Raw genomic sequence first — 230,686 nt, 5'->3', positions numbered from 1 at the left:
GCTACCGACCAGCCGGCTGCGGCCAGGACGCTCACGGCGGCAAAGCGCGGGAACGGCATGTCGCACATGCCTGCCACCATCGGCAGCATGGGGCGCAACGGGCCGATGAAACGTCCGACCAGCAGGCTGGCGATGCCGTATTTGTGGAAGTAGGTTTCGGCGCCATTCATCCATTCCGGATGGTGACGCAGGCCCGGCAGGCGCCGGATGTTCTGGTGGAAATGTCGTCCCAGGTAGTAGGAAACACCATCACCGAGTAACCCGCCGAGGAAGCCCAGCAGCAGGGTTTCACTCAACGACAGCGCGCCACTGCCGGCCAGCGCCGCAATGGCAAACAGCAACACCGTGCCCGGCACGATCAGTCCGGCGATGGCCAGGCATTCCACGCACGCGACGATAAACACTGCCACCGCCAGCCATTGCGGGTTCAGGGTCAGCCAGCCGGTAATGCTATCGAGCCAGTGGCCCATACAAACTTCTCCATATATGTAATACAAAATCTGAGACGGTGAAGATCAACTGTGGGAGGGGGCTTGCCCCCGATGGCGGCGTGTCAGTCGATGCATCCAGTGCTGACACGCCGCCTTCGCGAGCAACCCCGCTCCCACATTGGATCTGCTGTGTGGCGGATATCGTTTTCCAGCAAGAGCAACCGTCTCAATTCAAATCAAAAAATAATCCTGGCCTTCGACCTGGCCCCTGCGCAGCGGGTTCCGCGTGCAATAAGGCGCGTAGCCAGCATCGACGAAGCGGTACATCAGGTGTTCATCGCGCCCGCTGGGGATGCCCAGGCGGGTGGTCTGGATGATCTGCGTCGGCGTCTGACCCACGTCTTCGACGTAGAGCAATTCCTGGTCAAAACGCTTGGCGTCCCACATCGGCACTTTCAGGCCCAGGGCTTTGCATAGCAGGGTCTGGCCGGCACACAGCTTCTGCGTGGGCCTGGGGCTACCATCGGCGTTCGGATTGTTCAGCAGCATCTGCGCCAGGCTGGCCGGGCCGGACACTTCGTCCACCCACGGGTAGGCCGATTTGACCAGCACGGCATTGCCCGGGCCTTGGGCGCTGAAGTTCAGCGAATCGCCGCCACGGGCGTAGTACATGTAGATGTGGCCACCATCCAGAAACAAAGCCTTACGCTTTTCTGTGTAGCCGAGTGAGGCATGGCTGCCTTTTTCGGCCACGTAATAGGCTTCGGTTTCAATAATTCGCGCTGAAAGCCAGATTTCGCCCACGCGGTGACGTATGACTTTTCCGAGCAATTCACGCGCGAGCAATTGCGCGTCTCGGTCGAAGAAGCCGTCGGGCAGGGCGCTGGAAGGGAGTTGGGGCATGGCGGTCAGAGGTAAATACGGCTAAATGTGACCGAATAATAACAACTCCCACCTTAATTACCGCTGAACCCCAGGTTTTTACAGTTCATTTCGACCATCCGCCCCTCACCGCTGTCAGTCGGGCGGCGTCACAGCTATAATCTGCCGCTTTCCTCTTTGCCAAGACTCCCTGACCATGACTGAGTCCGTTCTTGACTACATGACCCGCCTGGGTCGCGCTGCCCGTCAGGCCTCGCGGTTGATCGCCCGTGCGAGCACCGCGCAGAAGAACCGTGCCTTGCTGGCCGCCGCTGACGCTCTGGATGCTTCGCGCTCCGAGCTGGCTGCCGCCAATGAATTGGACCTGGCCAACGGCCGCGCCAATGGCCTGGAGCCAGCCCTGCTGGATCGCCTGGCGCTGACCCCGGCACGTATCGACGACATGATCGAAGGCCTGCGTCAGGTGGCCAAGCTGCCTGACCCCATCGGTGAAATTCGCGATATGCGCTACCTGCCGTCCGGCATCCAGGTGGGCAAGATGCGCGTGCCCCTGGGCGTGATCGGCATCATTTATGAGTCGCGCCCGAACGTGACCATCGACGCCGCGAGCCTGTGCCTCAAGTCGGGCAATGCGACCATCCTGCGTGGCGGTTCCGAGGCCATCAACTCTAACCGCGCCATCGCCGCTTGCATCCAGCAGGGCCTGGCTGTGGCCGAGTTGCCGGCTGAAGTGGTGCAAGTGGTGGAAACCACCGACCGCGCCGCCGTGGGCGCGCTGATCACCATGCCGGAATTTGTCGACGTGATCGTGCCGCGCGGTGGCAAGAGCCTGATCGAACGCGTGAGCCGTGATGCCAAGGTGCCAGTGATCAAGCACCTGGACGGTGTGTGTCACGTGTTTATCGACGTCGCCGCCGATATCGACAAGGCGATCCGCATCGCCGACAACGCCAAGACCCACCGCTACGCCCCGTGCAACACCATGGAAACCCTGCTGGTGCACGTCGGCATTGCCGATCGCGTGCTGCCGCCGCTGGCTGCCATCTACCGTGACAAGGGCGTCGAACTGCGTGGCTGTGAGCGCACCCGTGCGCTGCTGGGCGCGGACGTGATCGAAGCCACGGAAGAGGACTGGTACACCGAGTACACGGCGCCGATCCTGTCGATCCGTATCGTCGACGACCTGGACCAGGCCATCGAACACATCAACAAATACGGCTCCAAGCACACCGACGCCATTGTTTCCGAGCATTTCAGCGATGCGCGGCGCTTCCTCAACGAAGTGGATTCCGCTTCGGTGATGATCAACGCCTCGACGCGTTTTGCCGACGGCTTCGAGTATGGCCTGGGGGCGGAGATCGGTATCTCCACCGACAAGCTCCATGCACGCGGCCCGGTTGGCCTGGAAGGCCTGACCAGCGAGAAGTACGTGGTGTTCGGCGACGGTCATGTGCGCACTTGATGGCTAAACGCATCGGGCTGCTCGGCGGTACTTTCGACCCCGTGCACATCGGCCATTTGCGCAGTGCCCTGGAAGTCGCGGATGCCCTCGCGCTGGACGAGCTGCGCGTGATGCCCAATGCGCGGCCGCCGCATCGCGACACGCCACAGGTGTCACCGCAACAGCGCCTGGAAATGGTGCGCCTTGCCGTAGCCGGCATTCCGCCGCTGGTGGTGGACGACCGCGAACTCAAACGCGATAAACCGTCCTACACTGTCGACACCCTGGAGCTGATACGCGCCGAGTTGGCCGTAGATGACCAGTTGTTTCTGCTTTTGGGCTGGGACGCATTTTGCGGCCTGCCCTCTTGGCACCGCTGGGAGGAACTCCTCCAGCATTGCCACATCCTGGTTCTGCAACGCCCGGATGCCGACAGCGAACCGCCGGATGCCTTGCGCAACCTGCTGGCCGCGCGGTCGGTAAGTGACCCCTTGGCCCTGACCGGGCCGAACGGGAATATTGCATTCGTCTGGCAGACCCCGCTTGCGGTGTCCGCCACCCAGATCCGTCAACTGCTGGCCAGCGGTAAGTCGGTACGTTTCCTGGTGCCTGACGCGGTCCTGGCCTACATCGATGCGCACGGGCTTTACCGTGCGTCGAACTGAAAAGGCGCGCTTGAACGCACGAACAATCGTGCAGCAAGCGCCCGAACATACGAGCAAAACGAGTTTTTTATGACGAACAAAGACGTAAGCAAAGTTAAGCGCAAAGGCACCTTCAAAAGCGCACCGCTGCCGGTTGAAGCCCACGTTGGCCCGGAACTGGCTGGCGAAGAGCTGGTAAAAGTCGCCGTTGCCGCGCTGGAAGACGTTAAGGCCCAGGACATCCAGGTTCTGGACGTACGTGACAAGCAAAGCATCACCGATTTCATGATCATCGCCACCGGTACCTCCAACCGCCAGATCGGCGCGATGCTGGACAAGGTTCGCGAAGCCGTCAAAGCCCAGGGCGTCAAGCCACTGGGTGAAGAAGGCAAGGGCGACAGCGACTGGGTACTGCTGGACATGGACGACGTGATCGTTCACATGATGACCAGCAACGCTCGTCAGTTCTACGACCTGGAGCGTCTGTGGAAAGGCGCCGAGCAGAGCCGTGCCGCCGATGGCAAGCACCACAGCCCGGAAGTGGGCCACGCGCACTTCGACAAGCTCAACAAAGACCAGGAATAAGGAACGGCTGTGCGCCTGCGTCTCATTGCTGTCGGTTCACGCATGCCCAAGTGGGTGGAAGAAGGTTGGCACGAGTATGCCAAGCGTCTGCCCGCTGAGCTGTCGCTGGAACTGGTAGAGATACCGCTCAATACCCGGGGCAAGAATGCCGACGTGGCGCGCTTTATCCGTCAGGAAGGCGAAGCCATGCTGGCCAAGGTCGGCCCCAACGAGCGCATCGTCACCCTCGAAGTGCACGGCAAGCCCTGGAGCACCGAGCAATTGGCGGTGGAACTGGACCGCTGGCGCCTGGATTCGCGCACCGTCAACTTCATGGTCGGTGGCCCCGAGGGGCTGGCGCCGGAAGTCTGCGCGCGGGCGGACCAGCGCTGGTCGCTGTCGGCGCTGACGTTGCCGCACCCGTTGGTAAGGATCCTGATCGGTGAACAGCTGTATCGCGCCTGGACAGTTCTGTCCGGGCACCCTTACCACAAATAATCTGCGCCCCTCCCGATGACCCAGCCGATCCGCATCAAGGACCACGAGAAAGACGCACGTCTTGTACGCGCGCGTGTGGTATTTGGCGCGATCATGGTGGTGGCATTGCTGGGCGTGTTGATTGCGCGCCTGTATTTCCTGCAGGTGATCCAGTACGACTATCACTCCACACTTTCGGAAAACAACCGGGTGCATGTGCAGCCGATTCCGCCGACCCGTGGGCTGATTTTCGACCGCAATGGCGTGGTGGTCGCGGATAACCGCCCCAGCTTCAGCTTGAGCATGACCCGCGAGCGCTCTGGCGACTGGCAGCAGATCCTTGATGTGATCGTCGAGGTGCTGCAGCTGACCCCCGAAGACCGGGTGATCTTCGAAAAGCGCATGAAGCAGGGGCGTCGGCCATTTGAGCCGGTGCCGATCCTGTTCGAGCTGACCGAAGAGCAGATCGCGCGGATCGCGGTGAACCAGTTCCGCCTGCCGGGCGTGGAAGTGGTGGCGCAGTTGGTGCGCCACTACCCGCAAGGGCCGCACTTTGCGCATTCGGTCGGCTACATGGGGCGGATCAACGAGAAAGAGCTGAAAAGCCTTGATCCGGTCAACTACAGCGGCACCCACCATATCGGCAAAACCGGCATCGAGCGTTTCTACGAGCCGGAATTGCACGGCCAGGTGGGTTACGAGGAAGTCGAGACCAACGCCCGAGGCCGCGTCTTGCGCGTGCTCAAGCGTACCGACCCGGTGCCGGGCAAAGACATTGTGCTGAGCCTGGACATCAAGCTGCAGGAAGCGGCCGAGATGGCCTTGGGCGGTCGCCGTGGCGCCGTGGTGGCACTGGACCCGAAGACCGGCGAAGTGCTGGCAATGGTCAGCCAGCCGAGCTTCGACCCCAACCTGTTCGTGACCGGCATCAGCTTCAAGGCCTACGCCGAACTGCGTGATTCGATTGACCGGCCGCTGTTCAACCGGGTGCTGCGCGGCCTGTACCCGCCGGGTTCGACGATCAAGCCGGCGGTGGCCATTGCCGGCCTGGACGCGGGCGTGGTCACGGCCTCCAGCCGGGTGTTCGACCCGGGCTACTACATGCTGCCCAACTACGATCACAAATACCGTAACTGGAACCGCACCGGTGACGGCTATGTCGATTTGGACACCGCGATCATGCGCTCCAACGACACCTATTTTTACGACCTGGCCCACAAGCTGGGGATCGACCGCTTGTCCGCCTATATGGGCAAGTTCGGCCTCGGCCAGAAAGTCTCCCTGGATATGTTCGAAGAATCCCCAGGGTTGATGCCGTCGCGGGAGTGGAAGCGTGCGACCCGCCGCCAGGCCTGGTTCCCGGGTGAAACCCTGATTCTCGGGATCGGCCAGGGCTATATGCAGGCCACGCCCCTGCAATTGGCCCAGGCGACGGCGCTGGTGGCCAACAAAGGCCTGTGGAACCGCCCGCACCTGGCCCGGACCATCGAAGGCGAAAAGCCGGTGGATGACAACCCGATTCCGGACATTGTACTGCGCGACCCCTCTGACTGGACCAAGGTCAACCATGGCATGCAGCAAGTCATGCATGGCGCCCGTGGCACCGCGCGCAAGGCGGCCATCGGCGCGCAGTACCGCATTGCCGGCAAGAGCGGTACCGCCCAGGTGGTCGCGATCAAGCAGGGCGAGAAATATGACCGCTCCAAGGTCCAGGAACGCCACCGTGACCACGCCTTGTTTGTTGGCTTTGCGCCAGCCGACGACCCGAAGATCGTGGTGGCGGTGATGGTCGAAAACGGCGAGTCCGGCTCCGGCGTCGCAGCCCCCGTGGTGCGCCAAGTGATGGACGCCTGGCTGTTGGCCGACGACGGCAGGCTCAAGCCCGAATATGGCGGCCCCCCTTCAAGCACCACCGAGGTTACGGCCAGTGAAGAGTAATTTTGACCGCATCCTCTCCAGCGAGGATGTGATGCGTCGCCGCGCGACGTTATTGCAGCGCATGCACATTGATGGCCCGTTGCTGATCCTGCTGCTGACCCTGGCGGCCGGCAGCCTGTTCGTGCTGTATTCGGCCAGCGGCAAGAACTGGGACCTGCTGATCAAGCAGGCGTCCTCGTTCGGCCTGGGCCTGTTGTCGATGGTGGTGATCGCCCAGCTGGAGCCGCGCTTCATGGCGCGCTGGGTGCCGCTGGGGTATGTCGCCGGGGTGTTGCTGCTGGTGGTAGTGGACGTGATGGGCCACAACGCCATGGGCGCGACCCGCTGGATCAACATCCCGGGGGTAATTCGCTTCCAGCCGTCGGAATTCATGAAGATTCTGATGCCGGCCACCATCGCCTGGTACCTGTCCAAGCGCACCTTGCCGCCGCAGCTCAAGCACGTGGGCATCAGCCTCATATTGATCGGCGTGCCGTTTATCCTGATCGTGCGCCAGCCCGATCTGGGTACCTCGCTGCTGATCCTGGCCGGTGGTGCGTTCGTGCTGTTCATGGGCGGTTTGCGCTGGCGCTGGATCCTCAGCGTGCTGGCCGCCGCTGTGCCGGTGGCCGTGGCCATGTGGTTCTTCTTTATGCACGACTACCAGAAGCAGCGGATTCTCACGTTCCTCGACCCGGAAAGTGACCCGTTGGGTACCGGCTGGAACATCATCCAGTCCAAGGCCGCCATCGGTTCCGGCGGAGTATTTGGTAAGGGCTGGTTACTGGGCACCCAGTCGCATTTGGACTTTTTGCCCGAGAGCCACACCGACTTCATTATTGCGGTAATGGGCGAAGAGTTCGGCCTGGTGGGCATTTGCGCGCTGTTGCTGATCTATTTGCTGTTGATCGGGCGCGGGCTGGTGATCACCGCCCAGGCGCAGACGCTGTTCGGCAAACTGCTCGCCGGCAGCTTGACCATGACTTTTTTTGTTTACGTTTTCGTCAACATCGGTATGGTCAGTGGCCTGTTGCCGGTGGTTGGGGTGCCGTTGCCGTTCATTAGCTACGGCGGAACTTCGCTGGTGACATTGCTGTCAGCGTTTGGGGTTTTGATGTCGATTCATACGCATCGCAAATGGATCGCACAGGTTTGAATAAGGTGAAGATGTCAATGCAAGTAATGCGCGGCTGGGCGACTCGGCATGCGTCCTGGATGGGCCTGATTGGGCTGCTGGGGGCAACGCAAGAGGCGCAGGCCGGTGACTACGATGGCTCACCCCAGGTCGCCGAATTTGTCGGTGAAATGACCCGCGACTACGGTTTTGCCGGTGAACAGCTGATGGGCGTGTTTCGCGAAGCCCAGCGCAAGCAGGCGATCCTTGACGCCATCTCCCGCCCCGCCGAGCGCGTGAAGCAGTGGAAAGAATACCGCCCGATGTTCCTCACCGACGCCCGCGTGGCGCGGGGTGTGGACTTCTGGCGCCAGCATGAGGCCGTACTGGCCCGTGCCGAGCAGGAATACGGCGTGCCGGCCCAGGTGATCGTCGCGATCATCGGCATCGAAACCTTCTACGGGCGCAACACCGGCAGCTACCGGGTGATCGACGCCCTGTCGACCCTGGGCTTCGATTACCCGCCCCGCGCCGATTTCTTCCGCAAGGAGCTGCGCGAATTCCTGCTGTTGGCCCGTGAAGAACAAGTCGACCCGCTGACCCTCAAAGGCTCCTACGCCGGTGCCATGGGCCTGCCGCAGTTCATGCCGAGCAGTTTTCGCGCCTACGCGGTGGATTTCGACGGCGACGGCCACATCAATATTTGGAGCAACCCTGACGATGCCATCGGCAGCGTGGCCAGCTACTTCAAGCGTCACGGCTGGGTGGCCGGCGAGCCGGTGGTGTTGCGCGCCGATGTCAGTGGCGATCGTGTCGATGAAGGCCTGACCCAGGGCATCGAGCCGGCCAAGACGGTCGGGGAGTTGCGGGCGTTGGGCTGGTCGGGTCAGAATGCGCCACGCGATGATATGCCGGTCACGGCGTTCCGCCTCGAAGGCGAAAACGGCCCGGAATACTGGATGGGCCTGAAGAATTTTTACGCAATCACGCGTTATAACCGCAGTGTGATGTACGCCATGGCCGTGCATCAGCTGTCAGACATGCTGGTCCAAGCACGGGGCAACAAGTAATGCGGGCATCGCTGTTCAATCAACCGCTCAAGCTGGTGGCGTTCGCCGCGTTGTCCCTGCTGGTCGTCAGTTGTTCCACCAGCCGGGGGCCGGCGCAGAAGTCCGGTGGCACCGCGGTGCGTTCCCAGCCGGGCCTGGACATCAACCGCGCGCACAAAGACGGCGCGCCGTGGTGGGATGTCGATGTGTCGAAGATCCCCGACGCCACGCCGACCCTGCATACCGGCCCCTACAAGGCCAACCCGTATACGGTGCTGGGCAAGTCCTACTTCCCGTTACAAGACTCCAAGACCTACGTGCAATCGGGCACGGCGTCCTGGTACGGCACCAAGTTCCATGGCCAAAACACCGCCAACGGCGAAGTGTATGACCTGTATGGCATGAGCGCGGCCCACAAGACCCTGCCGCTGCCCAGCTATGTGCGCGTGACCAACCTGGACAACAACCGTACGGTGATCCTGCGGGTCAATGACCGTGGGCCGTTCTATTCGGACCGGATCATCGACCTGTCCTACGCCGCCGCGAAAAAACTCGGCTATGCCGAAACCGGCACCGCGCGCGTCAAGGTCGAGGGCATCGACCCGGCCCAGTACTGGGCTCAGCGTGGCAAGCCGGCGCCGTTGATGCTTAACGAGCCGCAAACGGCTCAGCCGCAAGTGACCGCCTCGACCGGCAAAATCGAACAATGGACGCCGCCGCCGGCGCAGCATGCCCCGGATACCGTAGTCGTCCCCCATGCTGCACCGGGTGCGTCGGTAGCGGGCGGCCAATACCTGCAGGTGGGCGCTTTCGCCAACCCGGATGCGGCGGAACTGTTAAGGTCCAAGCTCAGCGGTATGGTCAACGCGCCCGTCTTCATCAGCTCCATCGTGCGTAACCAGCAGACTCTGCACCGTGTGCGCATGGGCCCGATCAGCTCGCCGAGCGAAGTCGCGCAAGTACAGAACAGCGTGCGCCTGGCCAACCTGGGGCAACCCAGCGTGGTCACCGCCGAATAAAAAAGCATTGATGGTTCGGGTTCGCATGCGCGCCTGAGCCGTGGTTGTTGGCTCGTTGAACAATAAAAACCCAGGGGCAAGGGGTGAGCGGGCAACCGAACACGTGACAGTCTGGTAGCGGGCTGTCTGAATAAGTTTTGCCCGCGAGGGCAAGTTTCCATAAGCAATTTCGAGAGACGGATGAACATCACCACCTTAGCCAAACGCACGTGCCTGCTTCTTTCGCTGATCATCACCCCGGCCGCCTGGGCGGTTGAAATGGTGCCGGCTTCCCCGCAACTGGCTGCCAAGGCCTGGGTCCTCATGGATGCCGCCAGCGGCAACGTGCTGGTCGAGAACAACGGTGACCAGCGCCTGCCACCCGCCAGCCTGACCAAGCTGATGACCGCCTACATCGCGACCCTGGAAATCCGTCGCGGCCAGATCGGCGAGAACGACCCGGTGACCGTCAGCGAAAACGCTTGGCGTACCGGCGGTTCGCGCATGTTCATCAAGGTCGGTTCGCAAGTCACCGTAAGTGACCTGCTGCACGGCATCATCATCCAGTCCGGCAACGACGCCAGCGTAGCCCTGTCCGAGCACATCGCCGGCAGCGAAGACGCGTTCGCCGACATGATGAACAAAACCGTGGCTGACCTGGGCATGACCAACAGCCACTTCATGAACCCGACCGGTCTGCCGAACCCTGAGCACTACTCGTCGGCTCACGACATGGCGATCCTGGCGCGCGCAATCATCCGCGTTGACCCGGTGCACTACGCGATCTACTCCCAGAAGGAGTTCTTCTGGAACAACATCAAGCAACCTAACCGCAACCTGCTGCTGTGGCGTGACAAGACCGTCGACGGTCTGAAAACCGGCCACACCGAAGAAGCCGGCTACTGCATGGTGTCGTCCGCTGTACGTGACGGCCAACGCCTGATCGCCGTAGTGTTCGGTACCAACAGCGAGCAGGCCCGTGCGGCCGAGACGCAAAAACTGCTGACCTACGGTTTCCGCTTCTTCGAAACCCAGACCTTCTATCAGAAGGGTGCCGAACTGGCGACCGCGCCGGTTTGGAAAGGCGCAACCTCGCAAGTCAAGGCCGGCCTGGCTGAAGACCTGACCCTGACCATGCCTAAAGGCCAGCTGAAAAAGCTCGCTGCCAGCATGACCATGAACCCGCAACTGGTTGCACCTATCGCCAAGGGCGACGTGATCGGTAAAGTCGAAGTGAAGCTGGACGACAAGGTGGTGCACAGCGCCGACCTGATCGCGCTGGACGCCGTCGACGAAGGTGGTATCTTCCGCCGCGTGTGGGATAGCATCCGTCTATTCTTCTACAGCTTGTTCAACTGATAGTGTGCACCTGCAAAGCCCCGCGTTGATCCGACGCGGGGCTTTGCCCGTCGCCACGGCTTACGCTTACGAGGCCGTTACGCCATGACCGATAAAGAAGTAAAGGCGCCAAAGATCGAATTCCCGGTGGTGGATTACCCCATCAAGGTGATCAGCGATACCGGTGTCGGCCGTAAAGACCTGATCCTTGAGATCGTGCGTAAACACGCGACGATCAACGATCAGCGCGTGGATGAGCGATCCAGCTCTACCGGCAAATACACCACGATCCAGTTGCACATCGTTGCGACGGATCAGGACCAGCTCTACAACATCAACAGCGAACTGCGGGCTACCGGCTTCGTGCACATGGTGTTGTGATGTCACCGGTCCTGGGCTTTCGCGAGCTCGGCCAGATGGCCTATGAGCCTGTCTGGCACGCCATGCAGCGCTTCACTAATGAGCGCGGCAGCTCGGCCCCCGATGAGATCTGGCTGGTGGAACACCCGCCGGTATTCACCCAGGGCCAGGCCGGCAAGGCTGAACATCTGTTGCTGCCGGGGGATATTCCGGTGGTGCAGGTCGACCGAGGTGGTCAAGTGACTTACCATGGCCCCGGTCAACTGGTGGCTTATCTCTTGCTGGATGTGCGCAAGCTGGGTTTTGGCGTGCGCGACCTGGTAAGCCGCATGGAGACGTGCCTCATCGAGCTGCTGGCCAGTTACGGCGTGACCGCCGCGGCCAAGCCCGATGCACCCGGTGTGTATGTGGATGGCGCGAAAATCGCGTCCCTCGGTTTGCGGATCCGCCACGGTTGTTCGTTTCATGGCCTGGCCCTGAACGTAGACATGGACCTGGCGCCGTTTCGACGGATCAACCCGTGCGGTTACGCCGGGCTGGCGATGACCCAACTGAGCGACCATGCCACACCGATTAAATTTGCCGAGGTAAGTGCCCGGCTGCGCGCGCAGCTCGTCAAACACCTCGACTATGCTGAGCAGACGACCCTTACGGGCGGAATCGACTGATTATGACTACTGATGCAGTGCAAACCATGATCCCGACGCTGGACATCACCGAGCGTCCGGCCCCGGCCCCGCGTGCCAAGGTGGAAGCCGGCGTCAAGCTGCGTGGCGCCGAGAAGGTTGCACGCATCCCGGTGAAGATCATTCCGACCACCGAACTGCCGAAAAAGCCTGACTGGATCCGCGTGCGCATCCCGGTTTCGCCGGAAGTCGACCGTATCAAGGCCCTGCTGCGTAAGCACAAGCTGCACAGCGTGTGCGAAGAAGCCTCGTGCCCGAACCTGGGTGAGTGCTTCTCCGGCGGCACCGCCACCTTCATGATCATGGGTGACATCTGCACCCGTCGTTGCCCGTTCTGCGACGTCGGCCACGGCCGGCCGAAGCCACTGGACGTCAACGAGCCGGAAAGCCTGGCCATCGCCATCGCCGACCTGAAACTCAAATACGTGGTCATCACCTCGGTAGACCGCGACGACCTGCGCGACGGCGGTGCCCAGCACTTTGCCGACTGCATCCGCGAGATCCGCAAGCTGTCGCCGAACGTGATGCTTGAAACCCTGGTGCCGGACTACCGTGGCCGTATGGACGTGGCGCTGGAAATCACCGCCGCCGAGCCACCGGATGTGTTCAACCACAACCTGGAAACCGTGCCGCGCCTGTACAAGGCCGCGCGTCCAGGTTCGGACTACCAGTGGTCGCTGACCCTGCTGCAGAAGTTCAAGCAGATGATGCCGCACATTCCGACCAAATCCGGCCTGATGCTGGGCCTGGGCGAAACCGATGAAGAAGTGATCGAAGTCATGAAGCGCATGCGCGAACACGACATCGACATGCTCACCCTGGGCCAGTACCTGCAACCGTCCCGCAGCCACTTGCCGGTGCAGCGTTTCGTGCACCCGGACACCTTCGCCTGGTTCGCCGAGGAAGGCTACAAGATGGGCTTCAAGAACGTGGCATCGGGCCCGCTGGTACGTTCCTCGTATCACGCCGACGAGCAGGCCAAGCTGGTCAAGGCAAGCCTGGTTTCGTAATAAATCTGCGTAACACTGCAGATCCAATAATGTGGGAGGGGGCTTGCCCCCGATAGCAGGGTGTCAGGCACTTATCTGTCACTGATACACCGCTATCGGGGGCAAGCCCCCTCCCACATTTCGTTCAGCGCTGATTAGGGAGAATCGTGGATGACCACTGCCGTACCTGCTTTGCGAGCCGAAGGCACCATCGGCCTGATCGCCCCCGCCGGCCCCGCCGCGCTGGACGTGGAAAAAGCCGGGCAATGGATGCGTGCGCGTGGCTACGAGCTTCGGATTTTCGGCGGTGTGTACGAGCGCGACGGCTACCTCGCGGGCAGCGACAAGGTGCGCCTGCATGACCTGCACGCGGCCTTCGCCGACCCTGAAATCGACGCGATTTTCTGCCTGCGCGGCGGCTACGGTACGCCACGCTTGCTCGATCGCGTGGACTTCGACCTGCTGCGCGCCAATCCCAAGCCGTTCGTGGGCTACAGCGACATCACCGCCTTGCACCTGGCGATCAGCCGCTACGCCGGTTTCGTGACCTTCCACGGGCCGATGCTGAATGCCGACCTGCTGGGCGACAAGCAACCACCCACGGAGTCCTCGTTGTTCAGCCTGCTGCGCGGCCAGCTGGGTGCCGGCAGCGTGTTGGCGCACCCGGTGGCCTACCCGTTGACCACGATTGAGCCTGGCATCGCCTGTGGGCGCTTGCTGGGGGGGAACCTGTCGATGATCGCGGCGGTGATGGGCACCGACTACGAAATCGACGCCGACGGCATCATCCTGTTTATCGAAGACGTCAACGAGCCGATCTACCGGATTGACCGTCTGCTGACCCACCTGCGTTTGGCGGGCAAGCTTGAGCAGATCGCCGGTGTGCTGGTGGGGGATGTGGCCGGTGTGGATAACGCTGTATTGGAGCGCCTGCTGAAGCAGACCTTCGAACCGTTGCGCATCCCGGTGCTGTCCGGTTGGCGCAGTGGGCATTGCGACCCGAACCTCACACTGCCGATGGGCGCGTTGGTGCAGCTGGATGCGGGGGAGCAGCGGCTGGTGCTGGAGCAGGATGTGGTGTTCAAACCTTAGCGGCTGTGGCGAGCGGGCTTGCCCGCGTTGGGCTGCGAAGCAGCCCTAAAACCGGACACCGAATTCTTTCAAGAAAATCGCGCCGGCTCTATTGGGGCTGCTTCGCGGCCCAACGCGGGCAAGCCCGCTCGCCACAACAGCGGCCTGCCAATCAGCGGTTCTGCAGCGACTCCAGCAACTTCACCGTCGGATACCCATCCGCCGGCCAGCCCAGCGCTTGTTGCGCCGCGCGAATCGCCTTGCGCGTATTGGCGCCGATAATCCCGTCCGGGTTGCCCGCGTCATAGCCATTGGCGCTCAGTGCCGTCTGCAGGTCCATGCGCTGGGAACGACTCAGCGGCAGCTCGTCCTTGGGCCAGTCACCACGAATCACACCAGCGCCGCCAAACCGCTCCGACAGCAGGCCCACGGCCAGGGCGTAGGACGACGAGTTGTTGTACTTGAGGATCGCGCGGAAGTTATCCAGCACCAGGAACGCCGGGCCACGGTAGCCGGCCGGCAGCAGCAGGGCGGCAGACAGTTGGTCGACGTTCGGCGGCATGCTGGCGCCCGGTGGCAGCTGGATGCCCAGCTTCAGCCACTCAGCCACGCTTTTGCGGATACCGCCATCGGCCAGGGCGTAGTCGAAGTTTGCCGGCAGTTGCTTCACTTCAAAGCCCCACGGCTGGCCTTTCTGCCAGCCGGAGCTTTGCAGGTAGTGAGCGGTGGAGGCGAGCGCGTCGGCCGGGCTGTTCCAGATGTCGCGGCGACCGTCGCCATCGAAATCCACCGCGTGGGTGTTGTAGGTGGTCGGGATGAACTGGGTCTGGCCCATGGCGCCGGCCCAGGAGCCCTTCATCTGGTCAGCCTGGATATCGCCATGCTGGATGATCTGCAGCGCCGCCAACAATTGCGCCTGGGCAAAGGCCGGGCGACGGCCTTCATAGGCCAGGGTCGCGAGCGAGCGAATCACCGAGTTGTTGCCTTGGAACTGGCCGAAGTTACTCTCCATGCCCCACACCGAAACCAGCGCCTGGCGGTCGACGCCATAGCGCTGTTCGATGCTTTGCAGGATGTCGGCGTACTTGATCAGCAGCGCCTGGCCATTGCGCACGCGCACCGGCGACAGGGCGCCGTCGAGGTATTCCCACACCGGGCGGGAAAATTCCGGCTGGCTGCGGTCGGCGCGGATCACCGCCATATCGGGGGTGACATTGGCAAATGCGTTATCGAAAACAGCGGCGGTGATGCCCGCTTGCAAGGCTTGCACGCGAAAGCCAGCCTGCCATTCGGCAAAGGTCTGGGTCGGTTGGATATCAAGATTGTCCACGGCCAGCGGGGCCACGACAGCGGGCGCTACCACCGGGGCGGTCTGCAGCGTCGGCAGGGGTTGAGCGTCGGCGGCGGTGGGTTTTTCCGCGCAGGCGACTAACAGAATGAGGCTGGAGGCAGCGATCAATTGGCGAAAATGCCAACGACGGGAAAGACTAGAGGGCATGCACAGGTCCAGGGATTACAAATCAGGTGCAGACCTTATCATGCCAGAGGGGCGCTTGCCTTCAGGCAGCCAGAAAGTAAGAAGCCTCCCAGCTATTAGACTGGAAGGCTTCGCGGCGGTAGCTGCCTTTGCCCTTGCCGGCGCGTTCCTGACGGCTGCGGAACAGTGGCTGGGCGATGATGGATTTGGCCTTGTTGGGGCCATGCTTGGATGGCTTTTTGCTCATGGTCGGTACTCTCGTGGGGTGGGTGGAACGGCGCAAATGATCTGCCGAAGCTGCGCCGCTGTAAAGCCCGGCGATGCGTAGGAATTTTAGAGGGTCTGAATGGGGACACGGTCAAAAAGTGGGAGCGGGCTTGCTCGCGAAAGCGCCGTGTCAGTCACTGTATAGGTCGACTGAGCCACTGCATTCGCGAGCAAGCCCGCTCCCACATGGGGGCTGTGTTTTTTTTTAAACAGTTATTCGGCAGGCAATGTCAGGCGCTGACCAGACATCAAAAGTGACAAACGGCTCAAGCTCATCCACGGCGAGCCGGCGGCCTGGCCCTTGATCTGTGCATCGATGCGCTGCGCTTCCAGCAACAGTTGTGCCCAGCGCTGCGCCGAGTGCCGTTGCAGGGCTTTGCTCATCAGGGGTTTGCGCTTGTCCCACACGGGCGGCCGGGCCTGGCTGAAACACTTGTCCAGCGGAATGCTCTGGCTGAATTGCAACGAAATATTGGCCAGTACCCGTAGCTCACGGGCCAGGGCCCAGAGAATCACCGGTGGCTCCACACCTTCGCCGCGCAGGCCTTCGAGCATGCGCAGGGCGTGGGCCGGCTCGCCATTGAGGATCGCATCCACCAGCCCGAACACGTCAAAGCGTGCACTGTCGGCCACGGCGCCCTGGACGGTTTCGACGGTGATCTGCCCGTCTTCAGCCATCAGCTTGAGCTTTTCGATCTCCTGGGCGGCGGCAAGCAAGTTGCCCTCGACCCGGGCGGCGATCAGCTCTACGGCGTCTTGAGTCGCAGACAACCCCGCTTGCGACAGGCGTTGGCGAATCCACTGCGGCAGCTGGTTGCTGTCCACCGGCCAGATCTGGATGAACTGGGTTTGCGCCCCTTCCACCAGGGCCTTGCCCCATTTGGTCTTCTGCGCACTGCCGTCGAGTTTGGGCAGGCTGATCAACAGCACCGTGTCTTCGGCAGGGCGTGAGCAGTATTCCATCAGGGCTGCGGCACCCTTGTCACCGGGCTTGCCTGACGGCAGGCGCAGTTCCAGCAGGCGCTTTTCGGCAAACAACGACATGCTCGCCCCGGCTTGCAGCAGCGTACCCCAGTCAAAACTGGCGTCGGCGCTGAACACCTGGCGTTCATCGAAGCCTTGCTGGCGGGCGGCGTTGCGGATGGCGTCGGCGGCTTCCTGGCACAGCAGCGGGTCATCACCGCTGACAATGTAGACGGGCGCGAGGCCACCTTGCAGGTGTTTGGCGAGTTGGGCGGGGGCGAGTTTCATAGGCAGGGCGAACGGGGCGCTTTGGGCGCCCCGTCTGGCTTACTCGACAGGTACTTCAACAGGCGATTGTTTCGGCGTGTTGTCTTCGTACTCTTTGGCGGCTTTCAGCGCGTCGGCATCGGCCTTGGCCTTGTCGTCAGCGCGTTGCTGCAAGGTTTCAAGTTGTTCCGGGGTCAGCATCTGCAGGCGCAAGACCATGCGCTGCACCAGCTCGCGACGCATTTCCTTTTGTACCTGGATGATTTCGGAGTCCGAACCCACCAGGTTGTTGCCGTCGTGGCTGACGATTTTTTGCACCTGGATGGTGTCACTCATCAATGGCAGGTGATCGCGGCCCTGGATTTCGAAGGTCAGCGCGTTGCTCACTTCTACATCGGAAGCGCGGCCGGCGCTGGCATAGCTCAGGTTACGCTGGGTTTGTTTTTCGTTGGCCAGGAACAGCTTGTAGGTCGCGCCTGTGTAAACGTGAACGCCGCTGTTTTCCAGGACCTGACGCAGCTGCGTCACGGTTTCGCTATAGGCATCGCGCGCGCTGACGTCCAGCTCCTTGATCGCCATGTTATAGGTGCCGGTACCGCGCAGCTGGAAGCCGCAAGCGCTCAACAGCACGGCAAGGCCCATAACCAGCAAATTGCGTTTGATCATTTTGTTGCTCCCCTTGAAACCATGTGGGCCTTATCGAGGCCCTGAAGGCTTTGTTCGGCGCAAGGCTCAAGCCCTGCGCCCGATCCGATTAGCTAGCGACGATATTGACCAGTTTGCCAGGCACCACGATCACTTTGCGGATCGTCAGGCCTTCGGTAAAGCGCAGCACGTTCTCGTTGACGCGTGCGGCGGCTTCCACTTCTTCACGGCTGGCGGTAGCGGGCATGTCGATCTGGCCACGCAGTTTACCGTTGACCTGAATCACCAGTTGCAGCGTGTCCTGTACCAGCGCGCTGTCATCCTGCACCGGCCAGCGCGCGTCGATGACGGCGTCGCTGTGACCCAGGCGGTTCCACAGGTCGTGGCTGATGTGCGGCGTGATCGGGGCCAGCAGCAGGGTGACCGTTTCCAGGCCTTCCTGTACCAGCGCGCGATCCTGCTCGGTGGCTTGCGGGGCTTTTTCCAGCACGTTCATCAGCGTCATCACCTGGGCGATGGCGGTGTTGAATTTGTGGTTCTGGCCCACGTCCTGGCTGGCTTGCTTGATGGCCAGGTGGGTGCTGCGGCGAATCAGTTTCTGTTCGTCGCTCAGCGAGGCTACGTCCAGCTTGGCCGGCAGACCCTGGCTGACATGCGCATGCGCCAGGCGCCAGACGCGCTTGAGGAAGCGGTGCGAGCCTTCGACGCCGGAGTCGGACCATTCGGCGCTCATGTCGGGCGGCGAGGCGAACATCATGAACAGGCGGCAGGTGTCTGCGCCGAACTGGTCGATCATCGACTGTGGGTCGACGCCGTTGTTCTTGGACTTGGCCATCTTCTCGGTGCCGCCGATTTCCACCGGCAGGCCGTCGGATTTCAACTTGGCGCTGATCACCTTGGCTTTACTGTCGCGCTCAAGCTCGACGTCCGCCGGGTTGAACCAGGTGTAGGCACCGTTGGCTTCGCGGCGATAGTAAGTCTCGGCGATCACCATGCCTTGGGTCAGCAGGTTCTTGAACGGCTCGTCGGAACTGACCAGGCCTTCATCGCGCATCAGCTTGTGGAAGAAGCGCGCGTACAGCAGGTGCAGGATCGCGTGTTCGATACCGCCGATGTACTGGTCCACCGGCAACCAGTGGTCGGCGGCGGATTTTTCTACCAGGCCGCCTTCATAGTGCGGCGAGGCGTAGCGGGCGTAGTACCACGAGGACTCGACGAAGGTGTCCATGGTGTCGGTTTCACGCTTGGCCGGCGCGCCGCATTTCGGGCAGCTGCATTCGTAGAACTCGGGCATGCGCGCCAGCGGCGAACCGGCGCCGTCCGGCACCACGTCTTCGGGCAGTACGACCGGCAGTTGCTCTTCCGGCACCGGCACGTCACCGCAGGTTTCGCAGTGGATGATCGGGATCGGGCAGCCCCAGTAGCGCTGGCGGCTGATGCCCCAGTCGCGCAGGCGGAACTGGGTGCGCGAGGCACCGAGGTTTTTCTTGATCAGGGCAACTTCGATAGCGTCGAACGCACCGGCGAAGTCCAGGCCGTCAAACTCGCCGGAGTTGATCAGCTCGCCGTGTTCACCATAGGCGTCCTGCCACGGAGCCGGGTTGGTATCACCCGAGCTGGTGCGCACTACGCTCTTGATCGGCAGGTTGTACTTGGTGGCGAATTCGAAGTCGCGCTCGTCATGAGCCGGCACAGCCATTACTGCGCCATCGCCGTAATGCATCAACACGTAGTTGGCGACCCACACTGGCAGCTTCTCGCCCGTCAGTGGGTGCTCGACGAACAGGCCAGTCGGCAGGCCTTTTTTCTCCTGGGTGGCGACGTCGGCTTCGGCCACGCTGCCGCCTTTGCATTCGGCGATGAACGCCTGCAGTTCAGGGTTGTTCTGCGCCGCTTGGGTGGCCAGCGGGTGTTCGGCGGCCACGGCGACGTAAGTCGCGCCCATCAGGGTGTCCGGACGGGTGGTGAATACTTTGAGTGCGCCGGTTTCGCCGATGGAGTCGACGTTGTACGGGAACTGCACTTCCATGCCCTTGGACTTGCCGATCCAGTTGCGCTGCATGGTCTTGACCTGTTCAGGCCAGCCCGGCAGGTCGTCGAGGCTCGACAGAAGTTCATCCGCGTAGGCGGTGATCTTGAAGTAGTACATCGGGATCTGGCGCTTTTCGATCACCGCGCCGGAACGCCAGCCGCGACCGTCGATCACCTGCTCGTTGGCCAGGACGGTCTGGTCGATCGGGTCCCAGTTCACGGTGCCGTTCTTGCGGTAGATCACGCCTTTTTCGAACAGGCGGGTGAACAGCCATTGTTCCCAGCGGTAGTAGTCCGGCTTGCAGGTGGTCACTTCGCGGGACCAGTCCACCGCCAGGCCCAGGCTGCGCAGCTGGGTCTTCATGTAGGCGATGTTTTCGTAGGTCCACTTGGCGGGTGCCACGTTGTTTTTCATCGCGGCGTTTTCCGCCGGCATGCCGAACGCGTCCCAACCCATGGGTTGCAGGACGTTCTTGCCGAGCATGCGCTGGTAGCGCGAAATCACATCGCCGATGGTGTAGTTGCGCACGTGCCCCATGTGTAGCTTGCCGCTGGGGTAAGGGAACATCGATAGGCAGTAGTAAGTCTCCTTGCCTGGCTGTTCACTGACTTCAAAGGACTTTTGCTCGTCCCAGAAGGTTTGGGCGGCATTTTCGATTTCACGGGGCTGATATTGTTCGTGCATGGCTACTTTTGAACTGAATAGGGGTGGCCTAATCCTCTTCGGTGCAACGTTCAGGTTGATCGACACCAAAAAGCGGCGCGTCCGTGCCCAAACCCTGCGGGAAGTGGAGTTACAGGAAGCGCCGTAGCATACATGACCCCACTCTATCGAGGGAAACCCTGATTGCGCGGGCAAGGCCGTCTGTCGCGGCACCAGGCAGGTGCAGCCATGGGGGCTACGCTGTTTATTGGGGAGTGAGTCTTATCTTCAATGAGGTGAGGGGATGGTTGAATCGCAGCGAATCGCAACGAAACCGGATATCTACGAAGGACTGATCGACCGATTGGGTCGTGCATTGGATGCAGCGAGGACAGCGGGCCGATTGCGTGATGAACGGCCTGTGGAGTTGGAACTGCGTGGTTTGAGCCGCGCGGAGCTGGAACTGATCAAGGCTTATCTGGAGCGAAATGGGCGCAGTGCGCCTCTTTGGGTGGCAACCCCGCCAGCCAAAGAGCCTACGCACTCAGCCAAGGTGGTGTGGCTCAAGGATGTGTTGGCCGGTCGTGGCCCGGAAAAGCGCCGGGCCGCCCGCTACAAGTAATTCACTGCCCCTCTGTATGCACTGCCGCGCCATGTCACCGTAAGGATTGTGGCTAAACCCCGTTACACCTTAGGCTTCGGGCATCTATGGAGATGCCCGATGCCTATTCGTTATTTCATCAAACAACTGCTCTTGCCGCCCGGCATTCTTTTGCTGCTGTTGGCCCTTGCCTGGTGGTTTCGTCGCAGCCGCCCACGCTTGGCCGGTTGCTGCTTTGCCCTGGGGCTGGGCGGTATGTGGCTGATCAGCCTGCCGGTGATGGTGGAGTGGGGCGCAAAGGCGCTGGAAACGCAGCCGCCGCTGGCCCGTGAAGACTGGGCAACCCTGGCCCAGCGTGCCGATGCCATCGTGGTGCTGGGCTCGGGGCGCGAGCGCGGTGACCCAGCCTGGGGCACCGACCAACCGACCGGCATTGGCCTGGAGCGCCAGCGCTATGCCGCACGACTGGCCAAGGCTTCCGGGTTGCCGGTGCTGACCACCGGCGGCCTGCATTACGACACGCCGCCCAGCGAGGCGGAATTGATGGCCGTGTCGATGCAGGATGACTTCGGCGTGACGGTGCGCTGGAAGGAAGAGCGCAGCCGCACCACTTGGGAAAATGCGCAGATGAGCGCCGAGATCCTGCTGCCCGAGGGCATCAAGCGTGTGGTGGTGGTGACTCAGGCTTGGCATATGCCGCGTTCGGTGTGGAGCTTTGAGAAGGCCGGCTTTACGGTGGTGCCGGCGCCCGTGGGGTTCCTGGGCGTGGATAACGCCCGGCCACTGGGTGGCTGGCTGCCGGAATTCAAGTCGGTGTGGCAGAGCGGGCAGTTGATCAATGAGGCGGTGGGGCAGGTGGGGTATCGGGTGTTTTATAGGTAGCGACGCAAATCAAATGTGGGAGCGGGCTTGCTCGCGAATGCGGTTTATCAGCCACTGCACCTCTGACTGATCTACCGCATTCGCGAGCAAGCCCGCTCCCACATTATTTTGTGTTTCGCCTTTAGACCGTCTTGGCCATGCGGCCCGCTAACAGCGCCCAGCCGAACAACACCAGACACACAATGATCAACGGCCACGAACGCCATTGCAGATAGGGCGTGAGGTTATGCATGGGCACCACTTCGCCGTACAAGATCCCACGCTCGAACTGCGGGATCTGCACGGTGATCTGCCCAAACGGATTGATCAATCCGGTCACGCCGTTGTTGGTGGCGCGGATCATCCAGCGGCCGGCTTCCAGTGCGCGCATCTGTGCCATTTGCAGGTGCTGCAAGGGGCCGATGGAGCGGCCGAACCAGGTGTCATTGCTGATGGTCAGCAGCAGGTCACTCTGGGCCGAGAGGCCGGCGGCGAATTCCGGGTAGACCACTTCATAGCAAATGAATGGCGCGATCTGATAGCCCTTGGCCTGCAACATCGCCTGGTCGGCGGGGCCGCGGGCGAAGTCCGACATCGGCAGGTCGAAGAAAGCAATCAGCCCGCGCAGCATGTCTTGCAGCGGCACATATTCGCCAAAAGGCACCAGCTTCTGCTTGAGGTAGGTACCGTCGCCTTCGCCGACCACGGTGATGCCGTTGAAGTAGCGTTTCTGGTGGTGCACTTCCTGGCGGATCGGTACGCCGGTGATCAGCGCGGTGTGCCGGTCGGCGGCGAACTTGCCCATCATCCCCAGGTAGCCCTCGACGGACTCCTTGAGCACCGGCACAGCGGTTTCCGGCCACACCAGCAGGTCAACCGGTTTGGAGCTGAAGCTCATGTCGCGGTACAGCGCGAGCTGCGCGTTGAGCTGCTCCGGGTCCCACTTCATGCTTTGTTCGACATTACCCTGGATCGCCGCCACGCTCAGCGGCGCGCCGGAAGGTGTGGTCCAGGCGTGGTGCTTGAGCGCCAGGCCGATGGCCCACGGTGCTACCAGCAATACCAGGCCTGCGCCGATAAAGGCGTTGCGCTTGCTCGCCAGCAGGCGTGGCAGGTTGCACAGCAGGGCTGCCGTGAGGGCCAGGGCAAACGAGATCAGCCACATGCCGCCCACGGGCGCCAGGCCGGTGAGGGGGCCGTCGAGCTGGCTGTAGCCGGAATACAGCCATGGGAAACCGGTGAGGAACCAGCCGCGAAAGGCTTCCTGGCCGACCCACAACGCAGCAAAGGTCAGGGCATCCGCCAGCGGCGCTTCGTTGCGACGCAACCAGCGCGCCCACAGCCAGGCGGGCAGGGCAAAGAACCAGGCGATGGCGGCTGTGAACAGCAGCATCAAAAAGCCAGCCAGCAGCACCGAAGCGCCGCCGAAGTGGTGGATGCTGTAGTAGATCCAGCTGGTGCCGGCGCCAAACAAGCCGAAACCGAAACACCAGCCACGGCCCAGGGCCTGGCGTGGTGTCAGTTCCCGCAGACCCACGTAGAACACGCCGACCGCGACCAGCGCAAACGGCCACAGGTCGAACGGCGCCAGCGCCAGGGTGGTGATGGCGCCGGCCACCACGGCCAGCAGATTACCGGGCCAGCCGGGTGCGGTGAGACGGCGCATGTCAGTCCTTAACGGGCAATAGGGGTCAAGCGGATCAAGTGGATACGACGGCTATCGGCATTCAGGATGCGGAAGCGGTACGCGCCAATCTCAGTGGTTTCGTTACGTTTTGGCAGATGCCCGAACGCACTCATCACCAGGCCGCCGACGGTGTCGAACTCATCGTCGGAGAATTCGCTGTCGAAGAACTCGTTGAAGTTCTCGATCGGCGTCAGTGCCTTGACCAGGAAATCACCGCTGGGCAGCGGCTTGATGTAGCTGTCTTCCTCGACGTCGTGCTCGTCTTCGATGTCGCCGACGATCTGTTCCAGCACATCTTCGATGGTCACCAGGCCCGCAACGCCGCCGTATTCGTCGATCACAATGGCCATGTGATTGTGGTTGGCGCGGAACTCGCGCAGCAGCACATTCAGGCGCTTGGATTCAGGTACGAAGGTGGCCGGACGCAGCAGGTCCTTGATGTTGAAGCTGTCGCCGTTCTCCTTGAGGATCAGCGGCAGCAAGTCCTTGGCCAGCAGGACACCCATGACGTCGTCATGGCTTTCACCGATCACCGGGTAGCGCGAGTGCGCCGAGTCGATCACGGCCGGGAGGAATTCCCGTGGGGTCTGGGTCGCCTTGATGCTGATCATCTGCGAGCGCGGGACCATGATGTCCCGAACCTGCAGGTCAGCCACCTGGATGGCGCCCTCGACGATGGCCAGCGCTTCGCTGTCCAGCAACTTGTTCTGATGGGCCTCGCGCAGCAGCTCCAGCAGCTCCTGGCGGTTTTTCGGCTCGTGGGCAAAAGCCTGGGTCAGTTTACCCAGCCATGACTTCTGCCCGTTGCTCGATCGGTCTTCGCTCATAGCGATTACTCTGAATCCTTTGTCGTTACAGTTAGATGAATTTCAAGCTTCGTCGTCGGCATACGGGTCCGGGTGACCCAATTCTGCAAGCAACGTTTGTTCCAGTGTTTCCATCTCTTCGGCTTCGTCATCGTCTATATGGTCGTAACCCAAGAGATGCAAGCAGCCGTGGATGACCAGGTGGGCCCAGTGAGCCTCAAGGGCCTTGCCTTGTTCCTTCGCCTCGCGCTCAACGACCTCGACGCAGATCACCAGGTCGCCCAGCAGGGGGATATCCAGTAACTCGTCGGGTACGTCGGCGGGAAACGACAGCACGTTGGTCGCGTAGTCCTTCTGGCGCCAGGTGCGGTTCAGTTCGCGGCCTTCGGGCTCGTCCACCAGACGGATGGTCAGTTCCGAGTCGGCGGTGCGCTGGCGTAGGGCCAGGGCACACCATTGGCGGAACTGTTCTTCGCTGGGGGCGGGCGCTTCGGTGGCCAGCTGCAGATCAAGCTCAAGCATCGCGGCGGGCGTCCTTTGACAGTCCGTCATCGCGGTGTTCGAAGCGCTCATAGGCCTCGACAATGCGTTGCACCAGCGGGTGGCGCACTACGTCCTTGGGCGAGAAGTGCGTGAAACTGATACCCGGCACGTCTTTGAGCACTTCAATCACATGGCTCAAGCCCGACTTGGTGCCCTTGGGCAGGTCAACCTGGGTAATGTCGCCGGTGATAATGGCCGTGGAGCCAAACCCGATGCGGGTAAGGAACATCTTCATCTGCTCGACTGTAGTGTTCTGGCTTTCGTCGAGGATGATGAAACTGTTGCTCAAGGTGCGGCCGCGCATGTAAGCCAGCGGGGCGATCTCGATCACCTGGCGCTCGATCAGCTTGGCCACGTACTCGAAGCCGAGCATCTCGTACAGCGCGTCGTAGAGCGGGCGCAGGTACGGGTCGATCTTCTGGGCCAGGTCGCCGGGCAGGAAACCAAGCTTCTCGCCGGCTTCAACCGCTGGGCGCACCAGCAGGATGCGGCGTACTTGCTCGCGTTCCAGGGCGTCGACCGCACAGGCCACGGCCAGGTAGGTCTTGCCGGTACCGGCCGGGCCGATGCCGAAATTGATGTCGTTGCCGAGGATTGCCTTGACGTACTTCTGCTGATTCAAGCCCTTTGGGCGAATCATGCCTTTTTTGGTACGCAGGGCCACGCTGGCCTCGGCCACGGGATTGTTGGCCAGGTCTTCCACGGCGGATTCCTGCAAGTACAGGTGCACCGTTTCCGGCGACAGCTCACTACCCTTGGTTTCGCGGTAGAGGCGGCGCAGCAGATTTTCGGCAGACGTGGTGTGCTGGGGTTCACCAATCAGCTCGAACTGATTGCCGCGGTTGCGGATCTCGATGCTCAGGCGTTGTTCGATCAGGCGCAGGTGCTCGTCGAACTGCCCGCACAGATTGGCGAAACGGCGAGCCTCAAACGGCTCGAGGATAAAACGATGGGGTTCTGCTATGGGTGCGTTCAAGGTTGCTTTTAGCCGCCCTTTGGCTGTGAAAGTGAAATAGAGAATAACGCCAGTGACCGGTGTGCGAAAGCACTTACGTCATCGGAATGTTGCACGGTTCAAATGTGGGAGGGGGCTAGCCCCCGATGGCGGAGTCTCAGAAGCAGGTGGGCCATCTGATCCAATGCCATCGGGGCAAGTCGAATCGTCGCACCGCCCCTCCCACATGTTGAGCGGTGGTGATTTGACTATTATTGAATCAGCGACCCGCGCAACGAATGCGGTTGCGCCGCATCAATGTGCACATCGGCAAACTGGCCGATCAGGGTCGGATTATCGCAACGGAAGTTTACGATTCGGTTGTTCTCGGTACGGCCCTGCAATTCGCCTGGGTCTTTTTTCGAGTAGTCGGTTACCAGGATGCGCTGGGTCGACCCGACCATTTGTCGGCTGATCTCAAAACCCTGTTGGTTCAAACGGTGCTGCAGGGCGTTGAGGCGCTCTTTTTTCAGCGCTTCCGGGGTTTCGTCCAGCAGGTCGGCGGCCGGGGTGCCGGGGCGCTGGCTGTAGACGAATGAGTAGGAGAAGTCGAAGCCGACGTCTTCGATCAGCTTCATGGTTTGCTGGAAGTCTTTCTCGGTCTCGCCCGGGAAGCCGACGATAAAGTCCGAACTGATGCAGATACCCGGCACCGCCGCGCGCAATTTACGCAGTTTGGATTTGTATTCCAGCGCGGTGTGGTTGCGCTTCATTGCCGACAAAATACGGTCGGAACCCGACTGCACCGGCAAATGCAGGTGTTTGACCAGCTCCGGCACTTCGGCGTGGGCCTGGATCAGGCTGTCGGAAAACTCCAGCGGGTGCGAGGTGGTGTAGCGAATTCGCTCGATGCCATCCACGGCGGCCACCACGCGAATCAGCTCCGCCAGGTCGGCCAGGCGCCCGTCGTCGGTGAGGCCGCGATAACCATTGACGTTCTGGCCCAGCAGGGTCACTTCACGCACGCCGTTTTCGGCAAGGTGGATGATTTCCGACAGCACATCGTCAAACGGCCGGCTGACTTCTTCACCACGGGTGTAGGGCACCACACAGAACGTGCAGTACTTGCTGCAGCCTTCCATCACCGACACATAGGCGCTCGGGCCGTCGATACGCGGCTCGGGCAAATGGTCGAATTTTTCGATTTCCGGGAACGAGACGTCGACCTGCGGCAGCTTGGTAAAGCGCGCGGCGTCGATCATTTCCGGCAGGCGGTGCAGGGTTTGCGGGCCGAAGACCACGTCGACATAGGGCGCGCGGTCGCGGATCGCGGCGCCTTCCTGGCTGGCCACGCAACCGCCGACAGCGATCACCATGTCCGGGTTGGCCAGTTTCAATTCGCGCCAGCGGCCCAGCTGCGAATACACACGGTCCTGGGCCCGTTCGCGGATCGAGCAGGTATTGAGCAGGATTACGTCGGCATCTTCGGCGCGGGCGGTGACTTCCAGGGCCTGGTGTTCACCCAGCAGGTCGACCATGCGCGAGCTGTCGTACTCGTTCATCTGGCAACCGTGGGTTTCGATATAAAGCTTCTTGGCCATGGGAATCGTCAACTGGTGGTAAAGAACCGCGCATTATAGGGGGCATGTCCATTGGTTCCTAGCGTTGTGCATCGGGTGCCATGCTATAGTTCGCGCCCTCTTTTATATCCCCAATGTGTTATTCGCCCACCATGACCAAACGTGAAGCTCCAATCTATAAGGTGATTTTCCTTAACCAGGGCCAGGTGTTCGAAATGTACGCCAAGCAGATCTATCAAAGTGATCTGTGGGGTTTCCTGGAAGTGGAAGAGTTCGTCTTTGGCGAGCGCACGCAACTGGTCGTAGACCCGGGCGAAGAGAAGCTCAAGGCGCAGTTCGAGGGTGTGGTGCGCAGTTTTGTGCCGATGCATTCGATTGTGCGCATCGATGAAGTCGAGCGCCTGGGCACGCCGAAGATCAGCGAAGCGCGTGGCACCAGCAATGTGATGCCGTTTCCGGTGCCGATGCCTGAGAAGTAGGGCTTTAGACCGAGTTGCGCCCATCGCAGGCAAGCCAGCTCCCACATTTGGAGTGCATTCTCCTGTGGGAGCTGGCTTGCCTGCGATAGCGGTAGAAGGGGTTAGCTGAAATCAGGGCAGGGGTGAGAAGGGCGAGCGCCCGTCGGCACTCTGCAATTCCTGCAGGTAATTGCGGAAAATCTGGCCCAGCACCTGGGTGGCTACTTCCAACTCATCGCGCTGCATGTGCTCGGCGACTTCGTCAGCGGTGTCCAGCGCGTCTTCGGCGCCGTTGACCGCGGCCATTTTCAGCACGATATACGCCTGAACGTTATTGGCCGGCACGCCTTCGCCCTTGAAGAACATGGTGCCCAGTTCAAATTGCGCCTGGGCGTGACCCTGCAGCGAGGCTTTCTCGAAGTAGCTCAAGGCTTTATTGAGGTCGCGAGCGGGGTTCTTGCTGTCGTGGAAGTACTCGCCCAACTCGTATTGCGCCTGCGCATCCCCGCCGTCTGCCTGTTTCTGGCACGCGCTCAGGGCTTCGGCCTGGCTGTCTGGCTGGGTATTGAGGGTGCAACGACCCATCGCTGGGATTAACAACGAGTTGCCGCCTGCTTGTGCATGTGCCAGCAGCGGCTGAAGGAGCAACAGGCAGCCCAGAACCAGGGTGCGGCCGGTGCGTTTCATGGGAATCGACTTACCTCTGACGGGGCACGCGGACCCTCGGGGGATCCAATAAGCGCGCATTATGAAATAAGCAGGCCTCTGCTTACAAAGTCTTTACTCGTTTTTCTGCTGGTTGGGCAAGTTATCTGCCGAATTGCAGGTAAATTCTCGACAGAAATAAGGAAATCTCTGTAAGCAAAGTAGCAAATCTGACGCTGCCCAGGGCAACGTCAGACTTTTACGCCTACTTACTTCAAGGCCGCGAAGGCGCGCTCGGCGGCATCCAGTGTCAGTTTCAACTCGGTTTCGCCATGGGCGATCGAGGTGAAGCCGGCTTCAAAGGCACTCGGCGCCAGGTACACGCCGCCTTCCAGCATCAGGTGGAAGAAGCGTTTGAACAGATCGGCGTCGCTACCCATTACATCATCAAAGGTGACGATATCGTCGGCGCCGCTGAAGTACAGGCCGAACATGCCGCCCGCTTGTGTGGTTACAAACGGAATGCCGGCCGCATCGGCGCGCTGTTGCAGGCCATCCAGCAGGCGGGTGGTGTAGTCGGTCAGCTCGGCGTGGAAGCCCGGGCGGCTGATCAGGCGCAGGGTGGTCAGGCCGGCCGCCATGGCCAATGGGTTACCCGACAGCGTGCCTGCCTGGTACACCGGGCCCAGCGGCGCAATGTGTTGCATGATTTCGCGCTTGCCGCCGAAGCAACCGACCGGCATGCCACCGCCGATGATCTTGCCGAAGGTGCTCAGGTCCGGCGTTACGCCGTAGTACGCCTGGGCGCCACCGAGGGCCACGCGGAAACCGGTCATCACTTCGTCAAAAATCAGCACCACGCCGTGCTTGTCGCACTGCTCGCGCAGGCCTTCGAGAAAGCCCGGCGCCGGCGGTACGCAGTTCATGTTGCCGGCCACCGGCTCAACGATGATGCACGCCACGTCCTGGCCCACTTCATTGAGCATCTGCTCGACAGCGGCGATGTCGTTGAACGGCAGTGTCAGGGTGTGCTTGGCGAATGCCGCTGGCACACCGGCCGAGCTTGGCACGCCCTGGGTCAGCAGGCCGGAGCCGGCTTTTACCAGCAGGCTGTCGGAGTGGCCGTGGTAGCAGCCTTCGAATTTGATGATGCTGTCGCGGCCGGTGAAACCCCGGGCCAGGCGGATCGCGCTCATGGTGGCTTCGGTGCCGGAGCTGACCATGCGCACCATTTCCATCGACGGCACGATAGAGCACACCAGGTCGGCCATCTCGGTTTCCATGGCGGTCGGCGCACCGTAGGACAAACCGTGTTGCAGTTGCTGGCGCACGGCGTCGAGCACGTCCGGGTGGCTGTGGCCGAGGATCATCGGGCCCCAGGAACCTACGTAGTCAACGTAGCGCTTGTCATCTTCGTCGGTGACGTAGGCGCCTTCGGCATGCTTGAAGAACAACGGCGTGCCGCCCACGCTCTTGAACGCACGCACGGGGGAGTTCACACCGCCGGGGATGTGTTTCTGGGCATTGGCAAACAGGGTTTCGGAACGGGACATGATCGGGCTCTCTAAACTGAATATTTAAGAAGATCGTTGAACGCGCGGGCGCGGCGCGTGACTTCCTGGGTACTGTCGGCGCCGAACAGGCCGTGCACCACGGCCAGCAGGTCGGCACCGTGGGCCACCAGTGGGGCGGCGTTCTCCAGGGTGACGCCGCCGATCACGCAGATCGGCAGGTGCAGGCGCTTGCGGGCTTCGGCCAGCATTTCTAGGGTGGCCGCCGGGGCGCCGGGCTTGGTGTTGGAATTGAAGAAGCGGCCAAAGGCGACGTAGCTGGCGCCTTCTTTCGCGGCCTGCTCGGCCAGTTCGATCTGGCTGTGGCAGGTGGCGCCGATAATGGCTTTGGAACCCAGCAGCGCACGCGCCGGGGTCAGCGGGCCGTCGGTTTGGCCCAGGTGCACGCCGACGCCCAGGCGCGCGGCGAGCTCGGCGTCGTCGTTGATGATCAGCCGGGTTTTGTAGCGCGAGCACAGTTCGTGGAGTTTTTCCGCTTCACGCAGGCGCCGGGCTTCATCGCTGCTTTTGTCGCGGTATTGCAGCAGGGTCACGCCACCGTCCAACGCCGCTTCGACGTAGGCGAGGAATTTACCGGCCAACAGTTGGCTGTCGGTGACGGCGTAAAGGCCACGTAGTTTCATCGAGCAGGCCCCTTGGCTTGGTGTTACGAGCAGAAATCCAGCGGCAAACGGCGCGGTACAAACTGGCCCTGCCCGAGTTGTTCGGCGTCACGCAGGGTGCGCCAAGTGTAGTTGAGTGCTGATTGCACGGCGCTGACCAACCCTTCGCCCTGGGCGATGCGACCGGCCAAGGCGCTGGCCAGCGTGCAGCCCGAGCCGTGATAACTGCCGGGCAGGCGCTGGCAGGTAAAGGTTTGCTGCGTGCCGTCGCGGCTGTAAAGGCGGTTGTGCACTTCATGCTCGTCGCCATGGCCGCCAGTGATCAGCAGGTGCTTGATATACGGCAGCAGCTTCGCGGCGCATTCGTCGGCGCTGCCCTCCGGCAATTCGGCGAGGATGCGCGCTTCCGGCAGGTTCGGCGTGGCAATCAGTGATAACGGCAACAACCGCTCGCGCATGGCATAGCCGACTTCGTCCTTGCCCAGGCTGCCACCGCCGCCGGCGCGTAACACCGGGTCGCAGACTACCGGCAGGTGCGGGTGTGCCTGCAGCAGTTCGACCACGGTGTCGACCATGGCGGTGGAGCCGAGCATGCCGAGTTTGACCGCCGCCACTTCGGAGTCGCTGAGCACGGCATTGGCCTGGGCCAGTACCCACTCGCGGTCGAGCACGCGGAAATCGCTGACATTGACGGTGTTCTGCACGGTCAGGGCGGTGACGGCCGGAGCCGCATGGCAGCCCTGGGCGAGCAGCGCTTCAATATCTGCCTGCAAGCCGGCGCCACCACTGGGATCATGGCCGGAGAGACAGAGGACAACAGGGCGAGAGCTGTAGATATTCATGGTGCGCGAGCTTACCACCAAACGCTTTTTGCGTGGCCGTCTGGCGATGGTTGAATTTTATCCCTTGGGTGACACTTTTTTGGCGTTTTGGTGGCTGCAAAAAGCCTCTGAAAGCCGCGTTCTAGAGCCTTTCAAAAAATTATTTCAATGGTGTCCAATGGCCTTTACCGGCTATGCTAGAGTGGATCCAAACCACTTAATGTATCGCCGGTGTACGTCTTCTCAAAAGGAATGGGGGGCTTTTTTGACATGACCGGACAGGCCACGCTGGGGCTCTATGCGCTATTTGCTGATTTTATTGCTATGCGGGCTACCCATGCTAGCCAGCGCCATCGAGTTCAACCCCGACACGCGCAGCCTGCCGCTGGGCCGAGCCATGCAAGTGCTCGAAGACCCGACCGACGCCCTCACCATCGCGCAAGTCAGCTCCCCGACCTACGCCGCCCAGTTCAAGACCCATGACCAAGCCACCCTGAATGCTGGCTACTCACGCTCGGTGTTCTGGCTCAAGGTCGACCTGCATTACACCGCCAAAGACACCCGCGCACCCCGCACCTGGTTTCTGGAACTGGCCTACCCGCCGCTGAACCATCTGGAGATGTACCAGAACGATGGCACCGGCACCTACCGACTGACCACGCGCACCGGCAGCGCCTTGCCGTTTTCCAGCCGCGAGGTGAGCCAGAGCAACTACCTGTTCAAGCTCAACTTTGTGCCGGACCAGCGGCAGACGATCTATCTGCGCCTGCAAAGCCAAGGCTCGATCCAGGCGCCGTTGACGCTCTGGGCCGGCACCGCCTATCTGGAACAGCAGCCGCTGCGCTTGTACGTGCTCGGGGCAATCTATGGCGTATTGCTGGGCATGTTGGTCTACAACCTGTTTATCTACCTGAGCGTGCGCGACACCAGTTACCTCTATTACATCCTCTATATCGCCTCGTTCGGCCTGTACCAGTTGTCGGTCAACGGCGTGGCGGTGGAGTTTTTCTGGCCGAACAACCCGTGGTGGGCGAATGCGGCGGTGCCGTTCCTGATCGGCTCAGCGGCGCTGTTCGGCAGCCTGTTCGCACGTAGCTTCCTGCATACCGCCCAGCACAGTCGCCTGATCAACCGCCTACTGTTGGCGCTGGTGGGCTGCGGCGCGGTGGTGATGTTGTTGTCGCTGATGACCAGCTACGCCCTGGCGCTACGCCTGGCCACGGGCCTGGCGCTGGTGTTTACCGTGACCATCTTCGTCGCGGCCATCAAGGCCTGGTATTGCGGCCAGCGCATGGCGCGCTATTTCATCATCGCCTGGTCGGCGTTCCTGCTGGGCGGGGTGGTGAACACACTGATGGTGCTGGGCTACCTGCCCAATGTGTTCCTCACCATGTACGCCAGCCAGATCGGTTCGGCCATCGAAGTGGCGCTGCTGTCCCTGGCCTTGGCTGACCGCATCAACTCCATGCGCGAGCAGCAGGCGCAGATCCTGTTCGACGCGAGCCAGAAGCTTGAAGTGCTCAACCAGCAACTGGCGCGCAGCAACCGGCTCAAGGATGAGTTCCTCGCCACCCTGACCCACGAGTTGCGCACGCCCATGAACGGGGTGATCGGCTCCCTCGAACTGATGCAAACCGTGCCGCTGGACGACGACCTGGCGCAATACCAGCAGACCGCCGCCGGTTCGGCCCGGGACATGATGCGCATGGTCAATGGCATCCTGACCCTCACCGAGCTGCAAGCCGGGCGTCTCAGTGCCCAGCCCCGGGCGTTCAGCCTGCGCGGTGTGCTCGACACGTTGCGCCAGCAATTCAGCGTTGCCGCCCAAAGCAAAGGCCTGGAATTTTCCATCGACGTGGCGCAGGAACTGCCGGACCGTGTTGTGGGTGACGCCGACAAACTGCTGCAGTGCCTGGATTGCTTGCTGGACAACGCCTTCAAATTCACCCACGAAGGGGCGGTGCGCCTGCGGGTGGTCGGCGTGCCCGACAGCGACGGCAGCCTGCGCCTGAGCTTTATCGTCACCGACACTGGTATCGGCTTTGCTTTTCTCGACGAGGCCACCCTGTACCAACGCTTCTTCCAGCTCGACGGCTCGACCACCCGCGAATATGGCGGCCTGGGCATTGGCCTGGCGATCTGTCGCCAACTCATCGAGTTGCTCGGTGGGCGCCTTACCCATCATTCCGAACCCCGCAAAGGTAGCCGCTTCCAACTCGATGTGGCGGTCAGCCCGGTGCCGCGCGAGCCCAAGCAGGCCGTCGATCGGCAGCGCGCGCCGCAGGATTGCAAGCTGTTGCTGGTGGATGACAACAGCGTCGGCCAACTGGTGGTGCGCGGCATGTTGCTCAAGCTCGGTTACCAGGTGAAAACCGTCGACAGCGGCCCGGCGGCCCTGGCTGCCTTGCAGGGGGGAAACTTCGACGGCGTGTTGATGGATATTCCTGAGGGCGGTTTCTCGTTGTGTTGTCAGATTCGTGCGTTGCCTGGCGGCGCGGAATTGCCGGTGATCGCCCTGGGTTCGTCGCAGAATGTGTCGGAGCGCGAGCACTGTCATGGCATTGGTATCTCCGAGCGGCTGATCAAACCCGTACGTTTCGAGGCATTGCAGGCCGCATTGGAACGGCGTTTATTGGCTCCGGTAGAGGGTGAAAGCGCCGGGCATTCGGCGGGTATGCCACTTTTTTAATACGAATGACGGTGCTTAACTGAAATTTGGGCCCCTTATGACCGTGGCCTTTTTTCTCAGGAGGCCCGTCATGAACTTGCATCAATTCGCCGAAACCCACGACGTCACCAACCAGCCGCCCTCTCTGGATGGCACCAACCTGTACCGCATCGACCTGCCCCTGCAAGACTGGTCGCGCCGCTTCGGGGCCGGCTGGGCAGAGGCGCGCATCGATGCCTACGGCGCGCTGGCAGGTGGGCCGTTAATGGCGGCCGGGTTCCTGGCGAACCAGAACAAACCGGTGTTCAGCAGCCATGACCGCTATGGGCATCGCATCGACCTGGTGGAGTTTCACCCCGCCTACCACGAGCTGATGCGCACGGCCGTCGAGCATGGCCTGCCGTCGTTGCCGTGGGCCCATCCGCAGCCCGGTGCGCACGTAGCCCGCGCGGCCATGACCTACCTGCACAGCCAGGCCGAAGCCGGCACCGGTTGCCCGCTGACCATGACCTTCGCCTGCGTTCCGGCCCTGCGTCTGCAGCCTGACTTGGCGAACACCTGGCTGCCGAAAATTCTCAACACCCACTATGACCCGCGCAACGTCGGTATCGCCCATAAGGCCGGCGTCACCATTGGCATGGCCATGACCGAGAAACAGGGCGGCACCGACGTGCGCGCCAACACCACGCGCGCTTATCCGGTGGGCGCCGGCGGCCCCGGGCAGGCCTACGAGCTGGTGGGCCACAAGTGGTTCTGTTCGGCGCCGATGTGCGATGGGTTTCTGACCCTGGCCCAGACCGACAAGGGGCTCAGCTGTTTCCTACTGCCCCGGCAGCGCCCGGATGACACGCGCAACGAGTTCTATATCCAGCGCCTCAAGAACAAACTCGGCAACTGCTCCAACGCGTCCAGTGAGGTGGAGTTTCGCGGCGCCCTGGCCTGGATGCTCGGCGAAGAAGGCCGTGGCGTGCCGACCATCATCGAGATGGTCGCCATGACTCGCTTCGATTGCATGGTCGGCTCCAGCGCCTTGATGCGCCAGGCGCTGACCCAGGCCAGCCATCATTGCGCCCATCGGACCGTGGGTGGCCGGGTACTCAGCGAGCAACCGCTGATGCAAAACGTGCTCGCCGACCTGGCCTTGGAAAGCGAGGCGTCCCTGGCCTTGAGCATGCGCATGGGCCGCGCGCTGGACCACCTGGATAACGAGCAGGAAGCCAAGTTCGCGCGGCTGGTGACGGCGGTGGGCAAATATTGGATCTGCAAGCGCGCCCCCGCGATGATCAACGAGGCCGCCGAATGCATGGGCGGCGCCGGGTATGTGGAGGACAGCATCCTGCCGCGCCTGTACCGTGAGGCGCCGGTGAATTCGACGTGGGAAGGTTCCGGCAACGTGCAATGCCTGGATGTGCTGCGCGCGCTGTCCAAAGAGCCGGGCGTGCTGGAGACGCTGTTTGTCGAACTGGGCGATGGGCATGGCGACAAGCAGCTGGCGCGGCATATCGAGCAACTGAAGTCGGCGTTCATGGACACCCAGGACATCCAATACCGCGCGCGGCAATTGACCGAGGACATTGCCGTGGCGTTGCAGGCCAAGCTATTGCTGGAGGCGGGGAATGCCAGTGTGAGTGATGGTTTTATCGCCAGCCGATTGGGTGAGTCATCCGGCCGGGTTTACGGCACCTTGCCGCGCGGCGTGGATGTTGAGGCGATTGTCCTGCGATCTACACCCCCATTCCCCTGAATAAATACAGTCAAATGTGGGAGGGGGCTTGCCCCCGATAGCGGTGTGTCAGCCAATACATCTGGTGACTGACACTCAGTCATCGGGGGCAAGCCCCCTCCCACATTTACCGCATTCCAACACTGGTGTTTCAGTGCGGCCGGGATACAGGCAAGATAAAGGCCTGCAAGTCAGAACACAGGATGCTTACCGTGACCGAAGCTTTTGTTGTCGTTCAAACCGCCGAAGAAGCCGTGGACCGGCTGGCGGCTCTGCATGAGCGTGCTAGCGGCGCACTCAATCAGGCCCTCAAGCAATACCTCAAGGACCGCGTCGAGCCCGACGCCGAACAACGCGCGCTGTTTCGCTACCCGGAACTGCGCCTGACTTACCACTGCCACGGCGAAGTCCCACAGACTACACGGGCGTATGCCAAGGTTCAGTTGCCGGGGACCTACAGCGTTACCGTCACCCATCCTGCGGCGTTCCGTAAGTACCTGTTGGAACAGTTGGTGCCGTTGATGCACGACTTCACCGTGACGGTCGAAGTGGGCGTCAGCCAACAGAACATCCCTTACCCATACGTGGTCGAGCAGGGCGATGAGCTGGCCGGCTCTGGCGTAACCGCCGCGACCCTGGCCCGCGTGTTCCCCAGCACCGACCTGTCGGCCGCCACCGATGGCATCGCCGACGGCCTGTACGACTGGGAAAACACCGACCCGCTGCCCCTGGCGCTGTTCGATGCCGCGCGCGTGGACTTTTCCCTGCGCCGCCTGGTGCACTACACCGGCAGCGACTGGCGCCACGTGCAGCCGTGGATCCTGCTGACCAACTACCACCGCTATGTCGACCAGTTCATCCTGCATGGCCTGGAGCAACTGCGCAGCGACCCGCGCTTTATCCGCATGGTGTTGCCGGGCAACGTGGTCATTGATAAGAGCATGGACCACGGCGAAGCGTCGGCGATTGCTGCCGGCGTGGTCTGGCACCGCTACCAGATGCCGGCCTATCACCTGCAGGCCAGTGATGGCCACGGCGTGACCCTGGTGAATATCGGCGTCGGCCCGTCCAACGCCAAGAACATCACCGACCACCTGGCTGTGCTGCGTCCGCATTGCTGGCTGATGATCGGCCACTGCGGCGGCCTGCGCCAATCCCAGACTATCGGCGACTACGTACTGGCCCACGCCTATATGCGCCGCGACGGTATTCTCGACCGCGTGGTGCCGCCGAACATCCCGATCCCGGCCCTGGCCGAGGTGCAGATGGCGTTGCAACAAGCCGCCGCCAACGTCACCGGCGAAAAAGGCGAGGAGCTGAAAAAGCGCCTGCGCACCGGCACCGTGCTTACCTACGACGACCGCAACTGGGAACTGCGCTGGGCCCAGGAGCGGCCGCTGATCAACCTGTCCCGCGCGGTGGCCGTGGACATGGAAAGCGGCACCATCGCCGCCCAGGGTTACCGCCTGCGTGTGCCTTACGGCACCTTGTTGTGCGTATCGGACAAGCCGCTGCACAGCGAGATCAAGCTGCCGGGTTCGGCCAACGCGTTCTATGAGCGCGCGGTGAGCCAGCACTTGAAGATCGGTATCGAGGCGGTTGACCTGTTGCGCACCGAACTCAACTCGCTGCACTCGCGCAAACTGCGCAGCTTCGACGAGCCGCCGTTCCGCTAAGCGGTTGGGATGGTCATTTAGCGGTCAGGCCACTAGCATTGTCGGTCCTGACCGTTAGATGTTCCTTTGCCATGTCCCGTCCCACCCGTCCCGATACGCGCCGCCCTGGCGTGAAACCCCCGTACTCTGCAGCGCGTCGCGTGGCCAAGGCGCCGCCGGCCGAGCCGAAGCTGATCCTGTTCAATAAACCGTTCGATGTGCTGACCCAGTTCAGTGACGAAGGCGGGCGGGCGACCCTCAAGGATTTTATCGATATCCCTGGCATCTACCCGGCCGGCCGCCTGGACCGTGACAGCGAAGGCTTGCTGTTGCTCACCAACGACGGCCAGTTACAGGCGCGCATTGCCGACCCCAAGCACAAACTGGCGAAAACCTACTGGGTGCAAGTGGAAGGCGAGCCCACTGAAGAGCAGCTGCAACGCCTGCGCGCCGGTGTGGAGTTGAACGATGGCATGACCCTGCCCGCCGAAGCGCGGCAGTTGGATGAGCCCGAGCTATGGCCGCGCAACCCGCCGGTGCGGTTTCGCAAAAGCGTGCCGACCCACTGGCTGGAGCTGGTGATTCGCGAAGGGCGTAACCGTCAGGTACGGCGCATGACTGCCGCCGTGGGCTTGCCAACCCTGCGCCTGGTGCGCGTGCGCATTGGCGACTGGTCTATCGACGGCCTCGACCAAGGCCAGTGGAAGGAAGTGCCGGCGCGTTTATAAGGCGCCGGACTCGATCAGGCCGATCACCACGCTCTTGATGATAAACGCGGCCACGCCCAGCCCCAGTACGAAGAACAGGATGAACGAGCCGAAGCGCCCGGCCTTGGATTTCTTCGCCAGGTCCCAGACGATAAAGCCCATGAAAATGATCAGGATGGTGACCAGGCCGGTCATCATCCATTCTTCGAACAGGGCGGGGTCGATGTTGTTCATGGGGTATTCCAACAAGACAAGCGAGCAGTATACGGCGTTGTTACAGACGCAACATTGACCTGGGTCGAAGCACAATCATAAATGTGGGAGGGGGCTTGCCCCCGATGGCAGTGGGTCAGCTACAGGTAAGCTGGCTGATACACCGCAATCGGGGGCAAGCCCCCTCCCACATTTGATATGCAGTGATCTTAAGTACGCAGGTGAGTCAGCGGCAGTTCGGTGCTGTTCAGCACCTGGTTCAGCACAAAACTCGACCGCACGCTGGTCACGCCTTCAATGCGGGTCAAGTGCCCCAGCAGCAGCTTCTGGTAGTGATCCATATCCGGCACCACCACCTTCAGCTGATAGTCCGCATCCATCCCGGTCACCAAACTGCACTCCAGCACCTGGGGCAGGGTGCGGATCGCCGCTTCGAAATTCTCGAAACGCTCCGGGGTGTGGCGGTCCATGCCGATCAGCACATAGGCCGTGAGGCTCAAACCGAGCATCTTGCGGTCGAGCAGGGCCACCTGGCGCGCGATGTAGCCGTCGTCCTCCAATTGCTTGACCCGGCGTGAGCAGGGCGACGGAGACAGGCCTATACGCTCGGCCAACTCCTGGTTGGAGATCCTCGCGTCGCGCTGCAATTCCGCCAAAATACTCAGGTCGTATCGGTCAAGCTTGCTCATTGGGTTAGCCTTTGTCGTAACTATTGCGGTGAATTATCTATGAAGGGTTAAAAATTGCGCAAGCACTGTTTATTGACGCAATCTTCGCAATCATCTGTCGGCCGCTGGCGGGTATCGTTATCAACAGAATCACCGCCTGGACAACAGTCCAAAGCAGCTCGCCCAATCAGGCTCGCTGCGGCCGCCACCCCAGCAGGGTTGAGTTGGCCTCCAGGCTGCACACTGTCCACAAGACGGCGTGAGGTGAGCCAACGTCAAAAGCGTTGAGCACGGACGAAGTTCTCAAGGGGTGGCCGACGGGTCGCCCCTTTTCTTTTGCCTGCTGATAACCTGTCCGAGAACCGGGCCGCGCTTTTCCAGTCTCATGAACAGGCCCTAATCCGCAGTGAGGAATAGCATGAAGCGCATCTGGCGTTTGGCAGGTGTAGGTTTGCTGATGGTCACCGTTGGCGCGCAGGTTATGGCCGACGAGCGTGATAACCCGCCGCGCCCCGAGGGCGGTGGTCAGCATGAAAGAGGCGAGCAGGGCGGTCAGCCACAGCGCCCGCAGAACAACCAGCCAAGGCCGCAGAATAATCAGCCGCGCCCGGAGAACAATCAGCCGCGCCCGGAGAACAATCAGCCGCGTCCAGAGAACAATCAGCCACGCCCGCAGAATCAGCATTTCGACCGTGGCGGCCAGAACGGTGGCGGCCAGTGGCAAGGTCGCCCGCAGGGCAATGAGCAGGCGCGGCCGGTGCAGCAACCCCAGGCGCAGCCGTCGAATAACCTGCCGATCCAGGGCCGCCCCGATACCGTGCGCCAGACCCAGGAACCGCGCCAGGGCAACTACCGTGATATCCCGCGCCGTAATGATGGCAACCAGCATTGGGAAGCCGGCGGCCCTGGCTCACGCCCAGGCAATAACGGTGGTGGGTATAACAACAACCACCCCGGCGACAACCGTTGGCCGGGCCGCCCGGACGGGCGTGGCAATGGCTGGGGCCCAGGCCCGCAATATCGCCCTGGTTACACCATCGACCGTTTCCCCGACCGTAATTACCGCGTGCCCTACCGCGGCCAGGATTACTTCTTCTCCGGCGGCTACTGGTATCGCCCGCAAGGCCCGCGTTATGTCGTGGTGCGGCCGCCCTATGGGATCCGCGTGCAATACCTGCCGGACTACGCGCGGGAAGTGTGGGTGGGCAGTGCATTGTTCTTCCTTGCCGCCGGCGCCTATTACACCTACGAAAGCAGCAGCCAGCAGTACGTAGTGGTGCAACCGCCGACCCAAGTGCCCGAGCCGCAACCGGCGCCGCAAGGCAATGGGTATGACGTGGTGGCCTACCCCGCCAATGGCCAATCACCGGCGCAGGTGCAGCAGGACGGTTATGACTGTTATCGCTGGGCGGTGCAGCAAAGCGGCTTCGACCCGCAAGCCGTCACCTACGCTCCGGACCCGGCGGTGGTACAAACCTACCGCCAGGCCCAGGGCAACTGCCTGAGCAGTCGCGGGTATCAGGTCCAGTACTAGGCCTTGGCACCCGTGACTACTTCCTGCGGGTCGGCGTGCACCAGCACTTCGGCGCGCGGGTAGGCTTGATGAATGGCATCGGCGGCCTGGTCGCTGATGCCGTGGGCCACTGACAGGGTCAATTCCCCCGGTAACTCCAGGTGCAGCTGCACGAACCAGTGGCTGCCGGAAATCCGCGTGCGCAAATCATGCGCGCCCAGCACACCCGGCACGCCACGGGCCAGCTCGAGCATGTGCTGGCTGACGTCCGGCGGCAGCTCTTCATCCATCAATACCGCAAAGCTTTCCCGGGCGATTTGCACCGCGCTCCACAAGATGTAGGCGGCGATCCCCAGGCCGAACCAGGCATCTACCTGATTGAAGCCGAAGCCTGCCAGCACCAGCGCCACCAGGATGCTGCCGTTGAGCATCAAGTCGGAGCGATAGTGCAGCGAGTCCGCGCGCACCGCGTTGGAGCCGGTTTCGCGCACCACCCGGTGTTGCAGCATCAGCAGCGCCACGGTCAGCACCAGGGAAAACACGATCACGCCAATGCTCAACCACGGCGCGCCCACCGGCTCCGGGTGTTGCAGGCGTTCATAGGCCTGGAACGCGATCAACACCGCACTGCCGCCGATAAACAGCGCCTGGGCCATGCCCGACAGCGATTCCGCCTTGCCATGGCCGTAACGATGGTCCTCATCGGCCGGGCGCAACGCGTAGTGCACCGCAAGCAAATTAAGCAGCGAGGTCACGCCGTCGAGCAGCGAGTCGGTCAACCCGGCGAGCATGCTCACCGAACCACTGAGCCACCAGGCGATGGCCTTGGTAACAATCAACACACACGCCACGCCCACCGACGCGCGGGTGGCCAGGCGCAGGAGCCTTGCGTGTTCGGGACTGCTGGTCATAGGCAGTCCTTAAGCGGCAGGTTGCAGGCCCAGGGACGCGAGTTGTTGCACGCTGCCCTTGAACTGGATCATGCGCGGGTCGTCCAGTGGCAGGGTGCGCCCGGTTTCTTTGTGGATGATGGTTTGCAGCTTGGCATTGTCGACCTTGCCGTCGGCGCCGATGGCTTCTTGCAGTTTTTCCGGCGCGACCTGGGCGGTCTTGCCCGGTTCGAAGTAGATGGCGCCGGTGGCGAAGTCCACGCCAAACGCGATCAGGCCGGGGATTACGTAGAACAGCAGGCCTACGGCGTCGAGCACGGCAATGGTCGGGTCGATCTTGCCGTCGATCTGGCCACGGCGGTCCGGGTAGAAAATCGACCCGCAGGCCGTGAGCTGGCTCAGCAGGGTGACGGCCAGAACACCGCCGATGACACGGGAAGCAATACGCATGAAAAATCTCCTGAACGCGTTTGAAAAATGACTATATGCCAGATCTGCCAGGCGACGATGGGCAAATGTGGGATGGGGGCATGCCCTTGAGACCATCACCGGCATCCGGCAGTTCGCCGTTATACTCGCCGCTCTGCTTTGGAGCCAGTATGAATTCGTTGCCCATCGATGATGTTTTACCCGCCCTGCGTGACGCCTTGGCGATTCGCCATGAAGCCGTGCTGGAAGCGCCGCCCGGCGCCGGTAAAACCACCCGCGTACCCTTGGCCTTGTTGAACGAGCCCTGGCTCGCCGGGCAAACCATCCTGATGCTCGAACCGCGGCGCCTGGCCGCCCGTGCGGCTGCCGAGCGGCTGGCCAGCGAGCTGGGGGAGAAGGTCGGTGAAACCGTCGGTTATCGCATCCGCCTGGACAGCAAAGTCGGCCCCAACACGCGCATCGAAGTGGTTACCGAAGGCATCCTCACCCGCCGCCTGCAGGACGACCCGGCGCTGGACGGCGTGGGCCTGCTGATCTTCGACGAATTCCACGAACGTAGCCTCGACGCCGACCTGGCGCTGGCCCTGAGCCTCAACGGCCGCGAGTTGTTCCGCGACGAGCAGCCGCTGAAAATCCTGTTGATGTCCGCCACCCTCGAAGGCGAACGCCTGGCCGCGCTGCTGGACAACGCGCCGATCCTGCGCAGCCAAGGGCGGATGTTCCCGGTGCAGATGCGTTGGGGCCGGCCGTACCAGGCCGGGGAATTTATCGAGCCGCGCGTGGTGCAGACCATCCTCGATGCCCTGCATGACGAAACCGGCAGCGTGTTGGTTTTCCTACCCGGGCAAGCCGAGATTCGGCGGGTCAACCAGCAACTGGCCGACGCCCTGGGTGATCGCGGTGACGTGTTGCTGTGCCCGCTGCATGGCGAGCTGGACCTCAGCGCCCAGCGCGCGGCCATCGACCCGGCGCCCGCCGGCAAGCGCAAAGTGGTGCTCGCCACCAACATCGCCGAAACCAGCCTGACCATCAACGGCGTACGCGTGGTGATTGATGCCGGGTTGGCCCGCGTACCGCGTTTCGACCCCGGCAGCGGCATGACCCGCCTCGACACCCAGCGCATCTCCCGCGCCAGCGCTACCCAACGTGCGGGCCGGGCAGGGCGCTTGGAGCCGGGGGTGTGTTATCGCTTGTGGTCCGAGGACCAGCATGAAGGCCTGGCCGCCTATGGCAGCGCGGAAATCCTTGCGGCCGACCTTGCCGGTTTGGCCCTGCAGCTGGCGCGTTGGGGCGTCACGCCGACCCAGCTTGTTTGGCTGGATGTGCCGCCCGCCGCCGCCTATGCCCAGGCCCAGGATTTGCTGGTGCGCCTCGGCGCATTAAATGAAGACAAACTGACCGCCCATGGCCAGAAGATGGCCGAGCTGCCCGCCCATCCGCGTATCGCCCATTTGCTGCTGCGCGGGCAGGACCTGGGGCTGGCAAACACCGCCTGTGATGTGGCGGCGTTATTGGGCGAGCGCGATATTTTGCGCGGTGGTGGCGCCGATCTGCACAGCCGCCTGGCGCTGCTGTCCGGCGAAGAGCGCGCGCGCGGCACCCAAGGCGGCGTGCAGCGGGCCAAGCAATTGGCGCGGCAATACCGGGGCTATTTAAGAGGCAAGGCCACCCAAGCGGTGGCCGACCCCGACCACCCGCGCTGGCTCGGCGCCTTGCTGGCGCTGGCCTACCCGGACCGCGTCGCCCAGCAACGCCGCCCCGGTGGCGCCGAATACCGCCTGGCCAATGGCCGCGCGGCGCTGTTCGCCGAGGCCGACAGCCTGATGAAACAGGCGTGGCTGGTGATCGCCGACCTCGGCAGCCGCCAGGGCCAGCGTGAAGAACGTATCTACCTGGCGGCGGATTTTGACCCGGGGCTGTTCGACACGGTACTCGCCGAGCAGGTACGGAATGTCGACCAGCTGGATTGGGACGAGCGCGAAGGCGTGCTGCGCGCCGAACGCCAGCGCAAAGTCGGCGAGCTGGTGCTCAGCCGCGACCCCCTCACCGGCCTCGACGAAGCCGCACGCAGCCAGGCGCTGGTCAACCTGGTACGGCGCAAAGGCCTGGAGCTGCTGCCCTGGACCCCCGAGCTGCGCCAATGGCAGGCTCGCGTCATGTTGTTGCGCCAGCTTGACGCCGGTAAAACCAGCGAATGGCCCGACCTCAGCGACAGCGCCTTGCTCGCCAGCCTCGAACACTGGTTGATGCCTTACCTGGGCAAGGTCTCGCGCCTGAGCCATTTCGCCAACCTGGATATCTCCAGCTTCCTGCACAACCTGTTGCCGTGGCCGCTGCCCCAGCGCCTGGATGAGCTGGCGCCGCAGCATGTGAAAGTGCCATCGGGCTCGTCGGTGCGCTTGGACTACAGCGAGCAGCCGCCGATTCTGGCGGTGCGTTTGCAGGAATTGTTCGGGCTGGCAGATACGCCACGCATTGCCGGCGGTCGCCAGGTGGTGAAGTTGCACCTGCTGTCCCCGGCGCGGCGGCCGGTGCAGGTAACGCAGGATCTGGCGAACTTCTGGCGCAGTACCTACGCCGAAGTGAAGAAGGATCTGAAGGGCAGATACCCCAAGCATTACTGGCCGGATGATCCGTTGATTGCAGAGCCAACTGCCCGGATCAAACCGCGCAAATAACCACAATGAAACCTGAATGTGGGAGGGGGCTTGCCCCCGATTGCAGTGTGTCAGCCAGTACATCTGGTGACTGACACTCCGCCATCGGGGGCAAGTCGAATCGTCGCACCGCCCCTCCCACATTTAACATTTCAAATGGATTATCGGTGACTCAGTTCAAGTGCGCCTTCAACTCACCCGCCGCCTGGCGCATCGCCGCTTTGACTTCCGGGATATTGCTCAACGGGTTGAGCAGGCCGTAGTCATGGATCATCCCGTTGTAGCGCACTGCCGTCACGTCCACACCGGCCGCATCCAGCTTGCGGGCATAGGCTTCGCCCTCATCGCGCAGCACGTCCAGGCCAGCGGTTTGCACCAGCGCCGGTGGCAGGCCGGTCAGTTGTGCAGGCGTGGCGCGCAGCGGCGAGGCGTAGATCTCGGCGCGTTGCTGGGCATCGGTGGTGTAGCTGTCCCAGAACCAGCTCATCATGTTCTTGGTAAGGAAGTGGCCTTCGGCGTACTGCTTGTACGACGGGGTGTCGAAGTTGGCGTCGGTCACTGGCCACAGCAGCAGTTGGAAGCGCAATTTCGGCGCATTCTGCTCCTTGGCTTTCAGCGCCACCACCGCTGCCATGTTGCCGCCGACGCTGTTGCCGGCCACCGCCAGGCGGCTGCCATCGACATTAATCTCTTTGCCGTGCTCGGCCACCCAGCGGGTAGCGGCATAGGCCTGGTTGATTGCGGTGGGGTAATGCGCTTCCGGCGATGGCGTGTAATCCACATACACGGCGACGGCGCCGGAGCCCACCACCAGGTCGCGGATCAAGCGGGCGTGGGTCGGGTAGTCGCCGAGCACCCAGCCGCCACCGTGGAAGAACATGAATACCGGCAGCTCACCCTTGACGTTGGCCGGGCGCACGACGGTCAGCTTGATGCTCTGGCCGTCGGCCTGGATGGTCTTGTCGCTGACCTGGATGCCCGACATGTCGACTTTCACCGAGTTCTGCGCACCGGTCAGCACTGCACGGGCGTCCTTGGGGCTCAGTTGCTCCAGGGGGCGACCACCGCCGGCGGCCAGGGCGTTGAGGAACGCTTGGGTTTGATGTTCCGGCACGGCGTTGTCAGCGGCGTAGGCGCTGCCGATGGACAGGGCGAGCAGGGTGGCGGTCAGGGCTTTTTTGAAAGTGTTCATGTCGTATGCGCTCATTTGAAGTATTGGAATTAGAAGGCCGCTTCAGCGCCTCTGGCTGTCTGCGTGCTGGCTTGGGAGTAAATTTACGGCCTAATCGAATGAGCGACAATTAGGCTGAATAGAGATTGATTGTCCCCTATATGGGGACAATTCAAGGCTACTGCGCGGCGGGCAACAGGAAGCGCGCAATCACCGGCAGATGGTTGGAGATGCGCAGCGTATCGTCCTGGCGCACCTTGGCTTCGACCCGCTTGATGCGCGGGCTGTAGAACAGGTAATCCAAGGTGCGATCCGGACCGTCGAGGCTCGGGTCGTTGGGGAAGTGGGTCAGCCATTTGGCGCGGTCAATGCCGCTGGATTCGCTGTTGCTCGGGATCATCGGGTATTTATCCCAGAGCAAATGCAGCTCGCTGTCCGGCGAGTACTGCCCGCGTTTGTCGGCATCCAGGCGCAGGAATTGCCCCAGCGGCAACAGGTTGAAATCGCCCCCGATCAGCCAAGGCGTGCCACGCCCTTCGAATTTATCCAGCAACTTGACCGTGGTTTGCACCTGCTCCAGCACTGCGCTGCGGCCTGGGGCGTCGCCGTCCAGGCGGGTGTTGAGCACCGCCAGTTGGCCGCCATCGCTCAATGGCAGGTAGGTCAGCAGCAAGGCCGACTTGGGCTGGAACTGGCGGCTGATGAAATTGGCCTCCGGGGCCGGCAATTGCAGGCGCTCGGCGTGTTCGATCTGGTAGCGGCTCAGGGTGGCCAGCTTGCGCCCGACACTGCCGAAGATATGGCGGTCGGGCACGAAGTCGGCTTTCCAGTCGAAGGTCTGGGCGCTGCAGGGGTAGAGGTCGACCAGGCGCTCCTGGAGCAACGCCAGCTGGTCCTGGTAGTGGGAGGGCTTGGCGTTTTCGTCGAGTTCCTGCAGCAGCAGAATGTCCGGTTGTTCGTCGCGAATCACCCGCGCCACTTCGTCCAGGCTGGCGGCCATGTCTTCCACGGTGGGGCGGTCGTCCGGGCCGCTGCCGTCGGCGGTGTCGTACCAGAACACATAGTTCTTGCCGGCCAGGTATTGCACGTTCCAGGTCATCACCTTGAGCGCCTGCCCCGGCAGCAGGGTGGGCGCGCGTGGCGCGACGCAACTTACGGGCAAGGTTTCCTTGGCAGCGGGGCGCCAGGTCAGGTTGTAGATCAGGGCCGCGAGCAGGCCTGCAACGATCAGCAGGCCCAGCAAGGTCATGCGCAATAAACGGGTCATCGGCTCGGCTTATAGCGTTTCAGAAGTGGCACGGAGCATATCACCGCGCGTCGGCATCGCCACCGATCAGCATGAATAAACGGAACAACACCACGCTGGTAAATAGTTGCAGGAAGCTATGCACGCTGTCCATCAACAGCCCCAGCAACGGCGCGGGGTTGGGATAGGCCGCCACGCTGGCGCCCTTGAGCAGCCACAACGGGGTCATCACACACAGCAGGCACACCAGGATTCGCCAGAAATGCCCACGGGTCAGGCGGAAGCTTTCCTTCATCGCCTCCAGCGCCGGCATGCCGCGCAGCACCAGCAGGTACTCGGCAAACGCCAACACCACCATCAGCCACAGGCCCGGCAGGAAATAAATCGACAGCCCCAGCAGGATCAGCAAGGTGCTCATGGCCGTCAGCAGGGCGAAACGCGGCCACAGGGTCAGGGCCATCGCCCATACATCCCGGGTGCTGGGCGACTCGCCACGGGTGCGCGCGTCGAGAAACAGGATCAGCGCGCCGGTATACAGCGGGTACACCAATAACCCCACCACCACGCTGTAACCGGGAAACGCATCTGCGCCCAGCGTGTGCTCCAGAATCTGTTGCAGGAAGGCTTCGAGGACCACCAACGGCAGGCACAGCTGAACGATGGCGCCCAGGTTGCTCCGGGTAAAACGGAAGGAGTCGCGCAGTACGTCTAACGGATTCATCAGGTTCATCGCAGGCCTGGAAACAAGGGCGACACTTTAACCGATCACGGTGACAGGGGCGCAAACGTAAACCTTGAGTAAAGACCATTGAAACAACTGGTAACACCCCCATAACTAACCAGGTACCCAAGCCTGACTCCAGGCGGGACCACGATTTCTACCGGCAATCTAACGAGGTCGCCATGAACAGCGAAGAGCAAACCCTGATCGATGGACTGTTTTCACGGTTGCAGCAAGCCGAAACGGACTCAGCCCCCCGCGATGCGCAAGCAGAAGCGCGGATCAAGGAGCACATGACTCGCCAACCGGCGGCCGGGTACTACATGACCCAGTCGATCCTGGTGCAGGAACACGCGCTTAAAAGCCTGGACGCGAAGAATAAAGAGCAGGCGCAGCAGATTCAGCAATTGCAGGACGAATTGCAGCGGGCCAAATCCGCACAGCCGGCGCCGGCGAGCAGCGGTGGGTTCCTGTCGAGCATCTTTGGTGGCGGTGCTTCCCGTGAACCACAGCCGGCGCCGAGCAATTCAGGCGGTGGCTGGCGTGAACCGGCGCGTCCTGCGTTCGGTGGTCAGCCTGCGCCACAACAAAACTATCAACAGCCACAACAACCCGCCGCCGCTCCGGTGGGCAGTGGTTTCCTTGGCGGTGCGATGAAAACCGCCGCTGGCGTGGCCGGTGGTGTGTTGCTCGCCGAAGGCATCAGCAGCTTGTTCCATCACAACCAGCAGCCGCAGGTGGTGGAAGAAATCATCGAGCAACCCGCACCGGCCAGTGATCAAGGCAACTGGGGCAACGACGAGCAGAAATTTGCCGGCAATGACAACTGGGGCAGCAACAACTCGGACAGCTTCGCCGACAGCGACTATTCCGACGATTCCTCTTCCTTCGGCGACGACGATTCCTTCGTCTAACCCCACCCGGCCCGGGGCGCTTCGTCGCCCCGGTCTGATTTTTCCCGGAAACTCCCTGGCGGCTGGCATACTGGCACCCTTTCCGGGCCCAGGCGCCTGGCTGTCATGAGGAAGTGCGGTGAAGAAAATTGCAGTGTTCGCCGATGTTCAGAACCTCTACTACACCGTTCGCCAAGCCTATGGCTGCCACTTCAACTACGCCGCCCTGTGGGCTGATATCAGTGCGCGCGGGCAGATTGTCGAGGCGTACGCGTATGCCATCGATCGCGGTGACAGCAAGCAGCAGCAGTTCCAGCAGATCCTGCGCAACCTGGGCTTTACGGTAAAACTCAAGCCCTATATCCAGCGCAGCGACGGCTCAGCCAAGGGCGACTGGGACGTGGGCATCACCATCGACATCATGGACGCTGCGGCCAACGTCGACGAAGTGGTGCTGGCCTCCGGCGACGGTGATTTCGACATGCTGCTCGACCGCATCATCCACAAGCATGGCGTCGAAGCCGTGGCGTATGGCGTGCCGGGTCTTACCGCCAATTCGCTGATACGTGCCGCCAGCCGCTACGTGCCGATCGAAGGCGCGTTGCTGCTCAAGTAAAGCGCTGCGGCTTAATAAACAGTTAGACGGAGTTGGAACAGGTTTGGAACGTATAGCGGTCATCGACTTTGAAACCACCGGCATCACCCCGAGCAGCCACTGCCGCGCCACCGAAATCGCCGTGGTCATCCTCGAACGTGGCCAGATCGTGGACCGCTACCAGAGCCTGATGAACACTGGCGTGCGCGTGCCGGGTTTTATCGAACAACTCACCGGCATCAGCAACGCCATGCTGCGCACCGCACCGCCGGCCGAGCGGGTGATGAACGAAGTGAACGAGTTCGTCGGCACCACGCCCCTGCTGGCGCACAACGCCGCGTTCGACCAAAAATTCTGGGACTTCGAACTCGGCCTGATCCGCCGCACCCGCCTGCAGAAATTCGCCTGCTCCCTGCTGCTGGCCCGCCGCCTCATGCCGGCCGCGCCGAACCATAAACTCGGCACGTTGAATTCATTCGCAAAACTGCCCCACACCGGCCAGGCCCACCGGGCGATGGCGGATGCGGAAATGGCGGCCAACCTCACCGCGCACCTGGCCCAGGAACTGCGCGCAACGCATGGTCTGCGCGAGCTGTCCCACGACCTGCTGTGCACCTTGCAGAAAGTGCCGGCGGCGAAGATCAATGAGCACCTGAAGAAGCATCGCGGGTTCTGAGCCTGCCGCCGAATCGAGTGGATATCTTCCGCTGAGCGGGCTGTTTGTGGCGAGCGGGCTTGCCCGCGTTGGGCTGCGTAGCAGCCCCAAAACCTGACAATGTGTTCTAACTGAAAGAACGCGGCGCCCTGATTGGGGCCGCTGCGCAGCCCAACGCGGGCAAGCCCGCTCGCCACAAAAAGGCAGGCACCCAACAGATTTTCGTTCGTCTACGGGGGCATTAGACGGCAGTTCAAGTTGCAAGCCACTCAGGAAAACTGGGATCAGATAACGACCATCGAGCAGATTGTCGATTTGATTGTTCGGTGCTCGAATCCTCGGTGAAGCCTCTGACGCCATCGGGGGCAAGCCCCCTCCCACATTTGGATCTGTGAACACATTCAAACTGTGGGAGGGGGCTTGCCCCCGATGGCGGTGGGTCAGCCAGCACTTTTCCCATTGCCCGCCAACTGCCCCAACGGCACCCGCCGTTCTATCGCGCTCGACAAGATGATCGACGTCTTGCTGAACCCAAACTTCGCCACCCGGTTAATCAAGTTCTCCAGTTCCGGCATCGAGCCCACCGCCGCTTGCATGATCACGCATGGATCACCGGTTACCCGATGGCATTCGGTCAGTTCGGGGATTTCCGCCAGGGCGTCATACACTTTCTGGCTGCCATGGTTGGTCAGGCGCAACTCAATCACGCATTGGATCGGCAACCCCACTTTGGATAAATCCACCTTGGCCTGGTACCCGGTGATCACCCCGCTGGCCTCCAGCTTGGCCACGCGTTCCGCCACGGCGGGCGCGGAGAGGTTTACCTTGCGGGCCAGTTGCGCATAGGACGCGCGGCCGTCTTCGAGCAGGGCGCTGAGGAGCATGCGGTCGTATTTGTCCATGATAAGGCTCCAGTAGCGCGTGGCTTTCGAAACAACGGTTTATAGCCCTCATAACCATGCTTTGAAAAGTGTACTGGCGGTTTAAACAGGTTTTGTAACTTATGTATAAGGACCTGTCTTTTTAGAATAAGCATCTCTTATACCTGCCTTAGAGCCGCCCAATGCCTGGCCCACGTCGTTTTCCCTTACCGTTGATCGCTGCCTTTTTTGCGTTGTATGTGATTTGGGGGTCCACCTACCTGGTGATCCGCATCGGCGTGGAGTACTGGCCGCCGCTGATGCTGGGCGGGATTCGCTTTTTGCTGGCGGGTGCGGCGATGTATGGCTTTTTGCGCTGGCGTGGGGCCCCTGCGCCGACCTGGGAGCAGTGGAAGGCTGCAGCCAAGATCGGCATTTTGCTGCTGACTTTCGGTAACGGTGCGGTGAGTGTGGCCGAGCATACGGGGGTGTCGTCCGGCGTGGCGGCGCTGGCGGTGGCGACGGTGCCGCTGTTTACCTTGCTGTGTGGCTACTTCTGGGGCGCGCGCAATACCCGGCTGGAATGGGCCGGGGTTATTTTGGGCATGGTCGGCATTGCCATGTTGAATATGGGCAGCACCTTGCAATCGAGCCCGATGGGCGCGGCGTTGCTGCTGTTCGCCGCGGCTTCGTGGGCGTTTGGCTCGGTGTGGAGCCGGCGCCTGCCGCTGCCGCCGGGCGCCATGGCCAGCGCGGCGGAAATGCTGGTGGCCGGTGTCACGCTGTTGCTCGCCAGCCTGCTCACCGGTGAGCATCTGCAAGCGATGCCGCCGCTGGAAGGTTGGTTGGCCCTGGCCTACCTGGCGGTGTTCGGCTCGATCATCGCCTTCAATGCCTATATGTACCTGCTCAAGCACGTACGCCCGGCGGCGGCGACCAGCTATGCCTACGTCAACCCGGCGGTGGCGGTGTTGCTGGGGATTGTGTTTATCGGCGAGACCATCGGCCTGGAAGAATCCCTGGCGATGCTGGTGATCATCAGCGCGGTACTGCTGATCAGCCTGCCCCAGTGGCGCAAGCCCAAGCCGGAAATAAGGTAAACTGCCGCGCATTACGCGCTGTGCGCCGAATTTTCCCTACGGTAACTACATGACTTTCGCCACCCTTGGCCTGATCGAACCCTTGCTGCGCGCCCTTGAGACGCTTGGCTACCAGACCCCGACGCCGGTGCAGGCGCAAGCGATTCCGGCGGTGCTGGCCGGTCGCGACCTGATGGCCGCGGCCCAGACTGGCACCGGCAAGACTGCCGGTTTCGCACTGCCGCTGCTGCAACTGCTGACGATGGAAGGGCCGAAAGTCGCCGCCAACTCGGCGCGCGCGCTGATCCTGTGCCCCACCCGCGAGCTGGCCGAGCAGGTTCACGCCAGCGTCGCCGAATACGCCCAACACCTGCCGTTGACCACCTACGCGGTGTACGGCGGCGTGAGCATCAACCCGCAGATGATGAAGCTGCGCAAGGGTGTCGACATCCTGGTCGCCACCCCTGGCCGCCTGATCGACCTGTTCCGCCAGAACGCGCTGAAACTCAACCAGCTGCAAACCCTGGTGCTCGACGAAGCCGACCGCATGCTCGACCTGGGCTTTTCCGAAGAGCTGGCGAACATCTACCGCATGCTGCCGAAAAAGCGTCAGACCCTGCTGTTCTCCGCGACCTTCTCCGATGACATCCGCGTGCTGGCCGGGCAGATGCTCAACGACCCGCTGAGCATTGAAGTCAGCCCGCGCAACGTCGCCGCCAACACCGTGAAGCAATGGGTGGTGCCGGTAGACAAGAAGCGCAAGGCCGAGCTGTTTGTGCACCTGATGCGCAAAGGCCGCTGGAAGCAGGTGCTGGTGTTCGCCAAGACCCGTAACGGCGTGGACGCGCTGGTGGATAAGTTGCAGGGCCTGGGCATCAACGCCGACGGCATCCATGGCGACAAACCCCAGGCCACGCGCCAACGCGCGCTGGACCGCTTCAAGAGCAGCGAAGTGCAGATCCTGGTGGCCACCGACGTGGCGGCCCGTGGCCTGGATATCGAAGACCTGCCGATGGTAGTCAACTTTGACCTGCCGATTGTGGCCGAGGACTACATCCACCGTATCGGCCGTACCGGGCGTGCGGGTAACACCGGTGAGGCGATTTCCCTGGTGTGTGCCGATGAGGTGAACATGCTGTCGGCCATTGAGATGCTGACGCGTCAGACATTGACCCGCCACATGGAGCAGGACTTCGAGCCGGAACACCGCGTGCCGGAAACCGACGCCAGCGGGCAGGTGGTGAAGAAGCCGAAAAAGCCGAAGAAGCCTAAAACATCCGGGGGTGGCGGTAAGCGCAACCTCGGTAAGTGGGTGGACAGCGGGGAATCGGCGCCGGTGGAGCCGTCGATCAAGCCGGTGCGTAAGGTGCCGGTGTTTAATACTGGGCCGCGTAAGAAGAAGTGATTTTTTGGTGTGGCTGATGGCCCTATCGGGGGCAAGCCCCCTCCCACATTTGATCGGGTTCACACGGTCAAAATTGTGGGAGGGGGTTTGCCCCCGATGGCGGCCTTGAATTCACCACAAAATCTCAGCCCTTAAGCCACTCCAACAACCCCCGCCCAGCCGCCCTGCCACTGGCAAAACACCCCGTCAGCAAATACCCCCCCGTCGGCGCTTCCCAATCCAGCATCTCCCCCGCACAGAACACTCCCGGCAACTGCTTGAGCATCAAGCGCTCATCCAGCGCCTCAAACGGCACGCCGCCGGCGGTGCTGATCGCCTCATCCATCGGCCGCGTCTTCACCAGTGTCAGTGGCAGCGCCTTTATATCCACCGCCAATTGCGCCGGATCATTGAAGTGCTCCGCCGGTGCCAGCTCGCGCAGCAACGCAGCCTTGACCCCATCCAAACCCAACTGGCTGTGCAAATGCTTGCTCATCGAGCGCGAGCCACGCGGCTTGGCCAGTGCCGCCTGGACCTTGTCCAGCGGCTTGCTCGGCAACAGGTCGATATGCACCGTGGCGGCGCCATCGCGGTTGATCGCCTCACGAATCGGCGCCGACAGCGCGTAGATCAGGCTGCCTTCGATGCCGAGGGCGGTGACCACGCATTCGCCGAGCCGGGGCTTGTCGTCGCCCAGCCCGATGGCGACGTTTTTCAACGGCGCACCGGCGAATTTGCTGACCATCAGTTCGCTCCAGGCCGACACCTCGAAGCCACAGTTACTCGGTTGCAGCCGGGCGTAGGGCACGCCTTTATCTTCCAGCAGCTTGAGCCAGGCGCCATCCGAGCCCAGGCGCGACCAACTGCCACCACCCAAAGCCAGCAGTACTGCATCACTGTGGATAGTTATTTCGCCTTCCGGGCTGTGGATAAGTAAGTCACCCTCGGCATTCCAGCCGGTCCATCGATGACGGGTGTGGATAACCACGCCTTGGTCGCGCAGGCGCTTGAGCCAGGCACGCAACAGGGGAGCGGCTTTCATGTCGGTAGGAAACACCCGACCGGAGGTACCGATAAAGGTCTCGATCCCCAACCCATGGATCCATTCGCACAATGCTTCGGCACCAAAGCTACGCAGCAACGGCGCCATTTGCGGCGCGCGTTCGGCGTAGCGCGACAGGAACGCCGGGTAGGCTTCGGAATGGGTGATGTTCATGCCGCCCACGCCCGCCAGCAGGAACTTGCGGCCCACTGAGGGCATGCCGTCATACAGGTCTACCCGCACGCCCGCCAGGCTCAAGACTTCAGCGGCCATTAGCCCGGCTGGGCCGCCGCCGATAATAGTGACGTGTGGAGGAGGGGTCTGGGGCATGGTTGGGCTACGGTCATTTAATAGGCCGAACATTCTACCCGACGACGGCGTGGCTGCCTGATCAAAAAACGTACACTTTCCTACAGGCCTTACGGCTAAACGCTTTCAGACCCTTACGCTCAAGTTATCCACAGGTGGTTCCACAGGCATTGTGGGTAAAGCCCACACTTCAATGACAACCTGATGACGCCCACACCCGTTGCGCACTGTGGTGCAGGATGCCGTGGCGGCGGGCCAGGGCAGGGCGGTCCTTGCTGTAGCCGCCGCCGATCACGCCCATTACCGGGATGTCGCGGCCCAGGCAATGGCGCATCACGCTTTCATCACGGGCGGCAACGCCTGCGTCTGTCAGCTTGAGGTAACCGAGGGCGTCGTCCTTGTGCACATCGACGCCGGCGTCGTACAGCACCAGGTCGGGCTGGTACAGCGGCAGCAGGTAGTTGAGGGCGTCGTCTACCACCTTGAGGTAGTCGGCATCGCCCATGCCCATGGGCAGCGGGATGTCCCAGTCGCTTTGGGCCTTGCGCGCGGGGAAGTTCTTTTCGCAGTGCAGCGACACGGTGATGGCGTCCGGCGTGTCGTGGAGGATGCGCGCGGTGCCGTCGCCCTGGTGCACGTCGCAGTCGAAGATCAACACGCGGTTGACCCGCCCGCTTTCCAGCAGGTAGCGGCTGATCACCGCCAGGTCGTTGAAGATGCAAAAGCCCGCCGGGTAGTCGTAGTGGGCGTGGTGGGTGCCGCCTGCGAGATGGCAGGCCAGCCCGTGTTCCAGCGCCTGCTCGGCCGCGAGGATCGAGCCGCCCACCGCGCGCACGGTGCGCCGCGCCAGGGCCTCGCTCCAAGGCAGGCCGAGGCGGCGTTGGTCCTCGCGGGACAGTTCGCCACTCATGTAGCGGGCGATATACCCAGGTTCATGAGCCAGCGCCAGAATCTCCGCTGGGCAGAGCTCGGGGCGCAGCAAGTGGCGTTCTTGCGTCAGGCCGCTGTCTACCAGGTGGTCGCGCAGCAGGCGAAACTTGTCCATGGGGAACCGGTGGTCCGCCGGGAACTCGGGGCTGTAGTCATCGTGATAGATCAATGGCAAAGGCATGGGATTTTCTGACGGGAACCTGCGACGGATCTTAACAGCGCTGTACACTCACTCACAGGCCGCACTCACAGGGCAAGGAAGGGGACCCATGGAGCCGATACTCGAACTGGAAAGCGCACGCCTGGTGTTGCGCCAATGGCGCGACGGCGACCTGCTGGAATTTGCGCGCATGTGCGCCGACCCACAGGTGATGCGCTATTTCCCGGCCAAATTGAGCCACCTGGAAAGCGCCGCGTTGATCGGCCGCATCCGTGGTCACTTCGCCGAATACGGCTTTGGCCTGTGGGCCTTGCAGCGCAAGGACACCGGTGAGTTCATCGGCCTGACCGGGCTGCAGAATGTCAGCTTTGAAGCCGGCTTTACCCCGGCGGTGGAAATCGGCTGGCGCCTGGCCCGCGAACATTGGGGCCTGGGTTACGCCAGTGAGGCGGCCTGGACCGCACTGCGCTGTGGTTTCGACCGCCTGCAACTGGATGAAATCGTTGCCTTCACCACCGAGGCCAATCTGCCATCACAAAAAGTCATGCAGGCCATCGGGATGCATTACGATCCCTTGGCAGATTTTGAACACCCCAAGGTCGCAGCCGATGACCCGCTGCGGCCTCACGTTTTGTACCGCATCACCCGCGCCCAATGGTTGGACACGCTGCACGGATAAGCAGCCCGGAATGCCCCATAGAATAGATTTTAGGAGTTGCTCTATGAGCCAAGTATTGGAAGATCTGGTGGACTTGCTGACCCTGGAACCGATCGAGGAAAACCTCTTTCGCGGCCGCAGCCAGGACCTGGGTTTTCGCCAACTGTTCGGCGGCCAAGTGCTCGGCCAGTCGCTGTCGGCCGCCAGCCAGACCGTAGAAGAAGCGCGGCACGTGCATTCCCTGCACGGTTATTTCCTGCGCCCTGGCGATGCACAATTGCCGGTGGTGTATTCGGTCGACCGCGTGCGTGATGGCGGCAGTTTCAGCACCCGCCGGGTCACCGCGATCCAGAAGGGCCACCCGATTTTCACCTGCACCACCTCGTTCCAGTACGACGAAGTCGGCTTCGAGCACCAGACCACCATGCCCGTGGTGGTCGGCCCGGAAAACCTGCCGTCGGAGCTGGAGCTGACCCAGCAACGTGCGCACCTGATCCCCGAGCACATGCGCGACAAGCTGCTGTGCCCCAAGCCGATCGAAGTGCGCCCGGTGACCGAGAAAGACCCGTTCAACCCGCAGCCCTCCGACCCGGTCAAGTACGTGTGGTTTCGTGCCGACGGCGCCCTGGCGGATGCGCCGGCGCTGCATAAATACCTGTTGGCCTACGCCTCCGACTTCGGCCTGCTGACCACCTCGCTGCTGCCCCATGGCAAGACCGTGTGGCAGAAAGATATGCAGGTGGCCAGCCTCGACCATGCGCTGTGGTTCCACGCCGACCTGCGCGCCGATGACTGGTTGCTCTACGCCATGGACAGCCCATGGGCCGGCAATTCCCGTGGGTTCTCCCGTGGCAGCGTGTACAACCGCGCCGGGCAACTGGTGGCTTCGGTGACCCAGGAAGGGCTGATCCGCCATCGCAAGGATTGGGCATGAGCCTGGCGGACGTTAAACACTGGGTGTTCGACATGGACGGCACCCTCACGGTGGCGGTGCATGACTTTGCGGCCATTCGCGTGGCGCTGGAAATTCCCCCCGAGGACGACATCCTCACGCACCTCGCCGCCTTGCCGGCGGATATTGCGGCGGCCAAACATGCCTGGTTACTGGAGCATGAACGGGAGCTGGCGCTAGGTTCGGTCGCGGCAGCAGGCGCGGTGGAGCTGGTGCGCGAGCTGGCCGGGCGTGGTTATCGCCTGGGCATCCTGACCCGTAATGCGCGGGAGTTGGCGCATGTGACGTTGGAAGCCATCGGCCTGGCTGACTGCTTTGCCGTCGAAGATGTGTTGGGGCGTGATGATGCATTGCCCAAGCCGGACCCGGATGGCCTGCTCAAACTGGCTGCGGCCTGGGATGTGGCGCCGAGCAAGATGGTGATGGTGGGCGATTACCGCTTCGACCTGGATTGCGGCCGGGCGGCGGGGACGAAGACGGTGCTGGTGAACCTGCCGGAAAACCCCTGGCCGGAGTTGGCGGATTGGCATGCTGGAGACTGTGCGGTGCTGCGCCGAATGATCCAGCCCAGACAATAAAGATCACATGTGGGAGGGGGCTTGCCCCCGATAGCAGTGTGTCTGTCAGCCCATCTGATGCTGACACACCGCTATCGGGGGCAAGTCGAATCGTCGCACCGCCCCTCCCACATTTTTAATCCGGTTTCGCCAGTTATTTCCCGAACAGTACCTTCTGCCCCTCTGGCGAGGTAAACATCCCATCCCCGTTATGCCCCACCCCTGGCACTTCCACCAGTTGATGGCTCAACTGCGGATGCCGCTGCTTGAGGTAGTCAAAATAGTTATGCCCACGCACCAGGCGATACGCGCCCTCAGCCTCGGCGGCGCAGCTTTTATCCAGTGCCGGGTGGTTGGGGTCGGTGTCTTGCTGGCCGAGCAGGTAGGTGACGTTGCGCGACACGTACGTCTGCTCAAGCTGCGCGGCGCTCTGGCCCTTGGCGTAGGCCGGCAGGTTTTGCATGCCGTATTTCCAGTCGTTGAAGCCCGGGCAACTGGCGGTGTCGAACTTCACCGGGCGCTGTGGGGTGAAATAGGCGTAGGACGACGGGTTGGCCACCACGTAGCGCAGGCTGATGCCTTCGGTCTGCAGCATCGGGTGGTCGTGGCTGGTGAGGGCAAAACGCTGTACCACCTGGCCACCGCCGGAATGGCCGGCGACCACGATTTCTTTCAGCGCCGGGAACAGTTTGCGATTGCCCAGGTGCTTGATGATCTGGTCGAGGGCGCCGTAGGAGCTGACTTGGCCGGGGCCGATGGAGGGCTCGCCGGCCATCCAGTCATCAGCTTTCCAGCGCAGCAGCTGGTTGTCCAAATGGTCGCGTTTTACGTCCGACTCATCGAGAAATTGCGGCGCAATGACCAGGGTACTACCACCCACCCCGGCGTTTTGCGCCGCATGCTCGCCACTTTCCAGGTAGGTCATCGCATTGCGCAGGCGACCATGCACGATGATCAAGGCACGGGTGACTTGGGGCAGCGGTTTGCTCCAGTCCTGGCTTAAACCGAGGCTGAGGTCGCCGGCATCCAGGTGAAAACGATCGGGGCTGACCACCTTGACGCCATGGTCTTTCTCGGCGGCCCAGGTGGCGGTGGAACAGGTCAACATCAAGCCCAGCAGCAATCCCAATCGTTTATTCATTTAAAGACTCTTGGCGGTGAAGGTGTCGCATTGAGTGATCTGGCCCTGGGCGAAGCCGGTCTTGAACCAGCGAACCCGCTGCGCCGAGGTGCCGTGGGTAAACGAGTCCGGCACGACGCGCCCTTGACCCTGTTGCTGCAAACGGTCATCGCCAATGGCGTTGGCCGCATTCAGTGCTTCCTCGATATCGCCGGGCTCCAGCCAATTCAGGCGCTTTTGGGCGCGGTTGGCCCATACCCCGGCGAAGCAGTCGGCTTGCAGCTCCTGGCGTACCAGTAGGCCGCCGTCGCCCTGCATCTGCCGGCCTTGCTGGCGCGCAGCCTGGATCTTGGCCGAGATGCCCAGCAGCGTCTGCACGTGGTGCCCGACTTCGTGGGCGATTACGTAGGCCTGGGCGAAGTCACCGGCGGCCTGGAAGCGTTGCGACATTTCGCGGAAGAAATCCAGGTCCAGGTACACCTGTTGGTCGGCCGGGCAATAAAACGGGCCGCTCGCCGAGGTGGCGCCACCGCAGGCGGAATTGACCCGGCCACGGAACAGAATCAGCTTGGGGTTCTTGTAGGCCAGGCCGTTTTCCTGGAACACCTGGCCCCAGGTGTCTTCGGTATCGCCCAGCACCGCACGGACGAAATCGGCTTGCTCATCGTTGGCCGGCGGGGCCTGGCGCGATTGCGTGCTCACCGAGGGCGCCTGCTCCATCTGGCCGGTCAACTGGCCGAGGATCTGCAGCGGGTCCTGGCCGGTCAGCCAACCGATACCCACGATCAGCACAATCGCCGTGAGGCTCAGGCCCTTGCCGCCACCGAAGCGCATGCCGCCACCACCACCGCCACTGTCATCGCGGGCATCCACCACGTTGTCGCTGCGTCGGCCTTTTTTCCATAGCATGGGGCGATCCTCTTGTGTGCAGGCAGCAGGCGCGAGCCCGCCAATTCCTACGATAGATGTGTTTAACGCTTACTGGCGGCAATAACCTTCGCCGGTATCCACAATCAGGCAATCTTTTTTATCCGCCAGCCATTTCAGCCCAGTGGCTTCGCCGTCGCCGGCGCGCAGCAGTTGCGGGCCGTCAGGGCGGGTGAAGGTGATGCCTTCTTCGTTGGCTTCGCCCTTGAAGGTGCCGGAGTCGTCGGCATCGAGGCCATATTGCATGGTGAGAAGGTAGTGGCCACGGCCAATGCTGTCGTCCTTGGCGATGGTCAGGTTCAAGCCTTCCACGCCAATCCATTTGCCGACCCATTTATCGGTGGGTGGGGTTTCTGGCACCAGCGTCGCTTGCACCGAGGGCGGTGCAGGTTTGGCCGGTTCCTTGGCTTCCTGGTTGCAGGCGGCGAGCAGGACAAGGGTGGAAAGAACAAAGAGGGTTTTTTTCATGGCGGCAGGCCTTGGTTAAAAAGTGTGCAGCAAGCGGTTAAAGCTGCAGCTTTGGACTCGAATTCCGTGATTTAGTGCGCTGTTCGCACGGTGTTTGGTTATGCTCTTGGGGCAGACGCAAGCCCGGCTGCTAGATTACCGGGTTGAGTGCCATCGCGCGCCACACTAGAGAATTCAATGACTGTCAGCACCCCCCTTTCCGGCGTCAACCATCCTTTCAAAGGCATCCTGCTGATTGTGCTGGCGACGTTCCTGTTTTCCAGCCACGACGCCCTGTCCAAATACCTGGCCGGCTTCTACCCGATCGTGATGGTGGTGTGGGCGCGCTACCTGGTGCATACCTTGCTGATGGCCGGGATTTTCCTGCCGCAATCAGGGTTGCGCGTGCTGCGCAGCAAGCGCCCGGGCATGCAGGTGGTGCGCGCCTTGTGCCTGTTGGGCACCAGCCTGTTTTTCACCGCGGCGCTGCATTACATCCCGCTGGCGGAAGCCACGGCGGTGAACTTCCTCGCGCCAATTCTGGTGACGGCACTGTCGGTGCCGCTGCTGGGTGAGCACGTGACGCGCGGCCAGTGGCTGGCGGTGATCTGCGGGTTTGTCGGGGTGCTGGTGATCATTCACCCCGGTGGCGAGCTGTTCACCCCGGCGGTGCTGCTGCCGCTGTGTTCGGCGTTGTTCTTCTGCTTCTACCAGTTGCTCACGCGCATTCTCAGCCAATACGACACGCCCACCACCAGCAACTTTTTCGCCGGGTTGTGCAATACCTTGGTGATGAGTGCGCTGGTGCCGTTCTTCTGGCAGATCCCGACGCTTTGGCATGGCGTGTTGATGCTGGCGCTGGGCACGTGCGGGATGACCGCGCACTTGATGCTGACCCAGGCGTTCCGCTTTGCGGCGCCGGCCTTGCTGGCGCCGTTCGGCTATTGCCAGATCGTGTTTGCGGGGTTGTTGGGCTGGCTGGTGTTCAACCATACCCCCGACGTGACCACGGTGGTCGGCATCGGGGTGATCTGCATGAGCGGGTTGGCCGCTGCCTGGCAGCAGCGGCGTAGGTAGATCACACGTCTACGGTAGGAATCTTGCGCGGCGCCATGAAGTACATCCAGGTCAGCGCAAGGAAGTACATCGCCGGGATCAGGGTGAACAACACGGTGTAGTTGTTGTTGGTCACGGTGAGGATATGCCCGACGATCTGGGTCATGAACATGCCGCCGATGGCCGCACACATCCCGCCGAAACCGAACACCGTGCTCATCATGTGCTTGGGCGTGTAGTCCATCACCAGGCTCCAGATGTTGGCAGTCCAGGCCTGGTGCGCGCCGATGGCCAGGGAGATGGCAAACACCGCGACCCACAGCTGGCTGGAACCGGCCGCCATGATCACGCCGACGATGCAGCAGGCGAACAGCAGCATCGACAGCAGCCGCGCCTTGATCGAGTTCATCCCACGGCCGATCAGGAACGAAGACAGAATCCCGCCACCCACACTGCCGAAGTCGGCGGTCAGGTAGATGATGATCAGCGGGATGCCCATCTGCGTCACGTTGATGCCCAGGTTGTATTGCTGGTTCAGGAACGGCGGCAGCCAATACAGGTAGAACCAGAACACCGGCGCGGTCAGCGAGTAGGCGAGGGCGAAGGCCCAGGTGCCGCGCATGCGCAGGATACGGCTGAACGGCACACGCGGTTGTTCCGGTTCGACTTCCTGTTGCACGTAGTCCAATTCGGACTGTTTAACGGTAGGGTGGTCTTCCGGGTTGTAGTACTTCAGGCCCCAGAACAGCAACCAGATACCGCCAAGTGCCGACATGCACAGGAACGCGGCCTGCCAGCCCCATACGTGCAGAATCAACGGCAGCAGCATCGGCGTCATCATCGCGCCGACGTTGGTGCCGGCGTTGAAGATGCCGGTGGCCACCGCGCGCTCACCGGCGGGGAACCACAGGCGGGTGGTCTTGACGCAGGCGGGGTAGTTGGCGGCCTCGGTCAACCCGAGGATAAACCGGCAGACCATAAAGCCCACCGCCGAGGTGGCCAGGCCATGGGCGCCGGTGGCCAGGCTCCACAACAGTACCGCGCAGAAGAACACGCGTTTCACGCCCACTTTGTCGATCAGGCGACCCTGCAGCACAAAGCCGATGGCGTAGCCGACCTGGAACCAGAAGTTGATGTTGGCGTAGTCCATCGCCGTCCAGCTCATCTCTTTGGCCAGGATGGGCTGCATCACGCCCAGGGCGGCGCGGTCGATGTAGTTGAGGGTGGTGGCGAAAAACACCAGGGCCAGCATGCCCCAGCGAGTTTTACCCACGGCCAGTGCGCCGCGGATCTTGTCGCCGATGCCGGCGTGCAGGGTGCCCGGGCGCGCGGCCAGGGCTGAGTTTTGCAGAGGCATGAGGTCGTACCCGTTTTTTGAAATTTTTATGGTGTGTTCTGGGTCTTTTGTTAACGCGGGTTGCGGGATTGATGGTGCGCAGTGGTTAAAAAATCGTCAATTCGCCAAAGAGGCATAGTGTTCGATAATCGCACCAAAAACTAACCGGTTCGTACATTTTAATTGCTGCGCGTAGGCTGGGGGCGAATAATTTGCCATAAACAACAATTGCCGGGAGTGACCCCATGCAACGTTCCATCGCCACTGTTTCCTTGAGCGGCACCCTGCCGGAAAAGCTCGAAGCCATTGCCGCCGCCGGGTTCGATGGGGTCGAGATCTTCGAGAACGACCTGTTGTATTACGACGGCAGCCCTCGGGAAGTTAGGCAAATGTGTGCCGACCTTGGCATCGCCATCACCTTGTTCCAACCGTTTCGCGACTTTGAAGGCTGCCGCCGCGACCGCCTGGCGCGCAACCTGGAGCGCGCCGAGCGCAAGTTCGACCTGATGCAGGAACTGGGCACCGACCTGGTGCTGGTGTGCAGCAATGCCTCGGCGGATTCGGTGGGCGATGAACGCATTCTACTGGATGACCTCAGCCTGCTGGCGGAACACGCCGGCCGCCGTGGCTTGCGCATCGGCTATGAAGCATTGGCCTGGGGCAAACATGTAAACACCTGGCAGCAGGTGTGGAACCTGGTGCGCCAGGTCGATCACCCAAGCCTGGGTGTATTGCTCGACAGCTTCCACACCTTGTCGCTGAAGGGCGACCCGAGCGCCATCGCCGAAATCCCCGGCGACAAGATTTTCTTTGTGCAAATGGCCGACGCACCGATCCTGGCCATGGATGTGCTGGAGTGGAGCCGGCATTTCCGCTGTTTCCCAGGCCAGGGCGAGTTCGATTTGGCCGGCTTCCTGGCGCCCATTATCCAGAGCGGCTACACCGGGCCGTTGTCCCTGGAGATTTTCAACGATGGTTTTCGCGCCGCGCCGACCCGCGCGAATGCCGCCGATGGCTTGCGCTCGCTGCTGTATCTGGAAGAGAAAACCCGTCAGCGCCTGGCCGAGCAAGCGCCTGCGGTGCCGGCGGATATCCTTTTCGAAACCCCGGCGGCCAGTGAATACGATGGCATTGAGTTCCTCGAATTTGCCGTGGATGAAAGCCTCGGCGCCAAGCTGACCCACTGGCTGGAACGCCTGGGTTTTGCCAAGGCCGGCCAGCATCGCTCGAAGAATGTGAGCCTGTTGCGCCAGGGTGATATCAACCTGATCCTCAATTGTGAACCCTACTCTTTCGCCCACAACTTCTTCGAGGCCCATGGGCCGTCGTTGTGCGCCACGGCGATACGGGTCAAGGACAGCGCCAAGGCCCTGGAGCGCGCGGTGGCCTATAAAGGCCAGCCGTATCGCGGCCTGGTAGGGCCCAACGAACTCGAGTTGGCGGCGGTGCGCGCACCGGATGGCAGCCTGATTTACCTGGTGGACCAAAGCGCGGGTGGCCTCTACGACACCGACTTCAACCTGCAACCGGCCAGTGCTGCCGGCGGTGGCTTGCTGCGCATCGACCACATGGCCATGGCACTGCCGGCCGACAGCCTCGACAGTTGGGTGCTGTTCTACAAGAGCCTGCTGGATTTCGAAGCCGATGACGAAGTGGTGCTGCCCGACCCTTATGGCCTGGTGAAAAGCCGCGCACTGCGCAGCCGTTGCAGTTCGATTCGTCTGCCGCTGAATATTTCCGAAAACCGCAACACGGCAATTTCCCACGCGCTATCGAGCTATCGCGGCTCGGGCGTGCACCACATTGCCTTCGACTGCGCGGACATTTTTGCCGAGGTGCGCCGGGCCAAGGAGGCTGGGGTGCCGCTGCTGGATATTCCGCTCAACTACTACGACGACCTGGCGGCGCGCTTCGATTTTGACGACGAGTTCCTCAGCGAGCTGGCGTACTACAACGTGCTGTACGACCGTGACGCCCAGGGCGGTGAGTTGTTTCATGTGTATACCGAGCCGTTCGAAGGGCGGTTTTTCTTCGAGATCATCCAGCGCAAAAACGGCTACGCCGGTTATGGCGCGGCCAACGTGGCGGTGCGCCTGGCCGCAATGGCCAAGTCGCGTAGCGGTGCGGTGCGCCAGGCGCGTTTATAACGGCTGGCCAGGTGCTTCCTTCGGGGAGCGCTGCGGCCCATAATCACCGCCTGCATAACAATGGCCGTGAGCGCACCATGACCTCGAGTCCCGAACTCCCCGCGGTGTCAGACGCACCGCGCAAGAGTCGTAAGAACAACCCGGAAAAGACCCGCGAAAACATCCTGCAGGAAGCTGTAGTCGAGTTTGTGCAGCAGGGCCTGTCCGGCGCTCGGGTGGATGCGATCGCCGAGCGCATCCACACCTCCAAACGCATGATCTATTACTACTTCGGCAGCAAGGAGCAGTTGTACGTCGAGGTACTGGAGAAGCTCTACGGCGATATTCGCAACACCGAAACCCGTATGAACCTCACCGCCTTGGAACCGCGTGAAGCGATCCGCCGGCTGGTGGAATTCACCTTTGATCACCATGACCAGAATGTGGATTTCGTGCGCATCGTCAGCATCGAAAATATCCACAATGCCGAGTACGTGAAGCGCTCGGACTCAATCAAGGCGATGAACAGCAATATCCTTGAAGCGCTGGGCACCACGTTGCGCCGCGGGGCCGAGATGGGGCTGTTTCGCGAGGGCTTGGAGCCGTTGGACGTGCACCTGCTGATCAACTCGTTCAGCTTTTACCGGGTGTCCAACCGCCATACATTCAGTGAGATTTTTCAGATCGAGCTGTCGGATGAAGCGGTTAAACAGCGGCACCGAGAAATGATTTGTGAGTCGGTGATGCGTTATCTGCAGGCCTGATAATTCAGGTTGGAATGCAATCCATGTGGGAGGGGGCTTGCCCCCGATGGCGGTGTGTCAGCTACACATAAGCTGACTGACCCACCCCCATCGGGGGCAAGCCCCCTCCCACATTTAACCTCCGCTCCCGCATTCAGTTATTCATGCTCTGAAAATGCGCCAACATCCGCTGCGCATCCGGCACCTCGCCGCTGAACAACTCAAACGCCTTCACCGCCTGGAACACTGCCATGTTGCCGCCATCCAGGGTGCGGCAACCCAAGGCACGTGCGCTGCGCAGCAGTTCGGTTTCCAGGGGGAAATACACAATCTCCGCAACCCATAGCTCAGCCCGCAGCAGCGCCGCCGGCACCGGCATACCGGGCAGCTTGGCCATGCCCATCGGCGTGGTGTTAACCAAACCATCGGCCTCGGCCAGGGCGTTTTCCAGGTGCTGGCCTGCCTGCGCGCGACCGGCGCCGAAACGCTGGGCCAGGTTATCCACAAGGTCGCGGGCGCGGGTGGCGTCCACGTCGAAAATACTCAAGTGCTCGACGCCTTCGGCCAGCAGCGCATGGGCCACTGCCGCACCCGCACCGCCGGCCCCCATCTGCACCACACGCTGGCGCGGCACATCATTCAAGTTGCGCCGGAAACCTTCGGCAAACCCCAGGCAATCGGTGTTGTGGCCGATGCGTTTGCCGTCCTTGAACACCACCGTATTCACCGCGCCGATACCCCGGGCCTCGTCGGACAGTTCATCCAGCAACGGTAGGATCGCCTGCTTGCACGGGTAGGTAATGTTCAGCCCGGTGAAGTGCATCAACTCGGCGGCGTCCAGCAGGTCGGGCAGAGCATTGATGTTCAGTTGCAGCGGTTCCAGATCGATCAACTGATACAGGTAGCGCAAGCCCTGGGCGTCACCTTCCTGTTCATGCAGGGCAGGGGTGCGCGAGGCCTGGATGCCGGCGCCGATCAGCCCGGCGAGAATGCGCGGTTTCATTGGGTTGATCCCTTCAACAGCTGGCTGAAATGTTCCAGGGCCAGGTGGTAGCCATGGCTGCCGAAACCCGCAAGCACCGCCTTGGCGATGGGCGACACGAACGAGTGATGACGAAACGCTTCACGCGCATGCACATTGGACAAATGCACCTCGATCACCGGCACTTCACTGGCCACCAGCGCGTCGCGGATGGCCACCGAGGTGTGGGTCCAGGCCGCCGGATTGATCACGATCCCGGCGCAACGGGCGCGGGCTCCGTGGATCCAGTCCAGCAGTTCACCTTCGTGGTTGGTCTGGCGGAATTCGATTTTCAGCCCGAGTTTTTCAGCGCTGCGCCCGCACAGGGCGGCGACGTCGGCCAGGGTTTCATGGCCGTAGGTGGCGGGCTCGCGGGTGCCGAGCAGGTTGAGGTTGGGGCCGTTGAGCACCAGCACGATAGGCGGCATGGGGAGGTCTCCAGAATTATTATTGGTTGTGCTGATAAAATGTACTGGATAGTTAATTTGGTCAATTGATGCCGACGTATCTGTTCGATTACCGAACCGTTAATCGCCTCAAGATGGCTTCGAATCAGATTAGATATCAATTGAAAATCATTCTCGACAACGCTTAATATGCCGGCCTGTTTCCTTTACATTCCAGGGAGTCGGTTTGTCGGACGTGGATCTCAAAGGCCTGTTTCTCAAGCATGCCGATACCCTGCGCGGGTATCTGGCCCGCAAGGTACGGGACCCGCAGTTGGCCGCAGACCTGGTGCAGGAGAGCTTCCTGCGCCTGGCGGAAAAACCGGCCGGCGAGCGTATCGACAACTCCCAGGGCTATCTCTATCGAACGGCGAGCAATCTGCTGATCGACCACATTCGCCAGGAAGCACGGCGCAAGACTGACTCCGTGCCCATCGAGGCGCTGGCCGAGATTGAAGATGAAGTGGCCGGGTTGGAGGCTCAGGCAATGGCGCAGCAACAGCGACAGGCATTGAAGCAGGCACTGGCGGAATTGCCGGAGCGTACCCAGCAGATTTTCCGTCTGAACCGCATAGAAGGCATGACTCACGCCCAGGTTGCCCAGCACCTGGACATCTCCGACAGCTCCGTACAAAAGCACCTGGCCAAGGCCCTGGCGTATGTCATGCAGCGCTTGCAGGAAGGTGAGGTGGCATCATCCGACGAATGAATTACCGAAAAACGCCAGGTCAGACGTCACAGCGTTATATAACGAAAAATTCGAGATTCACACGTGAATAGCCAGGGTCCGCAACAGCACAGCATTACCGAGGCGGCCGCCGATTGGGCGGTGCGCCTGCACGCCTGTGCTCTGACTGAGCAGGAACAGGCCGAACTGCGGCAATGGATCGCCAGCGACAGCCGCCACGAGGCGGCGCTGCGCTTTGCCGAGCAGACCTGGGCTGTGCTGGGCGAAGTGCACAAAGACGAGCCCGTACACCGACAACGCCCGGCTGCAGCGGCGATGCCCATACGCCGTTCCAAGCGGCGCAAGCCCTGGCAACGGGCGGCGGCCGTCGCGTTGGTGCTGGTGGTGGCCGGTGTTGGCTGGGTGCGCGGGCCGGACGCGCTGCTGCAGATGCAGGCCGACTACATCACCCAGAAGGGCGAAGTGCGCACCGTGCACCTGGCCGACGGCAGCACGGTGGAGTTGGATTCTGCCAGCGCCATTCGCCTGGACTACGACGGTGTGCAGCGGCGCATCAGCCTGATCCAGGGCTCGGCGATTTTTGACGTGGCGCCGATGGTGGGCCAGGAAACCCGGCCGTTCGTGGTGCAGAGCGCCGGCGGGCAGACGCGCGCGCTGGGTACGCGGTTTGTGGTCGAGCGCGAAGATGATCGGCAGGCCTGGGTGGGCGTTTTGCAGCACAGTGTCGCGGTCTCGCTGCAAAACCCGCCGAAAAACGGCCCGGGCGAGCGCGTGCTCAAGGAAGGCCAGGCCGCGCGCTACAGCCCGCGGGAGGGCGTCGTGCCCCTGGACCAGTTCGATGTGCAGCGCGCCACCAGTTGGCGGCGCGGTGTACTGATCTTTGATCGCCAGCCCCTGGCCAAAGTCGTCGAGCAACTCAACCGCTACCGCCCGGGGCGTGTGGTGTTGACCAACGCGGAGCTGGGTGATCGTGAGGTCAGCGGGGTGTTCCGCCTCGACATGCTCGACACCGCCCTCGGCACTCTTACCCAGGAACTTCAAGTGCAACGCTTGGACCTGGCCGGCCTCAGCCTGATCTATTGATACCCCGGTGGGAGGCCTGCTCCCACCCGCGTAACCCCCCCGATTAAAAAACTTTCAAAAAACCTTACTGACTTCCTGCGCCTCGTACGTCTTGGTAGGTGAGAAGCATTCGCATAAACAAAAAAACGATTAGCGTAGGGAACCCAGCAATGTCAGCAATCACCAAGGGGCGTATCACCGGTAGTCGGTTAGCCCTGGCCATTCACTTGGGCCTGTTCGCCGCAGCGGCTCCTGTGTATGCGGCGCAGCCTTCGGTGGATGCTGCCCAGCCCGCCGTACTGACGTTCGATATCCCTGCGCAATCCTTGGGCAGTGCCGTGCTGGCGTTTGCAGACCGGGCCGGTTTGCAGGTGTTGTTCGACAGCCAGCGCCTGCAAGGCCTGAGCAGCACCTCGCTTAAAGGCACTTTCAGCGTGCAGGAAGGCCTGGGCCGTTTGCTCGGCGCCGCACCGGTGGAATACCGCTTTACCGGCGATCGCCAGGTCACGCTCAACCGTGTCAGTGACGAGCATGCCGGTGCCATGACGGTGGGCACCACCACCATCACCGGCAATACCAATGGCCAGGCCAGTGATTGGGTGTACCAGAGCCCAAAGTCCGTGGCGGTGATCAGCCGTGACATGATCGATAAACGCCCGCCTCGTCACGCTGCCGATATGCTCGAAGAAACCGCCGGCGTCTACACCGCCGTCGATCAACGCGACCCCGGCCTCTCCGTGAACATACGCGGCGTGCAGGACTACGGCCGCGTGAACATGAACATCGACGGCATGCGCCAGAACTTCAACGTCAACGGTCACCAGCAGCGCAACGGCACCATGCTGATCGACCCGGAGTTCATTTCCAGCATCCAGATCGACAAGGGCAGCCAGTCGGGGCAGGGCGGGGCGGCGGTGCTGGGCGGGATTGCCTCGTTCAAGACCCTCGACGCCAGTGAGTTCCTGAAGGACGGCAAAGACTACGGCGGCCGCATCCGTGCCGGCAGTGGCATCGGTGAGCTGGGCAACGGTACCGACTTCAACGGCAGTGGCGTGTTTGCGTTTGGCGATGAGCGCGGCGATGTCATGCTCGGCTACAGCGAACGCCATTTCGGTAACTACCGTGGCGGCAAGCACAATGACGACAACCTGGGCACCAACATACGCGCAAGAAAGTACGCCCCGGTGGCCTTCGACGACTGGTTGAACAGCGAAGTCGGCGATACCGGCAGTGTGACCCGCTCGCAGATTGTGAAGTTCGGCCTGAACCTGCCCAATGACCAACGCGTGCAGTTGAGCTACCTGGAAAGCGACACCGACAGCAACGACGCCTGGGGCTACATTACCGACGACCTGCAAAGCTCCTATTACGTGCGTACCAGCAAGAACAACCTCAACGCCAAAAACGTTGCGCTGGATTACAGCTACAGCCCGGATAACCCGCTGGTCGATCTCAAGGCCAAGCTCTATTACGTCACCACCCAACTGGATCGCGCCAACTCGCCGAATGCCGCGTCGCTGAGTTCAGGCAACTACACGCCAGCCTATACCGACCATTTCCAGACCGACACCTGGGGCCTGCAAGGTGAAAACACCTCACGCTTTGACCTGGGCAACGTGGGGCATTTGAGTTGGAACTATGGCCTGGAGATGTACCAGGACACCTTCAAGCCGCGCACCAACAAGATCGAATCGACCAACACCGTGGCCACCGGCTCCTTGCCCTACACCCCCAGCGCCGACCCGGAAGGCAAGCGCACCATCGCCAGCCTGTTCAACAACCTGCAATACGAATATGCCGATTGGCTGACCGTGGATGCCGGCCTGCGTTACGACCGCTATCGGCTCGAAGGGGTCACGGGGATGACGCTGTGGACGCGTGGCGCGGTTTACTCAAGCACGGTGGGGTCCAGGCGTGTCGAGCAGATTTATGACATCGACCGTGAAGAGGGGCAGTTTTCGCCGACCTTCGGCATTGGTATCAAGCCCGGCCTCGACTGGTTGCAACTGTATACCCGCTGGGGCAAGGGCTGGCGCCCGCCGGCCGTTACCGAAACATTCATGAGCGGCCGTCCTCACGGCGGAGGTTCTAACGAGCGGGTGTTCCCCAACCCTTATCTCAAGCCAGAGGAGTCTCGCGATTGGGAAGTGGGCGTGAACGTGTTCAAGGAGTCGTTGTTTTTCAATGACGACCGACTGGGCATCAAGGTGGCGTACTTCGATACCAAGATTCAGAACTTCACGTTCCTCAATACCAGTGTGAGTTTGCCGGAGACCACCGTCGGCGGTTTCAACGGGATCATGGCGTATACCAACAACCTCAATGACACACGCTTCCGCGGCCTCGAATACCAGCTCAATTACGACATGGGCCGCGCGTATACCAACCTCAGCTACACCCACATGATCGGCACCAACGAGTTTTGCTCGAAGAACTATTACCTGGGCGGCGCCAAGAAGGCCGGCCCTTCGACCACGCGCATCGAACAGTTTACCCGGCCAAACGGCACCATCGGGTTCCGACCGGTGACCACCTATAACGTGCTCGACGACGATGCGGCCAACAACCTGGAAAGCTGCGGCAAGATCATGGGCAACGCCACGTACACCCCGGCGGATCGCGGCTCGTTGACGCTGGGCGCGCGCTTCCTGGATAAACGCCTGGATACCGGTGTGCGGGTTCGCTACAGCTCCGGCAACGGCGAAAACCTCAACAGCCAGGGTTACGACCTGATCGACCAGGCCATGTGGCCCAAATACACGGTGTATGACTTCTACGCCAGTTACTGGATGACCGACCAATTGAACATCGCGCTGGCGTTGGAGAACGCCACCGACGAGGCGTATTTCGTCGCCATGGGCGATGCCAACAACCTCAGCCTGGCTCGCGGGCGGACGTTGAGCGGGATGCTCGAATACAAATTCTGATGCCGGTGCGCAGGCACTCGGTCAATCACGGTTTTGCCCAGGGTTGGGCAAAAAGTACGCGTCAGCGTACTGATCAATAGCGCTGTATATAACGAGGTTTAGTGATGACTATTTCTGTTAGCTACGAGTCGTACCTGGGCACTACTTCGCTGTCGGACTACCTGTCGGACTGGGCTCTTGGTTTTGCCACGGCTGGCCATGGCACCGGTGGTAACAACGGTGGCTTCAGCAACGGCACCTTCAGCGGTGACCAATATTCGGCCCACGGTGGTAACAACTCCGATTACGCGTTTATCGCCGACAGCGACACCAGCAACGGCTTGCACTACGTGTTCAACCCGACCCTGCCGGCCAGCAGCAACCTGAACCACTACCTGTGGGGCGAGTTGGATAACGTTGAGCTGGGCACCGGCCTCACCGGCGGTAGCGGCAGCGATTTCGACCTGAGCGCCTACAAGGTGGCCTTCAACGGCCTCGACCTGTTCGCCGCTGAAGGTGCAGGCCGCACCGGCAACGAAGTGCAGAGCGTGATCTATGGCCTGATCCAAGGCAACACCACGGCCCTGGAATCGGTGCTCAACGAACTGCTGGGCGCTATCGACTCCAGCCTCTCCACCGCCAGCACCTTCGACGAAATCTCCGCAGGCCTCGCGGCTCACGCGGCGTCTGCCACCACCGCCGACGTTGCCTTGGTGGGCGTGCAAGACGTGGCACAGGACTGGGCACTCGCGGCCTGACACCTGCGCTGCATGAAAAAAGCGAATGGAAGATTGCTCTCCCATTCGCCGCATGACACACCGCCGTCGCCCAAGCCTTCTAACTCTTCGAGCGATGGCGGTGCCAAATTCTGCGGAGCGCCGTAGCGCCTGTCAACGCGCGAGCGCTCCCCGTTTACCCCCACGAGAATCCCCAGATGCGCCACGCCGGCAACGAAACCCTGGCCGCCCTCACGGCCTATAAAAGTGGCTTCTTCAACATCGGCCTGTTCTCGGCGGTGATCAACCTGCTGATGCTGGCCCCGGCGCTGTACATGTTGCAGGTGTACGACCGGGTACTGGCGTCGGGCAATCAGATGACCCTATTGATGCTGACGCTGATGATCCTCGGCTTGTTCGGCCTGATGGGCGGCTTGGAGTGGGTGCGTAGCCAGGTGGTGATCCGCCTCGGCACGCAAATGGACATGCGCTTGAACCAGCGGGTGTACGACGCCGCGTTCGAAGCGCAACTCAAGGGCGGCACCCAGGCGGCGGGCCAGGCGCTGCATGACCTGACCACCCTGCGCCAGTTCGCCACCGGCCAGGCGTTGTTCGCATTTTTTGATGCGCCGTGGTTTCCGGTGTACCTGTTGGTGATCTTCCTGTTCCACCCCTGGCTCGGCCTGTTGGCGCTGGGCGGTGCGGTGATCCTGATCGTGCTGGCGTGGCTCAACCACCATGTCAGCCAGGCGCCGATGGCCCTGGCCAGCCAGCTGTCCATCAGCGCCAGCCAGCAGGCCACGGCCAACCTGCGCAATGCCGACACCATCGAGGCCATGGGCATGCTGGCCACCTTGCGTGGGCGCTGGTTCAGCCAGCATCAGGCATTCCTGGCCCAACAAAATCTGGGCAGTGAAAAGACCGCCGCCGTCAGCGCCTGGTCCAAGGGTGTGCGCCTGGCCTTGCAGTCGCTGGTGCTGGGGCTGGGCGCATTGCTGGCGGTGCAGGGTGATATCACGCCGGGGATGATGATCGCCGGCTCGATCCTGATGGGCCGGGTGCTGACCCCCATCGACCAACTGATTGGCGTGTGGAAGCAATGGGGCTCGGCGCGCCTGGCGTACGAGCGATTGTCGCAGATGCTGGAGGCCAACCCGGCGCGACCGGCGCGCATGAGCCTGCCGGTGCCCAAGGGCCAGTTGAGTGTCGAGCAAATCAGTGCCTGCGCACCTGGCAGCCGTCGACCGGCGCTGGCCAACCTGGGCTTCAGCCTGCCGGCGGGCGAGGTGCTGGGCGTGATCGGCCCGTCGGGTTGCGGTAAGTCCACCTTGGCCCGCGTGCTGGTGGGCGCCTGGGCACCGCTGGCCGGCAAGGTGCGGCTGGACGGCGCCGACCTGGCCCAGTGGGACAAACAACAACTGGGCCCGCACATCGGCTATCTGCCCCAGGACATTCAACTGTTCGCCGGCAGCATCGCGGACAACATCGCACGGTTTGCCGAGCGCGATGCCGACAAAGTCCTGGCGGCCGCGCAAATGGCCGGTGTGCATGAACTGATCCTGCAACTGCCGCAAGGCTACGACACCCAGCTGGGGGAGGGCGGGGCAGGCCTGTCCGGCGGCCAGAAACAGCGCGTGGCCCTGGCGCGTGCGCTGTATGGCCTGCCCGCGTTGATTGTGCTGGATGAGCCCAACTCCAACCTCGATGAAGTCGGCGAGCAGGCCTTGCTCCAGGCCATTACCCAACTCAAGCAGCAGCACCGCACGCTGGTCCTGATCACCCACAAACCCAATGTATTGAGCCTGACCGACCACTTGCTGATCCTCAAGGACGGCCAGTTGCAAGCCTTTGGCCCGACGGCGCGGGTGTTGGAAGCACGGCAGAAGCCGGCAGCCAACAAGCCGGTGTCGAGCATGAGCATGAGTTACCGCCTCGGTGAAGGAAAACAGGCATGAGCATGACTAAACCGGTGCTGGTCAGCGACCAGCCGAACAATGTGCTGGCGCTGGATGATAAAAAATATTCGCGCCTGGGCTGGTGGCTGGTGCTGGGGGGCTTTGTCGGCTTTCTCGGTTGGGCGGCATTGGCGCCGCTGGACAAGGGCGTGGCGGTGTCGGGCAAGGTCATGGTCTCGGGCCACCGCAAGACTGTGCAACACCCCACCGGCGGCATCGTCGAACGCATTGAGGTACGCGACGGTGAGGTGGTCAGCGCCGGGCAAGTGCTGCTGCGCTTGAAGGAGACGCCCTTGCGCGGCCAGATGCAGTCATTGCGCAGCCAGTACCTGGCCTCGCTGGCCAGCGAAGCGCGCTTGAGTGCCGAGAGCGAAGGCTTGTCGGCGATCACGTTCGGCCCGGAACTGCTCACCGAGCCTGCGGCGGCCAGCATGCTGGCGCTGCAACGGCAACTGTTCAACAGCCGCGCCCAGTCGTTGGCCACCGAGCAACAGGGCCTGCGTGAAACCATCGCCGGGGCCGAAGCGCAGTTGCGCGGTACGCGGGATTCGCAAGCCAGCAAACTGCAGCAACGCGCGGCCTTGAATGAACAACTGCAAGGCCTGCGCGAACTGGCCCGCGATGGCTATATCCCACGTAATCGCCTGCTCGACAGTGAGCGCCTGTACTCACAGATCGACGGCACCATCGCCGAAGACTATGGCCGTATCGGCCAATTACAGCGCCAGGTACTTGAGCTGCGCCTGCGCATCCGCCAGCTCGGCGAAGACTTCCAGAAAGACCTGCGCGGCCAGTTGGCCGAAACCCGCACCCGCAGCGACGACCTGCGCAACCGCCTGGCGTCGGCCGAGTTCGAGTTGGCCAACAGCCTGGTACGCGCGCCCGCCTCCGGCGTAGTGGTGGGGCTGGATGTCTACACCGAAGGCGGGGTGATCAAACCGGGCCAGGCGCTGATGGACATCGTGCCCCAGGGCGAACCCTTGCTGGTGGAAGCACGGGTGCCGGTGCAGATGGTCGACAAGGTGCACCCGGGCCTGCCGGTGGAGTTGTTGTTCTCGGCCTTCAACCAGGCCACCACACCGCGCATAGCCGGGGAGGTCACCCTGGTATCGGCGGACCGCCAGGTCGACGAGCGCACCGACGAGCCTTATTACACGCTGCGTGCCCAGGTCAGCGCGGCCGGCATGCAGCAACTGGACGGGGTGCAGATCCGCCCGGGCATGCCCGTGGAAACCTTCGTCAAGACCGGTGAGCGCTCGATGCTCAACTACCTGTTCAAGCCTTTGCTCGATCGAACTCACATGGCCCTGGTGGAAGAATGAAGGTGCTGTTGTTTTGCCTGTGTTTGAGCTGCACCCCGGCGGCGCATGCCCTGGGATTGTTGGACGCCTACGACTTAGCCCTGCGCAACGATCCGACTTTTCAGGCGGCGATCCAGGAGCGTGAGGCCGGTGAAGAGAACCGCGTGATAGGCCGTGCCGGGCTCCTGCCCAATCTGTCCTGGAGCTACAACAACTCGCGCAATGAGTCCGAAGTGACCCAAAGCACTGCCGTCGGCAATGTCACCAGCGACCGCGATTACCGCAGCTACGCGTCGACACTGACCTTGCAGCAACCGTTGCTGGATTACGAAGCCTATGCGCGTTTTCGCCAGGGTACCGCCCAGGCGCTGATGGCCGACGAGCGTTTTCGCGGCAAGAGCCAGGAATTGGCTGTGCGGGTACTCAGTAGCTACAGCCAGGCGTTGCTGGCCCAGGAGCGCATCGAGCTGAGCCGTGCGCAGAAACGTGCGTTTGCCGAGCGCCTGCAACTCAACGACCGCCTGCTGAAAGGCGGCGAAGGCACGCGCACCGATGTGCTGGAAACCCAGGCCCGTCTGAGCCTGGCCCAGGCTGAAGAAATCGAATCGCTGGACGCCCAGGACAGTGCCCTGCGCGAGTTGGAAGCCATCGTCGGCCAGCCGTTGCAGATCGAAGAGCTGGCGCCCCTGACGCGTCAATTCGTCATCGCGCCACTGGAGCCGAACCGTTTCGAGACCTGGCGCGAACTGGCGCTGGCGAATAACCCGGAGCTGCAATCCCAGCACCACGCCCTCGACGTTGCCGAGTATGAGGTGGAGCGCAAGCGTGCCGGGCACTTACCCAAAGTCAGCTTGTACGCCAGCAGCCGTAAGACCAGCTCCGACTCGGAAAGCAGCTACAACCAGAAGTACGACACCAACAGTGTCGGCATTCAGGTGAGCCTGCCGCTGTTCGCGGGTGGCTCGGTGTCGGCCTCCACCCGCCAGGCGGCGAACCAGTTGTCCCAGGCCAGGTATGAGCTGGATGCGCACACCTCGGCCACGCTGGTGGAGCTGCGTAAGCAATTCAACCTCAACACCAGTGGCGCGGCGAAGGTGCGCGCCTATGAGATGGCCGTCAGCTCGGCCACCGCCCTGGTGGCGGCGACCAAAAAGAGTGTCAGCGGCGGTGAGCGCGTCAACCTCGATGTGCTGGACGCCGAGCAACAACTGTTCACTGCGCGCCGCGACCTGGCGAATGCGCGGCATGCGTATCTGCTGGCGCGGATTCAGTTGAAGTATTACGCGGGGTTGCTGAGTGAGCAGGACTTGCGGGCGTTGGCGGAGTATTTCCAACCGTCGGCATGAGTGGTTACAACCCGGCGTTCGCCGGGTTTTTTATCGTTACTAATCTGTGAAACAGCTCCAGGGGTATGGAGCCTGTTGTCGGGTAACTGTGGAAAATTGTTACCGGGCGGAAAATAACCTAACGGATGGGTTACGATGAAAGTAGGTGCTTATAAAGGTTATGTCATCTCGGTGTTTCTCAGGGATGAGCATTGTCCGCCTCACGTCCATGTGAGGGGCAACGGATGGGATGCGCGGTTTCGTTTCAGTTTTCTGGATGGGGACGTGGAGCTGTGGGATGTAGACCCGGAACGAAGGCGGCCACCGACTGCGGTCCTGAGGGAAATAGGCGAGGCGATAAGGCAACGGCACTACTTGGCGCGCGCACGACGTATCTGGTGGGAGAACCTGCAAACGGTTTGCCTGGAGAACCATTCCTGGGATTGGGAGGCCAGTGAGGTCTTGCCCGGGTTGCTCATTCAGCGCGGTGTTTATGTGATCGCACGTGCCCGGCACGACGTCGTGGGGCAGAAAACAATTCTGAATCTGGTCAGGGCACCAGGTTTTGTGGAGATTGATTTATGAAAAAAATCGTAAAGGCCAAAGTCCGGCCCTATGTACCGATCACGGATGCCGATGTCGACAAGGCCATCGCGCGTGGGCGCAAGCTGAAGCGTCTATACGCCAACGCGAGCAATGTGCGTTATGCAGACAATTGCATCTCCATTGGCTTCAGCGACGGCAGCCGCGTCATGTTGCCAGTGGCCGGCCTGCCGGAGTTCGAAGGTTTTTCCGTGCAGGATTTCGAGCAATTGGCGGTCGGTTTCGGCGGCAAGGCGCTGTGCTGTGAGGCTAAGGATCTGGATGTTTCCATCACCGGCTTGATTGCGACAAGCCAGCCACTGATGGACCTGGCCACAAGCATGGTGGCCTCCCGCAATGGCCGCAAAAGCAGCGCCGCCAAAGCCGCTGCCGCCCGTGCCAATGGCAAGAAGGGCGGTCGGCCACGCAAGAAGGACCAAGAGAGCGTTGATTTACCGCCGGGTCAATAACACCCCGGATTCCATATGGTGCGTCCACGGGAACTGGTCAAACATCGCGCATTGAGTGATCTTGTGCGTGTCATGCAGCTGCGCAATGTTCGCCGCCAGCGTCTCCGGGTTGCAGGAGATGTACAGGATATTGTCGAAACGCCGGGTCAGTTCGCAGGTGTCCGGGTCCATGCCGGCGCGCGGCGGGTCGACGAATACGCTGCCAAACTCATAGCTTTTCAGGTCGATGCCGTGCAGGCGGCGGAACGGGCGCACTTCGTTGAGCGCCTCGGTGAGCTCCTCGGCAGACAGCCGCACCAGGGTCACGTTGCCCACCGCGTTTTCATCGAGGTTGCTGAGGGCGGCGTTGACCGAGGTCTTGCTGATTTCGGTAGCCAGCACGTTACGCACACGCGTTGCCAGCGGCAGGGTGAAGTTGCCGTTGCCGCAGTACAGCTCGAGCAAATCATCCGGGCGATCGCCCAAGGCGTTGTACGCCCAGTTGAGCATCTTCTGGTTCACCGTGCCGTTGGGCTGGGTGAACGCGCCTTCGGGTTGGCGATAGCTGAACGTGCGGCCGCCGACCTCGAGTTTTTCCACCACGTAGTCGTGGCCGATCACATCGCGCTTGCCCTTGGAGCGGCCGATGATGCTCACGTTCAAGTCGGCGGCCAGCTGGTTTGCAGCGGCGTGCCAGTGCTCGTCCAGCGGGCGGTGATAGCACAGGGTGATCATCGCATCGCCGGCCAGGGTGGTCAGGAACTCCACCTGGAACAGCTTGTGGCTCAGCGCGGCGCTGGCTTGACAGGCGGCCTTGAGCTGCGGCATCAACTGGTTGATGCGGGTGCTGGCGATGGGGAACTCTTCGATCAGGATCGGCGTGCGCTTGTCGTCCTGGGAGAACATCGCGTAGTGGCGCTCACCGCCTTCGCGCCATAGGCGGAACTCCGCCCGCAGGCGGAAGTTCTGCAGCGGCGAATCGAATACCTGCGGCTCGGGCGCGTCGAACGGCGCCAGCAGGTCACGCAAGCGCGTGACCTTGTCTTGCAGTTGAACGGTGTAGCTTGCGGCGTCAAAAGTCATGCGTTGAACCAGCCCAGCTTGATCACAAACAGAATCGACAGAATCACCAGGGCCGGGTTCAGCTCACGATAGCGGCCCGAAAGCAGCTTGATGGCGGTCCAGGCGATGAATCCGAAGGCGATGCCGTTGGCGATGGAGTAAGTGAAGGGCATCGCCAGGGCGGTGATCACCACCGGCGCTGCAACAGTAATGTCGTCCCAGTCGATTTCGGCCAGGCCCTGGGTCATCAGCACCGCCACGAACAGCAGCGCCGGCGCGGTGGCGAAGGCGGGAACGCTGGCGGCCAATGGCGAGAAGAACAGCGCCAGCAGGAACAGGATCGCGACCACGATGGCGGTTAAGCCGGTGCGGCCCCCGGCGCTTACGCCGGCAGCGGATTCGATATAGCTGGTGGTGGTCGAGGTGCCCAGCAGCGAGCCGGCCATGGCGGCGGTGCTGTCGGCGATCAGGGCACGGCCCATTTTCGGCATGTGGCCGTCCTTGCCCATCAGGCCGGCGCGCTTGGCCACGCCGATCAGGGTGCCGGAGTTGTCGAACAAGTCGACGAACAGGAAGGCGAAGATCACGCTGACCAGGCCGATATCCAGCGCGCCTTTGATATCCAGTTGCAGGAACGTCGGCGCCAGGGACGGCGGCATCGATATCACGCCACCGAACGGGGTAACGCCCAGCGCGATGGAAACGATGGTCACGGCCAGGATACCGATCAGCACGGCACCGCGCACGGCCAGGGCTTCCAGGGCCACGATCAGCATAAAGCCGAGGATGGCGAGGATCGGTGCGGGTTTTGTCAGATCGCCCATGCCCACCAGGGTATTCGGGTTAGCCACCACGATATCGGCGTTATGCAAGGCGATCAGCGCCAGGAACAGGCCGATACCGGCCGCAATCGCCGAGCGCAGGGGCAGGGGGATGCTGTTGATGATCCACTCACGGATACGGAAGATCGACAGCAGGAAAAACAGCACCGCCGAGATAAACACCGCACCCAGCGCCACTTGCCAGGTGTGGCCCATGTGCAGCACCACGGTGTAGGTGAAGAAGGCGTTGAGGCCCATGCCCGGCGCGAGCGCAATCGGGTAGTTGGCGATCAGGCCCATCACGGTCGAACCGATGGCCGCCGCCAGGCAGGTCGCGACGAACACCGCGCCCTTGTCCATGCCGGTCTCGCCGAGGATGCTCGGGTTCACGAACAGGATGTAGGCCATGGCCAGGAAGGTCGTGATGCCTGCGAGGATCTCAGTCCGTACGTTGGTGTTGTGTGCCTTGAGTTGAAACAGCTTTTCCAGCATGCCTGCTCCCTGTGACGCTATTTTGCGTCGTGATTTGTTGACCTCTAAGTCAAAGCACAAACTGCGCCAAGCGCCTGTGATACAGAGAGGATCGGAAAAAGCGGCGCATCATACCAGCAGCCGAGGCTGTGTGGCGCATGGCCTTGAGGCATACTGCGCCGACGTTCAACAGCGGGTCATCGACAGCATGAAAAAAGCCAACGCGTGGAGTCTAGCTCTGATCCCTTGTGTCAGCCTGTGGCTCGCTGCGGCACCGGCATGGGGCGCGACTGCACCGGCCTTGAGCGAGGTGCGCGTGTTCAAGGTCGAATCGGCCCGTTGCGCTGAAACCATCCCCGAGCGCGTGCAAAGCACCCAGATGTGTACCCACCGCGGGCCCACCAAGGTCTCGGTGATGGAAGTCGGCCTGGGCAATAACCCTGTAGGCCTTTTCAACGGTGCGGTACTCAATGGCCAGCGCACACCGGTGTGTCAGGTCGGGAATATCAGCGAGGCCTGCAATGGTGCGGGCACCTTGATGGGCTACATCTATGTGTTTGACCTTAACGTGGCCGACCAGGGCTGGTTCGAATACAGCAACTCCTCGATCAACCCGCCGCGAAACACCCTGAAGACCCTGCTCAATATCCGCTGATCAATCACCTTGAACGCTCAATACCCCGGGAAGTCGTACCCCTGAGACGGCGATTTCCCTGAACGCCGCGGATGTACACCAACCCGTGAGGTGTTTATGAGCGCGACCCCCAATGGCGCGGCGGCCCAACCGTTCGTCGCCCACCCGATACGCTTGACCCTGAATGGCCAAGAACGCCAGTTGGACGTGTTGCCCTGGACCACCTTGCTCGACCTGTTGCGCGAGCAACTCGACCTGGTGGGCAGCAAAAAAGGCTGCGACCACGGCCAATGCGGCGCCTGTACCGTGTTGCGCGATGGCAAACGGGTAAACGCCTGCCTGACCCTCGCCGTGATGTGCGACGGCGCCGAACTCACCACCATCGAAGGGCTGGCCAACGGCGACCAGTTGCACCCCATGCAGCAGGCGTTTATCAATCACGACGCCTTCCAGTGCGGCTACTGCACCCCCGGCCAGATCTGCTCCGCTGTAGGCCTGGCGAATGAGGGCCGTGCGAAAAGTACTGCAGAGGTCCAGGAATTAATGAGCGGCAACCTGTGCCGCTGCGGTGCCTACAGCAACATTCGCGATGCCATCGAAGATGTGTTGGGAGGTGGGCAATGAACCCCTTCCATTACAGTAAGCCCACCGATGTACATGATGCGGTGCACCTGAGCAGCGCGGCGTCGCGCTTTATCGCCGGTGGCACCAACTTGCTGGACTTGATGAAAGAAAACATCAGCCGCCCCGAACACCTGATCGATATCACCGGCCTGCCGCTGCATCAGATCGAAGCAACCGCCGAGGGCGGCCTGCGCATCGGTGCACTGGTCAGCAACGCCGACCTGGCCTGGCACCCGTTGATCGAACAGCGTTACCCGTTGCTGTCCCAGGCCATCCTGGCCGGCGCCTCGCCGCAACTGCGCAACATGGCCAGCACCGGCGGCAATCTGCTGCAGCGCACCCGTTGCTACTACTTCTATGACGCCGCCGTGCCGTGCAACAAACGCGAGCCCGGCAGCGGCTGCCCGGCGCGTACCGGGTTGAACCGTATCCACGCCATCCTCGGCGCCAGCGAACAGTGCGTGGCCACGCACCCGTCGGACATGTGCGTGGCCTTGGCCGCCTTGGAGGCACGGGTGCACGTGGAAGGGCGTGGCGGCGCACGCATCATTGAGTTTGCCGACTTCCACCGCCTGCCCGGCGATGCGCCACAGCGCGACAACCAATTGGCCGACGATGAGCTGATCACCGCCATTGAATTGCCTGCCGACCACCTGGCGCGCCACAGCCACTACTTGAAAATCCGCGACCGTGCGTCCTACGCGTTCGCCTTGGTGTCCGTTGCCGCCGCCCTCGAATTGGACGGTGACAGGATTGTCGACGCACGCCTGGCCCTCGGCGGCGTAGCACACAAACCCTGGCGTGACCGCGCGGTGGAAGCCTCGCTGATCGGCCAGGCGGTGAGCCGCGAAACCTTCAGCAACGCCGCCGACGCCTTGCTGCAAGACGCAGAAGCCCTGGAGCACAACGGCTTCAAGATCAAGCTGGCGCGTCGCGCGATCATTCGCGCGCTTAGCGATGCCGCTGTCGCAGGAGAACAACCATGACCGCCATCGGCAAACCCCTGGACCGCGTTGACGGTCTGCTCAAGGTCACCGGCCAGGCGCGTTATGCCGGTGAGTTTCCCGAGGCAGGCCTGCTGCATGGCAGCGTGGTCTCCAGCACGATCGCCAAGGGCCGCGTGCTGCGCATCGACGCCTCCCAGGCATTGGCCCTGCCGGGCGTAGTGGCCGTGATCGATCACCGCAACCGCCCCCAAATCGCCAGCTACGACGATGCCTTCGCCGATGCCGATGCGGCGGATGGCTCGCCCTTTCGCCCGCTGTATAACGATCGCGTGCTGTACAGCGGCCAGCCCCTGGCGCTGGTCGTGGCCGATAACCTGGAACTGGCACGGCACGCCGGCTCGCTGGTCAGCATCGAGTACGAAACCGAAGGCTTCGAGACCGATTTAATCGCCCAGCAGGCGCAGGCGCACCCGTCGCCGCAAACCCCGCCGAAGCCGCGCGGTAACTTCCAGGCCGAATGGGCCGCCGCCGCCGTCAGCCTCGATCTGCACTACAGCACCCCCATCGAACACCACAACCCGATGGAACCCCACGCCAGTACGGTGCTGTTTCAACCGGACGGCACGCTGCATATCCACGACAAGACCCAAGGCCCGCAGAACTGCCAGGCCTATGTGCAAAAAGTCTTCGGCCTGGATAAAAGCCAGGTGCGCATTTTTGCTGCGTTCGTCGGCGGGGCTTTCGGTTCCGGGCTGCGCCCGCAGTATCAATTGCCGCTGGCGGTGATGGCTTCCCTGGCACTCAAGCGCTCGGTGCGCGTCACGCTCACCCGCCAGCAGATGTTCACCTTCGGTTATCGCCCGCGCACTTTGCAGCGCTTGCAGATGGGCGCGGCGGCCGATGGTCGGCTGCTCGCGTTGGGGCACACCGCCGTCGGCCAGACTTCGCGTTTCGAGGATTTCAGCGAACACGTGGTGGAATGGAGCGGCATGCTCTATCACTGCGACAACGTGCAGTTGACCTACAAACTGGTGCCGCTGGACGTATTCACCCCGCTGGATATGCGCGCGCCGGGCGCCGCCCTGGGCGTGATCGGCCTGGAGTGCGCCATGGATGAATTGGCCTGCGCGCTGGGCATGGACCCGGTGCAACTGCGGCTGATCAACTATGCCGAGCGCAACCAGAACGAAGACAAGCCCTGGTCCAGCAAAGCCCTGCGCGAGTGTTATCGCGAAGGCGCCGAGCGTTTTGGCTGGAGTCAGCGCAACCCGGAACCGCGCAGCATGCGCGATGGCCGCCAGTTGATTGGCTGGGGCATGGCCGGCGGTGTCTGGGAAGCCATGCAAATGAAGGCCAGCGCCAAGGCCCGCATCGATGCGCAAGGCAAGCTGACGGTCAGCAGCGCCACCACCGATATCGGCACCGGCACCTACACGGTCATGACCCAGATTGCCGCGCAGGCCAGCGGCGTGGCGATGGCCGACATCAGCTTTTTACTCGGCGACTCGTCCTTACCCACCGCGCCGCTGCAGGGCGGCTCTTTTACCGTGTCGTCGGTGGGCACTGCCGTGCAGCAAGCCTGCGAAGCCTTGAATGCCAAGTTGCTGACCATCGCCCGGCAGACGTATCCGGTATTCCAGGAGGCTGAAGCCGTGCGTTTCGAAAACGGCCAGTTGCATACCGGTGATGTGAGCGTGTCGTTGGCGCAACTGGTCAAGGACAGTGGCGAAGACGCTTTGGAGGTGCAGGTCGACAGCGAGCCCGACAAAAAGCGTGAAGGCTATGCCACGGCCACCCATTCGGCGGTGTTTGTGGAGGTTCAGGTAGATGAGGACCTGGGCACGATCAAGGTGCGTCGGGTCGTCAGTGCGATAGCGGCTGGGCGTGTGGTCAACCCCAAGATGGCCCGCAGCCAGATTCTCGGCGGCGTGGTCTGGGGCATCGGCATGGCCCTGCATGAAGAAACCCAGGTCGACCATACGCTAGGGCGTTACATGAACCACAGCCTGGCCGAGTACCACATCCCGGTAAATGCCGATATCGGCGACATTGATGTGGTGTTCGTCGAAGAACACGACGAGATCGTCAACGCCCTTGGGTCCAAGGGCGTGGGGGAGATTGGCATTGTCGGCGTGGCGGCGGCGGTGGCGAATGCGATTTACCATGCCACCGGCAAGCGGGTGCGGGAGTTTCCGATCACCTTGGATAAGGTGTTGTAACCCGGTCTTGCAAACGCATAGGTATCAAAGTGTGGGAGGGGGCTTGCCCCCGATAGCGGAGTGTCAGTCGACATCTAATTGACTGAACCACCGCTATCGGGGGCAAGCCCCCTCCCACATTGACTGTATTCCAGCATCAGATTCGGTGGTGGGGCTCAGACCTTGGTTTCTTCCACCGGCACATGCATGCGGTCGCGGTTGGCCAACGTCGGGAACAGCTTGATCCACACCCCAGTCACCACCAGTGTACCGATCCCGCCCATGACCACGGCGGGCACGGTGCCGAACCAGTGGGCGGTAATCCCCGATTCGAACTCGCCCAGTTGGTTGGACGCGCCGATAAACAGGCCGTTGACCGCACTGACCCGGCCGCGCATTTCATCCGGGGTTTCCAACTGCACGAAGGAGGCACGGATCACCATGCTGATCATGTCCGCCGCGCCCAGCACCACCAGCACCGCCAGGGAGAACCAGAATGACGTGGACAGGCCGAACGCGATGGTCGCCACGCCGAATACGCCCACAGCGGTGAACATCACGCGGCCTACATGGCGGTCCACCGAGAACCGCGCGAGCCACAATGACATCAACAACGCCCCCACCGCCGGCGCCGAACGCAGCAGGCCCAGGCCCCAGGCGCCGGTCAGCAGGATGTCCTTGGCGAACACCGGCAGCAGCGCCGTGGCGCCGCCCAGCAGCACCGCAAACAGGTCGAGGGAAATCGCCCCGAGGATGTCCGGGCGGCTGCGAATAAAGCGGATGCCGGCCAGCAACGAGTCCAGGGTGGCCTTGCCTTTGTTCAGTGGAGTCTGGCGGGCGGGCAGGTTGAGGGTCAGCACGCAGGCGATGATGTACAGCACCACGGTCGGGCCATACACCCACACGCTGCCGAAGGCGTAGAGCAAGCCGCCAAGGGCCGGGGCCACGATGGTGGCCAGTTGCTGGGCCGATTGCGACGAGGCCACGGCCCGCGGGAACAGGGCGCTGGGCACGATGCTCGGCAGCATGGCCTGGGTGGTGGGCATCTCGAAGGAGCGCGCGGCGCCGAGCAGGAAGGCGAGGATAAAGATCATTTCGCGGGTCACGTTGCCAGTCAGGCCGCCGATGGCCAGGGACAGTGCGATCAACGCCTGCACGGTCTGGCAGATGGCGGCGACCTTGCGCCGCTCGTAGCGGTCGGCAACATGCCCGGTGTGCAGCATGAACAGCACGCGAGGCACGAATTCCACCAGGCCGACCAACCCCAGGTCCAGCACATTGCCGGTCAGTTGGTAGAGGTTCCAGCCAATGGCCACGGTGAGCATCTGGAAGCCGCTGGCGGTAAAGATCCGTGCCAGCCAGAACGCGATGAAAGGGCGGTGGTGACGCAACAGCAACGCAGGTTCACTAGGCATCGGGAATTCTGGTCAGGGCCGGAGGGAGCGCCGAGATTATCACTAAGTTGTAACAGATAGTTGCAACAACTGAGCTGAGGCAGTCTGTCACGCGGCAAAAGACCACGCCGACCAACATCGAAAATGGGACTACTCTTTCAGCAATGCTTGATCCAGATCAAAACCTCCGTGGGGATTGCTCTGGCGGCCGCAAGGCCAGAATCCCTACGTGGCTGGTAAAAAAAGAAACGAATTGAAATTCGCCACACTCCATATCCGTGGGGGCAGTGGGTGCAGGCTCCCGCCAGCAGCCGGTATTACCTGACAGAGGAAGACTTATGTTCGGTTTGGAGGCGCTAGATCTCGCCCGAATTCAATTCGCATTCACCATCTCGTTCCACATCCTGTTCCCGGCGATCACCATCGGCCTGGCCAGTTACCTCGCGGTGCTGGAGGGCTTGTGGCTCAAGACCCACAACGACACTTACCGTGACCTCTACCATTTCTGGTCGAAGATCTTTGCCGTCAACTTCGGCATGGGTGTGGTCTCCGGGTTGGTCATGGCCTACCAGTTCGGCACCAACTGGAGCCGCTTCTCGGACTTCGCCGGCGCCGTCACCGGGCCGCTTCTTACGTACGAAGTACTTACGGCCTTCTTCCTTGAGGCCGGTTTCCTCGGGGTGATGCTGTTCGGCTGGAACAAGGTGGGGCGCAAGCTGCACTTCTTCTCCACCGTGATGGTGGCCGTCGGTACGTTGATCTCGACGTTCTGGATTCTCGCGTCCAACAGCTGGATGCAGACGCCCCAGGGCTTTGAAATCATCGACGGGCGTGTGATCCCTACCGACTGGCTGGCAGTGATCTTCAACCCGTCCTTCCCCTACCGCCTGATGCACATGGCCACGGCGGCCTTCGTTGCCACGGCGTTTTTTGTCGGCTCCTCGGCGGCCTGGCATTTGCTGCGCGGCAAGGACAACCCGGCGATCCGCAAAATGCTGTCCATGGCAATGTGGATGGCGCTGATCGTCGCGCCTATCCAGGCGGTGATCGGTGACTTCCACGGCCTCAACACCTTGAAGCACCAGCCGGCGAAAATCGCCGCGATCGAGGGCCACTGGGAAAACAAAGGCGATGAGCCTACCCCGCTGATCCTGTTTGGCTGGCCGGATATGAAGGCCGAAAAAACCAAATACGCCGTCGAGATCCCGTACCTGGGCAGCCTGATCCTCACCCACTCCCTGGATAAACAGGTGCCGGCGCTCAAGGAGTTCCCGCCGGAGGACCGCCCTAATTCGACCATTGTGTTCTGGTCGTTCCGGGTCATGGTCGGCCTGGGCTTCCTGATGATCTTCACCGGGTTGTTCAGCCTGTGGCTGCGTCGTGGCGACAAGATGTACACGTCCAAACCGTTCCTGTACCTGGCCTTGTGGATGGGGCCGTCCGGCCTGATCGCGATTCTGGCCGGCTGGTTCACCACCGAGATCGGCCGCCAGCCGTGGGTGGTCTACGGCTTGATGCGCACGGCGGATGCGTCGTCCGGGCATAGCCTGGCGCAGATGACCATCACCCTGGTGCTGTTCGTGGTGGTGTACTTCGCGCTGTTCGGCGCGGGCTTGGGCTACATGATGCGCCTGGTGCGCAAAGGGCCTCAGACCCACGAAGGCAGCGAACCCACGCACGGTGGTCCTGGCCAGAAACGCACGCCGGCTCGGCCTTTGTCTGCGGCCGATGACGGCAGCGATGACGACCAAGCCCACATCCAGCACAAGGGGAATTGAGATGGGTATTGATCTTCCGCTGATCTGGGCCGTGATCATCATCTTCGGCATCATGATGTATGTGGTCATGGACGGCTTCGACCTGGGCATCGGCATCCTCTTTCCGTTTATCCCCGGCAAAGTCGACCGTGACGTGATGATGAACACCGTCGCGCCGGTATGGGACGGCAACGAAACCTGGCTGGTACTCGGCGGCGCAGCGTTGTTCGGCGCGTTCCCGCTGGCCTATTCAGTGGTGTTGTCGGCGTTGTACCTGCCGCTGATTTTGATGCTGATCGGGCTGATCTTCCGTGGCGTGGCCTTCGAGTTCCGTTTCAAGGCCAAGGACCACAAGCGTCACCTGTGGGACAAGGCCTTTATCGGCGGCTCGCTGGCGGCGACGTTTTTCCAAGGCGTGGCGCTCGGCGCGTTTATCGACGGCATCCCGGTGGTCGACCGCCAGTTTGCCGGTGGCTCGCTGGATTGGCTTACACCGTTCACGATGTTTTGCGGTGTGGCGTTGATCGTGGCGTATGCCTTGCTCGGCTGCACCTGGCTGATCATGAAAACCGAAGGGCCATTGCAGGAGAAGATGCACGACCTGGCGCGGCCGTTGGCTTTCGTGGTGCTGGCGGTGATCGGTATCGTGAGTATCTGGACGCCACTGACGCACCCGGAAATCGCTTCGCGCTGGTTCACCCTGCCGAACCTGTTCTGGTTCCTGCCGGTGCCGATCCTGGTGCTGGTGACCATGTACGGGCTGATTCGCGCGGTGGCTCGCAATGCGCACTACACGCCGTTCCTGCTGACGCTGGTGCTGATCTTCCTCGGCTACAGCGGACTGGGGATCAGCCTGTGGCCAAATATCATTCCGCCATCGGTGTCGATCTGGGACGCCGCCGCACCACCGCAGAGCCAGGGCTTCATGCTGGTCGGCACGTTGTTCATCATCCCGTTCATCCTGGGTTACACCTTCTGGAGCTACTACGTGTTCCGCGGCAAGGTCACCCACGAAGACGGTTATCACTAGGAGGGTCGTTGCATGTCCGGCAAACCTACGTTGCACGAGATCGAACAGGCCGAAAAGCAGCCGTTGTGGCGGCGCCTGGGGTGGCTGGCGATGATCTGGACCGGCAGTGTGCTGGCCCTGTTTGTCGTGGCCAGCCTGATGCGCATGTTTATGAATGCGGCCGGCCTGACCACTCACTGACATCCCGATCCGGGCTATGCAGCCCGGTTTTCAAGCCCTCGTCATGAGGGCTTTTTTTATTTGCGCGCCTTGAGGATGACGAACTTCGGCGTGGTGGCGACCTGCTCGACACCGCGGAACAAACGCGCCAGTTTGGTGTGATAACCCAGGTGGCGGTTGCCGACTATATAGAGTGCGCCGCCGACTACCAGCGCAGCCCGGGCTTGCTGGAACATGCGCCAGGCGAGGAAGTCACCGACCACCTGCTGCTGGTGGAAGGGCGGGTTGCACAACACCACGTCCAGCGAATCGGGCTCCTGGCCCGCCAGGCCATCGGCGGCGCGCACACTCACGTCGCGCGCGCCGAGGGCGGCTTGCCAGTTCTCCAGGGCCGACTGCACGGCCATGTACGACTCGTCCACCAAGGTGTATTGCGCGTCGGGGTTGTGCAGCGCGCTGGCAATCGCCAGCACGCCGTTGCCGCAACCCAGGTCGGCTACGCGTGCGCTGCCGAGGTTTTTCGGCAAGTGCGGCAGGAACGCGCGGGTGCCGATGTCCAGGCTTTCGCGGCAGAACACGTTGGCGTGGTTCAGCAGTTCGATGGCGGGAGCGTCCAGCGTGTAGCGCGTCGGGTAGGGCGAGACGGCCGTGGGGCGATCTTCAACGGTGGCGATCAGCAGCCGGGCTTTTTTCACCGCCAGCGAGGCCTGCATCGGGCCGATGTAGCGTTCAAGCAACTCACCTGCTGCCCGGGGCAGGTGCTTGACCATCGCCCCCGCGATCACCTCGGCGCTCGGCGCCAGTTGGCCTTGCAGGCGAATCAGTTGTTCTTCGAGTAACGCCAGGGTCTTGGGCACGCGGATCAGCACGCGGTCGAACGGGCCGGCGGGCACCTGGCTGGCGGGGATGAACGGCACGGCATCAAAGGCCTTGCCGTTGCGCACCAGGTTTTTTTCCAGGCCTTGGGCGGCGAGGAATGAGTCGCCGCTGGACGTCACCTGCGCATGGCCTTGCAGGCTGGCCGCCAGCGCGCCGAAGCTGTCATTGAGTACCAGCACGCGGGTGGTGGCGCTCGGTTGCTGTTCGGCGAGGTGGCTGAGCAGGTACTCGTCAGCGGCGTCGAAGGCTTGCAGCGGATCGTTATGTTGCTCTGGCTGGCGGATCAGATCGAGCTGGGCGAAGGGGCTGTCGAGCAGGGGCATGGCGGGGGAGGCTCTGGGTAATCGATGGGGGCTCGGCAGTCGTCTGCGCAAGCGTCTGAGTGCACTACGGGCGGCACCCCTGGGGGGCTGCTCAGCACTCAGAGCGAGTGGCAAATGTTACTTTTTTTCCAGAGGGATTACATGCGGTGTTTCAACGATGCTTAAAACAAGCCCGCTTTCGAGGCACAAAGCACGGCGGCGATCTTGTTGTTAACCCCCAGCTTCTTGAAGCAGCTGCAGATATGAAAGCCCACCGTGCGTTCGGACAGGCACATGATGGTGGCGATATCTGCCGCGGTCTTGCCCATGGCCGACCACTTGAGGACTTCCGTTTCACGCGAGGTCAATGTGCTGGCCGGGTTGATGCTGGGGGTGCCGGCAAACGTGCGCACTACGACCGCATGCAGCGCGTGGCACAACCACAATACCTGGCCGGCCTTTTCGTACAACTCCTCCGGGCTGACTTCGCCTTTACTGCGCCCAAGGGTCAGCATGCTGAACACGCCCTGGAAATCATGCACGGCTTGGGTCCAGCCCAGATGCACGCCATATGATTGGGCTAAAGACCATAGGTTAGGTGCGTCTTTAAATGCTTTTTCCTCCCATACAAGCGGCAATACACAACGCTTGCAATGTTTGACAACCGGATCAACTTCATAAAAGCGTGCTTGGTTGTAGAGGTTATTCCATTCGTCGGGATAGTTGTTGATGTGGATGGGCTTCGTTTGGTTATTCGGTAGTTGAGTACTCATTGTGAATGAACAGTATTGGAAGCCGAGTGCGTAAGTGTGGTTGACGGCCATATCGAAAAGGCTGGTGGCCTCGCTTTCGCCTTCCAGCTTGGGGAGTCGTGTGTTGCGCCAGGTAAGCATTGGTAACTCTCCATGGGGGTTCTCCGTGACATGGGATACGTCCTGAATTCCCAAAGTTGCACGGAAATGATTGTAGGACATGAGCCACAAGGCAGAATGAAATTTTTGTTATTTGTCGAAGGTAATTAATGACTTTTCGACAAGGTGGTTAGTTTGCCTGGTGAGGCGTTACTTTTTTTCTTATGGTTTTTTAGTGAGTTAACGCATTTAATCAACGCAAATTAAACATTATGTTTGTGTCTCTGATAATGGAGGTAATAGCTAATTGATTTGTAATGCTATTGAACTGCCATTGTTGGGCTTGCATGGGATGCCACTACAAACCACCGGTGTTTCTGCGCGCGACTTTGAGGGACACTAGGCCCCTCGTAGAACGGAGCCCCCCATGACCGCCAGCGCTGAGAAATTCACCCGCCAGACCTTGCTCGATGTGCAATCGCTGACCCCCAGCCTGTTTACGTTGCGCACCACCCGCGACCCGGGTTTCCGGTTTACCGCCGGCCAGTTCGTACGCCTGGGCGTGACCAAAGCCGATGGCAGCACGGTGTGGCGCGCTTATTCGGTGGTGTCCTCGCCCTTTGATGAGCACTTGGATTTCTTCTCGATTGTGGTCCCTGGCGGGGAGTTCACCAGTGAGCTGAGCCGCCTGCGGGTGGGCGATACCTTGCTGGTGGAACGCCAGGCCACCGGGTTCCTCACACTGAACCGCTTCGTCGATGGTCGCGATCTTTGGCTGTTGGGCACCGGCACCGGGGTGGCGCCGTTTTTGTCGATCCTTCAGGATTTCGAAGTCTGGGAGAAATTCGAGCGCATTGTCCTGGTGTACAGCGCGCGGGAAGCCCAGGAACTGGCCTACCAGTCGCTGATCAAGGAGCTGGGGCAGCGTGAGTACCTGGCCGAGTACGCACACAAACTGACTTACATCCCCACCGTCACCCGTGAGCAACACCCCGGCGCCTTGAATGGGCGCATTACCACATTGATCGAAAACGGTGAGCTGGAGCGCGCTGCCGGCGTGGCGCTGACGCCCGAGCATTCGCGCGTGCTGATTTGCGGCAACCCGCAGATGGTCGATGACACCCGCCAGTTGCTCAAGCAGCGCGACATGCAACTGAGCCTCAGCCGCCGCCCTGGCCAGGTGGCCGTGGAAAACTATTGGTAATAAAAAAGGCGCCTCAAGTGGGCGCCCTTTTTGCCAAGCCTGTGCCGGTTAAAGCGGCTTGTCGTTCTGTGCCTTGAGCAGATCGCGGATCTCACCCAGCAGCAGTTCTTCCTTGGTCGGCGTTGGTGGCAAGCTCGGTGCCACGGCCTCTTCACGCTTCAGGCGGTTGATGGCTTTCACGCCCATGAAGATCGCAAACGCGACAATCACAAAGTCGATCACGCTCTGGATGAACTTGCCGTACGCCAGCACCACCGCAGGCACATCGCCTTGCGCTGCCTTGAGCGTTATCGCCAGGTCACCGAAGTCTACGCCGCCGATCAGCAGGCCAATGGGCGGCATCACCACGTCGCCTACAAACGAGGAAACAATTTTGCCGAAGGCGGCGCCGATGATGATACCGACGGCCATATCGACCACATTACCTTTGACCGCGAAGGCCTTGAACTCACTGATCACGCCCATAGGTTATTCCTTGTTACAGATGAGAAGGGTGGGGCTCAGTGTAAGTCAGTCATAGCGGGCTTGCCCGTCACAACCGGCAACACTGTTAATTTTTATCGACACATTAAATCGCAAATAGTTTGCAAAGTGCCACCAATCGCGCGCGAATTACGCGTCATTTCAGTGGGTTACCACACTATTTTATTAATCGGCCTGGTACGGTTTTTCTATTTATCTTCTGACTCTAGGGTCACTAGCCTCTGGCAAGCACAACTGAATGTGCACTAAAAAAACCAGAGGAAAACTTGATGAAAACCCCTACACGCCGTGGGCCCGTTTCAGCGCGATATGCGTTGGTTCTGGCAACCGCCAGCCTGCTTTCCCTGTCCGTACACGCCGCCAACCTGACCCGCGATAATGGCGCTGCCGTCGGCGACAACCAGAACTCCCAGACCGCCGGCGCCAATGGCCCGGTGCTGCTGCAAGACGTGCAGTTGATCCAGAAGCTGCAACGTTTCGACCGCGAGCGCATCCCTGAGCGCGTCGTGCATGCCCGTGGCACCGGTGCCCATGGCACGTTTACCGTCACGGATAACCTCAGCGACCTGACCAAGGCCAAGGTGTTCGCCGCCGGCGAGGCCACCCCGGTGTTCGTGCGTTTTTCTGCCGTGGTGCATGGCAACCACTCCCCGGAAACCCTGCGTGACCCGCGCGGCTTCGCCACCAAGTTCTACACCGCCGACGGCAACTGGGACCTGGTGGGCAATAACTTCCCCACGTTCTTTATTCGCGACGCGATCAAATTTCCCGATATGGTCCACGCGTTCAAGCCCGACCCGCGCACCAACCTGGATGACGACTCACGCCGCTTCGACTTCTTCTCCCACGTTCCAGAGTCCACCCGCACGCTGACCGAGCTGTATTCCGACTCCGGCACTCCGGCCAGCTACCGGGAAATGGACGGCAATGGCGTGCACGCCTACAAGTTGATCAACGCCAAGGGCGAGGTGCACTACGTCAAGTTCCACTGGAAGAGCCTGCAAGGCATCAAGAACCTCGACCCCAAGCAAGTCACCGAAGTGCAGGGCCGTGACTACAGCCACATGACAAACGACCTGGTCACCCACATCAATAAGGGCGATTTCCCCAAGTGGGACCTGTACGTGCAGGTACTCAAGCCGGAAGACCTGGCCAAGTTCGACTTCGACCCGCTGGACGCGACCAAGATCTGGCCGAATGTCCCCGAGCGCAAAGTCGGGCAGATGGTGCTGAACCGCAACCCGGCGAACGTCTTCCAAGAGACCGAGCAAGTGGCCATGGCCCCGGCTAACCTGGTGCCGGGCATCGAGCCGTCCGAGGACCGCCTGCTGCAAGGCCGGGTGTTCTCCTACGCCGACACGCAGATGTATCGCCTGGGCGCCAATGCCCTGCAATTGCCGATCAACGCCCCGCGGGTCACCGTCAACAACGGTAACCAGGATGGCGCGATGAATTTCGGCAAGACCACCAGCGGCGTGAACTACCAGCCAAGCCGCCTGGAAAACCGCGAGGAACCGCAAACCGCGCGTTACAGCCAGTCGGCGCTGGCGGGCAGCACCCAGCAGGCGAAGATCCAGCGTGAGCAGAACTTCAAGCAGGCCGGTGATTTGTACCGCTCCTACAGTAAGAAAGAGCGTCAAGACTTGATCGAAAACTTCGGTGGCTCGCTGGCCACCACCGATGACGAGAGCAAGCACATCATCCTGTCGTTCCTCTACAAAGCCGACCCGGAGTACGGCACCGGCGTTGCGAAGGTTGCCAAGGGTGACCTGGCGCGCGTGAAGGCGCTGGCCGACAAACTCAACGACTGATCCGTTGGTTATGGTCGATGCCCGGTGTGGGCATCGGCCTTTTGGCAGGAGAGAAAACCATGCGTATTTCTATCGGTTTGCTGCTGGCCATGCTGGCCTTTGTCGCCCATGCCGAATCCCCTGAGCCGACAGCGCTCAAGGCGCAGCTGCAAGACTATTACTTCGACGCCGCCCGCCGTGGCGACCTCGACATGCTCAACACCTTTATCGATTCGGGCTACAGCCTCAACACCCAGGACGATAAGGGCTACACCGCGCTGATCCTCGCCGCCTACCATGGTGAAAACGCCTACGTAGAGCGCCTGCTCGCCGCCGGCGCCGATGCCTGTGTGCAGGACAAACGCGGCAACACAGCCTTGATGGGCGCGATCTTCAAAGCGGAGCTGAAAATCGCCCAGCGCCTGCTGGCTACCGACTGCAACCCTGACCAACGCAACGGCGCCGGGCAGACCGCCGCCATGTACGCCGGGTTGTTCAAGCGCGTTGAGCTGCTGGATGAACTCAAAGCCAAGGGCGCGGACCTCAACGCCGAAGACCCGATCGGCAACAGTGCTTCACGATTGGCCAGCGGTGAAATCCGGACCCCGGCGTCGCGCTGAGCTATCATCGCGGTTTTTCGGTTGGAGGTTCTCAAATGGCAAAGGCCAAGCGCATGTACGGCTGCACGGAGTGCGGCGCGACCTTTCCCAAGTGGGCCGGCCAATGCACCGAATGCGGCGCGTGGAACACCCTGACGGAAACCATGATCGAAAGCGGCGGCGCCGCAGCCCCCACCGGCCGTGCCGGCTGGACCGGGCAACAGGCGCAGATCAAGACCCTGGCCGAAGTCAGCGTCGAAGAGATTCCGCGTTTCTCCACGGCGTCCGGCGAGCTGGACCGGGTACTCGGCGGCGGCCTGGTGGACGGCTCGGTGGTGCTGATCGGCGGTGACCCCGGCATCGGCAAATCGACGATCCTGCTGCAAACCCTGTGCAGCATCGCCAGCCGCATGCCGGCGCTGTACGTCACCGGCGAAGAATCCCAGCAGCAAGTGGCCATGCGCGCCCGGCGCCTGGGCTTGCCCCAGGACCAGCTGCGGGTCATGACCGAAACCTGCATCGAAAGCATCATCGCCACGGCCCGTATCGAAAAACCCAAGGTCATGGTGATCGACTCGATCCAAACGATTTTCACCGAGCAACTGCAATCGGCGCCGGGCGGGGTGTCCCAGGTGCGCGAAAGTGCGGCGCTGCTGGTGCGGTATGCCAAGCAGAGTGGCACGGCGATTTTCCTGGTCGGCCACGTGACCAAAGAAGGCGCCTTGGCCGGGCCGCGGGTGCTCGAGCATATGGTCGATACCGTGCTGTATTTCGAAGGCGAGTCCGACGGCCGCCTGCGCCTGCTGCGCGCGGTGAAGAACCGCTTCGGTGCCGTCAACGAACTGGGTGTGTTCGCCATGACCGACCGGGGGCTGAAAGAAGTCTCTAACCCTTCGGCGATTTTTCTTACCCGCGCCCAGGAAGAAGTCCCGGGCAGTGTGGTGATGGCAACGTGGGAAGGCACCCGCCCCATGCTGGTGGAAGTGCAGGCGCTGGTGGACGACAGCCACCTGGCCAACCCGCGACGGGTGACCCTCGGCCTGGACCAGAACCGCCTGGCGATGTTGCTGGCGGTACTGCACCGGCATGGCGGCATCCCGACCCACGACCAGGATGTGTTCCTCAACGTGGTCGGTGGGGTCAAGGTGCTGGAGACGGCGTCCGACCTGGCCTTGATGGCGGCGGTGATGTCCAGCCTGCGCAACAAGCCGTTGCCTCATGACCTGCTGGTGTTTGGTGAAGTGGGCTTGTCGGGTGAAGTGCGCCCGGTGCCGAGCGGTCAGGAACGCTTGAAGGAGGCGGCCAAGCACGGCTTCAAGCGGGCGATTGTGCCCAAGGGCAATGCGCCGAAAGAGTCGCCGCCGGGCATAACGATTATTGGAGTCACGCGCCTGGAGCAGGCGCTGGATGCACTGTTCGAATAACCAGCAACACTGCAAAAACCAATGTGGGAGGGGGCAAGCCCCCGATAGCGGTGTGTCAGTGACCTATTTAGTGCCTGACACACTGCCATCGGGGGCAAGCCCCCTCCCACATTTGATTAATGTTGGCTGTTAGATTTCCAGCAGCGCCGCCAACTCGCGGTGCAGTTCTTCTTCATCCCCCAGGTTCAGCTCGATCAGCCTGCGCAAATGGCTGATCGACTCCAGGTCAATGTGCTCGCACACAAACCCAAGCTGGCCATGATCGTCATGGGCCAGCCTGACCTGCATCTGTATATGCGCCTGTGGGTCCAGGCGGATATCCACATCGAACGGCGCCTTGCCATTGCCGCGCCAGTCGTCCGGGCGTTGCACCAGCAAACCCTTGAGCGATAAATCCACCAATTGCACCGGCCAATTCCAGCCGTCTTGCGCGATGGTTGTGCGGGCATCGAAGGCAATACGCCGAAAACGGCGGCGGTCAGACGGGTGCTCGGTCATGGTGAAACCCTCTGTGGATAAAGGGATTGTAGCCTTAAGCCATCAACGGGCATTTATTTCCGCTTTTTTTGCCCCGGCAAGGCTCTAGACCAACGTAGGGGGGTGGTCTTTGGGGCCAACAGCGCTAAACTCGGACTGGCTGTCCTTTCTGTCCACCCTGGCTGGAATATAAAAATGAAAAATAATAATAGCCTGCTACGCCACCTACCCTGGCTGGTGCTGGCAATCGTAGGAGCGTGCGCCCTTGGCGTAGTGGCCTTGCGCCGCGGCGAGGCGATCAACGCCTTGTGGATTGTGGTCGCTGCCGTGGCCATTTATCTGGTCGCGTACCGTTACTACAGTCTGTTCATCGCTAACAACGTGATGCAACTCGATCCACGGCGGGCCACCCCCGCAGTGGTCAACAACGACGGTCTGGACTATGTGCCGACCAACAAACACATCCTTTTCGGTCACCACTTTGCGGCGATTGCCGGTGCAGGCCCACTGGTCGGCCCGGTACTGGCAGCGCAAATGGGCTACCTGCCCGGCACGCTCTGGCTGATTGCCGGCGTGGTGCTGGCCGGTGCCGTGCAGGACTTCATGGTCCTGTTCCTGTCCACTCGTCGCAACGGCCGTTCCCTGGGGGATATGGTTCGCGAAGAAATGGGCCGCATTCCGGGGACCATCGCGCTGTTCGGCTGCTTCCTGATCATGATCATCATCCTCGCGGTGCTGGCGCTGATCGTGGTCAAGGCCCTGGCAGAGAGCCCATGGGGCATCTTCACGGTGATGGCGACTATCCCGATCGCGATGTTCATGGGCATCTACATGCGCTACATCCGCCCGGGCCGCATCGGTGAGATTTCGGTCATCGGCGTGCTGTTGCTGCTCGGTTCGATCTGGCTGGGCGGGCAGATTGCCGCCGATCCTGTGTGGGCCAAGGCGTTCACCTTCACCGGTATCCAGATCACCTGGATGCTGATCGGCTACGGTTTCGTCGCGGCGGTACTGCCGGTGTGGCTGATCCTGGCCCCGCGTGACTACCTCTCCACCTTCCTCAAAATCGGCACCATCATCGCTCTGGCGATCGGCATCCTGGTCACCATGCCTGACCTGAAAATGCCGGCCCTGACCCAGTTCATCGACGGCACCGGCCCGGTGTGGAAGGGCGGCCTGTTCCCGTTCCTGTTCATCACCATTGCCTGTGGCGCGGTCTCGGGGTTCCACGCGCTGATCTCTTCGGGCACCACGCCCAAGTTGCTGGCCAATGAAAGCCATGCCCGTTACATCGGTTACGGCGGCATGCTGATGGAGTCATTCGTGGCCATCATGGCGATGGTTGCGGCTTCGGTGATCGAGCCTGGCGTGTACTTCGCCATGAACAGCCCGGCCGCCATTGTCGGCACCGACGTGGTGACTGTGGCGCAAACCGTCAGCAGCTGGGGTTTTGCGATTACGCCTGAGGCGCTGTCGGCCGTGGCCCATGACATCGGTGAAACCACCATCCTGGCGCGTGCCGGCGGTGCACCGACGCTGGCCGTGGGTATCGCGCAGATCCTGCACAGTGTGCTGCCAGGTGAAAACACCATGGCGTTCTGGTACCACTTTGCGATCCTGTTCGAAGCGTTGTTCATCCTCACGGCGGTAGACGCCGGTACTCGGGCCGGTCGCTTCATGCTGCAAGACCTGCTGGGTTCCTTCGTGCCGGCGCTCAAACGCACCGAGTCCTGGACCGCCAACCTGATCGCGACCGCCGGCTGCGTGGCCATGTGGGGTTACCTGCTGTACCAGGGCGTTATCGACCCACTGGGCGGCATCAACACCTTGTGGCCGCTGTTCGGTATCTCCAACCAGATGCTGGCGGGTATCGCGCTGATGCTGGCGACCGTTGTGCTGATCAAAATGAAGCGCCAACGCTACATCTGGGTGACCATGCTGCCGGCTGTATGGCTGCTGATCTGCACCACCACGGCGGGCTTCATCAAGCTGTTCGACGCGAACCCGGCGATCGGTTTCCTGTCGCTGGCCAAGAAGTACAGTGATGCCCTGGCCAACGGCCAGATCCTGGCCCCAGCCAAGAGCATCGACCAGATGCAGCATGTGATCTGGAACGCCTACACCAACGCAACGCTGACAGCGCTGTTCCTGTTTGTGGTCTTCAGCATCCTGTTCTATGCGCTCAAGGTCGGCGTCGCCGCCTGGGGCAACAAAGAACGTACGGATAAAGAAGCACCATTCCAGGCCCAGCCGGACGCGTAATCGAGGGTTGCAAGCATGTTCAATGACATCAGTCGCCTCGGTAAATACCTCGGTCAGGCCGCGCGCCTGATGGTCGGCATGCCCGACTACGACACCTACGTCGAGCATATGCAAACCAAACACCCGGACAAGCCGGTGATGGACTACAAGGCGTTCTTCCGGGAACGCCAGGAAGCTCGTTACGGCGGCAAGGGTGGGCCCAAGTGCTGTTGACCTGGAGTTCGGGCTGGCAGTGATCCCATGTGGGAGGGGGCTTGCCCCCGATAGCGGTGTATCAGTGGCATATAAATGCCTGGCACACGGCTATCGGGGGCAAGCCCCCTCCCACATTTGTTTTTGTGTTTCTTCAAGGAGAATATTTTGTCCTCTCCCATCCCGGTAACTATCCTCAGCGGCTTCCTTGGCGCCGGCAAGACTACCTTGCTGCGCCACCTGCTCAAGGCCGAGCACGGCCTGAAAATCGCGGTGATCGAAAACGAATTCAGCGACGCCGGTATCGACACCCAGCTGTTAGGCGCAGAGCCGGTGCAAGTCATGACCCTGTCCAATGGCTGCGTGTGCTGCACCATTCACACCGACCTGACCAAGGCCCTCTACCTGCTGCTGGAACGCCTGGACAGCGGCGAGATTGCCTTCGACCGTCTGGTGATCGAGTGCACTGGCCTGGCCGACCCGGCGCCAGTGGCCCAGACCTTTTTTATCGATGAAGACCTGCGCGAGCGCTACATCCTCGACGGCATCATCACCCTGGTGGACGCAGCCCACGCCGAACACCACCTGACCCAGACCATCGCCCAGGCCCAGATCGGGTTTGCCGACCGCCTGCTGGTGAGCAAGCGCGACCTGGTGGACGCCGCCACGTTCGACGCCCTCAGCGAGCGCCTGACCCGCATCAACCGCCGCGCACCGATTCGCGTGGTGGACCACGGCAACATCGACCTGGCCGAACTGCTCGATGTGCGCGGCTTCAACCTCAACGCCGGCATGAGCCTGCGCCCGGTCAGTGCTGCGCCCTCCATCGACCGCATTTCCAGCCTGGTGCTGCGCACCGACCAGCCGCTGGATATCGACCGCCTCAGCGAGTTCATGAACGAACTGCTGGAAGACCACGGCAAGCAACTGCTGCGCTACAAGGGCGTGCTGAATATTGCCGGGGAAGACCGGCGGATGGTGTTCCAGGGTGTGCTGAAACTCTACGGCTTCGACTGGGATACTGAGTGGGCTGAAGGTGAGGCGCGGGAGAGTGTGATTGTGTTTATTGCCGATGAGCTGCCGGAAGACAAGATTCGCGCAGGCTTTGCCAAGGTCTACCAACCCTGACCTGCCTTGAAATGCAATCAAATGTGGGAGGGGGCTTGCCCCCGATGAGAGTGTGTCAGTAGATAAATGTGTGACTGACACACTGCTATCGGGGGCAAGCCCCCTCCCACAATTAACCGCATTTCAAATGCCGACAGGCATAAAAAAGCCCGGCTCAAGAGCCGGGCTTTTCATTCAAGCAACTGCAATCAAGCGCCGTACACCGGCAGCTTCTTGCAGATGGCCTTGACCTTCTCACGGACCGCGTCGATCACGGCTTCGTTGTTCAGGTCAGCCAGGATGTCGCAGATCCAGCCGGCCAGTTCCTTGCACTCTGCTTCTTTAAAGCCACGAGTGGTCACAGCCGGGGTGCCGAAGCGCAGGCCGGAGGTGACGAACGGCGAACGTGGGTCGTTCGGCACGGAGTTTTTGTTCACGGTGATGAAGGCTTTGCCCAGGGCAGCGTCAGCATCTTTACCGGAAATGTCCTGCTTGATCAGCGACAGCAGGAACAGGTGGTTTTCAGTACCGCCGGACACCACGTCAAAGCCGCGTTCGATAAACACGCTGGCCATGGTCTGGGCGTTTTTCACCACTTGCTGCTGGTAAGTCTTGAACTCAGGCTGCAGGGCTTCCTTGAAGCAGATCGCTTTGGCGGCGATCACGTGCTCCAGCGGGCCACCTTGGGCGCCCGGGAATACGGCGGAGTTCAGCTTCTTCTCGATCTCGGCGTTGGCGCGAGCCAGGATCAGGCCGCCACGTGGACCGCGCAGGGTCTTGTGGGTGGTGGTGGTCACCACGTCAGCGAATGGCACCGGGTTCGGGTAGACGCCAGCTGCGACCAGACCGGCCACGTGAGCCATGTCCACGAACAGGTACGCACCGACTTTGTCGGCGATCTCGCGAAAGCGTGGGAAGTCCAGGATCTGCGAGTAGGCAGAGAAGCCCGCCACGATCATTTTTGGCTTGTGTTCAACCGCCAGGCGCTCGACTTCGTCGTAGTCGATCAGGCCGTTGGCATCGATACCGTATTGAACGGCGTTGTACAGCTTGCCGGAGGAAGAAACGCTGGCGCCGTGGGTCAGGTGACCGCCGTGGGCCAGGCTCATGCCCAGGATGGTGTCGCCGCCTTGCAGCAGGGCCAGGTACACGGCGCTGTTGGCTTGGGAACCGGCGTGTGGCTGGACGTTGGCGTAATCGGCGCCGAACAGTTCCTTGGCACGGTCGATGGCCAGTTGCTCAACCACGTCGACGTATTCGCAACCGCCGTAGTAGCGCTTGCCTGGGTAGCCTTCGGCGTACTTGTTGGTCAGGACCGAGCCTTGAGCCTCCATCACCGCAGGGCTGGTGTAGTTTTCCGAAGCGATCAGCTCGATGTGCTCTTCCTGGCGCACGGCTTCTTGCTCCATGGCGGCGAAGAGATCGGCGTCGTACTTGGCAATAGTCAAATCACGGCTGAACATGGCGGTCCTCAAGGATCGGGGGCAGAAAAGGAGGGCATTCTAACCCAATGGGTTTTAGATGGCATATGAAAGGACATCATGTCGCGGACAAGCGGGATTCACTTAGGGATGAGTGGTGCCTGTGAGGGCCCCTTCGCGAGCAAGCCCGCTCCCACACTTGACCGAGTTCCATCTTTGAAATGCGGTCGAATGTGGGAGCGGGCTTGCTCGCGAAGAGGCCAGGGGCCTCACTACACAGTCTCAATCGAACATGAACAGCGCATCATTACTGAACTGCGCCTCAAACCGATTCGCCGGCATCGGCCGCCCGAACAGGTAACCCTGCACCTCGTCGCAACCATGTTCGCGCAGGAAGTCCAGCTGCTCATGGGTTTCCACACCCTCGGCGATCACCGCCAGGTTCAGGCTATGGGCCATGGCGATGATCGCGCGGGCGATCTGCGCGTCCTGCTCACCGGACGGCAGGCCGTCGACGAACGTGCGGTCGATTTTCAGCACGTCGATGGGGAATTGCTTGAGGTAGTTGAGCGACGAATAGCCAGTGCCGAAGTCATCCACCGCAATGCTCAGGCCCAGGTTTTTCAGGCTGTCGAGGATATGCAAGGCCTCGTTGACTTCACGCATCAGGATACTTTCGGTCAGCTCCAGCTCCAGGCACGCCGGCGGCAGGCCGGTGTCTTCGAGGATGGTGGCAATGCGCGTACCCAACTGGCCGTCCGAGAACTGCCGCGCCGAGATGTTCACCGAGACTTTCGGCACACGCACCTTGTTCTGGTGCCAGGTCTTGAGCTGGCGGCAGGCCTCGCTGATCACCCAGTCGCCCACATCCACCACCAGGCCCAACTCTTCCAGCACCGGGATAAAGTCCCCCGGTGGCACCAGCCCGCGACGCGGATGGCGCCAGCGCAGCAGGGCTTCGGCGCCGGTCAGGCGTTTGCCGTCGCCGCTGAACTGCGGTTGGTAATAAAGCACGAATTCGTTCTGGTCCAAGGCGTGGCGCAGGTCGCTTTCCAGCTCCAGGCGTTCCAGGGCGCTGGCGTTCATGTCGGCCTGGTAGAACTGGAAGTTGTTCTTGCCGCGTTCCTTGGCGTGGTACATCGCCGTGTCGGCGTTTTTCATCAGCTGGCTCAGCTCGTTGCCGTCCTGGGGGCTGAGGGCGATGCCGATACTGGCGGTTACAAAGAACTCGCGGCCTTCCAGTACAAAGGGTTTCACCAGGCTGGCGAGGATCTGCTCGGCCACGTGGATCGCGCGGTTCAGCGCCATTTCGCGGCTGACCCGCGGTTGCAGGAGCAAGGTGAACTCGTCGCCACCCATGCGCGCCACGGTGTCGTCTTCGGCCACGCAGCCGAGCAGGCGGGTGGCCATTTCCTTGAGCATGCGGTCGCCGGCAGCGTGGCCCAGGGAGTCGTTGATCGGCTTGAAACGGTCAAGGTCGAGGAACATCAGCACCACCCACGACTTCTGCCGCTCGGCCGACTGCAGCGCCGTGTGCAGGCGGTCCTGGAACAGCGTGCGGTTGGGCAGGTGGGTCAGGGCGTCGTAGTACGCCAGGCGGTGGATGCGCTGTTCGCTGGCCTTGCGCTCACTGATATCGCTGAAGAAACACACATAGCTAGCCAGGTCGCCTTCATCGTCGAACACGGCGGTAATGCCGACCCAGGCCGGGTAATGCTCGCCGCTGCGGCGCTTGAGCCACACTTCGCCTTCCCAGGTGCTGTGCTGGTGCAGTTGCTTGAGCACGTAGCGCAGGTGGGCTTCCTGCTGTTCGTCAACGGTGAGCATGTTCGGCAACTGGTCGAGAACATCCGCCACCGCGTAGCCGCTGACCCGGCTGAACGCCTCGTTGGCCTGCACGATATAACCGGCGGGGTCGGTGATCAGGATCGCCGAGGTGGAGTGCTCGAATACCGTGGCGGCCATGCGCAGGTCTTTTTCGGCGCGGCGCTGCTGGCTGATATCACGGCCCACGCCGAGGATGCCCTCGAACGCGCCGTGTTCGTCCCACACCAGCACCAGGCGCAACTCGATCGGCACCTTGCGGCCATCGGCGCGCAGGCAGTCGAACAGGAACAGTTGGGTCTGCACTGCATCGCGCAGTTTGCTCAGCGCCTCGGCGTCGCCCAGCGCGCGACTGACCTGTTCCACCAGGCTGTAGATACCGGCCAGTTGTTGCGGGTTGGCGATGATCGACTGCCAGCCGTTCTTGAACACCCAGTCCACGTCGTAACCCAGCACGGCGCTCACCGACGGGCTGATGTAATTGAGCGCAAGCTGGCTGTCGGTGGAGCAGATTACGTCGCTGATGCTTTCGGCCAGCATGCGGTAGCGCTGTTCGCTGTCGCGCAGGGATTCGCTGGCTTCGATCTGGTCGGTGATGTCCTTGGCCACGCCGATGATGCGCGTGACTTGCGTGCTCTTGTCCCGGGCCAGGGCCTGCTCGCGGATATCAAAGCGCCGCCACTGGTTATTGCGATGACGGAAGCGCAGTTGGCATTGCAGTTGGGTGGTGTAGCCGACTTCCCGTTGCTGCTGGCGCAAGTCGTGATAATGCCCGGCGTCGTCGGGGTGCAGCAGGATTTCCCAGAAGTACTCGCCCATTTGCTGCAATTCGGCCTTGTTATAGCCGAGGGTGTGGCCCAGGTGGTGGTTGCTGAAAATCATGCGCTGGCTGATTACGTCCTGCACATACAGGTGGTCGGGCACAGTACGCACCACGTCCGACCAGAAACTCTCGCGTTCCACCAGCGACAGTTCGATCAGCTTGCGGCTGGTGATATCGCTGATACTGAGGATCACCGCTTTGAAATCGTCCTGTTGCTCCGGCAGGCGCATCACCAGCCACAGGTATTGTTCGTTGCCGGCCACGTCCTTGAGCTGGATTTCCAGCTCCAGCTGGTTTTGCTGGGTGAGCACGGCCTCGAGGATCTGGTAGCCGATGGAGGTCACGTTGCGCGGGCAGTCATCGATCAGGCGCTCCCAGGCTTCGTCGCAGGAACCCACGTTGAGCAGGCGCACCGCCACCTGGTTGACCTCGGTGATGCGCAGCTCCCTGAGCAGTTGCTGGCGTTCTTCGGGGTTATCCCGCAGCCAGGCCTGCAGTTGCTCGCGGGTTTGCAGGTGCGCCTTGTCGAAATGCGCATTGAGGCCGGACAGGTCGAGCACGCACAGGGCCACGCCGGTGCCTTCGAAAATATCCTGGTAGCGCCGGCGGCCTTCATGCACCTGGCGCTGGCGGCGGCGCATGTTCAGCAGCACGATCAGCGGGATCAGCGAAAACGCCAGGCCCAGCAGGCATTTGCCGATAAACGCCGGCAGCAGTTGCTCCAGCACGGCGGTGCGGTCGAACAGCCCACGCAACTGCCAGTCGCTTTTGCTCAGGGGCGTGACCAGTACACTTTTGTTCAGTTCGTCGGGGGTGAGCGCGCTTGCCCATTGCGCCGGCATGCCGCTGTCACGACTGATGACGCGGTGGTTGAGGCGGTTCTCGATGACCCACAGGGGGCGTTGGCCCTGGCTATCCTGGCGGGTGAGGCCGGTCAGGTAATTGGGCGTCAGGCGCAGCGCCCAATACACCCGTGAACCGCCGCTCGGCTGGTGCAGCAATAGATAGATAAGGGTGCCGTCGCTGTTGTTGCTCAGGTAGTACGACTGGGAATGGCTGCGCTGCACCAATTCTTCGAGCCAGGCGCTGTCCTGGCTGTCGCTGGCGCTGTCACTGATCATCGCACCGCTGGGGGCGAGCAGGGCGACGCTGCGCAACTCCGGCAGGGAGCGCTGTAGGGTGCGCATCAGGGCCTGTTGCTGTTCGGCGTCGCGCGGCGGTTCGACCATCGGTAGCAGGTTGAGGGCGATTTTTGCGCTCAGGGCCATGTTCAGGCTGATTTGTTCAGCCAGGTCGGCGCTGTAGTCGATGGTGTATTGCTGCTGGTTTTTCTGGTTTTGCTGCAACTGGTCGAGCAGTTGCCAGAACAATAATGCGAGCAGCATGAGGACAAGCGTCGCCAATGCGCCTTTAAAGGTGCCGTGCAGGGGCGCTCCCGGCGCTATGTGAGCGGCGCGCAGGGGAGTTGGCGGCGTGACTTTGGACAAGCTGTGATCCTGCGGTTTGGCTGGACTGGCGCGCGACGTGCACTATAAGCCGGACGCCCGAAGGGCGGCTAGCATGCCTTGACTTGTGGCAAAGTGCCAGCCCCGCCTGGCTGGACTGACCAAGCGCATTCAGGTAGCTTTGCCGGTTACGCGAGGGCGTTCCAGCCCCAGACACTCAGGCTTTTTTCGTACGCAGGCATTGATGACCATCAACGGCCCGCGCGGCGCATGGCCTGGCACGGGTTTCGCCCGCTTAATTCATCAGTCACTGACGCTAGGTTTACCATGGCTCAATACGTATTCACCATGCATCGGCTGGGAAAAGTTGTTCCGCCGAAGCGGGAAATCCTTAAAAACATTTCGCTGTCCTTCTTCCCCGGCGCCAAGATCGGCGTGCTCGGCCTCAACGGTTCGGGTAAGTCCACGCTGCTGAAAATCATGGCCGGCGTCGACACCGAGTTCGAAGGCGAAGCCCGTCCAATGCCCGAGCTGAACATCGGTTACCTGCCGCAAGAGCCGATCCTGGACCCGACCAAGACCGTGCGTGAAGTGGTCGAGGAAGCCGTCAGCGTGATCAAGAACGCCCAGGCGCGCCTGGACGAAGTCTACGCGGCCTACGCCGACGAAGACGCCGACTTCGACAAACTGGCCGCCGAACAGGCCAAGCTCGAAGCCATCCTGCAGGCCGGCGATGGTCACAACCTGGAGCGCCAGCTGGAAGTCGCCGCCGATGCGCTGCGCCTGCCGGCGTGGGATGCCAAGGTTGAATTCCTGTCCGGTGGTGAAAAGCGCCGTGTGGCCCTGTGCCGCCTGCTGCTGTCGGCCCCCGACATGCTGCTGCTCGACGAACCGACCAACCACTTGGACGCCGATTCCGTGGCCTGGCTGGAGCACTTCCTGCACGATTTCCCGGGCACCGTGGTTGCGATCACGCACGACCGCTACTTCCTGGATAACGTGGCTGGCTGGATTCTGGAACTCGACCGTGGAGCCGGTATCCCTTACGAGGGCAACTACTCCGGTTGGCTGGAAGCCAAGTCCGACCGTCTGGCGGCTGAATCCAAGCAGCAATCGGCCCACGAAAAAGCCATGAAGGAAGAACTGGAGTGGGTGCGCAAAGGCGCCAAGGCCCGCCAGTCCAAATCCAAGGCCCGTCTGCAACGCTTTGAAGAAATGCAATCGCAGGAATTCCAGAAGCGCAGCGAAACCAACGAGATCTACATCCCGGCCGGCCCGCGCCTGGGTGACAAGGTCATCGAATTCAAGAACGTTTCCAAAGGTTATGGCGACCGCGTGTTGATCGACAACCTGTCGTTCTCCATGCCAAAAGGCGCGATCGTCGGCGTTATCGGTGGTAACGGTGCCGGTAAGTCGACCCTGTTCCGCATGCTGATGGGCAAGGAAACGCCGGATTCAGGCACCATCGAAGTGGGCGAAACCGTGCAGTTGGCCTGTGTGGATCAGAGCCGCGAAGACCTGGACGGCAGCAAGACGGTATTCCAGCAAATCTCCGATGGCTCGGACCAGATCCGTATCGGCAACTATGAAATCCCGTCGCGCACCTATGTTGGCCGTTTCAACTTCAAGGGCGGCGACCAGCAGAAGTTCGTCAAGGACCTGTCCGGTGGTGAGCGCGGTCGCTTGCACCTGGCCCTGACCCTGAAAGAGGGCGGCAACGTGCTGCTGCTCGACGAACCGTCCAACGACCTCGACGTTGAAACCCTGCGTTCCCTGGAAGAAGCCCTGCTGGACTTCCCGGGCGCTGCCATTGTGATCTCTCACGATCGGTGGTTCCTTGACCGCGTGGCCACCCACATCCTGGCGTACGAAGACGACTCGCAAGCGGTGTTCTTCGAAGGCAACTACACCGAGTACGAAGCGGACCGTAAAAAGCGTTTGGGCGAAGCAGCTGCTCAGCCGCACCGTGTACGGCACAAAAAACTGGCCTGATTTGGGTTGGTTTAAACAAGCGGAGCCTTCGGGCTCCGCTTTTTTTTGCGTGTGTTTCAGGGAAACCGAGTTGGGCTCATTCGCGAGCAAGCCCGCTCCCACATTCGACTGCATTCCAAAGCTGGAACTCGATCAAATGTGGGAGCGGGCTTGCTCGCGAAAGCAGTTTAACTATTGGTGCATGATCTAAATTGAAATCCCTTTACTGGTGCGAAAACGCTTGGCTATTTATATCAAATGCACCATTTAAATTCACAAAGGCGACATTTTGCGCTTTTCAGGTGCAATCTGAATTGCTAAGGTCCGGCCCAATCTCATTTAAAAACAATCAATTTGCCGAGACTTTTCATGATCGAATCCGTCGAATCCTTCCTTGCCCGCCTGAAGAAACGCGACCCTGACCAGCCAGAATTCCACCAGGCTGTAGAAGAAGTCCTACGTAGCCTGTGGCCGTTTCTCGAAGCTAACCCGCATTATCTGACCTCGGGCATTTTGGAACGCATCTGCGAGCCGGAACGCGCGATTACCTTTCGGGTTTCGTGGGTGGATGATCATGGCAAGGTCCAGGTCAATCGCGGTTTCCGCATCCAGATGAACAGCGCCATCGGCCCGTACAAGGGCGGCCTGCGCTTCCACCCGTCGGTGAACCTGGGCGTGTTGAAGTTCCTCGCCTTCGAGCAAACCTTTAAGAACTCCCTGACCTCGCTGCCCATGGGCGGCGGCAAGGGCGGCTCGGACTTTGACCCCAAAGGTAAGAGCGACGCCGAAGTGATGCGCTTCTGCCAGTCGTTCATGAGCGAGCTGTACCGCCATATCGGCGCGGATGTGGACGTGCCGGCCGGTGACATTGGCGTGGGCGCTCGCGAAATCGGCTTCCTGTTTGGCCAGTACAAACGCCTGAGCAACCAATTCACCTCCGTGCTCACCGGCAAGGGCATGACCTATGGCGGCAGCCTGATCCGCCCGGAAGCCACCGGTTTCGGCTGCGTGTACTTCGCCGAAGAAATGCTCAAGCGCAACAGCCAGCGGGTTGAAGGCAAGCGCGTGGCGGTTTCCGGCTCCGGCAACGTGGCGCAATACGCGGCGCGCAAGGTGATGGACCTGGGCGGCAAGGTGATTTCCCTATCTGACTCCGAAGGTACCCTGTACGCCGAAAGCGGTTTGACCGAGGAGCAATGGTCGGCCCTGCTCGAGCTGAAAAACGTGCAACGCGGTCGCATCAGCGAATTGGCCGAGCGTTTCGGCCTGGAATTCTGCAAAGGCAAAACGCCTTGGGAACTGGCGTGCGACATCGCGCTGCCCTGCGCCACCCAGAACGAACTCGACGCCGCAGCCGCCCGCACCCTGCTGCGCAACGGCTGCATCTGTGTGGCCGAAGGCGCCAACATGCCGACCACGCTGGAGGCGGTGGATATCTTTATCGAGGCGGGCATTCTGTTCGCCCCGGGCAAGGCCTCCAACGCCGGCGGTGTAGCCGTGAGTGGCCTGGAAATGTCGCAGAACGCCATGCGCCTGCTGTGGAGCGCTGGCGAAGTGGACAGCAAACTGCACAACATCATGCAGTCGATCCACCATGCCTGCGTGCATTACGGCGAAGAAAACGGCCGTGTCAACTACGTGAAGGGCGCGAACATCGCAGGCTTCGTGAAAGTCGCCGACGCGATGCTGGCCCAAGGCATCGTCTAAACCTCGGGTTCGATGCGCAGCACTTCGATCAATTGATCGCCGACGGGGCGCTGCCACAGCACCTCGTCGCCAACCTGGGCGCCGAGCAATGCACGGCCCAAAGGTGAACCCCAATTGATCAGGCCCGCGCCGGCATCGGCCTGGTCTTCGCCGACCAACTGGATGCGCTGCTGCTCATCCTGCTCGTTGGCGAAGGTGACCCAGCTGCCGATCTGCACCTTGTCGGTGGAGGTGGCAGGCGGCACCACGTGCGCGCTTTGCACGCGCTGATTGAAATAGCGCAAATCCCGCTCAAGATCGGCTTGGCGCTGCTTGTCGCCCTTGGCGGATTCGACGCTGTATGCCTGCTGCAACTGCGCAACCTTGGCCTGCAACTGCGCCAAGCCTTGCGCAGTGAGGCGGTTGGGTTGCCCGCTGACCTGGCGTTCTACCGGCTGATCAGCCTGGGCAGCAGCATTGTCTTCATTTACAAAAGCACGGCTCATGACGTTCTCCCTCTATGGAGTTTGGGCCATGGTCGCCGCGCATTAGTTTCGATGGATGTCTGAAAGCGACCTATTGCGAGCGATAAGCCCGCGCGGCGTCGCGGTCCTTCTCCTGCTGCCAGGCGCGCTCGCGGTCGTCCCAGTGGTTATCCTTGTAGTCGCGCAACTCTTCGTTCTCACGCATGGCTTTGCACTGGCGAAAGCCGTCCTCCCAGCCTTCGGCGTAAGTCCGGTCCTTCAGATAGCGCGGCACATTCTTGCGAAACTCTCCGCTGATCACCCCTGCGGCCTGGCGGCCGCTGCTGCAGCCGTCGTCAAAACCATCGGCAAAGGCCGGTGGATAACCTTTGGCGAGTAAATCCTGATGGGTTGATTGGCAACCCGTCAGCCACACCATTGCACACAGCAATACCGCAGACCGCCACATGGCGTACTCCCTGGCCGTTTCACGGCTGATAGGGGGAAGTTTAGTTAGGGATTTGTCGGGGAGGTGTGAAAGCAAGGTGAGAAAGGTGTTGGACGTCTTGGATTTTGAGCAGCCAGCCCTGCATCTGCACCTGCACCTGCACCGGCATCTGCACCTGTATCTATATCTGTACCTGTACCTGTACCTGTGGCGAGCGGGCTTGCCCGCGTTGGGCTGCGTAGCAGCCCCAGAACCTTGCGCTGAGGAGTATCAGCCTCACCCGGTTGTTCTTTATTAGGGCTGCTGCGCAGCCCAACGGGAGCAAGCTCCCTCGCCACAGGTTTATCTTAAGGCTTGTTTCAATGTCCTATTTTAGAACGGCATGCTCGGCCAATTTGGAGCTCCTGATTGGATGGAGCAACGAATATACCCGAGCCAAATGTGGGAGCGGGCTTGCTCGCGAAGGCGGTGGTTCAGTCAGCCTGGCTGTTACTGATGCACCGCTATCGCGGGCAAGCCCCCTCCCACATTTGATCGGCGGTGGGCGCAGGATTGAGGCCTGGCACACATAAGTGTGGGAGCGGGCTTGCTCGCGAATGCGGTGGGTCAGTCAGCGTGGTTGTTACTGATGCATCGCCATCGGGGGCAAGCCCCCTCCCACATTTGATCGGCGGTGGGCGCAAGATTCAGGCCTGGCACATATAAGTGTGGGAGCGGGCTTGCTCGCGAATGCGGTGGGTCAGTCAGCCTGGCTGTTACTGATGCATCGCCATCGGGGGCAAGCCCCCTCCCACCTTTGATCGGCGGTGGGCATAGGATTCAGGCCAGGCACGCATAAGTGTGGGAGCTGGCTTGCCTGGGATGGCGGTGGGTCAGTCAGCCTGGCTGTTACTGATGCATCGCCATCGGGGGCAAGCCCCCTCCCACATTTGATCGGCGGTGGGCATAGGATTCAGGCCAGGCACACATAAGTGTGGGAGCGGGCTTGCTCGCGAATGCGGTGGGTCAGTCAGCCTGGCTGTTACTGATGCACCGCTATCGGGAGCAAGCCCTCTTCCACATGGGGTCGTCGATCAGTAGTGATACCACTTCACTTCGAGCATCACTTCATTCACTGGCGTGGAAAGGTGGCTGTATTCGCGTTGGGCACTCAGGCGCAGGCCGAGGTTGCGGGACAGTTCCCACTGCTGGTTCAGGCTGATGCTGCGGCGAACTTCGCCATTGGTGAAGAAGTCGCCCTTGGCTTCCAGGCTGAGGTTGCCCAGTGGGTTTTTCCACAGCACGCCGGTATTGAAGCCGGCCGCTGGGGAGATGGCTTCACTGAAGTCGTTGTTGTGCTCCACGCGCACGGTGCCGAGGGCGAAGCCGAGCATGTCGTCGCGCAGTTGCCAGGTGCCGCCGGCGCCGCCGTTGACGTGGGCCACCAAGGTTTCGTCGTCGTGTTTGCCGGGTACGCGCTCCAGGCCGCCGGTGACTTGCCATGACCAGGGCTGCAGCAGGGCGTTGCGCGGGGTCAGGGAGCGGATGGTGGCCAGGTCCAGTTGCTGCAGTTGCCAGTGGTTGCCTTCGTACTGGCGCAGTTTCATCTGCAGGATCTCGATCTGCGCGCCCAGCGGGAAGCCTTCGGCGTTGTCGTTAAGGTCATGGTAGGCCATGCGCAGCCCGTATTCGCCGAAGGCCTTGTCACCGCGGGTGCCGATGCCGGCTTGCCAGGTGCGTGATTCGTGGCCGTTTTCCGGCAGGCCAGGCGGGGTGATCTTCAGGTCGGGCGCCGGGTTCTGGTTGATCGCGCGCAGCAGTTCGAAGCTGCGCTGGGAGCGTGCAGTGTCGCGCTCCAGGCCATTGGCGCGGTAGCGGCCCAGGCGATAGGCGGCGTCGATGATCAGGGCCTGGCGCTCGCGGGGCAGGGCTTTGAAGGCGGGCTCCTGCAATTGTTTCTGGTCGTCGCTGACCTTCAACACCCATTCCTGCTCGTCGCCGTCCAGTGGCTTGGCGCGTTCCAGCAGCTCGCGCTCACGGGACGGGCGGTAGTCGATTTTTTCTACCAGGCCCGCGTCCTTCACGGCTTTGACCGTGTCGGTAGGGATGGCCGTGAGTGGAAACTGTTCGGTCAGGCGCAGGCCGGGGCGTGCGACTTGCAGCAGTTCCAGCAGGCGATAGGAGCAGTTTTCGTCGAAGAAGAAGTAGTCGAACTGGATCTGCTTGAGCTCCCAAACGTGCTCGACCATGCGTTTGGTCTCGACTTCGGTGAGGTTCAGGCGATATTCCCACAGGTCGCGGTTCTCAAGGCTACGGTATTCCGAGAGCTTTTCCTGGTAGGGCACCAGGGCGAACAGGCCGGGGTAGCCACCCATCAGGCCTTTCCAGGCATAGAGGATGCTGTTGTCCGAACCTTCGATATAGGCGCCGAAGTTGATCGCATAGCTGAGCAGCGCGGTGTTGTTGCTCTGTACGTCGGCCTGGTCGATGCGCAGCAGGGTGTGGCCGAACATCGACGATGGGCTGTTGAGGTAGGCCGCCGGGAAAATCATCACCGCGCTATGGGGCGCGACGTCCTTGAACCATTGGGTGAATTCCTTGCACTCCAGCGCGGGCAGGTCGGTCAGGTTCAACTGCGCCTTGAGCCAGCGGGTGCGTGCGGGGTAAACGCATTGGGCGTGTTTCTCACCCAGGCTGGCCGGAGCATACAGTGCTTCTACGGTGGCCTTGAGTTCGGCATCCGGATGGTGGGCGCCATCAGCTGCGAGGAAGAATTTTTTGTCGCTGACATAGCTGCGCCAGCCGCTGATCTTGCCGGCTTCGTAGTGGCCCAGGGATAACCAGAACGGGTCGTTGGCCAATTGCTGCAAACGTTGATCATCAAGATGCGGTGCCGCATACAGCGGGGCGCAAGCGAAGAGTGCCAGCCAGGCAAAGCGTTTGAGCATAGGGGCAACTTAAGTCGGTAAAAGTGAGACCCAAAGGGGAGGCGGGTCCAAAAATTAAAACCCGCGCCCCGAAAGGCGCGGGCGGATCGAGCTTAAGCCTGAGTGCTGGCGTATTTCGCCAGGCGGGCATCGCTTTTCAGTACAGCCAGGGTGTTGTTGTGCACGTCGTCAGCGGTCACGTCAGCTTTGCTGAAGATCTGCTGGAAGTGCTCGTGGGTCACGGCCGCGAAGTGCTCGCGATCTTCTGGCGCCACGCCCAGTACCACGGCGTAGGTGGTCAGCGCTTCGCCATTGCCCTTGGCCATGTCTTCGGACAGCTCGTTCATCATGCCATTCATGGCAATCCAGGACTTGCCGCCGTAGGTCAGCGCGCTGTTGGTGCTGCAACCGTTGGTGCCCGAGGTCATGCCGAAGGTGGCGTTACCCGAGGTGCCGTTGGTGGTGGAAGCCAGGAAGTGCGCTGGAGTACCGCGCTGGCCTTCGAACAACATGTTGCCCCAACCGCAGTTCGGGCCGCCTGGTGCTTCAGCCATTGCATTGAGGGAGACGACGGTGAAGAGAGTACCGAGAAGGATCCGTTTCATAGCTTTGTTCTCTTTGTGTGCAAACCAATGGACAAGGGTTCAGGCGCGTCGTAGCGCCCTAGGGGTCAGTTATTAGTCCAACCCGCGCAATTTGGAGTTTAGGCATGTTCCAAGGGTTCCGTGTGTTTTTATAAAACAATCAAACATGTCGAGATTTTTTTGCGGACGGTCTCGCGTGACTATGCTTTCCCTACGGCTCGCCTTGCCAGAGCGCGCAAGGGGGAGCCAGAATGCCGTCATCTGCCCCGCCTGATGTAAGGAAGCCCGATGCCTGATCCTGTTGCTGCCAGCTTGCGTCTAGCGCCCGAAGCGCTGACTCGCCCTTTCTCCGCTGAACAGTTCAGCTTCTCGACCACCAATGATTTGGAGCCCTTTCGCGGTGTGCTTGGCCAGGAACGTGCAGTTGAAGCCTTGCAGTTCGGTGTGGCCATGCCACGCCCCGGTTACAACGTGTTTGTCATGGGCGAGCCGGGTACCGGCCGCTTTTCGTTCGTCAAACGCTACCTGAAAGCCGAAGGCAAACGCCTGCAGACCCCGGCGGACTGGGTCTATGTGAATAATTTCGATGAGCCCCGCGAGCCCCGCGCCCTGGAATTGCCGGGCGGCGCAGCGGCGGCATTCATCGCCGATATCAATGGCCTGGTCGACAACCTGGTCGCGACGTTCCCGGCGGTGTTCGAACACCCCACCTACCAACAGCGCAAAAGCGCCATCGACCGCGCCTTCAACCAGCGTTACGACAAGGCGCTGGACGTGATCGAACGCCTGGCCTTGGAAAAGGACGTGGCGTTGTACCGCGACAGCACCAACATCGCCTTCACCCCCATGCTCGACGGCAAGGCATTGGATGAAGCCGAGTTTTCGCAGTTGCCGGAAGCCGACCGCGAGCGTTTCCACACGGATATTTCCGAGCTGGAAGAACGCCTCAACGAAGAACTCGCCAGCCTGCCGCAGTGGAAGCGTGAGTCGAACAACCAACTGCGCCAGTTCAACGAAGAAACCATCACCCTTGCCCTTCAGCCGTTGCTCGCGCCGCTGTCGGAAAAGTATGCGGAAAACGCCGCCGTCTGCGGTTACCTGCAAGCCATGCAGGTTTACCTGCTGAAAACCGTGGTCGAGCAATTGGTGGACGACGCGAAGACCGACGCCCAGGCCCGCAAGCTGCTCGAAGAACAGTATTGCCCGAGCCTGGTGGTGGGCCATCCGGTCAACGGCGGCGCGCCGGTGGTATTTGAGCCGCATCCGACCTACGACAACCTGTTCGGTCGCATCGAATACAGCACCGACCAGGGCGCGCTCTACACCACCTATCGCCAACTGCGCCCCGGAGCCTTGCACCGCGCCAATGGCGGCTTCCTGATTCTGGAAGCCGAAAAAATGCTCAGCGAGCCGTTTGTCTGGGACGCCCTCAAGCGCTCCCTGCAGTCGCGTAAGTTGAAGATGGAATCACCGTTGGGCGAATTGGGCCGCCTGGCCACCGTGACCCTCAACCCGCAGATGATTCCGTTGCAGGTCAAGGTGATCATCATCGGTTCGCGCCAGCTGTACTACGCGTTGCAGGATGCCGATCCGGACTTCCAGGAGATGTTCCGCGTCCTGGTGGATTTCGACGAAGACATCCCGATGGTCGACGAAAGCCTGGAGCAGTTCGCGCAGTTGCTCAAAACCCGCACCTCGGAAGAAGGCATGGCGCCGCTGACCTCGGACGCGGTGGCGCGCTTGGCCACCTACAGCGCCCGCCTGGCGGAACACCAGGGGCGTTTGTCGGCGCGAATCGGCGATCTGTTTCAGCTGGTCAGCGAGGCGGACTTTATCCGCCACCTGGCCGGCGATGAGATGACCGACGCCGGCCACATCGAACGCGCGCTCAAGGCCAAGGCCACCCGCACTGGCCGCGTGTCGGCGCGGATTCTTGACGACATGCTCGCCGGGGTGATCCTGATCGACACCGCCGGTGCGGCGGTGGGCAAGTGCAACGGGCTCACGGTGCTGGAAGTCGGCGACTCGGCGTTTGGTGTGCCGGCACGCATTTCCGCCACGGTGTACCCGGGCGGCAGCGGCATTGTCGACATCGAACGCGAAGTAAACCTGGGCCAGCCGATTCACTCCAAGGGCGTGATGATCCTCACCGGTTACCTGGGCAGCCGCTATGCCCAGGAATTCCCGCTGGCGATCTCGGCAAGCATTGCGCTGGAGCAATCCTACGGCTACGTGGATGGCGACAGCGCCTCCCTGGGCGAGGCGTGCACGTTGATCTCGGCGTTGTCGAAAACGCCACTCAAGCAGTGCTTTGCCATCACCGGTTCGATCAACCAGTTTGGTGAAGTGCAGGCGGTGGGCGGGGTCAACGAGAAGATCGAAGGCTTCTTCCGCCTCTGTGAAGCACGCGGTTTGACTGGCGAGCAGGGCGCGATCATTCCCCAGGCTAACGTCGCAACCTTGATGCTCGACGAGAAGGTGCTGCAAGCCGTGCGCGCCGGGCAGTTCCACATCTATGCGGTGCGCCAGGCGGATGAGGCGCTGAGCCTGTTGGTGGGCGAGGATGCCGGTGAGCCGGACGCCGAGGGGCAGTTCCCGGAAGGCACGGTGAACGCGCGGGTGGTCGAGCGCTTGCGCGCGATTGCCGAGATGATCAGCGAGGAGGATCTCAAGGAAGCCGAGAAGGAGTTGGCGCAACAAGCGTTGGCCGAAGCCAAACCTACCTGATGCGTTTTATGTGGGAGCGGGCTTGCTCGCGAAGGCGATGGGTCTGTCAGTCAATGGGTGTCTGACAGACTGCATTCGCGAGCAAGCCCGCTCCCACATTGGATCAGTGTTGTATTTGTGAGTGCGATAAGTTCGCCACAAAATTGACTCCCTCGCTGGGGGCCAACACCGTTGGTCCCTACAACCTTGGTTTGTCGGGTTTTTCTTCTATTCTCTGCTCAAGGGATATCCACAGGAGTCGCTGGATAGAGACAGTCTTGCCCTATGAGTGAGGCTGAACGCCGATCTACCGAGGGTCGCCGCCATGCCGCGCAACCTTTGCCTTACCCGCCAGTGCTTTGGCCTGGTCACCCGTATCGAATGCTCCATTCGCCCTCTCGCGGGGGATAACGGGATGTGGACGTTGTTGTTTGCCGCCGGAATGTCAGGCGAGCAGCCTTCCACCATCAAGTCTCAGGGGCCGTTTCCAGGGCCCGTCGCAGCAGAAAACATCCTCGGGTCCATCGTCGACAGCTTGACGCTGCACGGCTATGAGCAACTGGATGACCCGCAGATCTGGTGCCTGCACATGCAGGCCCATCTGCGCCAGCTCAATGGCCACCATGAGCCATTGGCGCTGTAGGCACGCTCATTTGCTTTCGGGCTTGTCGAGCTTGACCTCGAAACCGTATTGCACGGTGCTCAGGTCGGTGCGCTGGTAGCTTTCCAGTGCCGTTGGCTGGCCGTAGAAATAGTGCACGTCAAACAACGCCGTGCCGTATTCCTCGGCGCGGTGGCTTACGCCAAGGATTTCCTTGAGGTAATTGCCGCTGGCATCCTTGGCGTAGAAGCGCCAGCTGTCGGCGGGGAATTCCTGCTGGTCGACGATCAGCGCGTTGCCTTTGAGGGTCAAGCCCTTGGGCAGCTTGGCCGCGTCAATCTCGCCTTTGTCGATAGTGGCCAGGAACAGCGGAATCGAGCCCACCACATACGCCGGGTTTTCTGGGAACAGGTTGAGGTCGTAGGTGAGCGTGCCGCGCGCCGGGTTGAGTTCAAAGGCTTCGCTGGGCAATTCAATGGGCTCGCCGCGCTGACCTTTGTCGTCGGCGGTGAAGAAGGTCACGGGCGATTCACTGCTGTTGCGCTCGTTGCCGACCAGGTCGTCATTGAAGGTATATGGGTGGTCGAACGCAACGTGCGCGGCGCTGGCGTCTTCGACGGACTGGCTGATAGTCACACTGTTTTTCAGTTGCTCCTCGGTCATCGTCGCGTCTTTGAGCCAGCCGGCGGCGCTGTCGTCATACACGGTGACCGGCATCGGCAAGGCTTGCACGGTCTTTTCCAGGCTGTTCTTGTCGAAGCGCAGCACCGGCAGGTCGAGGTCCTTACGGGTGACCGTGGCCGTGGAGAAATCCAGCACGTTGATCTGCAGGTTGTCGATCAGGCCATTGAAATAGACCTTGGCGTAATGGCTGCTTTGCTTGTGTTCGAAGGCTTTCTGCTCATCGGTCAGGCGTTTTTCAAAGGCGTCCGACCAGGCTGTCTGCTTCTGCATTTCGGCCAGTTGCTGCTCATAAAACTCCACCTGCGCGGTGCTTTCGTTGATCGAGCCTGAGCGTGTAAGAAATTGCCCGGTGCTGTCCCGCGCCTGCACGAGCAAGGGGTTGGGCGATTCGTCGCCGACTTGCGGGGCCAGCGGCTGGCTGTTGGTCAGTTCGATTTCGGCGTAGTTCTTTTCCAGCAGCAACAGGTTGACGGTGATGTTGCCTTCGGTGCGCTTGTGGCCCACATCCTTTTTCGACAGGTCGAATGCCAGCACCTTGCCCGGCGCGATCACTTCCACCGCGCCCTTGAGGCTCACGGGCTGCGGCTGGCTTTTGTTTTCGGTCTCGATGCCGTCGATGAACGGGTAGGTCACCGTCAGGTCATCCGGGTTGGTCAGGTTGGAGCTGCTGGGGCTGAGCTGGATGCCGGGGTCGGTCTCTGACCATTCCGGCTGAAATGGCACGACCTTGTTGTTGCTCAAGGTTACGGACTGCCATTCCAGGGCATGGGGGAAGGGGAACTGCTCCGGCACATTGAAATTGAACGGGAACACCGGCTGCAGATCCGTCAGGTAGTCAGAGTGCGAGGCCCTGCGCAGCACGAACAGGCCATTGATGTAGGTGTCCACCAGCGCCTGGGGCGTGGGGTAGTGCTTGAGCAGGGCCAGGCTGTCCTCGCCGTATTCGGCCTCGATGGGCTTGGTGGCCAGCTTGACCCGCGCGCGCTCGAGCAACAGCAGCGAGCCGCCGAGGTCGGCGATGGCGTCGCGCAGCTTGGGGTCCTGGATACTGTCGAGGGACTGTTCGAACTTGGCGGTTTTCTCTTCGAGGCTGGTCTGTTTCTGCTCATCGCTTGGGGAACAGCCGCCGGCCAGCAGCAATGCCGCGCACAGGCCAATGCTGGCCAAAGGGGATCGCACATCCATCATCTGAGTTTTTCCTGTCCGACGTCATCGAGCCGAGTTAATGGGCTCGACACTAGCAGAAAAATTCTCTTACAGATGCCGCACAGGTCAGTTTTCTCGCGGTTACAGGTGGTTGGTGGCGGCTGGTATACTCGCCGCCATTTCTAGCCAAGCTGTGTGAGAACCAATGGAACGCTTTATCGAAAATGCTATGTACGCCTCGCGCTGGCTGCTGGCGCCGATCTATTTCGGCTTGTCCCTGGGGTTGCTGGCGCTGGCGCTGAAATTCTTCCAGGAAGTGATTCATCTGCTGCCTAGCGTGTTCTCGATGGCGGAGTCCGAGCTGATCCTGGTGCTGCTGTCGTTGATCGACATGGCCCTGGTCGGCGGCTTGCTGGTGATGGTGATGATTTCCGGCTACGAGAACTTTGTCTCGCAGCTGGATATCGATGAGAGCAAAGAAAAGCTCAACTGGCTGGGCACCATGGATTCTTCATCGCTGAAGATGAAAGTGGCGGCCTCCATCGTGGCGATCTCCTCCATCCACCTGCTGCGCATCTTCATGGACGCCAAGAACGTCGATCCGCAGCATTTGATGTGGTACGTGATCATCCACATGACCTTCGTGATCTCGGCCTTTGCCATGGGTTACCTGGACAAAGTCACCAAGCACTGATGTGCCACGCCAGCCTTACTGCTCGATGAAGTAGTAGGGTTGGCGGCCGATTTTCATCTCCTTGATCACGTTTACCTTCTCACTCAGCTGTTTGGTGCTGTCCAGCAACGCAATGTTGCCGGGCTTGGCGCTGAGAAAACTGTGCAACTGGGCTTCGGTTTGCAGGATCGGCAGGTAGGCCTGCAGATAGAACACACTGGCCCCGGCAATGCGCTCGTTGGGCTGGAACAGCGCCACGTCCTTGCCTTCGGTCTGGAAGGCCTTGGCCTGGCTGATCACCGGCACGAACGACTCGCGCTTGTCGGCCTTGGGCGCAAACCAGAATGCGGCCGTCAGGTAACTGAGTATGGCCACGGTGAACGCGCCCACGATCACGCCTCGATGGTGGCGATACAGCGCCGGTTTGTGCGTTTTCAACCACGCCAGCAACACCCCCGCGTATTCGGCCGCGAGCACGGCGGCGGCGGGGGTGAGGGCCATCAGGTACACGGTGCGCTTGCTGGATGCCAAGGTCAGCAGGGTGAACTGCGCCACCAGCCACACGCTGAAAAACAAACGGTAGCGGTTTTGCACCAGGCTTTTGCGGAAATGCCACAGGCCCAGGTACACCAAGATATTCCAGGGCAGGAACGCCTCGGGCAGCTTGGCGATGTAGTAGTAGAGGGGTTCGTAGTGCCCAGCTTCAACAAACGAGCCGCTAAACCGCCCGACGCTGTTGGTCCACAGCACTTCGGCCACCGCCTGCATGCCGCCGCGCTGGTACAGGAAACCCAGCCAGATCAGCAGCGGCACCAACGCCAACAAGGTGAAGAGTGCCGGCTTGAGCCAGTCGCCGATGCGCAAGCGTTTGTCGATCAGGCTGGTGCTGGCCAGGTACACAAAGATCACAACGCCCGGCATCGCCAGGCCCAGCACGCCTTTACTCAGGGTGGCGATCACCATGCCGAGGGTAAACAGTGCCCATGCCCACGTGCTGGGCCCTTCGCGGTCGGGCCTTACCGCCTGGTAGAACGCCAGTAGCGCGGTGGTCACGCCGAGGCTGAGCAGTGAATCTTCACCCACGCCGCGCACATTGCCCCAGTAACTGGCCATGGTCGCCAGAATCAGCGCGGCGCAGAACGCCAGCGTCTTCGGCCGCCCGAAGGTGCGCAGCATCGCGTAAAACAACATCACGCTGAACAGCCCGGCAAATGCCGAAGCCAGGCGCACGGCCCAGGTCGTGCCGCCAAACAGGCGAATCGCACCGGCATCCAGCCATAGGCTCAGGGGTGGTTTTTCCAGGAAGGGCTCACGAAACAGCTGCGGCACCACCCAGTTGTTATCCAGGTGCATGGCCATGGCGATCCCGGCCACGCGGGCTTCGGTGGAGCCTTGTAGCTGATGGCTGCCGAGGGCAAAAAAGAACAGCAAACAGGCGAGAAGGAACAGCAGAGGGGCGGGGCGCGTCATGGGTTCTGGCTACCGAAGCAGGAGGGCCGCTCGGGGGAGCGGCCATGGCATTCGGCTAGTATCTATCGGCGTTTCTGAACGTTTCGTGAACAGATGGGGAAATCTGCGGGCTTCACTGGCGCAACGCGTTGATCACCACAATGCCCAACGGCCCGCTGCGCTTTTCCACCTGCACCCAACCGCGATCACCCCGGCTGCCGGCATGGCAGATTTTGATCTTTTTGTTCACTTCTGCATCGAATACCTGGATGCCAGAACAACTACGGCTGCCTCCCGCGACGTATTCGTAGGCGGTGATGTAGCTGCTGAATGTGGTGCTGGTAAGCATGATGAGCGTTGCCAGCAGGGCGGCCATCACCATGGCACTCGCGATGAGCGCACCGAGAAACACTTTCACTCGATCCAGCAGTTTTTTGCGCAGGAACTCGGCGTTCTTGCTTCGCCACTGGTGCAGCATCCAGCCAATCGCCAGTATCGGCGCGGCGATCAGGCAGGTCTTTTCCGCTACCGGTTTGAAGTGCACAGACGGCCAGAGAATAAACATCCAGGCCAGGATCAGCGCCGTGAACAGCAGCAGGCCAATAGCTACCGGTATTAAGTAGGCATACGAGTTTCGCTTCACTGCAACATCGTCCTTGTATTCCAAACTGCCGCCCGCGGTTTTTAGCGCCGGGGGCGTTGCGTCCATTTAGCGGCATATTTTGCCCTGTCGACGCGAAGAAAAGAAACGCCTAACCCGTGTCTAATGAGAAGTATTACCATGTGCGACTTATTCAAGTCTTCCGTCGGATATCGCACCCATGGCTTCATCCTCGACAACCCATCAGGTGGTGGGCGAACTCTATGCCCAGCATCACAGCTGGGTGGTGCAGTTACTGCGGCGCAAGCTGGGCGGGCAAGAGCAGGCCGTGGACCTGGCGCAGGACACCTTCCTGCGTATTTTGAGCAGCGGCACCGTGCCGGTTTTTCGCGAGCCTCGCGCCTACCTCACCACCGTCGCCAGCCGCTTGTGCGGGCAGTATTTTCGCCGCCAGGCCCTGGAGCGGGCGTATGAACAGTCGCTGGCGATCCTGGAGCCGGAACACATGCCGTCGCCGGAAACCCGCTTGCTGGTACTCGAAGCGCTGGACGCAGTAGGGCAGGTGCTGGACGGGTTGGGTAGCAAGGTGCGGGAGATATTCCTGCTGTCGCAACTCGATGGCCTGACTTATCCACAGATCGCCGCGCGCATGGACCTCAGCGTGAATGTGGTGCAAAAAGCCATGCTCAAGGCCTATCGCCATTGCTACCTGGCGGTGTACGCGCCATGAATCGCTTCAAGGTCGCCAACGATCAGCCCCTGGACGAAAGCGTGCTGGACCAGGCCTTGAACTGGATGGTGGCCCTGCAGTCGGGCACCAGCAGTGCCGCCGAGCAGCAGGCTTGCCAGCACTGGCGCAACGAGAACCCCCAGCACGAATTGGCCTGGCAGCGTTTGGCCGGGCTGAGCCGCGACATGCGCCTCAACACCCACGTGCTCACGGCACCCGGCGCGCGACAATTGCTGCAGGCGCGCAGTGCCGTTTCGCGACGCACCTTGCTCAAGGGCTTTGCCGGCCTGAGTGTGGCCACGGCCCTTGGCTTGAGTGTGCGCGAGCGGGTGTTGCTGCCGGAGTTGTTCAGCGATTACCACACCGCCACCGGGGAGCGGCGCCATGTACGGCTGGCCGAGGGTGGTGAATTGCAGCTGGATACCCGTACCGCGGTGGATGTCGAGGGCGCGCGCCTGGCGCTCAACCTGGGCAGGCTGTTGCTGGCCAACGGTGCCAGCGACACCCGGGCGGTCAGGACCGCCAATGGTTGGATACGGCCAGCCGCGCTGTCGCGGTTGATCATCAGCCACGGGCTGCCACGCCAGCAGGGGACGCAGGTGCAAATGCTCTCCGGCAGCGCACTGGTTGAGCCGTTGCACGGCCCCCGCACGCACGTGGACGCCGGCCAGCAACTGAGCTTCAAAAGCCTGCTGAGCGGGCAGCCGACCCGCGTGCCACCCGCCGCCGAAGCTTGGACCCAGGGCCTGTTGATCGCCGAGCGCATGCCACTGGGCGAGGTGCTTGACCAACTCGATCGCTACCGACGCGGGCTGCTGCGCTGCGACCCGGCTGTGGCGGGCTTGCAGGTATCGGGTTCGTTCTCGCTGGACCAACCGGAGGCCAGTCTTGACCTGCTGGCCAAGGTACTCCCGGTGCGCGTGCAACGGGTGTGGGGTTACTTGGCCACCGTCGTGCCGGCTTAGTTTTGATTATTTTTTACGCTGGCCGGCAGTATTTCCGTTCTCGAGCATCAAGACAGGTAAGACGCTGAAAAAGCGCCCGCCAACCCTTCTCGACAGGACAGTCTTTATGCTCACCCGCGTCACACCCATCGCCAGCGCGTTACGCACCGTGATCTTCGGTTTATCGCTGGCTACTGCCAGCCACAGCGCGATTGCCGCCACCCCGGTAACCACCGGGGAACACTCCCAGCGTCAGGCCTATGACATTCCCGCCGGTAACCTCGACCGCGTGTTGGGGGCGTTCGGGCAGCAGGCGGGCGTGATGGTCGGGATTGATTCAGCGCTTTCTTCCGGCGTTCAAAGCAGCGGTTTGCAAGGTAGCTTCGCAGTGGAAGAAGGCCTTGAGCGCTTGCTGGCCCCGGCGGGGCTGCAGGCTGAACGTGCAGATGGCGGTTATCGGGTGGTGGCCAAACCCGTCTCCCAGGATGGCAAGGTGGAGTTGCAAGCGACGCAGGTGAGTGCCAACCAGTTGGGCACCATTACCGAAGGCTCGGGCTCCTATACCCCCGGAACCATCGCCACCGCGACGCGCCTGGTGCTGACGCCACGGGAAACGCCGCAGTCGATTTCGGTGGTAACGCGCCAGGCCATGGATGACTTCAGCCTCAAGTCGATCGACGACGTGATGCGCCACACGCCGGGGATCACGGTAGCGGCCTATGACAGTGAGCGTACGTCGTATTACTCGCGCGGGTTCGCCATTCGCAACTTCCAGTACGACGGCATCCCGATCCTGCAGGATGCGCAATATTCCTCCGGCCACACCCTCACCGACACGGTGATCTACGACCGTGTCGAGGTGCTCAAGGGGGCTACCGGCCTGCTCACCGGCGCCGGCGGCCCTGGCGGCACCATCAATATGGTGCGCAAGAAGCCCACTTCCGAGTTCAAGGGTTACATCGACCTGGGCGCGGGCTCCTGGGACAACTATCGCTCGGAAGTCGATGCCAGTGGCCCGTTGACCGAGTCCGGCAACGTCCGAGGGCGCGCCGTCGCGGCCTATCAGGACAAACACTCGTTCCTCGACCACTACCAGCGCCAGACCGCCGTGTACTACGGCATCCTCGAGTTCGACCTGGCGCCTGATACGCTGCTGACGGTGGGCGCCGACTACCAGGACAGCGACCCCCAGGGTTCCAGCTGGTCTGGCTCGGCCTCGCTGTATGACTCCGACGGCAATCGCATCAGCACCCACCGCGGCTTCAACAACGGCACCAAGTTCAGCAAATGGGAGCAGTACACCCGAACCGGCTTCGCGACGTTGGAGCACACATTCGACAATGGCTGGGTCGGCAAGGCGCAGTACAACCACCAGATCAACGGCTACAACGCGCCGCTCTCGGCCTTGCTGTCGCCAAACGCCGCCACTGGCAAAGCCTCGCTGCTGACCCGTGCCTACGACGGCGAAACCATCAGCGACACCGGCGACCTGTACGCCACCGGACCGTTCAGCCTGTTTGGCCGCGAGCATGAATTGGTGGTCGGCACCTCGGTATCGCGCTCGCGCTGGACCGGCCGCAACTACACCAGCGCTGTATACAGCGATGGCAACAGCCACGACTACTTCAACTGGGACGGCGACGCCTCCAAGCCGGGCCGAGGCCCGGAAACCGCCTACAACGACGAAACCACACGCCAGAGCGCCGGCTACATGACCGCGCGTTTCAACGTGACGGATGACCTGCACCTGATGCTCGGCACCCGCGTGAACAACTTCGAAGTCACCGGCACCAGCCAGGTCAAGGACACCGGCAAAGTGCTGCCTTATGCCGGCATCACCTACGACCTCAACGAAAACTTCTCGGCGTACGCCAGCTACTCCGATATCTACCTGCCGCAGCGTGAGTATCGCGACATCAATGACAAACCGGTCGAGCCGGATGAAGGCACAAACTATGAGGTAGGCCTCAAGGGTGAATTCTTTGACGGCCGCCTCAACGCCAGCATCGCCTACTTTGAAGTCCACGAAGACAACCGCGCAGTCACCGACGACCGCTACGTGAGCGGCAGCATCCCCGGGCTGGACGGTGCCTATAAGGGGGTTGAATCCAAGACCAAGGGCTACGAAGCGGAAATCTCCGGCGAACTGGCCCCCGGCTGGCAATTGCAGGCGGGCTACACCCACAAGGTCATGCGCGACAAACAAGGTGAGAAACTCTCCACCTGGGAACCGGAAGACCAGGTCAACCTCTACACCACCTACAAACTGACCGGCCCGCTGGACAAACTCACCCTAGGCAGCGGCGTACGCTGGCAGGGTACCGGCTGGAAACTGCTGACCAACAACTACACCACCATGACCACAGATAACTTCTCCCAGGCCCCACTTTGGGTGGTGGATGCAATGGCCCGCTACCAAGTCACCGAAAACGTCTCAGCCACCCTCAACGTCAACAACGTGTTCGACAAGAAGTACTACACCAACATCGGCTTCTACAACTCGGTGTACTACGGCGACCCGCGTAACGTAATGCTCTCCACCCGCTGGAATTTCTAAACGCGTGTCAACGCAAAGGCCGAGCCGCTTGAAAGCGCCTCGGCCTTTTTGGTCATCGGGGTGTCTGCAGATCCTGGATGGGCACACACACGTCCAACAGGCGCCCGACCAACAACTCGCCCAAACCGATCAATTGCTGTGCGCCCAACAGCGTGTGGCGGTTGGCTCCTTCGAGTTCGAAGGCCAGGTCGGTGGTGATGGCGTTGAGCGAGGCGAGGGTTTCGCTGGTTTGGATCAGCAGCGCTTCGGTGGAAATGTCTGGGGCGAGGGTGAAGAGGGTGAAGGTTGGGGGATTGGGGGGGATTTTTTTCATGGCTCAAACTCCTTGATTGGTGGAGTCACCAGGCATCGCTGCTAAACGAAAGGGGTGGCGACCATACGCGGGTTAGCAGACCAGGAATCAAGGAACCCAGCGCACCCGAAAGTGCCCCACGCACAGCCGCCATAACGCAGTCCAGCAGTTGCTGAACAGATGGAGGCTTTGCAAGCCTTGATATTAACCGAGCTGCTAAACCCGGTCGCTGATTTTGCAGCGACGGGGAGAGGCTATCTGTGTGAGACAGGGGGCGCTAGTTCACCAATGGCGCTACATCGTGCAGGAACATTCCGAAGGCCTTATTTACGGTGCTGGCACAAGATTCATGTAGGGGAGGTTTCGGTGACATCGTCCAATTGATGCCTTACATGCGACCGGTCATCCCACCACTCTGGGCGAATTGTTACGTCGGTTGCGGTAATGTCCCTGATCATTTTCACAATGTCGAAAGACCTAAGGCCATCCACATGCTCACTCAGGCTGTTGGTGGTATTGGCCCACATAGGGTCCAGAACAAAGTCGATTCCTTTCATCCTGGCTAGCTTCGCAGCAGGAACAAAATCCGCGTCGCCTGCTACCAGCACGATGACGTCGACCAACCTGTCCATGGCAAGAGTCGTGACGTCCATGCCTAATTTGGTATCGACGCATTTCTGCTCCACGTTGTAGTGGAAGTCTTCATTGACCAGCTCATTCCAGGACCGCCCGCCCTTGAGCAGCGCTTTGAGTGTGTGTGAGTTGAGTCGCCACTCTCCACTTTTTGCCAGCTCTCCCAACCTCAACGCAGTCTTTCTGCTGCGACGTAACTGGTCATGCAGGGCGCGTCGCAACTGATAGGGCGGATGAGTGTTGAAATTCATATGGCCTGGCGTTTTGTGGCTGGCCGGAATTGTCGGAAGGCGCACCTGGTTGGTGGGGGGCGGACAGTCGTAGTAATTCGCGCGGTAGAGTTCCCGGCTCGCGGACCGGTCGTCCTCGATATGAAATTTCACCAGCTTTCTGACGGCTTGAGCCAGCTGCTCTGCGCTGACTGGCAGATTTTTTCGGAAGTATTTCCTCACGAAAAACAGAATGCGTTGAAAGAAAAAACCACCATCAATGAGAACCGCCGTTCGCTTCACTCACTTTCCTCAGGCAAAAAAAAAGCTCAGGACTGCTGGGCAGGTTCTAACAATTACCTGCGCGCTGTACTGAGCTGTTGGATATTTTTTTTCCGTCGTTGCTTGAGCGTCAAGCCCAGAAATGGGTGGCCATCCCTGAATTGACCGTTTTGCGGCGACCGTTGAAGGCTACTCCCACGTGCTGAGTTGCACCACTTCACCTAAGCCGCCACATCTTGAAGGAAAAGTCTGAAGGTCAAATTTTCCAAGGCCTAGAAACAACAAAACCCGCACTAGGCGGGTTTTGTTGATGCATCGAATTGGTGGGCCGGGGTAATCTGAATTGGTATTTTATGTGATTGATTATTATAATTAATATTGGTTTTTTATTTTGATTGGAATACCAATTGGAATACCTCACAAATAATGTTCAAGTGACCCCCACTCCTGCTTTAGTCGATCTGGCAACATTGCTTCACATCCATCGTAAGCGGTGGTCTTTTTATAACTGTCGGAACAACAGGTAGCAATCGCGCGTTGCGGCTTGGCTCTAAGTTGCCTTCGTAGAAACTCAACGGCAGAGCGGTGTAGTATCAATTTGCTTTCAAATTTCGTGCCCAACCTATCAACGTGACCCGTTGCTTGCGAGGGCACGTGTCGACTAGCCAAGGATGACGGTAAATTTCCACGCTGCCTGCAATTGTTTTTGAGGAGCATTATTCGGTTGGGGTTGTTCAACAGCAGATCCTTCCAGCACAGCGGGTCTCACTGGTCGCCGAAAACTCAATCAATGTGTCGGCGCGAATCAAACAGCCGCTAGACGCTTCGATAACGAGGAGCGGGTGATTGTCACCTCTCGCAAGGATATGCAGCTTCCAGGCTGCGACGGGCTTCGTTGATCTAACGGGCGAGCAGATCCTCGGCATCGCACTCGCAAGTGCGGGCCTGCTTCAATCGTGAGGCTGGTCTGTTGGGGGCGGTAGGTGACGGTTCGATCACTACCCAGATGCTAGGAGAGATGGCCGGTATAGCTTGACTGACTAGGCGTTCAGCACTGTGTCTCGAGCCTCCCTCGCGCTATGATCAGAGCTATCAATTTAACGAGGTGGCAGTGGTATGTCTCGTAAAGCTATTGGCAAAACTGTTGCTCGGACGAGCCGATCTGATGCTAAAGGTGGTGGGCTGCTCACTGAAAAAAAATTCCGGTTTCTTGAGTCAGTGCGATTCACAAATCTCACGACGATCATGCTACCTGGCGGGGACAAAGCCACTGACTTTGTAGAGTTCACATTCGCCGACTTTAAAAAATTGCTCAAGCTGCACGAAAAATACAGCGTGGTCAGCAGCGAGCTTTTAGAAGAGCAAAAGGCCTCGTCAAAATATGAGATGAGTAGTGCATTGGAGAAACTGGGTAAGCGCAATCGCGCCCTAAAGAAACATAAGCTGATAGCTGAGCAGCAGGTCGAGAAGGTCGAAGCTCTAGAGCTAGCGCTTGGAGTGAGAGAAAACCGGATCGCGGAACTAGAAGCGCAGGTAGCGGAGGAGATCGAAAACTTTTCTATCCTCAAGCGCAATTACGACGCCCTTCTAAGAAATATTGACGAGGAGGAGGACGGTTCTAGAAGCATGACGCCATCTGCAACTCGCGGATGGGACACAATAACAAGCCGCAGGGCACTGCCAGGTAGCTACGGTACGGGCAAGCGTCGTTGACCTGTGGTGCCTTTAAGCGAAATTTTGTAAGGTGGCGGCATACTGCCATTCACCGCTAGGATCAAGACTCAAGGGATGAGAACGTACCGGTATATTTGTTCTGCGGAGACGTAGGTCACAGAATCAGCGCTCTTAAGTAGGCCTGACAGGCCAGTAGTGCGATCGGCCTGTTAACCCCGTCCGGTGATTGCGACAATTCGTTGAGCATGCGTAGGGTCAAGTCAGGCGCAAATGCCGCATGAGCTAGGCCTATTACTGGTCCTTATCGGACAAAAACAGCCGTCCATCCTTTCGAAATGCTAAGGCTATAAGCTTCGTTGGACGACGATCAGCGATAGTCATAGTTTAGAGAGTCGGGATTCATAACCCTTTCAATGCCACTCTCAACCAATCCTTTCTTCAAGGCCTTTTGTATTAGTAAAAAACTAGGAATTTCGAGCAATGGATTTTTTGAGCAGGTATTTAAGAGTTGTATTCTAGATGCGTTAAAAGGAAAACGATTCGATCTATTATGTCCGTGGCTTATAAGTAGCGTTGAGCGCAACTTTAAAGTTCGATGAATAACTGAGAGGAGCCATCCATCAAGCATCGTTAGCTGAATGACGTCATCGACCAAGGGATAAAAGCTCATCACCCCCTTGAAATATATTCTTTTGGCCCTGCCAGACAAATAATCTTTAATTTGTTTATGGCTGAGGCCTCCATACATGTATCTGCGCACCTCCAAAATGGCCGACATCAGATTGACGTCTTTATCATTCGCTGGTATGCGCTGGCCTGCCAGACTTTGCTGCTTGAGAGGCTGAACTAAATTACGATAGAGAATATATGAGATTTGCTTCTGAATTTTTTTAAGTGATTTGTCTTTAATCGAGACCTTGTCAACTGAAAGAGCATATCCTAAGAAGTTTAGACGCGTTTTTGCAACTATTTCAGATGGTAAGCCATCTTTCGTTAGTAGTGATATTCCTTCGGACTTAGTGACGTTGATTTTAACGCCCGCTTGTTTGGAGAAATCATTGATATAACCAAATGCGTTACATATTTTTGAGTAGTCTGGAGACCATACAATTGTATCATCGGCATAGCGCGAAAACTTTACACCTTCCCGTTCCAAATCTTGGTCGAATTTCCAACAGGTCAGATTTGCCAAAAAAAGACTAATGGATGTGCCCTGAGGAACGCCAACCTTTCTCTCTCTCAAAAACGAATTAACTATGAATTTTTCTTCTGGACTGATAAAAAATCCATTCTCTAAGAACTGGTCTTTAAGGAATGAATGAGAAATAGATCCGAAAAAGTCCGAAAAATCAAACTCAGCTAAAAATGTTCTTTCGTTTCTTCGAAGGTCAACGGAGATATCTTGTATTGCAAAATGAACATTCCTGTCATTTCGGTAGGCATAAGAAAATGAGCTAAAGCGATGTCGATTTTTAGCCAGAAGTCTATTGAAGAACATCTTTGATATGGCCGCGTCGGGAATTTGGTAGATTGCTACCTTTCTTATACCGCCATCAGGCTTAGGAACAGATTTAATGTATGGACTGTTCGGGGTGTAGGTACGATCTTCTATTTTTTTCGCAATTGATCGAGCAATACTTTTGTGTTTGCTCCTGACATAGAATGGATTGTACTTTTTATTGATATCCCAATAGTCAGGTGTATATATTTTTTTGGTAGGCGCGGCATCCCCGAGACGTCTTGCATTCCTCTTGGCTTCAAGATGCACTCTATTATGGTATTCATGATAGCGAGTAATTAACTTCTCGGCCTCCTCAAGAATTATAACTTCAAGTTGTTTCTCTAACCTCATAATCTCCCTCCCATAAAAACAAAAAAGCCCGAGTTAGACTCAGGCTTTTCCACGGTATAAACCCAAGTAAAAGTAAGTTATCACATGGTTGGGAAGGCTTTGACGCCTCCCCCCCATCAGTGCGAGTCCTCGCAGCTGAAGACCGGCTATTGCTAACCGGTAGAAGGCAATACCGTTATCCCCATAGGGGAGTCAGAGCATAATAGCGCTTTGCTCGCACCTTTCAAGCTTTTAATTTTCTGTACGCTTTTGGCGTTACTGTATAACAATGAGGCGTCGACGGCTTTTCTAACCTCATTTATCAATCGGGCGGTACGTCAGACTACTAAGGATATTTAATGATTAAAACAGGCCCGTTTTTGCCTATCATAGAGGTCGCCCTTGGCCGAAAGGTCAATCGCGATCGGTCAAAAGCTACCCTAAAACTGCAACATCTCGCTGACCGCTAATTTTCATTGGCGACTCACAGCCTCTATATTCTTAGCCAAGCGGGGAGGCGTGTCTTAATAGTTTCAATATGACCAAAGCGTATATAGACTTCTGATCCATCCTGTGAAGCTGTCGGCACGTCGCTTTGTAGAGGCTCAAAGTTGATTTTATGAGTATCTGCGTTTTCTAGGCTAACGGTATCACTCAGCTTCAAAACCCTCATTGCCAGTTCACGAACGTACTTCTGCTTGCTAAGGTCAACGTTGAAAGATGCCTTGTCATGCCGGGTGCCGTCCACGTTCCACGAAACTTGCATATTCTTGGCTGATTTATTCTTAGTCTTGGCTATATGCACATGGCGTAGCTGTGGGATTTTGGGATCAGCTGAATCGACCCGGTACATCCAACCTTTTCCCGCCTCCTTCCAATGACTCTCCAACGAAACCCCGACGCGACTTAGTGCAGTCTCAGTCAGAATTATAGAGATATCGGTAATTTCACCATACGGGCCATCTGGTTCAGAGTCCAGCGGCTTTCTCAAGCTGTCATTAACGCTCATGCTTTTCGATTCCTTTCTTGGGTGGCGACATGTCCGCCTAGTAATGATAATCGCTTTGAAATGTGCAGCCTACGAGATATATTGATTCAGAGTGCAAAACACTGGCGCTATCAGCGCGGGAGACGTATTTCGTCCGGAGTTGAGGCCTGCACAACTCATATTTACTCACCGTAGGGGCTCCGGAGTGTTGCGGCCCGCCAATGCCCTGCTGGCGGTTCCGAGTGTTAATCGTTTTTAGTTTCATAGACATCTTTGATGTGTCCGCCCGTGGCCTGCTTCCGCCCGTCGCTACCGAGGGCTGCGGAGAGAGTTGGCGATCAGTGAGTCATTGAGATTTTGGATCGGCTGTTAGTCTAAAGCCGACTAACAGCTACCGTATTATAGGTTTGACACCTCAATCAACATCATCTGGTAGGTTAGGTACTTCTAGAATGGAATCCGGTTAAAAGGTGGTTCAGGGGCCGTTTACAGCGACTTGACCGAAATAACTTCCACAAACCTAAATTTTTTCTTGGCTATCCTCGTAGCGTCTTGCTCTGCAACTAGGGAGCTAAGCGTATCGGCCTCATGTACGATCTCTTGCATTTTGCCTTCGAATTCATTCCCAACCCTCAGGGTGACTCTCAATCTGGGAGTAAAGGTATTTGATAATTTCTTTTTCTTCACTACCTTCGTCGGCTCCTCAATCACTAGTTCCGGTGCAGTGTCTTGCGCGTGAGTGTCGATTACCAATGCAGTGGCCTGAGGCTCACCGAATAGCGCCCGGCGCATTTCTTCTTCCGTCAGCTCTGTAGACATAACATTTCTCGAGAGGGTGTCGTGTATAGCGTTACCGATTCTATCACTGTGGACGGCTTCGGAAATAAGAAGGCATTACATGGTACCTGGCTTGTCATAACCACTAAATTCGGATGTGCGTGAGTTTCTGCTTGGAGCGCTTGTTCGAACGCAGCCGTATTGATACTCATGCTTGTGTTGTCGCGGCTTCGCATTTACGCTTTGTTCCGTCGCGGTCAATCCCGTGGCCGGGTGTCAGAACCTGAATTGTTCGAGGCGCATAGCGCCATAGCCGGCGATTAGGTGCTTTCAGAGGCCTAGCTGCTGCTTTTCTATGGCGGTCCGTGCGGGGCAGGCTTCGGCCTGGCCGGTTCCCTCGGACGCCGGTTTCTGACCCCCGTACGGTCCGCCACCCATTTCGTGTCAGAACGGCTGGGTGGACGGCTCCTTAACTGTCCGAGGAGATAAGGAAAATGACCTGTCCCCCTTTTAAGCACGTGCGCCACCCCGGCCAAACGGTTCAAGCTGCAAACTATCTCGGAGGATTCCGCGATGTTTGATCTTTCGCTTCTCATCGGCCTCCCCAAACCTACCAGCATCGATACTTCATCGCTTACCCCTGAAGATGCAGCGATTAAACTGCGGCAGGCTGCCACTCTCCGACTTAACGGAGCCCAGAGTGTTCTGCTTCATTTTCCGCAAGACGTTGAGCTTGCAGTAGAGTTGTTGGATGACGCCGCCGTGTTGTACGACAAGGCATTCCGGAATTTAACTGGCATTCCGGCTCAAAGCGTCCATCAACAGATCCATGAGTATGTCTCTGTCCCGTCCGCTGAAGGGTCTCCCGCGATCCAAACACCGTGGGGTGATGAGTTCGCGCCGGTAATAAAGGAGGGCGTTCGTTGCGCGGAGACTTGGCTTGAAGGCTCATCACTTCCGTTATGGTGGGCGCTGTCTCAGAACCGAAAGCGTCATCGTCCAGGTGATCCACAAGAGGCATTTGAAGCCGGTTTTTTGCTACGGTTGCAGCAGACGCTGATGATGCGACGTGAGTCCGTCACTTCCCAATCAACCCGCTTTGATGCCTGAGTCTGTAATTGACGTTTGAGATTTGCTTTTCCCGCCAAACCCTCCGATCAAGCGATCTTTGATCGCGCCGATCGGAGGGTTCACTCGCTTTTTCTCTAGGCCGCCGTGTTCCACTCTCCAATTTTCATATTTGATTAACGCCACACTTGCTTTCACCCGTCATTAATTCCCCGCGATCCTGTCGTGCGCAACGCTATTCAGTGTATGTGCGAATCTTTTCGTTGGGCATGGATGTAGATGTGGCGACAGCGGCGACGCCGGCGACAACCCACGTGTAACGTGGCCTGGAGCATGGCGACAGAAGTGGCGACAGTCGCCACTTTCTCAGCGCATTGGCTGTGACGCTTGACCGCCTTTTCGAGTGGGTATAAAAATTGGCGCACAGATCGCTGTCATTGACAGCACCTGCCCAGGTAGCCAGAACCTTTAAGGCTACGCCACTCGCGTGGTGGATCTTCCCCAAGTGCGATTAGCGTCCGGCGGCTCGCACGGTCACTCTCCAAGAGTGATGGATGCCTACTCGACCGATCTGTCCATTGCGGCAGACGACGGGCCTACCTCGCTGCGCTGCAGCAACCTCACCTTTTGGCACATTTCGCTGCGCCAGACCGCGCCCGTCTCTTTCTCCCGGAAAGAGACGGGCGCTCGTACTACTGCTGCAAGCCACGTCGTACAGGGCGTTGCCGCAACTCTCCTCGTGACAATCGGCCAGACAAATCCGATTCGTCACCATCCGCAACGACACAGACGCCGGTGCCGCAGCCTATGGAAAGACTGCACCTGACTGACAGTCAGGCATGCCCCAGGTGTCGATGTCGTTGCCTTCTCCCGCTCAGGATCTCCAGTTGCCGAACTCGTCAGTCGGCACAGCCTCCACCCGCCCGCATCTTCGGATGCGTCTAAGGAGGCCAGATTCATGGGGTCATGCCCTTGCTCCCGGTCGTAAGGAGCCGTTCGTTCCACGTCAGTGAACACCTCACAGGTCGCAGGGGCCTTGATCCCTGATAACACTCAACATCCGCGGCGGGACTAGGTGAGGACAACCAGCAATGAACGAGGAAAGGGCCCATGCAGCAGCTAGATCCGAAGCTTGAACTACCGCGACCGCCTCGACCGCTGATTGAGTCGAATCTCGTGGCCCAGCCTTATCCGGTGCAGGCACTGGGTGGGATTCTTGGGCCTGCGGTAGAGCGAATGGCCGGGGTCATAGGCGTGCCCCAGGCACTGGCCGCGCAATCAGTGTTGGCTGCCTCGGCGCTGGCCACTCAAGGTCATGCGGGCTTACAGCTCGACGGGAGAAATTATCCACTGTCGCTGTACCTGATCACGGTGGCCGCTTCAGGTGATCGCAAGACCGCCGCAGACCGATGTGCATTGCTGCCGGCACGGCAATGGGAGCGTGAACAGTGGCAGCGCTACCGCGAACAACTCGCCCTGTACCGTGCCGCACAGCGGCAGGCGCAACGTGCCAACCCTGTCGATCCCGCCCCCACAAACGGCGTGCTGCTCGAAGCGGAGCCCTCTGCACCTAGGTTGATCACCACGGACCCGACGATCGAAGCGCTGATCAAGGGGCTCTGCCATGACCTGCCCAGCATGGGACTGTTCTGCGATGAAGGGGGACAGTTCCTCGGCAGCAGCACCATGAGTCGGGATCACCGTTTGAAAGCGGTCACGACCTTGTCGTCACTCTGGGACGGTAGCCCGATTGATCGAGCGCGCTCCATGACAGGCGAAAGCCTACGGGCTTATGACCGGCGCTTGAGCCTGCACCTGATGTTGCAGCCGTATTTGGCCATGCAGTTACTCAGTGACCCGTTGCTACAGGGGCAAGGTATTCTCGGTCGCTGCCTGATGACCTGGCCTACCAGCCTGGCCGGACAGCGCAGTTACCAGGCCGTCGACTTGTCCAAAGACGCCGCCCTGAAGCGCTATCACCACCGTCTTTCGGCCCTGTTTCGTCAGCCGTGGTCACTTAGCCCTGACGGTGCTCTAAAGCTATCACTACTGAACCTCAGTCCATTGGCGCGTCGTCGCTGGATTGATTTACACGATGCCATCGAAGCCCAGCTGGGGGAGTTTGGCGAGCTGGCCAGCGTACGGCCCAGCGGATCAAAGGCAGCCGATAACCTGCTACGCATCGCCGGCGTTCTTGCAGTTGTGGAGGAGAGCAGCGTCGTGGAGGTCGACCATATCCAGCGGGCCTCCGCATTAGTCGGCTACTACCTCACCGAGATCCAGCGCCTGACTGAGCAGGAGCCAGTGTGTCGAGTTAAGGAAGAGGCGGACCGGCTGCTGCGCTGGTTGCAGGTCAAGGATTGGAAGCGCTTCAGTATTCGAGAGCTGAATCGCAACGGTCCCCGCTTTGCCCGCAAGAGCAGTCGTCATGCTTCCAGGCTGTTGGTTGAGTTGCTGAATCATCATTGGCTGATTACCGACGGCCACACCTTCGAGGTGCGCCATGTTCAATCTTGATGAGGCGCTGCGCAACCATCTGGCTCAGCGCCAAAGAAAGCCAAAAGCGCAGTTTGTCGCCGCGAGTGTCGCCACATTGTCGCCACGCTCAAAATCAGGCAGGACAAGGGTTGTCGCCGCTGTCGCCAGTGTCGCCACCACCCATAAAACTATCGCCTCTGCGACAGCCATTATTCAATGGTTGAAAGAGGAGGGTGCGCATCTTTACGTCACCGACAACACGCTGTGTTTTCGCCCGACTGATTGGGCTCAATTCGCGATTGTAAGTGCGCACTGGCGAGCTCTTTTGCATGATCTCGCGGCAGTCGATCAGGAACAGAAAAATGGCTCGGGTCGGTAAGCGAGCGGGGCGCAATTTCGGCTTCGGTCGCCAGCTTAGCTATGCTGGAGCGCAAGCACTGAAAGACCTGTTTGGCGGCGGTCATTTCGCTACCGTCAAAGCTCATAGCGATCGCTGGCAGGCTTTCGTGAATTGGTGTCGATCCGATGAAGGACCGAGGGTCAACGACGCGCGTCAGATAGACCGCGAGATCCTCATGCGGTACGCCGTCCACGTGCGGGAGCAGGTTGATCAGGGAAGCGTCGGCATTGCCACCGCGCACAACCGACTGTCCAGCGTGAACCGAACGATGGCCGCGCTGCGCGGTGATCAGTACGTCAAAATCCCCAGTCCGAGTAAGGCGCTAGGCCTACAGCGTTCAAGCGTGCGTAGTGAGGCCCCGCAAGGCCAAGACCGTATCCAGGTCAGGCTGATTGCGCAAATGCTCTCAGAGCGACACCAAGCGAGGGTGAGTGCCATTGTTCTCTTAGCCCGGGAGACGGGTATGCGCCTGCGTGAAGCGATCTTGGCCGACCTGCCGCGGTTGCAACGAGAGGCTCAACGACTGGGCAAGATCAACATCCAGGATGGCACTAAAGGTGGTCGATCAGGAGCCTCGGCACCGCGCTGGATTACGGTGACGGATCAAGTTCGCGATGCCCTGGATTGGGCCAGCGCGGCCTCACCCAATGGCAGTCGGAATTTGTTGGCGCCCGACGAAAGCTACAAAGACTTTATGCAGGCAGTTGTGCGACCGGCACGGGACTTCCTGCATGAGCAGGGGTTGAAAGGTTTTCATGAGCTACGGGCGGCTTACGCCTGTGAGCGCTATGAGCAACTGACTGGCTTGAATACACCTGTCAATGGCGGTCGTGTTCATCGAGAGGATCGAGAGCTTGATCAGCGTGCACGACAGCAGATCAGCCACGAATTGGGGCACAACCGCATCGATGTGGTGAGTGCCTACATCGGAGGTCGGGGATGAAGTCCGAATTTGATATGGCGTTGTTTCTGAGTCCGGCGCTCAGAGGTGCCTACGCAACGCGCCAGCGGCACATCAGGCAAGCAGAAAGGATGCACGAGGTTATTCTTGAGCGCTGGGGTTGCATGACACCCTGGTCTTGGAGAGACAAACACGTGAGATGGTTTCTGGAGCACTACTTGCGATGTTCAGCTCCGGCTACCGTTTACTACTATGAATTAACAGCAGGGTTGATTCGTAGCCGGCGTGAAAGCCTTAAAGCCGAACATTTGCTCAATTTCAATAAGCGCTGCACCGTTAAGGCGAGACAACCTTGCTCGTAAAGTCCTTGGATGCAATGACGTTCGGTAGATAAGGTCTCCGTGGCTTTTAAGCAGACGCATACACTTGCTGTCTCGCAAGAGGCCTTCTCCTTTCAAGCACTAGAACCTCCAGGCCAATTTACTCGACATTGGAATCTCAGCCATATTGAACGTCCAAGCGCGTGCATCCAGCGAAGTCATTCAGTTCTAGGTTGCTAAGGTTATGCGTAACAGTTCTTATCACGGTGGATACAGTCGTTGGTCTGCGACACGCATCCTTGACGACAAAACCGTTGGGGCAGTCCAAAATCACAGGATACATTGGCTCGCACATAGTAAAATCCGGCCTCACTCACTACTGCTGATGCATCAATGAAATTACTGAATACCTACGACGACCGCGACGAGGCTGAGGCTGCTGCCGAAAAGATCACAGGCGAGAAGCGTCTGGCAAGTGAGCGCGACTCTACCGTGGTCATCTACAACCTTTTCGGCGAACCTTCCTGGGGCAATTTTCATCGCTTGGGTATGTACAACCTAGCTGAGCTAAAAGCTCTCCTGGGCCATCGAGCAAGCTGGCAACCAAATGATGAGCTCCGCCATGCAGAAATCCTTGCCACCCTCAACATTGTGGCGAAGAACTATCAGGTTGAGATTCCTAGTCACTGGCTCTGACAGGCTAAGTCTCGTATGACAAAAAAACGGGGTTAATGAATGCTACACAATCCATTTCGTTAAGGGATAATCACGGATTTGATCGACAATATCACCCGTTTGCTGGGTGACGATCCTAAACAAGCCATCCGGCCAAGGACGTAGCTGAAGATCGGGCCTCGAGCTTTGAGTCGCTCCGAAACAGCCTAAAATTTTAGGGACTAAAGAAGTGAGTGACCAGTTTTTCAAGCAGCCTATTCTCAATTCTCCTTATGGCTATCCGTCGCTGCATTGGGAACTCGACGATAAAGGGCATCCCACGCAAGAAATCGTGGAGTCTCGCCGAACTTCCAGCTTCATAAGTCCTATCCCGAAACCACGCCGGTACCATGGCGAGCAAACCACTCTGGCGCTGGATGAGGTTGAGAACCTTGCTGACGATGGGCAGCGCTACCGTCATTCGGAATTGATTAATGCAGTGCGGCGAGAGGTGGATGCGTGGCGGCGGTTGCCACCATCGCAGTGGCGTGTCACGCCCGAGACAGCGCGTTTGCTGGAGCACTGGCGCAACTTTAAGTTCAGCGGTGTGCGCCCATTCTTCTGCCAGGTCGAAGCGGCCGAGACCGCTATCTGGCTGACTGAAGTAGCCCCGCAGCTCGGCAAGAATGGTGAGCGCTACCTCGATCACCTAAAAAAGGTCAGCCAAGATGCCAATCCCGGCCTAATGCGTCTGGCGCTGAAGCTGGCCACCGGTGCTGGCAAGACTACGGTCATGGCGATGCTTATCGCATGGCAGACAGTCAATGCCGTGCGGCATCCGCAGAGCAAGAAATTCACCCGTGGTTTCCTGCTGGTCGCACCCGGCCTGACTATCAAAGATCGTCTTCGCGTGCTGCTACCTAACGATGCGGACAGCTATTACGCCAATCGCGAGATCGTGCCGCGTGACATGCTGATGGATCTGGACAAGGCCAAGATCGTCATTACCAACTACCACTCTTTCAAACTGCGTGAGCGCATGGAGCTGTCCAAGGGGGGGCGTCGCTTGCTGCAAGGCCGCGTCGGCAGCGAGCTGGACACGCTTGAAACCGAGGGTCAGATGCTCCAACGAGTCATGCCTGAGTTGATGGGACTGAAAAACATCCTTGTTATCAACGATGAGGCGCATCATTGCTACAGAGAAAAGCCGCACGCTACGGAGGACGACGAAGATCTGGATAAAGATAGGAGGGCCGAGGCTGAGGAAAATAATAAAGCCGCACGACTCTGGATTTCTGGCCTGGAAGCAGTGAACAGAAAACTGGGCCTGCAGCGGGTAATGGACCTGTCAGCCACGCCGTTCTTCCTGGCCGGATCCGGGTACGTGGAAGGTACGTTGTTTCCTTGGACGATGAGCGACTTTTCGCTGATGGATGCTATCGAATGTGGCATCGTTAAATTACCGCGTGTGCCAGTGGCCGACAATATCCCTGGTGCGGAAATGCCCATCTACCGCGAACTTTGGAAGCACATTGGGAAAAAGATGCCTAAGAAGGGGCGCGGCAAGAACGCCTTGCTCGACCCATTGGCTATCCCGGTGGAATTGCAAACCGCGCTGGAGGCCTTGTACGGCCACTACCTCAAAACTTACGAAGCCTGGAATCAAGCAGGCATCAAAGTGCCGCCGTGCTTCATAGTGGTGTGCAACAACACCGCCACTTCCAAACTTGTGTTTGATTACATCTCTGGTTTCGAACGCACGAATGAAGATGGGTCCATCACTCCTGTGCCGGGGCGGCTGGAGCTGTTCCGAAATTTCGACGAGCATGGCGAGCCGCTCGCGCGTCCGAACACACTACTTATCGACAGCGAGCAGCTCGAATCTGGTGAGGCTCTGGACGATAACTTTCGGGCTATGGCCGCTGACGAGATCGAACGCTTCAAGCGCGAGATCATCGAACGCACTGGCGACCGCCGCCAGGCGGAGAACCTGAGTGACAGCGAACTGCTACGAGAGGTGATGAACACCGTTGGCAAGCAGGGCCGCTTGGGCGAACAAATCCGCTGCGTGGTGTCGGTGTCCATGCTCACCGAAGGTTGGGACGCCAATACAGTTACCCACATTCTTGGTGTGCGTGCGTTTGGTACGCAGTTACTGTGCGAACAGGTTATCGGTCGTGCCCTACGACGTCAAAACTACGAATTGAACGAAAACACGGGCCTGTTCGACGTGGAATATGCCGACGTATTCGGCATTCCCTTCGACTTCACGGCCAAGCCGGTTTTGGTCACTCCGTCCAAGCCGCGTGAAACCATCATGGTAAATGCTCTGCGACCGGAGCGCGACCATCTGGAAATCCGGTTCCCGCGCGTGCAAGGCTATCGCGTTGAATTACCGGAAGAGCAACTCGAAGCCGAATTCAATGAAGACCATCACCTCACTCTAACGCCGGAGGACGTCGGCGCGACCAAAACTCATAACGCTGGCATCATCGGCGAAACGGTGGAGCTGGATATTAAGCATCTGGAAGACGTGCGCCAGTCCACTCTACTGATGGAGCTGACCAAGCATTTGCTGTTCCAGCATTGGCGTGACCAGGGCCAAGATGCACCGATTGCCCTGTTTGGCCAACTCAAGCGCATTGTGCGCCAGTGGTTGGAAGAGTGCCTAGAATGCAAAGGAGGCACTTGCGCGGCTCAATTGATGTACCGTGAGCTGGCGGACAGAGCCTGCCAATACATCACAAAGGGCATTACGGCGAAAGAACTGAAAAAAGGGCGGCAGGTTAAGGCTATTCTCGATCCGTTCAACCCGACTGGTAGCACCGCGCACGTTCGCTTCAACACCTCGCGCCCCGGCATCGAACGCTGGGAAACCGTTGGGGTGGAAAACCAGCCAAAGAATCAAGTCAACTGGGTGATTTTGGATAGTGGCTGGGAAGCTGAGTTCTGCCGTATTGCTGAATCCCATCCCAAGGTGCTGGCCTATACCAAAAACCACAACCTCGGCCTAGAAGTCCCTTACCGCTTCGGCTCGTCCAATCGCATTTATATCCCGGACTTTATTGTGCAAGTGGATGACGGTCGCGGTAAGAGCGATCCACTGAATTTAATCGTTGAGATAAAGGGCTACCGGCGTGAGGACGCGAAGATAAAGAAATCCACGATGGATACCTATTGGGTCCCTGGCGTGAACCATCTCGGTAATCACGGCCGCTGGGCCTTTGTGGAATTCGGCGACGTGTACGAAATGCAGGAAGATTTTGCCAAGGAGGTCGAGGCGAAGTTTAACCAAATGATTGAAACGGCTGCGCCTGCGGCGGGAAACAAGGAACACTGAGATGGCGACCAAGAGAACGCAGCAGCCCGGCAAGAGCGTTGAACAGCTCACGCACACTGAAGCTAAGCGCAAGAACATTCCGACCGTGGAGCATCAGTCGGTGATGCAACACCACGAGCAGGCACCCATCAAGGTGAGATATACACGCGGTAACAACGGAATGGACGACGAAAAGGTCCAGCGCAACCGCGATCTCGACCCGCAACTAATTTGGCGCGGCAAGGATCAACAGGACTGGTCAGATCTGGTCGTCAATGCGCCGCCGCTTTACATCCAAGAAAAGGTCAAGCCAAAGGTGCTGATCGACGATCTACGTCGCCAGACGGAGGGACGTCGCGAGGCTGCCGAGCCACAAGCTGGCACGCTGGACTTGTTCGGCGACTTCAATGGTTTGCCCGAGGGCGCGGATCGCACGGAGTTCTACCAGCACGAGGGTCATTGGCAGAATCGGATGATCTTGGGAGACAGTCTGCAGGTGATGGCGAGTCTGGCCGAGCGCGAGGGGTTGCGCGGCAAGGTGCAGTGCATCTATTTCGATCCGCCCTACGGGATCAAATTTAATAGCAATTTCCAGTGGTCAACCACGAGCCGCGATGTGAAAGATGGCAACGCTGGACACATCACCCGTGAACCGGAGCAGGTAAAGGCGTTCCGAGATACCTGGCGCGACGGCATACATTCGTATCTGACGTACTTGCGTGACCGAATGATAGTGGCCCGGGATTTACTGACAGAATCCGGCTCTATTTTCTTGCAGATCGGTGATGAGAATGTGCATCGGGTGCGTGTCTTGCTTGACGAAATATTTGGTGAAGACAATTTCATCTCGATGATCCAAGTGCAGAAAACCGGCAGCCAGTCATCAAGTCTTCTAGCGAATACTGTGGACTTTGTACTCTGGTACGCCCGCTCGAAAGAAAAAGTCAAATATCGGCAGCTTTACACACAGCGAACCGCGGGCCATGTTTCTTCAGACCGCTACGATCAAATCGAACTTGAAGACGGCGAAGAGCGTCGGTTGAAGCGTGATGAACTGGAGCGCAAAGTCGAAATTCCTCCGGGAAGGATTTTTCAACAAACAAGTCTGATTTCATCTGGTCAGGCCTCAAGTGAGCAGATTTTTGAGTTTCGGGACAAGCCATATCGTTCAGGCGCGTCGAACCACTGGAAAACTACAATCGCTGGTCTTGGGGTTCTAGCGAAAGCCGGGCGTGTTGTTGCAGGCGCTTCAACCCTACGCTACAAGCGCTATCTCAATGATTTCTCGGTCTTGCCTATTGCGGATCGTTGGGAGTCGCTACAGATCGGCACCGGCTTGATTTACGTCGTGCAAACAGCAACGTCCGTGGTCGAACGATGTTTGTTGATGGCTTCCGATCCCGGTGATCTTGTGCTCGACCCGACCTGCGGCTCCGGCACAACGGCATATGTCGCTGAACAATGGGGACGCCGCTGGATCACCGTCGACACCTCGCGAGTAGCATTGGCATTGGCAAGAGCCCGCATCATGGGCGCGCGGTACCCGTTCTACCTGTTGGCTGATTCTCCGGAGGGCCAGCGGAAGGAAGCCTTAATTATACGAGGCATACCTAGTTCGTCCTCCACCTACGGCAACATTGTGCACGGCTTCGTGTATGAGCGAGTGTCGCGCATTACTTTGAAGTCGATTGCTAACAACGCCGAGATCGAGGTCATATGGGACAAATTCCAGCAAGTGCTGGAACCATTGCGCGTAGCCTTAAACAAGGCGCTCGGCAAACAATGGCGGGAATGGGAAATCCCGCGCGAGATCGGTGCAAAATGGAGCGACGCGGCGAAGAAGCTACACCGCGACTGGTGGCAGCAACGTATTGCCCGGCAAAAGGAAATCGACGCGTCAATCGACGCCAAAGCCGATTCCGAGTTTCTCTATGACAAACCGTACGCGGACAAAAAGCGTGTACGCGTGGCCGGCCCATTCACCGTTGAGTCGCTGTCGCCGCACCGCGTGTTAGGTGTGGACGAGGAAGATAACCTGATTGACCATGTGGCCGAAACGCAAGCCGAATACGGCCAGGACTTCGTCAGTCTGATCCTGTCTAACCTGCGTTCTGCCGGTGTGCAGCAGGCACACAAATCCGACAAGATCGAATTCACCTCATTGAAGCCGTGGCCGGGAGAACTGGTCTGCGCCGAAGGCCACTACCTGGAAAATGGACAAGTGAAGCGTGCAGGCATCTTGGTAGGCCCAGAATTCGGCACCATTAGTCGAGCTGATCTCGTGGATGCTGCACGCGAAGCGGGTGATGCCAACTTTGACGTACTCATCGCGTGTGCCTTCAACTACGACGCACCCGCTAGCGAATTCAGCAAACTGGGCCGCATCAACGTACTCAAAGCGCGCATGAACGCCGACCTTCACATGGCTGAAGACTTAAAGAACACCGGCAAAGGCAATCTGTTTGTGATCTTCGGCGAGCCGGATGTGGACGTGCTGGACACGCAAGGACGCAGCATCCGCTCATACGATGGCAAGCGTGACGTTATCGAGGTGCCTGCTGACGGGCAACTGGTGGTGCGCATCAACGGAGTGGACGTATTTCACCCCAGTACTGGTGAAGTAAGAAGCGACGGTGCGGACGGTATCGCCTGCTGGTTCCTGGACACCGACTACAACGAGGAGTCCTTCTTCGTCCGCCATGCCTACTTCCTCGGCGCGAACGACCCATACAAGGCCCTGAAAACTACTCTCAAGGCTGAAATCGATCCCGACGCTTGGGCGACACTCAACTCCGACACATCGCGCCCTTTCCCGAAACCGAGCAATGGCCGGTTTGCGGTGAAGGTCATCAATCACCTCGGCGATGAGGTGATGAAGGTATTTAAGGTGAACTGATGGAATTCCGCATCGCTGATACGTTTACCACCAGCCTCGCCCGCTTGACCGGCGATGAGCAGAAGGCAACCAAGACCACCGCGTTCGATTTGCAGGTTGATCCGAGTGGCAAAGGCATGAGCTTTCACAAGCTCGAAAGAGCTAAAGACCCGAATTTTTGGTCGGTGCGAGTCAGTCGCGACATACGTGTGATCGTCCATAAGACAACGGGCAGCCTGCTGCTGTGCTACGTCGACCACCACGACAGGGCCTATCAATGGGCCGAGCGACGCAAGCTTGAAGTACATCCGACTACCGGCGCAGCGCAGCTCGTCGAAATCCGTGAGCGTGTTGAAGAAATTCTCGTTCCTAAGTACGTAGAGAACAATACGCCGGCAAAGCCTCATAAGCCGAAGCTATTCGCAAAATATAGCGAGGCTAAATTACTAGCCTATGGAGTCCCGCAGGAATGGCTTGTCGACGTGATGGCCACCGACGAGGATTCGCTGCTGCAACTAGCCGACCATCTGCCCGTAGAAGCGGCCGAAGCGCTACTCGAATTGGCAACAGGTGGCACACCAGCATTGCCGGAAGTGGCGGATAAAGGGGCTGATCCATTCCAACATCCGGATGCACAGCGTCGCTTCCGCGTCATGTCCGATATGGACGAGCTAGCCCGTGCCTTAGAGTACCCGTGGGACAAGTGGACGGTGTTCCTGCACCCGGCACAGCGTCAACTGGTCGATCGAAGTTACAACGGTGCGGCGCGTGTGTCCGGCTCAGCCGGCACCGGCAAGACCGTAGTTGCCTTGCACCGCGCAGTTCATCTCGCCCGTAAGGATGAGGACGCCCGCGTGCTGCTTTCCACGTTCTCGGATACTCTGGCCAACGCGCTGCGAGGCAATTTATACCGGCTGATCTGGAATACTCCCAAGCTCGGCGAACGCATCGACGTGGCTGCGATGGACGCCATCGGAATTCGCTTATATGCGGCGGAGTTCGGTAAGCCTACATTCGCTAGCCGCGATGAAATTTCCTCACTGCTTAAAGCTGCTGCTGCGCAGTTCCCTGGTCTGAAAGCCAATGCTACGTTCTTGCTGTCCGAATGGGATGATGTAGTGGACAGCTTGCAGGCCCATGAATGGGAGGCTTACAGGGACGCCAAGCGGCTTGGCCGAAAGACCCGTTTGCCTGAAGCGCAGCGCGCCTTGTATTGGCAAGCGTTCGCTCAGGTGCAGAAGCAGTTGAAACAAGCCGGCAAGATCACTACCGCAGAAATGTTCGCCAAGCTTGCTGAAGTCATGCCAAACCGTAAGCATCCGGTGTTTGATTGCATCGTGGTAGATGAGGCTCAGGACATCAGCGTGCAGCAACTGCGCTTCCTCGCAGCGATTGCCGGCAACCGCGCCAACGCACTCTTTTTCGCGGGGGACCTAGGCCAACGCATTTTCCAAACCCCGTTCTCGTGGAAATCTGTGGGTGTGGATGTGCGCGGTCGCTCACGTACGCTCAATATCAATTACCGCACCTCACATCAAATTCGCTCGCAGGCTGACCGCCTGCTCGACCCCGAGGTATCCGACGTAGACGGCAATGTCGAAAGCCGTAAGGGTACGATTTCCGTGTTCAATGGGCCGGAGCCAACCATTCGCGGCTATATCGATGCAGATACAGAAAGCCAGGCCGTTGGCGTATGGTTGAGGCAATGCAACGACTTTGGAGTACTGCCGCAGGAAATTGGCATCTTTGTCCGATCTGAAGACGAACTCTCACGCGCAAAGGCGGCGGTAAAGGCTGCTGGCCTAAAAGGACGTGTGCTTGGCAAGGATATGGCAACGGAAGAAGGATTTGTAAGCATCACCACCATGCATTTGGCCAAAGGTATGGAATTTCGGGTGGTCGCGGTGATGGCTTGCGATGATGAAATCATTCCTTCACAAATGCGCATCGACACTGCTGCCGACGAGGTCGAGCTGACCGAAATCTATAACACCGAACGCCAGTTGCTGTATGTGGCTTGCACCCGTGCCCGCGATCAACTGTATGTTTCGGCTGTCCAGCCGGAGTCGGAGTTTCTGCAGGATTTGATGCAAAAATAGATATTCGGGTATTGGATTTTACCGGTTCTGCTAGGAGCGCCGCGTTAATTCGCCGCTGATCTCGCTAGACACACCGGAGAGCCTTCCCTAGCGCGCACTCAGGTCCATAATCACTGCCTTATTTTGGCGGTGAGCTTTGGGTGAACAGTGCTATTCACCTAAGTGCACCTTTTTGCGTTTTGGGCCCTCCCCCATTCGATTCCAGATCAGCACGATGGTGAGTCGATAGTAAACTTGGCAACATTGGAGTGGTCTTTCAGATACTGAGTCAGAAACCGACGCACATGCTTGAGTTGCCACGTCTAAAGATTTTCTCGCTGCCATCGTTGTTGGATGGCCGCTTGCATAATTCGAGCTTGAAGTAGGTGAAGTTGCTGGGTGGCGGTCGGATCAGTCAGGAAGCTGCTCAGGAACAGCGCCATATTGAAGAGCTTGGTCATCCTCGATGTCCAATTTACGCGGACACCACATCGATTCGGTGGTGTCTGAGCTCAAGGCTGATCTGTTGTCGCGCCTGCTGGTCAGGATCGCGGTCAATGCGATAGCAGTGGCCACCATTGACCGGTGCTTCGTGGCCAGTGAGCTACTGATGACGCTCGCACGCGTAGGCCGCCTGCAGCTAATGAGGGCCTTCAGGCCCTCTAGATGAAGAGTTGTCGATCGGAACGCACGGTCTGTGGCAAGAACGCCGCATAGCTTTCATCACTGTTTGGCAAAATGCGGCTGCCAGGGGGCGAAGGGAGATTCGATTAACCATTCGTTTGTCTTTTAAATGCGAGCCCCTGCGCATGGGAATGCAGAGCCCTCCCATGCGCAGGGGCTTAGTCGGAGGAGCACAGGCATGCCGCGCGCCATGGCACTCCGGTGAGCCCTCAGCGTATAGGCACGACATTATTGTCTCTAATTTGATTGATCGCAGATGCCGACAGACTGCCCGTTGCCGCCTTCTGAATATGCTCACTCCACCAAGCCATCATCGGGCGTCGGCGTTCGATGTAATCTGCCCGGTTATAGGCACTTCGAACTTCATCCTTGTCGACATGGGCAAGGGCAACTTCGATCAGCTCGGGGTCCCAGCCGTGCTCGTTCAGGATGGTGCTGGCCATTGAGCGCATGCCGTGGCTGACCAAGCGGTCCTGGAAGCCCATGCGTTTTAACGCCATGTTGGCAGTCTGGCTGTTGGCGTGGGTGCGTGGGTTTCTGTCTGCCGGGAACACGTATTCCCTGTGCCCGCTATGGGACTTGAGGGCCTCCAGCAGCGCGAGTGCATGGTCGGACAGCGGGATGGTGTGCGGGCGACGCTTTTTCATGCGCTCTGGCGGAATGGTCCAAATGCGCTTGTCGAAGTCGATATCTGCCCATCGTGTGGTAGCTGCTTCGGCAGGGCGGGTCATCGTGTGCAGTTGCCATTCGATCAGGCAGCGGGTCGTGCGCTTGATGCTGGCGTTCGCGATTTCCATCATGAGCTCGGGAAGCTCCTCAGGTGGTAGCGCAGCCATGTTCTCTTTCTTGGGTTTCTTGAACACCGCCCGAATTCCATTGAGGGGGTTCGCGAATATCAGCCCGGAGTTGACCCCGTAGGTCATGATTTCGTTGAGTCGTTGGCTCAATCGTTTCACGGTTTCGAGGCTCCCTTTAGCCTCAATTGGACGAAGGATCTTTATAACCATCGGAGCAGTGATTTGAGAGAGCGGCGTTGTTTTCATACTTGGGAAAACATGAAGCGTCAGCGATCTCCAAATGTCTTCGGCGTAGGCTTTGGTTACGGAGTCTTTCTTCAGCTCGAACCAGGCCGTGGCCACCTTCTCGAAAGTGTGTTCAGTCTCAGCAAGTTTGGCTTGCCTTACCTCATCACGCTGGGTTTTGGGATCAGTGCCCAAAGCGAGCAGCTCACGCGCCTCTGCGGCTTTCTTCCGGGCGTTGGCTAGCGAAAGATCGGGGTAGGGACCGAGCGCCATATTGATACGGCGTCTGGTCAGGGGCTCGCGGTAATTGAAATTCCAGATCATTGAGCCGCTCGCGCGGACTCGAAGCTGTAAGCCATCGCCGTCGCTGAGGACGAAATCTTTACCAGTTGCCTTAACCGCCTTGAGCTGGCGATCGGAGAGGCGGGTTGCGTTAGTAGGCATGGGGCTACCTCCAGCACCGTTTTGGTATCCTGAAAATAGCATTTGGCAGTTCGGGATACCACCTGGGATACCAAAGCGGCTGGAACTCAGAAACTCTCCAAAGCTCCCATAAGCGCTGAAACCCCCGTATTTGCTGGATTTCAGGCACAAAAAAAGACGTCCGTGGACGTCTTTAGTTGATCAAATGGTGGAGCCGGGGGGATTTGAACCCCCGTCCGCCAGTACTCCGCTGTCGGTACTACATGCGTAGCCGTATCTATTAAGTTAACCCTCAGCGACCCGAAGGGCAGGGTGCTTTGGGCGAGTTGTGTAAGTTTTAGCCGCTTCGTCCACAACGTACTGCACGGCGATTCTGTTCTATATGACAATCACTTTGGGTTTACAGACATCCCCTGGTGATTGCTGGACCCGAAGGTACCAGAAGCTCAGGGCTAAGGCTGCTTACGCAGCGAGAGCGAATTCCTGGCCGTAGGTTTCGTCATTGGCAACTATAAGAAGTTGCAACAGTGGATTTACGAGTTCTGTTACCAACTCGGCATGCACCTAAAGTTTCGCGACCGGCGTCGAATCCTAAACGGCCCCGTGCTTGTAACTCGTTGTTTCTTAGTGAGTGACAAGCCTGTGCAGTGTACGCCAAACGGTCAGAGAAGGCCAACCCGAAGGTTGGCCGCGACCGAGAGGGGCGTTTATTGGCCGCCTTTCTCGCTGTTTTGCAGATCCTGGATGGCCTTGGAGGTGATTTCGATGCACTTCTTGTCATCACCGGCGGCGTGAGCGGCCTTGGCCTGGGAAACGGCGGTGTCTATCTCGCCGCTTTTGCCACTGGTGTCGGTGGCGAGCAGGGCTTTGCCGTTGTTGATTCTGTCCAGGTTGATTTTGCACAGGTCTGGCTCGCCAGCGGCAAAAACAGGGGAGGCCAGCATCGCAGCGGTGATGAACAAGCCAGCAAGAGCGGAACGCTTCATAGGGTATCTCCTCGCGAAAATGGGCTCGATGTAGTGAGCAGCGCAAGGGCTGCCCGCGACATCACTGCGAGCCTCGTTCGCCGAGGCCTATGCAGATGACTACGCCGGCGCGCAGGGGTTCGGTTTTTTTGCAGGCTTAATGCGCGCGGGCCTGGGTGACGCGGTCCACGAGGTACACCAGGCCGTGGTAATCAATACCGCCATGCTGGCTCAGGCCAATCTCGCAGGTGCGGCTGGTGGAGATGCCTTCGCTGCAATATTGCACGGCGTCCTTGAGTGATCGCAGTGAGTGGGCGTTGAGTTCCGGCGTGGTGAAGCCTTTGTCGCCGGCAAACCCACAGCAGTGGATGCCTTCCGGGATCACCACGGTGTTGGAGCAGCGTCTGGCCAGGTCGATCAATGCCTGGCTTTCTCCCAGGTGTTGGGTGCTGCAGGTGACGTGCACCGCGATCGGCGCCTCTTGGGGTGTGAAGTCGAGGCGGTCCATCAGGTGTGTGCGGATGAAACGTACCGGGTCGTAGAGGTCCAGGCGCGTTTCGCCCAAGTCTTGCACCAGGCGCAGGGTGCAGGGGCTGGTGTCGCAGTAGATCGGGTCGAGCCCACCACGGCTGGCGTGGAGCAGCGCGCCGATCAGTTCCTGGCGCTTGTGCTCAGCCTGTTCGGCATAGCCCTTGGAGGCGAAAGGCTGGCCGCAGCACAGGCTGTCCTGGTTGTCGGGGAACACTACTTGGTAACCGGCTTTTTCCAGCAGGCTCCGGGTTTTGTCGTACAGCGACACCTGTTCTTTATCACCCGCCGCCGGGCCCATGGCGCGTGAGACACAGGCCGCCAGGTAGACCACGCGAGGCCGTTCGTCGGTCACGGCGGGGCTGAAGCGAATGGCTTTTTCCGGCTGCGGCATGGCGTCGGTCCACTGCGGGATCTGCCCCTTGGACAGCCGCGTCACCGTGGCTGAAAGCTTCGCCAGGCGCGGGGCGCCCAACACCATGCGTGCGCCATTGGCGACATGCAGGGTAAAGCGCGCGCCTTGCAGTGCCGTGGCGAAATGGGTGGCGAGCCATTCGGCGGTTTTCGTACGGTCTGCATCGCGGGTGCGCAGCTTTTTCACCAGGTCGCCGGTATTTATTCCCACGGGGCAGCGCTGAGCGCAAAGGCCGGTGGCGGCGCAGGTTTCGATACCTTGATAGTGGTAGGCGGCTTCCAGTTCGGTGGTGTCGACGCCGGCGCGCTTCTTCGCCTGGATATCGCGCCAGATCACGATGCGCTGGCGCGGGCTCAGGGTCAGGCCCTTGGAGGGGCATACCGGCTCGCAGAAACCGCACTCGATGCACTTATCCACAAGCTCGTCGGCGGCGGGCAGCGGCTTGAGGTGCTTGAGGTGAATTTGCGGGTCTTCGCTGAGCACCACATCGGGGTTGAGAATGCCATTGGGGTCCAGCAGGCGCTTGAGTTGCCACATCAGTTGGTAGGCATCGCTGCCCCATTCCAGCTCGACAAACGGCGCCATGTTGCGGCCGGTGCCGTGCTCGGCTTTGAGTGAACCGCCGAACTCCACCGCCACCAGCTGCGCGACGTCGTCCATGAACGCTTGATAACGTGCGACTTCTTCCGCGCTGTTGAAGCCTTGGGTGAACACGAAGTGCAGATTGCCTTCCAGGGCGTGTCCGAAAAGGATGGCTTCGTCGTAGTGATGCTTGTCGAACAGTTCGATCAAGCGGTTCACGCCGATGGCCAGTTGCTCGACCGGAAAGGTGACGTCTTCGATGATCACCGTGGTGCCGGTTTTGCGTACGGCGCCGACGGCGGGGAAGGTGTCTTTACGGATTGCCCACAGGCGGGCGTTTTCCAGCGGGTCCTCGGTGAAGTCGACCTGTTTCTCCACGGGGAAACTGGCCAGGGAATCCATGATCAGCGCCAATTGCTCGTGCAGCAGTGACGGCGTAGCGGCGCGGGATTCAATCAGCAGCGCGCAGGCATTTTCCGACAGGTGTTGTACGAAAGCAGGCATGCCGGGTTTGTCCTGCACCGAGCGCATGCTGCGTCGGTCCAGCAGCTCAACAGCCGAGACCGGTTGGGTTTTCAGCACGCTCACCGCGTTGCAGCAGGTTTCCACATCCGGGAACACAATCAGCGCCGACGCTTTGTTCGGGTGATCGACCACGGTGTTGTAGGTCACTGCGCTGATAAACCCCAGGGTGCCTTCGGAGCCGACCAGCAAGTGGCTGAGGATATCCAAGGGCTCATCAAAATCCACCAAGGCATTGAGTGACAGGCCGGTGGTATTTTTCAGACGGTATTTGTGGCGGATTTTGGCTGCCAGCTCGGCGTTTGCGCGCGTCTCGCGGCCCAGTGTGGCCAAGCGCTCGAGCAGTTCGCCATGCTGTTTACGAAATGTGCTGACACTGGTCGCGTCTTCGGTGTCCAGGCGGCTGCCGTCGGCCAACACCAGGCGAATGCCCGCCAGGGTGTGGTAAGTGTTCTGCGCCGTGCCGCAGCACATTCCGCTGGCATTGTTGGCGACGATGCCACCGATCTTGCAGGCATTGATCGACGCCGGGTCCGGGCCGATCTTGCGCCCGAACGGCGCCAGCCAGGCATTCGCCTGGGCGCCGATTACGCCCGGTTGCAGGCGGATCTGTGTGCCTTGCCCGCGAATCTCGCGGCCGTTCCAATTGTCGCCCAGCACGATCAGCACTGAATCACTGATGGCTTGCCCGGACAGGCTGGTGCCGGCGGCGCGGAAGGTCACCGGCACTTGGTCGCGCTGGGCCAGGTGCAACAGCGCGACGACTTCGTCTTCTGACTCCACGCGGATTACCAGTTGTGGGATCAGCCGGTAAAAACTGGCGTCGGTGCCGAAGGCGAGGGTGGAAAGTGGATCGTCGAAACGCCGATTTTTCGGGATCAGTTGTGCGGCGTCGCTCAGGAAAGCAGCAGGCAGGCTCATCGGTCCTCCAGAAATAGCAGACGCCGGAACCGTTGTCCGGCGTCGATTCTTACCCTATTACGTGCAGGTCTCAGTGCACCAGCATACCGGTGAACCAGTAGGCCTGGGCCAGCGTGATCAGCCCGACGATGGTGGCAAAGAACAGGCTGTGCTTGAGGGTGAAGCGGAACAGGTCGGATTCCTTGCCCACCAGGCCGGTGGCTGCGCAGGCCACGGCGATCGACTGCGGCGAGATCATCTTGCCGGTCACGCCGCCACTGGTGTTAGCCGCTACCAGCAAGGTGTCATTGACGCCGATCTGGTGGGCGGTGGTGGCTTGCAGGGAGCTGAACAGGGCGTTGGACGAGGTGTCGGAGCCTGTCAGGAAAACGCCTAGCCAGCCGAGGAATGGCGAGAAGAACGGGAACGCAGCACCGGTACCGGCCAGCACCAGGGCCATGGTTGAAGACATGCCGGAGTAGTTGGTAACAAAAGCGAACGCCAGCACCATGCCAATGGACAGGATCGGCCATCGCAATTCAAAGAAGGTCTCTTTTAAAGTGGTAAGACCAGTTTTTATATCGATCTTGAGTACCAGCATCGACACCAGTGCGGAGAAGAAAATCGCCGTGCCGGTTGCCGAGATCGGGTCCAGCTTGAATACGGCAGGGATCGCGGTGGGGTTGGTGACGATCGGCGCCACCTTGATCACCAGTTGATCCAGGTGCGGGATGGCAAAGTTGAACACCCAGCTGTACATCGAGCCGCCTGCGGCAAACATCGCCTTGAACGGTTTGAGAGTCCAGATGGTGACCAGCACGGTGAGGATCAGGAACGGTGACCAGGCCTTGAAAATCTGCCCCAGGCTATAAGGCGAGGCGACTGTACTGCGTGGCAGGCCGAAGCCGCCCGCGCTGGCGGTGATCGCTACGCCGGAGGTGGCGCCGGCAATCTGTGCGCCTGCGGTGCGCTTGGGTTGCCAGACTTTCAGGAACAAGGTCAGGGAAATCAGGCTGGCCAGCGCCGAGGTGATGTCCGGCAGTTCCGGGCCGATGAAGTTGGAGGTGAAGTACTGGGTGACGGCAAAGCTCAAGCCGGCGACCAGTGCGGCCGGCCAGGTTTCGCGCACGCCGCGCAGGCCGTCCATCATGAACACCAGCCAGAACGGCACGAACAGTGATAACAGGGGCAGTTGGCGACCGGTCATGGCGCCGATCTTGAAGGCGTCGATGCCGGTGACCTGGCCTGCGACGATGATCGGGATACCCAGTGCGCCGAAGGCCACGGGTGCGGTGTTGGCAATCAGGCACAGGCCTGCGGCGTAGAGCGGGTTGAAGCCCAGGCCGACCAGCAGCGCGGCAGTGATCGCCACGGGGGCACCGAAGCCGGCGGCGCCTTCCAGGAAGGCGCCGAAGCAGAAGCCGATCAGCAGCACTTGCAGGCGCTGGTCGTCGGTGATCGACAGCACGGAACTGCGGATGATCTCGAACTGGCCGCTCTTGACCGTCAGTTTGTAGAGGAACACGGCTGCCACGATGATCCAGGCGATGGGCCACAGGCCATAGGCAAAACCATAGCCGGCGGCAGCCAGCGCCATGTCTACCGGCATCTGGAAGGCGAAGATCGCGACCAAGATCGACAGCGCCAGGGTGATGCTCCCGGCGACGTGGCCTTTGAGGCGAAACACAGCCAGGGCCAGGAAGAAGAATACGATGGGAATAACGGCGGCCAGTGCGGACAGGCCGAGGCTGCCGAGCGGGCTGTAGAGCTGTTGCCAGGTTTGCATATGGGGTGGCCCCTGATTGTTGTTGTTTGGTCAGCTTGGATAATTGGTAATACCAATTTACAATCGCTGTCGGCTAGGTTAAAAGGCTTGGGGCCGGTGTGTCAATTTGCCGCTTGCGAAACTTTGGTCGTAGGTTGGCGTGGCAGGCGATCTGAGCGGGTAAATCGAAGGTGTTCTGATAGGTGCTGCAAGCGCGGCGATAGGCCAGAATAGAGGGCCCGGCGAGTGGTCGGGATGGTGGAGAGTGAGTTATGGGGTTTGATCAGGTGCGTCAGCGCCGTTTGTCTGACGATATTGTCGAGCAGCTTGAGGGCATGATCCTTGAGGGCACGCTGAAGTCAGGCGAGCGCTTGCCGGCCGAGCGCGCGTTGGCCGAGCAATTTGGCGTGTCGCGCCCGTCTTTGCGGGAGGCGATCCAGAAGCTGGCGGCCAAGGGCTTGTTGGTGAGTCGTCAGGGGGGTGGCAATTATGTCGCGGACTCCCTGGGCTCGACCTTCAGCGATCCGCTCCTGCATCTGTTGGAAAACAACCCCGAAGCACAGCGTGATCTGCTGGAGTTTCGTCAGACGTTAGAAGCCTCTTGTGCTTATTACGCAGCCTTGCGTGCGACTGAGGTTGACCGCGAGCGGCTCACCGCTGCATTTGAGGCGCTACAGGATTGCTACACCCGCGCCGATGACGTCAGTCGGGCGGAGGAGGGGGCTGCGGATGCAAGGTTTCACTTGGCGATTGCTGAAGCCAGCCATAACGCGGTGTTATTGCACACGATTCGCGGGCTGTTCGATCTGCTTAAACGCAACGTAGTGACCAACATCGGCGGCATGTACCAGCAGCGCACGGAAACCCGCGACATGCTGATCAGCCAGCACCGGGATCTGTACCTGGCGATTATCGAAGGGCGTGCCGAGCAGGCACGGGACGTTTCAACGCGTCACCTGCTGTATGTGCAGGAAGTGTTGGAAGAGGTGCGTCAGGAGGTTCAGCGCGTGGCGCGTGCGGAGCGGCGCAAGGGGATGTAGCCGGGGGCGGGCCCGAGGCTACACCGCTGCAAGGATTACTCTTCCTTGCCCTTGTTGCGTACGGCGCGATGCAGTTCTCGGTTGGAATCACGCTCACGCTCGGTATCACGCTTGTCGTATTCCTTCTTACCCTTGCCCAGGGCAATCTCGCACTTGACCAGGTGCTTGCTCCAATACCAGGACAGGCAGACGCAGGCATAGCCTTTCTGCTGCACCGCTTGGGCGAGCTTTTCCAGTTCGCGGGCATTGAGCAACAGCTTGCGCGTGCGCACCGGGTCGGCAATCACGTGGGTGCTCGCGGTGGTCAGCGGGGTGATATGACTGCCGAGCAGCCACGCCTCGCCATCCTTGAGCAGCACATAGCTGTCGACCAGTTGCAGCTTGCTGGCGCGCAGACTTTTTACTTCCCAGCCGGCCAGGACCAGACCAGCCTCGAAACGATGTTCGATGAAGTAATCGTGTCGCGCCTTTTTATTTTGCGCGATGGTCCCTGTGGGGTGTTTCTTTTGTTTAGCCATAGGGGCGGCATTATAGGGAGTTGCGAGCGTGTCGGCTACGGTCAACCTGCGTGCTTGAGCGTGTTGGACGAATCCCGGACAATGCGGGCAGTTCTTTGGTTTTTTTCTTTCGCGGATCGGGCTGTTCTTTCGCGATGTTTGCCTCAGCGGTGGAAATAACGCACACATGACGACGCATATTCAACGTTCGGCGCTGCTGCCCTATCCGGCACAGGCGCTCTATGACCTGGTCAACGACGTGGCGCGTTACCCGGAATTCTTGCCGTGGTGTTCAGCGGCCGAAGTGCTGGAGGGCAGTGATGAGCATATGGTCGCCCGTGTTGGGGTGGCGAAGGGTGGGCTTAGCCAGCACTTTGTTACGCGCAATGTGCTGGTGCCTGGCAAATCCATCGAAATGAATCTTGAGGAAGGGCCCTTTACCCAGTTGCATGGCGTGTGGGTATTCAAGGCGCTGACTGACAAGGCGTGCAAGATCAGCCTGGATCTTTCGTTTGATTACGCCGGGCCGATTGTTCGCGCGACGTTGGGGCCTTTGTTCAATCAGGCGGCCAATACCTTGGTGGATGCGTTCTGCCAGCGCGCCAAGCAGCTGCATGGTTGATATAGAAGTGGTGTATGCCGCCGAAGACCGTCAGGTTCTGTTGGCGGTGACGGTGCCGGCGGGCACCAGCTTGCGGGCGGCGGTGCAGGCTTGCGGTATTGCGGCGCAGTTCCCGGCGCTGGACCTGGCTGATTGCCCCTTGGGGATATTCGGTAAGGTGGTTGCGGACCCCGAGGTGCGTGCAGCACAGGCGGGTGATCGTATTGAGATTTACCGGCCCCTGCTGGCAGATCCTAAAGAAGTGCGCAGGTTGCGTGCGGCCAAGGCGGCCCTGGCCAAACAGCAGAGTTCATAGGCCTGCCCAATAGCAGGCATCCCCCCCTCTGTGGCGAGCGGGCTTGCCCGCGTTGGGTGGCGAAGCCACCCCAAAACCACGCGCCTCTAGCTGAATGACACGCCGCAGTGGTCTTATATTTGGGGCCGCTTCGCAGCCCAGCGCGGGCAAGCCCGCTCGCCACAAAAGCCGCTTTGTAGCAGGCGATAAAAAACCCGGCATGCCGGGTTTTTTATTGAGCGCCGCAAGCTTACTGCGGGCTGGTGTCCAGAGGCTGTGGCGTCGGGACGGGTACGGTTTCTACGCCGTCGACGTCTTTCTGGATCTTGTCCAGCAAGGAGCCTGGCTTGGCCGGTACTTCGGACTTCGGCTTCTCGGCGTCCTGCGCAGGCGCAGTCACGTTGGTGCCGTTGTCCTTGCCGAGCAAGGCTTCATCACGGCTTACACCGGGCATGAAGTCACCGGACAGGCTGACAAGCTGGTCATTGCCATTAAAGATGACGCTGACGCGTTCCTGCTGGCGTTCACCGCCACCAGGCTGCAGGCTGTAGAGATAATCCCAGCGATCGGCGTGGAAAGTGTCGGTCAGCAGGGGGTTGCCCATGATAAACCGTACTTGCCGTCGGGTCATTCCCGGGCGTAACTGGTCTATCATGTCCTGCGTGACGACATTGCCCTGCTGGATGTCGATTTTGTAAACCCCGGGGAATGAACAACCGGCGAGTGCGAGCAGTCCCACAAAGGTGAAACTGGTTAGCAAGAGCTTGGTGTTTTGCATCGGTGGGCGACTTCCACTATCTTGGCTGGGACAACGTAAACGCCGATCATACCCGTATTAAGAGAAGCTGCGAAGCAGCATCCGCGAGAAAGCTAACCATGGTTGAAAATAGCGAACTACGCAAAGCCGGTCTTAAAGTGACTCTGCCACGAGTCAAGATTCTACAAATGCTCGATTCTGCTGAGCAGCGCCACATGAGTGCCGAGGATGTTTACAAGGCGCTGATGGAGTCTAACGAGGACGTTGGCCTGGCCACGGTTTACCGTGTGCTGACCCAGTTTGAAGCCGCAGGGCTGGTGGTTCGTCATAATTTCGACGGCGGTCATGCAGTGTTCGAATTGGCTGACGGTGGTCATCACGACCATATGGTTGACCTGGATACCAATGAGGTTATCGAGTTCACCAGTCCTGAAATCGAAGCGCTGCAGCACAAGATTGCTGAGGAGCATGGCTTCGATTTGGTTGACCACAATCTTGTGTTGTACATCCGTAAGAAAAAGTAAAAATCGACGCAGATTCCCTCTGCGAAACGATCGAAGGCGACCCTAGGGTCGCCTTCGTGCTTTCTATAAGAAGGAAATTGTCGGCCTAGGCCTTGGCGGCCACGACCATTTTCTTTGCGTGGGCCAGAGACTCTTTGGTCAGATCGATACCGCCGAGCATGCGCGCCACTTCTTCCACGCGCTCCGACTTGTTCAGCTTGGACACGGCCGTGTGTGTAGCATCGCTGCCTCGCACCTTGTGCACGAACAGGTGCTGATGCCCTTGTGCCGCCACTTGCGGCAAGTGGGTCACGGTAAGCACCTGGCCTCTGTCCCCCAGGCGGCGCAACAACTGGCCAACAATTTCTGCGGTTGGCCCGCCAATACCTACGTCCACTTCGTCAAACACCAGCGTCGGCACTCGCGAGGTTTGCGCGGTGATGACCTGGATTGCCAGGCTGATGCGTGACAGCTCGCCGCCGGAGGCCACTTTAGCCAACGCCTTGAGCGGCTGCCCGGGGTTGGCGCTGACCAGCAGCTCTACCTGTTCCAGGCCATGGGGTTGCAGTTCATTGCTGGCGTTGGCGCGCAGTTCAATGGTGAAGCGCCCGCCCGGCATGCCCAGGCGCTGAATCTCCAGCTCCACGGCAGTCGCCAGGCCGGTGGCGGCTTGCTGGCGCAGGTCGCTCAGTTCGCGGGCCTTCTCTTGATAGTGGCGAGCGAACGAGGCGAGTTCATCACCCAGGCGCTCGATGGATTCGTCGTTGGCATTCAGGGTTTCGATTTCATCCAGCAGCTTTTGCTGCATCGTTGCCACTTCGGTGGGCTGAATTCGGTGTTTGCGCGCCAGGGTATAGATGGTGTCCAGGCGTTCTTCGATTTCTTGCAGGCGCGAGGGGTCGGCGTCGAAGTGGTCCAGGAAGCGATTCAGCTCGCCAACGGCTTCTTCTACCTGGATCTGCGCGCTGGTGAGCAGGGTGGTGGCTTCGCTCAGTGAGCCTGACGCGTTGTTCACGCTGGACAGGCGGTTGAGGCTGGCCGTAAGCGCGTTAAGCACATTGCCCGAGTCGCTCTCGCTGCATTGCTCCACCACCTGGCGGCAGATAGCCAGCAAGGTTTCGGCGTTGGTGAGGTTCTTGTGCTCCTGCTCGAGTTGTTCCAGCTCGGTCTCGCCGAGGGCCAGGCTTTCCAGCTCTTCAAGCTGATAGCTGAGCAGTTGGTGGCGAGCGCGCTGCTCGTCGCCGGAGTTGGAGAGTCGCTCCAGCTCCTGGCGGGTCTGGCGCCAGCGTTGAGCGGCCAGCTGTACTTGGCGTGCAAGGTCGGTGGCACCGGCGTATTCGTCGAGTAGGCGGCGGTGGGTATCGGTTTTCAGCAGGGATTGGTGTTCATGCTGGCTGTGGATATCGATCAGCAGCTCGCCCAGGGCCTTCAAGTCGCCCAGGGGGCAGGGGGTGCCATTGATATAGCCGCGCGAGCGCCCTTCGGCGGTGATCACCCGGCGCAGGATGCACGGCCCTTCATTATTCAGGTCGCGCTCGGCCAGCCAGGCTTCGGCTTCAGGGATGTCCGCCAGGTCGAAGGTGGCCAGAATGTCGGCCTTGTCCGCGCCGGGGCGTACCACACCGCTGTCGGCGCGGTCGCCCAGGGTCAAGCCGAGGGCATCGAGCATGATCGACTTGCCGGCGCCGGTTTCGCCTGTGATTACGCTCATCCCGCGATCCAGTTCAAGATCCAGGTGTTCAACGATGGCGTAGTTATGTACGGACAGGTGCACGAGCATGAAGGTCGCTCCCAGGCTTTAGGTCTGGTTATTTATACAGTGTTTAGTTCCGGGCTGACAATCCTGATGCTTAGCTCGATTTGCTTGATTCGAGGCTTTTTTTAGCGCGACAAGGAATGACCGCGCAGGAATTGATCCAGATCACAGAGAGACTTTTGGTAACGCCTGCGCCCTTGAACCCTGAAATTGTGGCCCCATATACCGGAACAGAAGCGCGAGTTGAGTTCGCGCATGATTTTGAAAGGAGAAATCTATGGCTGACGAACAGACGCAGGATACGCAAACTCCAGACGCCAACTCGGCTGCCGGTGATGAGCTGGCGACCCGTGTACAAGTGCTCGAAGAGCAATTGGCTGCTGCGCAGGACCAGTCTTTGCGTGTTGCCGCCGATCTGCAGAACGTCCGCCGCCGTGCCGAGCAGGATGTAGAGAAGGCTCACAAATTCGGGCTGGAAAAATTTGCCGGTGACTTGCTGCCGATCATCGACAGCCTGGAGCGTGGCCTTGAGTTGTCCAACCCGGACGACGAAAACATCCGCCCGATGCGCGAAGGGATCGAACTGACCCTGAAAATGTTCCAGGACACCCTGAAGCGTTATCAGCTGGAAGCCATCGATCCACAAGGCGGCGAACCGTTCAACGCTGAGCATCACCAAGCCATGGCCATGCAGGAAAGCCATGACCTGGAGCCTAACAGCGTATTGAAAGTGTTCCAGAAGGGTTATCAGCTGAACGGCCGCTTGCTGCGCCCGGCGATGGTTGTGGTGAGCAAGGCGCCTGCACCGGTTTCACCGTCGATTGATGAGCAGGCTTGAAATTCGTCGCCGAGCCCCCATCTATAAGTCAAGCGTTTAAGTGCTACCGCAGTTAGCCACCACTGCTGCGGCAACCAAATTCAAGTTTCGGGAGAGTAAATCATGGGCAAAATTATCGGTATTGACCTGGGGACCACCAACTCCTGCGTCTCCGTGCTGGAAAACGGCGTTGCTAAAGTTATCGAAAACGCCGAAGGCGCGCGTACCACGCCGTCGATCATTGCTTACGCCAACGACGGTGAAATCCTCGTCGGTCAATCGGCCAAGCGTCAGGCTGTGACCAACCCGCATAACACGCTGTACGCGGTAAAGCGTCTGATCGGTCGTAAGTTCGACGAAGAAGTCGTACAGAAAGACATCAAGATGGTCCCTTACAAAATCGCCAAGGCTGACAACGGTGACGCCTGGGTTGAAGTAAACGGCCAGAAAATGTCGCCGCCGCAAATCTCGGCTGAAATCTTGAAAAAGATGAAGAAAACCGCCGAAGACTACCTCGGTGAAGCAGTGACTGAAGCGGTGATCACCGTTCCGGCCTACTTCAACGACAGCCAGCGCCAGGCGACCAAAGACGCCGGCCGCATCGCGGGCCTGGACGTAAAACGTATCATCAACGAACCCACCGCGGCTGCTCTGGCTTACGGCATGGACAAGGCCAAGGGCGACCACACTGTGATCGTTTATGACCTGGGTGGCGGTACCTTCGACGTCTCCGTGATCGAGATCGCTGAAGTTGACGGCGAGCACCAGTTCGAAGTGTTGGCCACCAACGGTGACACCTTCCTGGGTGGTGAAGACTTTGACATTCGCTTGATCGACTACCTCGTAGACGAGTTCAAGAAAGAAAGCGGCATGAACCTCAAGGGTGACCCGCTGGCGATGCAGCGCCTGAAAGAAGCCGCTGAGAAAGCCAAGATCGAGCTGTCTTCCGCTCAGTCGACCGACGTGAACCTGCCATACATCACTGCAGACGCTACCGGTCCTAAGCACTTGAACGTGAAGATCTCGCGCGCCAAGCTGGAAGCGCTGGTTGAAGACCTGGTTCAACGCACCATCGAACCTTGCCGCATCGCGCTGAAAGACTCCGGCATCGACGTTGGCTCGATCAACGACGTGATCCTGGTAGGCGGCCAGACCCGTATGCCACTGGTTCAGAAATTGGTTACCGAGTTCTTCGGCAAAGAAGCACGTAAAGACGTGAACCCGGACGAAGCCGTTGCCATGGGTGCTGCCATCCAGGGTGCGGTACTGGCCGGCGATGTGAAAGACGTGTTGCTGCTGGACGTGAGCCCACTGACCCTGGGTATCGAAACCATGGGCGGCGTGATGACTGCGCTGATCGAGAAAAACACCACGATTCCTACCAAGAAATCGCAAGTGTTCTCGACTGCCGATGACAACCAGGGCGCTGTGACCATTCACGTGCTGCAAGGTGAGCGTAAGCAAGCCGCTCAGAACAAGTCCCTGGGCAAGTTCGACCTGGCTGAGATTCCACCAGCACCACGTGGCGTGCCACAAATCGAAGTGACCTTCGACATCGACGCCAACGGCATCCTGCACGTGGGTGCGAAAGACAAGGCTACCGGCAAAGAGCAGAAGATCACCATCAAGGCCAACTCCGGTCTGTCTGATGAAGAAATTCAACAGATGATTCGTGATGCTGAAACCAACGCCGAAGCCGACAAGAAGTTCGAAGAGTTGGCAGGTGCCCGTAACCAGGGCGACGCGCTGGTTCACTCGACGCGTAAAATGATCGCTGATGCTGGCGACAAAGTGACTGCTGAAGAGAAGGCCGCAATCGAAGCTGCCGTGGTTGCCCTGGAAGCCGCCGTTAAAGGCGACGACAAGGCTGCCATCGAAGCCAAGGTTGAGGAGCTGTCGAAAGTCTCCGCGCCAGTTGCCCAGAAAATGTACGCCGAACAAGGTCAGCCAACTGACGGTGCTGCGCAACAGGCAGAGCCTGAAGCCAAGCACGACGACGTTGTCGATGCCGAGTTCGAAGAAGTCAAAGACCAGAAGTAAGTTGGTCGCCCGGTTGACCGCTATCAAGCGGTGACTGGTAGGATGTCGCCGCGCGGGAGCTTGCTCCCGCGTTGGCGTGTCTGGGGTATGCGAATTTTTACAGCATGCGACAAGCGTCGGATGCTGGCGGTGTGATCGGAGATGCTCCTGCTTTCCGAGCATTAAATACCGCGTTTTTGGCCGGGTACCTGGCTAAAAGTAGTAAAGACCAGGATCGTTGAATTGACGTGAGTTGGGTCCGGGCCTGTATTGGGGCTCAACGAGTTTGGCAAGGCTCAGGAGGGTCTGGCTGAACGTCCTTAAGAGTGCAAAGACTTATGGCAAAGCGTGACTATTACGAAGTGTTGGGTGTGGAGCGTGGCTCCAGCGAGGCGGACCTGAAAAAGGCTTACCGTCGCCTGGCGATGAAGCACCACCCGGACCGTAATCCGGATAGCAAAGAATCCGAAGAAATGTTCAAAGAGGCCAATGAGGCCTACGAATGCCTGTCTGATCCCAACAAGCGTGCGGCCTACGATCAGTATGGCCATGCCGGTGTCGACCCGAGCATGGGTGGCGGCGGTGCAGGCTTTGGCGGTCAGAACTTCTCCGATATTTTCGGCGACGTATTCAGCGACTTCTTCGGCGGTGGCCGAGGTGGCCAGCGTGGCGGTGCCCAGCGTGGCAGCGACTTGCGCTACACCCTGGAGCTGAACCTGGAAGAGGCCGTGCGTGGCACCAGCGTCAATATCCGCGTACCGACGCTGGTCAATTGCAAGCCGTGCGACGGTTCGGGCGCCAAGAAGGGCTCCTCGCCAATCACCTGCCCGACCTGCGGCGGTATTGGCCAGGTCCGTATGCAGCAGGGCTTCTTCTCGGTGCAGCAAACCTGCCCGCGTTGCCATGGCCAGGGCAAGATCATTTCCGATCCGTGCGACTCCTGCCATGGCGAAGGCCGCGTCGAAGAGTACAAGACCTTGTCGGTGAAAGTGCCGGCGGGTGTGGATACCGGTGATCGTATTCGCCTGTCGGGCGAAGGCGAGGCGGGCACTCAGGGCGGCCCTACGGGTGACCTGTACGTGGTGATCAATGTGCGCGAGCACTCGATCTTCCAGCGCGATGGCAAGCACCTGTTCTGCGAAGTGCCGATCAGCTTTGTCGACGCGGCCCTGGGTGGCGAGCTGGAGATTCCGACCCTCGACGGTCGGGTCAAGCTCAAGATCCCTGAGGGGACGCAGACCGGCAAGCAGTTCCGCATCCGTGGCAAAGGCGTTGCGCCGGTGCGCGGTGGCGGTGCAGGCGACCTGATGTGCAGTGTGGTCGTGGAAACGCCGGTGAACCTGGGGCGCCGTCAGCGTGAGCTGCTGGAAGAGTTCCGCAGTTCGCTGGAAGGTGACAACTCCCATTCGCCGAAAACCGCTGGCTTTTTCGACGGTGTGAAGCGCTTCTTCGGCGACCTGTAAGGAATTGAGTATGCGACGTATAGCCGTAATGGGCGCTGCCGGGCGCATGGGCAAGACGCTGGTCGAGGCGGTGCAGCAGCGCTCGCCGGCCTCCGGGCTGACCGCGGCGATCGTCCGCCCGGGCAGCACGTTGATCGGTGCGGATGCCGGTGAGTTGGCCTCGCTCGGGCGTATCGGTGTGTCGTTGTCGAGCAGCCTGGATCAGGTGGCCGACGAGTTCGACGTGTTGATCGACTTCACCCTGCCTGAGGTGATGCTGAAAAACCTGGCCTTCTGCCGCAAGGCCGGCAAGGCCATGGTGATCGGTACCACGGGCTTGAGTGCTGAGCAGAAGCAGTTGCTGGTGGAGGCGGGCAAGGATATCCCTATCGTCTTCGCGGCCAACTTCAGTGTGGGTGTGAACCTGTCGCTCAAGCTGCTCGATCTGGCGGCGCGTGTGCTGGGGGATGAGGCGGATATCGAGATCATCGAGACCCATCACCGCCACAAGATCGATGCGCCGTCGGGTACTGCGCTGCGCATGGGCGAAGCTATCGCCGATGCGCTGGGTCGGGACTTGTCGAAAGTCGCGGTCTACGGTCGTGAAGGCCATACCGGCGCGCGTGCGCGGGACACCATTGGCTTTGCCACCGTACGCGGGGGTGATGTGGTGGGGGATCACACCGTGCTGTTCGCCACTGAGGGCGAGCGCCTGGAAATCACGCACAAGGCGTCCAGCCGCATGACGTTTGCCAAGGGGGCGGTACGTGCTGCGCTCTGGTTGGACGGTCGTGAACCTGGCCTGTACGACATGCGTGATGTGCTGGATCTGCACTAATCAGTAGCTAAAACGGGGCCTCAGGATTATCCTAAGGCCCCGTTTTTACCCGCTAAGCGACGTCCTGTCGCATTCTCCTGCCTTTAAGGCTCATTAGCGGTGGACCAAAAAAGCCTTTTTCTGTAAGCTACAGCTTTAGTGTGTCCACTAAAAGCGCGCAGAATAATTCAGTGAAGAAGCGGGGTGACGTGTCCATACGTCACTCCGCTTTTTTACAACCTGCGATCGCCCTTTCAGGCTTTATTTACGGGAGGTCTTCTTGACTAAGCCAGCCATACTCGCCCTTGCTGATGGCAGCATTTTTCGCGGCGAAGCCATTGGAGCCGACGGTCAAACCGTTGGAGAGGTGGTGTTTAACACCGCCATGACCGGCTATCAGGAAATCCTTACCGATCCTTCCTACGCCCAACAGATCGTTACCCTGACCTATCCGCACATCGGCAACACCGGTACTACACCGGAAGACGTCGAGTCTGATCGTGTCTGGTCGGCTGGCCTGGTCATCCGTGACCTGCCACTGGTTGCGAGCAACTGGCGTAACACGATGTCGCTGTCCGATTACCTGAAAGCCAACAACGTTGTGGCGATCGCTGGTATCGATACGCGCCGCCTCACGCGCATCCTGCGTGAAAAAGGCTCGCAGAACGGCTGCATCATGGTCGGTGACAATATTTCCGAAGAAGCAGCGATTGCTGCAGCGCAAGGCTTCCCTGGCCTGAAGGGCATGGACCTGGCGAAAGTTGTCAGCGTCAAAGAGAAGTACGAGTGGCGCTCCACTGTCTGGGACTTGAAAACCGACAGCCACGCGACCATCGAAGCCAGCGAGTTGCCTTATCACGTTGTCGCTTATGACTACGGCGTTAAGTACAACATCCTGCGCATGCTGGTTGAGCGCGGCTGCCGCGTCACCGTCGTACCGGCGCAAACTCCGGCGAGCGACGTACTGGCCCTGCAACCGGACGGCGTGTTCCTGTCCAACGGCCCGGGTGACCCTGAGCCGTGCGACTACGCCATCCAGGCCATCAAGGAAGTGCTGGAAACCGAGATCCCGGTATTCGGTATCTGCCTGGGCCACCAGTTGCTGGCCCTGGCCTCCGGCGCCAAGACCCTGAAAATGGGCCACGGCCACCACGGCGCCAACCACCCTGTGCAAGACCTGGACACTGGCGTTGTGATGATCACCAGCCAGAACCACGGTTTTGCGGTGGATGAAGCGACTTTGCCGAGCAACGTGCGCGCCATTCACAAGTCGCTGTTCGACGGTTCCCTGCAAGGCATCGAGCGCACCGACAAGAGCGCGTTCAGCTTCCAGGGCCACCCTGAAGCAAGCCCGGGCCCGAACGACGTAGCGCCGCTGTTCGACCGTTTCATCAATGAGATGGCCAAGCGACGCTGACTGAGCGGCTTGCGGGCGGCCCCGAATGTCGGTGGCCCCCGCAGGCTCTTCAAAGATTGTTCAAGACGGCTTGCCGACTGACCTGCGGATTTGAGTGACAAACCCATGCCAAAACGTACAGACATAAAAAGCATCCTGATTCTCGGCGCTGGCCCGATCGTGATCGGCCAGGCATGTGAATTCGACTACTCCGGCGCCCAGGCCTGCAAGGCCCTGCGCGAAGAGGGCTACCGCGTCATCCTGGTGAACTCCAACCCGGCCACCATCATGACCGACCCGGACATGGCCGACGCCACCTACATCGAGCCGATCAAGTGGCAGACCGTTGCCAAGATCATCGAAAAAGAGCGCCCGGACGCACTGCTGCCAACCATGGGCGGCCAGACTGCTCTGAACTGCGCCCTGGACCTGGAGCGCGAAGGCGTCCTGGAAAAGTTCGGCGTAGAGATGATCGGTGCCAACGCCGACACCATCGACAAGGCTGAAGACCGCTCGCGTTTCGACAAGGCCATGAAGTCCATCGGCCTGGATTGCCCGCGTTCCGGTATTGCCCACAGCATGGAAGAGGCCAATGCGGTTCTCGAAAAGCTCGGCTTCCCATGCATCATTCGTCCGTCCTTCACCATGGGTGGCACGGGTGGCGGGATTGCGTACAACCGTGAAGAGTTCGAAGAAATCTGCGCCCGTGGTCTGGACCTGTCGCCGACCAAAGAGCTGCTGATCGACGAGTCGCTGATCGGCTGGAAAGAGTACGAGATGGAGGTTGTTCGCGACAAAAAGGACAACTGCATCATCGTCTGCTCGATCGAAAACTTCGACCCGATGGGCGTGCACACCGGTGACTCGATCACCGTTGCTCCGGCACAAACCCTGACGGACAAGGAATACCAGATCATGCGTAACGCCTCGTTGGCGGTACTGCGTGAGATCGGCGTTGAAACCGGCGGTTCCAACGTACAGTTCGGTATCTGCCCGGACACCGGCCGCATGGTCGTGATCGAGATGAACCCGCGCGTATCGCGTTCCTCGGCGCTGGCCTCCAAAGCGACCGGCTTCCCGATTGCGCGCATCGCGGCCAAGCTGGCGATCGGTTACACCTTGGACGAGCTGCAAAACGAAATCACTGGCGGCGCTACACCGGCGTCCTTCGAGCCGTCGATCGACTACGTCGTGACCAAGCTGCCACGCTTCGCCTTCGAGAAATTCGCCAAGGCTGACGCACGCCTGACCACTCAGATGAAGTCGGTTGGTGAAGTCATGGCCATCGGCCGGACTTTCCAGGAATCCCTGCAGAAAGCCCTGCGCGGCCTGGAAGTAGGCGTTTGCGGCCTGGACGAGAAGCTCGACCTGAGCAACCCGGAAAGCATGAGCGTGCTCAAGCGCGAGCTGACCGTGCCGGGCGCCGAGCGTATCTGGTATGTGGCTGACGCCTTCCGTGCCGGCCTGAGCGTCGAAGATATCTTCGGCATGAACATGATCGACCCGTGGTTCCTGGTGCAGATCGAAGATCTGATCAAGGAAGAAGAGAAGGTCAAGACCCTGGGTCTGGCCAGCATCGACCGTGACATGATGTTCCGCCTCAAGCGCAAAGGCTTCTCCGATCAGCGTCTGGCCAAGCTGCTGGGTGTGACCGAGAAGAACCTGCGCACGCATCGCCACAAGCTGGATATTTTCCCGGTCTACAAGCGCGTTGACACCTGCGCGGCCGAGTTCGCAACCGACACCGCCTACCTGTACTCCACTTACGAGGAAGAGTGCGAAGCTGCGCCGTCGGGCCGCGACAAGATCATCATCCTGGGTGGCGGTCCAAACCGTATCGGCCAGGGTATCGAGTTCGACTACTGCTGCGTACACGCCGCTCTCGCCCTGCGCGAAGACGGGTACGAGACCATCATGGTCAACTGCAACCCGGAAACTGTTTCCACTGACTACGACACTTCCGACCGCCTGTACTTCGAGCCGGTAACCCTGGAAGACGTGTTGGAAATCTGTCGCGTCGAGAAGCCGAAAGGCGTGATCGTCCAGTACGGCGGCCAAACCCCGTTGAAACTGGCTCGCGCCCTGGAAGCTGCCGGCGTACCGATCATCGGTACCAGCCCGGACGCTATCGACCGTGCCGAAGACCGTGAGCGCTTCCAGCAAATGGTTGAGCGCCTGAACCTGCGTCAACCGCCAAACGCCACCGTGCGCAGCGAAGACGAAGCCATTCGTGCAGCCAGCAAGATCGGCTACCCGCTGGTGGTGCGTCCGTCCTACGTACTGGGCGGCCGGGCGATGGAAATCGTCTACGAAGAAGAAGAACTCAAGCGTTACCTGCGTGATGCGGTGAAAGTCTCCAACGACAGCCCGGTGCTGCTGGATCACTTCCTCAACTGCGCCATCGAAATGGACGTGGATGCGGTGTGCGACGGTACTGACGTCGTCATCGGCGCGATCATGCAGCACATCGAACAGGCGGGCGTTCACTCCGGTGACTCCGCATGCTCGCTGCCGCCGTACTCGCTGCCGGCGCACATCCAGGACGAGATGCGCGAACAGGTCAAGAAAATGGCCCTGGAATTGGGCGTGGTTGGCCTGATGAACGTACAGTTGGCGCTGCAAGGCGAAGACATCTACGTCATCGAAGTTAACCCGCGCGCCTCGCGTACCGTGCCATTTGTTTCCAAGTGCATCGGTGTGTCCCTGGCCATGATCGCTGCCCGCGTGATGGCCGGTAAAACCCTGAAGGAAATCGGCTTCACCAAGGAAATCATTCCTAACTTCTACAGTGTGAAAGAGGCGGTGTTCCCATTCGCCAAATTCCCTGGTGTGGACCCGATCCTGGGCCCAGAGATGAAGTCCACCGGTGAAGTGATGGGCGTGGGCGACACCTTTGGTGAAGCATTCGCCAAGGCCCAGATGGGCGCGAGCGAAGTACTGCCGACCGGCGGCACTGCGTTCATCAGCGTGCGTGATGACGACAAGCCACTGGTTGCAGGCGTGGCCCGTGATCTGATCAACTTGGGTTTCGAAGTCGTGGCTACCGCCGGGACCGCCAAGCTGATCGAAGCCGCCGGCCTGAAAGTGCGTCGCGTGAACAAGGTGACGGAAGGCCGTCCGCACGTGGTCGACATGATCAAGAATGACGAAGTCACCCTGATCATCAACACCACCGAAGGTCGCCAGTCGATCGCCGACTCTTACTCCATTCGTCGTAACGCCTTGCAGCACAAGATCTACTGCACCACCACCATTGCTGCTGGCGAAGCTATCTGCGAAGCGCTCAAGTTCGGTCCGGAAAAGACCGTGCGTCGCTTGCAGGATCTACACGCAGGATTGAATGCATGACCAAATACCCAATGACCGTCCAGGGCTTCAAGGCCCTGGAAGAGGAGCACGCCCATCTGACCAAGGTCGTACGTCCAAAGCTGAGCCAGGACATCGGTACGGCCCGCGAGCTGGGTGACTTGAAGGAAAACGCCGAATACCACGCTGCTCGCGAGCAGCAAGGTATGGTCGAGGCGCGGATCCGTGATATCGAAGGCCGCCTGCAGAACTCGGTGGTAATCGATGTAACGACCATTCCGAAGACCGGCAAGGTGATTTTCGGCACCACGGTGGAAATCGCCAACGTCGAGACTGACGAAAGCGTGGTCTACCACATCGTGGGTGAAGACGAAGCTGACTTCAAACTCGGCAAGATTTCCGTTGGATCTCCGCTGGCCCGCGCCTTGATTGCCAAGGAAGAGGGTGATGTGGTGGCGGTGAAGACCCCTGGCGGCGTGATCGAGTACGAGATTGTTGAAGTTCGTCACATCTGAAAGACGGCGCCCGCTTCGTGCGGGCGCCATGCTTTGGCAGCTCTCCCAGATGCTTTGGGTGGGCGGCCTGTGGCTGTTGCATATTGGCGTGTTACCGGCGCTGGGCCTGATTGGCCTGGCGCCGTTGCTGATCGATGAGATCGATGGATTACTGAGCGCGTTGCTGGTGGGTTTTGCGGCGGCGTGCGTGACGATCCAGGCGTTGGTGCTGGTCAAGGCCGAAGGCTTGGGGAGTTTGTGGCGGGATATTCGCGGGCAACTGCTGTTGATGGCGCTGTATGCGTGTGCGATGTACTACATCGTGCATATTTGGCTGCCGGAAGCGTTGCGCTGGCAGCTATTCAGCTATCTTGTGCTAGGGTTCTCCGGCCTGGTGCTGGTGATACAGCCCGCACCGGGATGGAGTGGCGGGGCGCGCGAAGCACGCCCGTGACCCTTGTAGCCATTTGAACATTACTTGAAGCGATGAACGTTCGACAGTTGCTTGTTGACGCTGAAGTTCTTGCGATACAGCAGCGCCATCTTGCCGATGACCTGAACCAGGTCGGCTTTGCCAGCCTTGCACAGTTCTGCAACGGCAGCCAGGCGAGCTTCACGATCAAGGATGTTGACCTTGATCTTGATCAGCTCGTGATCGTTCAGTGCGCGTTCAAATTCGGCTAACACACCTTCAGTCAAACCGTTGTCTGCCACAATCAGAACTGGTTTCAGATGGTGGCCAATGGATTTGTACTGTTTCTTCTGCTCTTGAGTGAGCGGCATAATCTGACCCCTGCGTCTGATCTTGTAAAAAGCGGCGGCCAGTTTACCCGAGCGAGTCCGGGACCGCCCAGTTAATCACGACCCGTTTTATTTTTCGAGGTGGCCCGTGGCCCGTTCCAAAACTAGCCTTAAGTGGCTGCAAGAGCATTTCAACGACCCTTACGTCAAAAAGGCGCAAAAGGACGGCTATCGTTCCCGGGCCAGTTACAAGCTGCTGGAGATCCAGGACAAGGACAAATTGATCCGTCCTGGCATGAGCGTTATCGACCTGGGCGCCGCCCCGGGTGGCTGGTCTCAGGTGACCAGTCGTCTGATTGGTGGGCAGGGTCGCCTGATCGCTTCTGACATTCTGGAAATGGACAGCATCCCGGATGTGACCTTTGTTCACGGTGACTTCACCCAGGACAGCGTACTCGCAGAGATCCTTGAGGCCGTGGGAAATTCTCAGGTAGACCTTGTGATTTCCGACATGGCCCCCAATATGAGTGGATTACCGGCCGTTGATATGCCGCGAGCCATGTTCCTGTGTGAACTGGCACTGGATTTGGCGGGTCGGGTTTTGCGTCCTGGTGGTGATTTCCTGGTGAAAGTCTTCCAGGGCGAGGGTTTCGACGAGTACCACAAGAACATTCGCAAGTTGTTCGACAAGGTACAGACGCGCAAACCTGACTCCTCGCGAGACAGGTCCCGCGAGCAATATCTGCTGTGCCGCGGCTTCCGCGGTGTTGAAGGCGCTGCCAGCGAAGAGCGTTTTTGAGGAATTGGAGGAGGGCGATAGGTTTTTTTATATCGCTTTCGTCACGAAGCTTTACGAATATTGTGTAGTCAAAGTTTCACAAAGGGTTACAGACGGCGCCTGCCAGTGTTGTAGGTAATGTAGTAAGTTAGGCCGGTGAATATCATGCGAAGCGCGCGCCAGTAGCGGAGCTTGCTTCAGAGGGTAGTTAATTGAACGATATGGCAAAGAATCTGATCCTGTGGTTGATCATCGCGGCTGTCCTGGTGACGGTGATGAACAACTTCTCCAGCCCTAACGAGCCGCAGACCCTCAACTATTCCGACTTCATCCAGCAAGTTAAGGATGGCAAGGTCGAGCGCGTGACGGTCGATGGCGCTGTAATCACCGGCAAGCGCAACGATGGCGATGGCTTCAAGACCATTCGCCCGAATATCCCGGACAATGGCCTGATCGGCGACCTGGTGGACAACAAAGTCGTTGTTGAAGGCAAGCAGCCTGAGCAGCAGAGCATCTGGACTCAACTGCTGGTGGCCAGCTTCCCGATCTTGGTGATCATCGCCGTGTTCATGTTCTTCATGCGCCAGATGCAAGGTGGCGCGGGGGGCAAGGGCGGCCCTATGAGCTTCGGTAAGAGCAAGGCACGCCTGCTCTCTGAAGACCAGGTGAAAACCACCCTGGCCGATGTCGCGGGTTGCGATGAGGCCAAGGAAGAAGTTGGCGAACTGGTTGAGTTCCTGCGTGATCCGGGCAAGTTCCAGCGCCTGGGCGGTCGTATTCCTCGCGGTGTGCTGATGGTTGGTCCTCCGGGTACGGGTAAAACCTTGCTGGCCAAGGCGATTGCCGGCGAAGCCAAGGTGCCGTTCTTCACTATTTCCGGTTCTGACTTCGTCGAAATGTTCGTCGGTGTCGGTGCCAGCCGTGTTCGCGATATGTTCGAGCAGGCCAAGAAGCACGCGCCATGCATCATCTTCATCGATGAAATCGACGCCGTTGGTCGCCATCGTGGTGCTGGCATGGGCGGCGGTCATGACGAGCGCGAGCAGACTCTCAACCAATTGCTGGTTGAGATGGATGGCTTTGAAATGAATGACGGCATCATCGTCATCGCAGCTACCAACCGTCCGGACGTACTCGACCCTGCGCTGCTGCGTCCAGGTCGTTTCGACCGTCAGGTGGTGGTCGGCTTGCCGGACATCCGTGGTCGCGAACAAATCCTGAAAGTGCACATGCGCAAAGTGCCAATGGGTGACGACGTGGCTCCGGCCGTGATTGCCCGTGGTACCCCAGGCTTCTCCGGTGCAGACTTGGCCAACCTGGTGAACGAGGCGTCGCTGTTTGCCGCCCGTACCGGCAAGCGCATCGTTGAAATGAAAGAATTCGAGCTGGCAAAAGACAAGATCATGATGGGCGCCGAGCGCAAATCCATGGTCATGTCCGAGAAAGAAAAGCAGAACACCGCTTATCACGAAGCTGGTCACGCCATTGTTGGGCGCGTTGTGCCTGAGCACGACCCGGTCTACAAAGTGTCGATCATTCCTCGTGGTCGGGCGCTGGGTGTCACCATGTTCCTGCCGGAGGAGGATCGCTACAGCCTCTCCAAGCGCGCGCTGATCAGCCAGATCTGCTCGCTGTATGGCGGCCGGATTGCTGAAGAGATGACCCTGGGCTTCGATGGTGTGACCACCGGTGCCTCCAACGACATCATGCGTGCCAGCCAGATTGCACGGAACATGGTGACCAAGTGGGGCCTGTCGGAAAAACTCGGTCCTTTGATGTATGCCGAGGAAGACGGTGAAGTGTTCCTGGGTCGTGGCGGTGGCGGTCAAAGTGCCAGTTTCTCCGGTGAGACAGCCAAGCTGATCGACTCCGAAGTGCGCAGCATCATTGACCAGTGCTACGGCACGGCCAAGCAGATCCTGACCGACAACCGTGACAAGTTGGACGCCATGGCTGATGCGCTGATGAAGTACGAGACCATTGATGCCGACCAGATCGATGACATCATGGCTGGCCGTGCGCCGCGTGAGCCTCGCGACTGGGAAGGTGGTTCGGGTACCTCGGGCACTCCGCCAGTGGTCCAGAACGAACGTCCGGAAACCCCGATCGGCGGCCCGGCAGCTGACCACTAAGGTTTGAAATGACTTCTGCGTTGTCCTCCACCCGGTTGCCTTGCGGCAACCGGGTTCTTGATTTGGCCCATACACATGTCATGGGCATTCTTAACGTAACCCCCGACTCTTTTTCCGACGGCGGCCGCTTCAGCCAGCTGGATGCGGCATTGCGTCATGCCGAGGCGATGGTAGCGGCGGGGGCGACCCTGATTGATGTCGGCGGTGAGTCGACGCGGCCCGGCGCTCGCGTTGTTTCTCCGGTGGAAGAGCTGGAGCGCGTGGCGCCGATTGTCGAGCGCATCGCGCGCGAGTTGGATGTGATCATCTCGGTGGACACATCGACTCCGGCGGTTATGCGTGAGACCGCACGCCTGGGAGCCGGGCTGATCAATGACGTGCGTTCGCTGCAGCGTGATGGCGCCCTGGATGCGGCGGCGGCCACCGGCCTGCCGGTGTGTCTGATGCATATGCTCGGTGAGCCCGGCAATATGCAGGACGATCCACACTACGACGACCTGGTTGGCGAGGTGGGTGACTTCCTTGCAGAAAGGATCGCCCAATGTGCTGCTGTGGGGATCGCACCTGAAAAGATCATCCTTGATCCAGGATTTGGCTTTGCCAAGACCCTGCAACATAATTTAAGCCTGTTCAAACACATGGAATCCCTGCATGCCCTTGGTCGGCCCCTGTTGGTCGGCGTTTCGCGCAAGAGCATGATAGGGCTGGCGCTGAATCGTCCGGTGGGTGAGCGGCTGTACGGTGGTCTTGCACTGGCGGCGCTTGCCGTAACCAAGGGTGCGCGGATCCTGCGCGTGCACGACGTTGCCGAGACCGTGGATGTGGTGCGCATGCTTGCCGCTGTAGAATCAGCCGAATAAGAATGATGGAGCACTTATGACTAAAAAATACTTTGGCACCGACGGTATCCGTGGTCGGGTCGGCGAGTTTCCGATTACTCCTGATTTCATGCTCAAGCTGGGTTGGGCGGCAGGCATGGCGTTCCGTAGCATGGGCGCGTGCCGCATCCTGGTGGGCAAGGACACCCGAATCTCGGGGTACATGTTTGAATCTGCGCTGGAGGCCGGTCTGTCGGCCGCAGGCGCCGATGTGATGCTGCTGGGGCCAATGCCGACGCCGGCTATCGCTTACCTGACGCGTACCTTTCACGCTGAAGCCGGTATTGTGATCAGCGCCTCTCACAACCCCCATGATGACAATGGCATCAAGTTCTTCTCGGGTCAGGGCACCAAGCTGCCGGACGAGATCGAGTTGATGATCGAAGAGCTGCTGGATGCGCCGATGACGGTGGTTGAGTCCAGCAAGCTGGGCAAGGTGTCGCGTATCAACGACGCATCAGGCCGTTACATCGAATTTTGCAAAAGCAGCGTGCCGACCAGTACCAATTTTGCTGGCCTGAAGATCGTTGTCGATTGCGCCCACGGTGCGACCTACAAAGTGGCGCCGAGCGTATTCAAGGAGCTGGGTGCCGATGTGACGGTACTGTCGGCCCAGCCAAATGGTTTGAATATCAACGAAAACTGCGGCTCCACCCATATGGAGCAGTTGCAGGCCGCTGTCCTGGCTGAGCACGCAGACCTCGGTATCGCGTTTGATGGTGATGGCGACCGTGTGTTGATGGTCGATCACACTGGTGCCGTGGTGGATGGTGATGACCTGCTGTTCATCATCGCTCGCGACCTGCATGAGCGTAACAAGCTGCAAGGCGGCGTCGTCGGTACGCTGATGAGCAACTTGGGCCTTGAACTGGCCCTGGCGGATCTGGGCATCCCGTTCGTTCGCGCGAACGTCGGCGACCGCTATGTGATCGCCGAACTGCTGGAGCGTAACTGGCAGGTGGGGGGTGAGAACTCCGGGCATGTAGTGTGCTTCCAGCACACCACCACCGGCGATGCAATTATTGCGGCGTTGCAGGTGCTGTTGTCCCTGCGTCGTCGTGAAGAGAGCCTGGCCCAGGCGCGCCAGGCTCTGCGCAAGTGCCCGCAGGTTTTGCTCAATGTGCGTTTTGCGGGTGGCGAAAACCCGATCGAGCACCCTGCTGTCAAAGAGGCCTGCGAGCGCGTGACCCTGGCAATGGCGGGGCGTGGGCGGGTGCTGTTGCGCAAGTCCGGCACAGAGCCTCTGGTGCGCGTTATGGTCGAAGGTGACGACGAAACACAGGTTCGCGGCCATGCCGAAGACCTGGCAAAACTGGTAACTGAAGTTTGCGCCTGAATTCGGCTTGCCAGTGATGATGTGGTTGGGTAACATCTGCGCCCACTTTGACCGACGAGGTACAGCATGCGTCGCACTATGGTAGCTGGTAACTGGAAGATGCACGGTACCCGCGCCAGTGTCGCTGAGCTGATCAACGGCCTTCGTCACTTGGCATTGCCTAGCGGTGTCGATGTTGCGGTTTTCCCGCCTTGCTTGCATATCAACCAAGTGGTTGATGGCTTGAAAGGCAAGTCGATTCAGGTCGGCGCGCAGAACTCTGCGGTGGAGCCAATGCAAGGTGCATTGACCGGTGAGATTTCGCCGAGTCAGTTGGTTGATGCGGGTTGTTCCTATGTGCTTGTCGGGCACTCCGAGCGTCGTCAGATGATGGGCGAGCGTGATGGGACACTCAATCGCAAGTTCGCAGCGGCACAGGCTTGTGGCTTGATTCCGGTGTTGTGCATAGGGGAGACCCTTGAGCAGCGTGAATCAGGCAAGACTCTTGAAGTTGTCTCGCGTCAGCTGGGCAGCATCATCGAGGAGCTGGGTGTTGGTGCGTTTGCAAAGGCAGTAATTGCTTACGAGCCGGTCTGGGCCATTGGCACCGGGCTGACTGCTACACCGCAACAGGCGCAGGATGTGCACGCAGCCATCCGCGCGCAGTTAGCGGCAGAGAATTCTGAAGTCGCACAAGGTGTGCGGCTTCTATACGGCGGCAGCGTGAAGGCGGCCAATGCGGTCGAACTGTTCGGCATGCCGGATATCGATGGGGGGCTCATTGGTGGAGCTTCCCTGAATGCAGATGAGTTCGGTGCGATCTGTCGCGCCGCGGGAAACTGAAAAAATGCTGGAAACAGTCGTAGTCGTTTTTCATCTGTTGGCTGCCCTGGGCGTAGTTGCCCTGGTTTTGTTGCAACAGGGTAAAGGTGCGGATGCTGGTGCGTCTTTCGGTGCAGGTGCTTCAAATACTGTGTTCGGAAGCCAAGGTTCCTCTACCTTTCTTAGTAAGTTTACTGCTATACTTGCCGCCGGTTTCTTCATAACCAGCTTGGGGTTAGGTTACTTTGCTAAAGAGAAAGCTCATGTGCTGACTCAAGTAGGTCTCCCAAACCCAGCAGTGTTGGAAGTACCAAAAGCAAAACCGGCTTCTGATGATGTCCCGGTGCTTCAAGAGCAAAAGTCGGCTACTCCAGCGACTGACGTACCTCCAGCTCAAGAGCAGAAGTAAGAAGGGTTGTAAACGCTGTATTGCCGAGGTGGTGGAATTGGTAGACACGCAACCTTGAGGTGGTTGTGCCCATAGGGTGTAGGGGTTCGAGTCCCCTTCTCGGTACCAATTATCAGGAGAGCCCGCTGTTGCGGGCTTTCTTGTAGGTGGAAGGTTACATTGACCCTGTAAGGGATCGGTCGTATACTTCCGCCCCAGCTTTGTCGCGGGGTGGAGCAGTCTGGTAGCTCGTCGGGCTCATAACCCGAAGGTCGTCGGTTCAAATCCGGCCCCCGCAACCAGTTTTAGCGGAGCCCCTTTTAAGGGGCTTTTTGTTAGCTGGACACTTTCAACGCCGCTGTTCGACGGCGTTTCAAGGATGGGCGTTTCGCCCATTTTTTTATTTTGCACAGCATGCACATACATGCACGAGGGGGTTCAGGTGTCGAGCAAGCTAGAAGAGTTGCAGGCCTTGCTGGCCCCGGTGGTCGTGGCCCTAGGCTATGAATGCTGGGGTATTGAGTTTTCGGCTCAAGGTCGCCACTCAATGTTGCGCGTTTATATCGATAAAGAGGGCGGTGTGCTGGTGGACGACTGCGCCATTGTCAGCCGTCAGATCAGCGGTGTCCTGGATGTTGAAGATCCAATCTCCGTTGAATACACCCTCGAAGTTTCCTCGCCAGGCATGGAACGCCCACTGTTCACTATTGATCAGTTTGCAAAATTTGCCGGTGAACAAGTGAAGATCAAGCTGCGATCCCCGTTCGAAGGGCGACGCAACTTTCAGGGCCTTCTGCGCGGTGTAGAAGAACAGGATGTCGTGGTGCAGGTAGAAGACCATGAGTTCCTGTTGCCGATCGATATGATCGACAAGGCCAACATTATTCCCAGTTTTGACTGAGACGCGGATCCCGCGGATCCAATGGCTTGCGAAAGGCGAGGCGTACGATGAGCAAAGAAGTACTGCTGGTTGTTGAGTCGGTATCCAATGAAAAGGGCGTACCGGCAAACGTGATTTTTGAAGCGCTGGAGCTGGCCCTGGCCACTGCTACCAAAAAGCGTTTTGAAGACGAAGTTGATCTGCGTGTGGAAATCAACCGCCACACCGGTGCCTATGAGACTTTCCGTCGCTGGACGGTCGTCGAAGAAGCCGATCTTGATGATCCGGCCATCGAAACCTGGCCAAGCAAGGTTGCTGAAACGCATCCAGGCGCCCAGGTCGGTGATGTCGTCGAAGAAAAGATCGAGTCGATCGAGTTCGGCCGTATCGCTGCACAGACCGCCAAACAGGTGATCGTGCAGAAGGTTCGCGAAGCCGAGCGCGCTCAAGTCGTTGACGCTTATCGCGAGCGCCTGGGTGAAATCATCTCCGGCACCGTGAAAAAAGTTACCCGCGACAACGTGATCGTCGACCTGGGCAACAACGCCGAAGCGTTGCTGGCCCGTGAAGACATCATCTCTCGCGAAACCTTCCGTGTCGGCGTGCGTCTGCGTGCGCTGCTCAAGGAAATCCGCACCGAGAACCGCGGCCCTCAGTTGATCCTGTCGCGTACCGCGCCGGAAATGCTGATTGAGCTGTTCCGTATCGAAGTGCCGGAAATTGCCGAAGGCCTGATCGAAGTCATGGCTGCGTCCCGCGACCCGGGTTCGCGCGCCAAGATCGCGGTCCGTTCCAAGGACAAACGCATCGACCCGCAAGGCGCTTGCATCGGTATGCGCGGTTCGCGCGTCCAGGCAGTGTCGGGCGAGTTGGGCGGTGAGCGTGTGGACATCGTCCTGTGGGACGATAACCCGGCGCAGTTCGTGATCAACGCCATGTCGCCAGCTGAAGTGGCGGCAATTATCGTTGACGAAGATGCCCATGCAATGGACATCGCCGTTGGCGCAGACAATCTGGCTCAGGCCATTGGTCGTGGTGGTCAGAACGTGCGTCTGGCCAGCCAACTGACCGGTTGGACCCTGAACGTGATGACCGAATCGGACATCCAGGCTAAGCAGCAAGCTGAAACCGGTGACATCCTGCGCAACTTTATCGACGAGCTGGAAGTCGACGAAGACCTGGCGCAGGTGCTGGTAGATGAAGGCTTCACCAGCCTGGAAGAGATTGCCTACGTACCGTTGGAAGAAATGCTCAACATCGACGGCTTTGACGAAGACACCGTCAACGAGCTTCGCGCTCGGGCCAAGGATCGTTTGTTGACTAAAGCCATCGCTACTGAGGAAAAGCTGGCAGACGCCCATCCGGCCGAAGACCTGCTCTCGCTTGAGGGTATGGACAAGGATTTGGCGATGGAACTGGCGGTGCGCGGCGTAATTACCCGCGAAGACCTGGCCGAGCAGTCTATTGACGATCTGCTCGACATCGACGGCATTGACGATGATCGTGCCGGCAAGTTGATCATGGCCGCCCGAGCCCATTGGTTCGAGTAACTAGGCGCGGCCTGAGGAGAGAAGTGCATGACGCAAGTCACGGTGAAACAACTGGCCGATGAGGTCAAAACACCGGTAGAGCGCCTGTTGCAGCAGATGCGTGAGGCAGGTCTGCCGCACACCGCCGCCGATGAAGGTGTGAGCGATAGTGAGAAGCAGTCTTTGCTGACTCACTTGAAGAGCAGCCACAAGGCGAAAGTGGAAGAACCGCGCAAGATTACATTGCAGCGCAAAACCACCAGCACCCTGCGTGTTGCTGGTAGCAAGAGCATCAGCGTTGAAGTACGTAAGAAGAAAGTCTTCGTACAGCGCAGCCCGGAAGAAATCGAAGCCGAGCGCAAACGCGAACTGGAAGAACGTCGCGCAGTAGAAAATGCTGCTCGTCAGAAGGCTGAAGAAGAAGCCAAGCGTCGCGCCGAAGAAGAAGCGCGTCGCCAGCCTGCTGCTGCGCAACCTGCTTCCACTGAAGCGGTCGCCGCGCCTAGCGCGCCAGTTGAAGCTGTGCGTGAGGCCGCTCCGGTTGCCGCTGCACCTGCTCCAGCCGCTGACGCCCGCAAGCGCGACGAACCTCGTCGTCCAGACAAGCCACGTGCTGACGATAACAATCGTCGCGGTGGTGGCGGTGATGGCGAGCGCAAAAACGCTCCGCATCGCGCCTCGGTCAAAGAGAAAGCGCCTGCTCCACGTGTTGCCCCACGTACTACCGACGAAGAAAGCGATGGCTTCCGTCGTGGTGGTCGCGGCAAGGCCAAGCTGAAAAAACGCAACGCCCACGGTTTCCAGAGCCCAACCGGCCCTGTCGTGCGTGAAGTGAAGATCGGCGAGACCATCACTGTGGGCGATCTGGCCCAACAGATGTCGGTCAAGGCAGCTGAAATCATCAAGTTCATGTTCAAGCTGGGCACTCCAGCCACCATCAACCAGGTACTGGATCAGGAAACTGCCCAACTGGTTGCTGAGGAGCTGGGCCACAAAGTGACCCTGGTCAGCGACACCGCCCTGGAAGATTCCCTGGCCGAGTCCCTGAAGTTTGAAGGTGAGGCTGTTTCCCGTGCACCGGTTGTGACCGTAATGGGCCACGTTGACCACGGTAAAACATCCCTGCTCGACTACATCCGTCGTGCCAAGGTTGCTGCAGGCGAAGCCGGCGGTATCACCCAGCACATCGGCGCGTACCACGTTGAAACCGACCGTGGCATGGTGACGTTCCTCGACACCCCGGGTCACGCTGCGTTTACCGCAATGCGTGCCCGTGGTGCCAAGGCGACCGACATCGTGATCCTGGTGGTTGCAGCGGACGACGGCGTGATGCCACAAACCATCGAAGCCGTTCAGCATGCTAAAGCTGCTGGCGTACCGCTGGTTGTAGCCGTGAACAAAATCGACAAGCCGGGCGCCGATCTCGATCGCATCCGTAGCGAACTGTCGGTTCACGGCGTGACCTCTGAAGAGTGGGGTGGTGACACTCCATTCGTACCGGTCTCGGCGAAGATGGGTACCGGCGTTGACGAACTGCTCGAAGCCGTTCTGTTGCAAGCCGAAGTTCTGGAATTGACCGCTACTCCATCGGCTCCTGGCCGTGGCGTTGTGGTTGAATCGCGCCTCGACAAGGGCCGTGGCCCGGTCGCGACCGTTCTGGTTCAAGACGGTACCTTGCGCCAAGGCGACATGGTGCTGGTCGGTTCGAACTACGGCCGTGTACGTGCCATGCTCGACGAGAACGGCAAGCCAATCAAGGAAGCCGGTCCAGCCATCCCAGTCGAGATTCTCGGCCTGGACGGTACCCCGGACGCTGGCGACGAGATGAGCGTGGTTGCCGACGAGAAGAAAGCCCGTGAAGTGGCTCTGTTCCGTCAAGGCAAGTTCCGCGAAGTCAAGCTGGCCCGTGCTCACGCCGGCAAGCTGGAAAACATCTTCGAGAACATGGGCCAGGAAGAGAAGAAGACGCTTAACATCGTCCTCAAATCTGACGTTCGTGGTTCCCTCGAAGCGTTGAACGGCGCTTTGAACGGCCTGGGTAACGACGAAGTGCAAGTGCGCGTTGTCGGTGGCGGTGTCGGTGGTATCACCGAGTCCGACGCCAACCTGGCACTGGCTTCCAACGCTGTACTGTTCGGTTTCAACGTGCGTGCCGATGCTGGCGCTCGCAAGATCGTCGAGCAGGAAGGCCTGGACATGCGTTACTACAACGTCATCTACGACATCATCGAAGACGTCAAGAAAGCCCTTACCGGCATGCTTGGCAGCGACGTGCGGGAGAACATCCTGGGTGTTGCCGAGGTGCGTGACGTGTTCCGCTCGCCGAAATTCGGCGCGATCGCCGGTTGCATGGTTATCGAAGGTACCGTGTACCGTAACCGTCCAATCCGTGTACTGCGCGAAGACATCGTTATCTTCGAAGGCGAGCTGGAATCCCTGCGCCGCTTCAAGGATGACGCTTCCGAAGTACGTGCCGGCATGGAATGCGGTATCGGCGTCAAGAGCTACAACGACGTCAAGGCTGGCGACAAGATCGAAGTCTACGAGAAGGTTCAGGTTGCTCGCAGCCTCTAACTCGCGCACTTCCGGAGCCACGCAGCGTGTGGGCATGCAAATGCCCCGCGCAGCGTACGGACTCTAAACGCAACGCCCGGTCTGGCTTTTGTCAGGCCGGGCGTTTGCCGCTTTCAGACCCCACGGGTTTCACCGTGTGGCAGTAACAGGTAACAAGACATGGCAAAAGAATACAGCCGTACCCAGCGTATCGGCGATCAGATGCAGCGTGAGCTGGCCCAACTGATCCGTCGCGAAGTCAAAGACCCGCGCGTTGGCCTGGTCACCATCACCGCCGTTGAAGTGAGCCGTGACGTGGGTCACGCCAAGATCTTCATCACCGTGATGGGGCAGGACAGCAGCGAAGAAATCGCGCAAAGCATCAAGGTGCTCAACTCTGCCGCGGGTTTCCTGCGCATGCAGTTGGCCCGTGAAATGAAGCTGCGCAGCGTGCCCCAGTTGCACTTCCACTACGACGAAAGCGTCGTGCGTGGTGCGCACCTGTCGGCACTGATCGAGCGCGCCGTGGCTGAAGACAGCCAGCACCCGTCCACACCTGAAGACGCCAAGGAGTAAGCGGTGGCTCAGGTCAAACGTATCCGTCGCAACGTCAGCGGCATCATTCTGCTCGACAAACCCATTGGCTTTACCTCCAATGCCGCGTTGCAGAAGGTCCGCTGGCTGCTCAACGCCGAGAAGGCCGGGCACACCGGCAGCCTCGACCCGCTGGCCACCGGCGTGCTGCCGTTGTGCTTTGGCGAGGCGACCAAGTTCTCGCAATACCTGCTCGATTCCGACAAGGGTTACGAAACCCTGATGCAACTGGGCAAGACCACCACCACGGCCGACGCCGAAGGTGATGTTCTGCAGGTTCGCGACGTGACCGTTGGTCGCTCTGATATCGAGGCCGCTTTACCCGCTTTTCGTGGGCAAATCAGTCAGATACCGCCAATGTACTCGGCGCTCAAGCGTGATGGTCAGCCGCTTTACAAGCTGGCGCGTGCGGGTGAAGTAGTGGAGCGCGAACCGCGTTCTGTTACTATTGCGCGCTTGGAATTGCTCGCCCATGAAGGCGACACTGCCCGCCTGGCCGTGGACTGCAGCAAAGGCACCTATATCCGTACCCTCGTGGAAGATATCGGTGAACAGCTGGGTTGCGGTGCGTACGTTGCAGAACTGCGACGCACCCAGGCCGGCCCTTTCAGCCTGGCCCAGACGGTTACGCTGGAAGAGTTGGAAGCGGTACACGCCGAAGGCGGTAATGAAGCGGTTGATCGCTTCCTGATGCCATCGGACAGCGGTTTGCTCGATTGGCCGTTGCTGCACTTCTCGGAGCACAGCGCGTTCTACTGGCTCAACGGCCAGCCGGTACGTGCCCCGGATGCCCCGAAGTTCGGCATGGTGCGAGTACAGGATCATAACGGTCGCTTTATCGGTATCGGTGAAGTGAGCGAAGACGGGCGCATCGCGCCGCGTCGACTGATTCGGTCAGAATGACCGAACGAGTGTGGCTGTTAACAGGCACGGTCAACACTCATTTTTAGATACAGGGATTTGTCCCTGGCCTGTTGAAACTGCCCTTTGGGTGGTTTCCTGAAAAAAGGATTGCCTCATGGCTCTCGACGTTCAAGAAAAAGCACAAATCGTTGCTGACTATCAGCAAGCTGTTGGTGACACTGGTTCGCCAGAAGTGCAAGTTGCACTGCTGACCCACAACATCAACAAGCTGCAAGGTCACTTCAAGGCCAACGGTAAAGATCACCACTCCCGTCGTGGTCTGATCCGCATGGTAAACCAGCGCCGTAAGCTGCTGGACTACCTGAAAGGCAAGGATCTGGGTCGTTATCAGGCTCTGATCGGTCGCCTGGGTCTGCGTCGCTAATAAGCGATTGCGCTAGAGGTTGGTTGTCTGCCGTGTGTCAGTGGGATTCCCGCTGGCCCATGGTAGGCTCCCAGCCTCAAGTTTTATCTGGACACACGTTTTACCCCTGGACAAGGGTTGGGCCGATTCCCGACATTGCCCAAGAATTTCGCAAGAAGACAAGTTCCCCAAGAGCCACAAAGAAGGTAGGACACCGTGAACCCGGTTATCAAAAAATTCCAGTTCGGTCAGTCGACCGTTACCCTCGAGACAGGCCGTATAGCCCGTCAAGCCTCCGGCGCAGTGCTGGTTACCGTTGACGACGACGTTACCGTATTGGTGACCGTTGTTGGCGCCAAGACCGCTGACCCAAGCAAAGGCTTCTTCCCTCTTTCCGTTCACTACCAGGAAAAGACTTACGCTGCCGGTAAGATCCCTGGCGGTTTCTTCAAGCGCGAAGGCCGTCCTTCCGAGAAAGAAACCCTGACTTCCCGACTGATCGACCGTCCGATCCGTCCGCTGTTCCCAGAAGGCTTCATGAACGAAGTGCAGGTTGTCTGCACCGTCGTTTCCACCAGCAAGAAGACCGATCCGGACGTCGCTGCGATGATCGGTACCTCGGCTGCCCTGGCCATCTCCGGTATTCCTTTCGATGGTCCGATCGGCGCAGCTCGCGTGGCTTTCCACGAAAGCACCGGCTACCTGCTGAACCCGACTTACGAGCAACTGAAAGCATCGAGCCTGGACATGGTCGTTGCCGGTACCTCGGAAGCCGTACTGATGGTTGAATCGGAAGCCAAAGAGCTGACCGAAGACCAGATGCTGGGCGCGGTGCTGTTTGCTCACGACGAGTTCCAGGTTGTGATCAACGCCGTTAAAGAACTGGCCGCCGAAGCTGCCAAGCCAACTTGGGCTTGGGCACCACAGGCTGAAGCCACTGAATTGCTGGGCGCGATCCGCTCCGAGTTCGGTACTGCCATCTCCGACGCCTACACCATCACCGTTAAGGCCGATCGTTACGCTCGCCTGGGCGAGCTGAAGGACCAGGTTGTAGCCAAGCTGTCCGGTGAAGAAGGCCAGCCTTCTTCCAGCGAAGTCAAAGCTGCATTCGGCGAAATCGAATACCGCACCGTTCGCGAAAACATCGTTAACGGCAAGCCACGTATCGACGGTCGCGACACCCGCACCGTACGCCCGCTGAACATCGAAGTGGGTGTTCTGCCGAAGACCCACGGTTCGGCCCTGTTCACCCGTGGTGAAACTCAGGCTCTGGTAGTCGCGACTCTGGGTACTGCCCGTGACGCACAGCTGCTGGACACTCTGGAAGGCGAGAAAAAAGACCCGTTCATGCTGCACTACAACTTCCCTCCGTTCTCGGTGGGCGAGTGTGGTCGCATGGGTGGCGCAGGTCGTCGCGAAATCGGCCACGGCCGTCTGGCCCGTCGTTCGGTTCAGGCCATGCTGCCAGCTGCTGACGTGTTCCCGTACACCATCCGTGTTGTGTCGGAAATCACCGAGTCCAACGGTTCCAGCTCCATGGCTTCCGTTTGCGGTGCTTCCCTGGCGCTGATGGACGCTGGTGTGCCGATGAAGGCGCCGGTTGCCGGTATCGCCATGGGCCTGGTTAAAGAAGGCGAGAAGTTCGCCATCCTGACCGACATCCTGGGTGACGAAGACCACCTCGGCGACATGGACTTCAAAGTAGCTGGTACCGCTAAAGGTGTTACCGCGCTGCAGATGGACATCAAGATCAAGGGCATCACCGAAGAGATCATGGAAATCGCTCTGGGCCAAGCCCTGGAAGCGCGCCTGAACATCCTCGGTCAGATGAACCAGATCATTGGTCAGTCCCGCACCGAACTGTCGGAAAATGCTCCGACCATGATCGCGATGAAAATCGACACCGACAAAATCCGTGATGTTATCGGTAAAGGCGGCGCGACCATCCGTGCGATCTGTGAAGAAACCAAGGCTTCGATCGATATCGAAGACGACGGTTCGATCAAGATCTTCGGCGAAACCAAGGAAGCCGCTGAAGCGGCACGCCAGCGCGTCCTGGGTATCACCGCTGAAGCCGAGATCGGCAAGATCTACGTCGGTAAGGTTGAGCGCATCGTCGACTTCGGCGCATTCGTCAACATCCTGCCGGGCAAAGACGGTCTGGTTCACATCTCCATGCTGAGCGACGCTCGCGTTGAGAAAGTGACCGACATTCTGAAAGAAGGCCAGGAAGTGGAAGTGCTGGTACTGGACGTGGACAACCGCGGCCGCATCAAGCTGTCCATCAAGGACGTAGCAGCAGCCAAGGCTTCGGGCGTTTAATTACCCCAGGCTTCACGCTGAAAAAAAGGACCCTTCGGGGTCCTTTTTTTATGGGGGCGGGAAAATGAAGGGAAATCAGCCATTTACCCCAGGGCAAAAGCCGCAACTTGCATGCAGGCACGATGGGGTTCATGCAAGTTGCACGATTCCGAGAATTTGATGAATTCTTAAGTTATTGTTTTATAAGGATTTAATCCGATTCGTGGACTTGGCACACTGCCTGCAATATCCCTGTTAACGCTGCAGCATCAAGGTTTAAACACTGCAGACTTTTAATAAAACAGGAGTTACTCGTATGAAGAAGTTCGCTCTCGCTACTGCTACCGCTCTGACCCTGGCCATGGGTGCTAACGTGGCCTTTGCACAGACTTCCCAAGCGCCAATGACCCTGGCTGCTGGTGAAGTGACCAAGGCTAAAGAATCCACTTCTGACACCTGGATCACCACCAAAGTCAAAGCCGACCTGCTGACTGAAAAAGGCATCCCAGGTGGCGATATCAAGGTTGAGACCAACAAAGGTGTGGTTTCCCTGTCTTCGACAGTCGCTATCTCTGACGCGCAGAAAGCCACTGCCGTAGCGATCACCAAGAAAATCAAAGGTGTAACCGCAGTTTCTGCTGACGGCCTGCTGGCTGGCGGCGCAACTAAAGCCGACAACGTCGACAAAACCAAAAGCGCAGCTGCTGGCGCTAAAGAAACTACTTCCGATACCTGGATCACCACCAAGGTGAAAGCTGACCTGGTAACCGAGAAAGGTATTCCTGGTACCGACATCAAAGTCGAAACCAACAAAGGCGTAGTTTCCCTGTCGTCGACCACCGCTGTGACCGAAGCTCAGAAAACTACCGCGGTGAACATCACCAAGAAAATCAAAGGCGTTAAAGCTGTATCGGCCGATGGCCTGAAAGCAGAGTAACGCTCACACATCGACTGAACTATACGTCGGCGGCGGCGAGTGAGTTAGAAATCCACTCAATGCACCTCACGAGTTCATGCGACCGACCACACGGATGTGGTCATTACAGGCCCTGGCACTTGTGTCAGGGCCTGTTCTATTGTGGGCTTGGACAAAATCGGCAGGCCAACATAGATCCAAAGGTGGGAGGGTGCTTGCCCCCGATAGCAGTCGTTCAGTCAACGTCACATCGACTGATACACCGCCATCGGGGGCAAGCCCCCTCCCACATTTGGATTTGTGTTGGTTATGGATTACTCGGCATCCAGGTGCATTGGGGTAACAACACGCCCATCTTTCTCCGCCTGCCCCAGGTTGGCATCGATGAAGTAAACCCGGTCGTCGTCCAACTGCCCTTTGTCCACCAGATAGTCCTTGATGGTACTGGCGCGGTCCTGGCCCAGCTGACACTTGTGTCTGGGCCTGTTCTATTGTGGGCTTGGACTAAAATCGCCGGGCCAACATAGATCCAAAGGTGGGAGGGGGCAAGCCCCCTCCCACATTTGGATTTGTGTTGGTTATGGATTACTCGGCATCCAGGTGCATTGGTGTAACAACACGCCCATCTTTCTCCGCCTGCCCCAGGTTGGCATTGATGAAGTAAACCCGGTCGTCTTCCAACTGCCCTTTGTCCACCAGATAGTCCTTGATGGTACCGGCGCGGTCCTGGCCCAGCTGACACTTGTGTCTGGGCCTGTTCTATTGTGGGCTTGGACTAAAATCGCCGGGCCAACATAGATCCAAATGTGGGAGGGGGCTTGCCCCCGATAGCAGTCGTTCAGTCAACGTCACATCGACTGATACACCGCCATCGGGGGCAAGCCCCCTCCCACATTTGGATTTGTGTTGGTTATGGATTACTCGGCATCCAGGTGCATTGGTGTAACAACACGCCCATCTTTCTCCGCCTGCCCCAGATTGGCATCGATGAAGTAAACCCGGTCGTCTTCCAACTGCCCTTTGTCCACCAGATAGTCCTTGATGGTACTGGCGCGGTCCTGGCCCAACTGGCGCAACAGCACGTCACTGGTACTCCAGAACTTGATGACGCCGTCGCGCAGTTTCGCCGAGCGGTCATCGTCGCTGAGGTTTTTCCATTCGGCCGGAGGTTGCTGTTTCAGGCGGGTACGGTAGATACCTTCCAGCAGCGGGGCCTTTTCCTTCTCTGGCACCACCAGCAACGAGGCCTGGGCCGGCACTTTGTCGCCACGGCGCTGGAGGATCTTGTAGTAGTTGTACTGGTATTCACGTTCCAGGCGTTCTGCTGCCAGGAACGGCCCGTCGCTGCTGGCCGCTGCCGTGCCTTCGATTTCCAGGCGCAGGGTAGGGCGTTCCTTGAGTGCATTGGCCAGGGTGTTCAGGGCGCTCTCGGAATCTTTGCTCAATTCGCTCGAGCCCGCTGCGAACGACACATTACCCAAGTCTTCCGAACCACCGCCGGTCACCAGCCCGCCGATAAACTTGAACGGCGCCGTCGCCGCGCGCACCACCAGGTTACGCAGGGTCTGCCACACAATCGGCATCACACTGAATTGCGGGTTGTTCAGATCCCCGGTGACCGGAAGTTCGATGGAGATCTTGCCGTCGGTGTCCTTGAGCAACGCAATCGCCAGGCGAATCGGCAGGTCCACGGCATCGGCGCTGTCGACCTTCTCACCCAGTTGCAGCTGCTCGACCACCACTTTGTTTTCGGCCTTCAACTGGCCCTTGGTGATCACGTAGTGCAGGTCGAGGTTGAGCCGGCCCTTACGGATACGGAAACCGGCGAACTTGCCCGAGTACGGCGTCAGTGTGGTCAGCTCGACACGTTTGAAGCTGGTCGCGATGTCCAGCGCGGCCATCGGGTCAAACGGGTTCACGCTGCCTTTGATGGTGACGGGCGCATAGCGGTCGACCTTGCCTTTGATGTCCACGGTGGCCGGCTTGGCCTGGCGGCTGTCAATGGTGCCGATCTGCCCGTTGAGCTGTTGGATGGCCGTGGCGAAGTTGGGCGTGAGGCTGAAGTCGGCAAAGTTGGCCGAACCGTCGTTGATCGCAATCTGGCCGATATGAATGCCCAGGGGTTTGTCTTTGCTGGCCGGTTTTGCCGCCGACTTGGCGCCACTGTCGGGCGGCTGCGGAATCAGCAAGTCGTCGACGTTGGTGGTGCGGTCGTCGTTGATCATGAAGCGCGCATACGGCTGCAGCAGGTTGACCTTGTCAATGGACAGGCTGTCACCGTGCTGGTAATTCACGCCTTCCAGCACCAGGCGCTGCCACTTGAGAAAGTCGCGGGTCTTGAGGGTGTCGAGGGTGTGCAACTGGTCCACTTGGGCCCGGCCTGTCACCTGAAGCTTCAGAGGGTCAGTGCTTTTCAGGTTCACATCGAGGTTACTGCCGAGCATGCCGCTGCGCAGTTCCAGGCGAATGAACGGGCTGATATACGCCTGGGCCACCCGCAGGTCGATGTCCTGGGTGTTCACTTTGAGCTTGGCGCTGACCGGGTTGAGGTTGACCTCGCCCGTTGCCTGGATCTTGCCTTGCTTGCCCAGGCCGCTGTCGACCTTGAGGGTGAATGGGCTTTGGTTGAGGCTGTCGAAATTCTGCATGTCCACATTCAGTGGGCCCAGCTCCAGCGCTACCGCCGGCTTGACCGCGCGGTCGGCCAGGTGCACCTGATAGTTGCGCAGTTGCACATCCTTGAGCAGCACTTGCCAAGGCTTGCTTGGTGCAGCGGGCGCAGGTTTTGGCGAGTCGGCAGTGGCGGGGGCCGGCTCCGGCGCCTTGGACGGCTTGCTCGGTTGGCTGGCGAACAGTTTCTGCCAGTCGAGCTGGCCGTCGGCTTCACGCGCGGCCCAGGTTTCCAGTTTGTTGCTGCGGATCTTGCCGACCACCACCTGCTGCTTGGCCAGGTCGACGCTGGTTTCACTGACGTCCAGGCGTTCCAGGCGTACCAGTGGGCGGCCATCCGGTGCCTTGATGGCGAATGGCGCGATGCTGGCGGACGTGTTGGTCAGGTTCAGTTCGGTCTCTTTGGCCAGGCTGAATTTATACTCGGTGCTGAAGTTAAGCACGCCGTCCTCAAGCACCAGCGGCAGCGCATCACGCACATATGGCCACCAGGCTTTCATCTTGCCGCCGGTGACTTTCAGCGTACCTTCGGAGGTGATCGGCACCAGGCTGACGTTGCCTTTCCAGTCGATCTGGCCACCTTCGGGGCCAGCGGCCACCAAGGTCATGTCGGCGTTGTCATCCGGCAAGGTGCTGAGGTTTTTCAGCTCGAAGTCGAGTTTGTCGTAGAGGAATTCGATCGGTTCGCTGGGACGCAGGTCCTGGAAATGCACATAGCCGCTGGCCAGCTTGATGCTGTCGATACGCAGCGGGAAGGGCTTGGCATTTGGGTCTGCGGGGGTGGGCTCACTCGGCGGCAGCTTGAACAGCTGCGCCAGGTTCAACTGGCCTGACTTGTCGAACAACAGCTCGGTCTTGGGCTGGTCCAGTTGCACATCCGCCAAATGCAGGGCACGGGTCCAGAGGCTGTCGATCTGCAAGTTGGCGTAGAGGCGCTCGAAGCCCACTTGCTCCTTGCCAGGCTCACCGATTTTCAGGCCCCAGACGGTCAGCTCCAGGCTGAACGGGTTGAGTTCAATGCGCTCGATGCGGGCCGGCAGCGTGGCGTAATTAGCCAATTGTCCGTTGGCGATGCGAAGGGCAATGCCCGGCAGAATCAAAAAGCCCAGCAAGCTGTACAGGGCCAGGGCAGTCAACAAGGCGCCAGTGGCGCGGATCAATCCTTTGGGCATGGGGCGGCGCCATCTATGTCAAACAAGAGTGCCTTGGAGTATGGCACGGGTTTTCGGTTCCGAAGAGCTGGGGCCTTTGGGAAGAGTCCTACAATTGGAGTATCAGGGTTTTCAGCGGTGGCTGCTGATCGCGGGAAGGGAAGTCCTCGCCCGGCGTCATGATTTTCCAGTCGCGCACCGGGCGCCCGGCTTTTTCCGCGCAGCGCAGGACCTGTTCACGCCAGTCATCCATGCTCACCTTTGCCAGGTTATTGCAGCAAATCAGCACGCCGTTGTCGGCGGTGGTCAGCAACGCCGGCTTGAGCAGGCTCTGGTAGTCGCGCAGCAGGTCGACGGTGCCGAACGCGCTCTTGGCCCAGGCCGGCGGGTCGAGCAACACCAGGTCATATTGACGCTGCTCCAGGCGCGGATAACTCGGCAGTTTCTGGCCGCGACGCTGGGTGATCGGCAGGCCCGCCAGTTGGCGAATCGCCGGGAAATAATCCGATTGCACAAAGCCCATGGTCGGCAATTGCGGGTTCAACAGGCCGTTCTCGCGGCCGACCGCCAGGTTGCCTTCGGCAAAGTCCAGGTTGCACACCTCACGCGCGCCCCCTGCCGCAGCGCTCAAGCCCACGCCGCAGGTGTAGGCGAACAGGTTCAGCACGCTTTTACCGGCACTGTGCTGTTTTACCCAGCCGCGGGTGTTGCGCAGGTCGAGGAACAGCAGCGGGTCCTGCCCGGCATGCCGCCCGCGCACGCGGTAATTGAGACCCCACTCGTGGCCCACCAGGTCTTCCAGCGCGGCGGGTTCGGCGCGGTACACCGTGTCTTCACGGTCGATGCGTGAGTTGCCACGGGAGCGGTCGTTGTACACGAGCAGCAGCTCCAGGCCCAGGTACTGGTTGATCTGCAGATGCAGCTCCAGCAGGTCGGCGGTTTCCAGGCTCTGGTGGAAGCTTTGCACCAGCAGTTGCGGGCCGTAGCGGTCGATGGTCAGGCCGCCGGCGCCTTCCTGGCTGCCATGGAACAGCCGATAGCAATCGGTGCCCTGGGCATGCAGCTCGTTGATCAGGTCTTGGCGTTGATCGAGGGCGGCGCGCAGCGCCTGATTCAGGGAAGACATGGAGCGCGCCTTGCTGGGTGAAAGAGGGCGCGAAGTTTAACAGCTATGGGCCGTCGCCTACATCAACCCCATCCGCCGGTGTGCACGCTGCACCGAACCATTGCGCATTGCCCAGCGTAGCAGCGGCGCGCTGCGCTTGACCCCGGCGCGGATCATCTGGCGTTGCAGTGGGCTCTGGTGCTGGCCGAGCAGGCTGCTGGCCCAGTCCGGCAGCAGGTCGATCCCGGCCTGCATCATCAAGGCCCCGAAGGGCTTGGCCAGATAGCTGGGGGCAGGCGCGTCAAGCAGCAGGCGCAGCACTTCGCGGCTGCGCTCGTCGCACAGCAGTTGCGGGCGGATAGCTACCAGATAATCCGAAATTTCCTGCCGGGAGCGCGGCACATTGCGCGCGCCCAGCCGTTCCGCCACAGAGGCGATTTCGCTGTAGTAACGATCCTGGTCCTGCCCGGAAAGATGCGGGTTGCGATAGCGCAGGTGCGCCGCGAGAAAGTTGCTCACTTCCGCCACATGTACCCAGGTCAGCAAATCCGGATCACTGGCCGCATACGGCCGCCCATCCGGCGCATGGCCGACCACTTGCAGGTGAATGGTGCGCACTTTTTCGATCAGCCATTCGGCATCCTTGCGCGAGCCGAAGGTGGTGCCGGATATGAATTGCGAGGTACGCCGCAGGCGCCCGAGCATGTCCTGGCGAAAATTCGAATGGTCCCACACGCCGGCCAGAGCCATCGGGTGCAGGGCCTGCAACATCAAGGCGCTGATGCCGCCGATCAACATGCTGCTGAAGTCGCCATGCACCTGCCAACTGATCGAATCCGGCCCGAACAGGCCTGGGTCGCCCTTGGGGTTTTCCAGGTCCAGTTGACCCAGTGACAGGCCGGTCAGGCTCATCAACTGGGTTTCGATACGGCTGCGGATAAATTCCATGGCGACTTAAGGGTTTCCTGGCGGTTTAGAGTGGCTAGCGGTTCAAGCGTTTGTCGATCAGGCCGTCGACCACACTCGGGTCGGCCAGGGTCGAGGTATCCCCCAGGCTGTCCAGTTCGTTGCAGGCGATCTTGCGCAGGATGCGCCGCATGATCTTGCCCGACCGGGTTTTCGGCAAGGCTGGCGCCCATTGGATCAGTTCCGGCTTGGCAAAGCTGCCGATTTCCTTGCTGACCAGTTCCAGCAGGTGTTTTTTCAACGCATCGCTGGGTTCCACGCCATTCATGGGCGTGACAAAGGCATAGATGCCCTGGCCCTTGACGTCGTGGGGGTAGCCGACCACGGCGGCTTCGGCGACCTGGTCATGCAGCACCAGGGCGCTTTCCACCTCGGCGGTGCCGATACGGTGGCCGGACACGTTGATCACGTCATCGATGCGCCCGGTAATCCAGTAGTCGCCGTCCTCATCGCGGCGCGCGCCATCGCCGGTGAAATAGTAGCCGGGGTAGGGTTTGAAATAGGTGTCGAGCATGCGCTGCGGGTCGCCATACACACTGCGGATCTGCCCCGGCCAGCTGGCCTTGATCGCCAGCACGCCGCTGCCGGCGCCGCTGAATTCCTTACCGTGTTCATCCAGCAGCACCGGTTGTACGCCAAACATCGGCTGGGTCGCGCAACCGGGCTTGATGCGCTGGGCGCTGACCAGCGGGCTGAGCATGATGCCGCCGGTTTCGGTCTGCCACCAGGTATCGACGATCGGGCAACGCTGCTCGCCGACCGCGTTGAAGTACCAGTCCCAGGCTTCCGGGTTGATCGGCTCGCCGACGCTGCCGAGCAGGCGCAAGCTGGCGCGCGAAGTGCTCTGCAGTGGGCCGTGGCCCTCGCGCATCAAGGCGCGCAACGCGGTGGGCGCGGTATAGAAGATGTTCACCTGATGTTTATCGATCACCTGCCAGAAGCGCGAACTGTCCGGGTAGCTCGGCACGCCCTCGAACATCAACGAGGTGGCGCCGTTGGCCAGCGGGCCGTACACGATGTAACTGTGGCCGGTGACCCAGCCCACATCGGCGGTGCACCAGAACACTTCGCCGTCGCGGTAGTCGAGCACGTACTTGAAGGTCATCGCGGCTTGCAGCAGGTAGCCGCCGGTGGTGTGCAGCACGCCTTTGGGTTTGCCGGTGCTGCCCGAGGTATAGAGGATAAACAGTGGGTCTTCGGCATCCATCGGCTCGGGCGGGCAGTCGCTGCTGGCGGCGTCCAGGGCGTGTTGATACTTGAGGTCGCGGCCTTCGCTCCAGTTAACGGCAGCACCGGTGCGTTCCACCACCAGCACTGTGCTGACATTCGGGCAACTGGCCAGGGCCTTGTCGACATTCTGTTTCAGCGCTACCGGCTTGCCGCCGCGCACGCCTTCATCGGCGGTGATCACGGTGCGGCAGTCGGCATCGAGGATACGGTCGCGCAGGGCGTCCGGCGAGAACCCCCCAAATACCACCGAGTGCACCGCGCCGATGCGCGTGCAGGCCAGCATGGCGTAGGCCGCTTCCGGGATCATTGGCATGTAGATGCACACCCGGTCGCCTTTCTTCACACCACGGCTTTTCAGCACATTGGCCAGGCGGCTGACGTTTTCGTGCAATTGGCGGTAGGTAATGGTGGAAGACTTTGCAGGATCGTCGCCTTCCCAGATAAAGGCCGGCTGGTCGGCGCGTTGCGCCAGGTGACGGTCGATGCAGTTGTAGCTGACATTCAACTGGCCGCCGGCAAACCATTGGGCGGCGCCGGTGTGAATATCCGAGCTGTGCACGGTGTGCCAGGGTTTGAACCAGTCGAGAAAGCCTTTGGCCTGTTCGGCCCAGAAGGTGTCGGGACTCTCGATGGATTGGCGATAGAGGCGCTGGTAGTCGGCTTGACTGAGCTGCGCAGCCCGGCGGACGGCATCGGCGCGGGGGAATGTGCTGATATCGAACATGAGCGGTCCTTATTCTTGTTTTCGGGACAAGTCATAAAGATGCACGCTGTGGGAGGAGGGTTCAAGGCCAACGTCCAAACGGACGTTGGCCTTGCGATACCTGGATCAGCCGCGGTGACGACCGCGGAAGTAGTTGATCAGGCCCTGGGTCGAAGCATCTTCGGCCAAGGTTTCTTCGGCGCCGGTGAGGCGGTTGTACACGCCCTTGCCCAGCTCTTTACCCAGTTCCACGCCCCATTGGTCGAAGGCGTTGATGCCCCAGATCACGCTCTGCACAAACACTTTGTGTTCATACATGGCCACCAGTGCGCCCAAGCGACGCGGGCTGATGCGTTCGACCACGATGGTGTTGCTCGGACGGTTGCCCGGGATCACCTTGTGCGGTGCCAGCTTCTGCACTTCGTCTTCCGGGATGCCCTTGTCGCGCAGTTCGGCTTCGGCTTCGCTGCGGGTCTTGCCGAGCATCAGTGCCTGGCTCTGGGACAGGCAGTTGGCGTACAGCCACTGGTGGTGGTCGGACACCGGGTTGAAGCTGACGATCGGCACAATAAAGTCGGCCGGGATCAGTTGGGTCCCCTGGTGCAGCAACTGGTGATACGCGTGCTGGCCGTTGCAGCCCACGCCGCCCCAGATCACTGGGCCGGTATCGGTGGCCACGGGCGTGCCGTCCTGGCGCACGCTCTTGCCGTTGGATTCCATGTCCAGCTGTTGCAAGTGTTTGGTGATGTTACGCAGGTAGTGGTCATACGGCAGGATCGCATGGCTCTGCGCACCCCAGAAGTTGCCGTACCACACGCCCAGCAGGCCCAGCAGCACCGGCATGTTCTGCTCGAACGGCGCGTTCTGGAAGTGCTGGTCCATGGTGTAGGCACCGGACAGCAACTCCTTGAAGTTGGACATGCCGATGGCCAGGGCGATTGGCAAGCCGATGGCCGACCACAGCGAGTAACGGCCGCCGACCCAGTCCCACATCGGGAAGATGTTTTCTTCGCGGATACCGAACGCCACTGCCGCCGCGTTGTTGCTCGACACGGCGATAAAGTGGCGGTACAGCTCGGCTTCCGAGCCACCCTGGGCCAGGTACCAGGCGCGGGCGGCCTGGGCGTTTTTCAGGGTTTCCAGGGTATTGAAGGATTTCGACGAGACGATAAACAGCGTGGTCTCGGCGCGCAGCTTCATGGTCAGCTCGTGGAACTCGCTGCCGTCGATATTCGCCAGGTAGTGGCAGCGCACGCCTTTGTGGGCGTAGGACAGCAGCGCTTCGGAAACCAGTTCCGGGCCGAGGAACGAGCCACCGATGCCGATGTTCACCACGTCGGTGATCGGCTTTTCGGTGTAGCCACGCCACAGGCCGTCATGGATACGGCCGACCAGATCAGTGATCTGGTTCAGCACTTTGTGCACGTCGGGCATGATGTTCACGCCGTTGACCGACAGCTTGTCGCCCACCGGGCGGCGCAGCGCGGTGTGCAGGGCAGGGCGGCCTTCGGACGAGTTGACCGGCTCGCCCGCGTACAGCGAGTTGATTGCGTCCTTGAGGCCGACTTCCTTGGCCAGGCCCACCAGCAGGTCGCGGGTTTCGCTGGTGATCAGGTTTTTCGAGTAATCGAGGAAAAGTCCGCAGCTGCTCAAGGTGAATTGGGAGAAACGCTGAGGATCGGCATTGAACGCTTCGCGCATGCTGAAATCCTGCATGGCTTGGCGATGTTGATTGAGCGCTTGCCAGGCGGGCAGAGCGGTAACGTCATGAGGAGTGCGGTAGTACGCCATCGCTGCGGGTTTCCTTTTATTACGGGGACTGCCTTTAGGACACTTCAAAGCCCGGAACGTCCAGTCTTTCATCAAGGGCTGGGTGCCGGACAGCGCTAACCATAGCGCAGGGCGATTACATTAAACCTAGCGTGTCGATATGTCTTGGCTTTGTCTGCGCTGTGGCCGGTACTTTTTTATACCGGCACAGCAGGCAGGGCAACAGGCGGGGTGTAAAGAGGGGTCAGGCGAGGTTCAAATGCAGGTTGTCGATCAGGCGCGTGGCCCCCAGGAAGGCGGCGACCAGGATCACCACATCGGTGTCCTCGGCGGTGGCCGGGCGCAGGTGCACGCCCTGGCGTACCTCCAGATAGTCCAGGCGCAAGCCGGCGGCTTCGATCTGGCGGACCTGTTCGGCGCGCAGCTTGGCGAAGTCGTGGTCACCGTCCTTGATGGCGGCGGCAATCTGGCTGAGGCTGCGATACAGCACCGGCGCAATCGCACGTTCCTGCGGAGAGAGGAAGCCGTTGCGCGACGATAGCGCCAGGCCATCCTCGGCGCGTACGGTGGGCTCGCCGATAATCTGGATCGGCATGTTCAGGTCTTGGACCATTGCGCGAATCACGGCCAGTTGCTGGTAGTCCTTCTGGCCAAACACGGCAATGTCCGGCTGGACCATGTTGAACAGCTTGCTGACCACCGTGGCCACACCTTCGAAGTGCCCTGGGCGGCTGGCGCCGCACAGGCCTTCAGACAACTGCGGGACGCTGACGCGGGTCTGGCCGGTCATGCCGCCGGGGTACATTTCCTCGACGGTGGGTGCGAACAGCAGGTTGCAGCCGGCTTGCAGGAGTTTCTCCTGGTCGGCGGCCAGGGTGCGCGGGTACTTGTCCAAGTCTTCGCCGGCACCGAACTGCAGCGGGTTGACGAAGATACTCGCCACCACGAAGTCAGCCTGTTGCACGGCCTTGGCCACCAGGGTGGTATGGCCGCTGTGCAGGTTGCCCATGGTGGGCACAAAGCCAATGCGCTTGCCGGCGCTGCGGGCGTGGGTAACGGCAGCGCGCAGTTCGCGTAGGGTTTTTACCGTGTTCATGCAGAAAATCCGTGTTCGGCGCCTGGGAAGGTGACGCCTTTGACTTCGGCGACGTAGGCACTCAATGCCGCGTGGATGCTGTCTTGGCCGGCCATGAAGTTCTTCACGAACTTGGGCACGCGGCCGGTGATCGACAGGCCGAGCATGTCGTGCAACACCAGCACCTGGCCATCGGTGGCCGAGCCGGCACCAATGCCGATCACTGGCACTTTGACTGCCTGGCTGATTTCCGCTGCCAGCTCGCTCGGGACACATTCGAGCAGGATCATCGCCACACCGGCCTGCTCCAGGGCGATGGCATCCGCGCGCATCTGGCGCGCCTGGGCTTCGTTGCGGCCCTGCACCTTGTAGCCGCCGAGGATGTTCACCGACTGTGGCGTCAGGCCCATGTGTGCGCACACCGGCACGCCGCGTTCAGCCAGCAGGCGAATCGACTCGGCAAGCCACACGGCGCCTTCGACCTTGACCATATGCGCACCGGCGCGCATCAGCTTGCCGGCGTTCACGAAGGTTTGTTCGACAGTGGCGTAATCCATGAACGGCAGGTCGGCGATGATAAACGCGCCGTCGTTACCGCGTTTGACGCAGGCGGTGTGGTACGCCAGTTCATCGGTGGTCACCGGCAGGGTGCTGTCATTCCCTTGAAGAACCATGCCCAGGGAGTCGCCTACCAATAACACTTCAACACCGGCCTGGCAGCAGGCGTGGGCGAAGGTGGCGTCATAGCAGGTCAGCATGGTGATTTTTTCACCTTTGAGCTTGAGGCTCTGCAAGGTGGTCAGGGTAATGTCTGGCATGAAAAGGGTCCTCGTTCAGGCGCTTGGAAACAGCGAGTAACGCGCGTGAGTCTTCGTTTATACAGGCGCACTGTCTTGAGAGCAGTGCTTATAAGGCCTGGATTGCGCCCTTCAGCGCCGGGTTGGCGGCAGCGGGACGCCTATAGTCGTGATGAGGACACGGGAAGTCAATTGGATGTGTTACCGCATTGTTACGATGGCGGTGTTACCGCTGTTACTGATGCGATTCAGCCGTATAGGCAGATTGTCGAGGCTGTGGTGGTCCAGTGTGGGAGCGGGCTTGCTCGCGCATACGGTGGGTCAGTCACTGGATATGTTTCTGACCCACCGTATTCGCGAGCAAGCCCGCTCCCACATTGACCGAGTCAGACTGCTGGAAGACGTTCCAGGCCAACAAACGGGCAGGCTGCCAGCAGCTCGCGCAGCGTTTGTCCGTCTGGCAGTTGCAGGTTGGCGGGTGCGAGCTCGGCCAGCGGGAAGAGCACAAAGGCCCGCAGGTGCATCTGGTAGTGGGGCACCTTGAGGCGCGGTTCGTCGATCAGGCGATCGCCAAACAGCAGGATGTCCAGGTCCAGGGTACGCGGCCCCCAGCGCTCAAGGCGTTCGCGGCCCTGGTCGTTTTCGATGGCTTGCAGGGCATCCAGCAGCTCAAGCGGCGCAAGGCTGCTGTCCAGGGCGGCAACCGCATTGGTGTAGCGCGGTTGGCCCGGGAGCAGCGAATCACTTTGATAGAAGGCCGATACACCGGCGAGGGTGGTGCCTGGCAATTGCGCCAGCGCCTCGAGGGCGCTGCGCAATTGCTGGTCCGGGGCAGCCAGGTTGCTGCCCATGCCGATGTAGATGCGTTCCACGTTTATTCGCCCGAGGCGTCGGCGGCACTGCGTTTGCGCTTGCTGCCGCTGCGGCGACGTTTCTTCGGCCCGGCGCCTTCGCCATCGCCTTTGCTGCCCAGCTCGCGAATCATCTCGCGGCGCTCGCTGTCATTGGCGTCCTGGTAGTCGGTCCACCATTCGCCGAGGCCATCGGTCTGCTCGCCGGCGCTTTCACGCAGCAGCAGGAAGTCGTAGCCGGCGCGGAAGCGCGGGTTGTCCAGCAACAGGTCGGCGCGTTTGCCGCTGCGGCGTGGCAGGCGCTCCTGCATGTCCCAGATCTCGCGGATCGGCATGGTGAAGCGTTTTGGGATAGCGATGCGCTGGCATTGCTCGGCGATCAGTTCGTGAGCAGCTTCCTGCATGGCCGGGATCGGCGGCATGCCACGGTCCTGCAGGCGCAGTACACGTTTCGGCAAGGCCGGCCACAGCAGGGCGGCAAACAGGAACGCCGGGGTCACCGGTTTGTTCTGCTTGATGCGCAGGTCGGTGTTGATCAACGCTTCGCTGATCAGCGTATGGGTGTACGTCGGGTTGTATTCCAGTGCCTCGGCGCTGGCCGGGAACAGCGGATCAAACAGCTGCAGGTCGACGAGCATTTCGAAGGTGTCGGCGGCGTAGCCCGAGAGGAACAGCTTGAGCACTTCTTCGAACAGGCGCGCCGAGGGAATCTCGCGCAGCATCGGCGCCAGCTCTCGGATCGGCGCGGCGGTGTGCTTTTCGATACCAAAGTTGAGCTTGGCGGCGAAACGCACGGCCCGCAGCATGCGCACCGGGTCTTCCTGGTAGCGCTGGGTCGGGTCGCCGATCAGGCGGATCAGGTTGTTGCGGATGTCGTGTACGCCATTGGCGTAATCGAGGATGCGCTCGCTGACCGGGTCGTAATACAGGGCATTGATGGTGAAGTCGCGGCGTTGCGCGTCTTCTTCCAGGGTGCCGTAGACGTTGTCACGCAGGATGCGTCCGCTCTCGTTGCGGGAAGACTGGTTGGTGTCTTCCTCTTCATCGTTTTGCGGGTGGCCGGCGCGGAAGGTCGCGACTTCGATGATTTCGCGGCCAAAGTGGATATGCACCAGCTTGAAGCGGCGGCCGATGATTCGCGCATTGCGAAACTCGGCGCGCACCTGCTCCGGCGTAGCACTGGTGGCGACGTCGAAATCCTTGGGCGTGATATTGAGCAACATGTCACGTACACAACCACCCACCAGATAAGCCTGGTAGCCGGCGTTCTGCAAACGTTCGACGATGTTCACCGCATAGCGGCTGAATTGAGCGCGCTGCAATGAATGCTGATTGCTGTTAAGCACTTCAGGCGTGCTGCGAATGTGTTGCGTACGACGCAAGGGGGAACGGAATGACTGGAACAACTTCTTCAGCATGGGATGCACTGTTTGAAGGAATGTTCGGCCATAACGAAGAATGACCGCATGATGGGCGGGGATTCTAGCATTTAGTCGGGGGATGGTGTAGGAACAAGCTGCAGGCCTTGCGCCATAAGCCTCAAATCTTCAAATCCCGGTGCAGAATGCTGGAAGCTTTCTACAAGAAACTACAAGGGGAGCCGAAGCTCCCCCAGAAGTAGTTGCGTGCTCTATTTTTATTATTGATTGCGGGCTTCTTGTTTTTGTTGATCGCCCTCGCCATGAAGATTCACCTTCATGACACTCCCAATCGGGAGCCAAGAGCAAACGGATTGCTTTGGTCGCTGTGTTGCTGATCTACGATCCAACCAGTTCAGGCTCTGCCTTAGGGCAGTTTTTGTTGTTCTCGGCCTGGTTGCGGGGCAAGCCCCAATGCAACGCCTCTCCAAAAGAATCAGTTAGCTGCGCCTCCGCCGTGTTGTTTTTATTATGCGTGAGTCGATTCGTCTTATTTTTATTGTCTTGTACAAAGCTTGTTATTGTTTTTGTACTAAGCATATAGCAGGGTGCGTGCCAACTTTTGCGCCGCCCAGCAAAACCGGGGGTTTGAGGTGGTTTTTGGGTTTTCGCAGGCGAAAAAAAGCCGGGGCTTCGTTACCGTAAGCCCCGGCTTTTGTTACGCGAAATATCCGCGGTAACAGTTTTTTCACATCTGAGGGTGTTACCTGTGGGGGCGCGCCCTCAACTCTCGCTGGCCACCCCGGTCTTGCGCCGTGGGATACCCAGGCGCTGGCGGCGTTCCCACAGGCACTTGCGGCTCACGCCCAGTTTGCGCGCCAGTTCGGTCTCGGTCATGTGGTCCTGGTGCTCAAGGACAAAGTGCTGGAAGTAGTCTTCCAGTGACAAATCCTCAGTCGGCTCATGGCTGGTATTGCTACCGCCACCCTGTTGCGGGGCCAGGCCGATGAAATCGTCGTCTTCAAGGTCGCTCAGCTCGATATCGATGCCCAGCAGCTCGGCGGAAATCTCCGGGCTCTCCGACAGGATCACTGCGCGCTCCACCGCATTTTCCAGCTCACGCACGTTACCCGGCCAGGAGTAATGCCGGATCGCCTGCTCAGCGTCGGGGGCAAACTTGAGGTCGGTACGGTTGATGCGTGCGCTTTGGCGCAGCAGGAACGCATTGGCGATCTCGTTGACGTCGGCGCCACGCTCACGCAGGGCCGGCAGCTTGAGGGCGATCACGTGCAGGCGGTAGTACAAGTCTTCACGGAACTGGCCGATCTTGGCCAGGCTTTTCAGGTCGCGGTGGGTGGCCGCGATCAGGCGTACATCGACCTTTTGCGATTGCACCGAGCCCACACGGCGAATTTCGCCTTCTTGCAGCACGCGCAGCAGGCGCGCCTGGGCTTCCAGGGGCAGTTCGCCGATTTCATCGAGGAACAGCGTGCCGCCGTCCGCCGCTTCAACCAGGCCCGCACGCCCGGCGCTGGCGCCGGTAAACGCGCCTTTTTCGTGGCCGAACAGCTCGGACTCGATCAGGGATTCGGGGATCGCCGCGCAGTTCACCGAGATCATCGGGGCCTTGGCGCGCTTGGACAGGTTGTGCAGGGCGCGGGCCACCAGTTCTTTACCGGTGCCGGACTCGCCCTGGACCAATACATTCGAGTCGGTCGGTGCGACTTTGCGGATCTTGCTGTACAGATCCTGCATCGGTGGGCAGGAGCCGATGATGCCGATCTCGCCGTTGCTGTTGTCCACGCCAGGCTTCTCGGCGGCTTTGCCGGCGGGGCGTTGCTCGGCAGGCGCGCTGCTGGCCGACTGACGGTCACGCAGGATGCGCGCCACGGCCTGGAGCATTTCGTCGTGGTCGAAAGGCTTGGCGATGTAGTCCACCGCGCCCATCTTCATGGAGTCAACCGCCGAGCGCAGGCTGGCGTAGCTGGTCATGATCAGCACCGGAGTGCCTTGGCCCAGCTTGATCAACTCGGTGCCAGGCGCGCCAGGCAAGCGCAGGTCACTGACAATCAGGTCGAACGTGGGAATGCTGAAACGCTCTTGGGCTTCCTGCACCGAGCCGGCTTCGCTGACCTGGTACTGATTTCGTTCAAGCAGGCGACGCAAGGCAGAGCGGATAATGGTTTCGTCTTCGACGATCAAAATGTGCGGCATTGATTCAATTCTCTCGACGGTCTCAGTTCACAGCGGACGTCGCTTCGACATGACGCGGCAAGGTCACCCGAATACGGGTGCCGCGTTGGCTTTCGGTGTCAGCCGGGCTGTCGATGGTGATTTGTCCATAATGCTCTTCAACGATGGAATAGACCAGTGCAAGGCCCAGACCGGTACCTTCACCTGGATCCTTGGTGGTGAAGAAAGGTTCGAACAATCGGTCCATGATGTTCTGTGGAATACCGCTGCCTTCGTCCTCCACGATCAGGTCGACCGTGTGCTCGAAAGCCTCGGTCTTGACGCGTACCGCGCCGCCCGCCGGCGTCGCGTCGCGGGAGTTGGACAGCAGGTTGATCAGCACTTGGGCCAGGCGTTGTGAGTCGCCGTCGACCCAATGGTCGGGGTCGCACAAATTGAAAAACTGTACTTCGAAATTACGCCGGTTCAACGCCAGCAGCCCAATGGCATCCTGCGCCACTTCGGCCAGGCACACGGCTTCATCCTGGTTCTGATGGGCGCCGGCATGGGCGAAGCTCATCAGCGACTGCACGATGCGCGACACCCGTTTGGTCTGTTCGAGGATCTGCCCACTGATTTCGGTGATTTCGCCGTCTTCCTCGCGCTCTTCACGCAGGTTCTGCGCCAGGCAGGCGATACCGGTGATCGGGTTGCCGATTTCATGGGCCACGCCGGCCGCCAGGCGGCCAATGCTGGCCAGTCGCTCGGAGTGCACCAGTTTGTCTTCGAGCATCTGCGTGTCGGTCAAGTCCTCGACCAGCAGCACCAGGCCGCTGTTACCGGGGGCCAAAGGCTCGTCGATCGCGGCTTTGTGCAGGTTGAGCCAGCGGGTCTGGCCGTCGAGGGCCAGGTGCTGTTTGTGCAAGTGTTCGTCGGGCAGGTTGATAAAACCTTGCAACAGTTCTTTCCATGGATCGCCGAGGGTGTTCAAGCGTGAGCCGACCACCCGTTGCGCGGCGATGCCGGTGAGCTCTTCCATGGCCTTGTTCCACATCAGGATCTCCTGATCCTTGGCCAGGGAACACACGCCCATGGGCAGTTCCTGCAGGGTCTGGCGGTGGTAGCGGCGCAGGGCATCGAGTTCGGCGGCCAGGCCGGTAAGGCGCGAGTGGTAGTCCTCCAGCCGGCTCTCGATGAAATGGATGTCTTCGGTCACGTAGTTTTCGCCGCCGGCCTTGTAGGGCAGGAAGGTTTCCACCATGTCCTGGGACACGCTGGGGCCCATCAGGCCGGACAGGTTGGCTTCGATGCGGTCGCGCAGGCGGCGCAGGGCATAGGGGCGGCGTTCGTCAAACGGCAGGTAAAGATCGCGCAGTGCCTGCTCGACTTCCTTCTGCGCGGCCTTGGCGCCCAGGGGCTTGGCCAGCTGCGTGGCAAATTCCTGGGGCGAGGCCGCATGCAGCTCGCGCCGTTGCGGGCGGCGCACGTTGTCTACCGCGCAGGCCTCGGCGGCGCTGGTTTCTTCCGGGCTGGCGTTGGTGAACAGCGAGATCAGGGTGAACATCAGCACGTTGGCGGCCAGGGAGGCAATCGCCGCCATGTGCCAACTGGTGTCGTCCAGCACGTAGATCATGTTCAGCAGCGGGATATAGAACCCCTGCAGGTTGCCGACCAGCGGCAGCAGCATGGTCACGATCCACACCAGGATCCCCGCCATCAGCCCGGCGATAAAGCCTCGGCGATTGGCGGTCGGCCAGTACAGCACCGACAATACCCCCGGCAGGAACTGCAAGGTGGCGACAAAGGCGACGATGCCGAGGTTGGCCAGGTCTTGCCCGGCGCCCAGCAGCAAATAGAAGCCGTAGCCGGCCATGATGATCGCGACGATCAGCGCGCGGCGCGTCCATTTCAGCCAGCGGTAGATATTGCCCTCGGCCGGCGGCTGGTACAGCGGCAGCACCAAATGGTTGAGCGCCATGCCCGAGAGGGCCAGCGTGGTGACGATAATCAAGCCGCTGGCCGCCGATAAACCACCCACGTAAGCCAGCAGCGCCAGGGCCGGGCTGTTGGCGGCAATGCCGATGCCGAGGGTGAAGTATTCGGGATTGGTGGTGGCGCCCAGTTTCAGGCCGGCCCACAGGATCAACGGCACCGCCAGGCTCATCAACAGCAAAAACAGCGGCAAGCCCCAGCTGGCGCTGACCAGCGAGCGCGGGTTGAGATTCTCGGTAAAGGTCATGTGATACATGTGCGGCATCACGATGGCCGAGGCAAAGAACACCAGCAGCAACGTGCGCCACGGGCCTTCCTGCAACGGCGTGTGCAGCGCGGCGAGGGCGGTCTGGTTTTGCAGCAGCCACAACTCCAGCTGTTGCGGGCCATCGAATACGCCGTACAGCGCGTAGAGGCCAACCCCGCCAATGGCGATCAGCTTTATCACTGACTCGAACGCAATCGCAAACACCAGGCCTTCGTGTTTCTCGCGGGTGGCGATGTGGCGCGAACCGAAGAAAATCGTGAACAGGCTGATCAGCGCGCAAAAGGCCAGCGCGACCCGATGCTGCACCGGCTCGCGGGTGAGGATGCTGATGGAGTCGGCCACGGCCTGGATCTGCAGGGCCAGCAGCGGCAGCACGCCGATCAGCATGAACACGGTGGTCAGCGCACCGGCCCAGGTGCTGCGAAAGCGGAAGGCAAACAGGTCGGCCAGGGACGACAGCTGGTAGGTGCGGGTGATTTTCAGGATCGGGTACAGCAGCACCGGCGCGAGCAAAAATGCGCCGGACACGCCCAGGTAGCTGGACAGAAAGCCATAACCATACTGATAGGCCAGGCCCACCGTGCCATAGAACGCCCAGGCGCTGGCGTACACGCCGAGGGACAAGGTGTAGGTCAACGGATGGCGAATGATCGCCCGCGGAATCATTCCGCGCTCACTGATCCAGGCAACGCCGAACAACGCCGCGAGGTACGCGGCGCTGATCAGCAGCATCTGGGTGAGGCTAAAGCTCATCGGCATCTTTTTGGCTCTGCAGGATGAAAGTCACGACGATCAGGATCAGCCACAGCAGATAGGGGCGGTACCAGGCGCCCGTGGCGTCGATCCACCAATCCATGATGGCGGGAGAAAACAGGTAGATCCCGACGACCAGCAGCAGGACCAATCGATAGATGTACATATTGGCCTCTGTGTAAAAACGTGCGGCGATGGTAACGGATGGCTGGCAAGCTGCAAGCGCCTTCAGCTCAATTGCGCTTCGGCCAGTGTGAGTGTGCGCGGGATCTGGCTGGCGTCCCAGTGGGCAATGCCCCAATCCAGCAGCTCACGTGGGCTGGCGTGGAGCAGTTCGCTGCCGGGTTGCTGGCCGAGCGCGCGCAATGCTCTTAACAGCAAAGGCGTGGCCTGGTCGGGTGTCAACGGCGGCGAACGATAGGTTTTGCCCAGTTTGTTACCGTCCGGCTGGACGATCAGCGGTACGTGCAGGTAGCGCGGTTGGCGCAGGCCCAGCAACTCTTGCAGGTACAACTGGCGCGGTGTGGAATCGAGCAGGTCGGCGCCGCGCACGATATCCGTCACCCCTTGCCAGGCATCGTCGAGGACCACGGCCAGTTGGTAGGCATACAGGCCGTCGCGGCGGCGGATGATGAAATCGCCGACATCGCGGCCCAGGTGCTGTCGGAATTCGCCCTGTACGCGGTCGGTAAAGTGATACTCCAGTTCCGGAACACGCAAGCGAATGGCCGCATCCTGCTGATCGTGACCGGCATTGCGGCACAGCCCCGGGTAAATGCCGTTGTAGGCTTCCAGCTGTTTGCGCGAGCAGGTGCAGGCGTAGGCCAGGCCGTGGTTGAACATGTCATTCAGCACTTTGGCGTAGGCCTCATGGCGCTCGCTTTGTCGGACCAGTTCACCGTCCCATTCAAAGCCGTAGCTTTCCAGGGCGTGCAGGATCGCCGCCTGGGCGCCGGGCTCTTCGCGGGGAGGGTCGAGGTCTTCCATGCGCATCAGCCAGCGGCCGCTGTTGGCGCGGGCATCGAGGTAGGAGGCAAGGGCGGCGACCAGCGAACCGAAGTGCAAGTGGCCGCTGGGCGTGGGGGCGAAACGCCCAATATAGGTAGAGGCTGTCATGGACCGGATACTACTGGAAAATCAGCAAATTCCAGAAACAAAAATGGGGCGTTTGCACGCCCCATTCGTTCAGCTCGGCAGGTTTATTTGCCGACCTGTTTTTCCTTGATTTCAGCCAAGGTCTTGCAGTCTACGCAGAGGTCCGCGGTAGGGCGGGCTTCCAGGCGACGAATACCGATTTCGACGCCGCAGGATTCGCACCAGCCGTATTCTTCGTCTTCGATCAGTTGCAGGGTCTTGTCGATCTTCTTGATCAGCTTGCGCTCGCGATCACGGGCGCGCAGTTCGAGGGCGAATTCCTCTTCCTGGCTGGCACGGTCGGCCGGGTCCGGGAAGTTGGCTGCTTCGTCCTTCATGTGGTCAACCGTGCGGTCGACTTCCTGCATCAAGTCCTGTTTCCACTGCTTCAGGATTTTGGAGAAGTGCTCGCGCATGGGCTTGCCCATGTATTCCTCACCCTTCGACTCGACGTAGGGTTGGAAACCGCTGATGCTCTGTTGCTTTGCTTGGGTGGACATGAATAGACCGCCTCTCACTCTTCTAATCCATTGCGCAGGATTGCAACGTCACCGACACCTGCCGGCCCTGCGGCTGCAAGCGGGCGAACTTACCAGATAGATTCGGGGTGCGCCACTCCCGGTTGTCGAGGCCCGTCGCGTACGGGTTGCAAAGTGCAGTCGCCCGTCGTTGCTGGGTATGTCACGTCTCGAATGTTGATTTTAGCCGTTTTGCGCGTGCTTGCCCGGGCCACCAAGGTGGCCGAGCAGGCAATAGAGCATGTTTTACCGCGAGGGTTCGGTAGAATCCTGATTTTGTCCTCACCGTTAAGGAAGGCTAATGGCTCAGCCCTACAGTGCGCGCAGTCGCGCCATCGAACCGTTTCATGTCATGGCGCTGCTGGCGCGAGCCAATGAGCTGCAGGCGGCAGGGCATGATGTGATCCACCTGGAAATCGGCGAGCCGGATTTCACCACCGCCGAGCCGATTATCAAGGCCGGCCAGGCGGCACTGGCCAATGGCAAGACCCGCTACACCGCCGCCCGTGGCCTGCCGGAATTGCGCGAGGCGATCAGTGGGTTCTATCAGCAGCGCTACGGCCTGAAAATTGACCCGGAGCGCATCCTGATTACCCCCGGTGGCTCCGGCGCGCTGCTGCTGGCCAGCAGCCTGCTGGTGGACCCCGGCAAGCATTGGCTGCTGGCCGACCCGGGTTACCCCTGCAACCGGCACTTCCTGCGCCTGGTGGAAGGCGCGGCGCAACTGGTGCCGGTGGGCCCCGAGGTGCGCTACCAACTGACCGCCGATCTGGTGGCCAGGCACTGGGACCAGGATAGCGTGGGCGCGCTGGTTGCCTCGCCGGCCAACCCGACCGGCACGATCCTCACGCGCGATGAGTTGGCCGGGCTGTCCAGCGCGATCAAGGCGCGCAATGGCCATCTGGTGGTGGACGAGATCTACCACGGACTGACCTACGGCACTGACGCCGCCAGCGTGCTGGAGGTGGATGATGAGGCGTTCGTCCTAAATAGTTTTTCCAAGTATTTCGGCATGACTGGCTGGCGCTTGGGTTGGCTGGTGGCGCCACCGGCGGCAGTGGGTGAATTGGAGAAGCTGGCGCAAAACCTCTACATCAGCGCGCCGAGCATGGCCCAGCATGCGGCGCTGGCCTGTTTTACTGCGCAAACCCTGAGCATTCTCGAGGAGCGCCGCGCCGAATTCGGGCGTCGTCGTGACTTCTTGCTGCCGGCCCTGCGCGAGCTGGGGTTCGGCATTGCCGTCGAGCCGGAAGGGGCATTTTATTTGTATGCAGATATCAGCGCGTTCGGCGGTGATGCCTTCGCATTCTGCCGGCATTTCCTCGAAACCGAGCATGTGGCGTTTACCCCAGGCCTGGATTTCGGTCGTTATCAGGCCGGGCACCACGTGCGCTTTGCCTACACGCAGAATCTTGAGCGCCTGCAGGAGGCGGTCGAACGCATCGCCCGTGGCTTGCGGAGCTGGCAAGGCTGATGCGCTTTCATCCTCCCCTCGAAGAAGCGCGCTTGATTCGCCGTTATAAGCGTTTTCTCACCGATATCGAAACCGTTACCGGCGAGTTACTCACCATTCACTGCCCGAACACTGGCTCCATGCTCAATTGCATGCTGGAGGGTGGGCAGGTCTGGTTCAGCCGCTCCAGCGACCCCAAGCGCAAGTTGCCCGGCACCTGGGAAATCGCCGAGACGCCACAAGGGCGGCTCGCGTGCGTCAACACGGCGCGGGCCAACCAGTTGATAGAGGAAGCCCTGCGCGCCGGGGTGATTACCGAACTGAACGGCTTTACCGCGTTAAAGCGTGAGGTGCCGTATGGGCAGGAAAAAAGCCGTATCGATTTCCGCCTGGATTACCCCGATGGCGCGGCCTATGTCGAAGTCAAAAGTGTGACCTTGGGCTTTGATGGCACCCATGTGGCCGCCTTCCCCGACGCCGTGACCCAGCGTGGCGCCAAACACCTGCGGGAGCTGGCGCACCTGGCTCGCGACGGCGTGCGCGCGGTGCAACTGTATTGCGTCAACCTGTCGGGCATCGACGCGGTGCGGCCGGCCGTGGAAATTGACCCTGGGTACGCCGCCGCCCTGCGCGAAGCCAAGGCTGCGGGGGTGGAAGTGTTGGCGTATGGCGTGCGCATCACGCCCGAAGAGGTGTATGTGGATCGCCGGTTGGACGTGCTACTCGGCGACTAGAGCTGCACCCACAACCCCTGTGCGTCTTCGCGGCCGGGCAGGGCGGTGAGGCTTTGCCCTGCGCAGGGGCCGGCGATGCATTCGCCGCTTTCGATCAGGAACAGTGCGCCGTGGGTGGCGCACTGGATCAGGCTGGCGCTGGCGTCGAGGAAGCGGTCGGGCTGCCATTCCAGCGGGATACCGCGATGGGGGCAGCGGTTGATATAGAAGTAGGCAACGCCGCCGCGGCGCACGGCCAGCAGCTTGCAGCCGTCTACGTCAAACCCAAGGCTGCTGTCGGGCGCCAGGGCCTCGGAGGGGCAGAGAAACTTCATTTAAATCCTTATGCCTTGACGTTCAAATGCAAACAATTATCAAATGCCGGCTTCGCCCGTTAGCTGACTGGGTGCTCAGTTCGATGCGTTGCACAGGTTATCTGTCACATCGAGGAGTACTCGAAAGGCCCTGCCCTTGGAAGGAAACCCTGTTATGCGCCTGAGTGCCAGTGCTATTGCGCTTGTTGTCGGACTGCTGGTCAACCACGGGGCACAAGCCTCTGAACTGCCTCAACGCTGGGTGAGTGCCGGTGGCGCGCTGTCCGAATGGGTGACGGCGCTGGGCGGGGAGTCGAAGCTGGTGGGGGTGGACACCACCAGCCAGCATCCCGAGTCCCTCAAGGCATTGCCGAGCATCGGCTATCAGCGCCAGTTGTCGGCGGAAGGCATTCTGAGCCTGCGTCCGCAGGTGTTGGTGGGCACCGAAGAAATGGGGCCGCCACCCGTGTTGGCACAGGTTCGCGGGGCGGGTGTGCAGGTGGAAATGTTTTCCGCAGAGCCGGATTTGCCCACCCTCAAAGGCAACCTTGAGCACCTGGGCAAGCTACTGGGCAGTCAGGCCAAGGCCAACGCATTGTTTAGCGGATATGAACAGGCGCTGGATCAGCAGAAAGCCTGGGTTGCGAAGGCCCAGGCCACGCAAAAGGCGCCGGGCGTGCTGCTGTTGCTTGGGCATGCCGGGGGCAAGCCACTGATTGCGGGTAAAGACACGGCTGCCGACTGGATGTTGCAGCAGGCGGGCGGGCGTAACCTGGCGACGCACAGCGGTTACAAGCCGTTTTCGCTGGAGTCGCTGGCTGGGTTGAGCCCGGACGTGCTGGTGTTTGCCGATCGCGCGCTGACCGGTGATGCGGCCCGCGCGGCCTTGTTCAAGGAGAACCCTATCCTGGCCGCCACCCCGGCCGCCAAGAGCGGACGGGTGTTCGAGCTGGACCCGACATTATTGGTGGGTGGCTTGGGCCCGCGCCTGCCGCAGAGCCTGGTGAAACTGTCTGAGGGCTTCTACCCATCCCAGGCTAAAGCCGCCCCATGACCACTCTGGTAAAACCGCGAACGCTGTTTATCGGGCTGGCGCTGTTGTGCGTCCTGGCGACCTGGCTTTCCTTGGCCCTGGGACCGGTGAGCCTGCCGCTGCTGGACACCCTTAAAGCTGCGTTGCGGATGATGGGCGTGCCGATAGAGGCGCAAGGGTTGGAACAGGCTGAGCTGATCCTGGGGCAGATTCGCTTGCCACGTACCCTGCTGGGGCTGGCGGTTGGCGGTGTGCTGGCGCTGTCGGGCGTAGCCATGCAGGGACTGTTTCGCAACCCGCTGGCCGACCCGGGGTTGGTGGGCGTGTCCAGTGGTGCGGCGCTGGGGGCGGCGGTGGCGATTGTCGGCGGTTCGTTCTTTGGCGGTTTGCCGGAGGCGTTCGGGCCTTATCTTTTGTCGCTGTGTGCATTCCTCGGCGGCCTGGGCGTGACCGCGCTGGTCTACCGTCTGGGGCGGCGTAACGGCCAGACCAATGTGGCGACGATGTTGCTCGCCGGTATCGCCCTTACGGCGCTCGCCAGCTCGGCGGTAGGGCTGTTTACCTACCTGGCGGACGACGCGACCCTGCGAACGCTCACGTTCTGGAACCTGGGCAGCCTCAATGGCGCCAGTTATTCTCGCTTGTGGCCGTTGCTGCTGGTGAGCGCGGGTGTGGCGCTGTGGTTGCCGCGCCGGGCCAAGGCGTTGAACGCGCTGCTGCTCGGGGAGTCGGAGGCCAGCCACCTGGGGATCAATGTTGAAGGGCTCAAGCGCGAGTTGGTGTTCTGCACCGCCCTCGGTGTGGGCGCGGCCGTGGCGGCGGCGGGCATGATCGGATTTGTCGGGCTGGTGGTACCGCACCTGGTGCGCCTGTTGGCGGGGCCGGATCACCGCGTGCTGTTACCCGCTTCGGTACTGGCGGGCGCAAGTTTGTTGCTATTCGCCGACCTGGTCGCACGCTTGGCCCTGGCGCCGGCTGAACTGCCGATCGGTATTGTCACCGCGTTTATAGGCGCGCCGTTTTTTCTTTACCTGTTGTTGCGAGGGCGCGCCTGATGCTTCGCGTGGAAGAGTTGCACATCCGTCGCGGCCACAAAACCGTATTGGCGGACATCACCCTCGACCTGCTGCCCGGCCAGGTACTCGGCGTGCTCGGCCCCAATGGCGCGGGCAAGAGCACGTTGCTGGGGGCCTTGTGCGGTGAGCTGCACCCTGACCAGGGCAAGGTTTGGCTCGATCAGCAGGCGCTCAAGGACTGGAGCGGATCGCAGCGGGCCCAGCGTTTGGCCGTGTTGCCGCAGACCTCGACCCTGGACTTCGCCTTTCGTGTCGAGGAAGTCGTCGGTATGGGCCGCTTGCCCCATCAGACCGGGCGTGCGCGTGACGATGAGATTATCGATGCGGCGCTGCAGGCGGCGGATGTCGGTCACTTGAGTGGCCGCAGTTACCTGGCGTTGTCCGGTGGGGAGCGTCAGCGCGTGCACCTGGCGCGGGTGCTCGCGCAGTTATGGCCTGGCGAGGCGGGGCAGACATTGTTGCTGGATGAGCCCACGTCGATGCTCGACCCCTTGCATCAGCACACGACCTTGCAGGCTATTCGCACTTTTGCTGATCGTGGCGCTGCCGTGCTGGTGATCCTGCATGACCTGAACCTGGCGGCCCGCTACTGCGATCGAATTTTGTTGCTGGAGCAGGGGCGTGCCCACGCCTTGGATACGCCGGCACAGGTCATGCGTCCGGAGCCGCTGAAGGCGGTATTTGGTTTGGATGTGCTGGTACAGCCGCACCCCGAGCGGGGGCATCCGTTGATCATTGCGCGCTGAGTTTTTTGCCGGCGGCTTTTTATCAGCAGCTTTTTACAGGTAAAAAAAGACCCGGCAAAAAGCCGGGTCAAATAACCGTGATTAGCCTGATGAGGAGATAATCTGAGAGTCCGAACCAATGGTCTTTCAGTTATCGGCTGATCTCGCGACCAGTTGTGATAATCATAACGATTCTCATTTGAGAGTCAACATCTGTTTTGAAACGATCTGGTATTTTCCTCAAACGACCGTTCGAAAGGCCTGTGATCATTGGGTTTTCTGACTGATCTAATTCTTCTGCCGCGCCGAAATAGCGTCCAGTTGGCGGTTCAATGCTTCCTTGCGCTCGGCAGGAATGTCGTTCCAGTGCACATCCATCAACGCCCCTTCGATCGCGTACAGCAGCACTTTCGAGGCTCGGAACCCGCGAGTTCGCACGGCCCGGTAGGCGTCGACCGCTCCCAGTCGGCGCAGGTCCGACGCACTGTGGATGCCCACCGCATGCAACCACTGTGCTGACGTCTTGCCGAGGTTTTTCAGGTGTTGCAGCTCATCGTTCATCAAGCCTCCTTGCGACGGCCGAATGGTGCGGTGGGTATCGTGACCAGGCAAGCCTGCACAGGAGTGTAGCGCTCAGTAGGAAAAGCGTAGTTCTTTGGTCAGGAACGGCCTAAACGCTTATAAGAATGACGCGGGGATTTTGACGGAGGCCAGGCGTAAGCCCCCGGTACGGCTGTGCGTGACCGGGGTGGAGGCGGGGATGTTTACTTGGTGCGGTAGCGCAGGCGAGTACCGAAATTGACCGACATGAGAATCTCATCGGCAGTCAGTTCCGGCGGGAAGTAGGTGCCCGAGATCTGCGCATGGGCCAGGCTGGCGCCTTCCAGTGAGCAGTCACGCAAGTCCAGGCCGCGCAAGTCGGTGGAGCGGAAGTAGGCGTCGGTGAAATCCACGCCCGTGGCATTCAGCTCACGCAGGTCCAGGCCACGGAAGTCGCCGCCACGCATGTCGATGGGGCCGTCTTTCGGGCGTTCCTGGTTAAAGCCACGGATGTTGTCTTTGTGCAGGAGCGAGTAGAGCGGGGTATCGAGAAGCTTGGGCTGACTCATGAAGGCGACTCCTGTTGGATTTATGACGCCATTATAGTGCCACTATTGCTCGGCCGTGCGCCCAAGTAGACGACACGACCAAGAAATTTTTCTTACAGGCCTGGCAGGCGTTGGCGAATGTGCGCGACCAAGGCGTCGAGGGTCCCGCTTTCGTTGGTCTCCACGCGTTTGCTCAGCAACAGTTCTTCGGCCGTCAGTGGGTCGCGATTAGCCTGCTGTTCTTCGATAACGCTGAGTGTGGCGTCGGAAGGGTCGTTTTTATCCGCCTGACGTTGCTCCAGCCAGCTGGCGATTACGGCTTGTGGCGCGTTGCAATCGAGGATCAGGAACGGCGCACCGGTGGCTTCGGCAACCTTGGCCGCTGCGTCGCGTTGTTCGCGTTTGAGGAAGGTTGCATCGAGCACCACCGGGTAGCCGGCGCGCAGTACGGTATCGGCAATTTCATTCAAACGGGCGTAGGTTGCGGTGCTGGCATCCGCCGCATAGATCCCCGCCTGTGGCGTGTTTTCTACCTGTTGCTCGCCGAACAGGCGCTTGCGTTCCACATCCGAACGCACGCGCACCGCGCCCAAGGCTTCCACCAGGCGCATGGAGACATGGCTTTTGCCGACGGCCGAAACACCGTGGGTAACCGCCAGGAAGCGCGACGGGATGGTGCTGTAGCTCTCCGCCAGGTTCGCGTAGTTGCGGTACTGGCGCAGGGTGGTGGCGCGTTGCACCGGGCTGGCTTCGCTCGGCATGCTGAACAGCGAAACCTTGGCGCGTACCAGCGCGCGGTAGGCTTTATAGAAGTTCAGTACTTCCAGGCCCTGATAGTCACCGGTCAGCTCCAGGTACTGGCTGATAAAACGCCGTGCCAGGGATTTGAGGCCACGGTCTTCCAGGTCCATGGCCAGGAAGCCGGTGTCGGCCCAGACGTCGGTGAAGCGGAAAGGCTCGTTGAACTCGATGCAGTCGAAGATCACCACCTGGCCATCGATCAAGGTGGCGTTGCCCAGATGAATATCACCGTGGCATTCGCGGGTGAAACCGTCCAGCTTGCGTTGCGCCAGCAATGGCTTGAGGCGTTCGAAGCTGCTTTCGGCCCAGGCTTGCAGGGCTTCGAGCTGAAGCAGGTCGGCCTTGTCGCTGAGGAAAGGGCGGATCTGGTCGAAATTCTGCCGCACCGGCGCCATCACTTCGTCTGGCGTGCCGGCCGCATGCGCCTGTGGCACTTTCGGCGCGGTGAGGTGGAAGTGCGCGATCTGTTTGGCCATCTCATCAACGTGCGCGCTGGTCAATTCGCCATTGGCCTGCAAGGTGCTGAGCAGCTGGCTTTGCGGGAACTGGCGCATTTTCAGCGCGTATTCGATAGCCGGCCCTTCGCCGCCCAATTGCGGGGCTTCGGCAGTGCCGGTAATCGGCAACACTTCAAGATACAAATCTTCGGTCAGGCGTTGGTTGAGGCGCAGTTCTTCGTTGCAGAAGTGCCCACGATCGTCCAGCTGGGTGAAATCCAGGAAACCGAAGTTCATCGGTTTCTTCAATTTATAAGCATAAGGGCCAGTCAGGATGACCCAGGAAATATGGGTTTCGATGACTTGGAATGCTTCTACCGGATGGGGGTATAAAGCCGGGTTCTGCAGGGCGGCGATCAGGGACTGGCTCACGGGCGATCCTTCAAAGTCTGGGGGAAATCATGGCCGGCATTATGGCGGTTACAGCCGGTCGTGCAAACCGCTGTCCGGCTCATGTTGATCATCAATAAAGTGCGTATAATCCGCCGCCATGACTCGAACCCGATCTCCCCGTTCCCGTAAAAAACCTCCTTCCCGTGGCCTGCGCCCTTGGCTGGGCTGGGCGCTCAAGCTCGGCCTCGTTGGCCTTGTAGTGCTCGCAGGCTTCGCGGTGTACCTCGACGCCGTGGTCCAGGAGAAGTTCTCCGGCAAGCGCTGGACCATTCCGGCCAAGGTGTACGCGCGCCCGCTGGAATTGTTCACCGGCCAGAAGCTGAGCAAGGATGACTTCCTTACCGAACTCGACGCCCTGGGCTATCGCCGTGAGCCGGTCAGCAATGGCCCGGGTGCAGCGGCGGTCAGCGGCAATACCGTCGACTTGAACACCCGTGGCTTCCAGTTCTATGAAGGCTTGGAAAAAGCCCAGCCGGTGCGTGTGCGTTTTTCCGGCGACTACGTAGCCGAGTTGTCTTCGCTCAACGGTTCCAAATTGCCGGTAGTGCGCCTGGAACCGCTGATGATCGGCGGTATTTACCCGAAGAACCTTGAAGATCGCATCCTGATCAAGCTTGATCAGGTGCCGCCGTACCTGCTCGAAACCCTGGTTGCCGTGGAAGACCGCGATTTCTACAGCCACTGGGGCGTCTCGCCGAAGTCGATTGCCCGCGCCATCTGGGTGAACACCTCGGGCGGCAAGATGACCCAGGGCGGCAGTACGCTGACCCAACAGTTGGTGAAGAACTTCTACCTCACCAACGAACGCAGCCTCACCCGTAAGCTCACCGAAGCCATGATGGCGATGCTGCTGGAGCTGCATTACAGCAAGCAGGAAATCCTTGAGGCTTACCTCAATGAAGTGTTCGTCGGCCAGGACGGCCAGCGCGCGGTGCACGGGTTCGGTTTGGCCAGCCAGTTTTTCTTCGGGCAGCCATTGTCCGAGCTGAAGCTGCATCAGGTCGCGTTGCTGGTGGGGATGGTCAAGGGGCCGTCCTATTACAACCCGCGGCGCAACCCTGAGCGTGCATTGGAACGCCGCAACCTGGTGCTCGACGTGCTTGAGCAGCAGGGCGTAGCCACCGCTGAACAAGTCGCCGCAGCCAAGAAAATGCCACTGGGTGTAACCACTCGCGGCAAGCTGGCGGACAGTTCCTTCCCGGGCTTTATCGATTTGGTTAAGCGCCAGTTGCGTGAAGACTACCGCGACGAAGACTTGACCGAAGAGGGCTTGCGCATCTTCACCAGTTTTGACCCGATTCTGCAGATGAAGGCGGAGGCTTCGGTCAACGACACCTTCAAGCGTCTGACCGGCCGTAAGGGCTCCGAGGATGTGGAAGCGGCGATGGTGGTGACCAACCCGGAAACCGGTGAAGTCCAGGCCATGATCGGCAGTCGCCAGGCCAGTTTTGCCGGCTTCAACCGCGCACTGGATGCGGTGCGGCCGATTGGTTCGCTGGTCAAGCCTGCGGTTTATCTGACCGCGCTGGAAAAACCGAGCAAGTATTCCCTGACCAGCTGGCTGTCGGATGACCCGCTGTCGGTCAAAGGCGCTGATGGCCAGGTGTGGACGCCACAGAACTTCGATCGCCGCTCCCACGGCACCGTTTTCCTGTACCAGGGGCTGGCGCATTCCTACAACATCTCCACGTCCCGGCTCGGCCTGGAAGTGGGTGTGCCGAACGTCCTCAAGACGCTCGCGCGCCTGGGCATCACCCGCGAGTTCCCGGCCTTCCCGTCGATCCTGTTGGGCGCTGGCGCCATGACGCCGATGGAAGTGGCGACCATGTACCAGACGCTCGCCAACGGTGGTTTCAATACCCCGATGCGCGGGATCCGCAGCGTACTGACCGCCGAGGGCGAGCCGCTCAAGCGCTACCCGTTCCAGATTCAGCAGCGTTTCGACGCCGGCTCCATCTACCTGATCCAGAACGCCATGCAGCGCGTGATGCGCGAAGGTACCGGTAGCTCTGTCTACAAAGTGCTGCCTTCGAACCTGACGCTGGCGGGCAAGACCGGTACCAGTAACGACTCGCGTGACAGCTGGTTCGCCGGCTTCGGCCAGGATGTGCTGGCGGTGGTGTGGCTGGGCCGCGACGATAATGGCAAGACCCCATTTACCGGTGCGACCGGTGCACTGCAGGTCTGGACCAGCTTTATGCGCAAGGCTGACCCGCTGCCGCTGAACATGCCGCAGCCGGACAACATCGTGCAGGCCTGGATCGATCCGCATACTGGCCAGGGCTCTGACGCCAACTGCCCAGGCGCAGTACAGATGCCGTATATTCGCGGCAGCGAACCGCCACCCGGTGCCGCGTGCGGCGGCAGTGCGCCTGCTGACGCGGAATCGGTGATGGATTGGGTCAAGGGCTGGATGAATTAAGCAAAGAGGGTTTCAAGTGAACAAGTGGTGGATTCCAGCTATTACAGCTCTGGCTTTGCTCAACGGTTGCGCCAGCGTGCAGCGCGGCTCGATTCCCGTGGTGGATTCGAGCACAGCCGTCTCCAATAACGACCGGATCTCGGCCAATGGCGGCTTCCGTCAGACCGTGACCAACCGTCCTGCGCAGCCCGCGACCCGGGCCGTGCCGCAGGATTCGGGCGTGGTGGTGATGGTGCCGGGGGCGGGCGCCGCCACGTCCGCGCCGATCAGTGCCGAGCCTTGGACCCCAGGGCCAAGCACCTCGGGCCCGATCGATACTGCGCCGATTCAGACCGCGCCTGTCACCCAAGGCACCTACAGCATGCCGTCGACGCCGAGTGGTATTCCGTCGTCCTCCGCTGCGGGCGGCCTGTCGGCTGACGAGCAGCTGGATGGCCCTGTACTGGCCTTGTTGACCACTGCCCAGCAGCAACAGGCCGGTGGCGACTTGAATGGCGCATCGTCGAGCCTCGAGCGCGCCCAGCGCGTGGCGCCACGCGAGCCGCAAGTGCTGTATCGCCTGGCGCAAGTGCGCATGGCCCAAGGTGACGCACCGCAGGCCGAACAGTTCGCCCGCCGTGGCCTGACCCTGGCCAATGGTCGTCCTGACCTGCAAGCCAGCCTGTGGGCGCTGATTGGCGATGCGCGTGCGGCCCAAGGCGATGCCGCCGGCGCTGCCCAGGCGCGGCAGAAAGCCAAGGTCAGCCTCTGATGGATGCGCGTTTTCCAGCGATTGCCGAACAGTTATTGCTGATTGAGCGCGAACTGCGCGTGCAGGGCTGGTGGGACGAAGTGCCCCCCAGCGTTGAGGCGCTCAGCAGTGTCGAGCCGTTTTCGGTAGATACCCTGGACTTCCACCAGTGGCTGCAGTGGATCTTCCTTGCGCGCATGAAGCAGATCCTCGAACAGGACCTGCCATTGCCGAATGCTTCCGGAATCCTGGACATGGCCGAGATGGTCTATGCCGACCGGCCTCGGGAGAGCCTTGGATTGCGCAATGCGCTGAAAAAGTTCGACCAACTGATCGTCGACGCTCGTTAATTGCCTGACTGCCGGGTTTTCCGGCAGTCTTGCGCACATTTCTACCGCTTGACGACATTCAGGCGAGTTTTATCCCTCCTCAAAGCCCTTTCTTCTACGTTCTCATGCGCTTAGTTGGAAAAAAGCGCAATTATTACTTGACTTGAAGGGGCTGAAACAGAAGAATCCAAAGTCCGCTGTATCGGGACTGCCAGAAGCAGGCCCGCTCGGCAGATCATGAGGCGCACATCCGCGCCGACCTGTTACACCCGCAACGCGTTACCTCGCGCTGGGTGGGAAAAGCCCGCAACACTTGGGACGATCCCAATACTTGCTCAGTCAGTGCTGACGTAGTCGGCGACCACCGTCGCTCATGCTCTGTTGAGAAGTAAACCTATTAAGACCCGTCGGTTTTCAACGGACGGTATTCTGGCGTTTTAGAGGTGAACAACGTGGAGCTTTTATCTGGCGGTGAGATGCTCGTCCGCTTTTTGCGTGACGAAGGCGTCGACTATATCTACGGGTACCCAGGTGGTGCTCTGCTGCATGTTTACGACGCACTGTTCAAGGAACCGGCGGTTAACCACATCCTGGTTCGCCACGAACAGGCCGCGACCCATATGGCTGACGGTTATGCCCGTGCCACCGGTAAAGCCGGCGTGGTACTGGTAACCTCCGGCCCAGGCGCAACCAATGCCATTACCGGCATCGCGACTGCGTATATGGACTCCATCCCGATGGTGATCATTTCCGGCCAGGTTGCCAGCACCATGGTTGGCACCGATGCATTCCAGGAAACCGACATGATCGGTATCTCCCGGCCTATCGTGAAACACAGCTTCATGATCAAGCATGCGTCGGAAATCCCGGAAGTCATGAAAAAGGCCTTCTACCTCGCACAGTCCGGTCGCCCGGGCCCTGTGGTGGTCGATATCCCGAAAGACATGACCAACCCGGCGGAAAAATTCGAATACGTCTTCCCGAAGAAAGCCAAGCTGCGCTCCTACAGCCCGGCCGTTCGTGGGCACTCGGGCCAAATCCGCAAGGCGGCAGAAATGCTCCTGGCGGCCAAGCGCCCGGTGTTGTACTCGGGCGGTGGCGTGATTCTGGGCGGCGGTTCCGCACCGTTGACCGAACTGGCCAAGCTGCTCAACCTGCCGGTTACCAATACCCTGATGGGCCTTGGCGCCTTCCCGGGTACGGACCGTCAGTTCGTCGGCATGCTCGGTATGCACGGCAGCTACACCGCCAACCTGGCCATGCACCACGCTGACGTGATCCTGGCGGTCGGCGCGCGGTTCGATGACCGTGTGATCAACGGCGCGAGCAAGTTCTGCCCGAATGCCAAGATCATCCATATCGACATCGACCCGGCGTCCATCTCCAAGACCATCAAGGCCGACGTGCCGATCGTGGGCCCAGTGGAAAGCGTATTGACCGAAATGGTTGCGGCGCTCAAGGACATCGGCGAAACACCGAACAAGGAATCCGTTGCCAGCTGGTGGAAGCAGATCGACGAATGGCGCGGCGACCGCGGCCTGTTCCCTTACGACAAGGGCGACGGCAGCATCATCAAGCCACAAACCGTGATCGAAACCCTGTGCGAAGTGACCAAGGGCGACGCCTTTGTAACCTCCGACGTGGGCCAGCACCAGATGTTCGCCGCGCAGTACTACAAGTTCGACAAGCCTAACCGTTGGATCAACTCCGGCGGCCTGGGCACGATGGGCTTTGGTTTCCCTGCCGCCATGGGTGTGAAGCTGAGCTTCCCGGACACCGACGTTGCGTGCGTCACCGGTGAAGGCAGCATCCAGATGAACATCCAGGAACTGTCGACGTGCTTGCAGTACGGGCTGCCGGTGAAGATCGTCTGCCTGAACAACGGCGTACTGGGCATGGTTCGTCAGTGGCAGGATATGAGCTACAACAGCCGTCACTCCCATTCCTACATGGAATCGCTGCCGGATTTCGTCAAGTTGGTTGAAGCCTATGGCCACGTCGGCATTCGCATCACCGATCTGAAAGATCTGAAGCCGAAGATGGAAGAGGCGTTCGCCATGAAGGACCGTCTGGTATTCCTCGATATTCAGGTGGATACCAGCGAGCACGTCTACCCGATGCAGATCAAAGACGGCTCTATGCGCGACATGTGGCTGAACAAGACGGAGCGTACTTAATCATGCGGCACATTATCTCCCTGCTTCTGGAGAACGAACCCGGCGCCCTGTCTCGTGTTGTCGGCCTGTTTTCGCAACGCAACTACAACATCGAAAGCCTGACCGTGGCACCGACCGAGGACCCGACCCTGTCGCGCCTGACGTTGACCACCGTGGGCCACGATGAGGTGATCGAGCAGATCACCAAGAACCTCAACAAGCTGATCGAAGTGGTCAAGCTGGTCGACCTGTCGGAAAGTGCCCACATCGAGCGCGAGCTGATGCTGGTAAAGGTCAAGGCCACGGGTGCCCAACGTGCCGAGATCAAACGGACTACCGACATTTATCGCGGGCAGATCGTCGATGTGAGCGCCAGCGTTTATACCGTTCAATTGACCGGTACAAGCGACAAACTGGATAGCTTCATCCAGTCGATCGGGACGGCCTCGATTCTGGAAACCGTACGCAGTGGTGTCACCGGGATTGCCCGTGGCGACAAAGTACTCAGCATCTAACCCAATTAGAGAATGGCCTCACGGCCTGGATATATAGAGGAACCTCATGAAAGTTTATTACGAAAAAGATTGTGACCTGTCGATCATCCAGGGCAAAAAAGTCGCCATCATCGGCTACGGCTCCCAAGGTCACGCGCAAGCCTGCAACCTGAAAGACTCCGGCGTTGACGTGACTGTCGGCCTGCGCAAAGGCTCGGCCACCGTTGCCAAGGCAGAAGCCCATGGCCTGAAAGTAACTGACGTTGCTTCCGCCGTTGCTGCTGCCGACCTGGTCATGATCCTGACCCCGGACGAGTTCCAGTCCGCGCTGTACAAAAACGAAATCGAGCCGAACATCAAGAAAGGCGCCACCCTGGCCTTCTCCCACGGCTTCGCGATTCACTACAACCAGGTTGTTCCGCGTGCCGACCTCGACGTGATCATGATCGCGCCGAAAGCACCGGGCCACACCGTGCGTTCCGAGTTCGTCAAAGGCGGCGGCATCCCTGACCTGATCGCGATCTACCAGGACGCTTCGGGCAACGCCAAGAACGTTGCACTGTCCTACGCGGCAGGCGTTGGCGGTGGCCGTACCGGCATCATCGAAACCACCTTCAAGGACGAGACTGAAACCGACCTGTTCGGCGAGCAAGCCGTTCTGTGCGGCGGTACCGTTGAACTGGTTAAAGCCGGTTTCGAAACCCTGGTTGAAGCTGGCTACGCGCCGGAAATGGCCTACTTCGAGTGCCTGCACGAACTGAAGCTGATCGTTGACCTCATGTACGAAGGCGGTATCGCCAACATGAACTACTCGATCTCCAACAACGCCGAATACGGCGAGTACGTGACTGGCCCGGAAGTGATCAACGCCGAATCCCGTCAGGCCATGCGCAACGCCCTGAAACGTATTCAGGACGGCGAATACGCCAAAATGTTCATCTCCGAAGGCGCTACCGGCTACCCTTCGATGACCGCCAAGCGTCGTAACAACGCCGCTCACGGTATCGAAGTCATCGGCGAGCAACTGCGCTCCATGATGCCGTGGATCGGTGCCAACAAGATCGTCGACAAAGCCAAAAACTAAGTCGCACGCATCAAGGGAAAACGCGGCTTAGGCCGCGTTTTTTCGTTTGGGGAGCTGGTTCTGGTATAAAGCTGCATCGTTTGCGGGCGAACACTCGCCGCAAGTATTTGTCGAATTTTTTTCACACCGTTGCAAGGTAAAGTCCATGAGCGAACGTCCCGAAGAGCCAAGCCAGGCTTCTGACGCCGAAAGCCTGCTGCCGATCGATGAGCATGTCGAAGAAGGGCATGACGCGGAAGGCCGCAAGGTCCGGCATCGTGGCATCTATCTGCTGCCCAATCTGTTCACCACGGCGAACCTGTTTGCCGGTTTCTATTCCATCATCAACTCCATGAGTGCCCAGAGCGCGCTGGCCGCAGGTGATGCGGCGAGTGCCAGCAAGTATTTCGGTTTTGCTGCTATCGCGATTTTCGTGGCCATGGTGCTCGACGGTCTTGATGGCCGCGTAGCGCGTATGACCAATACCCAAAGTGCCTTCGGCGCCGAGTATGACTCGCTGTCGGACATGGTTGCCTTCGGTGTTGCCCCCGCGTTGTTGGCATTTGCCTGGGCGTTGGGTGATATGGGCAAGGTCGGCTGGATGGTGGCCTTCATCTATGTGGCAGGTGCAGCGCTGCGCCTGGCGCGCTTCAATACCCAAGTGGGTACTGCCGACAAACGTTACTTCATCGGTCTGGCCAGCCCTGCTGCTGCAGGTGTGGTGGCGGGGATTGTCTGGGCGTTCAGCGACTACGGCATCCAGGGTTCAAAGATGTCGTTCCTGGTGGCCTTGATGGTTGCGGCGGCCGGCATGCTGATGGTCAGCAACATCAAGTACAACAGCTTCAAGGAATTCGACCTGAAAGGGCGGGTGCCTTTTGTCGCGATCCTGGTAGTGGTGTTGGTGTTTGCGGTGGTGTTCAGTGATCCGCCGCGTATTCTGTTGCTGGCGTTCCTGGTTTACGCAGCGTCGGGGCCGGTTCAGTACTTGCTGCATCTGCGCCGGGACAAAACATTGTCTTAATGTAATTTCCCCCATACTCCGCAGTCTATTGGTGCATCAGTCCTCCAATGCTGCGGAGTTGCCATGTTATTCAAATTTCCCAAAGCGTCCGATTGCCACGAATCGGACGTTACGCCTGAATCCTTCTATCTATCTCGCCGCAGCTTGCTCGGTGGTGCGCTTGCTGGCATGGCCGCCGGCAGCCTGCCGCGTTGGGCCAGTGCGGATGAGGCTGCGCGTTATGCCGATGTTGAGCCGGGTAAGGCACCGAACTGGTTTACCGAGAAGCTGCCGAATACCAAGTGGCAGGCGGTAACCGTCAAGGATGAGGCCATCACGCCTTTCAAGGATGCCACCCACTACAACAACTTCTATGAGTTCGGTACGGATAAGGGCGACCCTGCCGCTAACGCAGGTTCACTCAAGACCGAACCCTGGACGGTTGTAATTGACGGGGAGGTCGCGAAACCGGGGCGTTATGCCTTGGAAGACTTCATGAAGCCTTATCAGTTGGAGGAGCGCATCTATCGTTTGCGCTGTGTCGAGGCGTGGTCGATGGTGATTCCGTGGATGGGCTTTCCGATCTCTGCCTTGCTCAAGCAGGTTGAACCGACCTCCAAGGCCAAGTACATCCGCTTCGAAACTCTGCAGGATCCCAAGAGCATGCCGGGGCAGCGTTCGAGTTTTGGCTTGATCGACTGGCCTTATGTAGAAGGGCTACGGCTGGATGAAGCGATGAACCCGTTGGCGATTCTTGCCGTGGGTATGTATGGGCGAGAGCTGCCTAACCAGAATGGCGCGCCGTTGCGGTTGGTGGTGCCATGGAAGTATGGCTTCAAGAGCGTGAAGTCGATTGTGCGGATCAGCCTTGTGAGCGAGCAGCCGAAAACGACGTGGCAGAGTATTGCGGCGGACGAGTACGGGTTCTACGCAAACGTGAACCCTACGGTCGACCATCCTCGCTGGACGCAAGCGCGCGAGCGTCGTTTGCCGAGTGGTCTGTTCAGCCCGAATGTCCGTGAGACGCAGATGTTCAATGGGTACTCAGACGAGGTCGCTGCGCTTTACACCGGCCTCGATTTGCGGAAGAACTACTGATGCGTTATCCGATCTGGCGTATTGGCGTCTTTATAGTCGCTGCGGTGTGGCCGTTGTGGTGGCTTTATGAAGCGTGGAGTTTTGCGCTGGGGCCTGATCCGGGGAAAGTGCTGGTTGACCGACTCGGCTTGGGCACGTTGATCCTGTTGTTGATTACTCTGGGAATGACACCACTGCAAAAGCTGAGCGGTTGGGCAGGGTGGATAGCGGTACGCCGGCAGTTGGGCTTGTGGTGTTTTGCGTACGTCGTGCTGCACCTGGCGGCCTATTGCGTGTTTGTGCTCGGATTGGACTGGTCCCAGTTGGGCGTGGAGCTGCGTAAGCGGCCCTACATTATTGTCGGTGCCTTGGGTTTTCTCTCGCTGCTGGTGCTGGCGGTGACGTCTAATCGCTACAGCCAGCGCCGGCTGGGCAGTCGTTGGAAGAAGCTGCACCGCCTGGTGTATGTGATCCTTGGGCTCGGCTTGTTGCACATGTTGTGGATCGTACGTGCCGACCTGAAGGAGTGGGCTATCTATGCCTCTATCGGTGCGCTGCTCTTGGTGCTGCGTATTCCCCCGGTGATGCGTCGAATCCCTCGCCTTATCGCTAAAAAAACACCTTCTGCAACAAAAGCGTAATTAAGGGGTTGACGGCAGATTCTGGAAGCCTATAATTCGCCCCACTTCCGGCGCAGTCGAAACGGAAAACTCCTTGGTAAACAACGAGTTATGAAGTTTTCGGCAGCAGGTTGCTTCAGGTCATCGAAGCCAAAAGGAAGTTGAAAAAGAGGTGTTGACAGCAGCGTGTAACGCTGTAGAATTCGCCTCCCGCTGACGAGAGATCGGAAGCGCAAGTGGTTGAAGTTGTTGAAGAATTCTTCGAAAACTTCTGAAAATAATCACTTGACAGCAAATGAGGCTGCTGTAGAATGCGCGCCTCGGTTGAGACGAAAGATCTTAACCAACCGCTCTTTAACAACTGAATCAAGCAATTCGTGTGGGTGCTTGTGGGGTCAGACTGATAGTCAACAAGATTATCAGCATCACAAGTTACTCCGCGAGAAATCAAAGATGTAACCAACGATTGCTGAGCCAAGTTTAGGGTTTCTTAAAAACCCAAAGATGTTTGAACTGAAGAGTTTGATCATGGCTCAGATTGAACGCTGGCGGCAGGCCTAACACATGCAAGTCGAGCGGTAGAGAGAAGCTTGCTTCTCTTGAGAGCGGCGGACGGGTGAGTAATGCCTAGGAATCTGCCTGGTAGTGGGGGGTAACGTTCGGAAACGGACGCTAATACCGCATACGTCCTACGGGAGAAAGCAGGGGACCTTCGGGCCTTGCGCTATCAGATGAGCCTAGGTCGGATTAGCTAGTTGGTGAGGTAATGGCTCACCAAGGCGACGATCCGTAACTGGTCTGAGAGGATGATCAGTCACACTGGAACTGAGACACGGTCCAGACTCCTACGGGAGGCAGCAGTGGGGAATATTGGACAATGGGCGAAAGCCTGATCCAGCCATGCCGCGTGTGTGAAGAAGGTCTTCGGATTGTAAAGCACTTTAAGTTGGGAGGAAGGGCAGTTACCTAATACGTGATTGTTTTGACGTTACCGACAGAATAAGCACCGGCTAACTCTGTGCCAGCAGCCGCGGTAATACAGAGGGTGCAAGCGTTAATCGGAATTACTGGGCGTAAAGCGCGCGTAGGTGGTTTGTTAAGTTGGATGTGAAATCCCCGGGCTCAACCTGGGAACTGCATTCAAAACTGACTGACTAGAGTATGGTAGAGGGTGGTGGAATTTCCTGTGTAGCGGTGAAATGCGTAGATATAGGAAGGAACACCAGTGGCGAAGGCGACCACCTGGACTAATACTGACACTGAGGTGCGAAAGCGTGGGGAGCAAACAGGATTAGATACCCTGGTAGTCCACGCCGTAAACGATGTCAACTAGCCGTTGGAAGCCTTGAGCTTTTAGTGGCGCAGCTAACGCATTAAGTTGACCGCCTGGGGAGTACGGCCGCAAGGTTAAAACTCAAATGAATTGACGGGGGCCCGCACAAGCGGTGGAGCATGTGGTTTAATTCGAAGCAACGCGAAGAACCTTACCAGGCCTTGACATCCAATGAACTTTCTAGAGATAGATTGGTGCCTTCGGGAACATTGAGACAGGTGCTGCATGGCTGTCGTCAGCTCGTGTCGTGAGATGTTGGGTTAAGTCCCGTAACGAGCGCAACCCTTGTCCTTAGTTACCAGCACGTAATGGTGGGCACTCTAAGGAGACTGCCGGTGACAAACCGGAGGAAGGTGGGGATGACGTCAAGTCATCATGGCCCTTACGGCCTGGGCTACACACGTGCTACAATGGTCGGTACAGAGGGTTGCCAAGCCGCGAGGTGGAGCTAATCCCATAAAACCGATCGTAGTCCGGATCGCAGTCTGCAACTCGACTGCGTGAAGTCGGAATCGCTAGTAATCGCGAATCAGAATGTCGCGGTGAATACGTTCCCGGGCCTTGTACACACCGCCCGTCACACCATGGGAGTGGGTTGCACCAGAAGTAGCTAGTCTAACCTTCGGGAGGACGGTTACCACGGTGTGATTCATGACTGGGGTGAAGTCGTAACAAGGTAGCCGTAGGGGAACCTGCGGCTGGATCACCTCCTTAATCGACGACATCAGCTGCTCCATAAGTTCCCACACGAATTGCTTGATTCATGCGTTTGTAAAAGTGCAGAGCTAACTATTCGAATCGAATAATTAGCTCTGATCTTTTTCAGAACCGTTCTTTAAAAATTTGGGTATGTGATAGAAAGATAGACTGAACGTTACTTTCACTGGTAACGGATCAGGCTAAGGTAAAATTTGTGAGTTACTCAGTTTTGAGTATTATCGAATTTTCGGCGAATGTTGTCTTCATAGTATAACCAGATTGCTTGGGGTTATATGGTCAAGTGAAGAAGCGCATACGGTGGATGCCTTGGCAGTCAGAGGCGATGAAAGACGTGGTAGCCTGCGAAAAGCTTCGGGGAGTCGGCAAACAGACTTTGATCCGGAGATGTCTGAATGGGGGAACCCAGCCATCATAAGATGGTTATCTTAAGCTGAATACATAGGCTTAAGAGGCGAACCAGGGGAACTGAAACATCTAAGTACCCTGAGGAAAAGAAATCAACCGAGATTCCCTTAGTAGTGGCGAGCGAACGGGGACTAGCCCTTAAGTGGCTTTGAGATTAGCGGAACGCTCTGGAAAGTGCGGCCATAGTGGGTGATAGCCCTGTACGCGAAAATCTCTTAGTCATGAAATCGAGTAGGACGGAGCACGAGAAACTTTGTCTGAATATGGGGGGACCATCCTCCAAGGCTAAATACTACTGACTGACCGATAGTGAACTAGTACCGTGAGGGAAAGGCGAAAAGAACCCCGGAGAGGGGAGTGAAATAGATCCTGAAACCGTATGCGTACAAGCAGTGGGAGCCCACTTTGTTGGGTGACTGCGTACCTTTTGTATAATGGGTCAGCGACTTATTTTCAGTGGCGAGCTTAACCGAATAGGGGAGGCGTAGCGAAAGCGAGTCTTAATAGGGCGTCTAGTCGCTGGGAATAGACCCGAAACCGGGCGATCTATCCATGGGCAGGTTGAAGGTTGGGTAACACTAACTGGAGGACCGAACCGACTACCGTTGAAAAGTTAGCGGATGACCTGTGGATCGGAGTGAAAGGCTAATCAAGCTCGGAGATAGCTGGTTCTCCTCGAAAGCTATTTAGGTAGCGCCTCATGTATCACTGTAGGGGGTAGAGCACTGTTTCGGCTAGGGGGTCATCCCGACTTACCAAACCGATGCAAACTCCGAATACCTACAAGTGCCGAGCATGGGAGACACACGGCGGGTGCTAACGTCCGTCGTGAAAAGGGAAACAACCCAGACCGTCAGCTAAGGTCCCAAAGTTATGGTTAAGTGGGAAACGATGTGGGAAGGCTTAGACAGCTAGGAGGTTGGCTTAGAAGCAGCCACCCTTTAAAGAAAGCGTAATAGCTCACTAGTCGAGTCGGCCTGCGCGGAAGATGTAACGGGGCTCAAACCATACACCGAAGCTACGGGTATCACGTAAGTGATGCGGTAGAGGAGCGTTCTGTAAGCCTGTGAAGGTGAGTTGAGAAGCTTGCTGGAGGTATCAGAAGTGCGAATGCTGACATGAGTAACGACAATGGGTGTGAAAAACACCCACGCCGAAAGACCAAGGTTTCCTGCGCAACGTTAATCGACGCAGGGTTAGTCGGTCCCTAAGGCGAGGCTGAAAAGCGTAGTCGATGGAAAACAGGTTAATATTCCTGTACTTCTGGTTATTGCGATGGAGGGACGGAGAAGGCTAGGCCAGCTTGGCGTTGGTTGTCCAAGTTTAAGGTGGTAGGCTGGAATCTTAGGTAAATCCGGGATTCTAAGGCCGAGAGCTGATGACGAGTTAACTTTTAGTTAACGAAGTGGTTGATGCCATGCTTCCAAGAAAAGCTTCTAAGCTTCAGGTAACCAGGAACCGTACCCCAAACCGACACAGGTGGTTGGGTAGAGAATACCAAGGCGCTTGAGAGAACTCGGGTGAAGGAACTAGGCAAAATGGCACCGTAACTTCGGGAGAAGGTGCGCCGGTGAGGGTGAAGGACTTGCTCCGTAAGCTCATGCCGGTCGAAGATACCAGGCCGCTGCGACTGTTTATTAAAAACACAGCACTCTGCAAACACGAAAGTGGACGTATAGGGTGTGACGCCTGCCCGGTGCCGGAAGGTTAATTGATGGGGTTAGCTAACGCGAAGCTCTTGATCGAAGCCCCGGTAAACGGCGGCCGTAACTATAACGGTCCTAAGGTAGCGAAATTCCTTGTCGGGTAAGTTCCGACCTGCACGAATGGCGTAACGATGGCGGCGCTGTCTCCACCCGAGACTCAGTGAAATTGAAATCGCTGTGAAGATGCAGTGTATCCGCGGCTAGACGGAAAGACCCCGTGAACCTTTACTATAGCTTTGCACTGGACTTTGAATTTGCTTGTGTAGGATAGGTGGGAGGCTTTGAAGCGTGGACGCCAGTCTGCGTGGAGCCAACCTTGAAATACCACCCTGGCAACTTTGAGGTTCTAACTCAGGTCCGTTATCCGGA

Annotated in this window: 194 protein-coding genes, 2 tRNA genes, 2 rRNA genes, 1 other RNA gene and 2 pseudogenes (2 of these 201 only partly in view); 119 read left to right on the top strand and 82 right to left on the bottom strand. The window is 59.9% G+C overall.

Going from position 1 to position 230,686, the window contains the following annotated elements:
• Window positions 1–470 carry the 5' end (the start) of a bifunctional DedA family/phosphatase PAP2 family protein gene (locus CXQ82_RS27580; protein ID WP_101273162.1) on the bottom strand. 847 nt of this gene lie to the left of the window's left edge, so the window shows 470 of its 1,317 coding nt (coding positions 1–470); its start codon is at window positions 468–470; the stop codon falls past the left edge of the window.
• A gap of 192 nt (window positions 471–662) precedes the next feature.
• Window positions 663–1,334, bottom strand: a complete 672-nt coding sequence (locus tag CXQ82_RS27575; protein ID WP_101273161.1) for a DNA-3-methyladenine glycosylase — start codon at window positions 1,332–1,334, stop codon at window positions 663–665.
• 175 nt (window positions 1,335–1,509) lie between these two features.
• On the opposite strand from CXQ82_RS27575, the gene CXQ82_RS27570 reads away from it, so the two are divergent.
• The 13 genes from CXQ82_RS27570 (at window position 1,510) to CXQ82_RS27510 (ending at window position 13,982) form a co-directional block, all read left to right on the top strand.
• Window positions 1,510–2,775 (top strand): glutamate-5-semialdehyde dehydrogenase, encoded by a 1,266-nt coding sequence (locus tag CXQ82_RS27570; protein WP_101273160.1) that lies wholly within the window; start codon window positions 1,510–1,512, stop codon window positions 2,773–2,775.
• Window positions 2,775–3,419, top strand: a complete 645-nt coding sequence (gene nadD, locus CXQ82_RS27565; RefSeq protein ID WP_101273159.1) for a nicotinate-nucleotide adenylyltransferase — start codon at window positions 2,775–2,777, stop codon at window positions 3,417–3,419. The genes CXQ82_RS27570 and nadD overlap by 1 nt, the downstream gene beginning before the upstream one ends.
• A gap of 69 nt (window positions 3,420–3,488) precedes the next feature.
• Complete coding sequence (gene rsfS / locus CXQ82_RS27560) at window positions 3,489–3,983, top strand: ribosome silencing factor (protein WP_003176298.1); 495 nt, start codon at window positions 3,489–3,491, stop codon at window positions 3,981–3,983.
• Between the two features lie 9 nt (window positions 3,984–3,992).
• Window positions 3,993–4,460 carry a 23S rRNA (pseudouridine(1915)-N(3))-methyltransferase RlmH gene (gene rlmH, locus CXQ82_RS27555; RefSeq protein WP_003176297.1) on the top strand — a complete coding sequence of 156 codons (468 nt, stop codon included), beginning with the start codon at window positions 3,993–3,995 and terminating at the stop codon, window positions 4,458–4,460.
• 15 nt (window positions 4,461–4,475) lie between these two features.
• Window positions 4,476–6,377, top strand: coding sequence for a penicillin-binding protein 2 (gene mrdA, locus CXQ82_RS27550; protein WP_101273158.1), 1,902 nt, complete (start codon window positions 4,476–4,478; stop codon window positions 6,375–6,377).
• 31 nt (window positions 6,378–6,408) lie between these two features.
• A complete protein-coding gene (gene rodA / locus CXQ82_RS27545; RefSeq protein ID WP_050442794.1) occupies window positions 6,409–7,512 on the top strand; it encodes a rod shape-determining protein RodA in 1,104 nt (367 codons plus the stop codon).
• A gap of 17 nt (window positions 7,513–7,529) precedes the next feature.
• The gene (gene mltB, locus CXQ82_RS27540) at window positions 7,530–8,540 is read left to right on the top strand and encodes a lytic murein transglycosylase B (protein ID WP_101273157.1); all 1,011 of its coding nucleotides are present in this window, start codon (window positions 7,530–7,532) and stop codon (window positions 8,538–8,540) included.
• A complete protein-coding gene (locus CXQ82_RS27535) occupies window positions 8,540–9,538 on the top strand; it encodes a septal ring lytic transglycosylase RlpA family protein (protein ID WP_101273156.1) in 999 nt (332 codons plus the stop codon). The genes mltB and CXQ82_RS27535 overlap by 1 nt, the downstream gene beginning before the upstream one ends.
• A 180-nt stretch (window positions 9,539–9,718) precedes the next feature.
• Window positions 9,719–10,876 (top strand): D-alanyl-D-alanine carboxypeptidase family protein, encoded by a 1,158-nt coding sequence (locus CXQ82_RS27530; protein WP_065910075.1) that lies wholly within the window; start codon window positions 9,719–9,721, stop codon window positions 10,874–10,876.
• A gap of 84 nt (window positions 10,877–10,960) precedes the next feature.
• Entirely contained in the window at window positions 10,961–11,236 is a 276-nt protein-coding gene (locus CXQ82_RS27525; protein ID WP_015886061.1) for a DUF493 domain-containing protein, read from the top strand.
• Entirely contained in the window at window positions 11,236–11,883 is a 648-nt protein-coding gene (lipB, locus tag CXQ82_RS27520; protein WP_101273155.1) for a lipoyl(octanoyl) transferase LipB, read from the top strand. The genes CXQ82_RS27525 and lipB overlap by 1 nt, the downstream gene beginning before the upstream one ends.
• Before the next feature lie 26 nt (window positions 11,884–11,909).
• On the top strand, window positions 11,910–12,911 hold the full coding sequence (gene lipA, locus CXQ82_RS27515) for a lipoyl synthase (RefSeq protein ID WP_057444888.1): 1,002 nt from the start codon (window positions 11,910–11,912) through the stop codon (window positions 12,909–12,911).
• A 150-nt stretch (window positions 12,912–13,061) separates the two neighbouring features.
• Entirely contained in the window at window positions 13,062–13,982 is a 921-nt protein-coding gene (locus CXQ82_RS27510) for an LD-carboxypeptidase (RefSeq protein ID WP_101273154.1), read from the top strand.
• Between the two features lie 151 nt (window positions 13,983–14,133).
• Here CXQ82_RS27510 and CXQ82_RS27505 read toward each other — a convergent pair whose 3' ends face one another.
• From CXQ82_RS27505 to leuS, 5 genes are all read right to left on the bottom strand, one after another.
• Window positions 14,134–15,459, bottom strand: a complete 1,326-nt coding sequence (locus CXQ82_RS27505; RefSeq protein ID WP_101273153.1) for a lytic murein transglycosylase — start codon at window positions 15,457–15,459, stop codon at window positions 14,134–14,136.
• A gap of 61 nt (window positions 15,460–15,520) precedes the next feature.
• A complete protein-coding gene (gene arfA / locus CXQ82_RS27500) occupies window positions 15,521–15,685 on the bottom strand; it encodes an alternative ribosome rescue factor ArfA (protein ID WP_003176285.1) in 165 nt (54 codons plus the stop codon).
• A 233-nt stretch (window positions 15,686–15,918) separates the two neighbouring features.
• Window positions 15,919–16,956: a DNA polymerase III subunit delta gene (gene holA / locus CXQ82_RS27490; protein ID WP_101273152.1), complete on the bottom strand. Its 1,038-nt coding sequence runs from the start codon at window positions 16,954–16,956 to the stop codon at window positions 15,919–15,921.
• Between the two features lie 39 nt (window positions 16,957–16,995).
• Window positions 16,996–17,601: an LPS assembly lipoprotein LptE gene (lptE, locus tag CXQ82_RS27485; protein ID WP_101273151.1), complete on the bottom strand. Its 606-nt coding sequence runs from the start codon at window positions 17,599–17,601 to the stop codon at window positions 16,996–16,998.
• An 88-nt stretch (window positions 17,602–17,689) separates the two neighbouring features.
• Window positions 17,690–20,296, bottom strand: a complete 2,607-nt coding sequence (gene leuS / locus CXQ82_RS27480) for a leucine--tRNA ligase (protein WP_101273150.1) — start codon at window positions 20,294–20,296, stop codon at window positions 17,690–17,692.
• Window positions 20,297–20,558: 262 nt separating this feature from the next.
• Here leuS and CXQ82_RS27475 point away from each other — a divergent pair, with 262 nt between their 5' ends.
• Together CXQ82_RS27475 and CXQ82_RS27470 are read left to right on the top strand one after the other, a co-directional pair.
• A complete protein-coding gene (locus CXQ82_RS27475; protein WP_101273149.1) occupies window positions 20,559–20,876 on the top strand; it encodes a hypothetical protein in 318 nt (105 codons plus the stop codon).
• Between the two features lie 99 nt (window positions 20,877–20,975).
• Window positions 20,976–21,737 (top strand): YdcF family protein, encoded by a 762-nt coding sequence (locus tag CXQ82_RS27470; RefSeq protein WP_101273148.1) that lies wholly within the window; start codon window positions 20,976–20,978, stop codon window positions 21,735–21,737.
• 121 nt (window positions 21,738–21,858) lie between these two features.
• Here the strand turns inward: CXQ82_RS27470 and lnt are convergent, their stop codons facing one another.
• From lnt to miaB, 5 genes are all read right to left on the bottom strand, one after another.
• Complete coding sequence (lnt, locus tag CXQ82_RS27465) at window positions 21,859–23,382, bottom strand: apolipoprotein N-acyltransferase (RefSeq protein WP_101273147.1); 1,524 nt, start codon at window positions 23,380–23,382, stop codon at window positions 21,859–21,861.
• 8 nt (window positions 23,383–23,390) lie between these two features.
• Window positions 23,391–24,230, bottom strand: a complete 840-nt coding sequence (locus CXQ82_RS27460; RefSeq protein WP_005791724.1) for an HlyC/CorC family transporter — start codon at window positions 24,228–24,230, stop codon at window positions 23,391–23,393.
• A 42-nt stretch (window positions 24,231–24,272) separates the two neighbouring features.
• The gene (gene ybeY / locus CXQ82_RS27455) at window positions 24,273–24,731 is read right to left on the bottom strand and encodes an rRNA maturation RNase YbeY (protein WP_101273146.1); all 459 of its coding nucleotides are present in this window, start codon (window positions 24,729–24,731) and stop codon (window positions 24,273–24,275) included.
• Window positions 24,724–25,728: a PhoH family protein gene (locus tag CXQ82_RS27450; protein ID WP_101273145.1), complete on the bottom strand. Its 1,005-nt coding sequence runs from the start codon at window positions 25,726–25,728 to the stop codon at window positions 24,724–24,726. Before CXQ82_RS27450 ends, ybeY begins: the two co-directional genes overlap by 8 nt.
• Window positions 25,729–25,958: 230 nt before the next feature.
• On the bottom strand, window positions 25,959–27,287 hold the full coding sequence (miaB, locus tag CXQ82_RS27445) for a tRNA (N6-isopentenyl adenosine(37)-C2)-methylthiotransferase MiaB (RefSeq protein WP_101273144.1): 1,329 nt from the start codon (window positions 27,285–27,287) through the stop codon (window positions 25,959–25,961).
• Between the two features lie 131 nt (window positions 27,288–27,418).
• Between miaB and CXQ82_RS27440 the strand changes: the two genes are divergently transcribed.
• Complete coding sequence (locus CXQ82_RS27440) at window positions 27,419–27,745, top strand: DUF1820 family protein (RefSeq protein ID WP_101273143.1); 327 nt, start codon at window positions 27,419–27,421, stop codon at window positions 27,743–27,745.
• A 111-nt stretch (window positions 27,746–27,856) separates the two neighbouring features.
• Here the strand turns inward: CXQ82_RS27440 and CXQ82_RS27435 are convergent, their stop codons facing one another.
• The 4 genes from CXQ82_RS27435 to CXQ82_RS27420 form a co-directional block, all read right to left on the bottom strand.
• On the bottom strand, window positions 27,857–28,411 hold the full coding sequence (locus CXQ82_RS27435; protein WP_101273142.1) for a tetratricopeptide repeat protein: 555 nt from the start codon (window positions 28,409–28,411) through the stop codon (window positions 27,857–27,859).
• A 227-nt stretch (window positions 28,412–28,638) separates the two neighbouring features.
• Window positions 28,639–29,922 (bottom strand): glutamate-1-semialdehyde 2,1-aminomutase, encoded by a 1,284-nt coding sequence (gene hemL, locus CXQ82_RS27430; RefSeq protein ID WP_101273141.1) that lies wholly within the window; start codon window positions 29,920–29,922, stop codon window positions 28,639–28,641.
• Window positions 29,923–29,933: 11 nt separating this feature from the next.
• Window positions 29,934–30,563: a thiamine phosphate synthase gene (gene thiE / locus CXQ82_RS27425; protein ID WP_101273140.1), complete on the bottom strand. Its 630-nt coding sequence runs from the start codon at window positions 30,561–30,563 to the stop codon at window positions 29,934–29,936.
• A 23-nt stretch (window positions 30,564–30,586) separates the two neighbouring features.
• Entirely contained in the window at window positions 30,587–31,384 is a 798-nt protein-coding gene (locus tag CXQ82_RS27420) for a hydroxymethylpyrimidine/phosphomethylpyrimidine kinase (protein WP_101273139.1), read from the bottom strand.
• Between CXQ82_RS27420 and CXQ82_RS31355 the strand changes: the two genes are divergently transcribed.
• From CXQ82_RS31355 to CXQ82_RS27400, 5 genes are all read left to right on the top strand, one after another.
• Window positions 31,383–31,637, top strand: coding sequence for a hypothetical protein (locus CXQ82_RS31355; protein WP_157832198.1), 255 nt, complete (start codon window positions 31,383–31,385; stop codon window positions 31,635–31,637). The genes CXQ82_RS27420 and CXQ82_RS31355 overlap by 2 nt on opposite strands.
• Before the next feature lie 24 nt (window positions 31,638–31,661).
• Window positions 31,662–34,052, top strand: coding sequence for a hybrid sensor histidine kinase/response regulator (locus CXQ82_RS27415; protein WP_101273138.1), 2,391 nt, complete (start codon window positions 31,662–31,664; stop codon window positions 34,050–34,052).
• Between the two features lie 70 nt (window positions 34,053–34,122).
• The gene (locus CXQ82_RS27410; protein ID WP_101273137.1) at window positions 34,123–35,775 is read left to right on the top strand and encodes an acyl-CoA dehydrogenase family protein; all 1,653 of its coding nucleotides are present in this window, start codon (window positions 34,123–34,125) and stop codon (window positions 35,773–35,775) included.
• 182 nt (window positions 35,776–35,957) lie between these two features.
• Window positions 35,958–37,430, top strand: a complete 1,473-nt coding sequence (gene amn / locus CXQ82_RS27405) for an AMP nucleosidase (RefSeq protein WP_163034636.1) — start codon at window positions 35,958–35,960, stop codon at window positions 37,428–37,430.
• Between the two features lie 140 nt (window positions 37,431–37,570).
• Entirely contained in the window at window positions 37,571–38,137 is a 567-nt protein-coding gene (locus tag CXQ82_RS27400; protein ID WP_163034639.1) for a pseudouridine synthase, read from the top strand.
• Here CXQ82_RS27400 and CXQ82_RS27395 read toward each other — a convergent pair.
• Window positions 38,132–38,341: a DUF2788 domain-containing protein gene (locus CXQ82_RS27395; protein ID WP_025999909.1), complete on the bottom strand. Its 210-nt coding sequence runs from the start codon at window positions 38,339–38,341 to the stop codon at window positions 38,132–38,134. The genes CXQ82_RS27400 and CXQ82_RS27395 overlap by 6 nt on opposite strands.
• Window positions 38,342–38,538: 197 nt before the next feature.
• Window positions 38,539–39,018 (bottom strand): Lrp/AsnC family transcriptional regulator, encoded by a 480-nt coding sequence (locus tag CXQ82_RS27390; RefSeq protein ID WP_003194418.1) that lies wholly within the window; start codon window positions 39,016–39,018, stop codon window positions 38,539–38,541.
• Window positions 39,019–39,415: 397 nt separating this feature from the next.
• On the opposite strand from CXQ82_RS27390, the gene CXQ82_RS27385 reads away from it, so the two are divergent.
• Entirely contained in the window at window positions 39,416–40,531 is a 1,116-nt protein-coding gene (locus CXQ82_RS27385; RefSeq protein WP_101273134.1) for a DUF6515 family protein, read from the top strand.
• Here CXQ82_RS27385 and CXQ82_RS27380 read toward each other — a convergent pair.
• Together CXQ82_RS27380 and CXQ82_RS27375 are read right to left on the bottom strand one after the other, a co-directional pair.
• Entirely contained in the window at window positions 40,528–41,421 is an 894-nt protein-coding gene (locus CXQ82_RS27380; protein ID WP_101273133.1) for a cation diffusion facilitator family transporter, read from the bottom strand. The two genes, CXQ82_RS27385 and CXQ82_RS27380, sit on opposite strands and share 4 nt — an antisense overlap.
• 9 nt (window positions 41,422–41,430) lie before the next feature.
• Window positions 41,431–41,850 (bottom strand): polyribonucleotide nucleotidyltransferase, encoded by a 420-nt coding sequence (locus CXQ82_RS27375; RefSeq protein WP_101273132.1) that lies wholly within the window; start codon window positions 41,848–41,850, stop codon window positions 41,431–41,433.
• A 149-nt stretch (window positions 41,851–41,999) separates the two neighbouring features.
• On the opposite strand from CXQ82_RS27375, the gene hrpB reads away from it, so the two are divergent.
• Window positions 42,000–44,507 (top strand): ATP-dependent helicase HrpB, encoded by a 2,508-nt coding sequence (hrpB, locus tag CXQ82_RS27370; protein WP_101273131.1) that lies wholly within the window; start codon window positions 42,000–42,002, stop codon window positions 44,505–44,507.
• Between the two features lie 151 nt (window positions 44,508–44,658).
• On the opposite strand, the gene CXQ82_RS27365 is transcribed toward hrpB, so the two are convergent.
• The 3 genes from CXQ82_RS27365 to CXQ82_RS27355 all read right to left on the bottom strand — a co-directional run bounded on the left by CXQ82_RS27365 (window position 44,659) and on the right by CXQ82_RS27355 (window position 47,624).
• Window positions 44,659–45,678, bottom strand: coding sequence for an alpha/beta hydrolase (locus CXQ82_RS27365; protein ID WP_101273130.1), 1,020 nt, complete (start codon window positions 45,676–45,678; stop codon window positions 44,659–44,661).
• A 157-nt stretch (window positions 45,679–45,835) separates the two neighbouring features.
• Entirely contained in the window at window positions 45,836–46,924 is a 1,089-nt protein-coding gene (locus CXQ82_RS27360) for an endonuclease/exonuclease/phosphatase family protein (protein ID WP_101273129.1), read from the bottom strand.
• Between the two features lie 40 nt (window positions 46,925–46,964).
• Window positions 46,965–47,624: a YciC family protein gene (locus CXQ82_RS27355; RefSeq protein WP_101273879.1), complete on the bottom strand. Its 660-nt coding sequence runs from the start codon at window positions 47,622–47,624 to the stop codon at window positions 46,965–46,967.
• A 182-nt stretch (window positions 47,625–47,806) separates the two neighbouring features.
• Between CXQ82_RS27355 and CXQ82_RS27350 the strand changes: the two genes are divergently transcribed.
• From CXQ82_RS27350 to CXQ82_RS27340, 3 genes are all read left to right on the top strand, one after another.
• The gene (locus CXQ82_RS27350) at window positions 47,807–48,538 is read left to right on the top strand and encodes a DUF2076 domain-containing protein (RefSeq protein ID WP_101273128.1); all 732 of its coding nucleotides are present in this window, start codon (window positions 47,807–47,809) and stop codon (window positions 48,536–48,538) included.
• A 118-nt stretch (window positions 48,539–48,656) separates the two neighbouring features.
• Window positions 48,657–49,133: an NYN domain-containing protein gene (locus tag CXQ82_RS27345; RefSeq protein ID WP_101273127.1), complete on the top strand. Its 477-nt coding sequence runs from the start codon at window positions 48,657–48,659 to the stop codon at window positions 49,131–49,133.
• 43 nt (window positions 49,134–49,176) lie between these two features.
• Window positions 49,177–49,788 carry a PolC-type DNA polymerase III gene (locus CXQ82_RS27340; protein ID WP_101273126.1) on the top strand — a complete coding sequence of 204 codons (612 nt, stop codon included), beginning with the start codon at window positions 49,177–49,179 and terminating at the stop codon, window positions 49,786–49,788.
• A gap of 419 nt (window positions 49,789–50,207) precedes the next feature.
• Here the strand turns inward: CXQ82_RS27340 and CXQ82_RS27330 are convergent, their stop codons facing one another.
• Window positions 50,208–50,669: an Lrp/AsnC family transcriptional regulator gene (locus CXQ82_RS27330; protein ID WP_101273125.1), complete on the bottom strand. Its 462-nt coding sequence runs from the start codon at window positions 50,667–50,669 to the stop codon at window positions 50,208–50,210.
• 161 nt (window positions 50,670–50,830) lie between these two features.
• Here CXQ82_RS27330 and yedA point away from each other — a divergent pair, with 161 nt between their 5' ends.
• Both yedA and CXQ82_RS27320 read left to right on the top strand, forming a co-directional pair.
• Window positions 50,831–51,727: a drug/metabolite exporter YedA gene (yedA, locus tag CXQ82_RS27325; RefSeq protein WP_101273124.1), complete on the top strand. Its 897-nt coding sequence runs from the start codon at window positions 50,831–50,833 to the stop codon at window positions 51,725–51,727.
• A 49-nt stretch (window positions 51,728–51,776) separates the two neighbouring features.
• Window positions 51,777–53,111, top strand: a complete 1,335-nt coding sequence (locus CXQ82_RS27320) for a DEAD/DEAH box helicase (RefSeq protein WP_101273123.1) — start codon at window positions 51,777–51,779, stop codon at window positions 53,109–53,111.
• A 124-nt stretch (window positions 53,112–53,235) separates the two neighbouring features.
• Here the strand turns inward: CXQ82_RS27320 and CXQ82_RS27315 are convergent, their stop codons facing one another.
• Both CXQ82_RS27315 and CXQ82_RS27310 read right to left on the bottom strand, forming a co-directional pair.
• Complete coding sequence (locus tag CXQ82_RS27315) at window positions 53,236–54,462, bottom strand: TIGR03862 family flavoprotein (RefSeq protein ID WP_101273122.1); 1,227 nt, start codon at window positions 54,460–54,462, stop codon at window positions 53,236–53,238.
• 169 nt (window positions 54,463–54,631) lie between these two features.
• Window positions 54,632–55,552, bottom strand: a complete 921-nt coding sequence (locus CXQ82_RS27310) for a histone deacetylase (protein ID WP_101273121.1) — start codon at window positions 55,550–55,552, stop codon at window positions 54,632–54,634.
• Between the two features lie 88 nt (window positions 55,553–55,640).
• Here CXQ82_RS27310 and CXQ82_RS27305 point away from each other — a divergent pair, with 88 nt between their 5' ends.
• The 3 genes from CXQ82_RS27305 to CXQ82_RS27295 are packed head-to-tail and all read left to right on the top strand — an operon-like array spanning window position 55,641 to window position 57,719.
• The gene (locus CXQ82_RS27305; protein ID WP_101273120.1) at window positions 55,641–56,210 is read left to right on the top strand and encodes a GNAT family N-acetyltransferase; all 570 of its coding nucleotides are present in this window, start codon (window positions 55,641–55,643) and stop codon (window positions 56,208–56,210) included.
• 43 nt (window positions 56,211–56,253) lie between these two features.
• A complete protein-coding gene (gene tesB, locus CXQ82_RS27300) occupies window positions 56,254–57,123 on the top strand; it encodes an acyl-CoA thioesterase II (protein ID WP_101273119.1) in 870 nt (289 codons plus the stop codon).
• Window positions 57,120–57,719, top strand: coding sequence for an HAD family hydrolase (locus tag CXQ82_RS27295; protein ID WP_101273118.1), 600 nt, complete (start codon window positions 57,120–57,122; stop codon window positions 57,717–57,719). Before tesB ends, CXQ82_RS27295 begins: the two co-directional genes overlap by 4 nt.
• A 133-nt stretch (window positions 57,720–57,852) precedes the next feature.
• On the opposite strand, the gene CXQ82_RS27290 is transcribed toward CXQ82_RS27295, so the two are convergent.
• The 3 genes from CXQ82_RS27290 to CXQ82_RS27280 form a co-directional block, all read right to left on the bottom strand.
• A complete protein-coding gene (locus CXQ82_RS27290) occupies window positions 57,853–58,839 on the bottom strand; it encodes a hypothetical protein (protein ID WP_101273117.1) in 987 nt (328 codons plus the stop codon).
• Window positions 58,840–59,727 carry a neutral zinc metallopeptidase gene (locus tag CXQ82_RS27285; RefSeq protein ID WP_101273116.1) on the bottom strand — a complete coding sequence of 296 codons (888 nt, stop codon included), beginning with the start codon at window positions 59,725–59,727 and terminating at the stop codon, window positions 58,840–58,842.
• Between the two features lie 69 nt (window positions 59,728–59,796).
• The gene (locus tag CXQ82_RS27280; RefSeq protein WP_101273115.1) at window positions 59,797–60,213 is read right to left on the bottom strand and encodes a lipoprotein; all 417 of its coding nucleotides are present in this window, start codon (window positions 60,211–60,213) and stop codon (window positions 59,797–59,799) included.
• A gap of 177 nt (window positions 60,214–60,390) precedes the next feature.
• Between CXQ82_RS27280 and CXQ82_RS27275 the strand changes: the two genes are divergently transcribed.
• Window positions 60,391–61,269, top strand: a complete 879-nt coding sequence (locus CXQ82_RS27275) for a DMT family transporter (RefSeq protein ID WP_101273114.1) — start codon at window positions 60,391–60,393, stop codon at window positions 61,267–61,269.
• Between the two features lies 1 nt (window position 61,270).
• Here CXQ82_RS27275 and CXQ82_RS27270 read toward each other — a convergent pair whose 3' ends face one another.
• Window positions 61,271–62,605: an MFS transporter gene (locus CXQ82_RS27270; protein WP_101273113.1), complete on the bottom strand. Its 1,335-nt coding sequence runs from the start codon at window positions 62,603–62,605 to the stop codon at window positions 61,271–61,273.
• A gap of 224 nt (window positions 62,606–62,829) precedes the next feature.
• Here CXQ82_RS27270 and quiC point away from each other — a divergent pair, with 224 nt between their 5' ends.
• Together quiC and CXQ82_RS27260 are read left to right on the top strand one after the other, a co-directional pair.
• On the top strand, window positions 62,830–64,731 hold the full coding sequence (gene quiC / locus CXQ82_RS27265) for a 3-dehydroshikimate dehydratase QuiC (protein WP_101273112.1): 1,902 nt from the start codon (window positions 62,830–62,832) through the stop codon (window positions 64,729–64,731).
• 77 nt (window positions 64,732–64,808) lie between these two features.
• A complete protein-coding gene (locus CXQ82_RS27260; protein ID WP_101273111.1) occupies window positions 64,809–65,474 on the top strand; it encodes a TetR/AcrR family transcriptional regulator in 666 nt (221 codons plus the stop codon).
• Between the two features lie 133 nt (window positions 65,475–65,607).
• Here the strand turns inward: CXQ82_RS27260 and CXQ82_RS27255 are convergent, their stop codons facing one another.
• Together CXQ82_RS27255 and aroQ are read right to left on the bottom strand one after the other, a co-directional pair.
• Window positions 65,608–66,456 carry a shikimate dehydrogenase gene (locus tag CXQ82_RS27255; protein WP_101273110.1) on the bottom strand — a complete coding sequence of 283 codons (849 nt, stop codon included), beginning with the start codon at window positions 66,454–66,456 and terminating at the stop codon, window positions 65,608–65,610.
• Window positions 66,453–66,902, bottom strand: coding sequence for a type II 3-dehydroquinate dehydratase (gene aroQ, locus CXQ82_RS27250; protein WP_101273109.1), 450 nt, complete (start codon window positions 66,900–66,902; stop codon window positions 66,453–66,455). Before aroQ ends, CXQ82_RS27255 begins: the two co-directional genes overlap by 4 nt.
• Before the next feature lie 205 nt (window positions 66,903–67,107).
• Between aroQ and CXQ82_RS27245 the strand changes: the two genes are divergently transcribed.
• The 9 genes from CXQ82_RS27245 (at window position 67,108) to CXQ82_RS27205 (ending at window position 77,925) form a co-directional block, all read left to right on the top strand.
• The gene (locus CXQ82_RS27245; RefSeq protein ID WP_101273108.1) at window positions 67,108–67,629 is read left to right on the top strand and encodes an RNA polymerase sigma factor; all 522 of its coding nucleotides are present in this window, start codon (window positions 67,108–67,110) and stop codon (window positions 67,627–67,629) included.
• A gap of 63 nt (window positions 67,630–67,692) precedes the next feature.
• On the top strand, window positions 67,693–68,691 hold the full coding sequence (locus CXQ82_RS27240) for a FecR family protein (protein WP_101273107.1): 999 nt from the start codon (window positions 67,693–67,695) through the stop codon (window positions 68,689–68,691).
• A gap of 149 nt (window positions 68,692–68,840) precedes the next feature.
• A complete protein-coding gene (locus CXQ82_RS27235; protein ID WP_101273106.1) occupies window positions 68,841–71,597 on the top strand; it encodes a TonB-dependent receptor in 2,757 nt (918 codons plus the stop codon).
• Between the two features lie 104 nt (window positions 71,598–71,701).
• Window positions 71,702–72,334, top strand: a complete 633-nt coding sequence (locus tag CXQ82_RS27230) for a heme acquisition protein HasA (RefSeq protein WP_101273105.1) — start codon at window positions 71,702–71,704, stop codon at window positions 72,332–72,334.
• Between the two features lie 176 nt (window positions 72,335–72,510).
• Window positions 72,511–74,247 carry a type I secretion system permease/ATPase gene (locus CXQ82_RS27225; protein WP_101273104.1) on the top strand — a complete coding sequence of 579 codons (1,737 nt, stop codon included), beginning with the start codon at window positions 72,511–72,513 and terminating at the stop codon, window positions 74,245–74,247.
• 2 nt (window positions 74,248–74,249) lie between these two features.
• Window positions 74,250–75,569 carry an HlyD family type I secretion periplasmic adaptor subunit gene (locus CXQ82_RS27220; protein ID WP_371917374.1) on the top strand — a complete coding sequence of 440 codons (1,320 nt, stop codon included), beginning with the start codon at window positions 74,250–74,252 and terminating at the stop codon, window positions 75,567–75,569.
• Window positions 75,566–76,894: a TolC family outer membrane protein gene (locus tag CXQ82_RS27215; protein WP_101273102.1), complete on the top strand. Its 1,329-nt coding sequence runs from the start codon at window positions 75,566–75,568 to the stop codon at window positions 76,892–76,894. Before CXQ82_RS27220 ends, CXQ82_RS27215 begins: the two co-directional genes overlap by 4 nt.
• Before the next feature lie 135 nt (window positions 76,895–77,029).
• Window positions 77,030–77,458, top strand: coding sequence for a DUF4160 domain-containing protein (locus CXQ82_RS27210; RefSeq protein ID WP_101273101.1), 429 nt, complete (start codon window positions 77,030–77,032; stop codon window positions 77,456–77,458).
• Window positions 77,455–77,925, top strand: coding sequence for a DUF2442 domain-containing protein (locus CXQ82_RS27205; protein WP_101273100.1), 471 nt, complete (start codon window positions 77,455–77,457; stop codon window positions 77,923–77,925). The genes CXQ82_RS27210 and CXQ82_RS27205 overlap by 4 nt, the downstream gene beginning before the upstream one ends.
• Here the strand turns inward: CXQ82_RS27205 and trmA are convergent.
• Both trmA and CXQ82_RS27195 read right to left on the bottom strand, forming a co-directional pair.
• Entirely contained in the window at window positions 77,908–78,987 is a 1,080-nt protein-coding gene (gene trmA / locus CXQ82_RS27200; protein ID WP_101273099.1) for a tRNA (uridine(54)-C5)-methyltransferase TrmA, read from the bottom strand. The genes CXQ82_RS27205 and trmA overlap by 18 nt on opposite strands.
• A complete protein-coding gene (locus CXQ82_RS27195; protein WP_101273098.1) occupies window positions 78,984–80,279 on the bottom strand; it encodes an NCS2 family permease in 1,296 nt (431 codons plus the stop codon). Before CXQ82_RS27195 ends, trmA begins: the two co-directional genes overlap by 4 nt.
• A 187-nt stretch (window positions 80,280–80,466) precedes the next feature.
• Here CXQ82_RS27195 and CXQ82_RS27190 point away from each other — a divergent pair, with 187 nt between their 5' ends.
• The 4 genes from CXQ82_RS27190 (at window position 80,467) to CXQ82_RS27175 (ending at window position 84,682) form a co-directional block, all read left to right on the top strand.
• Window positions 80,467–80,913 (top strand): DUF4879 domain-containing protein, encoded by a 447-nt coding sequence (locus CXQ82_RS27190; protein ID WP_101273878.1) that lies wholly within the window; start codon window positions 80,467–80,469, stop codon window positions 80,911–80,913.
• Window positions 80,914–81,009: 96 nt separating this feature from the next.
• Window positions 81,010–81,516: a (2Fe-2S)-binding protein gene (locus CXQ82_RS27185; RefSeq protein ID WP_101273097.1), complete on the top strand. Its 507-nt coding sequence runs from the start codon at window positions 81,010–81,012 to the stop codon at window positions 81,514–81,516.
• Window positions 81,513–82,502 (top strand): xanthine dehydrogenase family protein subunit M, encoded by a 990-nt coding sequence (locus tag CXQ82_RS27180; protein WP_101273096.1) that lies wholly within the window; start codon window positions 81,513–81,515, stop codon window positions 82,500–82,502. Before CXQ82_RS27185 ends, CXQ82_RS27180 begins: the two co-directional genes overlap by 4 nt.
• Window positions 82,499–84,682 (top strand): xanthine dehydrogenase family protein molybdopterin-binding subunit, encoded by a 2,184-nt coding sequence (locus tag CXQ82_RS27175; protein WP_101273095.1) that lies wholly within the window; start codon window positions 82,499–82,501, stop codon window positions 84,680–84,682. The genes CXQ82_RS27180 and CXQ82_RS27175 overlap by 4 nt, the downstream gene beginning before the upstream one ends.
• Before the next feature lie 155 nt (window positions 84,683–84,837).
• Here CXQ82_RS27175 and CXQ82_RS27170 read toward each other — a convergent pair whose 3' ends face one another.
• Complete coding sequence (locus CXQ82_RS27170; protein ID WP_101273094.1) at window positions 84,838–86,076, bottom strand: MFS transporter; 1,239 nt, start codon at window positions 86,074–86,076, stop codon at window positions 84,838–84,840.
• 317 nt (window positions 86,077–86,393) lie between these two features.
• On the opposite strand from CXQ82_RS27170, the gene CXQ82_RS27165 reads away from it, so the two are divergent.
• Genes CXQ82_RS27165 through CXQ82_RS27155 form a run of 3 tightly spaced genes read left to right on the top strand, consistent with a single transcriptional unit; the run spans window position 86,394 to window position 89,022 of the window.
• Window positions 86,394–87,833 (top strand): cytochrome ubiquinol oxidase subunit I, encoded by a 1,440-nt coding sequence (locus tag CXQ82_RS27165; RefSeq protein ID WP_101273093.1) that lies wholly within the window; start codon window positions 86,394–86,396, stop codon window positions 87,831–87,833.
• A 1-nt stretch (window position 87,834) separates the two neighbouring features.
• Window positions 87,835–88,842 (top strand): cytochrome d ubiquinol oxidase subunit II, encoded by a 1,008-nt coding sequence (cydB, locus tag CXQ82_RS27160; protein ID WP_101273092.1) that lies wholly within the window; start codon window positions 87,835–87,837, stop codon window positions 88,840–88,842.
• A 12-nt stretch (window positions 88,843–88,854) separates the two neighbouring features.
• Window positions 88,855–89,022, top strand: a complete 168-nt coding sequence (locus tag CXQ82_RS27155) for a DUF2474 domain-containing protein (RefSeq protein ID WP_010562540.1) — start codon at window positions 88,855–88,857, stop codon at window positions 89,020–89,022.
• A 56-nt stretch (window positions 89,023–89,078) separates the two neighbouring features.
• On the opposite strand, the gene CXQ82_RS27150 is transcribed toward CXQ82_RS27155, so the two are convergent.
• Complete coding sequence (locus CXQ82_RS27150; RefSeq protein WP_101273091.1) at window positions 89,079–90,203, bottom strand: methyltransferase; 1,125 nt, start codon at window positions 90,201–90,203, stop codon at window positions 89,079–89,081.
• A gap of 161 nt (window positions 90,204–90,364) precedes the next feature.
• The gene (locus CXQ82_RS27145; protein WP_101273090.1) at window positions 90,365–91,075 is read right to left on the bottom strand and encodes a LuxR family transcriptional regulator; all 711 of its coding nucleotides are present in this window, start codon (window positions 91,073–91,075) and stop codon (window positions 90,365–90,367) included.
• 385 nt (window positions 91,076–91,460) lie between these two features.
• Here CXQ82_RS27145 and CXQ82_RS27140 point away from each other — a divergent pair, with 385 nt between their 5' ends.
• On the top strand, window positions 91,461–92,237 hold the full coding sequence (locus tag CXQ82_RS27140) for a ferredoxin--NADP reductase (protein ID WP_101273089.1): 777 nt from the start codon (window positions 91,461–91,463) through the stop codon (window positions 92,235–92,237).
• A gap of 48 nt (window positions 92,238–92,285) precedes the next feature.
• Here CXQ82_RS27140 and mscL read toward each other — a convergent pair whose 3' ends face one another.
• A complete protein-coding gene (gene mscL, locus CXQ82_RS27135; protein WP_056858221.1) occupies window positions 92,286–92,702 on the bottom strand; it encodes a large-conductance mechanosensitive channel protein MscL in 417 nt (138 codons plus the stop codon).
• Window positions 92,703–92,989: 287 nt separating this feature from the next.
• Between mscL and katB the strand changes: the two genes are divergently transcribed.
• Genes katB through radA form a run of 3 tightly spaced genes read left to right on the top strand, consistent with a single transcriptional unit; the run spans window position 92,990 to window position 96,533 of the window.
• The gene (gene katB, locus CXQ82_RS27130; RefSeq protein WP_101273088.1) at window positions 92,990–94,531 is read left to right on the top strand and encodes a catalase KatB; all 1,542 of its coding nucleotides are present in this window, start codon (window positions 92,990–92,992) and stop codon (window positions 94,529–94,531) included.
• Between the two features lie 59 nt (window positions 94,532–94,590).
• Window positions 94,591–95,130: an ankyrin repeat domain-containing protein gene (locus CXQ82_RS27125; RefSeq protein WP_101273087.1), complete on the top strand. Its 540-nt coding sequence runs from the start codon at window positions 94,591–94,593 to the stop codon at window positions 95,128–95,130.
• A 35-nt stretch (window positions 95,131–95,165) separates the two neighbouring features.
• On the top strand, window positions 95,166–96,533 hold the full coding sequence (radA, locus tag CXQ82_RS27120; protein WP_101273086.1) for a DNA repair protein RadA: 1,368 nt from the start codon (window positions 95,166–95,168) through the stop codon (window positions 96,531–96,533).
• A gap of 129 nt (window positions 96,534–96,662) precedes the next feature.
• Here the strand turns inward: radA and CXQ82_RS27115 are convergent, their stop codons facing one another.
• On the bottom strand, window positions 96,663–97,031 hold the full coding sequence (locus CXQ82_RS27115) for a PilZ domain-containing protein (RefSeq protein ID WP_101273085.1): 369 nt from the start codon (window positions 97,029–97,031) through the stop codon (window positions 96,663–96,665).
• A 174-nt stretch (window positions 97,032–97,205) separates the two neighbouring features.
• On the opposite strand from CXQ82_RS27115, the gene CXQ82_RS27110 reads away from it, so the two are divergent.
• From CXQ82_RS27110 to yjiA, 3 genes are all read left to right on the top strand, one after another.
• Window positions 97,206–99,272 (top strand): carbon starvation CstA family protein, encoded by a 2,067-nt coding sequence (locus tag CXQ82_RS27110; RefSeq protein WP_101273084.1) that lies wholly within the window; start codon window positions 97,206–97,208, stop codon window positions 99,270–99,272.
• Window positions 99,273–99,287: 15 nt separating this feature from the next.
• On the top strand, window positions 99,288–99,485 hold the full coding sequence (locus CXQ82_RS27105) for a YbdD/YjiX family protein (protein ID WP_003194308.1): 198 nt from the start codon (window positions 99,288–99,290) through the stop codon (window positions 99,483–99,485).
• Window positions 99,486–99,632: 147 nt separating this feature from the next.
• A complete protein-coding gene (gene yjiA / locus CXQ82_RS27100; RefSeq protein ID WP_101273083.1) occupies window positions 99,633–100,592 on the top strand; it encodes a GTPase in 960 nt (319 codons plus the stop codon).
• Between the two features lie 188 nt (window positions 100,593–100,780).
• Here yjiA and glyA read toward each other — a convergent pair whose 3' ends face one another.
• Together glyA and CXQ82_RS27090 are read right to left on the bottom strand one after the other, a co-directional pair.
• Window positions 100,781–102,034 (bottom strand): serine hydroxymethyltransferase, encoded by a 1,254-nt coding sequence (gene glyA / locus CXQ82_RS27095; RefSeq protein WP_032884674.1) that lies wholly within the window; start codon window positions 102,032–102,034, stop codon window positions 100,781–100,783.
• Window positions 102,035–102,274: 240 nt separating this feature from the next.
• The gene (locus CXQ82_RS27090; RefSeq protein WP_101273082.1) at window positions 102,275–106,126 is read right to left on the bottom strand and encodes a bifunctional diguanylate cyclase/phosphodiesterase; all 3,852 of its coding nucleotides are present in this window, start codon (window positions 106,124–106,126) and stop codon (window positions 102,275–102,277) included.
• 285 nt (window positions 106,127–106,411) lie between these two features.
• Between CXQ82_RS27090 and ettA the strand changes: the two genes are divergently transcribed.
• Both ettA and gdhA read left to right on the top strand, forming a co-directional pair.
• The gene (ettA, locus tag CXQ82_RS27085; protein WP_101273081.1) at window positions 106,412–108,076 is read left to right on the top strand and encodes an energy-dependent translational throttle protein EttA; all 1,665 of its coding nucleotides are present in this window, start codon (window positions 106,412–106,414) and stop codon (window positions 108,074–108,076) included.
• A gap of 348 nt (window positions 108,077–108,424) precedes the next feature.
• On the top strand, window positions 108,425–109,762 hold the full coding sequence (gene gdhA, locus CXQ82_RS27080) for an NADP-specific glutamate dehydrogenase (RefSeq protein WP_101273080.1): 1,338 nt from the start codon (window positions 108,425–108,427) through the stop codon (window positions 109,760–109,762).
• Here gdhA and CXQ82_RS27075 read toward each other — a convergent pair.
• The 4 genes from CXQ82_RS27075 to CXQ82_RS27055 form a co-directional block, all read right to left on the bottom strand.
• On the bottom strand, window positions 109,759–110,247 hold the full coding sequence (locus CXQ82_RS27075) for a GreA/GreB family elongation factor (protein ID WP_101273079.1): 489 nt from the start codon (window positions 110,245–110,247) through the stop codon (window positions 109,759–109,761). The two genes, gdhA and CXQ82_RS27075, sit on opposite strands and share 4 nt — an antisense overlap.
• Window positions 110,248–110,317: 70 nt before the next feature.
• On the bottom strand, window positions 110,318–110,674 hold the full coding sequence (locus CXQ82_RS27070; protein ID WP_101273078.1) for a hypothetical protein: 357 nt from the start codon (window positions 110,672–110,674) through the stop codon (window positions 110,318–110,320).
• A gap of 1,052 nt (window positions 110,675–111,726) precedes the next feature.
• The gene (locus CXQ82_RS27060) at window positions 111,727–113,580 is read right to left on the bottom strand and encodes a DUF4105 domain-containing protein (RefSeq protein ID WP_101273076.1); all 1,854 of its coding nucleotides are present in this window, start codon (window positions 113,578–113,580) and stop codon (window positions 111,727–111,729) included.
• 92 nt (window positions 113,581–113,672) lie between these two features.
• On the bottom strand, window positions 113,673–114,164 hold the full coding sequence (locus CXQ82_RS27055; protein ID WP_101273075.1) for a DUF3015 domain-containing protein: 492 nt from the start codon (window positions 114,162–114,164) through the stop codon (window positions 113,673–113,675).
• A gap of 267 nt (window positions 114,165–114,431) precedes the next feature.
• Between CXQ82_RS27055 and CXQ82_RS27050 the strand changes: the two genes are divergently transcribed.
• Together CXQ82_RS27050 and CXQ82_RS27045 are read left to right on the top strand one after the other, a co-directional pair.
• Window positions 114,432–116,870 (top strand): Lon protease family protein, encoded by a 2,439-nt coding sequence (locus CXQ82_RS27050; protein ID WP_101273074.1) that lies wholly within the window; start codon window positions 114,432–114,434, stop codon window positions 116,868–116,870.
• A gap of 304 nt (window positions 116,871–117,174) precedes the next feature.
• On the top strand, window positions 117,175–117,492 hold the full coding sequence (locus tag CXQ82_RS27045; RefSeq protein ID WP_101273877.1) for a hypothetical protein: 318 nt from the start codon (window positions 117,175–117,177) through the stop codon (window positions 117,490–117,492).
• A gap of 6 nt (window positions 117,493–117,498) precedes the next feature.
• Here the strand turns inward: CXQ82_RS27045 and CXQ82_RS27040 are convergent, their stop codons facing one another.
• Window positions 117,499–119,322 (bottom strand): hypothetical protein, encoded by a 1,824-nt coding sequence (locus CXQ82_RS27040; protein ID WP_101273073.1) that lies wholly within the window; start codon window positions 119,320–119,322, stop codon window positions 117,499–117,501.
• A 163-nt stretch (window positions 119,323–119,485) separates the two neighbouring features.
• Between CXQ82_RS27040 and CXQ82_RS27035 the strand changes: the two genes are divergently transcribed.
• Window positions 119,486–119,974, top strand: a complete 489-nt coding sequence (locus CXQ82_RS27035; RefSeq protein WP_016976786.1) for a TIGR00645 family protein — start codon at window positions 119,486–119,488, stop codon at window positions 119,972–119,974.
• Window positions 119,975–119,989: 15 nt separating this feature from the next.
• Here the strand turns inward: CXQ82_RS27035 and CXQ82_RS27030 are convergent, their stop codons facing one another.
• Both CXQ82_RS27030 and CXQ82_RS27025 read right to left on the bottom strand, forming a co-directional pair.
• A complete protein-coding gene (locus tag CXQ82_RS27030) occupies window positions 119,990–121,423 on the bottom strand; it encodes a glycosyltransferase family 39 protein (RefSeq protein ID WP_101273072.1) in 1,434 nt (477 codons plus the stop codon).
• Between the two features lie 112 nt (window positions 121,424–121,535).
• Window positions 121,536–122,111, bottom strand: coding sequence for a hypothetical protein (locus CXQ82_RS27025; RefSeq protein WP_157832197.1), 576 nt, complete (start codon window positions 122,109–122,111; stop codon window positions 121,536–121,538).
• 112 nt (window positions 122,112–122,223) lie between these two features.
• Between CXQ82_RS27025 and CXQ82_RS27020 the strand changes: the two genes are divergently transcribed.
• From CXQ82_RS27020 to CXQ82_RS27010, 3 genes are all read left to right on the top strand, one after another.
• Entirely contained in the window at window positions 122,224–122,733 is a 510-nt protein-coding gene (locus CXQ82_RS27020) for a sigma-70 family RNA polymerase sigma factor (protein WP_101273070.1), read from the top strand.
• Window positions 122,730–123,698, top strand: a complete 969-nt coding sequence (locus CXQ82_RS27015; RefSeq protein ID WP_101273069.1) for a DUF4880 domain-containing protein — start codon at window positions 122,730–122,732, stop codon at window positions 123,696–123,698. Before CXQ82_RS27020 ends, CXQ82_RS27015 begins: the two co-directional genes overlap by 4 nt.
• A 106-nt stretch (window positions 123,699–123,804) precedes the next feature.
• The gene (locus CXQ82_RS27010; RefSeq protein WP_101273068.1) at window positions 123,805–126,234 is read left to right on the top strand and encodes a TonB-dependent siderophore receptor; all 2,430 of its coding nucleotides are present in this window, start codon (window positions 123,805–123,807) and stop codon (window positions 126,232–126,234) included.
• Window positions 126,235–126,286: 52 nt separating this feature from the next.
• Here CXQ82_RS27010 and CXQ82_RS27005 read toward each other — a convergent pair whose 3' ends face one another.
• Both CXQ82_RS27005 and CXQ82_RS27000 read right to left on the bottom strand, forming a co-directional pair.
• Complete coding sequence (locus CXQ82_RS27005; RefSeq protein ID WP_101273067.1) at window positions 126,287–126,547, bottom strand: DUF6124 family protein; 261 nt, start codon at window positions 126,545–126,547, stop codon at window positions 126,287–126,289.
• Between the two features lie 326 nt (window positions 126,548–126,873).
• Window positions 126,874–127,671, bottom strand: coding sequence for an NYN domain-containing protein (locus tag CXQ82_RS27000; RefSeq protein WP_101273066.1), 798 nt, complete (start codon window positions 127,669–127,671; stop codon window positions 126,874–126,876).
• A gap of 1,095 nt (window positions 127,672–128,766) precedes the next feature.
• Between CXQ82_RS27000 and CXQ82_RS26995 the strand changes: the two genes are divergently transcribed.
• Window positions 128,767–129,363, top strand: a complete 597-nt coding sequence (locus CXQ82_RS26995) for a hypothetical protein (RefSeq protein ID WP_157832196.1) — start codon at window positions 128,767–128,769, stop codon at window positions 129,361–129,363.
• 328 nt (window positions 129,364–129,691) lie between these two features.
• On the opposite strand, the gene CXQ82_RS26990 is transcribed toward CXQ82_RS26995, so the two are convergent.
• From CXQ82_RS26990 to CXQ82_RS26980, 3 genes are all read right to left on the bottom strand, one after another.
• Window positions 129,692–131,176, bottom strand: coding sequence for a reverse transcriptase domain-containing protein (locus CXQ82_RS26990; RefSeq protein WP_101273064.1), 1,485 nt, complete (start codon window positions 131,174–131,176; stop codon window positions 129,692–129,694).
• Between the two features lie 472 nt (window positions 131,177–131,648).
• Entirely contained in the window at window positions 131,649–132,164 is a 516-nt protein-coding gene (locus CXQ82_RS26985) for a DUF6367 family protein (protein WP_101273063.1), read from the bottom strand.
• 465 nt (window positions 132,165–132,629) lie between these two features.
• A complete protein-coding gene (locus CXQ82_RS26980) occupies window positions 132,630–132,962 on the bottom strand; it encodes a hypothetical protein (protein ID WP_101273062.1) in 333 nt (110 codons plus the stop codon).
• Between the two features lie 531 nt (window positions 132,963–133,493).
• On the opposite strand from CXQ82_RS26980, the gene CXQ82_RS26975 reads away from it, so the two are divergent.
• The 9 genes from CXQ82_RS26975 (at window position 133,494) to CXQ82_RS26930 (ending at window position 147,034) form a co-directional block, all read left to right on the top strand.
• The gene (locus CXQ82_RS26975) at window positions 133,494–134,030 is read left to right on the top strand and encodes a LasR-specific antiactivator QslA (protein WP_101273061.1); all 537 of its coding nucleotides are present in this window, start codon (window positions 133,494–133,496) and stop codon (window positions 134,028–134,030) included.
• A gap of 1,068 nt (window positions 134,031–135,098) precedes the next feature.
• Complete coding sequence (locus CXQ82_RS26965) at window positions 135,099–136,505, top strand: YfjI family protein (protein WP_101273060.1); 1,407 nt, start codon at window positions 135,099–135,101, stop codon at window positions 136,503–136,505.
• Window positions 136,492–136,845 (top strand): hypothetical protein, encoded by a 354-nt coding sequence (locus CXQ82_RS26960; protein WP_101273059.1) that lies wholly within the window; start codon window positions 136,492–136,494, stop codon window positions 136,843–136,845. Before CXQ82_RS26965 ends, CXQ82_RS26960 begins: the two co-directional genes overlap by 14 nt.
• The gene (locus CXQ82_RS26955) at window positions 136,829–137,809 is read left to right on the top strand and encodes an integrase domain-containing protein (protein ID WP_101273058.1); all 981 of its coding nucleotides are present in this window, start codon (window positions 136,829–136,831) and stop codon (window positions 137,807–137,809) included. Before CXQ82_RS26960 ends, CXQ82_RS26955 begins: the two co-directional genes overlap by 17 nt.
• Window positions 137,806–138,129 (top strand): hypothetical protein, encoded by a 324-nt coding sequence (locus tag CXQ82_RS31730; protein ID WP_101273057.1) that lies wholly within the window; start codon window positions 137,806–137,808, stop codon window positions 138,127–138,129. Before CXQ82_RS26955 ends, CXQ82_RS31730 begins: the two co-directional genes overlap by 4 nt.
• A 351-nt stretch (window positions 138,130–138,480) precedes the next feature.
• The gene (locus CXQ82_RS26945; RefSeq protein ID WP_101273056.1) at window positions 138,481–138,783 is read left to right on the top strand and encodes a hypothetical protein; all 303 of its coding nucleotides are present in this window, start codon (window positions 138,481–138,483) and stop codon (window positions 138,781–138,783) included.
• A gap of 208 nt (window positions 138,784–138,991) precedes the next feature.
• Window positions 138,992–142,081, top strand: a complete 3,090-nt coding sequence (locus CXQ82_RS26940; protein ID WP_101273055.1) for a BPTD_3080 family restriction endonuclease — start codon at window positions 138,992–138,994, stop codon at window positions 142,079–142,081.
• 1 nt (window position 142,082) lies between these two features.
• Window positions 142,083–144,956 (top strand): site-specific DNA-methyltransferase, encoded by a 2,874-nt coding sequence (locus CXQ82_RS26935; RefSeq protein WP_101273054.1) that lies wholly within the window; start codon window positions 142,083–142,085, stop codon window positions 144,954–144,956.
• The gene (locus tag CXQ82_RS26930) at window positions 144,956–147,034 is read left to right on the top strand and encodes a UvrD-helicase domain-containing protein (protein ID WP_101273053.1); all 2,079 of its coding nucleotides are present in this window, start codon (window positions 144,956–144,958) and stop codon (window positions 147,032–147,034) included. Before CXQ82_RS26935 ends, CXQ82_RS26930 begins: the two co-directional genes overlap by 1 nt.
• Window positions 147,035–147,184: 150 nt before the next feature.
• Here CXQ82_RS26930 and CXQ82_RS26925 read toward each other — a convergent pair.
• The 7 genes and pseudogenes from CXQ82_RS26925 to CXQ82_RS26895 form a co-directional block, all read right to left on the bottom strand.
• Window positions 147,185–147,474: pseudogene (locus CXQ82_RS26925) on the bottom strand (hypothetical protein).
• Between the two features lie 14 nt (window positions 147,475–147,488).
• Window positions 147,489–147,771 (bottom strand): annotated as a pseudogene (locus tag CXQ82_RS31725) (integrase); the annotation flags it as partial.
• A 135-nt stretch (window positions 147,772–147,906) separates the two neighbouring features.
• The gene (locus CXQ82_RS26915) at window positions 147,907–149,163 is read right to left on the bottom strand and encodes an integrase domain-containing protein (RefSeq protein ID WP_101273051.1); all 1,257 of its coding nucleotides are present in this window, start codon (window positions 149,161–149,163) and stop codon (window positions 147,907–147,909) included.
• A 185-nt stretch (window positions 149,164–149,348) separates the two neighbouring features.
• Window positions 149,349–149,745, bottom strand: a transfer-messenger RNA (tmRNA) gene (ssrA, locus tag CXQ82_RS26910).
• 104 nt (window positions 149,746–149,849) lie between these two features.
• The gene (locus tag CXQ82_RS26905; RefSeq protein WP_101273050.1) at window positions 149,850–150,128 is read right to left on the bottom strand and encodes a hypothetical protein; all 279 of its coding nucleotides are present in this window, start codon (window positions 150,126–150,128) and stop codon (window positions 149,850–149,852) included.
• Between the two features lie 136 nt (window positions 150,129–150,264).
• The gene (locus tag CXQ82_RS26900; RefSeq protein WP_101273049.1) at window positions 150,265–153,075 is read right to left on the bottom strand and encodes an FAD-binding and (Fe-S)-binding domain-containing protein; all 2,811 of its coding nucleotides are present in this window, start codon (window positions 153,073–153,075) and stop codon (window positions 150,265–150,267) included.
• Between the two features lie 70 nt (window positions 153,076–153,145).
• The gene (locus tag CXQ82_RS26895; RefSeq protein ID WP_101273048.1) at window positions 153,146–154,840 is read right to left on the bottom strand and encodes a lactate permease LctP family transporter; all 1,695 of its coding nucleotides are present in this window, start codon (window positions 154,838–154,840) and stop codon (window positions 153,146–153,148) included.
• A 251-nt stretch (window positions 154,841–155,091) separates the two neighbouring features.
• Here CXQ82_RS26895 and CXQ82_RS26890 point away from each other — a divergent pair, with 251 nt between their 5' ends.
• A complete protein-coding gene (locus CXQ82_RS26890; protein ID WP_101273047.1) occupies window positions 155,092–155,859 on the top strand; it encodes a GntR family transcriptional regulator in 768 nt (255 codons plus the stop codon).
• A 35-nt stretch (window positions 155,860–155,894) separates the two neighbouring features.
• Here CXQ82_RS26890 and smpB read toward each other — a convergent pair whose 3' ends face one another.
• Entirely contained in the window at window positions 155,895–156,377 is a 483-nt protein-coding gene (gene smpB / locus CXQ82_RS26885; RefSeq protein WP_101273046.1) for an SsrA-binding protein SmpB, read from the bottom strand.
• 166 nt (window positions 156,378–156,543) lie between these two features.
• Here smpB and CXQ82_RS26880 point away from each other — a divergent pair, with 166 nt between their 5' ends.
• Window positions 156,544–156,978, top strand: a complete 435-nt coding sequence (locus tag CXQ82_RS26880) for a type II toxin-antitoxin system RatA family toxin (RefSeq protein WP_101273045.1) — start codon at window positions 156,544–156,546, stop codon at window positions 156,976–156,978.
• Window positions 156,971–157,273 (top strand): RnfH family protein, encoded by a 303-nt coding sequence (locus CXQ82_RS26875; RefSeq protein WP_101273044.1) that lies wholly within the window; start codon window positions 156,971–156,973, stop codon window positions 157,271–157,273. The genes CXQ82_RS26880 and CXQ82_RS26875 overlap by 8 nt, the downstream gene beginning before the upstream one ends.
• Window positions 157,274–157,502: 229 nt before the next feature.
• Here CXQ82_RS26875 and CXQ82_RS26870 read toward each other — a convergent pair whose 3' ends face one another.
• Complete coding sequence (locus CXQ82_RS26870) at window positions 157,503–158,030, bottom strand: outer membrane protein assembly factor BamE (protein WP_101273043.1); 528 nt, start codon at window positions 158,028–158,030, stop codon at window positions 157,503–157,505.
• A gap of 98 nt (window positions 158,031–158,128) precedes the next feature.
• On the opposite strand from CXQ82_RS26870, the gene fur reads away from it, so the two are divergent.
• Window positions 158,129–158,533: a ferric iron uptake transcriptional regulator gene (gene fur / locus CXQ82_RS26865; RefSeq protein ID WP_003194220.1), complete on the top strand. Its 405-nt coding sequence runs from the start codon at window positions 158,129–158,131 to the stop codon at window positions 158,531–158,533.
• Window positions 158,534–158,618: 85 nt separating this feature from the next.
• On the opposite strand, the gene recN is transcribed toward fur, so the two are convergent.
• Entirely contained in the window at window positions 158,619–160,292 is a 1,674-nt protein-coding gene (gene recN, locus CXQ82_RS26860; RefSeq protein WP_101273042.1) for a DNA repair protein RecN, read from the bottom strand.
• 253 nt (window positions 160,293–160,545) lie between these two features.
• On the opposite strand from recN, the gene grpE reads away from it, so the two are divergent.
• From grpE to CXQ82_RS26820, 8 genes are all read left to right on the top strand, one after another.
• Entirely contained in the window at window positions 160,546–161,106 is a 561-nt protein-coding gene (gene grpE / locus CXQ82_RS26855) for a nucleotide exchange factor GrpE (protein ID WP_101273041.1), read from the top strand.
• Window positions 161,107–161,208: 102 nt separating this feature from the next.
• Complete coding sequence (gene dnaK, locus CXQ82_RS26850; protein WP_101273040.1) at window positions 161,209–163,125, top strand: molecular chaperone DnaK; 1,917 nt, start codon at window positions 161,209–161,211, stop codon at window positions 163,123–163,125.
• Window positions 163,126–163,442: 317 nt separating this feature from the next.
• On the top strand, window positions 163,443–164,567 hold the full coding sequence (gene dnaJ / locus CXQ82_RS26845; protein WP_101273039.1) for a molecular chaperone DnaJ: 1,125 nt from the start codon (window positions 163,443–163,445) through the stop codon (window positions 164,565–164,567).
• A gap of 10 nt (window positions 164,568–164,577) precedes the next feature.
• Window positions 164,578–165,384 carry a 4-hydroxy-tetrahydrodipicolinate reductase gene (gene dapB, locus CXQ82_RS26840; RefSeq protein WP_101273038.1) on the top strand — a complete coding sequence of 269 codons (807 nt, stop codon included), beginning with the start codon at window positions 164,578–164,580 and terminating at the stop codon, window positions 165,382–165,384.
• A 259-nt stretch (window positions 165,385–165,643) separates the two neighbouring features.
• A complete protein-coding gene (gene carA, locus CXQ82_RS26835; RefSeq protein WP_101273037.1) occupies window positions 165,644–166,780 on the top strand; it encodes a glutamine-hydrolyzing carbamoyl-phosphate synthase small subunit in 1,137 nt (378 codons plus the stop codon).
• A gap of 105 nt (window positions 166,781–166,885) precedes the next feature.
• On the top strand, window positions 166,886–170,107 hold the full coding sequence (carB, locus tag CXQ82_RS26830; protein ID WP_101273036.1) for a carbamoyl-phosphate synthase large subunit: 3,222 nt from the start codon (window positions 166,886–166,888) through the stop codon (window positions 170,105–170,107).
• Window positions 170,104–170,580, top strand: a complete 477-nt coding sequence (gene greA / locus CXQ82_RS26825; RefSeq protein WP_025857108.1) for a transcription elongation factor GreA — start codon at window positions 170,104–170,106, stop codon at window positions 170,578–170,580. Before carB ends, greA begins: the two co-directional genes overlap by 4 nt.
• A 28-nt stretch (window positions 170,581–170,608) precedes the next feature.
• Window positions 170,609–171,013: an MFS transporter gene (locus CXQ82_RS26820; protein WP_101273035.1), complete on the top strand. Its 405-nt coding sequence runs from the start codon at window positions 170,609–170,611 to the stop codon at window positions 171,011–171,013.
• A gap of 20 nt (window positions 171,014–171,033) precedes the next feature.
• Here CXQ82_RS26820 and yhbY read toward each other — a convergent pair whose 3' ends face one another.
• Window positions 171,034–171,342: a ribosome assembly RNA-binding protein YhbY gene (gene yhbY, locus CXQ82_RS26815; protein ID WP_043048386.1), complete on the bottom strand. Its 309-nt coding sequence runs from the start codon at window positions 171,340–171,342 to the stop codon at window positions 171,034–171,036.
• Between the two features lie 106 nt (window positions 171,343–171,448).
• Here yhbY and rlmE point away from each other — a divergent pair, with 106 nt between their 5' ends.
• The 16 genes from rlmE to CXQ82_RS26735 all read left to right on the top strand — a co-directional run bounded on the left by rlmE (window position 171,449) and on the right by CXQ82_RS26735 (window position 187,674).
• Complete coding sequence (rlmE, locus tag CXQ82_RS26810) at window positions 171,449–172,099, top strand: 23S rRNA (uridine(2552)-2'-O)-methyltransferase RlmE (RefSeq protein WP_003235041.1); 651 nt, start codon at window positions 171,449–171,451, stop codon at window positions 172,097–172,099.
• Window positions 172,100–172,299: 200 nt separating this feature from the next.
• Window positions 172,300–174,210 carry an ATP-dependent zinc metalloprotease FtsH gene (gene ftsH / locus CXQ82_RS26805; protein ID WP_101273034.1) on the top strand — a complete coding sequence of 637 codons (1,911 nt, stop codon included), beginning with the start codon at window positions 172,300–172,302 and terminating at the stop codon, window positions 174,208–174,210.
• A gap of 8 nt (window positions 174,211–174,218) precedes the next feature.
• Window positions 174,219–175,070 (top strand): dihydropteroate synthase, encoded by an 852-nt coding sequence (gene folP, locus CXQ82_RS26800; RefSeq protein ID WP_101273033.1) that lies wholly within the window; start codon window positions 174,219–174,221, stop codon window positions 175,068–175,070.
• A gap of 16 nt (window positions 175,071–175,086) precedes the next feature.
• Entirely contained in the window at window positions 175,087–176,424 is a 1,338-nt protein-coding gene (glmM, locus tag CXQ82_RS26795; RefSeq protein WP_101273032.1) for a phosphoglucosamine mutase, read from the top strand.
• A gap of 66 nt (window positions 176,425–176,490) precedes the next feature.
• Window positions 176,491–177,246, top strand: coding sequence for a triose-phosphate isomerase (tpiA, locus tag CXQ82_RS26790; protein WP_003194193.1), 756 nt, complete (start codon window positions 176,491–176,493; stop codon window positions 177,244–177,246).
• Between the two features lie 4 nt (window positions 177,247–177,250).
• Window positions 177,251–177,634 carry a preprotein translocase subunit SecG gene (gene secG / locus CXQ82_RS26785; protein ID WP_010206600.1) on the top strand — a complete coding sequence of 128 codons (384 nt, stop codon included), beginning with the start codon at window positions 177,251–177,253 and terminating at the stop codon, window positions 177,632–177,634.
• A 22-nt stretch (window positions 177,635–177,656) separates the two neighbouring features.
• Window positions 177,657–177,742 (top strand) — tRNA-Leu (locus CXQ82_RS26780).
• 96 nt (window positions 177,743–177,838) lie between these two features.
• Window positions 177,839–177,915, top strand: a tRNA-Met gene (locus CXQ82_RS26775).
• A gap of 140 nt (window positions 177,916–178,055) precedes the next feature.
• Window positions 178,056–178,514 (top strand): ribosome maturation factor RimP, encoded by a 459-nt coding sequence (rimP, locus tag CXQ82_RS26770; RefSeq protein ID WP_003235029.1) that lies wholly within the window; start codon window positions 178,056–178,058, stop codon window positions 178,512–178,514.
• Window positions 178,515–178,561: 47 nt separating this feature from the next.
• A complete protein-coding gene (gene nusA, locus CXQ82_RS26765) occupies window positions 178,562–180,043 on the top strand; it encodes a transcription termination factor NusA (protein ID WP_003212187.1) in 1,482 nt (493 codons plus the stop codon).
• Between the two features lie 27 nt (window positions 180,044–180,070).
• Window positions 180,071–182,596 carry a translation initiation factor IF-2 gene (gene infB / locus CXQ82_RS26760; RefSeq protein WP_101273031.1) on the top strand — a complete coding sequence of 842 codons (2,526 nt, stop codon included), beginning with the start codon at window positions 180,071–180,073 and terminating at the stop codon, window positions 182,594–182,596.
• 159 nt (window positions 182,597–182,755) lie between these two features.
• Window positions 182,756–183,151, top strand: a complete 396-nt coding sequence (rbfA, locus tag CXQ82_RS26755; RefSeq protein ID WP_016973761.1) for a 30S ribosome-binding factor RbfA — start codon at window positions 182,756–182,758, stop codon at window positions 183,149–183,151.
• A gap of 3 nt (window positions 183,152–183,154) precedes the next feature.
• Window positions 183,155–184,072 carry a tRNA pseudouridine(55) synthase TruB gene (gene truB / locus CXQ82_RS26750; protein WP_101273030.1) on the top strand — a complete coding sequence of 306 codons (918 nt, stop codon included), beginning with the start codon at window positions 183,155–183,157 and terminating at the stop codon, window positions 184,070–184,072.
• A gap of 115 nt (window positions 184,073–184,187) precedes the next feature.
• Entirely contained in the window at window positions 184,188–184,457 is a 270-nt protein-coding gene (gene rpsO / locus CXQ82_RS26745; RefSeq protein WP_003176135.1) for a 30S ribosomal protein S15, read from the top strand.
• A 195-nt stretch (window positions 184,458–184,652) separates the two neighbouring features.
• Entirely contained in the window at window positions 184,653–186,758 is a 2,106-nt protein-coding gene (gene pnp, locus CXQ82_RS26740) for a polyribonucleotide nucleotidyltransferase (RefSeq protein WP_101273029.1), read from the top strand.
• A gap of 295 nt (window positions 186,759–187,053) precedes the next feature.
• Complete coding sequence (locus CXQ82_RS26735; protein ID WP_101273028.1) at window positions 187,054–187,674, top strand: BON domain-containing protein; 621 nt, start codon at window positions 187,054–187,056, stop codon at window positions 187,672–187,674.
• A gap of 896 nt (window positions 187,675–188,570) precedes the next feature.
• Here the strand turns inward: CXQ82_RS26735 and CXQ82_RS26730 are convergent.
• From CXQ82_RS26730 to dksA, 14 genes are all read right to left on the bottom strand, one after another.
• Window positions 188,571–191,495, bottom strand: a complete 2,925-nt coding sequence (locus tag CXQ82_RS26730; RefSeq protein WP_101273027.1) for a DUF748 domain-containing protein — start codon at window positions 191,493–191,495, stop codon at window positions 188,571–188,573.
• Window positions 191,496–191,583: 88 nt separating this feature from the next.
• Entirely contained in the window at window positions 191,584–192,600 is a 1,017-nt protein-coding gene (locus CXQ82_RS26725) for a class I SAM-dependent rRNA methyltransferase (RefSeq protein WP_101273026.1), read from the bottom strand.
• Window positions 192,601–192,657: 57 nt separating this feature from the next.
• A complete protein-coding gene (locus tag CXQ82_RS26720) occupies window positions 192,658–193,527 on the bottom strand; it encodes an oxygenase MpaB family protein (RefSeq protein WP_101273025.1) in 870 nt (289 codons plus the stop codon).
• A gap of 34 nt (window positions 193,528–193,561) precedes the next feature.
• Window positions 193,562–195,499 (bottom strand): acetate--CoA ligase, encoded by a 1,938-nt coding sequence (gene acs, locus CXQ82_RS26715; protein WP_101273024.1) that lies wholly within the window; start codon window positions 195,497–195,499, stop codon window positions 193,562–193,564.
• Window positions 195,500–195,604: 105 nt separating this feature from the next.
• Window positions 195,605–197,269, bottom strand: coding sequence for a glucose-6-phosphate isomerase (pgi, locus tag CXQ82_RS26710; RefSeq protein ID WP_101273023.1), 1,665 nt, complete (start codon window positions 197,267–197,269; stop codon window positions 195,605–195,607).
• Between the two features lie 223 nt (window positions 197,270–197,492).
• Complete coding sequence (gene panC, locus CXQ82_RS26705) at window positions 197,493–198,344, bottom strand: pantoate--beta-alanine ligase (protein ID WP_101273022.1); 852 nt, start codon at window positions 198,342–198,344, stop codon at window positions 197,493–197,495.
• Window positions 198,341–199,141, bottom strand: coding sequence for a 3-methyl-2-oxobutanoate hydroxymethyltransferase (gene panB, locus CXQ82_RS26700; RefSeq protein ID WP_101273021.1), 801 nt, complete (start codon window positions 199,139–199,141; stop codon window positions 198,341–198,343). Before panB ends, panC begins: the two co-directional genes overlap by 4 nt.
• Before the next feature lie 365 nt (window positions 199,142–199,506).
• Window positions 199,507–199,992, bottom strand: a complete 486-nt coding sequence (folK, locus tag CXQ82_RS26695; RefSeq protein ID WP_101273020.1) for a 2-amino-4-hydroxy-6-hydroxymethyldihydropteridine diphosphokinase — start codon at window positions 199,990–199,992, stop codon at window positions 199,507–199,509.
• Window positions 199,993–199,994: 2 nt separating this feature from the next.
• The gene (locus tag CXQ82_RS26690) at window positions 199,995–201,389 is read right to left on the bottom strand and encodes a polynucleotide adenylyltransferase PcnB (RefSeq protein WP_101273019.1); all 1,395 of its coding nucleotides are present in this window, start codon (window positions 201,387–201,389) and stop codon (window positions 199,995–199,997) included.
• Window positions 201,390–202,112: 723 nt separating this feature from the next.
• Entirely contained in the window at window positions 202,113–203,543 is a 1,431-nt protein-coding gene (locus CXQ82_RS26685; RefSeq protein WP_101273018.1) for a sigma-54 dependent transcriptional regulator, read from the bottom strand.
• Between the two features lie 22 nt (window positions 203,544–203,565).
• Window positions 203,566–206,520: a sensor histidine kinase gene (locus CXQ82_RS26680; protein ID WP_177409930.1), complete on the bottom strand. Its 2,955-nt coding sequence runs from the start codon at window positions 206,518–206,520 to the stop codon at window positions 203,566–203,568.
• Window positions 206,504–206,680 carry a hypothetical protein gene (locus tag CXQ82_RS26675; protein WP_003176118.1) on the bottom strand — a complete coding sequence of 59 codons (177 nt, stop codon included), beginning with the start codon at window positions 206,678–206,680 and terminating at the stop codon, window positions 206,504–206,506. Before CXQ82_RS26675 ends, CXQ82_RS26680 begins: the two co-directional genes overlap by 17 nt.
• 62 nt (window positions 206,681–206,742) lie before the next feature.
• Window positions 206,743–207,630 carry a tRNA glutamyl-Q(34) synthetase GluQRS gene (gluQRS, locus tag CXQ82_RS26670; protein ID WP_101273016.1) on the bottom strand — a complete coding sequence of 296 codons (888 nt, stop codon included), beginning with the start codon at window positions 207,628–207,630 and terminating at the stop codon, window positions 206,743–206,745.
• Window positions 207,631–207,713: 83 nt separating this feature from the next.
• A complete protein-coding gene (dksA, locus tag CXQ82_RS26665; protein WP_005791430.1) occupies window positions 207,714–208,148 on the bottom strand; it encodes an RNA polymerase-binding protein DksA in 435 nt (144 codons plus the stop codon).
• A 319-nt stretch (window positions 208,149–208,467) separates the two neighbouring features.
• Here dksA and CXQ82_RS26660 point away from each other — a divergent pair, with 319 nt between their 5' ends.
• Together CXQ82_RS26660 and sfsA are read left to right on the top strand one after the other, a co-directional pair.
• Entirely contained in the window at window positions 208,468–209,640 is a 1,173-nt protein-coding gene (locus CXQ82_RS26660; RefSeq protein WP_101273015.1) for a pyridoxal phosphate-dependent aminotransferase, read from the top strand.
• Window positions 209,640–210,353: a DNA/RNA nuclease SfsA gene (gene sfsA / locus CXQ82_RS26655; protein WP_101273014.1), complete on the top strand. Its 714-nt coding sequence runs from the start codon at window positions 209,640–209,642 to the stop codon at window positions 210,351–210,353. Before CXQ82_RS26660 ends, sfsA begins: the two co-directional genes overlap by 1 nt.
• Here the strand turns inward: sfsA and CXQ82_RS26650 are convergent.
• Window positions 210,350–210,667, bottom strand: a complete 318-nt coding sequence (locus CXQ82_RS26650) for a Rieske 2Fe-2S domain-containing protein (protein WP_101273013.1) — start codon at window positions 210,665–210,667, stop codon at window positions 210,350–210,352. The two genes, sfsA and CXQ82_RS26650, sit on opposite strands and share 4 nt — an antisense overlap.
• A gap of 154 nt (window positions 210,668–210,821) precedes the next feature.
• Here CXQ82_RS26650 and CXQ82_RS26645 point away from each other — a divergent pair, with 154 nt between their 5' ends.
• Genes CXQ82_RS26645 through CXQ82_RS26635 form a run of 3 tightly spaced genes read left to right on the top strand, consistent with a single transcriptional unit; the run spans window position 210,822 to window position 213,501 of the window.
• The gene (locus CXQ82_RS26645) at window positions 210,822–211,700 is read left to right on the top strand and encodes a hemin ABC transporter substrate-binding protein (RefSeq protein ID WP_101273012.1); all 879 of its coding nucleotides are present in this window, start codon (window positions 210,822–210,824) and stop codon (window positions 211,698–211,700) included.
• Window positions 211,697–212,734, top strand: coding sequence for an iron ABC transporter permease (locus CXQ82_RS26640; protein ID WP_101273011.1), 1,038 nt, complete (start codon window positions 211,697–211,699; stop codon window positions 212,732–212,734). Before CXQ82_RS26645 ends, CXQ82_RS26640 begins: the two co-directional genes overlap by 4 nt.
• Window positions 212,734–213,501 (top strand): heme ABC transporter ATP-binding protein, encoded by a 768-nt coding sequence (locus CXQ82_RS26635; RefSeq protein ID WP_101273010.1) that lies wholly within the window; start codon window positions 212,734–212,736, stop codon window positions 213,499–213,501. The genes CXQ82_RS26640 and CXQ82_RS26635 overlap by 1 nt, the downstream gene beginning before the upstream one ends.
• A 267-nt stretch (window positions 213,502–213,768) precedes the next feature.
• Here the strand turns inward: CXQ82_RS26635 and CXQ82_RS26630 are convergent, their stop codons facing one another.
• The 3 genes from CXQ82_RS26630 to CXQ82_RS26620 all read right to left on the bottom strand — a co-directional run bounded on the left by CXQ82_RS26630 (window position 213,769) and on the right by CXQ82_RS26620 (window position 216,238).
• Window positions 213,769–214,041 (bottom strand): TfoX/Sxy family protein, encoded by a 273-nt coding sequence (locus tag CXQ82_RS26630; RefSeq protein WP_010562703.1) that lies wholly within the window; start codon window positions 214,039–214,041, stop codon window positions 213,769–213,771.
• Window positions 214,042–214,244: 203 nt separating this feature from the next.
• Window positions 214,245–214,589, bottom strand: coding sequence for a pentapeptide repeat-containing protein (locus CXQ82_RS26625; RefSeq protein WP_101273009.1), 345 nt, complete (start codon window positions 214,587–214,589; stop codon window positions 214,245–214,247).
• Between the two features lie 92 nt (window positions 214,590–214,681).
• Entirely contained in the window at window positions 214,682–216,238 is a 1,557-nt protein-coding gene (locus CXQ82_RS26620) for a bifunctional aminoglycoside phosphotransferase/ATP-binding protein (RefSeq protein WP_101273008.1), read from the bottom strand.
• Window positions 216,239–216,356: 118 nt separating this feature from the next.
• Here CXQ82_RS26620 and mrcB point away from each other — a divergent pair, with 118 nt between their 5' ends.
• From mrcB to CXQ82_RS26560, 11 genes are all read left to right on the top strand, one after another.
• Complete coding sequence (gene mrcB, locus CXQ82_RS26615; RefSeq protein ID WP_101273007.1) at window positions 216,357–218,681, top strand: penicillin-binding protein 1B; 2,325 nt, start codon at window positions 216,357–216,359, stop codon at window positions 218,679–218,681.
• 16 nt (window positions 218,682–218,697) lie between these two features.
• Window positions 218,698–219,432: a M48 family metallopeptidase gene (locus CXQ82_RS26610; protein ID WP_101273006.1), complete on the top strand. Its 735-nt coding sequence runs from the start codon at window positions 218,698–218,700 to the stop codon at window positions 219,430–219,432.
• The gene (locus tag CXQ82_RS26605) at window positions 219,432–219,761 is read left to right on the top strand and encodes a YqcC family protein (RefSeq protein WP_101273005.1); all 330 of its coding nucleotides are present in this window, start codon (window positions 219,432–219,434) and stop codon (window positions 219,759–219,761) included. Before CXQ82_RS26610 ends, CXQ82_RS26605 begins: the two co-directional genes overlap by 1 nt.
• A gap of 431 nt (window positions 219,762–220,192) precedes the next feature.
• The gene (locus CXQ82_RS26600) at window positions 220,193–221,917 is read left to right on the top strand and encodes an acetolactate synthase 3 large subunit (RefSeq protein ID WP_101273876.1); all 1,725 of its coding nucleotides are present in this window, start codon (window positions 220,193–220,195) and stop codon (window positions 221,915–221,917) included.
• Window positions 221,918–221,919: 2 nt separating this feature from the next.
• Window positions 221,920–222,411: an acetolactate synthase small subunit gene (ilvN, locus tag CXQ82_RS26595; RefSeq protein ID WP_003176102.1), complete on the top strand. Its 492-nt coding sequence runs from the start codon at window positions 221,920–221,922 to the stop codon at window positions 222,409–222,411.
• A gap of 46 nt (window positions 222,412–222,457) precedes the next feature.
• Window positions 222,458–223,474 carry a ketol-acid reductoisomerase gene (gene ilvC / locus CXQ82_RS26590; protein WP_056859781.1) on the top strand — a complete coding sequence of 339 codons (1,017 nt, stop codon included), beginning with the start codon at window positions 222,458–222,460 and terminating at the stop codon, window positions 223,472–223,474.
• Window positions 223,475–223,619: 145 nt separating this feature from the next.
• Window positions 223,620–224,477 (top strand): CDP-diacylglycerol--serine O-phosphatidyltransferase, encoded by an 858-nt coding sequence (gene pssA / locus CXQ82_RS26585; protein ID WP_101273004.1) that lies wholly within the window; start codon window positions 223,620–223,622, stop codon window positions 224,475–224,477.
• A gap of 63 nt (window positions 224,478–224,540) precedes the next feature.
• A complete protein-coding gene (gene msrP / locus CXQ82_RS26580) occupies window positions 224,541–225,554 on the top strand; it encodes a protein-methionine-sulfoxide reductase catalytic subunit MsrP (protein WP_101273003.1) in 1,014 nt (337 codons plus the stop codon).
• Window positions 225,554–226,174 (top strand): protein-methionine-sulfoxide reductase heme-binding subunit MsrQ, encoded by a 621-nt coding sequence (msrQ, locus tag CXQ82_RS26575; RefSeq protein WP_101273002.1) that lies wholly within the window; start codon window positions 225,554–225,556, stop codon window positions 226,172–226,174. Before msrP ends, msrQ begins: the two co-directional genes overlap by 1 nt.
• A 489-nt stretch (window positions 226,175–226,663) precedes the next feature.
• Window positions 226,664–228,200 (top strand): 16S ribosomal RNA (locus tag CXQ82_RS26565).
• Between the two features lie 280 nt (window positions 228,201–228,480).
• Window positions 228,481–230,686 (top strand): 23S ribosomal RNA (locus tag CXQ82_RS26560) (it continues 686 nt past the right edge of the window).
• The 16S and 23S rRNA genes sit together here, the layout of an rRNA operon.

This window comes from Pseudomonas sp. S09G 359, from assembly GCF_002843605.1.
Lineage (GTDB): Bacteria > Pseudomonadota > Gammaproteobacteria > Pseudomonadales > Pseudomonadaceae > Aquipseudomonas.
Note: the sequence above shows the minus strand (reverse complement) of the source record. Positions and strands in the feature narration are given on the sequence as shown.

Bases quoted from the DNA above. Each gene is read 5' to 3' on its own strand.
- CXQ82_RS27575 (WP_101273161.1), bottom strand. From the start codon at position 1,334: ATGCCCCAACTCCCTTCCAGCGCCCTGCCCGACGGCTTCTTCGACCGA.
- CXQ82_RS27570 (WP_101273160.1), top strand. From the start codon at position 1,510: ATGACTGAGTCCGTTCTTGACTACATGACCCGCCTGGGTCGCGCTGCC.
- nadD (WP_101273159.1), top strand. From the start codon at position 2,775: ATGGCTAAACGCATCGGGCTGCTCGGCGGTACTTTCGACCCCGTGCAC.
- rsfS (WP_003176298.1), top strand. From the start codon at position 3,489: ATGACGAACAAAGACGTAAGCAAAGTTAAGCGCAAAGGCACCTTCAAA.
- mrdA (WP_101273158.1), top strand. From the start codon at position 4,476: ATGACCCAGCCGATCCGCATCAAGGACCACGAGAAAGACGCACGTCTT.
- rodA (WP_050442794.1), top strand. From the start codon at position 6,409: ATGCGTCGCCGCGCGACGTTATTGCAGCGCATGCACATTGATGGCCCG.
- mltB (WP_101273157.1), top strand. From the start codon at position 7,530: ATGCAAGTAATGCGCGGCTGGGCGACTCGGCATGCGTCCTGGATGGGC.
- CXQ82_RS27535 (WP_101273156.1), top strand. From the start codon at position 8,540: ATGCGGGCATCGCTGTTCAATCAACCGCTCAAGCTGGTGGCGTTCGCC.
- CXQ82_RS27530 (WP_065910075.1), top strand. From the start codon at position 9,719: ATGAACATCACCACCTTAGCCAAACGCACGTGCCTGCTTCTTTCGCTG.
- CXQ82_RS27525 (WP_015886061.1), top strand. From the start codon at position 10,961: ATGACCGATAAAGAAGTAAAGGCGCCAAAGATCGAATTCCCGGTGGTG.
- lipB (WP_101273155.1), top strand. From the start codon at position 11,236: ATGTCACCGGTCCTGGGCTTTCGCGAGCTCGGCCAGATGGCCTATGAG.
- lipA (WP_057444888.1), top strand. From the start codon at position 11,910: ATGATCCCGACGCTGGACATCACCGAGCGTCCGGCCCCGGCCCCGCGT.
- CXQ82_RS27510 (WP_101273154.1), top strand. From the start codon at position 13,062: ATGACCACTGCCGTACCTGCTTTGCGAGCCGAAGGCACCATCGGCCTG.
- CXQ82_RS27505 (WP_101273153.1), bottom strand. From the start codon at position 15,459: ATGCCCTCTAGTCTTTCCCGTCGTTGGCATTTTCGCCAATTGATCGCT.
- arfA (WP_003176285.1), bottom strand. From the start codon at position 15,685: ATGAGCAAAAAGCCATCCAAGCATGGCCCCAACAAGGCCAAATCCATC.
- holA (WP_101273152.1), bottom strand. From the start codon at position 16,956: ATGAAACTCGCCCCCGCCCAACTCGCCAAACACCTGCAAGGTGGCCTC.
- lptE (WP_101273151.1), bottom strand. From the start codon at position 17,601: ATGATCAAACGCAATTTGCTGGTTATGGGCCTTGCCGTGCTGTTGAGC.
- leuS (WP_101273150.1), bottom strand. From the start codon at position 20,296: ATGCACGAACAATATCAGCCCCGTGAAATCGAAAATGCCGCCCAAACC.
- CXQ82_RS27475 (WP_101273149.1), top strand. From the start codon at position 20,559: ATGGTTGAATCGCAGCGAATCGCAACGAAACCGGATATCTACGAAGGA.
- CXQ82_RS27470 (WP_101273148.1), top strand. From the start codon at position 20,976: ATGCCTATTCGTTATTTCATCAAACAACTGCTCTTGCCGCCCGGCATT.
- lnt (WP_101273147.1), bottom strand. From the start codon at position 23,382: ATGCGCCGTCTCACCGCACCCGGCTGGCCCGGTAATCTGCTGGCCGTG.
- CXQ82_RS27460 (WP_005791724.1), bottom strand. From the start codon at position 24,230: ATGAGCGAAGACCGATCGAGCAACGGGCAGAAGTCATGGCTGGGTAAA.
- ybeY (WP_101273146.1), bottom strand. From the start codon at position 24,731: ATGCTTGAGCTTGATCTGCAGCTGGCCACCGAAGCGCCCGCCCCCAGC.
- miaB (WP_101273144.1), bottom strand. From the start codon at position 27,287: ATGGCCAAGAAGCTTTATATCGAAACCCACGGTTGCCAGATGAACGAG.
- CXQ82_RS27440 (WP_101273143.1), top strand. From the start codon at position 27,419: ATGACCAAACGTGAAGCTCCAATCTATAAGGTGATTTTCCTTAACCAG.
- CXQ82_RS27435 (WP_101273142.1), bottom strand. From the start codon at position 28,411: ATGAAACGCACCGGCCGCACCCTGGTTCTGGGCTGCCTGTTGCTCCTT.
- hemL (WP_101273141.1), bottom strand. From the start codon at position 29,922: ATGTCCCGTTCCGAAACCCTGTTTGCCAATGCCCAGAAACACATCCCC.
- thiE (WP_101273140.1), bottom strand. From the start codon at position 30,563: ATGAAACTACGTGGCCTTTACGCCGTCACCGACAGCCAACTGTTGGCC.
- CXQ82_RS31355 (WP_157832198.1), top strand. From the start codon at position 31,383: ATGGTGCGCGAGCTTACCACCAAACGCTTTTTGCGTGGCCGTCTGGCG.
- CXQ82_RS27420 (WP_101273139.1), bottom strand. From the start codon at position 31,384: ATGAATATCTACAGCTCTCGCCCTGTTGTCCTCTGTCTCTCCGGCCAT.
- CXQ82_RS27415 (WP_101273138.1), top strand. From the start codon at position 31,662: ATGCGCTATTTGCTGATTTTATTGCTATGCGGGCTACCCATGCTAGCC.
- CXQ82_RS27410 (WP_101273137.1), top strand. From the start codon at position 34,123: ATGAACTTGCATCAATTCGCCGAAACCCACGACGTCACCAACCAGCCG.
- amn (WP_163034636.1), top strand. From the start codon at position 35,958: ATGCTTACCGTGACCGAAGCTTTTGTTGTCGTTCAAACCGCCGAAGAA.
- CXQ82_RS27390 (WP_003194418.1), bottom strand. From the start codon at position 39,018: ATGAGCAAGCTTGACCGATACGACCTGAGTATTTTGGCGGAATTGCAG.
- CXQ82_RS27385 (WP_101273134.1), top strand. From the start codon at position 39,416: ATGAAGCGCATCTGGCGTTTGGCAGGTGTAGGTTTGCTGATGGTCACC.
- CXQ82_RS27380 (WP_101273133.1), bottom strand. From the start codon at position 41,421: ATGACCAGCAGTCCCGAACACGCAAGGCTCCTGCGCCTGGCCACCCGC.
- CXQ82_RS27375 (WP_101273132.1), bottom strand. From the start codon at position 41,850: ATGCGTATTGCTTCCCGTGTCATCGGCGGTGTTCTGGCCGTCACCCTG.
- hrpB (WP_101273131.1), top strand. From the start codon at position 42,000: ATGAATTCGTTGCCCATCGATGATGTTTTACCCGCCCTGCGTGACGCC.
- CXQ82_RS27365 (WP_101273130.1), bottom strand. From the start codon at position 45,678: ATGAACACTTTCAAAAAAGCCCTGACCGCCACCCTGCTCGCCCTGTCC.
- CXQ82_RS27360 (WP_101273129.1), bottom strand. From the start codon at position 46,924: ATGACCCGTTTATTGCGCATGACCTTGCTGGGCCTGCTGATCGTTGCA.
- CXQ82_RS27355 (WP_101273879.1), bottom strand. From the start codon at position 47,624: ATGAATCCGTTAGACGTACTGCGCGACTCCTTCCGTTTTACCCGGAGC.
- CXQ82_RS27350 (WP_101273128.1), top strand. From the start codon at position 47,807: ATGAACAGCGAAGAGCAAACCCTGATCGATGGACTGTTTTCACGGTTG.
- CXQ82_RS27330 (WP_101273125.1), bottom strand. From the start codon at position 50,669: ATGGACAAATACGACCGCATGCTCCTCAGCGCCCTGCTCGAAGACGGC.
- yedA (WP_101273124.1), top strand. From the start codon at position 50,831: ATGCCTGGCCCACGTCGTTTTCCCTTACCGTTGATCGCTGCCTTTTTT.
- CXQ82_RS27320 (WP_101273123.1), top strand. From the start codon at position 51,777: ATGACTTTCGCCACCCTTGGCCTGATCGAACCCTTGCTGCGCGCCCTT.
- CXQ82_RS27315 (WP_101273122.1), bottom strand. From the start codon at position 54,462: ATGCCCCAGACCCCTCCTCCACACGTCACTATTATCGGCGGCGGCCCA.
- CXQ82_RS27310 (WP_101273121.1), bottom strand. From the start codon at position 55,552: ATGCCTTTGCCATTGATCTATCACGATGACTACAGCCCCGAGTTCCCG.
- CXQ82_RS27305 (WP_101273120.1), top strand. From the start codon at position 55,641: ATGGAGCCGATACTCGAACTGGAAAGCGCACGCCTGGTGTTGCGCCAA.
- tesB (WP_101273119.1), top strand. From the start codon at position 56,254: ATGAGCCAAGTATTGGAAGATCTGGTGGACTTGCTGACCCTGGAACCG.
- CXQ82_RS27295 (WP_101273118.1), top strand. From the start codon at position 57,120: ATGAGCCTGGCGGACGTTAAACACTGGGTGTTCGACATGGACGGCACC.
- CXQ82_RS27290 (WP_101273117.1), bottom strand. From the start codon at position 58,839: ATGAATAAACGATTGGGATTGCTGCTGGGCTTGATGTTGACCTGTTCC.
- CXQ82_RS27285 (WP_101273116.1), bottom strand. From the start codon at position 59,727: ATGCTATGGAAAAAAGGCCGACGCAGCGACAACGTGGTGGATGCCCGC.
- CXQ82_RS27280 (WP_101273115.1), bottom strand. From the start codon at position 60,213: ATGAAAAAAACCCTCTTTGTTCTTTCCACCCTTGTCCTGCTCGCCGCC.
- CXQ82_RS27275 (WP_101273114.1), top strand. From the start codon at position 60,391: ATGACTGTCAGCACCCCCCTTTCCGGCGTCAACCATCCTTTCAAAGGC.
- CXQ82_RS27270 (WP_101273113.1), bottom strand. From the start codon at position 62,605: ATGCCTCTGCAAAACTCAGCCCTGGCCGCGCGCCCGGGCACCCTGCAC.
- quiC (WP_101273112.1), top strand. From the start codon at position 62,830: ATGCAACGTTCCATCGCCACTGTTTCCTTGAGCGGCACCCTGCCGGAA.
- CXQ82_RS27260 (WP_101273111.1), top strand. From the start codon at position 64,809: ATGACCTCGAGTCCCGAACTCCCCGCGGTGTCAGACGCACCGCGCAAG.
- CXQ82_RS27255 (WP_101273110.1), bottom strand. From the start codon at position 66,456: ATGAAACCGCGCATTCTCGCCGGGCTGATCGGCGCCGGCATCCAGGCC.
- aroQ (WP_101273109.1), bottom strand. From the start codon at position 66,902: ATGCCGCCTATCGTGCTGGTGCTCAACGGCCCCAACCTCAACCTGCTC.
- CXQ82_RS27235 (WP_101273106.1), top strand. From the start codon at position 68,841: ATGTCAGCAATCACCAAGGGGCGTATCACCGGTAGTCGGTTAGCCCTG.
- CXQ82_RS27230 (WP_101273105.1), top strand. From the start codon at position 71,702: ATGACTATTTCTGTTAGCTACGAGTCGTACCTGGGCACTACTTCGCTG.
- CXQ82_RS27225 (WP_101273104.1), top strand. From the start codon at position 72,511: ATGCGCCACGCCGGCAACGAAACCCTGGCCGCCCTCACGGCCTATAAA.
- CXQ82_RS27220 (WP_371917374.1), top strand. From the start codon at position 74,250: ATGACTAAACCGGTGCTGGTCAGCGACCAGCCGAACAATGTGCTGGCG.
- CXQ82_RS27215 (WP_101273102.1), top strand. From the start codon at position 75,566: ATGAAGGTGCTGTTGTTTTGCCTGTGTTTGAGCTGCACCCCGGCGGCG.
- CXQ82_RS27210 (WP_101273101.1), top strand. From the start codon at position 77,030: ATGAAAGTAGGTGCTTATAAAGGTTATGTCATCTCGGTGTTTCTCAGG.
- CXQ82_RS27205 (WP_101273100.1), top strand. From the start codon at position 77,455: ATGAAAAAAATCGTAAAGGCCAAAGTCCGGCCCTATGTACCGATCACG.
- trmA (WP_101273099.1), bottom strand. From the start codon at position 78,987: ATGACTTTTGACGCCGCAAGCTACACCGTTCAACTGCAAGACAAGGTC.
- CXQ82_RS27195 (WP_101273098.1), bottom strand. From the start codon at position 80,279: ATGCTGGAAAAGCTGTTTCAACTCAAGGCACACAACACCAACGTACGG.
- CXQ82_RS27190 (WP_101273878.1), top strand. From the start codon at position 80,467: ATGAAAAAAGCCAACGCGTGGAGTCTAGCTCTGATCCCTTGTGTCAGC.
- CXQ82_RS27185 (WP_101273097.1), top strand. From the start codon at position 81,010: ATGAGCGCGACCCCCAATGGCGCGGCGGCCCAACCGTTCGTCGCCCAC.
- CXQ82_RS27180 (WP_101273096.1), top strand. From the start codon at position 81,513: ATGAACCCCTTCCATTACAGTAAGCCCACCGATGTACATGATGCGGTG.
- CXQ82_RS27175 (WP_101273095.1), top strand. From the start codon at position 82,499: ATGACCGCCATCGGCAAACCCCTGGACCGCGTTGACGGTCTGCTCAAG.
- CXQ82_RS27170 (WP_101273094.1), bottom strand. From the start codon at position 86,076: ATGCCTAGTGAACCTGCGTTGCTGTTGCGTCACCACCGCCCTTTCATC.
- CXQ82_RS27165 (WP_101273093.1), top strand. From the start codon at position 86,394: ATGTTCGGTTTGGAGGCGCTAGATCTCGCCCGAATTCAATTCGCATTC.
- cydB (WP_101273092.1), top strand. From the start codon at position 87,835: ATGGGTATTGATCTTCCGCTGATCTGGGCCGTGATCATCATCTTCGGC.
- CXQ82_RS27155 (WP_010562540.1), top strand. From the start codon at position 88,855: ATGTCCGGCAAACCTACGTTGCACGAGATCGAACAGGCCGAAAAGCAG.
- CXQ82_RS27150 (WP_101273091.1), bottom strand. From the start codon at position 90,203: ATGCCCCTGCTCGACAGCCCCTTCGCCCAGCTCGATCTGATCCGCCAG.
- CXQ82_RS27145 (WP_101273090.1), bottom strand. From the start codon at position 91,075: ATGCTTACCTGGCGCAACACACGACTCCCCAAGCTGGAAGGCGAAAGC.
- CXQ82_RS27140 (WP_101273089.1), top strand. From the start codon at position 91,461: ATGACCGCCAGCGCTGAGAAATTCACCCGCCAGACCTTGCTCGATGTG.
- mscL (WP_056858221.1), bottom strand. From the start codon at position 92,702: ATGGGCGTGATCAGTGAGTTCAAGGCCTTCGCGGTCAAAGGTAATGTG.
- katB (WP_101273088.1), top strand. From the start codon at position 92,990: ATGAAAACCCCTACACGCCGTGGGCCCGTTTCAGCGCGATATGCGTTG.
- CXQ82_RS27125 (WP_101273087.1), top strand. From the start codon at position 94,591: ATGCGTATTTCTATCGGTTTGCTGCTGGCCATGCTGGCCTTTGTCGCC.
- radA (WP_101273086.1), top strand. From the start codon at position 95,166: ATGGCAAAGGCCAAGCGCATGTACGGCTGCACGGAGTGCGGCGCGACC.
- CXQ82_RS27115 (WP_101273085.1), bottom strand. From the start codon at position 97,031: ATGACCGAGCACCCGTCTGACCGCCGCCGTTTTCGGCGTATTGCCTTC.
- CXQ82_RS27110 (WP_101273084.1), top strand. From the start codon at position 97,206: ATGAAAAATAATAATAGCCTGCTACGCCACCTACCCTGGCTGGTGCTG.
- CXQ82_RS27105 (WP_003194308.1), top strand. From the start codon at position 99,288: ATGTTCAATGACATCAGTCGCCTCGGTAAATACCTCGGTCAGGCCGCG.
- glyA (WP_032884674.1), bottom strand. From the start codon at position 102,034: ATGTTCAGCCGTGATTTGACTATTGCCAAGTACGACGCCGATCTCTTC.
- ettA (WP_101273081.1), top strand. From the start codon at position 106,412: ATGGCTCAATACGTATTCACCATGCATCGGCTGGGAAAAGTTGTTCCG.
- gdhA (WP_101273080.1), top strand. From the start codon at position 108,425: ATGATCGAATCCGTCGAATCCTTCCTTGCCCGCCTGAAGAAACGCGAC.
- CXQ82_RS27075 (WP_101273079.1), bottom strand. From the start codon at position 110,247: ATGAGCCGTGCTTTTGTAAATGAAGACAATGCTGCTGCCCAGGCTGAT.
- CXQ82_RS27070 (WP_101273078.1), bottom strand. From the start codon at position 110,674: ATGTGGCGGTCTGCGGTATTGCTGTGTGCAATGGTGTGGCTGACGGGT.
- CXQ82_RS27060 (WP_101273076.1), bottom strand. From the start codon at position 113,580: ATGCTCAAACGCTTTGCCTGGCTGGCACTCTTCGCTTGCGCCCCGCTG.
- CXQ82_RS27055 (WP_101273075.1), bottom strand. From the start codon at position 114,164: ATGAAACGGATCCTTCTCGGTACTCTCTTCACCGTCGTCTCCCTCAAT.
- CXQ82_RS27050 (WP_101273074.1), top strand. From the start codon at position 114,432: ATGCCTGATCCTGTTGCTGCCAGCTTGCGTCTAGCGCCCGAAGCGCTG.
- CXQ82_RS27045 (WP_101273877.1), top strand. From the start codon at position 117,175: ATGCCGCGCAACCTTTGCCTTACCCGCCAGTGCTTTGGCCTGGTCACC.
- CXQ82_RS27040 (WP_101273073.1), bottom strand. From the start codon at position 119,322: ATGATGGATGTGCGATCCCCTTTGGCCAGCATTGGCCTGTGCGCGGCA.
- CXQ82_RS27035 (WP_016976786.1), top strand. From the start codon at position 119,486: ATGGAACGCTTTATCGAAAATGCTATGTACGCCTCGCGCTGGCTGCTG.
- CXQ82_RS27030 (WP_101273072.1), bottom strand. From the start codon at position 121,423: ATGACGCGCCCCGCCCCTCTGCTGTTCCTTCTCGCCTGTTTGCTGTTC.
- CXQ82_RS27025 (WP_157832197.1), bottom strand. From the start codon at position 122,111: ATGGACGCAACGCCCCCGGCGCTAAAAACCGCGGGCGGCAGTTTGGAA.
- CXQ82_RS27020 (WP_101273070.1), top strand. From the start codon at position 122,224: ATGGCTTCATCCTCGACAACCCATCAGGTGGTGGGCGAACTCTATGCC.
- CXQ82_RS27015 (WP_101273069.1), top strand. From the start codon at position 122,730: ATGAATCGCTTCAAGGTCGCCAACGATCAGCCCCTGGACGAAAGCGTG.
- CXQ82_RS27010 (WP_101273068.1), top strand. From the start codon at position 123,805: ATGCTCACCCGCGTCACACCCATCGCCAGCGCGTTACGCACCGTGATC.
- CXQ82_RS27005 (WP_101273067.1), bottom strand. From the start codon at position 126,547: ATGAAAAAAATCCCCCCCAATCCCCCAACCTTCACCCTCTTCACCCTC.
- CXQ82_RS26995 (WP_157832196.1), top strand. From the start codon at position 128,767: ATGTCTCGTAAAGCTATTGGCAAAACTGTTGCTCGGACGAGCCGATCT.
- CXQ82_RS26990 (WP_101273064.1), bottom strand. From the start codon at position 131,176: ATGAGGTTAGAGAAACAACTTGAAGTTATAATTCTTGAGGAGGCCGAG.
- CXQ82_RS26985 (WP_101273063.1), bottom strand. From the start codon at position 132,164: ATGAGCGTTAATGACAGCTTGAGAAAGCCGCTGGACTCTGAACCAGAT.
- CXQ82_RS26980 (WP_101273062.1), bottom strand. From the start codon at position 132,962: ATGTCTACAGAGCTGACGGAAGAAGAAATGCGCCGGGCGCTATTCGGT.
- CXQ82_RS26975 (WP_101273061.1), top strand. From the start codon at position 133,494: ATGTTTGATCTTTCGCTTCTCATCGGCCTCCCCAAACCTACCAGCATC.
- CXQ82_RS26965 (WP_101273060.1), top strand. From the start codon at position 135,099: ATGCAGCAGCTAGATCCGAAGCTTGAACTACCGCGACCGCCTCGACCG.
- CXQ82_RS26960 (WP_101273059.1), top strand. From the start codon at position 136,492: ATGTTCAATCTTGATGAGGCGCTGCGCAACCATCTGGCTCAGCGCCAA.
- CXQ82_RS26955 (WP_101273058.1), top strand. From the start codon at position 136,829: ATGGCTCGGGTCGGTAAGCGAGCGGGGCGCAATTTCGGCTTCGGTCGC.
- CXQ82_RS31730 (WP_101273057.1), top strand. From the start codon at position 137,806: ATGAAGTCCGAATTTGATATGGCGTTGTTTCTGAGTCCGGCGCTCAGA.
- CXQ82_RS26945 (WP_101273056.1), top strand. From the start codon at position 138,481: ATGAAATTACTGAATACCTACGACGACCGCGACGAGGCTGAGGCTGCT.
- CXQ82_RS26935 (WP_101273054.1), top strand. From the start codon at position 142,083: ATGGCGACCAAGAGAACGCAGCAGCCCGGCAAGAGCGTTGAACAGCTC.
- CXQ82_RS26930 (WP_101273053.1), top strand. From the start codon at position 144,956: ATGGAATTCCGCATCGCTGATACGTTTACCACCAGCCTCGCCCGCTTG.
- CXQ82_RS26915 (WP_101273051.1), bottom strand. From the start codon at position 149,163: ATGCCTACTAACGCAACCCGCCTCTCCGATCGCCAGCTCAAGGCGGTT.
- CXQ82_RS26905 (WP_101273050.1), bottom strand. From the start codon at position 150,128: ATGAAGCGTTCCGCTCTTGCTGGCTTGTTCATCACCGCTGCGATGCTG.
- CXQ82_RS26900 (WP_101273049.1), bottom strand. From the start codon at position 153,075: ATGAGCCTGCCTGCTGCTTTCCTGAGCGACGCCGCACAACTGATCCCG.
- CXQ82_RS26895 (WP_101273048.1), bottom strand. From the start codon at position 154,840: ATGCAAACCTGGCAACAGCTCTACAGCCCGCTCGGCAGCCTCGGCCTG.
- CXQ82_RS26890 (WP_101273047.1), top strand. From the start codon at position 155,092: ATGGGGTTTGATCAGGTGCGTCAGCGCCGTTTGTCTGACGATATTGTC.
- smpB (WP_101273046.1), bottom strand. From the start codon at position 156,377: ATGGCTAAACAAAAGAAACACCCCACAGGGACCATCGCGCAAAATAAA.
- CXQ82_RS26880 (WP_101273045.1), top strand. From the start codon at position 156,544: ATGACGACGCATATTCAACGTTCGGCGCTGCTGCCCTATCCGGCACAG.
- CXQ82_RS26875 (WP_101273044.1), top strand. From the start codon at position 156,971: ATGGTTGATATAGAAGTGGTGTATGCCGCCGAAGACCGTCAGGTTCTG.
- CXQ82_RS26870 (WP_101273043.1), bottom strand. From the start codon at position 158,030: ATGCAAAACACCAAGCTCTTGCTAACCAGTTTCACCTTTGTGGGACTG.
- fur (WP_003194220.1), top strand. From the start codon at position 158,129: ATGGTTGAAAATAGCGAACTACGCAAAGCCGGTCTTAAAGTGACTCTG.
- recN (WP_101273042.1), bottom strand. From the start codon at position 160,292: ATGCTCGTGCACCTGTCCGTACATAACTACGCCATCGTTGAACACCTG.
- grpE (WP_101273041.1), top strand. From the start codon at position 160,546: ATGGCTGACGAACAGACGCAGGATACGCAAACTCCAGACGCCAACTCG.
- dnaK (WP_101273040.1), top strand. From the start codon at position 161,209: ATGGGCAAAATTATCGGTATTGACCTGGGGACCACCAACTCCTGCGTC.
- dnaJ (WP_101273039.1), top strand. From the start codon at position 163,443: ATGGCAAAGCGTGACTATTACGAAGTGTTGGGTGTGGAGCGTGGCTCC.
- dapB (WP_101273038.1), top strand. From the start codon at position 164,578: ATGCGACGTATAGCCGTAATGGGCGCTGCCGGGCGCATGGGCAAGACG.
- carB (WP_101273036.1), top strand. From the start codon at position 166,886: ATGCCAAAACGTACAGACATAAAAAGCATCCTGATTCTCGGCGCTGGC.
- greA (WP_025857108.1), top strand. From the start codon at position 170,104: ATGACCAAATACCCAATGACCGTCCAGGGCTTCAAGGCCCTGGAAGAG.
- CXQ82_RS26820 (WP_101273035.1), top strand. From the start codon at position 170,609: ATGCTTTGGCAGCTCTCCCAGATGCTTTGGGTGGGCGGCCTGTGGCTG.
- yhbY (WP_043048386.1), bottom strand. From the start codon at position 171,342: ATGCCGCTCACTCAAGAGCAGAAGAAACAGTACAAATCCATTGGCCAC.
- ftsH (WP_101273034.1), top strand. From the start codon at position 172,300: ATGGCAAAGAATCTGATCCTGTGGTTGATCATCGCGGCTGTCCTGGTG.
- folP (WP_101273033.1), top strand. From the start codon at position 174,219: ATGACTTCTGCGTTGTCCTCCACCCGGTTGCCTTGCGGCAACCGGGTT.
- glmM (WP_101273032.1), top strand. From the start codon at position 175,087: ATGACTAAAAAATACTTTGGCACCGACGGTATCCGTGGTCGGGTCGGC.
- tpiA (WP_003194193.1), top strand. From the start codon at position 176,491: ATGCGTCGCACTATGGTAGCTGGTAACTGGAAGATGCACGGTACCCGC.
- secG (WP_010206600.1), top strand. From the start codon at position 177,251: ATGCTGGAAACAGTCGTAGTCGTTTTTCATCTGTTGGCTGCCCTGGGC.
- nusA (WP_003212187.1), top strand. From the start codon at position 178,562: ATGAGCAAAGAAGTACTGCTGGTTGTTGAGTCGGTATCCAATGAAAAG.
- infB (WP_101273031.1), top strand. From the start codon at position 180,071: ATGACGCAAGTCACGGTGAAACAACTGGCCGATGAGGTCAAAACACCG.
- rbfA (WP_016973761.1), top strand. From the start codon at position 182,756: ATGGCAAAAGAATACAGCCGTACCCAGCGTATCGGCGATCAGATGCAG.
- rpsO (WP_003176135.1), top strand. From the start codon at position 184,188: ATGGCTCTCGACGTTCAAGAAAAAGCACAAATCGTTGCTGACTATCAG.
- CXQ82_RS26735 (WP_101273028.1), top strand. From the start codon at position 187,054: ATGAAGAAGTTCGCTCTCGCTACTGCTACCGCTCTGACCCTGGCCATG.
- CXQ82_RS26730 (WP_101273027.1), bottom strand. From the start codon at position 191,495: ATGCCCAAAGGATTGATCCGCGCCACTGGCGCCTTGTTGACTGCCCTG.
- CXQ82_RS26725 (WP_101273026.1), bottom strand. From the start codon at position 192,600: ATGTCTTCCCTGAATCAGGCGCTGCGCGCCGCCCTCGATCAACGCCAA.
- CXQ82_RS26720 (WP_101273025.1), bottom strand. From the start codon at position 193,527: ATGGAATTTATCCGCAGCCGTATCGAAACCCAGTTGATGAGCCTGACC.
- acs (WP_101273024.1), bottom strand. From the start codon at position 195,499: ATGTTCGATATCAGCACATTCCCCCGCGCCGATGCCGTCCGCCGGGCT.
- pgi (WP_101273023.1), bottom strand. From the start codon at position 197,269: ATGGCGTACTACCGCACTCCTCATGACGTTACCGCTCTGCCCGCCTGG.
- panC (WP_101273022.1), bottom strand. From the start codon at position 198,344: ATGAACACGGTAAAAACCCTACGCGAACTGCGCGCTGCCGTTACCCAC.
- panB (WP_101273021.1), bottom strand. From the start codon at position 199,141: ATGCCAGACATTACCCTGACCACCTTGCAGAGCCTCAAGCTCAAAGGT.
- CXQ82_RS26690 (WP_101273019.1), bottom strand. From the start codon at position 201,389: ATGCTGAAGAAGTTGTTCCAGTCATTCCGTTCCCCCTTGCGTCGTACG.
- CXQ82_RS26685 (WP_101273018.1), bottom strand. From the start codon at position 203,543: ATGCCGCACATTTTGATCGTCGAAGACGAAACCATTATCCGCTCTGCC.
- CXQ82_RS26680 (WP_177409930.1), bottom strand. From the start codon at position 206,520: ATGCCGATGAGCTTTAGCCTCACCCAGATGCTGCTGATCAGCGCCGCG.
- CXQ82_RS26675 (WP_003176118.1), bottom strand. From the start codon at position 206,680: ATGTACATCTATCGATTGGTCCTGCTGCTGGTCGTCGGGATCTACCTG.
- gluQRS (WP_101273016.1), bottom strand. From the start codon at position 207,630: ATGACAGCCTCTACCTATATTGGGCGTTTCGCCCCCACGCCCAGCGGC.
- dksA (WP_005791430.1), bottom strand. From the start codon at position 208,148: ATGTCCACCCAAGCAAAGCAACAGAGCATCAGCGGTTTCCAACCCTAC.
- CXQ82_RS26660 (WP_101273015.1), top strand. From the start codon at position 208,468: ATGGCTCAGCCCTACAGTGCGCGCAGTCGCGCCATCGAACCGTTTCAT.
- sfsA (WP_101273014.1), top strand. From the start codon at position 209,640: ATGCGCTTTCATCCTCCCCTCGAAGAAGCGCGCTTGATTCGCCGTTAT.
- CXQ82_RS26650 (WP_101273013.1), bottom strand. From the start codon at position 210,667: ATGAAGTTTCTCTGCCCCTCCGAGGCCCTGGCGCCCGACAGCAGCCTT.
- CXQ82_RS26645 (WP_101273012.1), top strand. From the start codon at position 210,822: ATGCGCCTGAGTGCCAGTGCTATTGCGCTTGTTGTCGGACTGCTGGTC.
- CXQ82_RS26640 (WP_101273011.1), top strand. From the start codon at position 211,697: ATGACCACTCTGGTAAAACCGCGAACGCTGTTTATCGGGCTGGCGCTG.
- CXQ82_RS26635 (WP_101273010.1), top strand. From the start codon at position 212,734: ATGCTTCGCGTGGAAGAGTTGCACATCCGTCGCGGCCACAAAACCGTA.
- CXQ82_RS26630 (WP_010562703.1), bottom strand. From the start codon at position 214,041: ATGAACGATGAGCTGCAACACCTGAAAAACCTCGGCAAGACGTCAGCA.
- CXQ82_RS26625 (WP_101273009.1), bottom strand. From the start codon at position 214,589: ATGAGTCAGCCCAAGCTTCTCGATACCCCGCTCTACTCGCTCCTGCAC.
- mrcB (WP_101273007.1), top strand. From the start codon at position 216,357: ATGACTCGAACCCGATCTCCCCGTTCCCGTAAAAAACCTCCTTCCCGT.
- CXQ82_RS26605 (WP_101273005.1), top strand. From the start codon at position 219,432: ATGGATGCGCGTTTTCCAGCGATTGCCGAACAGTTATTGCTGATTGAG.
- ilvN (WP_003176102.1), top strand. From the start codon at position 221,920: ATGCGGCACATTATCTCCCTGCTTCTGGAGAACGAACCCGGCGCCCTG.
- ilvC (WP_056859781.1), top strand. From the start codon at position 222,458: ATGAAAGTTTATTACGAAAAAGATTGTGACCTGTCGATCATCCAGGGC.
- pssA (WP_101273004.1), top strand. From the start codon at position 223,620: ATGAGCGAACGTCCCGAAGAGCCAAGCCAGGCTTCTGACGCCGAAAGC.
- msrP (WP_101273003.1), top strand. From the start codon at position 224,541: ATGTTATTCAAATTTCCCAAAGCGTCCGATTGCCACGAATCGGACGTT.
- msrQ (WP_101273002.1), top strand. From the start codon at position 225,554: ATGCGTTATCCGATCTGGCGTATTGGCGTCTTTATAGTCGCTGCGGTG.